The sequence below is a fragment of the Burkholderia sp. AU16741 genome (assembly GCF_002223345.1).
Lineage (GTDB): Bacteria > Pseudomonadota > Gammaproteobacteria > Burkholderiales > Burkholderiaceae > Burkholderia > Burkholderia sola.
This window is the reverse complement of record NZ_NKEZ01000003.1, coordinates 1,651,976-1,882,661: the sequence shown is the minus strand read 5'-3', so window position 1 is coordinate 1,882,661 and position 230,686 is coordinate 1,651,976. Positions and strand designations below refer to the sequence as shown.

General features: G+C 67.3%; 198 protein-coding genes, 11 tRNA genes and 2 pseudogenes (2 of these 211 cut by a window edge). 145 read left to right on the top strand and 66 right to left on the bottom strand.

All coding sequences use genetic code 11. From position 1 onward, the window contains the following. Positions 1–1,419 carry the 3' portion of a sodium:solute symporter family protein gene (locus tag CFB89_RS11175; RefSeq protein WP_089467863.1) on the top strand. Its footprint begins 597 nt before the window's first position, so 1,419 of the gene's 2,016 nt are visible here — the last part of the coding sequence; the start codon falls outside the window, past its left edge; it ends in the stop codon at positions 1,417–1,419. Between the two features lie 85 nt (positions 1,420–1,504). Here CFB89_RS11175 and CFB89_RS11170 read toward each other — a convergent pair. Next, positions 1,505–1,595, bottom strand: a tRNA-Ser gene (locus CFB89_RS11170). Positions 1,596–1,980: 385 nt separating this feature from the next. Here CFB89_RS11170 and CFB89_RS11160 point away from each other — a divergent pair. The 7 genes and pseudogenes from CFB89_RS11160 to CFB89_RS11130 all read left to right on the top strand — a co-directional run. After that, positions 1,981–2,768, top strand: a pseudogene (locus CFB89_RS11160) (virulence factor); the annotation flags it as partial. Between the two features lie 349 nt (positions 2,769–3,117). Continuing rightward, complete coding sequence (locus CFB89_RS11155; protein ID WP_089467862.1) at positions 3,118–4,224, top strand: toxic anion resistance protein; 1,107 nt, start codon at positions 3,118–3,120, stop codon at positions 4,222–4,224. A 20-nt stretch (positions 4,225–4,244) separates the two neighbouring features. Beyond that, positions 4,245–4,979, top strand: a complete 735-nt coding sequence (locus CFB89_RS11150) for a VWA domain-containing protein (RefSeq protein WP_089467861.1) — start codon at positions 4,245–4,247, stop codon at positions 4,977–4,979. Between the two features lie 43 nt (positions 4,980–5,022). Further along, positions 5,023–6,039 (top strand): DUF475 domain-containing protein, encoded by a 1,017-nt coding sequence (locus tag CFB89_RS11145; protein ID WP_089467860.1) that lies wholly within the window; start codon positions 5,023–5,025, stop codon positions 6,037–6,039. Between the two features lie 97 nt (positions 6,040–6,136). Beyond that, positions 6,137–6,793, top strand: coding sequence for a TerD family protein (locus CFB89_RS11140; protein ID WP_089467859.1), 657 nt, complete (start codon positions 6,137–6,139; stop codon positions 6,791–6,793). Between the two features lie 51 nt (positions 6,794–6,844). Then, on the top strand, positions 6,845–7,717 hold the full coding sequence (locus tag CFB89_RS11135; RefSeq protein WP_089467858.1) for a hypothetical protein: 873 nt from the start codon (positions 6,845–6,847) through the stop codon (positions 7,715–7,717). 120 nt (positions 7,718–7,837) lie between these two features. Continuing rightward, positions 7,838–8,458 (top strand): HAD family hydrolase, encoded by a 621-nt coding sequence (locus tag CFB89_RS11130; RefSeq protein ID WP_089467857.1) that lies wholly within the window; start codon positions 7,838–7,840, stop codon positions 8,456–8,458. A 29-nt stretch (positions 8,459–8,487) separates the two neighbouring features. Here CFB89_RS11130 and CFB89_RS11125 read toward each other — a convergent pair whose 3' ends face one another. Next, positions 8,488–9,597: a fatty acid desaturase gene (locus CFB89_RS11125; RefSeq protein WP_089467856.1), complete on the bottom strand. Its 1,110-nt coding sequence runs from the start codon at positions 9,595–9,597 to the stop codon at positions 8,488–8,490. Positions 9,598–9,823: 226 nt separating this feature from the next. Between CFB89_RS11125 and CFB89_RS11120 the strand changes: the two genes are divergently transcribed. After that, on the top strand, positions 9,824–10,861 hold the full coding sequence (locus tag CFB89_RS11120) for an AraC family transcriptional regulator (RefSeq protein ID WP_089467855.1): 1,038 nt from the start codon (positions 9,824–9,826) through the stop codon (positions 10,859–10,861). Between the two features lie 51 nt (positions 10,862–10,912). Here the strand turns inward: CFB89_RS11120 and CFB89_RS11115 are convergent, their stop codons facing one another. From CFB89_RS11115 to CFB89_RS34835, 3 genes are all read right to left on the bottom strand, one after another. Further along, positions 10,913–11,959, bottom strand: coding sequence for a beta-propeller fold lactonase family protein (locus CFB89_RS11115; protein WP_089467854.1), 1,047 nt, complete (start codon positions 11,957–11,959; stop codon positions 10,913–10,915). Continuing rightward, positions 11,946–13,313 carry an MFS transporter gene (locus tag CFB89_RS11110; protein WP_089467853.1) on the bottom strand — a complete coding sequence of 456 codons (1,368 nt, stop codon included), beginning with the start codon at positions 13,311–13,313 and terminating at the stop codon, positions 11,946–11,948. Before CFB89_RS11110 ends, CFB89_RS11115 begins: the two co-directional genes overlap by 14 nt. A gap of 193 nt (positions 13,314–13,506) precedes the next feature. Next, complete coding sequence (locus CFB89_RS34835; RefSeq protein ID WP_179233409.1) at positions 13,507–13,737, bottom strand: hypothetical protein; 231 nt, start codon at positions 13,735–13,737, stop codon at positions 13,507–13,509. A 147-nt stretch (positions 13,738–13,884) separates the two neighbouring features. On the opposite strand from CFB89_RS34835, the gene CFB89_RS11095 reads away from it, so the two are divergent. Both CFB89_RS11095 and CFB89_RS11090 read left to right on the top strand, forming a co-directional pair. Beyond that, the gene (locus tag CFB89_RS11095) at positions 13,885–14,865 is read left to right on the top strand and encodes an acetyltransferase (protein WP_089467995.1); all 981 of its coding nucleotides are present in this window, start codon (positions 13,885–13,887) and stop codon (positions 14,863–14,865) included. A 352-nt stretch (positions 14,866–15,217) separates the two neighbouring features. Continuing rightward, a complete protein-coding gene (locus CFB89_RS11090) occupies positions 15,218–16,696 on the top strand; it encodes a deoxyribodipyrimidine photo-lyase (RefSeq protein WP_179233408.1) in 1,479 nt (492 codons plus the stop codon). A gap of 22 nt (positions 16,697–16,718) precedes the next feature. Here the strand turns inward: CFB89_RS11090 and CFB89_RS35285 are convergent, their stop codons facing one another. The 3 genes from CFB89_RS35285 to CFB89_RS11080 form a co-directional block, all read right to left on the bottom strand. After that, on the bottom strand, positions 16,719–16,841 hold the full coding sequence (locus CFB89_RS35285) for a hypothetical protein (RefSeq protein WP_256979655.1): 123 nt from the start codon (positions 16,839–16,841) through the stop codon (positions 16,719–16,721). Then, positions 16,832–18,064 (bottom strand): MFS transporter, encoded by a 1,233-nt coding sequence (locus CFB89_RS11085; RefSeq protein ID WP_089467851.1) that lies wholly within the window; start codon positions 18,062–18,064, stop codon positions 16,832–16,834. The genes CFB89_RS35285 and CFB89_RS11085 overlap by 10 nt, the downstream gene beginning before the upstream one ends. Before the next feature lie 164 nt (positions 18,065–18,228). Next, complete coding sequence (locus CFB89_RS11080) at positions 18,229–19,170, bottom strand: LysR substrate-binding domain-containing protein (protein ID WP_089467850.1); 942 nt, start codon at positions 19,168–19,170, stop codon at positions 18,229–18,231. A gap of 185 nt (positions 19,171–19,355) precedes the next feature. Here CFB89_RS11080 and CFB89_RS11075 point away from each other — a divergent pair, with 185 nt between their 5' ends. Together CFB89_RS11075 and CFB89_RS11070 are read left to right on the top strand one after the other, a co-directional pair. Then, on the top strand, positions 19,356–20,393 hold the full coding sequence (locus CFB89_RS11075; protein ID WP_089467849.1) for an alpha/beta fold hydrolase: 1,038 nt from the start codon (positions 19,356–19,358) through the stop codon (positions 20,391–20,393). A 124-nt stretch (positions 20,394–20,517) separates the two neighbouring features. Continuing rightward, positions 20,518–21,273, top strand: coding sequence for a 4'-phosphopantetheinyl transferase superfamily protein (locus CFB89_RS11070; RefSeq protein ID WP_089467848.1), 756 nt, complete (start codon positions 20,518–20,520; stop codon positions 21,271–21,273). 21 nt (positions 21,274–21,294) lie between these two features. Here CFB89_RS11070 and CFB89_RS11065 read toward each other — a convergent pair whose 3' ends face one another. After that, complete coding sequence (locus tag CFB89_RS11065) at positions 21,295–22,215, bottom strand: glutamate/aspartate ABC transporter substrate-binding protein (RefSeq protein WP_089467993.1); 921 nt, start codon at positions 22,213–22,215, stop codon at positions 21,295–21,297. 213 nt (positions 22,216–22,428) lie between these two features. Between CFB89_RS11065 and hutH the strand changes: the two genes are divergently transcribed. From hutH to CFB89_RS11000, 12 genes are all read left to right on the top strand, one after another. Then, positions 22,429–23,952: a histidine ammonia-lyase gene (gene hutH / locus CFB89_RS11060; protein ID WP_089467847.1), complete on the top strand. Its 1,524-nt coding sequence runs from the start codon at positions 22,429–22,431 to the stop codon at positions 23,950–23,952. 4 nt (positions 23,953–23,956) lie between these two features. After that, a complete protein-coding gene (gene hutC / locus CFB89_RS11055; RefSeq protein ID WP_085043442.1) occupies positions 23,957–24,652 on the top strand; it encodes a histidine utilization repressor in 696 nt (231 codons plus the stop codon). A 39-nt stretch (positions 24,653–24,691) separates the two neighbouring features. After that, complete coding sequence (hutU, locus tag CFB89_RS11050) at positions 24,692–26,380, top strand: urocanate hydratase (RefSeq protein WP_006478343.1); 1,689 nt, start codon at positions 24,692–24,694, stop codon at positions 26,378–26,380. Positions 26,381–26,382: 2 nt separating this feature from the next. Continuing rightward, positions 26,383–26,994, top strand: a complete 612-nt coding sequence (locus tag CFB89_RS11045) for a HutD family protein (RefSeq protein WP_089467846.1) — start codon at positions 26,383–26,385, stop codon at positions 26,992–26,994. Positions 26,995–26,998: 4 nt separating this feature from the next. Next, positions 26,999–28,222, top strand: a complete 1,224-nt coding sequence (hutI, locus tag CFB89_RS11040; protein WP_089467845.1) for an imidazolonepropionase — start codon at positions 26,999–27,001, stop codon at positions 28,220–28,222. Positions 28,223–28,416: 194 nt separating this feature from the next. Continuing rightward, on the top strand, positions 28,417–29,793 hold the full coding sequence (locus CFB89_RS11035; RefSeq protein WP_089467844.1) for a formimidoylglutamate deiminase: 1,377 nt from the start codon (positions 28,417–28,419) through the stop codon (positions 29,791–29,793). Positions 29,794–29,845: 52 nt separating this feature from the next. Beyond that, positions 29,846–30,643: an N-formylglutamate deformylase gene (gene hutG, locus CFB89_RS11030; RefSeq protein WP_089467843.1), complete on the top strand. Its 798-nt coding sequence runs from the start codon at positions 29,846–29,848 to the stop codon at positions 30,641–30,643. Positions 30,644–31,371: 728 nt separating this feature from the next. Then, positions 31,372–32,211, top strand: coding sequence for a gamma-glutamyl-gamma-aminobutyrate hydrolase family protein (locus CFB89_RS11020; protein WP_089467992.1), 840 nt, complete (start codon positions 31,372–31,374; stop codon positions 32,209–32,211). Continuing rightward, a complete protein-coding gene (locus CFB89_RS11015; RefSeq protein WP_089467841.1) occupies positions 32,196–33,533 on the top strand; it encodes a glutamine synthetase family protein in 1,338 nt (445 codons plus the stop codon). The genes CFB89_RS11020 and CFB89_RS11015 overlap by 16 nt, the downstream gene beginning before the upstream one ends. 28 nt (positions 33,534–33,561) lie before the next feature. Continuing rightward, the gene (locus CFB89_RS11010) at positions 33,562–34,956 is read left to right on the top strand and encodes an aspartate aminotransferase family protein (RefSeq protein WP_089467840.1); all 1,395 of its coding nucleotides are present in this window, start codon (positions 33,562–33,564) and stop codon (positions 34,954–34,956) included. Between the two features lie 323 nt (positions 34,957–35,279). Next, entirely contained in the window at positions 35,280–35,702 is a 423-nt protein-coding gene (locus tag CFB89_RS11005; protein ID WP_089467839.1) for a hypothetical protein, read from the top strand. After that, positions 35,699–35,902 carry a hypothetical protein gene (locus CFB89_RS11000; RefSeq protein ID WP_089467838.1) on the top strand — a complete coding sequence of 68 codons (204 nt, stop codon included), beginning with the start codon at positions 35,699–35,701 and terminating at the stop codon, positions 35,900–35,902. The genes CFB89_RS11005 and CFB89_RS11000 overlap by 4 nt, the downstream gene beginning before the upstream one ends. 139 nt (positions 35,903–36,041) lie before the next feature. On the opposite strand, the gene CFB89_RS10995 is transcribed toward CFB89_RS11000, so the two are convergent. Both CFB89_RS10995 and CFB89_RS10990 read right to left on the bottom strand, forming a co-directional pair. Continuing rightward, positions 36,042–36,116: transfer RNA gene (locus CFB89_RS10995), tRNA-Val, on the bottom strand. Positions 36,117–36,215: 99 nt separating this feature from the next. Beyond that, the gene (locus CFB89_RS10990; protein ID WP_089467837.1) at positions 36,216–37,118 is read right to left on the bottom strand and encodes a LysR family transcriptional regulator; all 903 of its coding nucleotides are present in this window, start codon (positions 37,116–37,118) and stop codon (positions 36,216–36,218) included. Positions 37,119–37,292: 174 nt separating this feature from the next. On the opposite strand from CFB89_RS10990, the gene CFB89_RS10985 reads away from it, so the two are divergent. The 3 genes from CFB89_RS10985 to CFB89_RS10975 all read left to right on the top strand — a co-directional run bounded on the left by CFB89_RS10985 (position 37,293) and on the right by CFB89_RS10975 (position 41,838). Continuing rightward, complete coding sequence (locus CFB89_RS10985; protein WP_089467991.1) at positions 37,293–39,044, top strand: acyl-CoA dehydrogenase family protein; 1,752 nt, start codon at positions 37,293–37,295, stop codon at positions 39,042–39,044. Then, entirely contained in the window at positions 39,041–40,258 is a 1,218-nt protein-coding gene (locus CFB89_RS10980; RefSeq protein ID WP_089467836.1) for a CaiB/BaiF CoA-transferase family protein, read from the top strand. Before CFB89_RS10985 ends, CFB89_RS10980 begins: the two co-directional genes overlap by 4 nt. Before the next feature lie 167 nt (positions 40,259–40,425). Continuing rightward, positions 40,426–41,838 carry an MFS transporter gene (locus CFB89_RS10975; RefSeq protein ID WP_089467835.1) on the top strand — a complete coding sequence of 471 codons (1,413 nt, stop codon included), beginning with the start codon at positions 40,426–40,428 and terminating at the stop codon, positions 41,836–41,838. A gap of 224 nt (positions 41,839–42,062) precedes the next feature. On the opposite strand, the gene CFB89_RS10970 is transcribed toward CFB89_RS10975, so the two are convergent. Further along, complete coding sequence (locus CFB89_RS10970; protein WP_009692666.1) at positions 42,063–42,338, bottom strand: oxidative damage protection protein; 276 nt, start codon at positions 42,336–42,338, stop codon at positions 42,063–42,065. Positions 42,339–42,388: 50 nt separating this feature from the next. Beyond that, the gene (gene argA, locus CFB89_RS10965) at positions 42,389–43,768 is read right to left on the bottom strand and encodes an amino-acid N-acetyltransferase (protein WP_089467834.1); all 1,380 of its coding nucleotides are present in this window, start codon (positions 43,766–43,768) and stop codon (positions 42,389–42,391) included. A gap of 23 nt (positions 43,769–43,791) precedes the next feature. Here argA and hrpA point away from each other — a divergent pair, with 23 nt between their 5' ends. The 5 genes from hrpA to CFB89_RS10940 all read left to right on the top strand — a co-directional run bounded on the left by hrpA (position 43,792) and on the right by CFB89_RS10940 (position 51,945). Next, positions 43,792–47,997: an ATP-dependent RNA helicase HrpA gene (gene hrpA, locus CFB89_RS10960; RefSeq protein ID WP_089467833.1), complete on the top strand. Its 4,206-nt coding sequence runs from the start codon at positions 43,792–43,794 to the stop codon at positions 47,995–47,997. A 201-nt stretch (positions 47,998–48,198) separates the two neighbouring features. Next, positions 48,199–49,188 (top strand): beta-propeller fold lactonase family protein, encoded by a 990-nt coding sequence (locus CFB89_RS10955; RefSeq protein ID WP_089467832.1) that lies wholly within the window; start codon positions 48,199–48,201, stop codon positions 49,186–49,188. Between the two features lie 16 nt (positions 49,189–49,204). Beyond that, a complete protein-coding gene (locus tag CFB89_RS10950) occupies positions 49,205–50,179 on the top strand; it encodes a sterol desaturase family protein (protein WP_089467831.1) in 975 nt (324 codons plus the stop codon). 126 nt (positions 50,180–50,305) lie between these two features. Then, positions 50,306–51,133, top strand: a complete 828-nt coding sequence (locus CFB89_RS10945; RefSeq protein WP_089467830.1) for an EI24 domain-containing protein — start codon at positions 50,306–50,308, stop codon at positions 51,131–51,133. Then, the gene (locus CFB89_RS10940; RefSeq protein WP_089467829.1) at positions 51,130–51,945 is read left to right on the top strand and encodes a molybdopterin-binding protein; all 816 of its coding nucleotides are present in this window, start codon (positions 51,130–51,132) and stop codon (positions 51,943–51,945) included. The genes CFB89_RS10945 and CFB89_RS10940 overlap by 4 nt, the downstream gene beginning before the upstream one ends. Before the next feature lie 122 nt (positions 51,946–52,067). Here the strand turns inward: CFB89_RS10940 and CFB89_RS10935 are convergent, their stop codons facing one another. Next, a complete protein-coding gene (locus CFB89_RS10935; RefSeq protein WP_089467828.1) occupies positions 52,068–52,532 on the bottom strand; it encodes a rhodanese-like domain-containing protein in 465 nt (154 codons plus the stop codon). A 406-nt stretch (positions 52,533–52,938) separates the two neighbouring features. Between CFB89_RS10935 and glnA the strand changes: the two genes are divergently transcribed. From glnA to CFB89_RS10915, 4 genes are all read left to right on the top strand, one after another. Further along, complete coding sequence (glnA, locus tag CFB89_RS10930; protein WP_017331833.1) at positions 52,939–54,354, top strand: type I glutamate--ammonia ligase; 1,416 nt, start codon at positions 52,939–52,941, stop codon at positions 54,352–54,354. 161 nt (positions 54,355–54,515) lie between these two features. Beyond that, on the top strand, positions 54,516–55,658 hold the full coding sequence (glnL, locus tag CFB89_RS10925; protein ID WP_179233407.1) for a nitrogen regulation protein NR(II): 1,143 nt from the start codon (positions 54,516–54,518) through the stop codon (positions 55,656–55,658). A 37-nt stretch (positions 55,659–55,695) separates the two neighbouring features. Beyond that, positions 55,696–57,210: a nitrogen regulation protein NR(I) gene (gene ntrC, locus CFB89_RS10920; protein WP_089467827.1), complete on the top strand. Its 1,515-nt coding sequence runs from the start codon at positions 55,696–55,698 to the stop codon at positions 57,208–57,210. Positions 57,211–57,302: 92 nt separating this feature from the next. Further along, positions 57,303–59,411, top strand: a complete 2,109-nt coding sequence (locus CFB89_RS10915; RefSeq protein WP_089467826.1) for a prolyl oligopeptidase family protein — start codon at positions 57,303–57,305, stop codon at positions 59,409–59,411. A gap of 52 nt (positions 59,412–59,463) precedes the next feature. Here the strand turns inward: CFB89_RS10915 and xth are convergent, their stop codons facing one another. Beyond that, the gene (gene xth, locus CFB89_RS10910) at positions 59,464–60,240 is read right to left on the bottom strand and encodes an exodeoxyribonuclease III (RefSeq protein WP_089467989.1); all 777 of its coding nucleotides are present in this window, start codon (positions 60,238–60,240) and stop codon (positions 59,464–59,466) included. 184 nt (positions 60,241–60,424) lie between these two features. On the opposite strand from xth, the gene CFB89_RS10905 reads away from it, so the two are divergent. Continuing rightward, positions 60,425–60,501, top strand: a tRNA-Met gene (locus tag CFB89_RS10905). A 99-nt stretch (positions 60,502–60,600) separates the two neighbouring features. Here the strand turns inward: CFB89_RS10905 and CFB89_RS10900 are convergent. Both CFB89_RS10900 and CFB89_RS10890 read right to left on the bottom strand, forming a co-directional pair. Further along, positions 60,601–61,404: a DUF3472 domain-containing protein gene (locus CFB89_RS10900; RefSeq protein ID WP_089467825.1), complete on the bottom strand. Its 804-nt coding sequence runs from the start codon at positions 61,402–61,404 to the stop codon at positions 60,601–60,603. 295 nt (positions 61,405–61,699) lie between these two features. Next, complete coding sequence (locus CFB89_RS10890; protein WP_089467823.1) at positions 61,700–62,392, bottom strand: aspartate/glutamate racemase family protein; 693 nt, start codon at positions 62,390–62,392, stop codon at positions 61,700–61,702. 160 nt (positions 62,393–62,552) lie between these two features. Between CFB89_RS10890 and dinB the strand changes: the two genes are divergently transcribed. After that, the gene (gene dinB, locus CFB89_RS10885; protein ID WP_089467822.1) at positions 62,553–63,728 is read left to right on the top strand and encodes a DNA polymerase IV; all 1,176 of its coding nucleotides are present in this window, start codon (positions 62,553–62,555) and stop codon (positions 63,726–63,728) included. Between the two features lie 67 nt (positions 63,729–63,795). Here the strand turns inward: dinB and CFB89_RS10880 are convergent, their stop codons facing one another. From CFB89_RS10880 to fixL, 4 genes are all read right to left on the bottom strand, one after another. After that, positions 63,796–65,883: a M3 family metallopeptidase gene (locus CFB89_RS10880; protein WP_089467821.1), complete on the bottom strand. Its 2,088-nt coding sequence runs from the start codon at positions 65,881–65,883 to the stop codon at positions 63,796–63,798. 283 nt (positions 65,884–66,166) lie between these two features. Further along, positions 66,167–67,027, bottom strand: a complete 861-nt coding sequence (folD, locus tag CFB89_RS10875) for a bifunctional methylenetetrahydrofolate dehydrogenase/methenyltetrahydrofolate cyclohydrolase FolD (protein ID WP_089467820.1) — start codon at positions 67,025–67,027, stop codon at positions 66,167–66,169. Between the two features lie 247 nt (positions 67,028–67,274). After that, positions 67,275–67,913, bottom strand: a complete 639-nt coding sequence (gene fixJ / locus CFB89_RS10870; RefSeq protein ID WP_089467819.1) for an oxygen response regulator transcription factor FixJ — start codon at positions 67,911–67,913, stop codon at positions 67,275–67,277. Then, positions 67,910–70,426, bottom strand: a complete 2,517-nt coding sequence (fixL, locus tag CFB89_RS10865) for an oxygen sensor histidine kinase FixL (RefSeq protein ID WP_089467818.1) — start codon at positions 70,424–70,426, stop codon at positions 67,910–67,912. The genes fixJ and fixL overlap by 4 nt, the downstream gene beginning before the upstream one ends. Positions 70,427–70,699: 273 nt before the next feature. Between fixL and aceE the strand changes: the two genes are divergently transcribed. From aceE to lpdA, 3 genes are all read left to right on the top strand, one after another. Further along, complete coding sequence (gene aceE / locus CFB89_RS10860) at positions 70,700–73,396, top strand: pyruvate dehydrogenase (acetyl-transferring), homodimeric type (protein WP_089467817.1); 2,697 nt, start codon at positions 70,700–70,702, stop codon at positions 73,394–73,396. 68 nt (positions 73,397–73,464) lie between these two features. Further along, positions 73,465–75,111 (top strand): dihydrolipoyllysine-residue acetyltransferase, encoded by a 1,647-nt coding sequence (gene aceF / locus CFB89_RS10855; protein WP_089467816.1) that lies wholly within the window; start codon positions 73,465–73,467, stop codon positions 75,109–75,111. A gap of 285 nt (positions 75,112–75,396) precedes the next feature. Then, positions 75,397–77,169 carry a dihydrolipoyl dehydrogenase gene (lpdA, locus tag CFB89_RS10850; RefSeq protein WP_089467815.1) on the top strand — a complete coding sequence of 591 codons (1,773 nt, stop codon included), beginning with the start codon at positions 75,397–75,399 and terminating at the stop codon, positions 77,167–77,169. Between the two features lie 192 nt (positions 77,170–77,361). On the opposite strand, the gene CFB89_RS10845 is transcribed toward lpdA, so the two are convergent. Beyond that, complete coding sequence (locus CFB89_RS10845) at positions 77,362–77,928, bottom strand: phasin family protein (protein WP_089467814.1); 567 nt, start codon at positions 77,926–77,928, stop codon at positions 77,362–77,364. A gap of 654 nt (positions 77,929–78,582) precedes the next feature. On the opposite strand from CFB89_RS10845, the gene pbpG reads away from it, so the two are divergent. Continuing rightward, a complete protein-coding gene (gene pbpG / locus CFB89_RS10840; RefSeq protein WP_089467813.1) occupies positions 78,583–79,749 on the top strand; it encodes a D-alanyl-D-alanine endopeptidase in 1,167 nt (388 codons plus the stop codon). A 117-nt stretch (positions 79,750–79,866) separates the two neighbouring features. Here the strand turns inward: pbpG and CFB89_RS10835 are convergent, their stop codons facing one another. Next, positions 79,867–80,676 carry an IclR family transcriptional regulator gene (locus CFB89_RS10835; protein WP_089467812.1) on the bottom strand — a complete coding sequence of 270 codons (810 nt, stop codon included), beginning with the start codon at positions 80,674–80,676 and terminating at the stop codon, positions 79,867–79,869. A gap of 183 nt (positions 80,677–80,859) precedes the next feature. On the opposite strand from CFB89_RS10835, the gene CFB89_RS10825 reads away from it, so the two are divergent. From CFB89_RS10825 to iscX, 12 genes are all read left to right on the top strand, one after another. Next, positions 80,860–81,582, top strand: a complete 723-nt coding sequence (locus CFB89_RS10825) for a (Fe-S)-binding protein (protein ID WP_089467810.1) — start codon at positions 80,860–80,862, stop codon at positions 81,580–81,582. 34 nt (positions 81,583–81,616) lie between these two features. After that, complete coding sequence (locus tag CFB89_RS10820; RefSeq protein ID WP_089467809.1) at positions 81,617–83,029, top strand: lactate utilization protein B; 1,413 nt, start codon at positions 81,617–81,619, stop codon at positions 83,027–83,029. A gap of 128 nt (positions 83,030–83,157) precedes the next feature. After that, entirely contained in the window at positions 83,158–83,385 is a 228-nt protein-coding gene (locus CFB89_RS10815; protein ID WP_089467808.1) for a hypothetical protein, read from the top strand. A 101-nt stretch (positions 83,386–83,486) separates the two neighbouring features. After that, on the top strand, positions 83,487–83,969 hold the full coding sequence (locus CFB89_RS10810) for a low molecular weight protein-tyrosine-phosphatase (protein ID WP_089467807.1): 483 nt from the start codon (positions 83,487–83,489) through the stop codon (positions 83,967–83,969). Positions 83,970–84,083: 114 nt separating this feature from the next. Beyond that, positions 84,084–84,623 (top strand): Fe-S cluster assembly transcriptional regulator IscR, encoded by a 540-nt coding sequence (gene iscR, locus CFB89_RS10805; protein ID WP_006401955.1) that lies wholly within the window; start codon positions 84,084–84,086, stop codon positions 84,621–84,623. Between the two features lie 65 nt (positions 84,624–84,688). Next, positions 84,689–85,912, top strand: coding sequence for an IscS subfamily cysteine desulfurase (locus CFB89_RS10800; RefSeq protein WP_089467806.1), 1,224 nt, complete (start codon positions 84,689–84,691; stop codon positions 85,910–85,912). A 67-nt stretch (positions 85,913–85,979) separates the two neighbouring features. After that, complete coding sequence (gene iscU / locus CFB89_RS10795; RefSeq protein WP_006478389.1) at positions 85,980–86,387, top strand: Fe-S cluster assembly scaffold IscU; 408 nt, start codon at positions 85,980–85,982, stop codon at positions 86,385–86,387. 65 nt (positions 86,388–86,452) lie between these two features. Further along, a complete protein-coding gene (gene iscA, locus CFB89_RS10790) occupies positions 86,453–86,776 on the top strand; it encodes an iron-sulfur cluster assembly protein IscA (RefSeq protein WP_011885413.1) in 324 nt (107 codons plus the stop codon). Between the two features lie 96 nt (positions 86,777–86,872). After that, a complete protein-coding gene (hscB, locus tag CFB89_RS10785) occupies positions 86,873–87,400 on the top strand; it encodes a Fe-S protein assembly co-chaperone HscB (protein WP_089467988.1) in 528 nt (175 codons plus the stop codon). A 54-nt stretch (positions 87,401–87,454) separates the two neighbouring features. Continuing rightward, positions 87,455–89,323: a Fe-S protein assembly chaperone HscA gene (hscA, locus tag CFB89_RS10780; protein ID WP_089467805.1), complete on the top strand. Its 1,869-nt coding sequence runs from the start codon at positions 87,455–87,457 to the stop codon at positions 89,321–89,323. Positions 89,324–89,410: 87 nt separating this feature from the next. Beyond that, positions 89,411–89,752 carry an ISC system 2Fe-2S type ferredoxin gene (fdx, locus tag CFB89_RS10775; protein WP_006478392.1) on the top strand — a complete coding sequence of 114 codons (342 nt, stop codon included), beginning with the start codon at positions 89,411–89,413 and terminating at the stop codon, positions 89,750–89,752. 19 nt (positions 89,753–89,771) lie between these two features. After that, complete coding sequence (gene iscX / locus CFB89_RS10770; protein WP_089467804.1) at positions 89,772–89,981, top strand: Fe-S cluster assembly protein IscX; 210 nt, start codon at positions 89,772–89,774, stop codon at positions 89,979–89,981. Positions 89,982–90,133: 152 nt separating this feature from the next. Here iscX and CFB89_RS10765 read toward each other — a convergent pair whose 3' ends face one another. From CFB89_RS10765 to CFB89_RS10745, 5 genes are all read right to left on the bottom strand, one after another. After that, the gene (locus tag CFB89_RS10765; RefSeq protein WP_089467803.1) at positions 90,134–90,862 is read right to left on the bottom strand and encodes a glycine zipper 2TM domain-containing protein; all 729 of its coding nucleotides are present in this window, start codon (positions 90,860–90,862) and stop codon (positions 90,134–90,136) included. Between the two features lie 347 nt (positions 90,863–91,209). Beyond that, positions 91,210–92,736 (bottom strand): lysine--tRNA ligase, encoded by a 1,527-nt coding sequence (lysS, locus tag CFB89_RS10760; RefSeq protein WP_050013000.1) that lies wholly within the window; start codon positions 92,734–92,736, stop codon positions 91,210–91,212. Positions 92,737–92,809: 73 nt separating this feature from the next. Then, positions 92,810–93,914, bottom strand: a protein-coding gene (gene prfB, locus CFB89_RS10755) for a peptide chain release factor 2 (RefSeq protein ID WP_102961735.1) whose coding sequence is annotated in 2 segments (ribosomal slippage) — positions 92,810–93,832 and positions 93,834–93,914 — 1,104 coding nt in all. Because the reading frame shifts where the segments join, the coding sequence is not laid out codon by codon here. Between the two features lie 153 nt (positions 93,915–94,067). Further along, entirely contained in the window at positions 94,068–95,765 is a 1,698-nt protein-coding gene (gene recJ / locus CFB89_RS10750; RefSeq protein ID WP_089467802.1) for a single-stranded-DNA-specific exonuclease RecJ, read from the bottom strand. Positions 95,766–95,778: 13 nt separating this feature from the next. Next, complete coding sequence (locus tag CFB89_RS10745) at positions 95,779–96,843, bottom strand: regulator (protein ID WP_089467987.1); 1,065 nt, start codon at positions 96,841–96,843, stop codon at positions 95,779–95,781. A gap of 162 nt (positions 96,844–97,005) precedes the next feature. Between CFB89_RS10745 and CFB89_RS10740 the strand changes: the two genes are divergently transcribed. From CFB89_RS10740 to ftsB, 9 genes are all read left to right on the top strand, one after another. Next, positions 97,006–98,259, top strand: a complete 1,254-nt coding sequence (locus CFB89_RS10740) for a lipoprotein-releasing ABC transporter permease subunit (protein ID WP_089467801.1) — start codon at positions 97,006–97,008, stop codon at positions 98,257–98,259. 58 nt (positions 98,260–98,317) lie between these two features. Next, positions 98,318–99,013 carry a lipoprotein-releasing ABC transporter ATP-binding protein LolD gene (gene lolD, locus CFB89_RS10735; RefSeq protein WP_089467800.1) on the top strand — a complete coding sequence of 232 codons (696 nt, stop codon included), beginning with the start codon at positions 98,318–98,320 and terminating at the stop codon, positions 99,011–99,013. A gap of 66 nt (positions 99,014–99,079) precedes the next feature. Next, positions 99,080–99,868: a TatD family hydrolase gene (locus CFB89_RS10730; RefSeq protein WP_089467799.1), complete on the top strand. Its 789-nt coding sequence runs from the start codon at positions 99,080–99,082 to the stop codon at positions 99,866–99,868. A 57-nt stretch (positions 99,869–99,925) separates the two neighbouring features. Further along, positions 99,926–102,424 (top strand): DNA internalization-related competence protein ComEC/Rec2, encoded by a 2,499-nt coding sequence (locus tag CFB89_RS10725; protein ID WP_089467798.1) that lies wholly within the window; start codon positions 99,926–99,928, stop codon positions 102,422–102,424. A 238-nt stretch (positions 102,425–102,662) separates the two neighbouring features. Continuing rightward, positions 102,663–103,508 carry an alpha/beta fold hydrolase gene (locus CFB89_RS10720; RefSeq protein ID WP_089467797.1) on the top strand — a complete coding sequence of 282 codons (846 nt, stop codon included), beginning with the start codon at positions 102,663–102,665 and terminating at the stop codon, positions 103,506–103,508. A 179-nt stretch (positions 103,509–103,687) separates the two neighbouring features. Further along, positions 103,688–105,346, top strand: a complete 1,659-nt coding sequence (locus CFB89_RS10715) for a CTP synthase (RefSeq protein WP_034207739.1) — start codon at positions 103,688–103,690, stop codon at positions 105,344–105,346. Beyond that, a complete protein-coding gene (kdsA, locus tag CFB89_RS10710; RefSeq protein ID WP_044848177.1) occupies positions 105,343–106,197 on the top strand; it encodes a 3-deoxy-8-phosphooctulonate synthase in 855 nt (284 codons plus the stop codon). Before CFB89_RS10715 ends, kdsA begins: the two co-directional genes overlap by 4 nt. Before the next feature lie 106 nt (positions 106,198–106,303). Further along, complete coding sequence (gene eno / locus CFB89_RS10705) at positions 106,304–107,587, top strand: phosphopyruvate hydratase (RefSeq protein ID WP_089467796.1); 1,284 nt, start codon at positions 106,304–106,306, stop codon at positions 107,585–107,587. A gap of 81 nt (positions 107,588–107,668) precedes the next feature. Then, positions 107,669–108,094: a cell division protein FtsB gene (gene ftsB / locus CFB89_RS10700; RefSeq protein ID WP_089467795.1), complete on the top strand. Its 426-nt coding sequence runs from the start codon at positions 107,669–107,671 to the stop codon at positions 108,092–108,094. An 89-nt stretch (positions 108,095–108,183) separates the two neighbouring features. Here the strand turns inward: ftsB and CFB89_RS10695 are convergent, their stop codons facing one another. From CFB89_RS10695 to CFB89_RS10685, 3 genes are all read right to left on the bottom strand, one after another. Next, positions 108,184–108,546 (bottom strand): hypothetical protein, encoded by a 363-nt coding sequence (locus CFB89_RS10695; protein WP_089467794.1) that lies wholly within the window; start codon positions 108,544–108,546, stop codon positions 108,184–108,186. A 137-nt stretch (positions 108,547–108,683) separates the two neighbouring features. Then, the gene (hslO, locus tag CFB89_RS10690; RefSeq protein WP_089467793.1) at positions 108,684–109,634 is read right to left on the bottom strand and encodes an Hsp33 family molecular chaperone HslO; all 951 of its coding nucleotides are present in this window, start codon (positions 109,632–109,634) and stop codon (positions 108,684–108,686) included. A 25-nt stretch (positions 109,635–109,659) separates the two neighbouring features. Beyond that, positions 109,660–110,184 (bottom strand): gamma carbonic anhydrase family protein, encoded by a 525-nt coding sequence (locus tag CFB89_RS10685; protein WP_089467792.1) that lies wholly within the window; start codon positions 110,182–110,184, stop codon positions 109,660–109,662. 143 nt (positions 110,185–110,327) lie between these two features. On the opposite strand from CFB89_RS10685, the gene CFB89_RS10680 reads away from it, so the two are divergent. The 11 genes from CFB89_RS10680 to CFB89_RS34830 all read left to right on the top strand — a co-directional run bounded on the left by CFB89_RS10680 (position 110,328) and on the right by CFB89_RS34830 (position 119,690). Beyond that, positions 110,328–111,188, top strand: coding sequence for a ferritin-like domain-containing protein (locus CFB89_RS10680; RefSeq protein ID WP_089467791.1), 861 nt, complete (start codon positions 110,328–110,330; stop codon positions 111,186–111,188). A 174-nt stretch (positions 111,189–111,362) separates the two neighbouring features. Then, positions 111,363–112,253 (top strand): alpha/beta fold hydrolase, encoded by an 891-nt coding sequence (locus tag CFB89_RS10675; protein WP_089467790.1) that lies wholly within the window; start codon positions 111,363–111,365, stop codon positions 112,251–112,253. A gap of 82 nt (positions 112,254–112,335) precedes the next feature. Beyond that, complete coding sequence (locus CFB89_RS10670) at positions 112,336–113,166, top strand: 3',5'-nucleoside bisphosphate phosphatase (RefSeq protein WP_179233404.1); 831 nt, start codon at positions 112,336–112,338, stop codon at positions 113,164–113,166. A gap of 72 nt (positions 113,167–113,238) precedes the next feature. Beyond that, positions 113,239–113,871 carry an L-threonylcarbamoyladenylate synthase gene (locus CFB89_RS10665; RefSeq protein WP_089467788.1) on the top strand — a complete coding sequence of 211 codons (633 nt, stop codon included), beginning with the start codon at positions 113,239–113,241 and terminating at the stop codon, positions 113,869–113,871. Positions 113,872–113,916: 45 nt separating this feature from the next. Then, a complete protein-coding gene (locus tag CFB89_RS10660; protein ID WP_089467787.1) occupies positions 113,917–114,579 on the top strand; it encodes a site-2 protease family protein in 663 nt (220 codons plus the stop codon). A gap of 8 nt (positions 114,580–114,587) precedes the next feature. After that, positions 114,588–115,790, top strand: a complete 1,203-nt coding sequence (locus CFB89_RS10655; protein WP_089467786.1) for a tryptophan--tRNA ligase — start codon at positions 114,588–114,590, stop codon at positions 115,788–115,790. A gap of 8 nt (positions 115,791–115,798) precedes the next feature. Continuing rightward, positions 115,799–116,401, top strand: a complete 603-nt coding sequence (locus CFB89_RS10650) for a bifunctional 2-polyprenyl-6-hydroxyphenol methylase/3-demethylubiquinol 3-O-methyltransferase UbiG (protein WP_089467785.1) — start codon at positions 115,799–115,801, stop codon at positions 116,399–116,401. Positions 116,402–116,447: 46 nt separating this feature from the next. Next, positions 116,448–117,353, top strand: a complete 906-nt coding sequence (gene dapA / locus CFB89_RS10645; protein WP_089467784.1) for a 4-hydroxy-tetrahydrodipicolinate synthase — start codon at positions 116,448–116,450, stop codon at positions 117,351–117,353. 111 nt (positions 117,354–117,464) lie between these two features. Continuing rightward, complete coding sequence (gene bamC, locus CFB89_RS10640) at positions 117,465–118,610, top strand: outer membrane protein assembly factor BamC (RefSeq protein ID WP_089467783.1); 1,146 nt, start codon at positions 117,465–117,467, stop codon at positions 118,608–118,610. A 4-nt stretch (positions 118,611–118,614) separates the two neighbouring features. Further along, a complete protein-coding gene (locus tag CFB89_RS10635; RefSeq protein WP_089467782.1) occupies positions 118,615–119,391 on the top strand; it encodes an MBL fold metallo-hydrolase in 777 nt (258 codons plus the stop codon). Positions 119,392–119,525: 134 nt separating this feature from the next. After that, positions 119,526–119,690, top strand: coding sequence for a hypothetical protein (locus CFB89_RS34830; protein ID WP_179233403.1), 165 nt, complete (start codon positions 119,526–119,528; stop codon positions 119,688–119,690). A gap of 20 nt (positions 119,691–119,710) precedes the next feature. Here CFB89_RS34830 and CFB89_RS35640 read toward each other — a convergent pair. Next, positions 119,711–119,957, bottom strand: a pseudogene (locus CFB89_RS35640) (hypothetical protein). A 56-nt stretch (positions 119,958–120,013) separates the two neighbouring features. Then, entirely contained in the window at positions 120,014–121,234 is a 1,221-nt protein-coding gene (locus CFB89_RS10620; RefSeq protein ID WP_089467781.1) for a cupin domain-containing protein, read from the bottom strand. A 32-nt stretch (positions 121,235–121,266) separates the two neighbouring features. On the opposite strand from CFB89_RS10620, the gene CFB89_RS10615 reads away from it, so the two are divergent. Next, the gene (locus CFB89_RS10615; protein ID WP_011694320.1) at positions 121,267–121,809 is read left to right on the top strand and encodes a peptidylprolyl isomerase; all 543 of its coding nucleotides are present in this window, start codon (positions 121,267–121,269) and stop codon (positions 121,807–121,809) included. Here CFB89_RS10615 and CFB89_RS10610 read toward each other — a convergent pair. The 4 genes from CFB89_RS10610 to CFB89_RS10595 all read right to left on the bottom strand — a co-directional run bounded on the left by CFB89_RS10610 (position 121,789) and on the right by CFB89_RS10595 (position 128,729). Next, a complete protein-coding gene (locus tag CFB89_RS10610; RefSeq protein ID WP_179233402.1) occupies positions 121,789–123,060 on the bottom strand; it encodes a hypothetical protein in 1,272 nt (423 codons plus the stop codon). The two genes, CFB89_RS10615 and CFB89_RS10610, sit on opposite strands and share 21 nt — an antisense overlap. Beyond that, positions 123,041–125,716: a DNA mismatch repair protein MutS gene (gene mutS, locus CFB89_RS10605; RefSeq protein WP_089467780.1), complete on the bottom strand. Its 2,676-nt coding sequence runs from the start codon at positions 125,714–125,716 to the stop codon at positions 123,041–123,043. Before mutS ends, CFB89_RS10610 begins: the two co-directional genes overlap by 20 nt. Before the next feature lie 282 nt (positions 125,717–125,998). Beyond that, a complete protein-coding gene (locus tag CFB89_RS10600; RefSeq protein ID WP_089467779.1) occupies positions 125,999–127,621 on the bottom strand; it encodes an NAD(P)/FAD-dependent oxidoreductase in 1,623 nt (540 codons plus the stop codon). Positions 127,622–127,925: 304 nt separating this feature from the next. Continuing rightward, a complete protein-coding gene (locus CFB89_RS10595) occupies positions 127,926–128,729 on the bottom strand; it encodes an inositol monophosphatase family protein (RefSeq protein WP_050012977.1) in 804 nt (267 codons plus the stop codon). Between the two features lie 281 nt (positions 128,730–129,010). Here CFB89_RS10595 and CFB89_RS10590 point away from each other — a divergent pair, with 281 nt between their 5' ends. Both CFB89_RS10590 and cysE read left to right on the top strand, forming a co-directional pair. Then, positions 129,011–129,835, top strand: coding sequence for an RNA methyltransferase (locus tag CFB89_RS10590; protein ID WP_089467778.1), 825 nt, complete (start codon positions 129,011–129,013; stop codon positions 129,833–129,835). A 304-nt stretch (positions 129,836–130,139) separates the two neighbouring features. Then, positions 130,140–130,913, top strand: coding sequence for a serine O-acetyltransferase (gene cysE, locus CFB89_RS10585; protein WP_256979646.1), 774 nt, complete (start codon positions 130,140–130,142; stop codon positions 130,911–130,913). A gap of 42 nt (positions 130,914–130,955) precedes the next feature. On the opposite strand, the gene CFB89_RS10580 is transcribed toward cysE, so the two are convergent. The 4 genes from CFB89_RS10580 to CFB89_RS10565 form a co-directional block, all read right to left on the bottom strand. Continuing rightward, complete coding sequence (locus tag CFB89_RS10580; protein ID WP_089467776.1) at positions 130,956–131,756, bottom strand: UDP-2,3-diacylglucosamine diphosphatase; 801 nt, start codon at positions 131,754–131,756, stop codon at positions 130,956–130,958. A gap of 27 nt (positions 131,757–131,783) precedes the next feature. Continuing rightward, complete coding sequence (locus CFB89_RS10575) at positions 131,784–132,275, bottom strand: peptidylprolyl isomerase (RefSeq protein WP_027784822.1); 492 nt, start codon at positions 132,273–132,275, stop codon at positions 131,784–131,786. 88 nt (positions 132,276–132,363) lie between these two features. After that, positions 132,364–132,939 carry a peptidylprolyl isomerase gene (locus CFB89_RS10570; protein ID WP_006484003.1) on the bottom strand — a complete coding sequence of 192 codons (576 nt, stop codon included), beginning with the start codon at positions 132,937–132,939 and terminating at the stop codon, positions 132,364–132,366. 39 nt (positions 132,940–132,978) lie between these two features. Then, positions 132,979–133,701, bottom strand: a complete 723-nt coding sequence (locus CFB89_RS10565) for a tetratricopeptide repeat protein (RefSeq protein ID WP_179233401.1) — start codon at positions 133,699–133,701, stop codon at positions 132,979–132,981. A 234-nt stretch (positions 133,702–133,935) separates the two neighbouring features. Between CFB89_RS10565 and cysS the strand changes: the two genes are divergently transcribed. The 11 genes from cysS to cyoD all read left to right on the top strand — a co-directional run bounded on the left by cysS (position 133,936) and on the right by cyoD (position 146,977). Beyond that, on the top strand, positions 133,936–135,333 hold the full coding sequence (cysS, locus tag CFB89_RS10555; RefSeq protein WP_089467774.1) for a cysteine--tRNA ligase: 1,398 nt from the start codon (positions 133,936–133,938) through the stop codon (positions 135,331–135,333). A gap of 43 nt (positions 135,334–135,376) precedes the next feature. Then, positions 135,377–136,204, top strand: a complete 828-nt coding sequence (locus CFB89_RS10550) for a DNA-3-methyladenine glycosylase (protein ID WP_089467773.1) — start codon at positions 135,377–135,379, stop codon at positions 136,202–136,204. A 103-nt stretch (positions 136,205–136,307) separates the two neighbouring features. Further along, positions 136,308–137,279, top strand: coding sequence for an acetyl-CoA carboxylase carboxyltransferase subunit alpha (locus tag CFB89_RS10545; protein ID WP_006478433.1), 972 nt, complete (start codon positions 136,308–136,310; stop codon positions 137,277–137,279). Between the two features lie 46 nt (positions 137,280–137,325). Further along, positions 137,326–138,747, top strand: a complete 1,422-nt coding sequence (gene tilS, locus CFB89_RS10540; protein ID WP_089467772.1) for a tRNA lysidine(34) synthetase TilS — start codon at positions 137,326–137,328, stop codon at positions 138,745–138,747. A 343-nt stretch (positions 138,748–139,090) separates the two neighbouring features. Continuing rightward, entirely contained in the window at positions 139,091–140,344 is a 1,254-nt protein-coding gene (locus CFB89_RS10535; RefSeq protein WP_011549493.1) for an aspartate kinase, read from the top strand. Positions 140,345–140,454: 110 nt separating this feature from the next. Then, positions 140,455–140,548, top strand: a tRNA-Ser gene (locus tag CFB89_RS10530). A gap of 776 nt (positions 140,549–141,324) precedes the next feature. Continuing rightward, positions 141,325–142,854, top strand: a complete 1,530-nt coding sequence (locus CFB89_RS10525; protein WP_089467771.1) for a NuoM family protein — start codon at positions 141,325–141,327, stop codon at positions 142,852–142,854. Between the two features lie 284 nt (positions 142,855–143,138). Beyond that, positions 143,139–144,026, top strand: coding sequence for a ubiquinol oxidase subunit II (cyoA, locus tag CFB89_RS10515; protein ID WP_089467769.1), 888 nt, complete (start codon positions 143,139–143,141; stop codon positions 144,024–144,026). Between the two features lie 3 nt (positions 144,027–144,029). Beyond that, positions 144,030–146,036, top strand: coding sequence for a cytochrome o ubiquinol oxidase subunit I (gene cyoB / locus CFB89_RS10510; RefSeq protein ID WP_089467768.1), 2,007 nt, complete (start codon positions 144,030–144,032; stop codon positions 146,034–146,036). Beyond that, the gene (gene cyoC / locus CFB89_RS10505) at positions 146,036–146,644 is read left to right on the top strand and encodes a cytochrome o ubiquinol oxidase subunit III (RefSeq protein WP_089467767.1); all 609 of its coding nucleotides are present in this window, start codon (positions 146,036–146,038) and stop codon (positions 146,642–146,644) included. Before cyoB ends, cyoC begins: the two co-directional genes overlap by 1 nt. Continuing rightward, positions 146,645–146,977 (top strand): cytochrome o ubiquinol oxidase subunit IV, encoded by a 333-nt coding sequence (gene cyoD / locus CFB89_RS10500; protein ID WP_059573658.1) that lies wholly within the window; start codon positions 146,645–146,647, stop codon positions 146,975–146,977. A 108-nt stretch (positions 146,978–147,085) separates the two neighbouring features. Here cyoD and CFB89_RS10495 read toward each other — a convergent pair whose 3' ends face one another. Then, entirely contained in the window at positions 147,086–147,385 is a 300-nt protein-coding gene (locus CFB89_RS10495; protein ID WP_089467766.1) for a DUF4148 domain-containing protein, read from the bottom strand. Positions 147,386–147,603: 218 nt separating this feature from the next. Here CFB89_RS10495 and CFB89_RS10490 point away from each other — a divergent pair, with 218 nt between their 5' ends. The 9 genes from CFB89_RS10490 (at position 147,604) to CFB89_RS10450 (ending at position 157,592) form a co-directional block, all read left to right on the top strand. Beyond that, positions 147,604–148,278, top strand: a complete 675-nt coding sequence (locus CFB89_RS10490; protein ID WP_089467765.1) for a response regulator transcription factor — start codon at positions 147,604–147,606, stop codon at positions 148,276–148,278. 11 nt (positions 148,279–148,289) lie between these two features. Beyond that, positions 148,290–149,681: a HAMP domain-containing sensor histidine kinase gene (locus tag CFB89_RS10485; protein WP_089467764.1), complete on the top strand. Its 1,392-nt coding sequence runs from the start codon at positions 148,290–148,292 to the stop codon at positions 149,679–149,681. A gap of 16 nt (positions 149,682–149,697) precedes the next feature. Beyond that, positions 149,698–150,393, top strand: a complete 696-nt coding sequence (locus tag CFB89_RS10480; RefSeq protein WP_089467763.1) for a winged helix-turn-helix domain-containing protein — start codon at positions 149,698–149,700, stop codon at positions 150,391–150,393. A 179-nt stretch (positions 150,394–150,572) separates the two neighbouring features. Beyond that, positions 150,573–150,926, top strand: a complete 354-nt coding sequence (locus CFB89_RS10475; RefSeq protein WP_059643983.1) for a hypothetical protein — start codon at positions 150,573–150,575, stop codon at positions 150,924–150,926. 138 nt (positions 150,927–151,064) lie between these two features. Further along, positions 151,065–152,930, top strand: coding sequence for an extracellular solute-binding protein (locus CFB89_RS10470; protein WP_089467762.1), 1,866 nt, complete (start codon positions 151,065–151,067; stop codon positions 152,928–152,930). A 50-nt stretch (positions 152,931–152,980) separates the two neighbouring features. Continuing rightward, a complete protein-coding gene (locus CFB89_RS10465) occupies positions 152,981–154,024 on the top strand; it encodes a microcin C ABC transporter permease YejB (protein ID WP_089467761.1) in 1,044 nt (347 codons plus the stop codon). Between the two features lie 48 nt (positions 154,025–154,072). Then, entirely contained in the window at positions 154,073–155,170 is a 1,098-nt protein-coding gene (locus CFB89_RS10460; protein ID WP_089467760.1) for an ABC transporter permease, read from the top strand. Continuing rightward, positions 155,167–156,789, top strand: a complete 1,623-nt coding sequence (locus tag CFB89_RS10455) for an ABC transporter ATP-binding protein (RefSeq protein ID WP_089467759.1) — start codon at positions 155,167–155,169, stop codon at positions 156,787–156,789. Before CFB89_RS10460 ends, CFB89_RS10455 begins: the two co-directional genes overlap by 4 nt. 128 nt (positions 156,790–156,917) lie before the next feature. After that, a complete protein-coding gene (locus tag CFB89_RS10450) occupies positions 156,918–157,592 on the top strand; it encodes a C40 family peptidase (RefSeq protein ID WP_089467758.1) in 675 nt (224 codons plus the stop codon). A 153-nt stretch (positions 157,593–157,745) separates the two neighbouring features. Here the strand turns inward: CFB89_RS10450 and CFB89_RS10445 are convergent, their stop codons facing one another. Continuing rightward, positions 157,746–158,663 (bottom strand): patatin-like phospholipase family protein, encoded by a 918-nt coding sequence (locus CFB89_RS10445; protein ID WP_089467757.1) that lies wholly within the window; start codon positions 158,661–158,663, stop codon positions 157,746–157,748. Between the two features lie 275 nt (positions 158,664–158,938). Here CFB89_RS10445 and gltX point away from each other — a divergent pair, with 275 nt between their 5' ends. The 9 genes from gltX (at position 158,939) to CFB89_RS10400 (ending at position 162,143) form a co-directional block, all read left to right on the top strand. Then, positions 158,939–160,348, top strand: a complete 1,410-nt coding sequence (gene gltX / locus CFB89_RS10440) for a glutamate--tRNA ligase (RefSeq protein WP_089467756.1) — start codon at positions 158,939–158,941, stop codon at positions 160,346–160,348. 127 nt (positions 160,349–160,475) lie between these two features. Then, positions 160,476–160,551, top strand: a tRNA-Ala gene (locus CFB89_RS10435). A 137-nt stretch (positions 160,552–160,688) separates the two neighbouring features. Further along, positions 160,689–160,764 (top strand) — tRNA-Glu (locus CFB89_RS10430). 78 nt (positions 160,765–160,842) lie between these two features. Further along, a tRNA-Asp gene (locus CFB89_RS10425) sits at positions 160,843–160,919 on the top strand. Between the two features lie 63 nt (positions 160,920–160,982). Further along, positions 160,983–161,058, top strand: a tRNA-Glu gene (locus CFB89_RS10420). 79 nt (positions 161,059–161,137) lie between these two features. Beyond that, positions 161,138–161,214 (top strand) — tRNA-Asp (locus CFB89_RS10415). A 65-nt stretch (positions 161,215–161,279) separates the two neighbouring features. Continuing rightward, a tRNA-Glu gene (locus CFB89_RS10410) sits at positions 161,280–161,355 on the top strand. 73 nt (positions 161,356–161,428) lie between these two features. Beyond that, positions 161,429–161,505 (top strand) — tRNA-Asp (locus CFB89_RS10405). A 173-nt stretch (positions 161,506–161,678) separates the two neighbouring features. Next, the gene (locus tag CFB89_RS10400; protein ID WP_089467755.1) at positions 161,679–162,143 is read left to right on the top strand and encodes a GNAT family N-acetyltransferase; all 465 of its coding nucleotides are present in this window, start codon (positions 161,679–161,681) and stop codon (positions 162,141–162,143) included. Between the two features lie 25 nt (positions 162,144–162,168). On the opposite strand, the gene CFB89_RS10395 is transcribed toward CFB89_RS10400, so the two are convergent. Next, on the bottom strand, positions 162,169–163,050 hold the full coding sequence (locus CFB89_RS10395) for a helix-turn-helix domain-containing protein (protein WP_089467754.1): 882 nt from the start codon (positions 163,048–163,050) through the stop codon (positions 162,169–162,171). Positions 163,051–163,332: 282 nt separating this feature from the next. Here CFB89_RS10395 and CFB89_RS10390 point away from each other — a divergent pair, with 282 nt between their 5' ends. Beyond that, on the top strand, positions 163,333–163,746 hold the full coding sequence (locus CFB89_RS10390) for a gamma-glutamylcyclotransferase (RefSeq protein WP_089467753.1): 414 nt from the start codon (positions 163,333–163,335) through the stop codon (positions 163,744–163,746). A 136-nt stretch (positions 163,747–163,882) separates the two neighbouring features. Here the strand turns inward: CFB89_RS10390 and aceB are convergent, their stop codons facing one another. Both aceB and CFB89_RS10380 read right to left on the bottom strand, forming a co-directional pair. Beyond that, entirely contained in the window at positions 163,883–165,475 is a 1,593-nt protein-coding gene (gene aceB / locus CFB89_RS10385; RefSeq protein ID WP_089467984.1) for a malate synthase A, read from the bottom strand. Between the two features lie 65 nt (positions 165,476–165,540). Then, positions 165,541–166,308 (bottom strand): haloacid dehalogenase type II, encoded by a 768-nt coding sequence (locus CFB89_RS10380; protein ID WP_089467752.1) that lies wholly within the window; start codon positions 166,306–166,308, stop codon positions 165,541–165,543. A gap of 157 nt (positions 166,309–166,465) precedes the next feature. Between CFB89_RS10380 and CFB89_RS10375 the strand changes: the two genes are divergently transcribed. Together CFB89_RS10375 and CFB89_RS10370 are read left to right on the top strand one after the other, a co-directional pair. Beyond that, the gene (locus CFB89_RS10375; RefSeq protein ID WP_059510889.1) at positions 166,466–167,371 is read left to right on the top strand and encodes a LysR family transcriptional regulator; all 906 of its coding nucleotides are present in this window, start codon (positions 166,466–166,468) and stop codon (positions 167,369–167,371) included. 159 nt (positions 167,372–167,530) lie between these two features. Then, the gene (locus CFB89_RS10370; protein ID WP_011549516.1) at positions 167,531–167,965 is read left to right on the top strand and encodes a universal stress protein; all 435 of its coding nucleotides are present in this window, start codon (positions 167,531–167,533) and stop codon (positions 167,963–167,965) included. Positions 167,966–168,176: 211 nt separating this feature from the next. On the opposite strand, the gene aceA is transcribed toward CFB89_RS10370, so the two are convergent. The 3 genes from aceA to CFB89_RS10355 form a co-directional block, all read right to left on the bottom strand. After that, positions 168,177–169,484, bottom strand: coding sequence for an isocitrate lyase (gene aceA, locus CFB89_RS10365; RefSeq protein WP_089467751.1), 1,308 nt, complete (start codon positions 169,482–169,484; stop codon positions 168,177–168,179). 393 nt (positions 169,485–169,877) lie between these two features. After that, positions 169,878–171,434 (bottom strand): DEAD/DEAH box helicase, encoded by a 1,557-nt coding sequence (locus tag CFB89_RS10360; protein ID WP_089467750.1) that lies wholly within the window; start codon positions 171,432–171,434, stop codon positions 169,878–169,880. A gap of 356 nt (positions 171,435–171,790) precedes the next feature. Continuing rightward, positions 171,791–172,060, bottom strand: a complete 270-nt coding sequence (locus tag CFB89_RS10355; RefSeq protein WP_006478462.1) for an acyl-CoA-binding protein — start codon at positions 172,058–172,060, stop codon at positions 171,791–171,793. A 147-nt stretch (positions 172,061–172,207) separates the two neighbouring features. Here CFB89_RS10355 and tsaB point away from each other — a divergent pair, with 147 nt between their 5' ends. The 4 genes from tsaB to CFB89_RS10335 are packed head-to-tail and all read left to right on the top strand — an operon-like array spanning position 172,208 to position 175,452. Further along, the gene (tsaB, locus tag CFB89_RS10350; RefSeq protein WP_089467749.1) at positions 172,208–172,975 is read left to right on the top strand and encodes a tRNA (adenosine(37)-N6)-threonylcarbamoyltransferase complex dimerization subunit type 1 TsaB; all 768 of its coding nucleotides are present in this window, start codon (positions 172,208–172,210) and stop codon (positions 172,973–172,975) included. Beyond that, entirely contained in the window at positions 172,972–173,472 is a 501-nt protein-coding gene (gene rimI / locus CFB89_RS10345) for a ribosomal protein S18-alanine N-acetyltransferase (protein ID WP_069617686.1), read from the top strand. Before tsaB ends, rimI begins: the two co-directional genes overlap by 4 nt. Continuing rightward, positions 173,459–174,490: a uracil-DNA glycosylase gene (locus tag CFB89_RS10340; protein WP_089467983.1), complete on the top strand. Its 1,032-nt coding sequence runs from the start codon at positions 173,459–173,461 to the stop codon at positions 174,488–174,490. Before rimI ends, CFB89_RS10340 begins: the two co-directional genes overlap by 14 nt. Beyond that, positions 174,487–175,452, top strand: a complete 966-nt coding sequence (locus tag CFB89_RS10335) for a DUF1853 family protein (protein ID WP_089467748.1) — start codon at positions 174,487–174,489, stop codon at positions 175,450–175,452. The genes CFB89_RS10340 and CFB89_RS10335 overlap by 4 nt, the downstream gene beginning before the upstream one ends. Before the next feature lie 18 nt (positions 175,453–175,470). On the opposite strand, the gene thiD is transcribed toward CFB89_RS10335, so the two are convergent. Together thiD and lplT are read right to left on the bottom strand one after the other, a co-directional pair. Further along, the gene (gene thiD / locus CFB89_RS10330; protein ID WP_089467747.1) at positions 175,471–176,280 is read right to left on the bottom strand and encodes a bifunctional hydroxymethylpyrimidine kinase/phosphomethylpyrimidine kinase; all 810 of its coding nucleotides are present in this window, start codon (positions 176,278–176,280) and stop codon (positions 175,471–175,473) included. Between the two features lie 58 nt (positions 176,281–176,338). Beyond that, positions 176,339–177,646, bottom strand: coding sequence for a lysophospholipid transporter LplT (lplT, locus tag CFB89_RS10325; RefSeq protein WP_089467746.1), 1,308 nt, complete (start codon positions 177,644–177,646; stop codon positions 176,339–176,341). 218 nt (positions 177,647–177,864) lie between these two features. Between lplT and alr the strand changes: the two genes are divergently transcribed. From alr to CFB89_RS10310, 3 genes are all read left to right on the top strand, one after another. Beyond that, a complete protein-coding gene (gene alr / locus CFB89_RS10320) occupies positions 177,865–178,935 on the top strand; it encodes an alanine racemase (protein WP_089467745.1) in 1,071 nt (356 codons plus the stop codon). An 11-nt stretch (positions 178,936–178,946) separates the two neighbouring features. Continuing rightward, entirely contained in the window at positions 178,947–180,323 is a 1,377-nt protein-coding gene (gene radA / locus CFB89_RS10315; protein WP_050012918.1) for a DNA repair protein RadA, read from the top strand. A gap of 148 nt (positions 180,324–180,471) precedes the next feature. Next, positions 180,472–180,738: a DUF2866 domain-containing protein gene (locus CFB89_RS10310; RefSeq protein ID WP_050012917.1), complete on the top strand. Its 267-nt coding sequence runs from the start codon at positions 180,472–180,474 to the stop codon at positions 180,736–180,738. 196 nt (positions 180,739–180,934) lie between these two features. Here CFB89_RS10310 and CFB89_RS10305 read toward each other — a convergent pair whose 3' ends face one another. Then, positions 180,935–182,866, bottom strand: coding sequence for an ATP-binding cassette domain-containing protein (locus CFB89_RS10305; RefSeq protein WP_089467744.1), 1,932 nt, complete (start codon positions 182,864–182,866; stop codon positions 180,935–180,937). A 135-nt stretch (positions 182,867–183,001) separates the two neighbouring features. Between CFB89_RS10305 and CFB89_RS10300 the strand changes: the two genes are divergently transcribed. Next, positions 183,002–183,481 (top strand): glutathione peroxidase, encoded by a 480-nt coding sequence (locus tag CFB89_RS10300; protein WP_089467743.1) that lies wholly within the window; start codon positions 183,002–183,004, stop codon positions 183,479–183,481. A 63-nt stretch (positions 183,482–183,544) separates the two neighbouring features. On the opposite strand, the gene cls is transcribed toward CFB89_RS10300, so the two are convergent. The 6 genes from cls to dapC form a co-directional block, all read right to left on the bottom strand. After that, positions 183,545–184,984, bottom strand: coding sequence for a cardiolipin synthase (gene cls, locus CFB89_RS10295; RefSeq protein WP_089467742.1), 1,440 nt, complete (start codon positions 184,982–184,984; stop codon positions 183,545–183,547). 130 nt (positions 184,985–185,114) lie between these two features. Then, positions 185,115–186,023 carry a 50S ribosomal protein L3 N(5)-glutamine methyltransferase gene (gene prmB / locus CFB89_RS10290; RefSeq protein WP_089467741.1) on the bottom strand — a complete coding sequence of 303 codons (909 nt, stop codon included), beginning with the start codon at positions 186,021–186,023 and terminating at the stop codon, positions 185,115–185,117. 11 nt (positions 186,024–186,034) lie between these two features. Next, on the bottom strand, positions 186,035–187,174 hold the full coding sequence (gene dapE, locus CFB89_RS10285; RefSeq protein ID WP_089467740.1) for a succinyl-diaminopimelate desuccinylase: 1,140 nt from the start codon (positions 187,172–187,174) through the stop codon (positions 186,035–186,037). An 89-nt stretch (positions 187,175–187,263) separates the two neighbouring features. Further along, positions 187,264–187,632, bottom strand: a complete 369-nt coding sequence (locus CFB89_RS10280) for an ArsC family reductase (RefSeq protein ID WP_006478478.1) — start codon at positions 187,630–187,632, stop codon at positions 187,264–187,266. Then, positions 187,632–188,459, bottom strand: a complete 828-nt coding sequence (gene dapD, locus CFB89_RS10275) for a 2,3,4,5-tetrahydropyridine-2,6-dicarboxylate N-succinyltransferase (protein WP_006478479.1) — start codon at positions 188,457–188,459, stop codon at positions 187,632–187,634. The genes CFB89_RS10280 and dapD overlap by 1 nt, the downstream gene beginning before the upstream one ends. A gap of 45 nt (positions 188,460–188,504) precedes the next feature. Next, on the bottom strand, positions 188,505–189,752 hold the full coding sequence (dapC, locus tag CFB89_RS10270; RefSeq protein WP_089467739.1) for a succinyldiaminopimelate transaminase: 1,248 nt from the start codon (positions 189,750–189,752) through the stop codon (positions 188,505–188,507). Positions 189,753–189,910: 158 nt separating this feature from the next. On the opposite strand from dapC, the gene CFB89_RS10265 reads away from it, so the two are divergent. The 5 genes from CFB89_RS10265 (at position 189,911) to def (ending at position 198,647) form a co-directional block, all read left to right on the top strand. Further along, positions 189,911–190,852 carry a DMT family transporter gene (locus CFB89_RS10265; RefSeq protein ID WP_089467738.1) on the top strand — a complete coding sequence of 314 codons (942 nt, stop codon included), beginning with the start codon at positions 189,911–189,913 and terminating at the stop codon, positions 190,850–190,852. A gap of 139 nt (positions 190,853–190,991) precedes the next feature. Then, a complete protein-coding gene (gene smc, locus CFB89_RS10260) occupies positions 190,992–194,504 on the top strand; it encodes a chromosome segregation protein SMC (protein ID WP_089467737.1) in 3,513 nt (1,170 codons plus the stop codon). Positions 194,505–194,589: 85 nt separating this feature from the next. After that, on the top strand, positions 194,590–195,876 hold the full coding sequence (locus tag CFB89_RS10255; protein ID WP_089467736.1) for a cell division protein ZipA C-terminal FtsZ-binding domain-containing protein: 1,287 nt from the start codon (positions 194,590–194,592) through the stop codon (positions 195,874–195,876). A gap of 165 nt (positions 195,877–196,041) precedes the next feature. After that, positions 196,042–198,117, top strand: a complete 2,076-nt coding sequence (gene ligA / locus CFB89_RS10250) for an NAD-dependent DNA ligase LigA (RefSeq protein ID WP_089467735.1) — start codon at positions 196,042–196,044, stop codon at positions 198,115–198,117. Beyond that, entirely contained in the window at positions 198,114–198,647 is a 534-nt protein-coding gene (gene def, locus CFB89_RS10245; protein WP_089467734.1) for a peptide deformylase, read from the top strand. Before ligA ends, def begins: the two co-directional genes overlap by 4 nt. A gap of 81 nt (positions 198,648–198,728) precedes the next feature. On the opposite strand, the gene CFB89_RS10240 is transcribed toward def, so the two are convergent. The 3 genes from CFB89_RS10240 to map are packed head-to-tail and all read right to left on the bottom strand — an operon-like array spanning position 198,729 to position 204,076. Then, positions 198,729–200,621, bottom strand: coding sequence for a pseudouridine synthase (locus tag CFB89_RS10240; protein ID WP_089467733.1), 1,893 nt, complete (start codon positions 200,619–200,621; stop codon positions 198,729–198,731). Between the two features lie 16 nt (positions 200,622–200,637). Next, entirely contained in the window at positions 200,638–203,214 is a 2,577-nt protein-coding gene (locus CFB89_RS10235; RefSeq protein ID WP_089467732.1) for a [protein-PII] uridylyltransferase, read from the bottom strand. Between the two features lie 46 nt (positions 203,215–203,260). Beyond that, positions 203,261–204,076 carry a type I methionyl aminopeptidase gene (map, locus tag CFB89_RS10230; RefSeq protein ID WP_050012902.1) on the bottom strand — a complete coding sequence of 272 codons (816 nt, stop codon included), beginning with the start codon at positions 204,074–204,076 and terminating at the stop codon, positions 203,261–203,263. Positions 204,077–204,455: 379 nt separating this feature from the next. Here map and rpsB point away from each other — a divergent pair, with 379 nt between their 5' ends. From rpsB to CFB89_RS10145, 16 genes are all read left to right on the top strand, one after another. Continuing rightward, entirely contained in the window at positions 204,456–205,196 is a 741-nt protein-coding gene (gene rpsB / locus CFB89_RS10220) for a 30S ribosomal protein S2 (RefSeq protein WP_069617666.1), read from the top strand. A 162-nt stretch (positions 205,197–205,358) separates the two neighbouring features. Then, positions 205,359–206,240: a translation elongation factor Ts gene (gene tsf, locus CFB89_RS10215; RefSeq protein ID WP_021159104.1), complete on the top strand. Its 882-nt coding sequence runs from the start codon at positions 205,359–205,361 to the stop codon at positions 206,238–206,240. Positions 206,241–206,395: 155 nt separating this feature from the next. Beyond that, positions 206,396–207,109, top strand: coding sequence for a UMP kinase (pyrH, locus tag CFB89_RS10210; protein WP_006402648.1), 714 nt, complete (start codon positions 206,396–206,398; stop codon positions 207,107–207,109). 104 nt (positions 207,110–207,213) lie between these two features. After that, positions 207,214–207,774, top strand: a complete 561-nt coding sequence (frr, locus tag CFB89_RS10205; RefSeq protein WP_089467731.1) for a ribosome recycling factor — start codon at positions 207,214–207,216, stop codon at positions 207,772–207,774. A gap of 47 nt (positions 207,775–207,821) precedes the next feature. After that, the gene (gene uppS, locus CFB89_RS10200) at positions 207,822–208,604 is read left to right on the top strand and encodes a polyprenyl diphosphate synthase (RefSeq protein WP_089467730.1); all 783 of its coding nucleotides are present in this window, start codon (positions 207,822–207,824) and stop codon (positions 208,602–208,604) included. Further along, positions 208,598–209,419, top strand: a complete 822-nt coding sequence (locus CFB89_RS10195; RefSeq protein ID WP_089467729.1) for a phosphatidate cytidylyltransferase — start codon at positions 208,598–208,600, stop codon at positions 209,417–209,419. Before uppS ends, CFB89_RS10195 begins: the two co-directional genes overlap by 7 nt. A gap of 15 nt (positions 209,420–209,434) precedes the next feature. Continuing rightward, on the top strand, positions 209,435–210,631 hold the full coding sequence (locus CFB89_RS10190; protein WP_089467728.1) for a 1-deoxy-D-xylulose-5-phosphate reductoisomerase: 1,197 nt from the start codon (positions 209,435–209,437) through the stop codon (positions 210,629–210,631). 11 nt (positions 210,632–210,642) lie between these two features. Then, positions 210,643–212,016 (top strand): RIP metalloprotease RseP, encoded by a 1,374-nt coding sequence (rseP, locus tag CFB89_RS10185; protein ID WP_089467727.1) that lies wholly within the window; start codon positions 210,643–210,645, stop codon positions 212,014–212,016. 61 nt (positions 212,017–212,077) lie between these two features. After that, entirely contained in the window at positions 212,078–214,387 is a 2,310-nt protein-coding gene (gene bamA / locus CFB89_RS10180) for an outer membrane protein assembly factor BamA (RefSeq protein WP_006478499.1), read from the top strand. 64 nt (positions 214,388–214,451) lie between these two features. Next, complete coding sequence (locus CFB89_RS10175; RefSeq protein WP_069256978.1) at positions 214,452–214,949, top strand: OmpH family outer membrane protein; 498 nt, start codon at positions 214,452–214,454, stop codon at positions 214,947–214,949. A gap of 16 nt (positions 214,950–214,965) precedes the next feature. Then, entirely contained in the window at positions 214,966–216,045 is a 1,080-nt protein-coding gene (lpxD, locus tag CFB89_RS10170) for a UDP-3-O-(3-hydroxymyristoyl)glucosamine N-acyltransferase (protein ID WP_089467725.1), read from the top strand. Between the two features lie 129 nt (positions 216,046–216,174). Next, positions 216,175–216,642: a 3-hydroxyacyl-ACP dehydratase FabZ gene (fabZ, locus tag CFB89_RS10165; RefSeq protein WP_006495559.1), complete on the top strand. Its 468-nt coding sequence runs from the start codon at positions 216,175–216,177 to the stop codon at positions 216,640–216,642. A 67-nt stretch (positions 216,643–216,709) separates the two neighbouring features. After that, positions 216,710–217,498 (top strand): acyl-ACP--UDP-N-acetylglucosamine O-acyltransferase, encoded by a 789-nt coding sequence (lpxA, locus tag CFB89_RS10160; RefSeq protein WP_089467724.1) that lies wholly within the window; start codon positions 216,710–216,712, stop codon positions 217,496–217,498. A gap of 3 nt (positions 217,499–217,501) precedes the next feature. Beyond that, the gene (gene lpxB, locus CFB89_RS10155; protein WP_089467723.1) at positions 217,502–218,671 is read left to right on the top strand and encodes a lipid-A-disaccharide synthase; all 1,170 of its coding nucleotides are present in this window, start codon (positions 217,502–217,504) and stop codon (positions 218,669–218,671) included. Next, entirely contained in the window at positions 218,668–219,312 is a 645-nt protein-coding gene (gene rnhB / locus CFB89_RS10150) for a ribonuclease HII (protein WP_089467722.1), read from the top strand. Before lpxB ends, rnhB begins: the two co-directional genes overlap by 4 nt. Next, complete coding sequence (locus CFB89_RS10145) at positions 219,309–220,091, top strand: RNA methyltransferase (RefSeq protein ID WP_089467721.1); 783 nt, start codon at positions 219,309–219,311, stop codon at positions 220,089–220,091. The genes rnhB and CFB89_RS10145 overlap by 4 nt, the downstream gene beginning before the upstream one ends. Before the next feature lie 103 nt (positions 220,092–220,194). Here the strand turns inward: CFB89_RS10145 and CFB89_RS10140 are convergent, their stop codons facing one another. Beyond that, the gene (locus CFB89_RS10140) at positions 220,195–221,010 is read right to left on the bottom strand and encodes a pyruvate, water dikinase regulatory protein (protein ID WP_034207652.1); all 816 of its coding nucleotides are present in this window, start codon (positions 221,008–221,010) and stop codon (positions 220,195–220,197) included. A gap of 376 nt (positions 221,011–221,386) precedes the next feature. Between CFB89_RS10140 and ppsA the strand changes: the two genes are divergently transcribed. The 3 genes from ppsA (at position 221,387) to CFB89_RS10120 (ending at position 225,398) form a co-directional block, all read left to right on the top strand. After that, entirely contained in the window at positions 221,387–223,786 is a 2,400-nt protein-coding gene (ppsA, locus tag CFB89_RS10130) for a phosphoenolpyruvate synthase (protein WP_089467720.1), read from the top strand. A gap of 208 nt (positions 223,787–223,994) precedes the next feature. Next, positions 223,995–224,429: an NfeD family protein gene (locus tag CFB89_RS10125; protein WP_089467719.1), complete on the top strand. Its 435-nt coding sequence runs from the start codon at positions 223,995–223,997 to the stop codon at positions 224,427–224,429. Between the two features lie 33 nt (positions 224,430–224,462). Next, a complete protein-coding gene (locus tag CFB89_RS10120) occupies positions 224,463–225,398 on the top strand; it encodes an SPFH domain-containing protein (protein ID WP_050012889.1) in 936 nt (311 codons plus the stop codon). Positions 225,399–225,556: 158 nt separating this feature from the next. On the opposite strand, the gene smpB is transcribed toward CFB89_RS10120, so the two are convergent. Then, positions 225,557–226,003 carry an SsrA-binding protein SmpB gene (smpB, locus tag CFB89_RS10115; RefSeq protein WP_006478511.1) on the bottom strand — a complete coding sequence of 149 codons (447 nt, stop codon included), beginning with the start codon at positions 226,001–226,003 and terminating at the stop codon, positions 225,557–225,559. A gap of 99 nt (positions 226,004–226,102) precedes the next feature. Here smpB and CFB89_RS10110 point away from each other — a divergent pair, with 99 nt between their 5' ends. Together CFB89_RS10110 and CFB89_RS10105 are read left to right on the top strand one after the other, a co-directional pair. Continuing rightward, complete coding sequence (locus tag CFB89_RS10110; RefSeq protein ID WP_089467718.1) at positions 226,103–226,540, top strand: type II toxin-antitoxin system RatA family toxin; 438 nt, start codon at positions 226,103–226,105, stop codon at positions 226,538–226,540. A 4-nt stretch (positions 226,541–226,544) separates the two neighbouring features. Beyond that, positions 226,545–226,868 (top strand): RnfH family protein, encoded by a 324-nt coding sequence (locus CFB89_RS10105; RefSeq protein WP_089467717.1) that lies wholly within the window; start codon positions 226,545–226,547, stop codon positions 226,866–226,868. 42 nt (positions 226,869–226,910) lie between these two features. On the opposite strand, the gene CFB89_RS10100 is transcribed toward CFB89_RS10105, so the two are convergent. The 3 genes from CFB89_RS10100 to CFB89_RS10090 all read right to left on the bottom strand — a co-directional run bounded on the left by CFB89_RS10100 (position 226,911) and on the right by CFB89_RS10090 (position 229,937). Next, positions 226,911–227,876 carry a DMT family transporter gene (locus CFB89_RS10100; RefSeq protein ID WP_089467981.1) on the bottom strand — a complete coding sequence of 322 codons (966 nt, stop codon included), beginning with the start codon at positions 227,874–227,876 and terminating at the stop codon, positions 226,911–226,913. A gap of 122 nt (positions 227,877–227,998) precedes the next feature. After that, positions 227,999–228,685, bottom strand: coding sequence for a glutaminyl-peptide cyclotransferase (locus CFB89_RS10095; RefSeq protein ID WP_089467980.1), 687 nt, complete (start codon positions 228,683–228,685; stop codon positions 227,999–228,001). Between the two features lie 31 nt (positions 228,686–228,716). Beyond that, positions 228,717–229,937 carry a helix-turn-helix domain-containing protein gene (locus CFB89_RS10090; protein ID WP_089467716.1) on the bottom strand — a complete coding sequence of 407 codons (1,221 nt, stop codon included), beginning with the start codon at positions 229,935–229,937 and terminating at the stop codon, positions 228,717–228,719. Between the two features lie 114 nt (positions 229,938–230,051). Between CFB89_RS10090 and CFB89_RS10085 the strand changes: the two genes are divergently transcribed. Then, positions 230,052–230,686 carry the 5' portion of a DUF899 domain-containing protein gene (locus CFB89_RS10085; RefSeq protein WP_089467715.1) on the top strand. 130 nt of this gene lie beyond the right edge of the window, so 635 of the gene's 765 nt are visible here — the first part of the coding sequence; it begins with the start codon at positions 230,052–230,054; the stop codon falls past the right edge of the window.

The following is a 230,686-nucleotide window of genomic DNA, read 5'->3' as shown; positions in this document are numbered from 1 at the left end:
GGCGGAATGCGGGCGGTCACATGGACCCAGGTCGCGCAGTACATCATCCTGATCAGCGCGATCCTGATCCCGGTGTCGCTGATCGCGATGAAGAACGGGCTCGGCCCCGTGCCGCAGTTCAATTACGGCAAGCTGATGGAGCGTGTCGCGGCGCGCGAGGCGCAGGTGCGCGACGCGCGCGACGAGCAGCAGGTGCGCGATGCGTACCGCCGGCAGGCCGCGGACATCCAGACGCGGCTCGACCGGTTGCCGGCGTCCTATGCGGATGCGCGCCGGCATCTCGTCGACCAGCTTGCGGACCTGCGGCGCCACAACGGGCCGCTGCGCGAGATCAGCCAGCGCGAGCGCGAGTTGGCCGATTTTCCGCGTGACCCGGCGGCGGCGCGCGTGGCGTGGACGCAGGCGCGTGACGACCTGCTCGCGCGTGCCGAGCCGCCGGTGCCGATGCACGAGCCGTTTCCGGCCGCGAGCGAAGACGAGCGCAAGCCGCGGGAGCGGAATTTCCTCGCGCTGCTGCTGTGCCTGTCGCTCGGCACCGCGAGCCTGCCGCACATCCTGACGCGCTACAACACGACCACGTCGGTCGCGTCGGCGCGGCGGTCGGTCGGCTGGACGCTGTTCTTCATCGCGCTGTTCTACCTGAGCGTGCCGGTGCTTGCGGCGCTGATCAAGTACGAGATTCTCGCGAATCTCGTCGGGCGGCCGTTCGCCGAATTGCCCGCGTGGGTCACGCAATGGCATCACTTCGAACCCGACCTGATCAGCGTCGTGGAGGTGATTCGCGACGGCATCGTGCACTGGTCGGAAATCCAGATGCAGCCGGACATGGTCGTGCTGGCCGCGCCGGAGATCGCCGGGCTGCCGTACGTGGTGTCGGGGCTCATCGCGGCCGGTGCGCTGGCCGCGGCGCTGTCGACCGCGGACGGGCTGTTGCTGACGATCGCGAACGCACTGTCGCACGACGTCTATTACTGCATGGTCGCGCCCGATGCGTCGAGCCAGCGGCGGGTGACGATCTCCAAGGTGCTACTGCTGGGCGTGGCGCTGTTCGCGTCGTATGTCGCGTCGCTCAATACCGGGAAGATCCTGTTTCTCGTCGGCGCCGCGTTTTCGCTGGCGGCGTCGAGCTTCTTTCCGGTGCTGGTGCTGGGCGTGTTCTGGAAGCGCACGACGACGCGTGGCGCGATTGCCGGGATGGTGACGGGCTTGGCGGTGTGCGTGTATTACATCGTGTCGACTTATCCGTTCTTCACGCAACTGACCGGGTTCGCCGGGCGCACGTGGTTCGGGATCGAGCCGATCAGTTCGGGCGTGTTCGGCGTGCCGGCGGGGTTCGCAGTGGCGATCGTGGTGAGTCTGTGTGATAAGCGGCCGGATGAGTATACGCGGGCGTTGGTGGATTACATTCGGCATCCGTGAGGGGGGACGCGGAGCAGGGCGTGTCGACGTTCCAAAATGGAAAGCCCCCTGATTTCTCGGGGAAATCAGGGGGCTGCATTGATTCTGGCGGAGAGAGGGGGATTCGAACCCCCGATAGGCGATTAACCTATACACGCTTTCCAGGCGTGCGACTTAAACCACTCATCCATCTCTCCGGAAGAACGAGAGTATAGCAAACTCTGGTGGCGGCCCGCCACTCCCTTGCGCGCCGATAGAAGAGGGATGCTTCAACGAAGGCTATGACTCCCCGTCGGCTGGGCGCGATGCCGACAAGAAGGACAAGCGGGATGACGATCCCTACGACAACTTCGACGCGAAGTCGAAAAAATTCGAGACCGAGGCTGATGCGCTGAAAGCGCAGCGTGACGCTGAATCCGAGGCCGCTCAGCGGTATGAGGATTATTCGATTCTTCGCATGGAAGCGAGACGGTCGAAGAATCGCGAATGGGTGGACAAGGATGGGCGGGTGGTCGGAGAGGACGATCCGACAACTGCATCGGCTGACTACACCAAATGGAGGAACCAGCAGGTCTTCGACAGGAGATCGGCAATCCGTCGGCAAAAGACCTGTGGAGCCACGACACGCCGCCCGATGTGCACGTGACGTCGGGCCAGGGAAATGCCGGCTTCACGTCGCTGAACGCCGCTCTGGATTACTTGGCCGCGCATCCGACAAAAGCGTGTGGGTGATGAACTGGGACGCGCCAAGCTTTCCCCCGCAGGACGAACAGCTCAACGAGAACATGGTCGTGTTGTTCCTCGCCGGCCCGAATCTGAAGACCGAGCGGGAACCGCTGGCATGGATCGGCAAGGCGGCGCAAGGCAGTGCCCAGGATTTCGACGCGAAGCAGGGCAGCCGCCGCGGGGGGCCGGCATGGAATTCGACGATCGATGCGGCGGCAGGCAATGCGGGCGTCACGGTCTCGTCGCTGAACTACGTTATCCACGACGCGGGGAAGGGCAGCGTGGCCGCGTCGGCAAGGGCTGCGTCGCTTTCGCAAGGGCTCGCGGCAGCCGTGCCGGAAAGCGACCTCCGCGACGCGACCTTCAACACGTCGGCACTGCTCGGTGACATGGGTGCCGGCGCGGCGTTGACCGATGTGGCGCTCGCGATCGGCCGTGCAAATCACCTCGGCGGAAACGTGCTCGTGGCGGGAACGACCGACGCCGAGCGTCCGACGGCCGTGGTGGTGGTCGCGCCGTCGAAGCTGAGGCCGATCGATCCCGGCAAGGACTGGTTCCGCGCACGCGGGAAGAACAACGCGTACTTGCCGTGGTGGGGCCGCCGTCACGACGCGCGCCCGGCGTCGCAAGGCTATTCGTACTAGGACGCGAGGTAAGGGCCGGCGTTAAGCAATCTGTAACAATCAGCGGAATAGTGGGCGCCTGGTTCTTTCAAAATGCTTTCTTTTTTCGTGGCCGCTGCACACCGGGAAGTTCGGATTCACGCTCCATCAAGGCACTTGTCCTGGCGTTGCCGGAAGTAGTGTTGGAATTCCCGCCGCATATATTACAGATCGTATGGAAAGTGAAAGAATTCCACGGCTTGACGTGCCGCACCGTCGCCATTTATTGTCCGTCTGCCGCCCGTGAGAGAGCACGACGGCCATCGCGCAAGCGCGCCTCGCGCGCACGACAACACGTAGCAAAAAGCAGAAAAGGAAACGTGGTAGCCACATGAAGCCGCTATTCGACGACAACAAATCCGATGCGGTCAGCGATCGTCCTTCCACGCCGTCTTTGTCGCCCGTCGCCGTGCCAGCCGCCGTCGCCAACGCTGCCAACGTCGTCGTGCCGGCAACTCAGCCGACGGAGCACGCGCGCCTGATCACCGTCGACGAGATCGACCAGCTCGGCGCGACGCAGGGCACGCGGATCGCCGCCTTCTCCCAGCAGATTCTCGCGAGCGTCCGCGCATCGGACGCCGACCAGTTCGGCGACAAGCTCAACGAGCTGATCGCGACCGCGAAGGGGCTCGACCCGCGCGGCGCCGACAAGGGCGGGCTGCTCACGCAGGTCACGCGGCTGTTCCGCTCGACCAAGGAGAAGCTGCTGTCGCAATACGAATCGGTGAGCAAGCGGATGGACACGCTCGTCGTCGAGCTCGAAAACCATGCGCAGCGCCAGAAGGCCGGCATCGACGAGCTCGAGCGGATGTACAACGACAACTACGCGCTGCACCAGGAGCTCGCGCAGGCGAAGGCGCATGGCGAAACGTCGCTTGCGACGCTGCGCGCGCATCTGGCGGCCGGCCAGCAGCCGGCGGACGATGCGTTCGCCGCGCAGCGTCTGCTCGACGTGAAGCGCAAGGTCGACGCGCTCGAAAGCAAGCTCGACGATCTCGACCGCGCGATGCTGATGTCGAAGCAGCTCGCGCCGCAGATCCGGATGGAGCAGGACCAGAAACGCACGCTGACGTCGAAGTTCATGACGATCAAGACGGTGCTGATCCCCGCGTGGACCAACGCGTTCGCGCTCTACCTCGAACAGCTCAGCACGAAGCGCGCGGCGGCGCTCGCGAACGCGACGTACGACGCGGCCGACGAGGCGATCCGTGCGCAAGCCGACCTGAACCGCCAGAACGCTCAGGAAGTCGCGAAGCTCGGCCAGCGCCCGGTGATCTCGACCGACACGTTCGAATACGCGCAGCAGCAGTTGTTCGGCGCGTTCGACGACATCACGCAGATCATCGCCGACGGCCGCCGCCAGCGCGAGCAGGACGCGCCGCGCCTGCGCCAGCTCGAACAGGACCTGATCACCCGATTCGCTCCGAAGCACAACTAAGAGAACTGAGAGAACACCGCATGATTACGCTTGAGAAACGCGCGGCGAAGGTCGCGATCGTCCTCGAAAAACGTCAGATCCTGAAGCCGCCGGTCGTGCGCGTCGGCGCGGCGCTCGACATCTCGGGCTCCGCGAAGCCGCTGTATCAGTCGGGCGTGATCCAGGAGACGCACGACCGGATTCTCGGCATTGCACTGAAGTTCGACGACAACGGCGAAGTCGACACGTGGACCTTCACCGAAGGCTACGACCGCCTGCCGACCGCGACGCCGGACAACTACGGCTCGTACATTTCCGATCACGTGCTCAATGCACGGATCGAAAAATGGGGCGGCACGCAGTACGCCCCGGTGATGAACGACATCGTCGACTTCTTCTTCCGCGCGCCGGAGCCGAAGCGCGAGGAAAAGCGCGGCTTCCTGAGCCGGCTGTTCGGCGGTGCGGACGACACGCCCGCGCCGGCCGCGTCCGCGAACGGCCATCTGCCGGCATGGGTGCTGTTCGTCACCGACGGCCAGAACCCGAAGAACGACCGCAAGCGCGTGCGTCAGCTACTGGCCGAATCGCAGCACTTCCCGCTGTACTGGTCGCTCGTCGGCGTCGGCGATCCGAGCGAATTCGACTTCCTCGCGGAAGTGGCGGACGAAATGCCGAACGTCGGCTTCCTGCATCTCGAATCGCTCGACCTGAGCGACGAACAGATCTACGAACAGCTGATCACGCAGGAATTCTGCGACTGGGTGCGCGCGAAGTAAGCGCGTGCCGCCTGCCCATTTTTCTGAACTCGATTACTCCATCATGTTGAAAGACTTCAAGATCCCGTTGTCGCTCACGGCGCTCGCGCTGATCGCGGCCTATCTCCTCGGCGGCGTGAAGGACATGCTGATCGTCGCGGTCCTGTGCGTGCTCGAAATTTCGCTGTCGCTCGACAACGCGGTCGTCAACGCATCGGTGCTGAAGAACTGGTCGGAGAAGTGGCGCAACCGCTTCATGGTGTTCGGCCTGCCGGTCGCGGTGTTCGGCATGCGGCTCGTGTTTCCGCTGCTGATCGTCGCGGTGATCGGCCACATCGGCCTGTGGGACGCGCTGACGCTGGCGGTCGAATCGCCGGACAAGTACGCGGCGGTGCTGACGTCCGCGCATCACGAGGTGTCGGCGTTCGGCGGCGCGTTCCTGCTGATGGTGTTCTTCAAGTTCATGCTCGACACCGAGAAGGACGAGCACTGGATCGGCTTCCTCGAAGGCCCGATGCGCCATCTCGGCCGCATCACCGCGCTGGAAGTGGCGCTGACGCTCGCGATCGTGATCGTCGCGTCGTTCTACGTGCCGGCGACCGAACAGGTGAGCTTCCTGCTCGCGGGCGCGTTCGGCGTGATCGGCTTCGTGATCGCGCACGGCGTGGGCGACCTGGTCGGCGGCGAGGACACGGGCACGCGCGTGGTGCGCGAAGGCGTCGCGGGCTTCATGTATCTGGAAGTGCTCGATTCGTCGTTCAGCTTCGATGGCGTGATCGGCGCGTTCGCGCTGTCGAACAACATCTTCCTGATCGCGCTCGGCCTGGGCGTCGGCGCGGCCTACATCCGGGAAATGACGCTCGTGTTGCTGAAGAAGGGCACGCTCGCGCAGTACCGCTTTCTCGAGCACGGCGCGTTCTGGGCGATCGGCGCGCTCGCGACGATCATGTTCCTCGGCGTGAAGTTCGAGGTGCCCGAAGTCGTCACCGGCCTGATCGGCGCGGCGATGATCGCCGCGGCCGTATGGTCGTCGATCGTCGTGCAGCGTAAGGAAGACCGCGCGGCGGTGGCGAGCAAGTAAGCGCGTTACGCGATACGAACACCATCCACGAAGGGGCCGCCGCGCGCGGCCCGGCATCGCCGCCGGCGCAACGGCGGTTCCAGCAGAAGAGGTTCAGATGATCAATTTGTCGAAAGGCGGTCGCGTCAACCTGTCGAAGGAAGCGCCCGGCACGCAGAAATTCCGCATCGGTCTCGGTTGGGACGCGAACGCGACGGACACGGGCACGGATTTCGATCTCGACGTGTCGGTGTTCCTGTGCAAGTACGACGCGCAGAGCAATCCGAAACTGATCTCGGATCAGCATTTCGTGTTCTACAACAGCGAAGTGCGCACGATGGAGCGCAAGGAAACCTTCATCCAGGCGGGCGATGATTTCCCGAAGCGCGGGATGCCTGCGTCGAAGTGCCTGGGCGTCGTGCATAGCGGCGACAACCGCACGGGCAGCGGCGATGGCGACGACGAAGTGATCTTCATCGACATCACGAAGCTCGCGGCCGACGTCGAGGAAATCTCGGTGGTCGTGACGATCGACCAGGCCGAAGCGCGCCGCCAGAATTTCGGGCAGGTTCGCAACAGCTACATCCAGATCGCCGACGAGGTGTCGGGCGCGGTGATCGCGAAGTACGCGCTCGAGGAAGACTTCTCGATGGAGACGTCGGTGCAGGTCGGCAGCTTCTATCGCCGTGACGGCCACTTCATGTTCAAGGCGGTCGGCGCCGGCTACAACCGCGGCCTCGGCGATTTCGTCCGCGCGTACGGCGGCGCGGTCTGACTGGCGGCAGCCCGGCGTGCGGCACGCTGCCGCGCCGGGCAGGAAGCAGCGATGACGAATCCGTCCGACGAGCCGAAGCGGCTCGAGTTCGATACGACGCCCGAGCGCACGCCCGGGCGTCTTGCGTTCGACGCGCCGGGCGCGCCCGGTGCGTCGCTTGAGCGTGCGCCCGAGCGGCCCGCCCCGCAGGCGCTCGACTTCGGGCCGGCGCCCGCATCCGATCGAGCCGTGCGTGCGGCGCCCGCCGACGCGATCGGCCGCGCGCTGTTCGGCGAATCGAATCATCCGCAGCTCGACGCGTGCTTCCGCGCCGCGCAGGCCAGCTTTCCGAATCTCTATCCCGACTACGCGCCGCGCATCGAGCGGCATATCCGGCAACTGGTGCCGCTGAAGCTCGCGACGGTCGCGACGATCGGCGACGGCGCGCTGGAGGCGGCCGGCAATCTCGTCGAAGCCGTCGCGGCGACGATGCGCGAATTCAACGAACTCGGCGCGGCCGACATGATGGCCGGGATGCTCGCGCAGGCGACGCGCAAGGCCGGCATGTTCGAACGCTGGTTCGGCGGGGCGTCGGGCCATGTCGACTATCGCGCGGCGCTCGGCGCGCTCAAGCAGTCGCTCGGGTTTTTCCCGCGCCGCACCGAGGAACTCGCCGCGAAGGTTCGCCATGCGGAGGAAAACCTCGTGGTCGTGCTCGCGGCGCTGAGCGCGGTGTCGGACGTCGTGCGCGCGCCGGACGATGCGGGCGTCGAGCGTACGCTGTTCGACCGTCGCAACATCGTCGGGCAGGCCGTCCAGCAGATCCGGATGCAGCCGGCGCAACTGCGCGGGCTCGACGAGCGCGTGACCGACCTGCTGTCGCGCGCCGATCACCTGATGAACGTCGTGCTGCCGGCCGCGCTGGCCGCGCGGCCGCCGCGCTGAGCGAACGAGCCGACCGCATGCGCGTCGGCGCGCGGTCTCGTGTCGGGCGGACGGTTTCGCGCGGGTAGCCGGGAGTCTGCTATCTTCCCGGGCATCTCAACGCTTTCCCGCCGATTCTTCATGACCGACCGCATCGTCGCCGCCTTCGATTTCGACGGCACCATCACGACCACCGACAGCTTTCGCCATTTCGTCCGCCAGACGGTCGGCACGCCGCGTTTCGCGTGGGCCGGGCTGCGCGCGCTGCCGTGGATCGTCGCGATGAAGGCAGGGTGGCTGTCGCGCGGCGACGCGAAGGCGAAGTTCGCGTCGTTCGCGTTCGGGCCGATCCGCGAAGACGCGCTCGATGCGCACGCGCGCCGGTTCGTCGACAGCTATTTGCCGGGCCTCGTGCGTCCGGAGATGCTCGAACGCATTCGCGAGCATCGCGCGCGCGGGCATGAAGTCGTGCTGGTCAGCGCGTCGCCGTCGCTGTATCTGGAGAAGTGGGCGAAGACGGCCGGCTTCGACGCGGTACTCGCGACGCGGCTCGCGTTCGAGCGCGGCATCTTCGCCGGGCGGCTCGACGGCGAGAACTGCTGGGGGCCGCAGAAGGTCGTCCGGCTGCGCGGATGGTGGGGCAACCGGCCCCCGAAGCAGTTGTTCGCGTACGGCGACAGCCGCGGCGACAAGGAAATGGCCGAGCTCGCGAACTGGTCGTGGATTCGCGGCCAGGGGCCGATGCCGCCGATCGGCGAGTGACCAAGCACTGAGGCCGCGCGCCGCGGGCGTTACGCATCGGCCGGCGCGTTGCGCGTGCTGCGCGGCGGACGATAGCCGCTCCAGCGATTCGCACGCGCGAACGTGCCGACGTCGTTGAAGCGCACGCCGACTTCGCGCAGCGCCGCGTGCGCGGTGCGCGCAGTCAGTTGGCGGATGTAGAACGGGTCGCGCACCACGAAGTGATGGATCGCGTGCGTGCTGCCGAAGTTGAAGCAGAACAGCTGGAACGGCAGCATCCACCACGGGTTCAGCACCTGCGTCTGCTGGATCACGTTGCGCGAATCGATGTCGCCGAAATAATGCATGTTCGAGCTGACGAAGTTGATGCAGAAGCTGCGCAGGAAGTTCGGCCCGAGCCACACCACCGCGAGGAAATCGACGACGTTCATCGCCCGCTCGACGCCGGCGGGCACGTTCACCGCGACGCCGAACGCATGCAGCGCGAACAGGCCGGCGTGATAGACGATGAACGCGTGCCACAGCGTGTAGTACAGGTGGCCGATCGGCATGTACGACGACATCTGCTCGACGCGCAACTGCAGGCGCTCGGACGGATCCCGCACCGGCTGCGCGGCCACGTACTGCTTCACCTTGCGGCGCATCGCCGCCGGCCGCAGCACGACGGCGAGCATGCCGTCCGCGATCATCAGCAGGCGCTTGACGCCCCAGCGCTCGCCGTTGGTGATGCCGTATTCCTCGAGATCCGATTCGCCGCCCGATACCTTGTGATGATGCAGGTGCATGCGCCGCCGCGTCCACGGATTGATGGTGCCCGGCCGCGTGAGCCAGCACAGCGCCATCATCAGGTGATATGCCCACGGCGTCTTCTTGAAGTACATCAGGTGGATCAGGTCGTGCTCGAGCTCGTGAATCAGCGACGTGACGAACGCGGCGAGCGGCAGCGCGACGTACCACGCGATCGCGCCGCGCGCATACAGCCATGCGATCGCGAGCATCGCGCTCACCGACACGGCCATTACGGTCGCGCCGACGAGGTTCTGGTTGTCGAGCAGCGGAAAGCGCGCGCGGATCGCGTCGCTCGCGGCGTTGACTTCGCGGCGGACGTACGCGACTTTCTCTGCGTCGTGGCGAAAGGCGGTTCGTGCGGGTTGGCTCATCGAGCGGAATCCAGGCGGAAAGAGGTGGGCGCAATGCCGATGGGACAAGCATAGGCGCGTGCCGGAACGCGGGCGAGGGCCGTCGGTGCCAATGATGGTGTCATTTCGGGCCACGTTGGCCGCCGGGCGGCCGCCCGCGCGGATGTCCGCCCGCTAGAGTGCCGCCGCGGTGTCATTGCGGGCCAGCGACGCTACAATCCGCCGAAACCGCTCCGGAGTCCGCCGCATGGCCTCGTCCGTTCCGGATGCCGCGCGCCAGTTGAACAAGGCGACGGTGTCGTCCGCGTATGCGCTGTTCATGCTGATGCTGGCCGAGGAGCGCGGCATCGACGGCGGCCGCATTCTCGCCGGCTCGGGCGTCGAGCGCGACCGGCTCGCGCAGCCCGATGCGCGCATCACGCCGCTGCAGCAGGCGGCGATCGTGTTCAGCCTGCTCGATGCGACCGACGATCCGTCGATCGCGATCGAGATCGGCCTGCGCAGCAGCCTGACGAAAGCGGGGCTGATCGGCTTCGGCCTGATGAGCTGCGCGACGCTCGGCGAGGCGATCGCGCTCGGCATCCGTTACCTGCCGACGCGCGTGCCGTTTTTCTCGGTGCGGCTCGCGCAGCTCGACGGCATCGTCGACATCGACGTGCTCGAAGCGTTTCCGCTCGGCCGGCTGCGCCAGTTCGCGGTGGAAAATTTTCTGGTCGAGACCGCGATCCTGTTCAATTCGCTGCTGTATCCGACGCCGGGGCGCACGCTGCAGTCGCGTGCCGAACTCCATTTCGAATGGCCCGAGCCGCCGTGGTTCGAGCGCTATCGCGCGCGGCTGCCGCGCTGCCATTTCGATGCGAGCGCGAACCGCATCCGCTGCGACGCCGCGCTGCTCGACGAGCCGATCGGCACCGCGAACGCGCAGACCGCGCAAATGATCGTCCAGCAGTGCGAGGCGGAACTCGCGCGGCTCGGCTATGCGGAGAGCATCGTCGAGCGCGTGCGCAACCTGCTGATCTGCGGCGAGGGCGGCTATCCGTCGGTGGACGACGTCGCGCGCGAGCTGCACGTGTCGGCGCGCACGCTCAAGCGCAAGCTCGCCGGATACGGCGCGACCTATTCGGCGCTGCTCGACGAGATCCGGCTGCGCGATGCGCTGCGGCTGCTCGAAGGCACGCGGCTGCCGGTCGACGAGATCGCGGCGCGCGTCGGCTATACCGACCGCGCCAATTTCACGCGCGCGTTCAAGCGCTGGACGGGCGTGGCGCCGAGCGAGCGGCGCTGAATGCCGCACCCGCACCGGGGTGCCGTTTCCTTCGCAGGCGCCGGATCTTTTTCAGACGATCGCGATCCAGTTCGCGCCGCGGCCGCCCGGCACGCGCGTGTGCAGCGACAGCGTGCCGTCGTCCGGCGCGATCGCATATACCGCGACGTGTTCCGACTGTTCGCCGCAGGCCACGAGCCAGCGTCCGGACGGATCGATCGCGAACCCGCGCGGCTGGGTCTCGGTGGGTGTTGCGTGGGTGGGCTCGAACGAGCCGTCTTCGTTGCGGCGATAGCCGAGCAACCGGCTCGACGTGCGCTCGCTGACGTACGCGAAGCGCTCGTCGGGCGTCAGATGCAGATCGGCGGCCCACACCGACGGTTCGGCCGGGGCGGGCGGGCGCGCATGGCCTTGCGCGAGTTCGGCGACGGCCGGATGGCGTGCGCTCACGCGCGGATCGCCGAGCCGGCCGGTGTCGGTGTCGCGGGCGAAGGTCGCGAGCGTTCCCTGGAATTCGCTGACGACGACCAGCGTGCGGCCGTCGTCAACGAACCGCAGGTGACGCGGGCCGAAGCCGGCCGGCACGCGTGTTTCGCCATGTTCGACCGCGCGCACGCCGGCGGCGTCCTCGACGAGCGCGAAGCCGAACACGCGGTCCGAGCCGAGCGAACTGACGTACGCGAAACGGTTGTCCGGCGACACGATCACCGCATGCGCGTTCGCGATGCCGCCCGCGACTTGCAGCGGCGTGCCGTCGCCGTCGCGCACGCGCGCCGCGTCGTAGAGGCTCAGCGAGCTGCCGCCGTACGACGCGCCGAGCAGCCAGCGGCCGCTGCGGTCGAGCGACAGGTATGCATGGCTCGCATCGATCGCGGTCGTGCCGATGCGCACGAGCGCGCCCGTGGCGGCGACGCGGAACGCGACGATCGTCGGCTGTTCGCCGCGCGTCGCGACGTAGAGCCGCGCGCGGTCGGCCTGCACGGCGATCGGCATCGCGACGTCGGCGGCCGGATAGCGGGCGAGCGGCGTGAGCGTGCCGTCGCCGGCGAGGGAGAACGTGGCGAGGTCGCCGTCGACGGCATTCGAGACGACGACGGTCAGGCGGTCAGTGTTCGGCATGGCGGAGCATCGAGGCGTGCGAGAAGGTTTCGTCGGCCGGCCGGCCGCGCGGCGGATCGCTGCGCCGCTGCGTGCGCGCGAACAGCGCGGCGACCGCGGCGACGAGCGATGCGATCGCGAGCGCATACAGCCCGCCCGTGATCGAACCCGTATGTTGCTTCAAATAGCCGAAGGCCGTCGGCGCGACGAAGCCGCCGAGGTTGCCGACCGAGTTGATCAGCGCGATCACGGCCGCGGCCACGCGCGTGTCGAGATAGCCCTGCGGAATCGGCCAGAACAGCGACGACGCGGCCTTGAAGCCGAGCGCGGCGAAGCAGATCGACGCGAACGACCACACCGGATTCGGCGACGTCGACGCGAACAGCCCGCACGCGGCGAGCACGAGCGCGCATGCGAGCCAGCGCTGCGGATGCTTCCACTTCGACGACAGCACCGCGAAGCCGTACATCGCGCCGATCGCGATCATCCACGGAATCGTGTTGTACAGGCCGACCTGGAAATCGGTGAGGCCGCCCATCTTGCGGATGATGGTCGGCAGCCAGAACGTGGCCGCGTAGATCGTCAGCTGGATCGAGAAGTACAGGAAGCAGAACAGCATGATCTGCGGGTCGCGCAGCAGCGTGGTCGCGCGCACCGGCACGTTCGAGCGGACGTCGCGCGCCGCGCGTTCGTCGTCGAGCGCGTTCTGCAGCGCCGTACGTTCTTCGGGTGTGAGCCACGTCGCGTCGCGGATATGCGATTTCAGCAGCAGCCAGCTCGCGCCGCACAGCGCAACCGAGAACAGCCCTTCGATCAGAAACATCCATTGCCAGCCCGCGAGGCCGAAGCCGCGGATCGACAGCAGCGCGCCGGTGACGGGCCCGGACAGCACCGATGCGAACGCGGAGCCGCCGAGGAAGATCGCCATCGCCTTGCCGCGTTCCCGCGGCGGCAGCCATTGCGACAGATACAGCACGACGCCGGGGAAGAAGCCGGCCTCGGCGGCGCCGAGCAGGAAGCGCAGCGCGTAGAACGACGTGTCGTTCCACACGAACGCCATCGCGGCCGCGACGATGCCCCACGTCGCCATGATCCGCGCGAGCCAGATGCGCGCGCCGTAGCGCTGCATCAGCAGGTTCGACGGTACTTCGAATAGCGCGTAGCCGACGAAGAACAACCCGGCGCCGAGCCCGTACGCGGCCGCGCCGATGCCGATCGACGCTTCCAGATGGCGATCGACGAAGCCGACGTTTACGCGGTCGATGTAGTTCGCGATGAACATGATCAGCACGAGCGGCAGCACGTGCCACTTCACTTTCGAGACGGCGGACGCGAGCGGGTCGCGGCCGGGCAGGGCGGACGAGGGCGGGTTCAACGGTGTCTCCGGTCGGGCGGTGGCCGGCGGGGCGGCAGCCCGCGTCGGCGTCTGGGGTGGCGGCTTATGTAGTATGTCGTCGTACGACATGGTACGCCGGTGCGGGGGCGATGGCGTCGCGGGTTTACCCGGAACTCCTCCCGATTTGCGAGAAATCGGACGAGGGTAGGCACACGTTTTCACATCCGATGACTTATGACTCGAAGCGACGTTGCACCGACTGCCAGGCGCGAAGCGGCCCCATCTCCGCGTGAGAACTCGCGATCGAGGCGGCGCGTTCGGGCTTGGTACGTTTGGGAAGCCGGGCGAGAAAACCGACCTCGACGGGGCGGTGCCCGCTATCCGCGTGTCTCGGACGACGACGCACAGGCAGGAAGTCGTGGCGCGCGCGAAGCGAGAACAGCGCGATCGTGACGAACGACATGCAGGCGACCCGCAAGCCGTTTGCAGGGCAGCGCCGCTACGCCATATCGAAGGCGCGCGGTTGCGGCAAAATATCGGGCGCGCGGGTGCGGCGTGCACGCCACTCGCGAATGGCGGATTTCAGGCGCGGACGATGGAGCAACGGATCATGCAGGACAACCAGTACGCGCGGCATGTCTTCGCGTTCAACGGCGACGCGGACGGCCTGTGCGCGCTTCAGCAACTGCGGCTCGCGGAACGCGTGCACGGTACGCTCGTGACCGGCGTGAAGCGCGACATCAGGCTGCTCGAGCTTATCGACGCGGGCGCGGGCGACCTCGTCACCGTGCTCGACGTGTCGCACGACCAGAATCGCGACGCGTGCGCGCGGCTGCTGCGCGACGGTGCGACGGTCCGTTACTTCGACCATCACTTCGCCGGCGCGCTGCCCGACCATCCGCGCTTCGACGCGCATATCGACCTGGCGGCCGACGTCTGCACGAGCGCGATCGTGAACCGCTATCTCGGCGGCCGGTACGTGCGCTGGGCGATCGTCGCGGCATTCGGGGACGAACTGCCGGCCCTCGGCGACGCGCTGGCGCGCGAGCACGGCGTCGACGAAGCCGAGCGTGGCGTGCTCGCCGAACTGGGGCGCTATCTGAACTACAACGCTTACGGCGAATGCGTCGGCGATCTGCACTTCGATCCGGCGGCGCTCGCGGACGCCATGCTGCCGTGCGTCGAGCCACTCGATTTCGTGCGCGGGACGGCCGTGTTCGCCGCATTGCGCGACGGCTACCGCGACGACATGGCGCGTGCATGCGCGCTCGCGCCGCTGCGCGAGGTGCCCGGCGCGACGCTGGTCCGGATGCCCGATCATCCGTGGGCGCGGCGCGCAACCGGCATACTCGCGAACGAGCGGATGCGCGACGCGCCGCATGCGGCGCTCGCGGTGCTGTCGCCGCGCGCGGGCGGCGGGCTCGTCGTCAGCGTACGCGTGCCCGACGGCCGGCCGATCGGCGCGGACGAGTTCTGCCGCGGCTTCGCGACCGGCGGCGGGCGCAAATGCGCCGGCGGCATCAACCATCTGCCGGAAGCCGAGTTCGATGCGTTCGCCGAGCGCTTCGAGGCCGCGTTCCGGCTCGATTGACACGACGCATCGTTGACGGATCAAGCCGGCTGCACCGGCGGGCACGGTCGCTTGTCGGGCCGTCGTGGCGTGAATCGATGCGTCCGGCGTCGGCCATGCGCGGTGCGCGGTGCGCGGTGCGCGGTGCGTGGTGCGTGGTGTGCACGAATCGTTCGACGCGCAACACAGTCGGAGCAACATGCGGTGCGCGAGGCCGTCGTCCGGCAGCGCGACCTGCTTTGGATCGAAGCGGATCGTTTGTTCGCGTGCGGCGTCGCGGTGGCGGCCGGCCGTGACGACCGGCGTCGACACCGCGCAGCGCAGCCGCGACAATACGCGTCTCCTTTTGTTTTCATCATCGAGGTGCCTGCCCGTGTCTGCCAAGACGTCCGTTGCTCCCGCGATCGTCTGGTTCCGCGACGATCTGCGCGTGACCGATCAGCCCGCGCTCACGCGCGCGGTCGAATCCGGCCGGCCGCTCGTCTGCGTGTTCGTCGACGATACGGGCGCTGGCGCCGGGCCCGCGCTCGGCGGCGCGGCGCGCTGGTGGCTGCACGGGGCGCTGGTCGGGCTCGACGCGGCGCTCGCGCGGCATGGCGGGCGCCTGCTGCTGCTGCGCGGCGACGCGCAGCGCGAGATCGAGCGCATCGTCGGCGACACGGGCGCGGCAGCCGTGTACTGGAACCGCCGCTATGCGCAGCCGCAGCGCGACGCCGACGCGGCGCTGAAGGCGTCGCTCAAGGCGCGCGGCGTGACGGTCGAGAGCAGCAACGGCAGCCTGCTGAACGAGCCGTGGGAGGTGTTGACGGGTAGCGGCGGCCCGTATCAGGTCTTCACCGCGTACTGGCGCGCGGCGCGCCGCGATCGCACGGTCGCGGCGCCGTTGCCGGCACCCGAGCGGATCGCGTTTCATCCGTGGCCGAAAGTCGTGCGCGACCGCGCGCTGGCGCTCGACGCACTTGCGTTGCGTCCGCATGCGCCGGACTGGGCCGGCGGCCTGCGCGATGCGTGGCCGGCGCCCGACGAAGCCGGCGCGCACGCGCAGCTCGACACGTTCGTGACGACCGCGCTCGCCGGCTATGCGGACGCGCGCGACCGTCCCGATCGCCCCGCGACGAGCCGGCTATCGCCGTTCCTGCGCTTCGGCAACGTGTCGCCGCGACAGGTGTGGCAGGCGGTGCAGGGCGCCGCGCACGCAGGCGGCGCGGCATACGCGACGCACGCCGACAAGTTCCTGAGCGAGCTCGGCTGGCGCGAATTCAGCTACACGCTGCTGTATCACTTCCCGGCGCTCGCGACCGACAACTTCCGCGCGCAGTTCGATGCGATGCCGTGGCGCGACGATCCCGCCGCGTTACGTGCGTGGCAGCGCGGGCGAACCGGCTATCCGCTCGTCGATGCGGGCCTGCGCGAGCTGTGGACGACCGGCTGGATGCACAACCGCGTGCGGATGGTCGTCGCGTCGTTCCTGATCAAGCACCTGCTGATCGACTGGCGCGCGGGCGAAGCGTGGTTCCGCGACACGCTGGTCGACGCCGATCCCGCGAACAACGCGGCGAGCTGGCAATGGGTGGCCGGCTGCGGCGCCGACGCCGCGCCGTATTTCCGCATCTTCAATCCGGTCGCGCAGGGGCGGAAGTTCGACCCGGACGGCGCGTACGTGCGGCGCTGGGTGCCCGAGCTTGCCGGCCTCGACGATGCGTCGATCCATGCACCGTGGGAAGCGTCGCCGCTGGAACTCGAGGCGGCCGGCGTACGGCTCGGCGTCGACTATCCGGCGCCGCTCGTCGAGCACGCGGCCGCGCGCGCCCGAGCGCTCGATGCGCTGGCCGCGTTGCCGAAGCGCCGCTGACCGCACGCGCCGGTTTGCCGTATCAATTGCAGAATGCGACGTGCTCGAGCAGCGCGTATGCGACGCCCGAGTCGAAGTAGGCCGCGCCGCACCACGCGACGAACGCGAGCGTGCCGGCGGCCAGCACCGCGCGGATCACGCCCACGCCGCGCGGCCCGATGCCGGGCGTGCGACGCGCGCGTCGTCGATCGGCAGGTGCAGCAGCGCCGCGAGCACGCCGAGCGCGATCGAACCGATCCACAGCGGCATGTACGAGTGCGTCGCGTCGTACACGATTGCACCGAGCCACACGCCGAAGAAGCTGCCGAGCTGGTGCCCGAAGAACACGAAGCCGAACAGCGTCGCGATGTAGCGCACGCCGAACACCTGCGAGATCACGCCGTTCGTCAGCGGCACCGTGCCGAGCCACGTGAATCCCATCACGGCCGCGAACACGTAGACGCTCGCGGGCGACAGCGGCGCGGCGACGAATGCGGTCATCGCGAACGCGCGCACGAGGTACAGCACCGACAGCACGTACTTGCGCCGCAGCAGCCCGCCGAGATGGCCGCACGCATAGGTGCCGGCCACGTTGGTCAGCGCGATCAGCGCGAGCGCGACGCTCGCGTGGCGCGCAGGCAGCCCGTGGTCGAGCAGGTAAGCGGGCAGGTGCGTCGCGATGAACGCGAGCTGGAAGCCGCAAGCGAAGAAGCCCGCGTTCAGCAGCCAGAAGCCGCGATGCGCGAACGCTTCGCGCACCGCTTCGCCGATCGACTGGTCGGGGCCGGCGGGGGCGCCCGCCACCTGTGCGGGCCGGTCGCGCAGCAGCCCGGCGAGCGGCGCGAGCAGCGCGGCGACGAGCGCCAGCGCGATGAATGCGTGCCGCCAGCCGATGCCGCCGATCAGTTCCTGTGCGACGGGCACCATGCAGAACTGGCCGAGCCCGCCGATCGCGCCGGCGACCCCGAGCGCCCAGCCGCGCCGGTCGGGCGGAAACAGGCGGCTCAGCGCGCCGTAGATCGACGCGAATGCGGAGCCCGACAGCGCGACGCCGATCACGAGCCCGGCGCCGACCGTGAACAGGCCGGTCGTGCCCGCATGCGCCATCGTCACGAGCCCGGCCGCGTACAGCAGCATGCCGGCGACGATCACGCGCACCGAACCGAAACGGTCGGCGATCATTCCGGTGAACGGCTGCGCGACGCCCCAGATCAGGTTCTGCAGCGCCAGCGCGAGCCCGAACGCCTCGCGCGACCAGCCGTGGTCGAGTGACACGGGCGCGAGGAACAGGCCCTGCACGTGGCGGATGCCGAGCGCGGCGCCCATGATCAGGCCGCCTGCCAGCACGGGCAGCCAGCGGCGCCGGACTTCCTGCTCGATCAGGGTCATGCGTGTCTCCGGATGAAGGCGCGCGGCGAAACGGTCGCGCTCGATCCGATTAGACGAGCAGGGCGGCCGTCGTTCAAGCGATCATTCGGTCAGGTTGCCATGCGTCAAGGGAATGCGAACGGGCGGTGTCCGCCGGGCTCACGCGCAACCGCACCGCCGTCGGCTCAGGCCGTCGTCGTATCGTGCGCGTGCATCGCCGCATCGCATTCCGCCGCTTCGGCGAGCATCCAGTCGCGCACGTCGGCGACCTCGCGACGCGGGGCCGGATCGTGCTGGAACAGCCAGTAGCCGTACGTTTCCGACAGCGTCCGCGTGTGCGGTCCGAGCACCGCGAGCCGGCCGTCGGCGAGCATCGGCGCGACGAGCGCGAGCCGGCCGAGCGCGATGCCCTGGCCGGCGATCGCGGCCTGGATCACCTGGTCGTACTGGTTGAAGCGCAGCACGCCTTTCGGGCGCGCGTCGCCGAGCCCGGCCGCGTGCAGGTGCGCGTGCCACTGCAATTGCGATTGCGGCGGCCCGTCGAATTCGAGCAGCACGTGACCGGCGATCGCGGCCGCGCTCGTGACCGGCCGCGCGGCGAGCGCGGGATGCGCGACCGGCACGACGATCTCGTCGAACAGGCGCAGCGCGCCGGCCGGCGCGCGCTCGCGCGGGCAATAGCGGATGCCGAGGTCGATGCCCTCGGTGCGCAAATCGAGTACCTTGTCGTTCGCGGCGACGCGCAGATCGATCCCGGGCAACCGTGCCTGCAGCCGCCCGAGCCGCGGCAGCAGCCACAGCGCGGTCACGCCGATGCTGGCGGTGATCGTCACGGGCTGGCGCTCGCGCGCGGCGGCCAGCGACGCGACGGTGTCCTGCAGGCCGTGCAGCGCCGCGTCGGCGACGCGGAACAGCCGCTCGCCTTCCGGCGTGAATGAAATCTTCCGGTAGCCGCGCTGCAGCAACGCGACGCCGAGATGCGCCTCGAGTGCATGGACCTGGCGGCTGACCGCCGACTGCGTGACGCACAGATCCTGCGCGGCGAGCGTGATGCTCATGCGGCGGCCGACGGCGACGAAACCGCGGACGAGATCGAGCGACGGGAGACGGACGAGTGGCGTTGACATGCGCGTGACTCATGCGAACGGAGCAGCAAGATTGGTTGAGAACGCGGCACGCGTCAAGTTCAATGGAGGCGGGTTGATCGCGGAGGAGGGGGCTGAGTATGTGCTGAAGCGCCAACTCGGACCGACCGCTATCCATGGGATCGCAGTAAGCGCTGAAGCGCTAACTGGGGTCGACAGGAGACACGATGACGATTTCGAACGAGGAAAGCGGAGCCTCGCAGGGCAGTCGCGCGGCGGGCGCGTTGCCGCCCGAACCCGTGACGCTGCGCGCGGCGGACGGTTACGAACTGCGCGGCCACGTCTGGCGCCATCGCGGCGGCGGCGTGCGGCCCGTGACGGTCGTCAATTGCGCGACGTCGGTGCGCTGCGACTACTACTTTCGTTTCGCCGCCTGGCTGTTCGCGCAAGGACGCGACGTGCTCGTCTACGACTATCGCGGCATCGGCGGATCGCGCCCGGCGCGGCTGGCGAAGCTGCGCGCGACCTGGCTCGACTGGGGGCGGCTCGATTGCGAAGCCGCGCTGCACTATGCGCGCGACGCGTTTCCGGGCCAGCCGCTCGACGTGGTCGCGCACAGCATCGGCGGCTGTGTACTCGGCCTCGCGGCGTCGAACGTGCACGTGCGGCATGCGGTGACCGTCGGCGCGCAGTACGCGTACTGGCGCGACTATCTGCCGGCCGAGCGGCGCCGCATGTGGTGGAAGTGGCATGTCGCGATGCCCGCGCTCGCCGCCGTGTGCGGCTACGTGCCCGCGAAGCGGCTCGGCTGGATGGAGGATACGCCGCGGGGCATCGCGCTGTCGTGGGCGCGGTCGCGGCCGCGTTTCGAGGACGGCTACCTCGGCAGCGTGTTCGACGACGGCGCGGCGAGCCGTGCCGCGTTGCCGGCGCGGTTCGCGGGGCTGTCGGCGCCGATGCTCGCGGTCGGCATTGACGACGACGCGTTCGGCACGGTCGCCGCGATCGAGCGGCTGGTCGGCTACTACACGGGCAGCAACGTGACGCATCTGCGGATCGCGCCGACCGACATCGGCGTCGCCGAGATCGGCCATTTCGCGTTTTTCCACAGCCGCTTCACCGACACGCTGTGGCCGGTCGCGTTGTACTGGCTGCAACACGGCGTGCTGCCGGCCGATGCGCCGGGCGTCGTGCATGCGCTGCACCCGGCGTCGCGCGGGCGGGTGACGGGGAGCGGCGTGCCGGGCAGGGCCGCGAGCGGGTAAGCGGGCGCATACGCACGCAATGCGCCATCCCTGTTTGCGTCCCGATCAGGCGGCAGCGGCCGCGGGTCGGCGCGATCGATTAACATCGGACGTTTCGCTCCACCGCACAGGCTGCCGCGCGCCGATGTCCATTCCGTCCGATCCCGCTTCTCCCGTCGAAACGCCCCGCGCGTGGCGCGTGCACGCGCTCGACGTGCCGCCCGCCGCGGCGCGCGCCCGCGTGCAGGTCGCGCGCGTCGATTTCGACTGGCGCGTGCCGGTCGCGTCGCCCGCGTATGCGGCGCTGAGCGACGACGAGCGCGCCCGTGCCGCGCGCTTTCTGCGGCACGAGGATGCGGTGCGCAGCGCCGCGACGCGCGCCGCGCTGCGCGACGTGCTCGGCGCGACGCTCGGCATCGGGCCGCGCGCGATCGAGATCGTCGTCGACGCAGCGGGGCGGCCGTCGCTGGACCCTGCGCATCGCGCGTCGCTCGACTTCAACGTGTCGCACGCGGGCGATCATGCATTGATCGCGTGGGCGCCGGCGGGCCGCGTCGGCGTCGATATCGAGAGCTGCAACCGCGCGACCGACTGGCGCACGCTGACGCGCGAAGTGTGCGCACCCGCCGAGATCGCGTATCTCGACGGTCTGCCGCCCGGCGCGCGCGAGGGGGAATTCATGCGCGTGTGGTCCGCAAAGGAGGCGCTGCTCAAGGCGCTCGGCACCGGCATCGTCGGCGGGCTGCGCGCGTTCGCGGTCGTGCCGCCGCGCGACACGGCGACACCCGCGACGACGATCGTCGACCCGACCGCGCCCGCCGCCGGCGTCGCGGCGTTCGACGCGGCATGGCTCGACGCGGCGCCCGGCTACGCGGCGTGCGTCGCGTGGACGCGCGCGTAAGCCGGGCGCGACGCGCGGCGCTTACTCGAGCGGCGCGTCGTTCGGCGCCGCATAGCGCGCCTTGATCACGTCGCTCATCGCGAAGTCGAACGACAGCCCCTTCGGCGGCACCGGTTTCATGAACCATTTGTCGTACAGCGCGTTGATCTCGCCGCTTTTCATCAACTGCACGAGCACGCCGTCGACGAGCGCCTTGAACTGCGGATCGTCCTTGCGCAGCATGAACCCGTAGGCTTCCGACGATTGCGGCGTGCCGACGAGCTGCCAGTCGGCCGGCTTCGCGGCGAGCTGGCGCACGCCCGCGAGCAGCACGTCGTCCATCATGTACGCGGCCGCGCGGCCCGATTCGAGCGTGAGGCGTCCTTCGCCGTAGTCCTTCGCGCTGATGATCTGCATGTTCATCTTCCTTTCCTCGTTCATCTTGCGCAGCAGGCGCTCGGACGTCGTGCCCTGGTTCGTCACGACCGTCTTGCCGGCGAGATCGGGGAAGTCGCGGATGCCCGAACTCGTGCGCGTGAGCAGGCGCGTCGTCGCGACGAAGAAGGTGGTCGAGAACGCGACCTGCGCGTGGCGCGCGGCGAGATTGGTCGTCACGCCGCATTCGAGATCGACGGTGCCGTTCTGCACGAGCGGAATGCGGTTCTGCGACGTGACCGGAATGAAGCGCACCTGCAGGTCGGGCTTGCCGGTGCGCGCCTTCACCGCGGCGATCACGCGGTCGCACAGATCCTGCGAGAACCCGATGACCTTGCCGCCCGCGTCGACATAGGAGAACGGCACCGACGTTTCGCGATGGCCGATCGAAATCAGGTTGGCCTGCCGGATCCTCTCGAGCGTGCCGGACAGCGGCTCGGCGGCGACGGACGCGCCGCACGCGAGTGCGCACGCGGCGACGAGCAGGGGGCGGCCGAGGCGGGCGGCGAATCGTGACGGGAAGGGCATGACGGTCTCCATGGCGAATGTTGATTCGTATGTTGCCAAATAAAAAATGATTGCAACATACGTTAAAAACCGGATCACGCCGGCCACGCCGGCGGGTCGTGCCGGACATCAGGGAAACTCCCGAGACCGGAATAATGAAAAACGGGTTGTCTAGACAAGTTCCGATGGCTACACTTCAATCCATCCCGAACTTGTCTAGACAGGATTGCTCACATGATTACGTTGACCCCCGGCCATCTGACCCTCCCGCAACTGCGCCGGATCGCACGCGAATCCGTCCAGCTGAAACTCGATCCGGCCAGCTTCGCGAAGATCGACGCGGGCGCGAAGGCCGTTGCCGACATCGCCGCGAAGGGCGAGCCGGCCTACGGCATCAACACGGGCTTCGGCCGTCTGGCGAGCACCCACATCCCGCACGACCAGCTCGAACTGCTGCAGAAGAACCTCGTGCTGTCGCACGCGGTCGGCGTCGGCGAGCCGATGGCGCGCTCGTCGGTGCGCCTGCTGATGGCGCTGAAGCTGTCGAGCCTCGGCCGTGGCCACTCGGGCATCCGTCGCGAAGTGATGGATGCGCTGATCACCCTCTTCAACGCGGACGTGCTGCCGCTGATCCCGGTGAAGGGCTCGGTCGGCGCCTCGGGCGACCTCGCGCCGCTCGCGCACATGTCGGCCGTGCTGCTCGGCGTCGGCGAAGTGTTCATCCGCGGCGAACGCGCGAGCGCGCTCGACGGTCTGCGTGTCGCCGGCCTCGCGCCGCTGACGCTGCAGGCGAAGGAAGGCCTCGCGCTCCTGAACGGCACGCAGGCGTCGACCGCGCTCGCGCTCGACAACATGTTCGCGATCGAAGACCTGTACCGCACCGCGCTCGTCGCCGGCGCGTTGTCGGTCGACGCGGCAGCCGGCTCGGTGAAGCCGTTCGACGCGCGCATTCACGAACTGCGCGGCCATCGAGGCCAGATCGACGCGGCCGCGTCGTACCGCGAACTGCTCGAAGGCTCGCCGATCAACCAGTCGCACCGCGACTGCGACAAGGTGCAGGATCCGTACAGCCTGCGCTGCCAGCCGCAGGTGATGGGCGCGTGCCTGGACCAGATGCGTCATGCGGCCGACGTGCTGCTGGTCGAAGCAAACGCCGTGTCGGACAATCCGCTGATCTTCCCGGACACCGGCGAAGTGCTGTCGGGCGGCAACTTCCACGCCGAGCCCGTCGCGTTCGCGGCCGACAACCTCGCGCTCGCCGCGGCGGAAATCGGCGCGCTGGCCGAGCGCCGCATCGCGCTGCTGATCGACGCGACGCTGTCGGGCCTGCCCCCGTTCCTCGTGAAGGACGGTGGCGTGAACTCCGGCTTCATGATCGCGCACGTGACGGCCGCCGCCCTCGCATCGGAAAACAAGACACTCGCGCACCCGGCATCGGTCGACTCGCTGCCGACTTCCGCGAACCAGGAAGACCATGTGTCGATGGCGACGTTCGCCGCGCGCAAGCTCGCCGACATCGCGGACAACACGAAGCACATCCTCGCGATCGAACTGCTGGCCGCCGCACAGGGCGTCGACCTGCGCGCGCCGTTCCACACGAGCCCGAAGCTCGCGCCGGTGATGGAGACGATCCGCGGCAAGGTCGCGCACTACGAACTCGACCACTACTTCGCGCCGGACATCGCGGTGATCGCGAAGCTGGTCGGCGAGCGCGCGTTCGCGAAGGTCGCGCCGTTCTCGTTCGCATCGGAACAGTAAGCCGATGAGCGCGCCGGTCTACCAGGAGATCAAGGATTTCATCCTGGGCCGCATTCACGCCGGCGAGTGGGAGGAGGGCGACCAGGTGCCGTCCGAGAACGAGCTGGCGCGCGAATTCAAGGTGGCGCGCATGACCGTCAACCGCGCGCTGCGCGAGTTGACGGCCGAGCAGGTGCTCACGCGCATGAAGGGCGCGGGCACCTACGTCGCGCGGCCGAAGTACGAGTCGACGCTGGTCGCGATTCGCAGCATCTCGGAAGAGGTCGGCGCGCGCGGGCATGCGTACCGCGCCAGCGTGCTCGGGCTCGACACGATCCGCGCCGACGAGGCGCTTGCCGACGAGATGCAGGTGGCCGTGCGCACGAAGCTGTTTCATTCGCAGGTGCTGCACTTCGAGAACGACGAGCCGGTGCAGCTCGAAGAGCGATGGGTGAATCCGGCGGTCGCGCCGGATTACGCCGAGCAGGATTTCACGAACACGACGCCGAACCTGTACCTGATGCGCGCGGCGCCGCTGCAGCGCGTCGAGTACCGGATCGAAGCGGCGGCCCCGGCGCCGGAGCGGCGCGAGCAGCTGCGGATGGACGACGTCGAGCCGTGTCTGGTTTTACATCGGCGCACCTGGTCGCAGGGCGTCGTCGCCTCGGTGGCGAATCTGTGGCATCCCGGCAGCCGTTATCGCTTCACCGGGCATTTCTGATTCCTATTTGATTTTCAATTTCCTTCGGGAGCAGTCGTCATGAACCATCCGAAACACATCGATCCCCGTCTCGATCCGACGCGCACGATCCGCGCGCCGCGCGGCAGCGAGAAGACCTGCAAGACCTGGCTGGCCGAAGCGGCCTACCGGATGATCCAGAACAACCTCGACCCGGAAGTCGCCGAGCATCCGCATGCGCTCGTCGTGTACGGCGGCATCGGGCGTGCCGCGCGCAACTGGGAATGCTACGACCAGATCCTCGCGTCGCTGAAGGATCTCGAGGAAAACGAAACGCTGCTGATCCAATCGGGCAAGCCGGTCGGCGTGTTCCGCACGCACAAGGATGCGCCGCGCGTGCTGCTCGCGAATTCGAACCTGGTGCCGCACTGGGCGAACTGGGATCACTTCCACGAACTCGACCGCAAGGGCCTGATGATGTACGGCCAGATGACGGCCGGCAGCTGGATCTACATCGGCAGCCAGGGCATCGTGCAGGGCACCTATGAAACGTTCTTCTCGGTCGCGAACCAGCACTTCAACGGCGATCCGTCGGGCCGCTGGATCCTGACGGGCGGCCTGGGCGGGATGGGCGGCGCGCAGCCGCTCGCCGCGACGATGGCCGGCTTCTCGATGATCGCGGTCGAATGCGACGAGACGCGCATCGACTTCCGCCTGAAGACGCGCTACGTCGACAAGAAGGCGACGACGCTCGACGAAGCGCTCGGCATGATCGAGGAAGCGAAGCGCACCGGCAAGCCGGTGTCGATCGGCCTGCTCGGCAACGCGGCCGACGTGTTCGCTGAACTCGTCACGCGCGGCATCACGCCCGACTGCGTGACCGACCAGACGAGCGCGCACGACCCGATCAACGGCTACCTGCCGCAAGGCTGGACCGTCGCGCAATGGCGCGAGGCGCAGAAGGTCGATCCGCAGAGCATCGTGAAGGTCGCGAAGCAGTCGATGGCCGTCCAGGTGCGCGCGATGCTCGCGCTGCAGGAACGCGGCGCGGCCACGCTCGACTACGGCAACAACATCCGCCAGATGGCGCTTGAAATGGGCGTCGAGAACGCGTTCGACTTCCCCGGTTTCGTGCCGGCGTACATCCGTCCGTTGTTCTGCGAAGGCAAGGGCCCGTTCCGCTGGGTCGCGCTGTCCGGCGATCCGGAAGACATCTACAAGACCGACCAGAAGGTGAAGGAGCTGATCCCCGACGATCCGCACCTGCACAACTGGCTCGACATGGCGCGTGAGCGCATCGCGTTCCAGGGCCTGCCGGCACGGATCTGCTGGGTCGGCGTGAAGGATCGCTACCGCCTCGGCCAGGCGTTCAACGAGATGGTCAAGAACGGCGAACTGAAGGCGCCGATCGTGATCGGTCGCGACCACCTCGACACGGGTTCGGTCGCGAGCCCGAATCGCGAGACGGAATCGATGAAGGACGGCTCGGACGCCGTCAGCGACTGGCCGCTGCTGAACGCGCTGCTGAACACCGCGGGCGGCGCATCGTGGGTGTCGCTGCACCACGGCGGCGGCGTCGGCATGGGCTTCTCGCAGCATTCGGGCGTCGTGATCGTCGCCGACGGTACGGCCGACGCGCATGAACGTCTCGGTCGCGTGCTGCTGAACGATCCGGCCACGGGCGTGATGCGCCATGCGGATGCCGGTTACGAACTCGCGCAGCAGACGGCCCGCGAAGCCGGCCTGAAGCTGCCGATGCTCGGCCGCTGAGCATGACGGCGCTCGACCTGGCGCCGGTGAACGCGACACTGATCCGCGCCGCGGATCTCGTCGCGTCGCCATGGAAGAACGGCGGCGGCGTGACGCGCGAGATCGGCGCGTTCCCGCCCGGCGCGGCACTCGATGCGTTCGCGTGGCGCGTGAGCGTCGCGGACGTCGGCACGGCCGGGCCGTTCTCGCGTTTCGACGGCGTCGACCGTACGCTCGTACTGTTGTCCGGCGCAGGCATGACGCTCGCCGAAGCGGGCGGCACGCGGCACGTGCTCGACGCACCGCTGGCCCGCGCGGATTTCGCGGGCGAGACGGCGATCGACGCGACGCTGCACGACGGCGCGACGCGCGACTTCAACCTGATGACGCGCCGTTCGGCGGCACGCGGGTCGGTCGACGTATGGCCCGAGGGCACGCACCGCGTCGAGCGCGCCGATACCGTGCTGCTGTTTTGCGCGGCCGGTACGGTCGGCGTCGACATCGACGGCGCGCACTATGCGCTGGAAGAAATGGACACGTTGCGGCTCGACGGGCCGCGGCGTGCGTTTGACGTCGTCGTGAGCGGAGGCGGCGCGCTGCTCGCCGTGTCGCTTGCCGTCGGCGAACGAGACTGAACGCATGAAACCGACTGTCTGGCATCACCTGAGGCTGTGTCCGCACGGCCATCCCGACGAGACGATCGACGACGCGGCGATCGCCGTCGACGAAACCGGCACGATCGCGTGGCTCGGCGCATTGTCCGCGCTGCCGCACGACTATGCGCACTGGCGGCGCGAGGACCTGCACGGCGCGTGGGTCACGCCGGGCCTCGTCGACTGCCATACGCATCTGGTGTACGGCGGTACGCGCGCCGACGAATTCGCGCAGCGCCTCGCGGGCGTCAGCTACGAGGAAATCGCGCGGCAGGGCGGCGGGATCGTGTCGACGGTGCGCGCGACGCGCGCGGCCGACGAGACGGCGCTGTTCGTGCAGGCCGCCGCGCGCTTGCAGCCGCTGCTCGCCGAAGGCGTGACCGCGATCGAGATCAAGTCGGGCTACGGGCTCGACCTCGCGAGCGAGCGCAAGATGCTGCGCGTCGCGCGCCAGCTCGGCGAGCGCTTCCCGGTTACCGTCCATACGACCTTCCTCGGCGCGCATGCGCTGCCGCCGGAATACGCGGGCCGCGCGGACGAATACATCGACGAAGTGTGCGACCGGATGCTGCCGACGCTGGCCGACGAAGGGCTCGTCGACGCGGTCGACGTGTTCTGCGAACGCATCGGCTTTTCGCTCGCGCAGACCGAGCGCGTGTTCGAGGCCGCGACGCGGCGCGGGCTGCCGGTGAAGCTGCATGCGGAGCAACTGTCGAATGCGGGCGGGACGGCGCTCGCCGCGCGTTACCGCGCGCTGTCGGCCGACCACCTCGAATTTCTCGACGAAGCCGGCATCGAGGCGATGAAGGCGGCCGGCACGGTTGCCGTGCTGCTGCCCGGCGCGTACTACTTCATCCGCGAAACGCAATTGCCGCCGATCGAGCTGCTGCGCAAGCACGGCGTGCCGATCGCGCTCGCGACCGATCACAACCCCGGCACGTCGCCGCTCGAATCGCTGTTGCTGACGCTGAACATGGGCTGCACGCTGTTCCGCATGACGGTGCCGGAGGTGCTGCAGGGCGTCACGCGCCATGCAGCCGCGGCGCTTGGCCGCGCGGATCGCCACGGCGCGCTCGAGGTCGGTCGCCAGGCCGACTTCGCCGTGTGGGCGGTCGGCTCGCTGGCGGAACTGGCGTACTGGATCGGCCGGCCGCTGTGCGAGCAGGTCGTACGGGGCGGCACGACCGTGTTTCGCCGGATGAACGGATAGTTTTTGCGAAGAACCGGGCCGGGTACCTGACGTATCGGCCCGGCCGACGCTTTGCAGGGGACCGGACCCGTGCGCAACGGCGCACGCCGGTCGATCGCCGCGAGGCAGGCGCAGGCGCGACGCGCTTGCGTCTGCCGGCCGCGGCACCCGGACGAGATTGCTCAAGCGCTCGATCCGGTCGATGAGGATACGCAATGACCGACACCCTGTTGTTCGCGGACCATGCCTACCTGCCCGATGGCTGGCGCCGCAACGTGCTGCTGCGCTGGGGCGCGGCCGGCACGCTGACCGACGTGACGCCCGATACCGACGCACCGGCCGGCGTCGCGCGCGCGGCCGGGCCGGTGCTGCCCGGCATGCCGAACCTGCATTCGCACGCATTCCAGCGCGCGATGGCGGGGCTCACCGAATACCGCGCGAATCCCGCCGACAGCTTCTGGAGCTGGCGCGACCTGATGTACCGCTTCGCGCTGAAGATCACGCCCGACGCGCTCGCGGCGATTGCGCGCTGGCTGTACGTCGAGATGCTCAAGTGCGGCTACACGTCGGTGTGCGAATTCCACTACGTGCATCACGCGCAGGACGGCTCGCGCTATCCGCAAATCGCGGAGCTCGGCACACGTGTGATCGACGCCGCGCGGGCGGCCGGCATCGGCATCACGATGCTGCCCGTGTCGTACCAGTTCGCCGGCTTCGGCAACAAGCCGCCGCGCGATGACCAGCGCCGCTTCATCAACACGCCCGACGGCGTGCTCGAACTGCTCGACGCGATGCGTCGCGCCGCGCCCGAGCATGGCGGGCTGCGCTACGGCGTCGCGCCGCATTCGCTGCGCGCGGTGTCCGAGAACGGGCTGCGTGCGCTGCTCGACGGGCTGCCCGACGATGCGCCCGTTCATATCCACATCGCCGAGCAGACGGCCGAAGTCGACGACTGCGTGCGCGCCTACGGCGCACGCCCGGTCCAATGGCTGCTCGATCGCTTCGACGTCGATGCGCGCTGGTGCCTCGTGCACGCGACGCACGTCGATGCGGCCGAGACGGCGGCGCTCGCGAAGCGTCGCGCCGTCGCCGGGCTGTGCCTGACGACCGAAGCGAACCTCGGCGACGGCGTGTTTCCGGCCGTCGACTATCTCGCGCAGGGCGGCGTGATCGGCGTCGGCTCGGACAGCCACGCGTCGGTCGACTGGCGCTCGGAGCTGCGCCTGCTCGAATACGGGCAGCGACTCGTGCACCGCGCGCGCAACGTGCTGGCGAGCGCGTCGCAGGCGCACGTCGCCGATCGGCTGTTCGATGCGTCGCTCGCGGGCGGCGCGCAGGCGAGCGGGCGGCGCATCGGTGCGCTGCGCGCGGGCTGTCGCGCCGACTGGCTCGTGCTCGATCCCGATCATCCGGCGATCGCCGAACACGACAGCGCCGCATGGCTGTCGGGCATCGTGTTCGCCGAACACGGCGACACGCCGGTGCTCGACGTCTACACGGGCGGCGAGTGCGTCGTGAGCGGCCGCCGCCATCGCGACGAAGCCGCCGCGTATGCCGACTACCGCGCCGCGCTGGCGCAACTGCTGCGCTGAACGCGCGGCAACCGGCGCACGGTGCGCCGGCCGACTCTTACGGTGAGGCGACATGACTGAACAACCGGCTGTATTCACGTTGAAGCAGGGCACGCTGCCGCTGCTGATCTCGATTCCGCATGCAGGCACGCACATCCCCGACGACATCGCCGAGACGATGACGCCCGACGCGCGCTTCGTCGACGATTGCGACTGGCATCTGGAGCGGCTGTACGGCTTCGCGGCCGATCTGGGCGCATCGATCCTCGTGCCGTCGCACGCGCGTTACGTCGTCGACCTGAACCGTCCGCCCGACAACGAGAACCTGTATCCGGGGCAGGACACGACGGGGCTCGTGCCGGTCGATACGTTCGACAAGGCGCCGCTGTATCCGGCGAACGCGCTGCCCGGCAACGACGAAATCATGCGTCGCCGCGATCGTTACTGGCTGCCGTATCACGACGCGCTGCAACGCGAGATCGCGCGCCTGAAGGGCGAACACGGCCGCGTGCTCGTGTGGGAGGCGCATTCGATCCGTTCGCACGTGCCGCGTTTCTTCGACGGCCGCCTCCCGGACTTCAACTTCGGCACGTCGAGCGGCGCGAGTGCGGCGCCCGGTCTCGCGGAGGCGCTGGCGGCGCGCGTGCTCGCACACGGCGGCTACACGGCCGTCGCGAACGGCCGCTTCAAGGGCGGCTACATCACGCGTCACTACGGCGTGCCCGAGACCGGCGTCGAGGCCGTGCAGCTCGAGCTGTCGCAGATCACCTACATGGAGGAGACGCGTCCGTACGCGTACGACGAAGCGCGTGCCGCGCGGATCGTGCCGCTGCTGCAGACGCTTGTCGAAACGGCGCTCGCGCATCGCTGAGCACGGGCCGCCTTCATGCGGCAGCGCGGCGGAGCAGTGCGCGTCGTCCCGTCGGCACGCAGCAGGCAAGCCGACGCAATGCACAAAACGGCATCGATCCGCCTGATCGATGCCTTTTTTTTCGTCTGATCGAGGTCGTCATCGGCCCCTGAAAATTTGACGCAATTTTTAGGTGATATAAGCTGAATGTCAGGAAGTCGTCACGCGCGTACCGGCGGCAAGGCCATCGACGATGGCCGGACTGCGCCGGCATTCGCTACGAGACATCTTGCTGACGTGTCGCCACGCGGCATAGCGACACGTGTCCTGCCTCCATCAGTCAGTCGAGTACGATCGTGAAAGCCGCCAGCCCTTCGATACGCCGGACGCGAAGTCCGTCGGCGGGCGCGCCGCCTCAGGCCGGGCCGAACCGGCATGCTGAGCGCGGCACGCGCGCCGTCCCGCTACGCGAGCCTCGCTTCTTCGCCATTTCCCATCGCGGCCCGCGCCGCTTCAATCTCGCGACCGCGCACTTGTTCAGCGCGGTGCAGTGCGACGGCAGCGCATCGTTGTTGCCCTAGCGTCCGTTTCCGCTTCCGTCCCGGGTCGCATCGCCCGTTGCCGCGGCGTCCGCGCGGCACGATCGCGCCTGCGCTTGCGCCGCGCGATGGCACGCGCGTGCGGCGCGCCCGTGAACCTGCATCGTTGCGCGCGCAAGCATGTCGCGCGCCATGACCGGAGAGACGCCGATGCGTGCCCGCCCGATCGTAGCCGTCACCGCCGACCGCATCCTGCGCGGCGCCCACCCGGACCACACGGCGGGCGAGAAGTACCTTGCCGCCGTCGTCGACGGCGCCGGCGCGCTCGCGTTCGTCTTGCCCGCGCTCGGCGCGCGGCAGCCGGCCGACGCGATCGTCGCGGCAATCGACGGGCTGCTGCTGACCGGCAGCTATTCGAACGTCGAGCCGCATCGCTACGGCGGCGCCGCGAGCGCGCCCGACACGCTGCACGATCCGGCGCGCGATGCGACCGCGTTGCCGCTGATCCGCGCGGCGATCGACGCGGGCGTGCCCGTGCTCGCCATCTGCCGCGGCATGCAGGAGCTGAACGTCGCGTACGGCGGCACGCTGCATCAGCGGCTGCATGCGACGACCGGCTTCGACGACCATCGCGAACGGGCGGACGATCTGCTCGAACGGCAGTACGGTCCCGCGCACGTCGTGCAGCTCGCTCCTGGTGGCCTGCTGCAGCGGGTCGCGCGCGGCGCGCAAGAGGCGACGGTCAATTCGCTGCACGACCAGGGCATCGCGCGGCTGGGCGACGCGCTCGCGATCGAAGCAAGCGCGCCCGACGGGCTCGTCGAGGCCGTCAGCGTACGCGGTGCGCGCGCGTTCGTGCTGGGCGTGCAGTGGCATCCCGAATGGCGCTACGCGGAGCAGCCGCTGTCGCGCGACATCTTCGCGGCATTCGGCGCGGCGTGCCGCGCGCGGATGACGCATCGCCTTCATGCGGGCGGCGGCGCGACGCCGTCGCCGCCCGCATCCGATATCGACATCGACTCACGAGGCCGATCATGCAACCCGAACTGAACGAGTTCCTGCGACAGCACCGCATCACCGAAGTCGAGGCGATCATTCCCGACATGGCCGGCATCGCGCGCGGCAAGATCATTCCGCGCAACAAATTCGAATCCGGTGAATCGATGCGCCTGCCGCAGGCCGTGATGGTGCAGACCGTCACCGGCGACTATCCGGAGGACGGCACGTTGACCGGCGTGACCGATCCCGACATGGTGTGCGTGCCCGACCCGTCGACGATCTGCCTGATCCCGTGGGCGGTCGATCCGACCGCGCAGGTGATCCACGATTGCGTGCACTTCGACGGTTCGCCGGTCGAGATCTCGCCGCGCTACGTGCTGCGCCGCGTGCTCGACCTGTACGAGGCGAAGGGCTGGAAACCCGTGGTCGCACCCGAGCTCGAGTTTTATCTGGTCGACATGAACGCCGACCCCGACCTGCCGCTGCGGCCGCCCGTCGGCCGCACGGGGCGGGCGGAAACGGGCCGCCAGTCGTATTCGATCGAGGCCGTCAACGAGTTCGATCCGCTGTTCGAGGACATCTACGAGTACTGCGAAATGCAGGGCCTCGATATCGAGACGCTGATCCATGAAGTCGGCGCCGCGCAGATGGAGATCAACTTCGTGCATGGCGATGCGATGCCGCTGGCCGACCAGGTATTCCTGTTCAAGCGCACGGTGCGCGAGGCCGCGCTGCGTCACAACATGTACGCGACGTTCATGGCCAAGCCGATGGAAAACGAGCCGGGCTCCGCGATGCACATTCATCAGAGCCTCGCGGACCTGCGCACCGGGCGCAATCTGTTCGCCGACGAGAACGGCGCCGTGTCGCCGCTGTTCCACAGCTATCTGGCGGGACTGCAGAAGTACACGCCGGCGCTGATGCCGATCTTCGCGCCGTACATCAATTCGTATCGCCGCCTCTCGCGCTTCATGGCCGCGCCGATCAACGTGCAATGGGGCTACGACAACCGCACGGTGGGCTTTCGCATCCCGCAGTCGAACCCCGTCGCGCGACGCATCGAGAACCGGATTCCCGGCGTCGACTGCAACCCGTATCTCGCGTTCGCGGCGACGCTCGCCGCCGGCTATCTCGGCATGGCGCAACAGCTCGCGCCGACCGAGCCGATCGCATCGGACGGCTACGACCTGCCGTATCAGTTGCCGCGCAACCTCGAGGAAGGCATCTCGCTGATGGCTGCGTGCGAGCCGCTCGCCGGCATCCTCGGCGACAAGTTCGTGAAGGCCTACCTGGCATTGAAGGAAACCGAATACGAAGCGTTCTTCCGCGTGATCAGCTCGTGGGAACGCAGGCATTTGCTGCTGCACGTGTAAGCGTGCGGCGCTGTTTGACGGAGAAAACATGACCGATCGAAACGACGCTTTTCCGCAGTACTCGACCGCCGAGTTTCGTGCGCTCGACGCCGCGCACCACATCCACCCGTTCTCCGACATGGGCGCGCTCAATCGCGCCGGCAGCCGCGTGATCGTAAAGGCCGACGGCGTCTACCTGTGGGACTCCGACGGCAACAAGGTGATCGACGGGATGGCCGGCCTGTGGTGCGTGAACGTCGGCTACGGCCGCAAGGAACTCGCCGACGCCGCGTATCGCCAGATCCAGGAACTGCCGTTCTACAACACGTTCTTCAAGACCACGCACCCGCCGGTGATCGAGCTTTCGGCGATGCTCGCGGAAGTCACGCCGGCCGGCTTCAACCACTTCTTCTATTGCAACAGCGGCTCGGAAGGCAACGACACCGTGCTGCGCCTCGTGCATCAATACTGGCGCGTGCAGGGCAAGCCGCAGAAGAAATACGTGATCTCGCGCAAGAACGGCTATCACGGCTCGACGATCGCGGGCGGCACGCTCGGTGGGATGGGCTACATGCACGAGCAGATGCCGTCGAAGGTCGAGCACGTCGTGCATATCGACCAGCCGTATTTCTTCGGCGAAGCGCAGCCGGGCGAGACGCCGGAAGCATTCGGCCTCGCCCGTGCGCAGCAGCTCGAAGCGAAGATCCTCGAACTCGGCGCGGAGAACGTCGCGGCATTCATCGGCGAGCCGTTCCAGGGCGCGGGCGGCGTGATCTTCCCGCCGTCGACGTACTGGCCGGAAATTCAGCGGATCTGCCGCAAGTACGACATCCTGCTCGTCGCCGACGAAGTGATCGGCGGATTCGGCCGCACCGGCGAATGGTTCGCGCATCAGCACTTCGGCTTCGAGCCGGACCTGATCACGATGGCGAAGGGCCTGACCTCGGGCTACGTGCCGATGGGCGCGGTGGGTATTCACGAGCGCGTCGCACGCCCGATCATCGACAACGGCGAATTCAATCACGGCCTCACGTATTCGGGCCATCCGGTGGCGGCGGCCGTCGCGGTCGCGAACCTGAAGCTGCTGCGCGACGAAGGCATCGTCGAGCGCGTGAAGACCGATATCGGGCCGTATTTCCAGCGCCAGCTGCGCGATGCGCTGGGCGACCACCCGATCGTCGGCGAGATCGCGGGGAGCGGGCTGGTCGCGGGCGTTCAGCTTGCGCGCGATCGTGACCGGCGCGAGCGGTTCGATGCCAGCGTCGATATCGGCACGATCTGCCGCGACTTCTGCTTCAACGGCAACCTGATCATGCGCGCGACCGGCGACCGGATGCTGCTGTCGCCGCCGCTCGTGATCCGCGAGGCGGAGGTCGACGAGATCGTCGACAAGGCGAAGCGCGCGTTCGATGCGACGGCGGAGCGGGTGGGGGACGTGCGGTAAACAGGGCGGACCTGCGTGAGGAGGGCGCGGCGTCGAATGACGCGGCGCCCGTATCGCGCCGGGCACGCGCGACGCCAAAACGAAAAGGGCCTGCGTCGTGAGACGCAGGCCCTTGAATTCTTTGGTGGGCGCCGTCGCAGGTAAAAGGCGAATCGGGCTTGTTCTTTCGTAGCGTCAATGAAACAAACTGCCGCTGGTTTAGTGAATTGCCTGTCAACGGTGACAGGTAGGCCGATGTGACCGGTATGCGAAAATTATGCGCTTGATCCGGAGAGTTGCCCACGCCGACATGCCCGAGCTTCTTTGAAGCCTTCCAGACGAACATGACCGCACTGCATATGCCCGTTCCGACAACGCTTTTCGCGACGCTACAAACGTCGGTTGCGGCTGTCAGTACGACGATGGGGACGCTAAAGGCGCTTGGCCCCGCCGCGACGGTGGGCGAAATGCTCGGTGCGACCACGCTAGTCGAAAAGGTCGGTGTTGTGGGCTCGATCCTTGGCAGCGCCTACCTGGGCGCGGTCATCGGTAGCCTGATGGTCGCAACCGATTCGACATTAGCTTGCGGCGCAGGCAAGGGCAACGCGAACACGTCGCTTGCAGTCGCTCGATGGGGCACACGCTATGGGCTGGCGATTCATCCGCTCGTCATGGCGCAAATCCTGCGGCATCTGGAGGTTCTCGCGCCCGGCCCTCATAGCTATTTCGGGTTGAAGATGAACACGGCGATCCGAGGTGCGCGATGAAGTGGATTGCCGACCGCCTACTTCTCATCGGCACGGCGATAGTCTGTTTCGCCGTTGCTTGGGCCATCATCGCCGGAACCGGCGAATGGTTCCCCACCGTCATGATGCTGAGCGCGTTCGCAACGCTATGGGGCGATAACGCCCGCCTGCGAAAACTACTCGAACAAAACGGCATCGATCCGCGACGGCGCAAGCGTTAATACGGGAATCGTAAGGGGCGGTGCGCGGAAACGTGATGGCGTTGTGAGCGGGTTAGGTTAGAGTCACCGCAAAAGAAAAAGGCCCTCAGCTTTCGCTTGAGGGCCTTTGTTCTTCGGGCTTCACACACCGATGAATCCTTGGTGGGCGGTACTGGGATCGAACCAGTGACCCCTGCCGTGTGAAGGCAGTGCTCTACCGCTGAGCTAACCGCCCAAAGAAGAATCAAATTATGTCAGAGCTTTTGGGGTTCGTAAAGCCCTTTCTGCAAATTTTTTCAAATGCCCCGCAACCACCGGTTCGCCGGCCGCGTGCTCAGCCCGCGAGCGCGGGCAGTGCGTCGATCGATGCGCGCACGTAGTCGGCAAAGCGCAACGCCACCGGTTCGGCGGTGCCGCTGCGTTTCAGCGCGAGCGTGCGCGATTCGAGCGACGCGTCCTTCAGCGGCACGAACGCGAGCCGGTCGCTTTTCGCCTGCTGCAGCACGCGCGGCACCAGCGCGATACCCATCCCGAACTCGATCATCGACAGGATCGTCTGCCACAGCCGCGCCTCGTGGCGGATCAGCGGACTGAACCCGGCGTTCACGCACTGCGCGATGATCAGGTCGTGATAGTGCGGCGCGGCGTCGCGCGGAAACAGGATGAACGGTTCCGCGGCCAGCGCGGCGAGTGCGACCTGGCGGCGCCGCGCGAGCGGATGCGCCGCGGGCAGGCAGCACACGAACGGCTCCGCATAGACGGGCACCGATTCGACGTCGGCTGGGAAGCGGCCCCAGTGCGCATAGCCGAGATCGATCTGGCCGCGCTGGATCGCCTGCACCTGCGCGTGCGTGTTCATCTCGCTCAGCACGACCTCTACGCCCGGATAGTCGGCCTCGAAGCGCCGCACCGCATCGGGCAGCCCGCGATACAGCATCGAGTGGACGAAGCCGATCCGCAGCCGCCCCCCGAGGCCGGATGCCGAACGCACCGTGAGCCGCTCGGCTTCGGCCGCCTGCAGCAACAGCCGGCGTGCTTCGCCGAGCAGCACCTCGCCCGCGTTGGTCAGCGCGACGGTCTTGTTGGTGCGCGAGAAGAGTTGCACGCCGAGCGCGTCCTCGAACTTGCGGATGTCGAAACTCAGCGCCGGCTGCGAGATGAACAGGCGCTTCGCCGCGCGCCCGAAATGCAGTTCCTCGGCGACCGCCACGAAGTAGCGCAACTGCCTCAGTTCCATGGTGTCTCCTCCCGGCGTCGACATCAATAAGCGATATCTATCGTACCGGACAAATCCTGTATTGGACGCTTATCGACTGCGCGCCTACGCTCTCCGGAAGGCTTGATGCAGGACCAGCCGGCCGTGGTGGCACGCGGCCCCGGCAACTGCGCAGGCAACCCAGGAGACGCATGCATGAACGACACCGCTCGCACGCCGGACGCCGGCGCATCCAACATCCCCGACAGCCGGGGCCTCAATTTCTTCACCGTCGATCCCGATCTCGGCGCGTTGCTGAAGCTGCATCTCGGCGACGCGCACTATGCCGAACTCGAGCCGCGGCTGCGTGCGCTCGGCGCGCGCGTATCGGGCGAGCTCGACGAATGGGCGTCGCGCGCGGACAAGCATCCGCCCGTGCTCGAGCATCGCAACCGGCGCGGCGAGGCCGTGCAGCGGATCGACAAGGATCCGGCGTACGTCGCGCTCGAACGCGTCGCGTATGCGGAACTCGGGCTCGCGTCGCTGAGCCATGGATCCGACACCGTGCCGCCGCTCGTCAAGTACGCGCTGACGTTCCTGTTCGTGCAGGCGGAATTCGGGCTGTGCTGCCCGGTCAGCATGACCGATTCGCTGACGCGCACGCTGCGCCGTTTCGGCGATCCCGCGCTCGTCGCGCGCTACCTGCCGAGGCTCGCGTCGCGCGACTTCGACACGCTGTATCAGGGCGCGATGTTCATGACCGAGCAGGCGGCCGGCTCCGACGTCGGCCGGATCGCGACGCGCGCGACCTGCGAAACCGACGCGCACGGCGAGACCGTCTGGCGCCTGACCGGCGACAAGTGGTTCTGTTCGAATGCGGACGCCGATCTCGCGATGGTGCTCGCGCGGCCCGACGGCGCGCCGGACGGCATCAAGGGCCTTGCACTGTTCCTGCTGCCGAAGACGCTGCCGGATGGCACGCGCAACCGCTACCGGATCGTGCGCCTGAAGGACAAGCTCGGCAGCCGTTCGATGGCGAGCGGCGAGATCGCGCTCGAAGGCGCGCAGGCCTGGCTGATCGGCGAGATCGGCCGGGGCTTTCACCAGATGGCCGACATGATCAACATGTCGCGTCTGTCGAACGGCGTGCGCGCGGCGGGGCTGATGCGGCGCGCGCTGAACGAAGCGCTGCACGTCGCCGCGCATCGAGAGGCATTCGGCCGCAAGCTGATCGAGATGCCGCTGATGCAGCGCCAGTTGATGAAGATGCTGCTGCCGGCCGAGGCCGCGCGCGCGATGTTCATGCAGATCGCGTTGCTGCTGCCGCAGGCGGATGCGGGCGACGAGCAGGCGGCGCGCTGCGTGCGGATCCTGACGCCGCTGATCAAGTTCCGCGCGTGCCGCGATGCGCGCCGCGTGACGGGCGATGCGATGGAAGTGCGCGGCGGCACCGGCTATATCGAGGAATGGAGCGATGCGCGGCTCGTGCGCGACGCACACCTCGGATCGATCTGGGAAGGCACGAGCAACATCGTCGCGCTCGACGTCGCGCGCGCCGCACAGCGCGAGCATGCGCTCGACGCGCTGCGCACGTTTCTCGGCGATCGTCTGGGCGCGGCGCCGCTGCCCGACGCGAGCCGCACGGCGCTGCGGCGCATTCTCGCGCGGGCGTGCGATGCGCTCGCACGGGTCGCCGGGGAAGGCGACGACGCGCGTGTGCGGCAGGCCGCGTCCGCGCTGTATTACGCGAGCGCGGCCGTGTTGATGGCCTGCGAGGGCGCACGGCTCGCGCCGGATTTCAGGCGTCTCGCGCTCGCGCACCTGATCGTGCGGCACAAGCTGTTGCCGGTCGATCCGCTCGCGCCGGCATCGCGCGACGATGAATCGGCTGCGTCCGACGCGCTGCTGCGCGGCACGCCGGTGCCGCTCGACATGGCGCTCGATCTGCTGCCGGAGGTCGAGCGATGAGCACGGCGACCGAGAACACTCCGCGCAGCGCGCTGCACGGCCTGAAGGTCGTCGACCTGAGCCGCGTGCTCGGCGGCCCGTACTGCACGCAGGCGCTCGCCGACCACGGCGCGACGGTGATCAAGATCGAGCCGCCCGACGGCGACGAGACGCGCGGCTGGGGGCCGCCGTTCCTTGGCGAGACGGCCTGGTATTTCATGGGCGTGAACCGCAACAAGGAAGGGCTCGCGCTCGACCTGTCGCGCGACGAAGGGCGCGCGATCCTGTGGCGGCTGCTCGAAAGCGCCGACGTGCTCGTCGAGAACTTCAAGCCGGGCACGCTCGCGCGCTGGGGGATGGACTACGCACGCGACCTGCAGCCGCGCTTCCCGCGCCTGATCCATTGCGCGGTGACGGGCTTCGGCGACGACGGCCCGCTGGGCGGGCTGCCGGGCTACGATGCGGTGATTCAGGCGATGGCCGGGCTGATGAGCGTCAACGGCGAGCGCGATGGCGCCGCGACCCGCATCGGTTTGCCGATCGTCGACATGGTCACGGGGCTCAACGCGCTCGCCGGCATCCTGCTGGCGCTCGCGGAGCGCGACAAGAGCGGCCGCGGCCAGTCGATCGACGTGGCGCTGTACGACTGCGGCGTGTCGCTGCTGCATCCGCATCTGCCGAATTTCTTCGGGTCGGGCCGCGTGCCGGAGCGCAGCGGCAACGCGCATCCGAACATCGCGCCGTACGACAGCTACCGCACGGCGACCGTGCCGATCTTTCTCGCGGTCGGCAACGACCGGCAGTTCGCGCGGCTCGTCGCGCATCTCGGCGCGCCGGCGCTCGCCGACGATCCGCGCTTCGTCGACAACCGCAGCCGCTGCGCGCACCGGCCCGAACTGAAGGCCGAACTGGAAACGCGGCTCGGCGCGCACGCGTGCGAGCCGCTCGCGCGCGACCTGATGGCGGCCGGTGTGCCGTGCGGGCCGGTGCGCACGGTGGCCGACGTCGCGCACGATCCGCATGCGCTGCATCGCGAGCTGTTCGTCGAGATCGGCGCGTATCGCGGCACCGCGTCGCCGGTGAAGCTGTCGCGCACGCCGGCGACCTACCGGTCGGCGCCGCCCGCGCTCGGCCGCGACACGCGCGCGGTGCTCGACCGGCTCGGCGTCGATCGCACGCTCCAGCAGCAACTGCTCGATGCCGGCGTGCTGAAGGTCGCGCCGGACGAGACGTGACGGGCGAGGGCACCTGCGGACGAGCGCCGTCCCGAACCGACCGATCGCAACGTCAGCGTCAACCCCAGGCAACGCAACGTAGCGCAACCCCGCCAGCCGGCGGCGCAAGGCCGGCCAACCGGCCGCGCGCGACAGCCGCGCCGCCGATCACAAACTTGGAGACATCGATGAGCCGTCCGCAATCCTCGCCCTCCGCACCGCCGCGGCCCGGCCGCGCCGCCCTCGCGGCGTTCGTCGGCACCACGATCGAGTGGTACGACTTCTACATCTACGGCACGGCCGCCGCGCTCGTGTTCGGCAAGGTGTTCTTTTCCAGCACGATGGATCCCGGCGTCGCGACGCTGCTCGCGTTCGTCACGTTCTGGGCCGGCTTCGCCGCGCGGCCGCTCGGCGGGATCGTGTTCGGCCATCTCGGCGATCGCGTCGGCCGCAAGACCGCGCTCGTGATCACGTTGGTGATGATGGGGCTCGCGACGACCGGCATCGGCCTGCTGCCCGGCTACGCGTCGATCGGCGTCTGGGCGCCCGCGGGCCTCGTCGTGCTGCGCGTGCTGCAGGGCATCGCGGTCGGCGGCGAGTGGGGCGGCGCGGTGCTGATCGCGAGCGAGAACGCGCCGAAGCATCGCAGCATCCTGTATGCGGCGTTCGCGCAGCAGGGCTCGCCCACCGGCAACCTGCTGGCCACGGCCGCGTTCTTCGCGCTGAGCGCGCTGCCGACGCCGTCGTTCCTGATGTGGGGCTGGCGCATTCCGTTCCTGCTGTCGGCCGTGCTCGTGATCATCGGGATGGTGATCCGGCTGCGCCTCGAGGAGTCGGTCGACATGCAGCGCGTGCTCGCGCGCAAGCGCACGGTGAAGCTGCCGCTGCGCGACGTCGTGCGCGACCACTGGGTCGTCGTGCTGCTGGCGGCCGGCACGCTGCCGGTGATCAACGTCACGTATTTCCGCAGCACGTTCGCGCTGTCGTGGGCGACGAAGACGCTCGGTTACGCGCAGGGCACGTTCCTCGGCATCCTGTCGATCTCGCTCGTCGTGCAATTCCTGATGCAGCCGGTCGGCGCGTGGTTCGTGTCGAAGGTCGACATGCGGCGCGCGATGTGCTGGATCCTGATCCCGGAAATCGTGCTGATGCCCGTGATGTTCCATGCGCTCGCGACGCGTTCGTACTGGGTCGCCGTCGCGGGCATGTGCATCTCGACGATTCCGTCGGCGATGTTCTACGGCGCGGTCGGCGGGGTGCTCGCGCGCGTGTTCCCGGCGAACATCCGCTACACGGGCCTGTCGCTCGCGTATCAGTTGAGCGCGCTGGTCGTCGGCGGCGGCACACCGGTGCTCGCGCAGGCGATCCTCAATGCGACCGGCAGCATCGTCGGCGTCGCGATCGCGTCGGGGCTCTATGCACTCGTGTCGCTCGCGTGCATGCTCGCGCTGCTCAATCGCACCGGGTATCGCGCCAACGAGTTGTCGAGCGCCGAACGCAGCGATGCGGCCGAGTGGGGTACCGAGGGCGTGAGCGCCGACGGTCCGAGCGGCGAAGCCGCGCAGCCGGATGATCGCGGCACGTTGAAACCGGCGGGGTGAGGCGCGGAGGCTCACGCGGTTCGCACGCTGGCGATTCGACAATTCGGCGGTGCGGCGATTCGGCGCTCCGACGGGATCGCGTGCCGGTCGGCGCGCGGCCTCGAGCCGCGCCAATCACGCATCCCAAAAGCAAACGGCACCGTGCGATACACGGTGCCGTTCGGGCGTTTGCTTCACATCGCGACGACGCCGGCACGGCCGGCCGTCTCGCGTCGCGTCGTCGCTCAGCCTTCCGTCGGCGGCACGTAGCCGGACGCCTGGTCCGCGCCCTCGCCGAAGAAGTACTTCTCCGTCTGCTTCATCAGATACTGGCGCGCGCGCGGGTCGGCCATGTTCAGGCGGTTTTCGTTGATCAGCATCGTCTGCTGCTTGAGCCAGCCTTGCCACGCTTCCTTCGAGACGCTCTCGTAAATGCGCTTGCCGAGTTCGCCCGGCAGCGGCGGGAAATCGAGGCCTTCGGCTTCCTTGCCGAGCTTCGCGCATTGGATCATTCGAGCCATCGTGTACTTCTCCTGTAATCGGTCTGGGGGAAGGGCAGTCGTGCCTGCGCTCAGAGCTGCTTCATCAGCACGAGCGACTTGCGCTGCCAGTTATAGAGTTTGCGACGGTCTTCGGGCAGGTCGTCGACGCTGACCTTGACGAAGCCGCGCTTGAGGAACCAGTGCTCGGTGCGCGTCGTGAGCACGAAGATGTGCGTGAGGCCGCGCGCGCGGGCGCGCTGCTCGATGCGCTTGAGCAGGCGTTCGCCGTCGCCCGAGCCTTGCGCTTCCGGCGCGACCGTCAGGCACGCCATCTCGCCGATCTTTTCCTGCTGATACGGATACAGCGCCGCGCAGCCGAACAGCACGCCATCGTGCTCGATCACCGAGAAGTGGTCGATGTCGCGTTCGATCTGGTGGCGGCCGCGCCGCACCAGCGTGCCGTCGGATTCGAGCGGCTCGATCAGCGACAGGATGCCGCCGACGTCGTCCGGCGTCGCCTCGCGCAGGCTCTCGAGGTTCTCGTACGAGATCATCGTGCCGACGCCGTCGTGCAGGAACAGTTCGAGCAGCATGCTGCCGTCGAGCGATTGCGGGATCAGGTGGGCGCGGGTCACGCCGCCGCGGCATGCGCGGATCGAATGCTTCAGGAAGAACCCGTCGTCGCCCTGGATGTTGCCGGAATCGAGCAGCTCGGCCGCCGCGTCGAGCGACATTTCACGCACCAGCTCGCCTTCGTCGTCGACGATGCCGGGCCCTTCGGTCAGGAAGATGATCTTGTCGGCGCGCAGCGCGATCGCGGCCGCCGACGCGACGTCTTCCATCGACAGGTTGAACGCCTCGCCGGTCGGCGAGAACCCGAGCGGCGACAGCAGCACGAGCTTGCGGCTCGCGAGCGAATGACGGATCGATTCGGCATCGATCTTGCGCACGATGCCCGTGTGCGCGAAATCGACCCCGTCGAGAATCCCCACCGGCCGCGCGGTCACGAAGTTGCCCGACACGACGCTGATGTGCGCGTGCGCCATCGGCGAGTTCGGCAGACCCTGGCTGATCGCGGCCTCGATGTCCAGACGCACTTCGCCGGCCGCTTCCTTCGCGGATTCGAGCGCGCGCGCATCGGTGATGCGCAGCCCGTGCGAAAACTCGGATTCGACGCCGTGCAGGCTCAACTGCTCCTCGACCTGCGGGCGCGACCCGTGCACGAGCACGATCTGGATGCCCATCGCCTGCAAGAGCGCGATGTCGGACACGAGCGCGTTCAGCAGCCCCTGCTGCACCACCTCGCCGCCGAACCCCACGACGAACGTGCTGTTGCGGAACTTGTGGATATAGGGCGCGACGGAGCGCATCCAGTCGACGAACTGCGCGTGGCTGGCGGCCGAATCGTCGGCTACCGGCGGCGTCGCGGCGCCGGTCTGGGCGGGAGGGAGGTCGGTTTGGGAATTCATGGGCGGGATTATAATGCGCCCCCATGTCGAATGTTTCTAAAAGTCCCGCGCCGACGCGGGCCAATACGCCGTCGGCGAAGCACCCGGATGGTGCGGCCGATGCGCGCGAGCAGCAAGGCCAGCCGCCGCGCCGGCAGCAGGACAAGCCGGCGGGCCAGCCGGCACCCGCGCCGCGCGGGCCGCGCCATGACGAACGGCGCGGCGACGCGCGCCAACCGGCCGCGAAGGGCACGCCGCAGCCGGCGGGCGAGCGCGCCCCGCGCCGCGAGCGTGCACCGCGCGCCGCCGTTCCGCCGAATCCCGTCCCGCCGATCACCTACCCCGAAAGCCTGCCCGTGTCGGGCAAGCGCGACGAAATCGCGCGCGCGATCGCCGGTCATCAGGTTGTCATCGTCTGCGGCGAAACCGGCTCGGGCAAGACCACGCAGTTACCGAAGATCTGTCTCGATCTCGGCCGCGGCCTCGGCGCCGGCGGCACGGGCCTGATCGGCCATACGCAGCCGCGGCGCCTGGCCGCGTCGTCGACCGGCCGCCGGATCGCCGAGGAACTCGGCACGCCGTTCGGCGAGGTGGTCGGCTACAAGGTGCGCTTCACCGACAATCTCGCGCCGGGCGCGTCCGTCAAGCTGATGACGGACGGCATCCTGCTCGCCGAGACGCAGACCGATCCGCTGCTGAAGGCGTACGACACGCTGATCATCGACGAGGCGCACGAGCGCAGCCTGAACATCGACTTCCTGCTCGGCTACCTGAAGGAAATCCTGCCGCGGCGGCCGGACCTGAAGCTGATCGTCACGTCCGCGACGATCGACGCCGACCGCTTCGCGCGCCATTTCGGCACCGACGAACGTCCGGCGCCCGTGATCGAGGTGAGCGGGCGGCTGTATCCGGTCGAGATGCGCTATCGGCCGGTGGCCGAGGATCGTCCCGCGGTGAAGAACGCCGAAGGCACGGGCGGCCGCGATCGCGTGAAGACCGCGCGCGAAGCCGAGCGCGACCTGATGGATGCGATCGTCGACGCGGTCGACGAGCTGTGCCGCGAAGGCCCCGGCGACGTGCTGGTGTTCCTGCCCGGCGAGCGCGAGATTCGCGAGGCGGCCGAGGCGCTGCGCAAGCACCATCCGCCGCATACGGAGATCCTGCCGCTGTTCGCGCGGCTGTCCGCGGCCGACCAGGACAAGGTGTTCAAGGCGTCGAACGCGCGCCGGATCGTGCTCGCGACCAACGTGGCCGAAACGTCGTTGACGGTGCCGGGCATCCGCTACGTGGTCGACACCGGCCTCGCGCGCGTGAAGCGCTATTCGTACCGGAACAAGGTCGAGCAGCTGCAGGTCGAGTCGATCTCGCAGGCCGCCGCGAACCAGCGCGCGGGCCGCTGCGGCCGCGTGGCCGACGGCGTGTGCATCCGCTTGTACGAGGAAAGCGACTACCAGGCGCGCGCGCGCTTCACCGATCCGGAAATCCTGCGCTCGTCGCTCGCGTCGGTGATCCTGCGGATGAAGTCGCTGCACCTGACCGCGATCGAATCGTTCCCGTTCCTCGAACCGCCGCCCGGCCGCGCGATCGCGGACGGTTATCAGCTGCTCAACGAACTGGGCGCGGTCGATGACGACAACGCGCTGACGCCGCTCGGCCGCGAGCTTGCGCGGCTGCCGCTCGACCCGCGCGTCGGCCGGATGATTCTCGCCGCGCGCGACCAGCAGTCGCTGCGCGAGGTGCTGATCATCGCGAGCGCGCTGTCCGTGCAGGACCCGCGCGACCGTCCGATCGAAGCGCAGGAGCAGGCCGACCAGGCGCATCGCCGGTTCGCCGACGAGCGCTCCGAATTCCTGCAGTGGTTGAAGATCTGGGCGTGGTTCGAAGAGGCCGTCGCGCACAAGAAGTCGAATCGCCAGCTGATCGACGCATGCCGACAGAATTTCCTGTCGCATCTGCGGCTGCGCGAGTGGCGCGACGTGCATTCGCAGTTGCTGACGGTCGTGCGCGAGCACGGCTGGCGGCTCAACGAAGTCGAGGCCACCTACGAGCAGATCCATCTGGCCCTGCTGACGGGCCTGCTCGGCAACCTCGGGATGAAGGCCGACGACGATCCGCACTACCTCGGCGCACGCGGGATCAAGTTCTACCTGTGGCCGGGCTCCGCGCTCGCGAAGAAAGCCGGCCGCTGGGTGATGGCGGCCGAACTCGTCGAGACGAGCCGGCTGTACGCGCGCTGCCTCGCGAAGATCGAGCCGGAGTGGGTCGAGAAGATCGGCGCGCACCTGCTGAAGAAATCGCTGTCGGAGCCGCACTGGGAGAAGCGTCCTGCGCAGGTCAGCGCGTTCGAGCGCGCGACGCTGTACGGGCTGCCGATCTACCACCGGCGGCGCGTCGCGTTCGGCAAGCAGGACCCGGCGCGCGCCCGCGAGCTGTTCATCCGCGGCGCGCTGGTCGAAGGCGAATTCGACACGAAGCTGCCGTTCTTCGCGCACAACCGCAAGCTGCTCGCCGACATCGAGCAGCTCGAGCACAAGTCGCGCCGCCAGGACGTGCTGGTCGACGACGAACTGATCTACGCGTACTACGACCACGCGATTCCGGAAGGCATCCATACGGGCGCCGCGTTCGAGCGCTGGTATCGCGACGAGGTGAAGAAGGGCGGCCAGCCCGACGACAAGCAGCGGCTGCTGTATCTGTCGCGCGACGATCTGATGCGCCACGAGGCGGCCGGCGTGACGACCGACCTGTTCCCGAAGCGCGCGACGATGGCCGGCGTCGAGATGGCGCTCACGTACCACTTCGAGCCCGGCACGCCGCGCGACGGCGTGACGCTCGCGGTGCCGCTCTACGCGCTGAACCAGGTCGACGCGCGCCGTTGCGAATGGCTCGTGCCCGGCATGCTGAAGGAGAAGGTGCAACTGCTGCTGAAGTCGCTGCCGCAGAAGCTGCGCCGGCACTGCGTGCCGCTGCCCGAGTACGCGGCCGGCTTCGTCGAGCGGATGGGGCGCGAGCGCTTCGGCGCCGGCGGGCTCGTCGAGGCGCTGATCGCCGACGTGCGCGGCGAGACGCAGGTCGCGATGAAAACGGCCGACTTCAAGCTCGAGACGTTGCCCGCGCACCTGTTCATGAATTTCAAGGTGATCGACGAGCACGGCCGTCAGCTCGCGATGGGGCGCAACCTCGCGCAGCTTCGCCAGGAGCTGGGCGCGCAGGCGCAGCAGCAGTTCCAGAAGATCGCGGCGGCGTCGACGATCGCGACCGGCGGCGACGCCGGCGCGGGCGACGCAGGCGACACGTCGGCGCCCGCCGCCGCGCCGGGTTCGGCGGCGAAGGGCGGCAAGCCGGGCAAGGGCGCGGCGCCGCGGACGGCCGCCCCGGCGGAAGGCGGCGCGACCGCGCTGTACGAGAACCTGACGACGTGGAATTTCGGCAAGCTGCCCGAGCTGCTGGAAATCCGCCGGCGCGGCCAGACGCTGTACGGCTACCCGGCGCTCGTCGACCGCGGCACGCATTGCGACGTCGAGGTGTTCGATTCGCCGGAGGAGGCCGCGCGCATCCACCGGGCCGGTTTGCGGCGGCTGTTCGCGCTGCAGCTGAAGGAGCCGATCAAGTTCCTGGAAAAGAACCTGCCGGGCCTGCGCGAGATGGCGATGCAGTACATGTCGCTCGGCACGCAGGACGAGCTGCGCGACCAGTTGATCGACACGGCGCTCGACCGCGCGTGTCTGCAGGACCCGCTGCCCGACGATGACGCGAGCTTCCACGCGCGCCGCGACGAGGGCCGCAGCCGCCTGAATCTGCTCGCGCAGGAAATCGCGCGGCTCGTCGGGCAGATCCTGGCCGAATACGCGGGCCTCGTGAAGAAGCTCGCGCAGGCGAAGCCGTTCGCGCAGGCCCATGCGGACCTGCAGCAGCAACTGGCCGCGCTGGTCGGCAAGCGCTTCGTGATCGACACGCCTTACGCGCAGCTTGCGCACTTCCCGCGCTACCTGAAGGGCATCGCGCTGCGGATCGACAAGCTGAAGGCCGATCCGGCGCGCGACGCGAAGCAGTCGGCCGAGCTGCTCCCGCTCGCCCAGCAGTACCAGCGCGCGGTGTCGCAGCGCGGCGGCGTCGCCGATGCGCGGCTCGCGGAATTCCGCTGGCTGCTCGAGGAATTGCGGATTTCGCTGTTCGCGCAGGAACTGCGCACGCCGATGCCGGTCTCTGTCAAGCGCCTGCACAAGGTCTGGGAGTCGATGCAGCGCTAGCGCGACATCGGTTGGCCGGGCTGGACGGGCGGCCGGCCCGGGCTCGCACCGCGGCGCCGGCGGCAGTGGCTCGTCCGGCCGCCACGGCGTGCGGCGAGGTGACGCAACGGCGGCGCAAAAGCGGTGCAACACCGGCATGGGTCAACCGGAGGGGCCCGCCGAACGTTCTACAATGACAGCTGTTCCACGACGTGAGTCTTCATGCGCACTTTCCTTTCCTTCGGCCGCACGCTTGCGCTGGCCGCCGCCGTGCTGGCGCCCGCCGCACACGCGAATAACGTGATCGTCCTCAATTCGGCCGAAGCGACGCTTTCCCTGATCGACGAGCAGACCCGCGAAGTCGTGTCCACGATGCCGACCGGCAAGGAACCGCACCACTTGATGGCGACGCCCGACAATTCGTCGCTGATCGTCGCCAATTCGGTCTCGAACAGCCTGATGTTCGTCGATCCTAAGACGGGCAAGCTGCAGCGCACGGTCGAAGGCATCGAGGATCCGTACCAGCTCGGCTTCTCGCCCGACAAGAAGTGGTTCGTGTCGACCGGGCTGCGCCTCGACCGGCTCGACATCTACAGCTACGACGGCCGCGACCTGCATCTCGTGAAGCGCCTGCCGCTCGCGGTGATGCCGAGCCACCTCGCGTTCACGAAGGACAGCAAGACGGTGCTCGTGTCGCTGCAGGTGTCCGGCGAGATCGCGGCGGTCGACCTCGCGACGCAGACGGTCAAGTGGAAGATGCCGGTCGGCAAGGTGCCGGCGGGCCTGTGGATGACGCCCGACGACAAATACCTGCTGGTCGGCATGACCGGCGCCGATTACGTCGCGGTCGTCGACTGGCGCAATCAGAAGGTCGTGAAGACGATCCAGACGGGCAAGGGCGCGCACAACTTCCGCTCGCTCGCCGACGGCACGCACGTCGCGATCACGAACCGCGTCGCGAATACGATCAGCATCATCGACGAGATCACGCTCACCAAGGTCGGCGACATCACCGGCCTGCTGCCGGGCCCGGACGACATGGAGCTGTCCGCCGACAAAAAAACGCTGTGGGTGACGTTCCGTTTCGCGAAGAAGGTCGGGATCATCGATCTGGCGTCGCGCAAGCTGGTGCAGACGATCGCCGTCGGCCGTTCGCCGCACGGCATCTACTTCTACGACCGCGCGCCGTGGAAGGCGGCGAACGGCGCGTGACGGGCGGAGGCGAACGATGCTGCACCTGATCGATGCGTTCGTGTCGGACGTCCAGACCTGGCTGTACGTCGACGTCGTGCAGCCGTTCCTCTTCAAGTTCAACCTGATGGACTACGACGAGGACACCTACGACGCGCTGTACTGGGTGATCGTCGGCGCGCTGCAGATGGTGCTGATGTTCGCGCTGCTGCGCCCGCTCGAGGCGCTGCTGCCGGTCGAGCGCTGGAAGAACCGCCGCGCGGTGCGGGTCGACGTGATCTACACCGCGATCTCGAAGCTCGGCATCTACGCGCTGTTTTTCTTCTTCGCGCTGCAGCCGGTATTCGACAACCTCCAGGCGTGGCTGCGCCTGCACGGCGTCGCGAACGTGAACCTCGACTATCTGTGGCCGGGCGTGACCTCGCGGCCGATCGTCGCGTTCGCGATCTACCTCGTCGTGCTCGACTTCGCCGGCTACTGGTATCACCGCTGGCAGCACAAGTTCGGCATCTGGTGGGAGCTGCACGCGGTCCATCACAGCCAGCGGCAGATGTCGCTGTGGTGCGACGACCGCAACCACCTGCTCGACGACGTGCTTCAGTCGTGCTTCTTCGCGGCGATCGCGCTCGTGATCGGCGTGACGCCGTCGCAGTTCGTCGTGCTGACCGCGGTCACGAACTTCTTGCAGAGCATCCAGCATACGAATGCGCGGCTGTCGTACGGCCGCATCGGCGAGCGCCTGCTCGTCAGCCCGATCTTCCACCGCCGGCACCATGCGGTCGGCTATGGCCACGAAGGCACCCAGTACGGCTGCAACTTCGGCGTGCTGTTCCCGTGGTGGGACATGATGTTCGGCACCGCGTCGTGGAACCGCACGGTCGAGCCTACCGGCATCCGCGAGCAGGTCGAGGGCGTGTCCTACGGCGACGGCTTCTGGTCGCAGCACGGCCTCGCGTTCGTGCGGATCTTCCGGCGCCTGTTCCCCGCCAAGCGCGGCGCGGCGTCCGCCTGATCCCGAGCGGGCCCGTCTCCCGTTGAACGACTTTCCCACGCGGCCTGCCTGCGCTTTGGCGCACGCGGGCCGCGTGGTTTATCCTTTCCCCGTTTTTCTCCGTCAATCCAGATTTCATAGGCTCGCATGAACGACCTGCTGCGTTCCTTCGTCCGGGCGCTCGCCAGCGCGCTGCACCCGCGCATGCTGTGGCTCACCCTGATGCCGTTCGTCGTGTCGGCGCTGCTGTGGGGCGTCGTGCTGTGGTTCTCGTGGCAGACGCTGCTGGATCTCGCGCGCGGCGCGCTCGACGGTTTCGTGCTGACGGCCGCGCTGTATCGCGCGTTCGATGCGATCGGCATGTCGCAGCTGCATGCGGTCGTCGCGCCGTTCGTGGTCGTGTCGCTCGCGATTCCGCTGATCGTGCTGACCGTGCTGCTGCTGATCGCGACGATCTCGATGCCGGTCGTGATCAAGCACCTGTCGAACCGGCAGTTCGCGGCGCTCGAGCCGAAGCGGGGCGGCACCTTCTTCGGCAGCGTGGTCAATTCGCTCGGCGCGGCGATCGTCGGCGTCGTGCTGCTCGTCGTCACGATCCCGCTGTGGCTGATCCCGCCGTTCTTCGCGCTGCTGCCGCCGGTGATCTGGGGCTGGCTCACGTACCGCGTGATGACCTACGACGCGCTCGCGCTGCATGCGAGCCGCGACGAGCGCCGCGCGCTCGTGCGCCGGCACCGCTGGCCGCTGATCGGCATCGGCGTCGCGACCGGGCTGCTCGGCACCGTGCCGACCTTCGTGTGGGTGTCGTCGGTCTGGATGATGGTGCTGTTCCCGTTCGTGGCAGCGGCGATGATCTGGGTTTACGCTTTCATCCTCGTCTTCTCGGCGCTGTGGTTCGGGCACTACTGCCTGCGCGTGCTGGAAGACCTGCGCGCCAGTGCGCGCGCCACCGCAATCGACATGGGGCAGGCATGAGCATCGGCATCATCATCATCGGCGACGAAATCCTTTCGGGCCGCCGGCAGGACAAGCATCTGGCGAAGGTCATCGAGCTGCTCGGCGTGCGCGGGCTCGCGCTCGACTGGGCCGAATACGTCGGCGACGATCCGGCGCGCATCACCGCGACGCTCGCGCGCGCGATCGCGTCGGGCGACATCGTGTTCTCGACGGGCGGGATCGGCGCCACGCCGGACGACCATACGCGCCAGTGCGCGGCCGCCGCGCTCGGCGTGCCGCTCGAGCTGCATCCGGACGCGAAGGTGCTGATTTCGGAGCGCATTCGCGAAACGCATACCGATCCGGCCACGCCGGTCGACTTCGAGTCGCCGGAGAACCAGCATCGCTTCAACATGGGCGTGTTCCCGGCCGGCGCGACGATCATCCCGAACGGCTACAACCGGATTCCGGGCTTCTCGGTCGGCGATCTCCACTTCGTGCCGGGCTTCCCGGTGATGGCGTGGCCGATGATCGAATGGGTGCTCGACACGAAGTACGCGCATCTGCATCACGCGACGCCGCATGCCGAGCGCTCGCTGTACGTGTTCGAGCTGCCGGAATCGACGCTCACGCCGTTGATGGAGAAGATCGAGCGCGATTTCCCGGGCGTGCGCGTGTTCAGCCTGCCGAGCGTCGGCGACGCGGAGCGCGGCGGCATCTATGCGCGCCGTCACATCGATCTCGGCGTGAAGGGCGAGCCGGAAGCGGTCGCGGCCGCGTTCGTGAAGCTGCGCGAAGGCGTGCACCTGCTCGGCGGAGACGTCGTGGAGCCCGATACGCCGCGCGCGTGAGCGGCGGCCCGCAACGACACGGCCGCACCAAAAGCAACGGGCCGCGCAATGCGGCCCGTCATCGGCATGTCATCGCCCGGCTCGACGATGAGGCTGTCGCAACCGGTGGGCGCGGCGCGCCGTCAGGCGCCGATCCACGGCAGTTTGCGGAAGCACCAGCCGTCGACCGTCTTGCGGTGGCCTTCGGCGTCCTTCGCGCCTTCGAAGCCTTCGAGCAGGTCGAACGCCTTCGTGAAGCCGGCCTGCGCGGACGCGACCGCCGCGAGCTTCGAGCGCGCGGCGCTGCGGCACAGGAACAGGATGGGCGTATCGGCCGGGAGGGCCGCCTTCAGTTCGTTGACGAATTCGGCATTCGGCACGCCGCCCGGGTAGCGCGCCCATTCGACGTGCAGGTACTGGCCGTCGCCGACGAGCGGGCGGCCGATCCAGTCGAGTTCGGCGCGCGTGCGCACGTCGACGAGGCGCGCCGACGGGTCGAGCTGCAGCAGTTCGAATGCCTCGACCGGCAGCAGCGCGCCGGCATAGTCGAGCGCGCCTTGTGCGCGGCGTTCGTCGGCCTTCGCGTAAAGCTGGTCCAGCGTACTCATGGCGGGGAGTCTCCGTATCGGTCAAACGGTCATTCTAGCGCGACGGCGCCGCACGGAAGTCCGCATGCGGCACGGTGCGCGTGGCGGCCACGGGATCACCAAAAAGGTGCAGAATGGCCGGCATGCACCAGAACGGACGCATGGTGCCGACGGACCCACCAGATTGCACCATTCCGGTGCTATGGCGCATGCGCCGGTGCGGCGCCCGGCCCCGGAATCGCGCAACGAAGCCCCGCTGCGGCGCGGGCCGGCGTGATTCGCGTCGGTTTTGCGATGGTTGGCACGGAAGCTGCTATATAGAATTCGGTCGAATCGGGGCGCGCTGCGCCAAAGCAAGACCCCGGTCAGCTCGATAAACGAGGCGGTTTCCCAGTCCGCCGGAATTGTTCAATCAGGAGAAGAGGTTATGAGTAAAACCGTCGCCGACGTCATGCAGCTCGTGAAGGACGAGGACGTCAAGTTTGTCGATTTCCGCTTCACGGATACGCGCGGCAAGGAACAGCACGTGTCGGTGCCGGTTTCGGCGTTTGACGAAGACAAGTTCGAAAGCGGTCATGCATTCGACGGTTCGTCGATCGCGGGCTGGAAGGGCATCGAGGCGTCGGACATGCTGCTCATGCCGGATCCGAGCGCTGCCTTCGTCGACCCGTTCTACGAAGAGTCGACCCTCGTGCTGACCTGCGACGTGGTCGAGCCGGCCGACGGCAAGGGCTACGAGCGCGATCCGCGTTCGCTCGCGAAGCGCGGCGAAGCGTACCTGAAGAGCACGGGCATCGGCGACACGGCGTACTTCGGTCCGGAACCGGAATTCTTCATTTTCGACTCGGTCCAGTGGAACACGGACATGTCGGGCTGCTTCGTGAAGATCAACTCGGAAGAAGCGCCGTGGTCGGCAGGCAAGGAATTCGAAGGCGGCAACACGGGCCACCGTCCTGGCACGAAGGGCGGCTACTTCCCGGTCGCGCCGGTCGACACGTTCCAGGACATGCGTTCGGAAATGTGCCTGCTGCTCGAACAGCTCGGCATCCCGGTCGAAGTGCACCACCACGAAGTGGCGGGCCAGGGCCAGAACGAAATCGGCACGAAGTTCTCGACGCTGGTTCAGCGCGCCGACTGGACGCAATGGTCGAAGTACATCATCCATAACGTCGCGCACTCGTACGGCAAGACGGCGACGTTCATGCCGAAGCCGGTGGTCGGCGACAACGGTTCGGGCATGCACGTTCACCAGTCGATCTGGAAGGACGGCCAGAACCTGTTCGCGGGCAACGGCTACGCCGGCCTGTCGGAACTGGCGCTGTTCTACATCGGCGGCATCATCAAGCACGCCCGTGCACTGAACGCGATCACGAACCCGACGACGAACTCGTACAAGCGTCTGGTCCCGCACTTCGAAGCACCGGTCAAGCTCGCTTACTCGGCACGCAACCGTTCGGCATCGATCCGCATTCCGCACGTGTCGAACCCGAAGGGCCGCCGTATCGAAACGCGCTTCCCGGATCCGATGGCGAACCCGTACCTGTGCTTCACGGCGCTGATGATGGCCGGCCTCGACGGGATCCAGAACAAGATCCACCCGGGCGAAGCCGCGGACAAGAACCTGTACGACCTGCCGCCGGAAGAGGATGCAAAGATCCCGACCGTGTGCGCGGGCCTCGACCAGGCACTCGAAGCGCTCGACAAGGATCGCGAATTCCTGACGCGCGGCGGCGTGTTCACCGACGGCATGATCGACGCGTACCTCGCGCTGAAGGAGCAGGAGCTGGCGAAGTTCCGCATGACGACGCACCCGATCGAGTTCGAGATGTACTACTCGCTCTAATCGGCGATGGCGCTTCGATTCAGCGCCGTCATGCCGGTTCGTTCCCGTCGCGCGGCTTGCGGCGGGAACGGCGGAGTCTGAAAGGGGACGGCGTCCGGCCGTCCCTTTTTTGTTCCGACGATTTTCATTTTCTGGCCCGGTGAGGCGCGACAAGCACGCAGATGGTTCTGAAGAATCTGATCAAGGCGAAAACGGGGCAGCCCGAACGACTGACGGACGACGAGCGGCTCGCGCGCTCGGGTCTGCTGGCGGGGCTCGAAGCGCTGCCGACGGTCGTGATCGTGCTCGACCGCAAGACGCTGCGGGTCGCGTTCGCGAACCCGTCCGCGGAGGCGATGCTCGACATCTCGCGGCGGCAGCTCGCGCAGCGGCCGTGGGGCGAGATTTTCCCGAACGCGAACGAGCTCGCGTCGACGATCACCGCGATCGGCCAGGAACGCTTTCACGCGACGCACCTCGATACCGTGCTCGACCGGCCCGGCCGCGAACCGCTGCACGTGCATGCGATCGTCGGCTTCCTCGAGAACGCGCCCGATTTCGTGCTCGTCGAGCTGTTCGAGAACGAACGGCAGTCGCGCACCGATCGGGAAGAGCGCATCCACGACCTGACCGCGGTCAACAAGCAACTGATCCGCAACCTCGCGCACGAGATCAAGAACCCGCTCGGCGGCATTCGCGGCGCAGCCCAACTGCTCGAATTCGAACTGGGCGAGCGCGAGCGCGGCGAGTTGCGCGAATACACGCAGGTGATCATCAAGGAGTCCGACCGCCTGCAGACGCTCGTCGACCGGTTGCTGGAGCCGCACCGGCATCCGCACATTGTCGGCGACGTGAACATTCACGAAGTATGCGAACGCGTGCGCGCGGTGATGCTCGCGGAATTCCCGCGCGGGCTCACGATCGAGCGCGATTACGACGTGAGCGTGCCGGACCTGCGCGGCGACAAGGAGCAGTTGATCCAGGCGCTATTGAACATCGTGCGCAACGCGGCGCAGGCGCTGCGCGAACGGATCGCGCAGGGCGACGCGAAGATCGAGCTGCGCACGCGCATCGCGCGCAAGATCACGATCGCGAAACGCCTGTACAAGCTGGCACTGGACTTGCACGTGGTCGATAACGGGCCCGGCATTCCGGAGGAGATCCGCGACCGGATCTTCTACCCGCTCGTGTCCGGACGCGACGACGGCAGCGGCCTCGGCCTCACGCTCGCGCAGACCTTCGTGCAGCAGCACGACGGGATGATCGAGGTCGAAAGCCGGCCCGGACGTACCGAATTTCAGATTCTGCTGCCGCTCGACCATTGAGCGGCGGCATTGCGATTCACCCATACCTGACCGACCTATGAAGCCGATCTGGATAGTAGACGACGACCAATCGATCCGCTGGGTGCTTGAAAAGGCACTCGCCCGGGACAGCTTCGCGACGAAGAGCTTCGCGAACGTGCGCGACGCGCTGGCCGCGCTCGACCACGAGACGCCGCAGGTGCTCGTGTCCGACATCCGGATGCCGGGCGGCTCGGGCCTCGAGTTGCTGCAGGCGATGCACGAGCGGCTGCCGGGCCTGCCCGTCATCATCATGACGGCGTTCTCCGATCTCGACAGCGCCGTCGCGGCGTTCCAGGGCGGCGCGTTCGAATATCTCGCGAAGCCGTTCGACGTCGACAAGGCGGTCGAGCTGATCCGTCGCGCGGTGGAAGAAAGCCTGCGCGGCGGTGCGCCGCAGGACGAGCGCGTGGCCGAGGCGCCCGAGATGCTCGGCCAGGCGCCCGCGATGCAGGACATGTTCCGCGCGATCGGCCGGCTGTCGCATTCGGCCGCGACGGTGCTGATCACCGGCGAATCCGGCACCGGCAAGGAGCTCGTCGCGCGGGCGCTGCACCGTCACAGCCCGCGCGCGAACGGGCCGTTCATCGCGCTGAACACGGCGGCGATTCCGAAGGACCTGCTCGAATCCGAACTGTTCGGCCACGAGCGCGGTGCGTTCACCGGCGCGCAGACGACGCGGCAGGGCCGCTTCGAGCAGGCCGAGAACGGCACGCTGTTCCTCGACGAAATCGGCGACATGCCGTTCGACCTGCAGACGCGCCTGTTGCGCGTGCTGTCGGACGGGCAGTTCTATCGGGTCGGCGGCCACAACCCGCTGCGCGCGAACGTACGCGTGATCGCGGCGACGCACCAGAATCTCGAGTCGCGCGTGCGGCAGGGGCTGTTCCGCGAGGACCTTTACCACCGGCTCAACGTGATCCGGCTGCGCCTGCCGCCGCTGCGCGAACGCAGCGAGGACATCGCGCTGCTCACGCGCCACTTCCTGCAGAAGAGCGCGCGCGATCTCGGCGTCGAGCCGAAGCGCGTGTCCGACGACGCGCTCGCGTACCTGACGTCGCTGCCGTTTCCCGGCAACGTGCGGCAGCTCGAGAACCTCGCGAACTGGCTGACCGTGATGGCGCCCGCGCAGACGGTCGAGATCAAGGATCTGCCGCCCGACCTCGTGCCGGCCGGTGCGCCGGTCGTCGCGACGGGCGACGGCGCGGACGTGCACGGCGGCGGCAGCCACGCGACGGCGGCGCCTGCCGCGATCGGTGCAGCCCCGACGGCCGCGCCCGCCGCCAGCGCGGCGAACGGCGGCGCGCCGGCCGGCTACCCGCTGTGGGAGCACGGGCTGCGCACCGAAGTCGCGCGGTTGTTGCGCGAGAACTCGGCCGACGTGATGGACGAACTCGCACGCCGCTTCGAGGCGGCCGTGATCCGCGAGGCGCTCGACTTCACGCGCGGCCGCAAGGTCGAGGCCGCGGAGCGGCTCGGCATCGGCCGCAACACGATCACGCGCAAGATCCAGGAACTCCATCTGGAGCCCTGACCGAGCACGATTCGCGGCATGCGCGGGCCCGCGCATGCCGCGATCGGACATAATCGCGGTTTGCACGCCGTTTGCCATTCCGCCGATCCTCCATGTCCGATTCCTTCCGCTGGCCCGCCGGGGCCGACCCGTTCCGTTTCCTCGAAGCGCTCGACAGCAAGCGCGCCCGCACGTGGGTCGACGAGCAGAATGCGCGCACGCGCGCCGCGCTGCGCGACGACGATGAATATCGTGCGCTGACCGCGCGTCTCGCGAAAGCGTATCTGCCGCGCGAACGCCCGGTGATTCCGACCCGCTGGCGCGACTGGGCGTACGACCTGTGGCAGGACGATCTCCATCCGAAGGGACTGTGGCGCCGCACGCGCTGGGCCGACTGGCGGGCCGGGCAGCCGGCGTGGGAAACGCTGCTCGACGTCGACGCGCTCGGCGCGGAGGAGGGCGAGTCGTGGGTGTTCGAGCACGACGCGATCCTGTATCCGGACGGCGATCGGGTGCTGCTGTCGCTGTCGCCGGGCGGCGCCGACGCGGTCGTCGTGCGCGAATTCGATCTCGTCGAGCGTCGTTTCGTCGACGGCGGTTTCACGATCGACGCGCCGGGCCATCACACGGTCGGCTGGATCGACCGCGACACCGTGTACGTGAGCTGGGATCGCGGCGAAGCGCATGCGACCGCGGCCGGTTATCCGTATGAAGCGCGGCGCTGGGTGCGCGGCACCGCGCTCGCCGATGCGCCCGTCGTATTCAGCGGCGAGCCGGACGACATCAGCGCCGGCGCATGGTACGACCCGATCGACCGCCGCCATGTCGCGTGGCGCAGCGTCGACTTCTTCGACGCGCACGCGTACCGGCTGACCGACGCGGGCGAATGGGCGCGCTACGACGTGCCGACGCATGTCGAGGTCGGGTTCTGGGAAGGCTGGCTCGTGCTGGAGCCGCGCCTCGACTGGGATTGCAACGGCGTGCACCACGCGGGCGGCTCGCTGCTCGCGATCCGCGAGCAGGCGTTCCTCGCCGGCGCGCGCGAATTCACGACGCTATTCGCGCCGCAGCCGACGACGTCCGCCTGCACGTGGACGCACACGCGCACGACGCTGATCGCGAGCTGGCTCGACGACGTGCACAACCGCACGATGCTGTGGCAGCCGCGGCAGGCCGACGACGGGTCGTGGACGTGGGACGCGCGGCCGTTCGACTGGCCGGGGGACGCGCAGATCGACGTCGAACCCGTCGAGTCGACGTTGAACGACGAGGTGTACGTCGACGTCGACACCTATCTCGATCCACCCGAATGCTGGCTCGCCGACCTTGCCGATCGCGCGGCCGATGCGCGGTCGCGCCGCGTGCTGCTCGACCGGCCGCCGGTGCAGTTCGACGCGGCCGGGCTCGTCGTGCGCCGCGCGAGCGCACGTTCGCGCGACGGCACGGTGGTGCCGTACACGCTGATCGGCCCGCGCGATGCGCTCGATGCACCGGAAGGCGTGGCGCGCGTCGCGCGGCCGTGCCTGCTGTCGGGCTACGGCGGCTTTGCGATTCCGAACCTGCCGGGCTACAGCGATGCGTTCGGGATCGGCTGGCTCGAGCGCGGCGGCGTGATGGCGTTTGCGCACATCCGCGGCGGCGGCGAGTTCGGGCCGCGCTGGCACGTCGACGCGCAGCGCGAACACCGGCAGCGTTCGTTCGACGATTTCATCGCGGTCGCCGAGAATCTGGTCGCGACCGGCGTGACGCGCGCCGCGCAGCTCGGGATCGAGGGCGGCAGCAACGGCGGGCTGCTGGTTGCCGCGTGCATGATGCAGCGGCCCGAGCTGTTCGGCGCGGTGCTGTGCCGCGTGCCGCTGCTCGACATGCAGCGCTATCCGAAACTGCACGCGGGCGCCGCGTGGCTCGACGAATACGGCGACCCGGACGATCCGCGCGAAGGCGCGGCGCTGGCCGCGTATTCGCCGTATCACCGCGTGCGCGAAGGCGTCGCGTATCCGCCATTGCTGCTGACGACGTCGACGCGCGACGACCGCGTGCATCCCGCGCATGCGCGCAAGATGGCCGCGCGCATGCAGGCGCTCGGTCACGAACGGGTGTGGTACTGGGAGAACACCGACGGCGGCCACGGCAGCGCCGACGATCTCGAACGCGCGGAAGCCGACGCAGCCGAATTCGGCTTCCTGTGGGCCCATCTCGGGCCGGCGCCCGCGCGGCGCTGATCGCGCGCGGGCCGCCTGGGGCCTGTTGTCAGCGTGAACAGGCCCTGGACGATCAGCCGACGATCGCGACGACGGGCGTGTGGTCGGACGGCTGTTCCCACGTGCGCGGCACGCGATCGACCTCGCACGACGTGCAGGTCGCCGCGAGCGCCGGCGACAGCAGGATGTGGTCGATGCGCAGCCCCGCGTTGCGGCGGAACGCCATCATCCGGTAGTCCCACCACGTGAAGGTTTTCTCGGGCTGTTCGAAACGGCGGAACGCATCGACGAAGCCGAGTTCGATCAGCTGCGCGAAGTGCGCGCGCTCCTGCGGCGACACGAGGTTCTGGCCTTCCCATTTCGCGGGATCGTGCACGTCGCGGTCTTCCGGCGCGATGTTGTAGTCGCCGAGCAGCGCGAGCTTCGGGTAGCGCTGCAGCTCGGTGCGCAGCCACGCCTGCAGCGCGTCGAGCCACTGCATCTTGTAGACGAACTTGTCGGAGTCGAGCGCCTGGCCGTTCGGGAAGTACGCGGACACGATGCGCACGCCGTCGATCGTCGCGGCGATCACGCGCTGCTGCGAATCGTCGAAGCCGGGGATGTTGCGCACGACGTCCGATTCGTCGACGGCGAGCGTGTCGCGCGCGAGGATCGCGACGCCGTTGTAGGTCTTCTGGCCGGTGAACCAGCTGCGGTAGCCGGCCGCCTCGAGATCGGCGCGCGGGAATTTCTCGTCCGGCAGCTTCAGTTCCTGCAGGCACAGTACGTCGGCTCCGCTTTGCGCGAGCCAGTCGAGCACGTGCTGTTTGCGGACGTTGAGCGAGTTGACGTTCCAGGTGGCGATTTTCATGAACGGGAAGGGTGCGTGCGGCGTGAATGCGAAGGCCGCCATCTTACCGCGAGCATGGGGTGCGAACGCGCGCGTCATGCGGGTTCGGGCACGATTCGCGCATCGCCTCGTAGGCAGCGGACGCAGAAATTGTGACAAAAGTATTGACGTGAGTACTTCCTCACCCTACAATTTATTTCTCTGACGCGGGGTGGAGCAGTCTGGCAGCTCGTCGGGCTCATAACCCGAAGGTCACAGGTTCAAATCCTGTCCCCGCAACCAAGCACACCAGGCGATGTGCCGCGCAATTGACCGATGCGCACTTCGTCTACGAAAAACCCGGCTCCGTGCCGGGTTTTTTGTTTTTCGCGTCCGGCTTCGTTATTTCGGTGCGCCGGGGCTCCCCGGCAGGAAGCCGTTCTCGAGCAGATAGGTCGTCGTGTTGACCAGCGTGGCCCGCCCGTTGGGCGTGCCCGACAGCACCGCGCACTTGTCCTTGCCCGTATTCAGCCGGATCGATCGCTCGGCCGTCGGGTAGTCCACATCCTTCAGGTAAAAATGCGGCAGCGACGTCGTGTGGCGCGCGTACGGCACGCATGGGCGTTGCATCGGGTCCTTCGACGCCGCGTTGAACGGCAAGTACTCGTCGAACAGATAAGCCGAGCTCGACAGGCCGCCCCAGTCGGCCGGCACTGCAATGCTGCCCGTCGGCGTCGTGGTACCGGTGGCGACGTCCGTGATGAAGCCGTCGACGGTGGAGCGCCCGTCGCTGCGATCGGCCTGCTTCACGGTGATCTGCAGCCGATAGGCATGGCCGGTTTTCCACGGGTAAGCGATCGAGCACGACGTTCCGGCACCGCCGTCGGCGCCGCTGCGGCAATTCGCGGACAGCGGCGTCGTACCGGTGCCGAACGCGCTGAAGATCACCAGGTTGCTGCCTTGCGTGCGCGGCTGGATGCCGGTGTAGATCGGGTGCCCGCCGTGGTCGGACGACACCTGGTTGGCCCAGTAGTAACTGCGGTTGGCGTTGGTCGGCACGACTTCGGGCGTGATCTCCCACGTCATGCGATCGAAGCCGTCCCTGGGCGTCGAGGCCGCCGATGCGGTGATGTTGGGGTCGGCGTGCGCCGTGAGCGTGGACGAGACGGCGAGCAACGCGCCGAGTGCGATGCTGAGTTTCTTCATCTTCCTGTTTCCGGTTGGTGGAAAAGAGACCGCGACGAGCAGCGTCGAATGGGCGCCGCTGCTCGCGTACCAATTTGCGGTCACTTTATTACCAATGGATAACCAGTCGTGTCGGCGCGCCCGCGCGAACTGCGTCGGGTGATTCGCGGGCCGGGCGCGCCAGGCCCGTGTGGCGGGCGAGAGCACGGAGTCGGGCGCGCGGCGAGGCGCGCCCCGGGAGAATGAATCCCGCGGCGCGGAACAATGCGGCGATGCCATCCGGCGACGGTTGCCGCTGCGCGATGGCGCGCGTCGTTCAACGCGCGGCCCACTCGACGGCCGCCTTCGCGTGCAGCGCGGTCGTATCGAATACCGGCAGCGGCGAATCGTCCGCGCCGATCAGCAGCGTGATTTCCGTACAGCCGAGGATCACGGCCTGCGCGCCGTGCTTCGCCAGTTCGTCGATGATCGACACATACGTTGCGCGCGAGGCTGCCGAGACGACGCCATGGCACAGCTCGTCGTAGATGATCCGGTGCACGTCGTCGCGCCCGCGTTCGTCCGGCACCATCACGTCGAGCCCGAACTTCCCGCGCAGCCGTTGCGCATAGAACGGCAGCTCCATCGTGTAGCGCGTGCCGAGCAGGGCGACGCGCTCGACGCCTGCGTCGCGCAGTGCGTTGCCGGTCGGGTCGGCGATGTGCAGGAACGGCAGCGTCACCGCGGCTTCGATCGCGTCGTGCACGCGATGCATCGTATTGGTCGTCAGGACGACGAGATCGGCGCCGGCCGCTTCGAGCTGCCGCGCGGCGTCGGCCATCCGTTCGCCGAGCGCGGCCCAGTCGTGCGTGCGCTGCAGCGCTTCGATCTCGGCGAAGTCGACCGTGACCAGCACGCTCTTCGCGTTGTGATGGCCGCCGTGCAATGCCTTCGAGTGCCGGTTGATCATCCGGTAGTACTCCGCCGACGATTCCCAGCTCATGCCGCCGATCAGTCCGATCGTTTTCATCCGTCACCTTTGCGTTTCGTGTACCGCGGCAGACGAGTATAGGCGTCGCTGCCCGCGCCCGGCCGGTACGGTCCGCGCAAACCGGGCCGGTACGGCGCAGCCGATCTTGGGTGGCCGGGCGGCCGACTCCGGACAATACGCGGCAGTTGAAACCGGCACTGTGTTTTTGTACAGTATCGGCACCGTGAGCCCGACCACCATCCCGCCTGCCGATCCGCCCCAGCCGCCGCCCGGCGACGCGCTGCCGCGCATGCGCAAGATCATTCACTGCGACTGCGACTGTTTCTACGCATCGGTCGAGATGCGCGACGACCCGTCGCTGCGCAACCGGCCGCTCGCGGTCGGCGGCCGGCCCGACCAGCGCGGCGTGATCGCGACCTGCAACTACGAGGCGCGGCGCTACGGCGTGCATTCGGCGATGTCGTCGGCGCTGGCGATGCGCAAATGTCCGGACCTGCTGATCCTGCCGTCCGCGATGGACAAGTATCGTGCGGCGTCGCGGCAGATCATGGCGATCTATCGCGACTACACGCCCGACGTCGAGCCACTGTCGCTCGACGAGGCGTATCTCGACGTCAGCGGGTCGGAACGCTGCCAGGGCAGTGCGACGCTGATTGCGCGCGAGATCCGCGAGCGGGTGCGCGATACGGTCGGCGTGACCGTGTCGGCGGGCGTCGCGCCGAACAAGTTCATCGCGAAGATCGCGTCCGACTGGAACAAGCCCGACGGGCTGTTCGTCGTGCGGCCGCGCGAGATCGACGCGTTCGTCGCGGCGCTGCCGGTGCGCAAGCTGCATGGCGTCGGCAAGGTGACGGCCACGCGGCTCGACCGGCTCGGCATCCAGACCTGCGCGCAGTTGCGCGACTGGCCGCTGATCGACCTGCACCGCGAATTCGGCGCGTTCGGGCGCCGGTTGTACGAACTGTCGCGCGGGATCGACGAGCGGCCCGTGCAGGCCGACCAGGAGCGCAAGTCGGTCAGCGTCGAGACGACCTACGTGACCGACCTGACGACGCTCGAGCAATGCGCGGACGAAATCCGCCGCCTCGTCGTGCAACTCGACGCGCGCATCGATCGCGCCGGCGCCGCGCGGTCGATCCGCAAGCTGTACGTGAAGATCCGCTTCGCCGATTTCCAGCGCACGACGGTCGAGTGCGTGGCCGACGCGACGAATGCCGAGACGGCCGTCACGCTGCTCGCGAAGGGGTTGTCGCGGCGCGCGCAGCCGGTGCGGCTGCTCGGCGTCGGCGTGCGCATCGACGAGGACACGGCCGAGCGCCACGGGCAGTTCCTGCTGTTCGACGACGCAGTGGGCGACGACACGCCCACGCCATGAAAAAAGGCACCGCCGAAGCGGTGCCTGTCGATGCAGCCTGAACGGCCGGAAGGGCCGGGCCGCGCGCTCAGTGCGCGGCCTCGGCCATCCCGTTGTGGCGCAGCAGCGCGTCGATCTGCGGCTCGCGGCCGCGGAACGCCTTGAACGACTCCATTGCCGGACGGCTGCCGCCGACCTCGAGGATTTCTCGGCGATAGCGCGTGCCGGTTGCCGCGTCGAGCACGCTGCCGCCGGTGGCGGCCGCTTCCTCGAACGCCGCGTACGCGTCGGCCGACAGCACCTCGGCCCACTTGTAGCTGTAGTAGCCGGCCGCGTAGCCGCCCGCGAAGATGTGGCTGAACGTGTTCGGCCAGCGCGAGAACGCCGCCTGCGGGATCACGTGATAGCGCTCGTTGATCTCGCGCGCGAACGCGGTCACGCCGGTGGCGCCGGCCGGGTCGAAGTCGACGTGCAGCAGCATGTCGAACATCGAGAACACGATCTGGCGCAGCGTGCCGAGCCCGCTCTGGAAATTCTTCGCGGCGATCATCTTGTCGAACAGCTCGCGCGGCAGCGACGCGCCCGTATCGACGTGCGACGACATCGACGACAGCACGTCCCATTCCCAGCAGAAGTTCTCCATGAACTGCGACGGCAGTTCGACCGCATCCCATTCGACGCCGTTGATGCCCGACACGCCGAGCTCGTCGACGCGCGTGAGCATGTGGTGCAGCCCGTGGCCGAATTCATGGAACAGCGTGATGACCTCGTCGTGCGTGAAGCACGCGGGCTTGCCGCCCACCGGCGCGGAGAAGTTGCAGGTCAGGTACGCGACGGGCGTCTGCACGTCGCTGCCGCGCTTCGCGCGCGAACGCGCATCGTCCATCCACGCGCCGCCGCGCTTGCCTTCGCGGGCGTACAGGTCGAGATAGAACTGCGCGACGAGCGAGCCGTCGCGGTTCTCGACGCGGAAGAAGCGCACGTCCTTGTGCCACACCGGCGCGTCGTCCGGCTTGATCTTCACGCCGAACAGCGTTTCGGTGACGGTGAACAGGCCCTTCAGCGCGGCCGGTTCCGGGAAGTACTGCTTGACCTCGTTTTCCGAGAACGCGTAGCGCTGCTGGCGGAGCTTCTCGGCCGCGTACGCGACATCCCACGGCGCGAGTTCGGCGAGGCCGAGCTCCTTCGCGGCGAACGTGCGCAGCTCGTCCCAGTCCTTGTCCGCGTGCGGGCGGGCACGTGTCGCGAGATCCTCGAGGAACGCGATCACCTGCTGCGGCGATTCGGCCATCTTCGGCGCGAGCGACACTTCGGCGAAGTTGCGGTAGCCGAGCATCTGCGCCTCTTCGCGGCGCAGCTTCAGTGCGTCGGCGACGATCGCCGTGTTGTCCCATTCGGCCTTGCCGGCCCCGTACTGCGGCCCGAGCTCCGACGCACGCGTCGCATAGGCACGGTAGAGCGTTTCGCGCAGCGCGCGGTTGTCCGCGTACTGCAGCACCGGGAAGTACGACGGGAAATGCAGCGTGAATTTCCAGCCTTCCTTGCCGTCCTTCTGCGCGGCTTCGCGGGCGGCCTCGATCGCGTCGCCGGGCAGGCCGGCGAGCTCGGCTTCGTCCTTCGCGAAGTACGCGTACGCATTGGTCGCGTCGAGCACGTGATCGGAGAATGCCTTCGACAGCGCGGCCTGCTGTTCCTGCAATTCCGCGAAGCGCGGCTTCTGGTCCTCGGGCAGTTCGGCGCCCGACAGGCGGAAGTCGCGCAGCGCATTGTCGAGGATCTTCTTGCGCTCGGCGGACAGCGTCGCGTATTCGGCGCTGGCGGCGATCGCCTTGTACTTTTCGTACAGCGCGAGATTCTGGCCGACGCTCGACCAGAACTCGGTCACGCGCGGCAGGTTTTCACCGTAGGCGGCGCGCAGTTCGGGCGTGTCGGCGACCGCATTCAGGTGGCCGACGATGCCCCACGCGCGGCCGAGCGGCTCCGTGGCCCGCTCGACCGTCTCGACGACGGCGGCCCAGGTCGACGGCGTCTCGCTCGCGCTCGCCGTTTCGACCGCACGGCCGGCGGCATCGAGCAGCGTATCGAGCGCGGGCGTCACGTGTTCCGGGCGGATCTCTCCGAAACGGGGCAGGCCGGAGAAGTCGAGGAGCGGATTGGGGTTGGCGCTGGCGGACATTAAGACTCCCTGTCTGTTGCCGGATGAACCGGGGTGAAAAGGGTGAGGCGCGATGAGGCGGCGCCCGATACCGACATTATTGGGGCGCATCGTGCGCTTTCCAATCGTTAGTTTCTAATGACGCGATTGACGCAGGGTCGGATGCGGGCGGCCGGCAAGGTGCGGCCGGCAAGGCGCGGCCGGCGAGGCGCGTCCCGCGCGCCGGCAGGCGCGATGCAGCCGCGCGACGGCGGCTGGCGAGGCGCCGGCGCGCGCAACCGCCGCCGGCCGGGCAAATGCAGCGTCAGGCTGCGGCGGCCGCCGCGCGTTCGGCGGATTCGATCGTGTTGATCAGCAGCATCGTGATCGTCATCGGGCCGACGCCGCCCGGCACCGGCGTGATGTAGCCGGCGACTTCCTTCACGCCCGCGAAATCGACGTCGCCGCACAGCTTGCCCGCGTCATCGCGGTTCATGCCGACGTCGATCACCGTCGCGCCCGGCTTCACCATGTCGGCGGTGAGAATGTTGCGCTTGCCGACCGCGGCGACCACGATGTCGGCCTGGCGCGTATGCGCGGCGAGGTCGCGCGTCTTGCTGTGGCAGATCGTCACGGTCGCGCCGGCGTCGAGCAGCATCATCGCCATCGGCTTGCCGACGATGTTCGAGCGGCCGATCACCACCGCATTCGCGCCTTGCAGCGCGATGCCGTGCGCTTCGAACATCTTCATCACGCCGTACGGCGTGCACGGACGGAACAGCGGCTTGCCGGTCATCAGCGCGCCCGCGTTCGCGACGTGAAAGCCGTCGACGTCCTTCTCCGGCGCGATCGCCTCGATCACCTTGTGGCTGTCGATATGCGCGGGCAGCGGCAGCTGGACGAGGATGCCGTGGATCTTCGGGTCGCGGTTCAGTTCGTCGATGCGCGCGAGCAGGTCGGCTTCCGACAGCGTGGCCGGGTACGCATCCTTCTGCGAGAAGAAGCCGTTGTCCTCGCATGCCTTGATCTTGTTGCGCACGTAGACTTCGCTCGCCGGGTTCGCGCCGACGAGGATCACCGCGAGACCGGGCTGGTGGCCGCGGGCGGTCAGCGCGGCGGCGCGTTCGGCGGCCTGGGCGCGCAAGGTCTTCGAAAGGGCGTTGCCGTCGATGAGGAGGGCTGTCATGGTGGTGGGTCCTGCCGGGAAGTTGGAATGCGGGCGTACGGCGCTCGAAGCGCCGTAGCAAAGCACGTAATTATACCGTTCGCCTGCCGCCGTCCGACAGCGAATCAACGGGAAGCGTCATGGCCGCGGCGCGCGTGCGCCGGGAGGAACGGCCGCCGCCGCGCGAGTGGGCCGCATCGCGCGGGGCGGCAAATACCGGTTGCGGGCCGGCCGGGGCGGGCCGTGCCGCCGCGGCCGGAGAACCCGCTCAGGCCTGCTTCTTCGACAGCGCGAGGCGCAGCAGGTCGGCCACCGTGTTGACGTTGAGCTTTTCCATGATGTTCGCGCGGTGTGCCTCGACCGTCTTGATGCTGATGCCGAGGTCGTCGGCGATCTGCTTGTTCAGGCGGCCCGCGATGATCCGTTCGAGCACCTGCTGCTCGCGCGCGGTCAGCTTCGACAGGCGTTCGCTCGCGGCACGCTGCTCCTGGACGCTCTTGCTTTCGCTTCGGGCCTTGTCGAGCATCCGCTCGACGAGCTTGCGCAGCTCGGCTTCGTCGAACGGTTTCTCGATAAAGTCCATCGCACCCTTTTTCATCGTCGACACGGCCATCGGCGCGTCGCCGTGGCCCGTGACGAAGATGATCGGCAGCGCGGCATTGTCGGCGATCAGGCGTTCCTGCAATTCGAGGCCGCTCATGCCGGACATCCGCACGTCGAGGATCAGGCACGCGATCTGGCCGGCCTGCTGCGCCGGCTGATACGCATCGAGGAACTGCTCGGCGCTCGAGAAGCATTGCACGCGATAACCGTTCGCCTCCAGCAGCCAGCGCAGCGAGTCCCGTACGGCCTCGTCGTCGTCGACGACAAAGACGGTTTCCTGAGTGGTGGTGACAGGGCTATTCATAGTTCTCCCGTAACGGTATGTGATGCCGATGCCTCGCGCCCCCCTTGGCCGAGATCAGCGGGTTCCCCAATGGGCAGGCTGCAGTGGAACGTCGCGCCGGAAATGCGGCCATCCGGCTCGACGTTGTTGACCACCCACAGACGCCCCCGATGCGATTCGATGATCGAACGGCAGATGTTCAGCCCCATGCCCATGCCATCGGACTTGGTGCTGTAAAACGGTTCGAACAGGCGCTCGGCGGTCGCTTCGTCGACGCCCGGGCCCTGGTCGATCACACGGATGTCGACGAAGCCGGCGTCGATGTCGGCGACGACGCGGATCACGCCGTCCACCGACGCGGGTTTCACGTCGGCCATCGCCTCGGCTGCGTTTTTCATCAGGTTCACGAGCACCTGCTCGATCAACACGGGGTCGACATAAATAATAGGCATTCTTGCGAGGATTTCCGTGACGATCCGGATCCTGCGCTTCCTGGCCTCGATTTCGGCGAGCCCGACCGCGTCGGCGACGATGTCCGCGACCCGCGCCGGCTGGCGCTTCGGCTCGCTGCGCTTCACGAATTCGCGGATCCGCTTGACGATCATCCCCGCGCGCAGCGCCTGCTGCGCGGTCTTTTCCAGCGCGGGCTGGAGCGTCTCGGGCGTGCCGCGGCCGCTCTTCACGAGCGCGAGCGTGCCCGAACAGTAGTTGTTGATCGCGGCGAGCGGCTGATTCAATTCGTGAGCAATCGACGACGCCATTTCGCCCATCGTCATCAATCGGCTCGTGAACTGCAGCTTTTCTTCCTGCTGGTGCGCAAGTTCCTGCGCCTTCTTGCGGGTCGTGATGTCGGTCGCGATCTGCATCTGCGCGAGGTGGCCGTCCACCCACTGGATGTACTGACGACGCACCTCGAACCACTTCTGGATGCTCTCGACGTACACCTCCTGCGCGTCCGCCGTGCTGCTCGTCAGCGCGGCGGCGGGCAGGCCCGCGAACGCGTCGACCATGTCGATCGAGTCGGACGAGGCCTGCGCGCGGTCGAAGCCGCCGCCGGACAACTCCAGATGGCCGTCCGGGCGAATGCCGAACAGGTGGCGGTAGTAGCGGTTCGCGAACAGCAGCTCGGCTTCGTCGGCGGCGAGCACCGACACCGCGGCGTCGAGGCTTTCGAGCACCGTCGTGAAGCGTTCGTGCGCGGCCGCGAGTTCTTCCCGCGCGCGCTTCGGCTCGGTGATGTCGGTCATCGACGACATCCAGCCTGTCTGGCGGCCCGAACTGTCGATCAGCGGCGACACGTACAGGCGTGCATGGAACAGCGTGCCGTTCTTGCGCCGCACGCGCAGCTCGAAGCCCGAACTCGGCGCCTTGCCGCGCAGCGTCATGTCGAGCTGGCGCTGCATTTCGGGGTACGCGTCGCGCGGCCAGTACGGGAACGGCGCGACCTTGCCGACCAGATCGGTCTCGTCCCAGCCGGTCATCCGGCAGAACGCGGGGTTCACGTGCGTGATGCGGCCGTGCATGTCGAGCACGCGCATGCCGATCAGCACCGAGTTTTCCATCGCGCGGCGGAAGAACGCTTCCGCGTACAGCGCCTGCTGCGCCTCGAAGCGCTGGCGGGTGTGCTTCCACAGGCTCCAGAGGCTCCACAGCACGAAGCACGACAGGCCGGCGACGAGCCACACGAGCGTGTTGTTGGTCAGGTTCGTGAGTTGCGGGAACGCATACACGCGCACCGTCAGCCCCTGGCCGGGCGGGTCGAGCGGGAGATCGTAGTGCGAGTCGCGCGGCAGGCGCGGGCGCGTCGACGTGGACGACAGTTCGCGGTTGTTCGAATCGGTGATCGAGATCTTGTACTTCGACGACAGTTCCTGCGGAATGTCGTGCTTCAGGATGCCCTCGACCGAAAACACCGCGGCGAGCGAGCCGAGATATTCGCGGTCGCCGCGCATCACGGGCGTTTGCAACGTGATGAAGCCGTTGCCGAACTCGTCGTAGATCAGCGGCGAATAGGCCTGGCGGCGCGTGCTGCGCGCCTCGTCGTACGCGCCGCGCACGGCGTCCTGCATCTGCGCGTCGCCGGGCTTCGCGAGCCGCTGCCCGAGCAGCGGCGGATGCACGGTCGGCCAGCGCTGCACGCCCGGCGCCGTGTACCAGTTCAGGTAGAGGATTTCCGGATGCGTCTGCATCACGTCCGCGACGGCCATCTGGAACGCGTTCTGGTCGAGGCGGCCGGATGCGAGGTCGCGCGACAGCGCCTGCAACTGTTCCTGCGCGCCCGTCATCGACAGGCGGATCTGCTGCTGGGCCCACGCGACGTTGCGAAACAGGGTGTCTTCCTGCTGCTGCTGTTCGCGCCGGTTGAGGCTCCACAGGATGAGGCTCATCACGACGAGGAACACCAGGATCGACAGCAGCGGTGTCAGCAAATAGGAATTGGACCACCACGGTCCGTGGTGCCAACGAGACGGCTGCGACTCCGCCGGCGGGCCCGGCGGTCGCGCCGAGCGTGCGAAAAGCCGATCGGTCAACATGGCAGGATTGTAGCGCAGCGCAATACATGGAAAACCGATGCCGGATATGTTGAACGGAAACGGTTTTGTTCCGACGAGACGGGCCGCGGAGCCCCGGAATATGGGTGCAGCGCAGCAATATTTCGCATGACGAGAAAAGATCTCATAATTCGAAAATTGTGTTGCGCGCGGCCGTCCACGCTCATTACAATCCGTCGGAGCTTGCCCGCAGCCGGTCGCGCCGCGTCGTCTGCACGAGAGCGATCCTCACATTCCAGGACCCAGGAGACGAGAATGTCCGCTGTACCGAACGAAGTGATGAAGTATGTCGCCGCCGAACGTGACGACGACCCGCAAGAAACCGTCGAGTGGCTGGAGTCGCTTGATGGCGTGATCTCCTCCGTGGGCACCGGCCGTGCGCATTACCTGATCGAAAAGCAGATCGAATTCGCCCGCATGCACGGCGAGCACCTGCCGTTTTCCGCCAATACCCCGTACATCAACACGATTCCGCTCGAAGCCCAGGCGAAGATCCCGGGCGACCAGGACATCGAGCACCGCATCCGCTCGTACACGCGCTGGAACGCGCTGGCGATGGTGCTGCGTGCAGGCAAGGACACGAACGTCGGCGGCCACATCGCATCGTTCGCGTCGGCCGCGACGCTCTACGACGTCGGCTACAACCATTTCTGGCACGCGGCGTCCGACCAGCACGGCGGCGATCTCGTATTTGTGCAGGGCCACTCGTCGCCGGGCGTGTACTCGCGCGCGTTCCTGCTCGGCCGCCTGAAGGAAGAGCAGCTCGACAACTTCCGCCAGGAAGTCGACGGCAAGGGCATTTCGTCGTACCCACACCCGTGGCTGATGCCGGATTTCTGGCAATTCCCGACCGTGTCGATGGGTCTGGGCCCGATCATGGCGATCTACCAGGCGCGCTTCATGAAGTACCTGGAGTCGCGCGGCATCGCGAAGACGGAAGGCCGCAAGGTATGGGCGTTCCTCGGCGACGGCGAGACGGACGAGCCGGAATCGCTCGGCGCGATCGGCATGGCGAGCCGCGAGAAGCTCGACAACCTCGTGTTCGTGATCAACTGCAACCTGCAGCGTCTCGATGGCCCGGTGCGCGGCAACGGCAAGATCATCCAGGAACTCGAATCGGAATTCCGCGGCGCCGGCTGGAACGTGATCAAGGTCATCTGGGGCAGCCGCTGGGATGCGCTGTTCGCGCGCGACAAGTCGGGCGCGCTGATGCGCCGGATGATGGAATGCGTCGACGGCGAATACCAGACGTACAAGTCGGAGTCGGGCGCGTACGTTCGCGAACACTTCTTCAACTCGCCTGAACTGAAGGCGCTCGTCGCCGACTGGTCGGACGACGACATCTGGGCGCTGAACCGCGGCGGCCACGATCCGCACAAGATCTACGCGGCGTTCCACGAAGCCACGAACACGAAGGGTGCGCCGACCGTCATTCTCGCGAAGACCATCAAGGGCTACGGGATGGGCGAGTCGGGCCAGGCGATGAACATCACGCACCAGCAGAAGAAGCTGCCGGTCGAGCAACTGAAGAAGTTCCGCGACCAGTTCCGCCTGCCGATCACCGACGAGCAGATCGCCGACGTGCCGTACCTGAAGTTCGACGAAGGCTCGAAGGAACTCGAATACATGCGCCAGAAGCGCATGGACCTCGGCGGCTACCTGCCGCATCGCCGCGAGAAGGCGACGTCGCTGCCGGTGCCGGCGCTCGACGCGTTCGAGCCGCTGTTGAAGGGCACGGGCGAAGGCCGCGAGATCTCGACGACGATGGCGTTCGTGCGGATCCTGAACATCCTGCTGAAGGACAAGGCGCTCGGCAAGCGCGTCGTGCCGATCGTCCCGGACGAATCGCGCACGTTCGGCATGGAAGGACTGTTCCGCCAGATCGGCATCTGGAACCAGGAAGGCCAGAAGTACGTGCCGGAAGATTCCGACCAGCTGATGTTCTACAAGGAATCGCAGACCGGCCAGATCCTGCAGGAAGGCATCAACGAAGCGGGCGGCATGTGCGACTGGATCGCGGCGGCGACGTCGTATTCGACGCACGGCGAGATCATGGTGCCGTTCTACATCTTCTATTCGATGTTCGGCTTCCAGCGGATCGGCGACCTGGCATGGGCCGCGGGCGACATGCGTTCGCGCGGCTTCCTGCTGGGCGGCACCGCGGGCCGCACGACGCTGAACGGCGAAGGCCTGCAGCACGAAGACGGCCACTCGCTGTTGTGGGCGGCATCGGTGCCGAACTGCGTGAGCTACGACCCGACGTTCGGCTACGAACTCGCGGTGATCATCCAGGACGGCCTGCGCCGCATGGTGCAGGACCAGGAAGACGTGTACTACTACATCACGGTGATGAACGAGAACTACGAGCACCCGGCGATTCCGCAGGGCGAGCACGTGGCGGCCGACATCATCAAGGGCATGTACGCGTTCAGGAAGGCCGACGCCGACAAGAAGGCGCCGCGCGTCCAGTTGCTCGGCGCGGGCACGATCTTCAACGAAGTGATCGCCGCCGCCGACCTGCTCAAGAACGACTGGGGCGTCGCCGCCGATCTGTGGAGCGTGCCGAGCTTCACCGAACTCGCGCGCGAAGGCCATCAGGTCGAGCGCTGGAACCTGCTCCATCCGACCGAGGAGCGTCGCCTGTCGCACGTGCAGAAGTGCCTGAAGGACACGCAGGGCCCGGTCATCGCATCGACCGACTACGTGCGTGCGCTGGTCGACCAGATCCGCGGCCAGATCGATCGCCGCTTCGTCGTGCTGGGCACCGACGGCTTCGGCCGTTCGGACACCCGCGAGAAGCTGCGTCACTTCTTCGAAGTCGACCGTCACTGGGTCACCGTCGCCGCGCTCAACGCGCTGGCCGACGAAGGCACGATCGAGCGCAAGGTGGTCGCGGACGCGATCGCCAAGTACAACCTCGATCCGTCCAAGCCCAACCCGATGACCGTTTAACGCACACGCCGTGTGATGCCGCGCGCCGCTCCGGCGAGGAGCGCGCGCGGCCATGGAGACAGAAACAGATGAGTCAAGCGATCGAAGTGAAGGTGCCGGATATCGGCGATTACAAGGACGTGCCGGTCATCGAGATCGGCGTGAAGGTCGGCGATACGGTCGAGCCCGAGCAGTCGCTCGTCACGCTCGAGTCGGACAAGGCGACGATGGACGTCCCGAGCCCGGTGGGCGGCGTCGTGAAGGAAATCAAGGTCAAGGTCGGCGATTCCGTGTCGGAAGGTTCGCTGATCGTCCTGCTCGAAAGCGGCGCAGGCGCGCAGGCGAACGGCGCGGCCGCCCCGGCAGCCGCTCCGGCCCCGGCGGCAGCGCCGGCCCCGGCCGCCGCCGCGCCCGCTGCCGCACCGGCAGCATCCGGCGGCACGCTCGAAGTGAAGGTGCCCGACATCGGCGACTACAAGGACGTCCCGGTGATCGAGATCGGCGTGAAGGTCGGCGACACGGTCGAGAAGGAACAGTCGCTCGTCACGCTCGAGTCGGACAAGGCGACGATGGACGTGCCGAGCCCGGCCGCCGGCGTCGTGAAGGACATCAAGGTCAAGGTGGGCGATTCGGTGTCGGAAGGCACGCTGATCGTGCTGCTCGAAGCCGCCGGCGCATCGGCTGCCGCCGCACCGCAGGCCAGCGCACCGGCTCCGGCCGCTGCCGCGCCGGCGCCCGCCGCCGCACCGGCACCCGCGAAGGCTGCGCCGGCGCCGGCTGCCGCGGCGCCGGCCGCCGCACCGTCGGGCGAATATCGCGCGAGCCACGCATCGCCGTCGGTCCGCAAGTTCGCACGTGAACTCGGCGTCGATGTCGCGCGCGTGCAGGGCTCGGGTCCGAAGGGCCGCATCACGAAGGAAGACATCACGGGCTTCGTGAAGGGCGTGATGACGGGCCAGCGCGCGGCGCCGGCCGCGGCAGCCGCGCCGGCAGGCGGCGGCGAGCTGAACCTGCTGCCCTGGCCGAAGGTCGACTTCTCGAAGTTCGGCCCGTTCGAGGCGAAGCCGCTGTCGCGCATCAAGAAGATCTCGGGCGCGAACCTGCATCGCAACTGGGTGATGATCCCGCACGTCACGAACAACGACGAAGCGGACATCACCGAGCTCGAAGCGCTGCGCGTGCAGTTGAACAAGGAACACGAAAAGGCGGGCGTGAAGTTCACGATGCTCGCGTTCGTGATCAAGGCGGTCGTCGCCGCGCTGAAGAAATTCCCGACCTTCAACGCGAGCCTCGACGGCGACAACCTCGTGTTCAAGCAGTACTTCCACGTCGGTTTCGCGGCCGATACGCCGAACGGCCTCGTCGTGCCGGTGATCCGCGATGCGGACAAGAAGGGCCTCGTCGACATCGCGAAGGAAATGAGCGACCTGTCGAAGGCCGCGCGCGAAGGCAAGCTGAAGCCGGACCAGATGCAGGGCGGCTGCTTCTCGATCTCGTCGCTCGGCGGAATCGGCGGGACGAACTTCACGCCGATCATCAACGCGCCGGAAGTGGCGATCCTCGGGTTGTCGCGCGGCCAGATGAAGCCGGTGTGGGACGGCAAGCAGTTCGTGCCGCGGCTCATGCTGCCGCTGTCGCTGTCGTATGACCATCGTGTCATCGATGGCGCGGAAGCCGCGCGGTTCAATGCGTATCTCGGAGCATTGCTCGGGGATTTCCGTCGCATCATTCTTTGATGAGCGGGGTGGGGCTCGCGGGGGCGTGGGTTTGTGTTCGGTTTTTGTCCACGCCTTTTCGTTGAACCTGTTGCGCTAACGGTCTATTAGCGTCGCCCCTGCGCGGGGCGGCGGTCACTTTTCTTTGTCTTCCAAAGAAAAGTAACCAAAAGAAAGGCGCGTCCTTGGGCGGACGGCAAAGGTGGTCCTGCCCAGGTTCGCTGCTTTTGTCAGGCCGTAGCCGTAGTCAGGTTCTCTCGCGGGTTCCTCCCCCTCTGTCTGCAGTCAATCAAGAAGGGGACAGTCATGAGTCTCATCGAAGTCAAGGTTCCGGATATCGGCGATTTCAGCGGCGTCGATGTCATCGAAGTCAACGTCAAACCCGGCGACGTGATCGAAAAAGAGCAAACGCTCATCACGCTCGAATCCGATAAAGCCTCCATGGAAGTGCCCAGCGACGTCGCCGGCACCGTCAAGGAAGTCAAGGTCAAAGCCGGCGAGAAAGTCTCGCAAGGCACCGTCATCGCCCTCGTCGAAGCCTCGGCAGGCGCCGCCGCACCCGCGAAAGCGCCCGAAGCGCCGACGCCCGCAGCCGCCGCACCGGCTCCGGCCGCAACCGCGCCGGCGCCGGCGCCCGCGCCGCAAGCCGGCAGCTACAGCGGCGCCGCCGACATCGAGTGCGACATGCTCGTGCTCGGCGCCGGCCCCGGCGGCTACTCGGCCGCGTTCCGCGCCGCCGACCTCGGCATGAAGACCGTGCTCGTCGAACGTTACTCGACGCTCGGCGGCGTGTGCCTGAACGTCGGCTGCATCCCGTCGAAGGCGCTGCTGCATACGTCGCTCGTCGTCGAGGAAGCCGCGGCGCTCGCGTCGCACGGCATCACGTTCGGCAAGCCGCAAGTCGATCTCGACAAGTTGCGCGACTTCAAGGGCGGCGTCGTCAAGAAACTGACGACGGGCCTCGCCGGCATGGCGAAGGCGCGCAAGGTCGAAGTGGTCACCGGCGTCGGCGCGTTCGTCGATCCGTTCCACATGGAAGTGCAGGGCGAAAACGGCAAGAAGGTCGTCAAGTTCAAGCAGGCGATCATCGCCGCGGGCTCGCAGGCCGTGAAGCTGCCGTTCATGCCGGAAGACCCGCGCGTCGTCGATTCGACGGGCGCGCTCGAACTGCGCCAGTTGCCCAAGCGCATGCTGGTGATCGGCGGCGGCATCATCGGCCTCGAAATGGCGACGGTCTACTCGACGCTCGGCGCCGAGATCGACGTCGTCGAAATGATGGACGGCCTGATGATGGGCGCCGATCGCGATCTCGTGAAGGTCTGGGAAAAGTACAACGCGAAGCGCTTCGGCAACGTGATGCTGAAGACCAAGACGGTCGGCGCGGAAGCGAAGGAAGACGGCATCTACGTGAAGTTCGAGGGCGAGAAGGCGCCGGCGGAAGCGCAGCGCTACGACCTCGTGCTCGTCGCGGTGGGCCGCAGCCCGAACGGCAAGAAGATCGGTGCCGACAAGGCCGGCGTCGCGGTCACGGATCGCGGCTTCATCGACGTCGACAAGCAGATGCGCACGAACGTGCCGCACATCTTCGCGATCGGCGATATCGTCGGCCAGCCGATGCTCGCGCACAAGGCCGTGCATGAAGGCCACGTCGCCGCGGAAGCCGCGCATGGCGAAAAGGCGTACTTCGACGCACTGCAGATCCCGTCGGTGGCCTACACCGATCCGGAAGTGGCGTGGGCCGGCAAGACCGAAGACCAGTGCAAGGCCGAAGGCATCAAGTACGGCAAGGCCGTGTTCCCGTGGGCCGCTTCGGGCCGCGCGATCGCGAACGGCCGCGACGAAGGCTTCACGAAGCTGATCTTCGACGAGGAAACTCATCGCGTGATCGGCGGTGCGATCGTCGGCCTGAACGCGGGCGACCTGATCAGCGAAGTGTGTCTCGCGGTCGAGATGGGCGCGGACGCGGAAGACATCGGCAAGACGATCCACCCGCACCCGACGCTCGGCGAATCGGTCGGCATGGCCGCCGAACTGTACGAAGGCGTCTGTACGGATCTGCCGCCGCAACGCAAGAAGTAACGCGATCGGCACGGCCGGCCACGCGCCGGCCACGAAAAACGCCGCCGCCCGGGCAAACCGGGCGGCGGCGTTTTGTTTTGCCTGGCGTACGACAGGATCGATCGTGACGGGCCCGTTTGTCACCTGTGCCTGTGCCGGCGCCAGAAACGAAAAAGCCGCGCTGGGCGCGGCTCTTTCAGGAGCAGGGGACGCTTACGCGGCCGGCTTGCTCGAACGACGTGCGGCGGCGGCGGTTGCAGCCTTCGTTGCGACGGCAGCAGCGGCGTTGAAGTTCGTTTCAGCGATTTCCACCGCTTGCTTCGTGGCCTTCTGAACCGTTTCGTACGTGGTGTTCGCTGCGTTCAGCGCCGACTTCAGTGCGGCGACAGCCGTTTCCGAACCGGCCGGGGCGTTCTTCGCGACGTTGTCGACGAGTGCCTGGACCTTCTTGTTCTGCTCGTCGAATTGCGCTTCGGCGACCTTCGCGAACTCGGCTTGCGTCGACGATGCGATTTCGTACAGGTGACGGCCGTACGACAGCACCTTTTCCGCGACCGGCTGCGACAGGCTCGCTTGCAGCGCGATCAGTTCCTGCGCGTCCTTCACCGACAGCAGACGCTGCGCGTTTTCCTGGCTCTCGGTCAGCGTCGACTTCACGACTTGCAGGTTGAGTTCGATCAGCTTTTCGACGCCTTCGAACGCCTTGGTCGTCAGACCGAAGAGGCTTTCGAGATTGGCTTTTTGGGCGGCGGCGATTTGCTCGGGGGTCAGCAAGGACATGTCAGGCTCCTGAAAAGCGATCGCGTCGATCGCAAGATAAAGGGCACTACGCAGGGGAACTTCGGCGCCACGTGCTTTGTGCAACGCAGCAATGAGGCCTATTTTAGGGCACAGAACACGGATGTCAAGCATTTTTTGTGCGTTGCACAATCGCGACAAATTATCGATAAAACAACGAGTTATCGCACCCGTTAGGAATCGGTTTCAGGCGCGTTCCCACATGGTGCGCACGGTGCCGGGGCAAACGCGCCGCACCATGATCACGCACAGGTAAACCTGACAGGCCCTTAGAACGTTATCCTTCTGTTCCTGTCGAAAAACGCGCCGTTTGGATGCGCGTGCCGTGGTGACGTGCTGCCGCCACGGTCGAGACCGGCCCCTTGGGCACGCCGAGCACCGGATACGTACTTTCCCCGCTTTAAATTGCCTCCGAAGTGACGTTATCTCAATTAACCGCGTGGTAATCGGGAGACGGGCGCTGTCGGGCAGTGCGTCCCATCGATTTTTTCGATGGGAACGGAAGGGTCGATTGGCCGGAGGTTGGCCGACTCTTACATTCCGGTTTAAAGACGATCGGTAAGTGCCTAATATTGCTCTTTTTTTCAGCTTTAACTACACTTGCGGAAACCTCCCGCCCGCTTTGTCCAGACCCCAATGAAAGCCGAATCGTTTTCACCGCGCAGATTGTTGCAGAGCATGACGCTCGGCACCGCTGTGTCGGTCGCAGTCGCGTTGCTGGCGACCACCGCGTCCGTCACGCCTGCTGACGCCTTCGCCGCCACTGCGAAGACCCACGCCGCCAAGAAAAAGGCCGTCGCTCCTGCTTCGTCAGCGAAGAAGAAGTCGGCCAGGGCGACCTCCGACAAATCCGCCAAGGTCGCCGAGGCCGATGCGCCGCGCGCGAAAGCGTCGCGCAAGCGCGTGACGCTCGCGGCGAACAACCTGCGTGGCGGCCATCGCGGCGCGGTGCGCAAGGTCGCGTTCCAGCCGCGCCGTCCGACGGTCGGCCAGGCGTTCGGCCTGCACGATACGCCCGATGCGCTCGCGCTGCGCTCGAGCGTCGCGTACGTCGTCGACCAGAATTCCGGCGAGCCGCTGTTCGACAAGAATTCGCACGCGGTCGTGCCGATTGCGTCGATCTCGAAGCTGATGACGGCTATGGTCGTGCTCGACTCGAAGTCGCCGATGACCGACCAGATCGAAGTCACCGACGAAGACCGCGACTACGAGAAGGGCACGGGCTCGCGCCTGTCGGTCGGCTCGGTGCTGTCGCGCGAGGACATGCTGCACATCGCGCTGATGGCGTCGGAAAACCGCGCGGCCGCCGCGCTGTCGCGTTACTACCCGGGCGGCCGTCCGGCGTTCATCGCGGCGATGAACGCGAAGGCGAAGTCGCTCGGCATGACCGATACGCATTTCGAGAATTCGACCGGCCTGTCGAGCTCGAACGTGTCGAGCGCGCGCGATCTCGTGAAGATGGTCAATGCGGCGTACCAGTACCCGATGATTCGCCAGTTCTCGACCGATCGCACCTATGAGGTATACACGGGCAAGCGCAACCTGGTCTACAACAGCACCAACGCGCTGATCCGCGGCAACGGCTCGTGGGACATCGGCCTGCAGAAGACGGGCTTCATCAACGAGGCGGGCGAATGCCTCGTGATGCAGGCGACGATTCACGGCCGGCCGATGGTGATGGTGCTGCTCGATTCGTTCGGCAAGTACTCGCGTTTCGCCGACGCCTCGCGCCTGCGCAACTGGCTCGATGCCGGCGGCGGCGAGCGCCTGACGGCGGCCAACACGCCGAGCGGCGGTACCTGATCGCATGCGGCGGTTCGCCGCCGTATCGTACCGGTCGCCGCAACGAAAAAGCCCCGCAATCGCGGGGCTTTTTTTGTCCGGCGAAACCGCCGCCGGAACCGGGCCGACGGGCGCGGCTTACGCCTGTCGCTGCAGCCCGTCCACGTCCTTCACGGGCGCCGGCCGGTAGCCGAGCGATTCCGAGATGGTGAGCGCCGTCCGGCTCAACTGGCCGAGCCATGCGTCCTGCAGCCGGTCGGCGGGCGCCGACAGCGACAGGCCCGCGACGAGCTTGCCGGAATCGTCGTAGATGCCGGCCGCGATGCAGCGCACGCCCAGTTCGAGCTCCTCGTTGTCGCGCGCGCACGATTGCTGGCGAACGATCGTCAGCTCGCGCTCGAGTTTCGCGATATCGGTGATGCTGTTCTGCGTATGGCCGGACAGCCCCGTGCGCGTCGCATACGCACGCACGCGCGACGTTTCGTCGGCCGCGAGGAACAGCTTGCCGACCGACGTGAGGTGCAGCGGCGCGCGGCCGCCGATCGCGCGGACGACCTGCATCCCCGAGCGCTCCGAATACGCGCGTTCGATGTAGACGATCTCGTCGCCCTGGCGCACCGACAGGTTCACGGTCTGACCGGTGAGGCGGTGCAGCTCGCGCATCGGCATCAGCGCCGCGTCGCGCACCGACAGGCGCGCCTTCACGAGATTGCCGAGTTCGAGCAGCCGCATGCCGAGGCGGTAGGTGCCGGGATCGGAGCGGTCGACGAGGCGGCAGGTCACCATGTCGTTGAGGATGCGGTGCGCGGTCGACGGGTGCAGCTCCGTGCGCTGCGCAAGTTCCTTCAGGCTGACAGGGTCGCTGTGCGCGGCGAGCGCGTCCAGCAACCGCATCATGCGTTCGATCACCTGGATCGACGTTTTTGAATCCGGGGTGGGTTGGCTCATGTCGGGGGAGGAATCGGTTGACGCGTCAAGCGGTGTTGGATCGATTGTATCTCGTATCGTGAAAAAAGCGAACGCCGTTCGAGGAAGTCCTCGTTTTGCGCGCGGCGGGCTTGCACGCGGGCCGGCGTTGGTCTTGTTGGCCAAACGTCGGATAATGAGAGCCGTTTTCTCGAAGGAGCACGTATGCGAGTCGGTTTGTTCGTGACCTGCCTGGTCGACCTGATGCGCCCCGAAATCGGCTTTTCGGCGCTCAAGCTGATTCGCGACGCCGGCTACGAGGTGAGCGTGCCGCCCGCGCAGACGTGCTGCGGCCAGCCGGCCTACAACTCGGGTGACCGCGCGCTCGCGCGCGACCTCGCGGAAAAGACGCTGCGCGAGTTCGAGTCATTCGATTACGTCGTCGTGCCATCGGGTTCGTGCGGCGGGATGATCCGCGCGCACTACGGCGACCTGTTCCGCGACGATCCCGAACTGATGGGGCGCTATACGCGGTTCCAGCAGAAAGTTTATGAGCTGACCGATTTCCTCGCGAGCGTCGCGAAGGTGTCGCTCGCGCCGGGCGAATTCGCCGGGCCGGTTACCTATCACGATTCGTGCTCGGGCCTGCGCGAGCTTGGCGTGAAGGCGCAGCCGCGCGCGCTGCTCGCGCAGCGCGGCGTGGCCGTCACCGAGATGAAGGACTGCGAGCACTGTTGCGGCTTCGGCGGCACGTTCGCGGTCAAGTACGGCGACATCTCGGCGGCCATCGCGGACGAAAAATGCGCGAACGTGCGCGCGTCGGGCGCGGGTGCCGTCGTGCTCGGCGATCTGGGCTGCATGCTGAACATCGAAGGGCGGTTGCGCCGCACCGGCGACCGCGACACCCGCGTGCTGCACGTCGCGCAGGTGCTGGCGGGCGACGTCTGACGCCCGGTTCCGCTCACTTTTCCCCGATACCGCGATGCAAGTCCAATCGATGCATTTCAAGGCGCGCGCCGGCCAGAAGCTGGCCGACCAGCGCCTGCAGCAGAACCTGAAGAAGCTGTCGACGAAGTTCGTATCCGCGCGCGCCGACGCGATGACCGCGATCGACTTCCCGGCCACGCGCGCCGCGCTGAAGGCGCGCCGCAACCGCGCGCTGGAGAATCTCGACGTGTGGCTCGAGGCGTTCGAGCGCGAGGCGACGCGGCGCGGTACGACGGTGCTGTTCGCCGAAACGACCGCGGACGCCGCGCGGCTCGTGGCCGACATCGCGCGCCGGCACGACGTGAAGAAGGTCATCAAGACCAAGTCGATGGTGTCCGAGGAAATGCGCCTGAACGCGGTGCTCGCCGAGATGGGCGTGCAGTCGATCGAGACCGACCTCGGCGAATACATCCTGCAGATCAACGACAACGAGCCGCCGAGCCACATCATTGCGCCCGTCGTGCACAAGGACAAGGACGAGATCGCCGATCTCTTCGCGCGCACGCACCGGCGCGAACGGCTCACCGAGATCCCGGACATGACGCGCGAGGCGCGCGACGTGCTGCGCCCGCATTTCATGTCGGCCGACATGGGCGTGACGGGCGGCAACTTCGTGATCGCGGAAACGGGTTCGGTCGCGATCGTGACGAACGAAGGGAACGAGGGCATGTGCACGGTGATGCCGCGCGTGCATGTCGCGGTGACGGGCATCGAGAAGGTGCTGCCGACCCTCGAGGATCTCGCGACCGCGATGCGTCTGCTGCCGCGTTCCGCGACCGGGCAGAAGACGTCGAACTATTTCTCGCTGCTGACCGGGCCGCGCGGGCTCGGCGACGAGGACGGCCCCGAGCACAACTACGTGGTGCTCGTCGACGGCGGCCGCACGGGCCTGATCGGCGGCGAATTCCAGGAGATGCTGCGCTGCATTCGCTGCGGCGCGTGCATGAATCATTGTCCGGTGTACCAGAAGGTCGGCGGTCATGCGTACGGCTGGGTCTATCCGGGGCCGATGGGATCGGTGCTGACGCCGAGCTACGTCGGGCTCGACCGCACGCTCGACTTGCCGCAGGCGGCGACGCTGTGCGGCGAGTGCGACAGCGTGTGCCCGGCCGGGATTCCGTTGTCGCATCTGTTGCGCACGTTGCGCGAGAAGCAGGTCGAGCGCCACCTGAGGCCGTGGCGCGAACGCGCGGCGCTCGCCGCATGGGGGTTCTTCGCCCGGCGGCCGATGCTGTATGCGCTGACGACCAAGCTCGCGGTGCGCGTCCTCGAACGGCTGGGCGGCGACGGCGGCATGTTGCGGCGCCTGCCGATGATGGGCGGCTGGATGGACACGCGCGACCTTCCGACGCCGACCGGACGCACGTTCCGCGAGCTGTACGCGGCGTCGCAAAGTCACCTCGGCTGACACTGTTCAGCGAGCGGCAACAGTGCGTTCGCTATTTGCATATTTATCTTGATAGATGCGGTCTATAGAATCTCGTCTGTAGTCCCCGGAATCGGGTTTCGGGGTACGAGGTCAACGAGGTCCGCATCATGAAAAAGACAATATCGATGTACTGGCCGCTGGCAATCGTGGTTCCGCTGGCAGCGGTTGCCTATCTGCATGCGATGGCCGATGCGCCGTCGCGCGGTCCGCTCGCGGTACACCAGGCGTCCGCCGAACTGGCGCGCGCGGTGTCGTTCGGGCTGGTCGGCGACGCGGCGCAGCCGCTGCCCGCGGCATCCGGCGACATCGCGCTCGCTGCGCCGAAGGCGCTGTAAGGCATGGCGCCGTCGCTTCGCGCGGCGGCGCGGTTTCGGCCGCCTTTGTATAATGGCGCGTTCTTCTCCCACGCGGTGCGCCGCGGCTTTTCGATAGTGCGATGACCCGCGTTGCGATCTGTTTCGTCTGTCTCGGCAACATCTGCCGTTCGCCCGCCGCGGAGGGCGTGATGCGCCACCAGGTCGACGCGGCCGCGCTGGGCGACCGGATCGCGATCGATTCGGCCGGCACCGGCGACTGGCACGTGGGCGAGCCGCCCGATACGCGTGCGCAGGCGGCGGCCCGCAGCCGCGGCTACGATCTGTCGGCGCTGCGCGCGCGGCAGGTGAGCGCGGCGGATTTCGAGCGTTTCGACCTGCTGCTCGCGATGGACGAAGCAAATCTCGCCGAACTGCGCCGCCGCTGCCCGCCGCAGTATCGCGACAAGGTGCGCCTGCTGATGGAATTCGCGCCGGGCGCGACCGAAACCGAAGTGGCCGATCCGTATTTCGGCGGCGCGCAGGGCTTCGAACAGGTGCTCGACCAGGTCGAGCACGCATGCGCGGGTCTCCTGGAGACGCTGCGCGCACGCACGGCGCACTGACCGCGCGATATTCAGCGGTCTGCGAATACCCTTTCAAAGGCATGGATACTTGACTAAAAACGTCAAATATTTATACTTGACCAAAATCGTCAAGATTGCAGTCCCCTAGACACCATGAGACTCACCACCAAAGGCCGTTTCGCCGTCACGGCGATGATTGACTTGGCACTGCGCCAGGAGCAGGGCCCGGTGACGCTTGCAGGCATCAGCCAGCGCCAGCGGATTTCGCTCTCGTATCTCGAACAGCTGTTCGGCAAGCTGCGCAGGCATGAAATCGTCGAATCCGTGCGCGGCCCGGGCGGCGGCTACAACCTCGCGCGTCGCGCGCAGGACGTCACCGTCGCCGACATCATCATCGCGGTCGATGAACCGCTCGACGCCACGCAGTGCGGCGGCAAAGGCACGTGCGACGGCTCGAAGCAGCCCGACGGCCATTGCATGACGCACGAGCTGTGGTCGACGCTGAACCAGAAGATGGTCGAATACCTCGATTCGGTGTCGCTGCAGGATCTCGTCGATCAGCAGCGCGCACGCGAGGGCGCCCCCGCGGTGCTGCGCGACCGTCGCGCGCCGGAGCCCGTCGCCGCACCGGCCGAGCCCGTGCGCACGATGCCGCTCGGCCCCAATTCGGTGTTCAACATCGCGAGTTCGTGAGCGCGAAGGCGCCCGCCAACCCCCATAACGTACATAGTCCCTGCACAGAATACCCGGAGCGACAGATGACCCAAGAGACTCTCCACCTGCCCATCTATATGGATTACAGCGCGACGACGCCCGTCGATCCGCGCGTGGTCGACAAGATGGTGCCGTACCTGCGCGAGCAGTTCGGCAACCCGGCGTCGCGCAGCCATGCCTACGGCTGGGACGCGGAGCGTGCGGTCGAGGAGGCGCGCGAACAGGTTGCCGCTCTCGTGAACGCCGATCCGCGCGAGATCATCTGGACGTCGGGCGCCACCGAGTCGGACAACCTCGCGATCAAGGGCGCCGCGAATTTCTACAAGGGCAGGGGCAAGCACATCATCACGGTGAAGACCGAGCACAAGGCCGTGCTCGACACCTGCCGCGAACTCGAGCGCGACGGTTTCGAAGTCACCTACCTCGACGTGAAGGACGACGGCCTGATCGACCTCGACGTGTTCAAGGCCGCGCTGCGCCCGGACACGATCCTCGTGTCGGTGATGCACGTGAACAACGAGATCGGCGTGATCCAGGACATCGAGACGATCGGCGAGATCTGTCGCGAGAAAGGCATCGTGTTCCACGTCGATGCCGCGCAGTCGACCGGCAAGGTCGCGATCGATCTCGCGAAGCTGAAGGTCGACCTGATGTCGTTCTCGGCACACAAGACCTACGGCCCGAAGGGCATCGGCGCGCTGTACGTGCGTCGCAAGCCGCGCGTGCGCATCGAGGCGCAGATGCACGGCGGCGGCCACGAGCGCGGCATGCGTTCGGGCACGCTGGCGACGCACCAGATCGTCGGCATGGGCGAGGCGTTCCGCATCGCGCGCGAGGAAATGGCAACCGAGAACGAGCGCATCCGCATGCTGCGCGACAAGCTGCTGCGCGGCCTGTCGCAGATCGAGGAAACCTACGTGAACGGCGACATGGAGCACCGTGTCCCGCACAACCTGAACATCAGCTTCAACTTCGTCGAAGGCGAGTCGCTGATCATGGCGATCAAGGACGTCGCGGTGTCGTCGGGCTCCGCGTGCACGTCGGCGTCGCTGGAGCCGTCGTACGTGCTGCGTGCGCTCGGCCGCAACGACGAGCTCGCGCACAGCTCGATCCGCTTCACGGTCGGCCGTTTCACGACGGAGCAGGAAGTCGACTTCGTGGTCGATCTGCTGAACAGCAAGATCGCGAAGCTGCGCGAACTGTCGCCGCTCTGGGAAATGCACCAGGAAGGCATCGATCTGTCGACGATCGAATGGGCCGCACACTGATACCGCATTGAATGCAACCGCGGGCGGATTGACGCACGCAGACGTAACGAGTCAAGGAGTCTGAGTCATGTCTTACAGCAACAAGGTTCTGGATCACTACGAAAACCCGCGCAACGTCGGTTCGTTCGCGAAGGACGACGACACGGTCGGCACGGGCATGGTCGGCGCGCCGGCATGCGGCGACGTGATGAAGCTGCAGATCCGCGTCGGCGCGGACGGCGTGATCGAAGACGCGAAGTTCAAGACCTACGGTTGCGGTTCGGCGATCGCATCGAGCTCGCTCGTCACCGAATGGGTGAAGGGCAAGACGCTCGACGAGGCACTGTCGATCAAGAACACGCAGATCGCCGAGGAGCTCGCGTTGCCGCCGGTGAAGATTCACTGCTCGATCCTCGCGGAAGACGCGATCAAGGCAGCCGTGGCCGATTACAAGAAGCGCCACGACACCAAGGAAAGCGATCAGGCAGCAGCCTGAGCGGCATCGAGCGGCTAGGGAAGGAAACGCGGCGAGCCCCGGCGGCGCGCCGCGGCAAGGACATCATGGCAATTACACTGACCGAAAAAGCAGCACAGCACGTCCAGAAATACCTCGTCCGTCGCGGCAAGGGTGTGGGCCTGCGGCTTGGCGTTCGTACGACCGGGTGTTCGGGGCTCGCGTACAAGCTCGAGTATGTCGACGAGCTGGCTCCCGAGGATCAGGTGTTCGAGAGCCATGGCGTGAAGGTCGTCGTCGATCCGAAGAGCCTCGCCTATATCGACGGCACCGAGCTCGACTTCGCCCGCGAAGGCCTGAACGAAGGGTTCAAGTTCAACAACCCGAACGTGAAGGACGAGTGCGGGTGCGGGGAATCGTTCCGCGTGTGACGCGGCTCCCTCCGCGCGATGCGGGCAAGAGGCGGCACGGGCCGCCTTTTTAATGTGCGGCGTTTGCCGCACGACGAACCGGAATTGAACGCGACGATGGTTTCGCTGAAAGACAGCCATTTCGACCTGTTTCACCTGCCGGCGCAATTCGCGCTCGACGAGACGGCGCTCGACGCCGCCTACCGCACGGTGCAGACGCAGGTGCATCCGGACCGCTTCGCGGCGGCCGGCGACGCGCAAAAGCGCATCGCGATGCAATGGGCCACCCGCGCGAACGAGGCTTACCGCACGCTGCGCGATCCGCTGCAGCGCGCGTCCTATCTGCTGTCGCTGCGCGGCGTCGACATCGGCGCGGAAAACAACACGGCGATGGAGCCTGCCTTCCTGATGCAGCAGATGGAGTGGCGCGAAGGCATCGAGGATGCCGCGGCCGCCCGCAACGTCGATGCGCTCGATGCATTGCTCGCCGAGTTGCGCGACGAGAAGCGCGTGCGCGTCGAGCGCCTCGGCACGCTGCTCGACAGCGGTGCCGATCAGGCCGCCGCGGAAGCCGTGCGTCAGCTGATGTTCATCGAACGGGTCGCGTCGGAAGTGGGCGCGCAGATCGAGCGCCTCGAAACTTAACCGCGTGCCTGGCGGCACGCGCAGCAAACGGGCCGAGCGCCCGAACGAACCAAGATGGCTTTACTGCAAATTTCCGAACCGGGCATGGCGCCGGCGCCGCACCAGCGGCGGCTCGCCGTCGGGATCGATCTCGGCACGACGAACTCGCTCGTCGCCGCCGTGCGCAACAGCGTGCCCGAAGTCCTGCCGGACGAAGCCGGCCGCGTGCTGCTGCCGTCGGTGGTCCGCTACCTCGAGAAGGGTGGCCGCCGCATCGGCCACGAAGCGAAGGAGCAGGCCGCGACCGATCCGCGCAACACGATCGTGTCGGTCAAGCGCTTCATGGGCCGCGGCAAGGCCGAGGTCGAAGGCGCGGCGAACGCGCCGTACGAATTCGTCGACGCGCCGGGCATGGTGCAGATCCGCACGATCGACGGCGTGAAGAGCCCGGTCGAAGTGTCGGCCGAAATTCTCGCGACGCTGCGTTATCGCGCGGAAGATTCGCTCGGCGACGATCTGGTCGGTGCGGTGATCACGGTGCCCGCATACTTCGACGACGCGCAGCGCCAGGCGACCAAGGATGCCGCGCGTCTCGCGGGCCTCAACGTGCTGCGGCTGCTGAACGAACCGACCGCCGCGGCGATCGCCTATGGCCTCGACAATGCGGCCGAAGGCCTTTACGCGGTGTACGACCTCGGCGGCGGCACGTTCGACCTGTCGATCCTGAAGCTGACGAAGGGCGTGTTCGAGGTGCTGGCCGCGGGCGGCGATTCCGCGCTGGGCGGCGACGATTTCGACCACGCGCTGTTCGGTCACGTGCTCGCGCAGGCCGGGATCGACGCGAAGACGCTCGCGCCCGAGGACGTGCGCCTGCTGCTCGATCGCGTGCGCGTGCTGAAGGAAGCGCTGTCGTCGGCGCCCGAAGCGGCGCTCGACGTGACGCTGTCGAGCGGTGCGCACCTCGTGCAGACGATTTCGCACGATACCTTCGCGTCGCTCGTCGAGCCGCTCGTGCAGCGCACGCTCACGCCGACCCGCAAGGCGCTGCGCGATGCGCAGGTCACGCCGGCCGACATCAAGGGCGTCGTGCTCGTCGGCGGCGCGACGCGCATGCCGGTGATCCGCGATGCGGTCGCGAAATATTTCGGCCAGCCGCCGCTCGTGAACCTCGATCCGGACCAGGTCGTCGCGCTCGGCGCGGCGATCCAGGCCGATCTGCTCGCGGGTAACCGCGGCACCGGCGACGACTGGCTGCTGCTCGACGTGATTCCGCTGTCGCTCGGTGTCGAGACGATGGGCGGCCTCGTCGAGAAGATCATTCCGCGCAACTCGACGATTCCGATCGCGCGCGCGCAGGAATTCACGACCTTCAAGGACGGCCAGACCGCGATGGCGATCCACGTCGTGCAGGGCGAGCGCGAGCTCGTCGCCGACTGCCGGTCGCTCGCGCGCTTCGAGCTGCGCGGCATTCCGCCGATGACGGCGGGCGCGGCCCGCATTCGCGTGACCTATCAGGTCGACGCGGACGGCCTGCTGTCGGTGTTCGCACGCGAGCAGTTGTCGGGCGTCGAGGCGTCGGTCGTCGTGAAGCCGTCGTACGGCCTCGCCGACGACGACATCGCGAAGATGCTGGAAGACAGCTTCAAGACCGCTGAAATCGACATGCGCGCGCGCGCGCTGCGCGAAGCGCAGGTCGAGGCCGAGCGGATGCTCGAGGCGACGCAGGCCGCGCTGGCGGCCGACGGCGAATTGCTCGATGCCGACGAGCGCGCGCAGGTCGACGCGCTGGCCGCGGCGTTGCGCGCGGTCGCGCAGGGCGACGATACGAATGCGATCGAAGCGGCGACCAAGGCGCTGGCCGACGGTACCGACGAATTCGCGGCGCGCCGGATGGACAAGAGCATCAAGCGCGCGCTGTCGGGCCGCCGGCTCGACGAGATCTGAACCCACGAACCGCGCATCGGCCGGCAACGGCCCGCGCGACGATGAACGTGCGGCGCGTGGCGCCGCACCCTGACTGATGGAACGAACATGCCTCAACTGGTGGTGCTGCCTCACGTCGAACTGTGCCCGGACGGCGCGGTGATCGACGCGACGCCCGGCAAGAGTATCTGCGACAACCTGCTCGATCACGGGATCGAGATCGAGCACGCATGCGAGAAGTCGTGTGCATGCACGACGTGCCACGTGGTGATCCGCGAAGGCTTCAACGATCTGACGCCGTCCGAGGAGGACGAGGACGATCTGCTGGACAAGGCGTGGGGCCTCGAGCCGACGTCGCGTCTGTCGTGCCAGGCGATCGTGAAGGAAGATTCGGACCTGGTGGTCGAGATCCCGAAGTACTCGATCAACCACGCGAAGGAAAATCACTGACAGGAACCGGAGGCAGGCGATGAAATGGACCGATTCGCGTGAAATAGCCATTGCGCTGGCGGACAAGTACCCGGACATCGACCCGCAGCGAATCAACTTCGTCGACCTGCGCCAATGGGTGCTCGAACTCGACGGCTTCGACGACGATCCGGCGCACTCCGGCGAGAAGATCCTCGAGGCGATCCAGGCGCACTGGATCGACGAATCGGATTTCGACGACGAGGACTGACCGACCCGACCGGTCGCGGCGTGCGCTGCAACGGCGCACGCCGCGCCCATGAAAAACGGCTCGCGAGCAAGCGCTCGCGAGCCGTTTTTCATGGGCGCGCTGCCGCGCACGACACACGGGCAGCGAACGCCGGCGACTACACGATCAGATGATTACGCGCCGACCAGCGTGCCGTTCTCGATCCGCACGCGCTGGCCCTGGCCGAACGGCGGCGGGTTGTGGTACGTGAACGTGCGCGTCGCGCCGCTTTCCATCTGCACTTGCACCTGATAGTCGGTTTCCGCGCGAACCTGCTTCTCGACCTGGTTACCGGCGAGCCCGCCGCCCAGCGCGCCGATGATCGTCATCGCGGTGCGGCCGTTGCCGTTGCCGAACTGGTTGCCGAGCAGGCCGCCGGCCGCCGCGCCGCCCACGGCGCCGATCCCCGAGCTCTGGCCCGGCGTGCGCGTCTGCGTGATCGAGACGACCGTGCCGCAGCTCTGGCAGTAGGTTTGCGCAGGCGCCGACGGCTGCTGCGCGTATTGCGGCGGCTGCGGCGCGGTCGTGTGACGGCGGTGCGGTGCGGCCGGGCGCGGCGCCGGCTTCGGCTCGGCCTGCGCGACGGCGGCCTTCTGCTGCGCGGCGGCCTGTTCCGCCGCCTGCCGCTGCGCTTGCGCGGCGAGCGCGGCGCTGGCGGCCGCGGCCGTATCGACGGCCGGCTGCGACGCGATCAGCGCGGCCTGGGTCTGGCCGTTCTGTTCGTTGCTGCTGGTGGCTTTCGGGAAGACGCCCGTGATCGCCGCGGTCGCCGCGAGGCTGGCGACGATGACGGCGCCGGCCGCGGTGGCGATCAGCGGGTGGAGGCGTTGCTTTTGCGGCGTGGTCTGATTCTGGTTGTCCATTTTTTTCTCCAAGGTCGATCCGGATCGACGCACTGCGCCGGAGCTGGATCCCACGCTCGGGAGCGAGCAGACTCGGCGTTCCGGTGCCTCGTTCTGGTCCCGTGGTCATGCGTGGTGACGCAACAGGAGTGTCGTTCACGGCCCAGCGGCGCGCCGTATCAAGGTGTAACGAATTGCAGCGCGGGATCGGCGCTTGCTACCGGGAAAACCCGGGGAAGGCCGTCGCGACGTGGGAATAAAACGGGGAAGGATCGAAGGCCGGCAGACGCCGGCTGGCGGGATTTACGCGTCGTTACAAAGCCGACGCGTGCGCGCCACGGAATGCGGCGCACACGCGGGGGCGGCCGTCAGTCTTCGCGGCGCAGGTGCGGGAACAGCAGCACGTCGCGGATCGTCGGGCTGTCGGTCAGCAGCATCACGAGACGGTCGATGCCGATCCCGCAACCGCCGGTCGGCGGCATCCCGTATTCGAGCGCGCGGATGTAGTCGGCGTCGAAGAACATCGCTTCCTCGTCGCCCGCATCCTTCTGCTCGACCTGCTTCTTGAAGCGCGCGGCCTGGTCTTCCGGATCGTTCAGTTCCGAGAAGCCGTTCGCGATCTCGCGGCCGGTCATGAACAGCTCGAAACGCTCGGTGATGCCCGGCACCGTATCCGATGCGCGTGCGAGCGGCGACACCTCGACCGGGTAGTCGATGATGTAGGTCGGCTCCCACAGCTGCGATTCCGCGGTTTCCTCGAACAGCGCGAGCTGCAGCGCGCCGATGCCTGCATTCAGGAAGGCCGGCTGCGACACGTCGACGCCGAGGCGCTTCAGTTCCGTACGCAGGAACGCGTCGTCCGACAACTGGCCGTCGGTGTAGTCCGGTGCGTACTTCTGGATCGCCTGCGTGATCGTCAGGCGATGGAACGGCTTCGCGAGGTCGAGCTCGCGGCCCTGATACTGGATCGTCGCGGTGCCGAGCGCATCGATCGCCGCCTGGCGGATCAGTTGCTCGGTGAAGTCCATCAGCCAGCGGTAGTCGGTGTACGCGGCGTAGAACTCCATCATCGTGAATTCCGGGTTGTGACGCGGCGACACGCCTTCGTTCCGGAAATTGCGATTGATTTCGAACACGCGCTCGAAGCCGCCGACGATCAGGCGCTTCAGGTACAACTCCGGCGCGATGCGCAGGAACATCTGCATGTCGAGCGCATTGTGATGCGTGACGAACGGCTTCGCGGCCGCGCCGCCCGGGATCGGGTGCAGCATCGGCGTCTCGACTTCCATGAACTCGGCGTTGTCCATGAACTTGCGGATCGACGCGATCGTCTTCGTGCGGGCGCGGAACGTGTCGCGCGTTTCCGGCGTGACGATCAGGTCGACGTAGCGCTGGCGGTAGCGCATTTCCTGGTCGGACAGGCCGTGGAACTTGTCCGGCAGCGGACGCAGCGCCTTCGACAGCAGGCGCAGCTCCTTGCACTGGACCGACAACTCGCCCTTGTTGGTGCGGAACAGCACGCCGCGCGCGGCGACGATGTCGCCGAGGTCCCACTTCTTGAACGCATCGTAGGTGTCGGCGCCGACGTCGTTCGGCGTCACGAAGAACTGGATCTGGCCCGACCCGTCCTGCACCGTCGCGAAGCTCGCCTTGCCCATCACGCGCTTGAGCATCATGCGGCCGGCGACCGACACCTCGACCGGATTCGCTTCGAGCGCGGCCTTGTCCGAATCGGCGAATTTGGCCTGCAGGTCGGCTGCATGGTGCTCGGGCCGGAAGTCGTTCGGATAGGCGACGCCTTGCTCGCGCAACGCGCGCAGCTTCTCGCGGCGCTCGGCGATGATCTGGTTGTCGTCCGCCGTGACGGCGGGCTGCGTTTGGGTCGGTTCGGTCATGATGGTCGGAATTCGGAGTGGGGTGCGGCAACGCAAACGGGAAGGGCGGCGCGGGCCGGCCGCGCCGCGGCGCTTACACGCCCTGTTTGAGGCTCGCGCTGATGAAGTCGTCGAGGTCGCCGTCGAGCACCGCACGCGTGTTGCTCATTTCGACGTTCGTGCGCAGGTCCTTCACGCGGCTCTGGTCGAGCACGTACGAGCGGATCTGGTGGCCCCAGCCCACATCGGTCTTGCTCGATTCGAGCTTGTCCTGCTCGGCCTGGCGCTTGCGCATCTCGACTTCGTACAGGCGCGACTTCAGCATCGCCATCGCTTCGGCGCGGTTGCGGTGCTGCGAGCGGTCGTTCTGACATTGCACGACGATGCCCGTCGGCATGTGCGTGATCCGCACCGCGGAGTCGGTCTTGTTGATGTGCTGACCGCCCGCGCCCGATGCGCGGTACGTGTCGATGCGCAGGTCGGCCGGGTTGATCTCGACTTCGATCGAGTCGTCGATTTCCGGATAGACGAACACCGACGAGAACGACGTATGGCGGCCGCCCGACGAATCGAACGGCGACTTGCGCACGAGGCGGTGGATGCCCGTTTCGGTGCGCAGGAAGCCGTACGCGTATTCGCCCGTGACCTTGACCGTCGCGTTCTTGATGCCGGCGACGTCGCCATCGGACTCTTCGAGCACCTCGGCCTTGAAGCCCTTGCGTTCGCAGTAGCGCAGGTACTGGCGCAGCAGCATCGACGCCCAGTCGCATGCCTCGGTGCCGCCGGCGCCGGCCTGGATGTCGATGAAGCAGTTGTTCGGATCGGCCGGGTTCGAGAACATCCGGCGGAATTCGATGTCGCCGACGCGCGCTTCGAGCTTCGCGGCGTCGTCTTCGGATGCGAGAAGGGTGTCTTCGTCGCCTTCCTCGCGCGCCAGCTCGAACAGGTCGAGCGCATCGCGCAGGTCGCTATCGAGCGCGGTCAGCGTCGTGACGACGCCTTCGAGCAGCTTTTTCTCGCGACCGAGCGCCTGGGCGTTCTTCGAATCGTTCCAGACGTTCGGGTCTTCGAGTTCCTTGTTGACTTCGGTCAGACGCGCAGCTTTGGCGTCGTAGTCAAAGATACCCCCGAAGCTCGCCCGCGCGATTGCGCAGGTCGAGCAGGGAGCTTTCGATCGCGTTGAGACGTTCCGCTTCCATGATCGTTCGCTGTTCCGGCTTCGTAAAAAAGCGGAATTATAGCCGATCGGCCGGGTTGCCCGGTGACGCAAACGGTGCCTGTACGCGTGTTGACGGCCCCGTCCGGCGCGTCGCGCACATGCAGGGGCGGGCATCGCGGAACGGCCGGCCCGCTCAGCCGGCCGCGTGTTCGACGATCAGCTGGACGCGCGTGACGCCGTTCCACGTATCGGCGACGAGCCGGTACGCGACCAGCGCGCTCGCCGGCAGCGGCTCGGTATGGTTGAACCAGATCGCGTTGAAGCGCTGGCGACCGCGCGCGAGCTGCAGCTTCAGGTGCTTTTCCTTCACGAGCGACTGCGACACGACGTCGAATTCGCCCGAGAAAAGCGGGGCCGGAAACCCTTGCCCCCAAACGGCCTCGTCGAGCAGGCCGACGAACTGCGGCGTGAAGTACGCGTCCTCGAGTTCGCCGTCGGTCTCGATCACGCGGGCCAGCGCATCGTCGGACAGCCATTCGCGCGCGACGGCCTCGAATGCGGCCGCGAAGCGCGGCACGTTGTCGGTGTCGAGCGTGAGGCCGGCCGCCATCGCGTGGCCGCCGAACGCGACGATCAGGTCCGGTTCGCGTTTCGACACGAGGTCGAGCGCGTCGCGCAGGTGGAAGCCGGCGATCGACCGGCCGGAACCCTTGACCCGCTTGCCGTCGTCGTCGGCGTGCGCGAACGTGAACGACGGGCGGTGGAATTTTTCCTTGAGCCGGCCGGCGACGATGCCGATCACGCCCTGGTGCCACTCCGGATTGAACAGCGTGATCGTGCATGCGTCGGCCGGATCGACGTCGGCGAGATCGGCGAGCGCCTGCTGTTGCATGCCGGCCTCGATTTCGCGGCGCTCGCGGTTCATCACGTCGAGCTGCTGCGCGAGATCCCACGCGCGGCCGATGTCGTCGGTGATCAGGCATTCGATGCCGAGCGACATGTCGGACAGCCGCCCGGCCGCGTTCAGGCGCGGGCCGAGGCCGAAGCCGAGGTCGAAGCCCGATGCGGTGCGCGCTTCGCGCGCGGCGGCGCGGAACAGCGCGGCGACGCCTGGCTGCATGCGGCCGTTGCGGATGCGCTGCAGCCCTTGCGCGACGAGCACGCGGTTGTTGCCGTCGAGCCGCACGACGTCGGCGACGGTGCCGAGCGCGACGAGGTCGAGCAGGCCGTCGAGGCGCGGCTCGGCTTCCTTGCTGGCGAACGCGCCGCGGCGGCGCAGCTCGGCGCGCAGCGCGAGCAGCACGTAGAACATCACGCCCACGCCGGCCAGGTGCTTGCTCGGGAACGCGCAGCCGGGCTGGTTCGGGTTGACGATCGCGCGCGCGGCGGGCAGCGCGTCGCCGGGCAGGTGGTGGTCGGTCACGAGCACGTCGATGCCGCGCGCGTTCGCGGCTTCGACGCCGGCGACGCTCGCGATCCCGTTGTCGACCGTGATCAGCAGGTCGGGCTTGCGCGCGGCCGCGAGCTCGACGATCTCCGGCGTGAGGCCGTAGCCGTATTCGAAGCGGTTCGGCACCAGGTAGTCGATCCGCGCGCCGAACATCCGCAGGCCGCGCACCGCGACCGCGCAGGCGGTCGCGCCGTCGCAGTCGTAGTCGGCGACGACGAGCAGGCGCCGCTTGTCGGCGATCGCGTCGGCGAGCAGCACTGCCGCATCGGCGCAGCCTTTCAGCTCGGTGGGCGGAACGAGGCGCGCGAGCGCGGTCTCGATATCGACGGGCGACTGCACGCCGCGCGACGCGTACAGGCGCGCGAGGACGGGGTGCAGGCCGTGGCGCGCGAGCGCTTCGGCGTCGGCGGGCGCGACGGGGCGGGTAACGATGCGGGTCATACGGGTGGGCTTGTTATTCGAAGAGGGAGGCAAGCGCGCGGCGGCGCCAGAACTTGCGCAGGTCGCCGCGCGTCGCGTGCAGCGTGACGGAGCTCGTGTCGCCGCACAGCGTCACGTCGACGCTCGCCAGCTCGCCGTTCTGCAGCGCGGCGAGCGCGGGTGCGAACCAGTCGCGCTCCAGCGCGGCGAGGCCGTCGTGCCAGCGCGCCCAGTCCTGCTCGATGAACGGGGTGGTCAGCGCCGGCAGCTCGACGAGCGTCGCGCCGTCGGCGCCGGGCAGCGCGCCGAACGTCGCGGGCAGGTTGCCGGCTTCGGCTTGCGCGGCGCGCGCGAGGCCGAGCGCGGCCGGCGACGCGGACACCACGCGCGCGAACGGCTTGCCGACCGGCTTCAGCGTGCCCTGCGCATGGAACCAGATCGAATTGACGGCCGGCAGCCCACGGGCCTCGCGGGCTTCGTTCACCGGGTGCTGGAACCACGCCATCTGCACTTCGTTCTGCAGTTTCATCCACATCCGCGAGCGCTCGCCAGTGTGCGCCTCGTGCGGCAGCCAGATCTCGATGTTGCGGCCGCTGGCGCGCAGCGGCGCGGCGCCGGCGAGGCGCGCGAGCTGGTCGCTCGACAGGTACCAGCGCGCGGGGTTCGGCGCTTCGAGCCGCACGCCCAGCTCCTCGATCAGCGGCCGCGCGACCGCGAGCAGCGCGGCCGCGTCGCCGTCGTCGAGCGCGAGGGCGGCCGGATCGACGAGCACCAGATGATCGTGCGCGATTTCGACGTGCACGGGCTCGACGCACGCCCACGCGTGCGCGCCGGGATCGCCGCCGTCGGCCAGCAGCATGTAGGGCGCGAGCGGCGCCTCGTCGGCGGCGTTGCCCTGCGTGGCGCCGAACCGGCTGGCCAGCCAGCGCTCGTGCGGCAGCGTGCGCTGGAAGTCCTCGCCGGTCACGCGCTCGACGAGGCTTGCTCGGGCGAGCAACTTTTGGAGCGCGGGGCTGTCCAGCGTATGCAGGGACGAGGCCGCGTCGGCCGCCGACGGCAGCGCGAACGGAACGAGAAAATGGAGGCGTCGGTCGTGCATGATGGTGCGCATTGTATGGCAAACTGCGCGCGTGATCGGGCCGGCTGACGGCCCGTTCGCGTCCGGCGGCCGTTTTTTCGACCGTGCCCGGGCTGCCGGCCGCCACCCGGCGGCGGTCCGGCCGCGGCGCGCCTCCCGCCGTAACCAGCAGAAAGGATTCGCTTGAAACTTCCGTACGAATGGCAGATCGGCTGGCGCTACACGCGCGCCGGCAAACGCACGACCGGCAACGGCTTCATTTCCTTCATCGCGCTCGTCTCGATGCTCGGGATCGCGCTCGGCGTCGCGGCGCTGATCGTCGTGCTGTCGGTGATGAACGGCTTCCAGAAGGAGGTGCGCGACCGCATGCTGTCGGTGCTCGCGCACGTCGAGGTGTTCTCGCCGACGGGCTCGATGCCCGACTGGCAACTGACCGCGCAGGAAGCGCGCCGCAATCCGGCGGTGATCGGCGCGGCGCCGTACGTCGACGCGCAGGCGCTGCTCACGCGCCAGGACGCGGTGAGCGGCGTGATGCTGCGCGGCGTCGAACCGTCGCTCGAGCCGCAGGTGTCGGACATCGGCAAGGACATGAAGGCCGGCCGGCTGGCCGCGCTCGTGCCGGGCCAGTTCGGCATCGTGCTCGGCGACGCGCTCGCCGGCAATCTCGGCGTGACGGTCGGCGACAAGGTCACGCTCGTCGCGCCCGAAGGCTCGATCACGCCGGCCGGCATGATGCCGCGCCTGAAGCAGTTCACCGTGGTCGGCGTGTTCGAATCGGGCCACTACGAATACGACAGCACGCTCGCGATGATCAACATCCGCGACGCCGAGGCGCTATTCCGGATGAGCGCGCCGACCGGCGTGCGGCTGCGACTCACCGACATGCAGAAGGCGCCGCAGGTCGCCGTCGAGCTGTCGCATACGCTGTCGGGCAGCCTCTACATCCGCGACTGGACCCAGCAGAACAAGACGTGGTTCTCGGCCGTGCAGATCGAGAAGCGGATGATGTTCATCATCCTCACGCTGATCATCGCGGTGGCCGCGTTCAACCTCGTGTCGTCGCTCGTGATGACGGTCACCAACAAGCAGGCCGACATCGCGATCCTGCGCACGCTCGGCGCGCAGCCGGGGTCGATCATGAAGATCTTCGTCGTGCAGGGCGTGACGATCGGCTTCGTCGGCACCGCGTCCGGCGTCGCGCTTGGCTGCCTGATCGCGTGGAGCATCCCGTGGCTGATCCCGATGATCGAGCATCTGTTCGGCGTGCAGTTCCTGCCGCCCTCGGTGTACTTCATCAGCGAGCTGCCGTCCGAACTCGTCGCGAGCGACGTGATCCGGATCGGGCTGATCGCGTTCGCGCTGTCGGCCGTCGCGACGCTCTATCCGAGCTGGCGCGGCGCGAAGGTGAAGCCGGCGGAGGCGCTCCGCTATGAATGACCGCGCGGCCGCATTCGCGGACTCACGACAACAACACAACAGACAGGATTCGGCAGGTATGCAGGAATACGTGCTTCAGGCGCGCGGGATCACGAAGGCGTTCGTACAGGGCGGCTTCAACGTGCAGGTGCTCGACAACACCGAGCTGACGGTGCGGCGCGGGGAGAAGCTCGCGGTCGTCGGCGCGTCGGGCTCCGGCAAGAGCACGCTGCTGCACGTGCTCGGCGGCCTAGACGAACCGAGCGCCGGCGAAGTGTCGCTGCTCGGCAGGCCTTTTACGCAGCTCGCCGAGCGCGAGCGCAACGAACTGCGCAACCGTGCGCTCGGCTTCGTCTACCAGTTCCACCACCTGCTGCCCGAGTTCACGGCGCTCGACAACGTCGCGATGCCGTTGCGCATCCGCCGGATGACGACCGAGGACGCGCGGGAGCAGGCACAGGCGATGCTCGAACGCGTCGGTCTCGGCCCGCGTGCGAAGCACCGGCCGGGCGAGCTGTCGGGCGGCGAACGGCAGCGCGTCGCGATCGCGCGCGCGCTGGTTACGAAGCCCGCGTGCGTGCTCGCCGACGAGCCGACCGGCAACCTCGACGGCACGACGGCCGACACGGTGTTCAACCTGATGCTCGAACTGTCCGAGACGCTCGAAACGAGTTTCGTGATCGTCACGCACGACCCCGATCTCGCCGCGCGCTGCGACCGCATCATGCGGCTGCGCGACGGGGTGCTGCACGAGGAGCCGGCGCTGCCGGTGTAAAAAAGCCACGCCGCTCGCCGGCCGCCTGTTCGTCGCGGCATGGCACAACGGCGCAGGACCGCTGCCATGTGGATCGACACGCACTGCCATCTCGATGCCGCCGAGTTCGACACCGACCGCGACGCGGTCGCGCAGGCTGCGCACGCGGCCGGCGTGTCGCGCATCGTGATCCCGAGCATCGGGCGCGACAACTTCACGACGGTGCGCGAACTCGCGCAGCGCACGCCGGGCGCGGCGTACGCGCTCGGCATTCATCCGATGTATACGCCGCAGGCGCGCGACGCCGATCTCGACCGGCTGCGCATGGAGATCGAGGCGAGCCTCGACGATCCGCGTTTCGTCGCGATCGGCGAGATCGGGCTCGACTATTTCGTGCCGGGGCTCGACGAAGACCGGCAGCAGTTCTTCTACCAGGGCCAGCTCCGGCTCGCGCGGGAATTCGATCTGCCGGTGCTGTGCCACGTGCGCAAGTCGCAGGACCGCGTGCTGGCCGGGCTGCGCCGTTTCGGCGTGCGGCGCGGCATCGCGCATGCGTTCAACGGCAGTTTTCAGCAGGCCGAAGCGTATCTGGCGCAGGGGCTGCATCTCGGCTTCGGCGGCAACGTGACCTTCTCGCGTGCGCGGCAGATCCGCCGGCTCGCCACCGAGTTGCCGCTCGACGCGCTCGTCGTCGAAACCGACGCGCCCGACATCGCGCCCGAATGGGCCTACAAAACCCGCAATACGCCCGACCAGGTGCCGCGCATCGGCGATGTGCTCGCCGAATTGCGCGGGCTCGATACCGGCGAACTGGCCGTATGCACTTCGGCTAACGCGCTCGCCGCGCTGCCGCGACTCGCCCTTTCGTCCGCATAATCGTTGCCGGAAGGCGCCGCATGGGCAGGGGCGGCGCCGGGTCGACGAGGAGGCGGAATGCGCGTGTGGTGGATCGCGTTCGCGCTCGGCGTCGTCGTGCTGCAGCGGCAGGCGGCGTTGCCCGGGGCGATCGCATGGACGATCGGAGCAGCCGTGCTCGCGGGCTGCGCGGCGCTGGGCGCATGGTGCGTGCGTCGGCGGCGCACGCGTGCGGTCGTCGTGGGCGGATGGATGCTGTGCGCGGTCGCGGCCTGCGTCGCGGGGTTCGGCTATGCGGCCGCGCGGGCCGAATGGCGGTTGCGCGACAGTCTGCCTGTCGAGTGGGAAGGGCGCGACATCGTCGTCACGGGCGTGATCCGCGGGTTGCCGGTCGTTGACGAGACGGGCGCTCGGCTGCTGTTCGCGGTCGAGTCGAACGATGCCGGGCTCACCCGTTTTCCGCCATTGATCCGGCTGTCGTGGCGCGCGTATGGCGCATCCGCGACACGCGATGCGCTGCCCGATTTGCGCGCTGCCGAGCGCTGGCGTTTCGTCGTGCGTCTCAAGCGCCCGCATGCCGAGGCCAATTCCGGCGTGCGCGACAGCGAGGCCGCGTGGCTCGCCGCGGGCATTCGTGCGATCGGCTATGTCAGTGCGCCGCGTCGGGCGGTATTGCTCGATGCGCGCGCATCGGGGTGGCGCGCATCGATCGACCGGGTGCGCGACACGCTGCGCGCACGCATCGGCGCGGTGCTGGGTAGCGATGCGGCGCACCGCGGCATCGTCGCCGCGCTGGCCATCGGCGACCAATCGGGCATCGGCGACGACGACTGGCGCGTCCTGCGCAACACCGGCACGAGCCACCTGGTCGCGATTTCCGGTCTCCATGTCGGGCTGGTCGGCGCGATCGCCGGCTGGCTGGTCTCGATGGTCTGGCGCCGCGTGCGCTTGCGCGCGCGGGCCGCGACGCTCGTGTTGCCGGCGCCGTACGCGGCCGCGCTTGCCGCGCTGGTTGCTGCCGCGGGCTACGCCGCGCTCGCCGGCTTCAACGTGCCGGCACAGCGCGCGTGGTGGATGATCGCGGGTGGCGGCGTCGCATATCTGGCCGGCCGCAGCGTGCCGACGTCCGCGGTGTTGTGCGCGGCGCTCGGCGGCGTGCTGCTCGCCGATCCGTGGGCCGTGCTGTCGGCCGGCTTCTGGCTGTCGTTCGGCGCGGTCGCGGTGATCCTGCTGGCCGTCGCCGGCTGGCGCGCGGTGCGCGAGACCGATCGGAACGACGAGATCGACGAAACGGGCGCGGAAAGCGGTACGGCCCGCTTGCGGAGGCGGGTGCGCGGATGGGCCACGCGCTGCCGGCGCCGCATCGCCGAGGCGACACGCGTGCAGTACGCGGTGACGATCGGTCTCGCGCCGCTCACCGCCGCCTGGTTCGCACAGGTCTCCCTGTCGGGCCCGTTCGGCAATGCGTTCGCGATTCCGTGGGTCAGCTCGGTCGTGACGCCGGTCGTGCTGGCCGGCATCGCGTTGCCGCCGCCGCTCGATGCGGCGGCCTTCCGGCTGGCGCATGCGGCGCTCGCACCGATGATGGCGCTCCTCGCGCACCTGGCCGACTGGCCGGCCGGTGTGTTCTGGCCGCGCATGCCCGAGTGGCCGGTGCTGGCGCTCGCATGCGTGGGGGTCGCGTGGGCGCTGATGCCGCGCGGCTGGCCGTTGCGTTGGGCCGCGCCGCTGACGTGGCTGCCGCTCGTCGCGCCGGCGCCCGACGCGCCGCCGCCGGGCGGTCTTCGGCTCACCGTGCTCGACGTCGGGCAGGGCGCGGCGGTGCTGGTCGAAACCGCTCGGCGAACCTTGCTGTTCGATGCGGGGCCGGGCGCGGAGTCGTCCCACGCCGGTACGCGGATCGTCGCGCCGGCGTTGCGGGCGCGCGGCATCGCGACGATCGACTCGCTTGTGCTCAGTCACGCGGATGCCGATCATGCGGGCGGCGCGCCGGCCGTCTATGCGGCCGCCGACGTGCGCCAGCTGCTGGCCGGCATTGCGCCGCGGCACCGGCTGTGGCGCGATGCGCAGGCGGCCGGCGTGGCCGATCGGCTGCCTTGTGCGGCGGGGCAGCGGTGGACCTGGGACGGCGTCGTCTTCACGATGCTGTGGCCGCCGGGCGGGGTGGGCACGGGTTCGTCGAACGGACAATCGTGTGTGCTGCGCATCGATGCGGGTGGCGCCTCGGCATTGCTGACGGGCGACATCGATGCGCGCGGCGAGCGCCGACTCGTGAATGAGGCGCGCGACGCGCTGGCCGCGCAGATCCTGGTCGTGCCGCACCACGGCAGCCGCACGTCGTCGGTCGAGCCTTTCCTCGATTCGGTCGGGCCGCGCGTCGCGGTATTTCCTGTAGGCTATCGCAATCGTTTCGGGCATCCGCACCGGACCGTGCTCGCCCGCTACGAGGCGCGCGGGATTCCGCTGCCGCGCACCGATCGTGACGGCGCCGTGCGGTTCGACGTCGCGCCGGCCGGCGGCGGGTTCGCATTCGCACGCTATCGCGACGAACGGCGCCGGTACTGGATGGACCGGTGAGCGCGGCGAAGGCTGGCGTATCGGGACGGAAAACTCGCGGCCGGCGTACCGTGCCGAAGCACGGTTCCGACATAAATATGAAGCATGGAGCTGGCGTAGGCTGAAGCACTCACTCTTGCCGACCGCGAAGCATTGGACGGGAGTAAGCGCTGAAGCGCCAACTTTCGTCGACCGCGAAGCATGGGGCGAGAGTAAGCGCTAAAGCGCCAACTCTCGTCGACAAAGGAGACATCGGCGTTTGAAGGACATCCTCCACTTCTCGCATGCGAACGGCTTCCCTGCGTCCACGTACCGGACGATCTTCGCCGAACTGGCCGACGACTACGAGCTGCGCTACATCGAACGGATCGGCCACGACCGCCGCTACCCGGTGACGCGCGACTGGCCGCATCTCGTCGAACAACTGCTCGACGATATCGGCAGCCGCTACGAGCGCCCGGTCTGGCTCGTCGGCCATTCGCTCGGCGGCTACCTGTCGCTGATGGCCGCGCTGAAGAAGCCGCAGTGGGTGCGCGGCGTCGTGATGATCGATTCGCCGATCATCGCGGGCTGGCGCGCCGGCGCGCTGCGCGCGAGCCAGTGGGCGGGGCTCGACGAGCGGCTGTCGCCGGCCGCCGCGACGCGCAACCGGCGCACGCGCTGGACGAGCCGCGACGAAGTGTGGCGGCATTTCCGCGAGAAGCCCGCGTTCGCCCGCTGGGACGAGCGGATGCTCGCCGACTATATCGACTACGGGATCCCGCAGGCCGGCGCCGACGGCGAGCGCGCGCTGGCGTTCGACCGGCAGGTCGAATACCTGATCTACCGGACGCTGCCGCACACGCTCGGCCCGCGGCTCGCGCACGGCGCGCCGGTGCCGCTCGGCTTCCTCGCCGGCACGCGCTCGCGCGAGGTGCGGCAGGTCGGCCTCGATGCGACGCGCCGCGCGACGCGCGGGCGCATCGAATGGCTCGAGGGCAGCCACCTGTTCCCGATGGAGCGGCCGATCGAGACCGCCCGCGCATTGCAGCGGATGCTGAATTCGCTGAAGGCGCAGGAGAGCGGCGTTTCGCAGGCCGGCGTGCCGCTCGCGAGGCGCGCCTGACGCTTCGTCGGGCGGCTGGAACGCCCGCCGGCGCATGCGCGCGGCGCCGACCGGCCGGCCGGTTCGCACCGGCGCACGCGACCGGCGCGGGCCGCCACGAAAGGGCGCGATCATCACGTCATTGCTGAGAGAAGGGCGGGCTTTACGGTATAATCCGTTTTTCCCGCGAGCATCCAGCGATGACCAAATATGTTTTCGTCACCGGCGGCGTAGTTTCTTCCCTCGGCAAGGGTATTGCCGCCGCCTCTCTCGCCGCGATCCTCGAATCGCGCGGTCTGAAAGTCACCCTCCTCAAACTCGATCCCTACATCAACGTCGACCCCGGCACGATGAGCCCGTTCCAGCACGGCGAAGTGTTCGTGACGGAAGACGGAGCGGAGACCGACCTCGACCTCGGCCACTATGAGCGCTTCATCAGCACGAAGATGCGCAAGGCCAACAACTTCACGACCGGCCAGATCTACGAATCGGTGATCCGCAAGGAACGCCGCGGCGACTATCTCGGCAAGACCGTGCAGGTCATTCCGCACATCACGAACGAAATCCAGGCGTTCATCGAGCGCGGGGCGGCATCGGCCACCTGCGGCGAGCCGGACGTCGCGATCGTCGAGATCGGCGGCACGGTCGGCGACATCGAGTCGCTGCCGTTCCTCGAGGCCGCGCGCCAGATGAGCCTGCGCCTCGGCCGCAACAGCGCGTGCTTCGTGCACCTGACGCTCGTGCCGTACGTCGCGACGGCCGGCGAGCTGAAGACGAAGCCGACCCAGCACAGCGTGCAGAAGCTGCGCGAGATCGGCATCCTGCCGCACGTGCTGCTGTGCCGTGCGGATCGCCGCATCCCCGACGACGAATCGAAGAAGATCTCGATGTTCTCGAACGTGCCCGAAGACGCCGTGATCTCGGTGTGGGACGCCGACAGCATCTACAAGATTCCGCAGATGCTGCACGACCAGGGCCTCGACCGGATCATCTGCGAAGAGCTGAAGCTGTCGCCGAAGGATGCCGACCTGAGCATGTGGTCGACGCTCGTCGAAAAGCTCGAGAACCCGCAGCACGAAGTGACGATCGGCATGGTCGGCAAGTACGTCGACCTGACCGAGTCGTACAAGTCGCTGATCGAGGCGCTGCGTCATGCGTCGATCCATACGTCGACCAAGGTCAACATCGAGTACATCGACTCGGAAGAGCTCGAGACGAACGGCGTCGATAGCCTGAAGCATCTCGACGCCGTGCTGGTGCCGGGCGGCTTCGGCCGTCGCGGCACGGAAGGCAAGATCGCCGCGGTTCGCTACGCGCGCGAGTCGAAGGTGCCGTATCTCGGCATCTGTCTCGGCATGCAGCTCGCGGTGATCGAATTCGCGCGCGACGTCGTCGGCCTGAAGCAGGCGAACAGCACGGAATTCGATCCGGACACGCCGGAGCGCGTGGTCGCGCTGATCACCGAATGGTACGACCGCGAAGGCAAGGTCGAGACGCGCACCGAGGAATCCGATCTCGGCGGCACGATGCGCCTGGGTTCGCAGCGCTGCCCGATCAAGCCGGGCACGATGGCGGAGGAAATCTACGGCAAGGACGTGAACGAGCGCCATCGCCACCGTTATGAAGTCAATAACCGCTTCGTGCCCCAGCTCGAAGCCGGCGGCCTTATCATCAGCGCCCGTACCCCGAGCGAGGATCTGCCGGAAATGATGGAGCTGCCGCGTTCGATGCACCCGTGGTTCGTCGGTGTCCAGTTCCACCCGGAATTCACGTCCACGCCGCGTGACGGTCATCCGCTGTTCAAGTCGTTCGTCGAAGCCGCGCTCGCCAACAAGCAAGCGCGCGGAGTGCAAGCATGAAGCTGTGCGATTTCGAGGTCGGTCTCGACCAGCCTTTCTTCCTGATCGCGGGTACCTGCGTCGTCGAATCGGAGCAAATGACGATCGACACGGCCGGCCGCCTGAAGGAGATCTGCGAGAAGCTGAACGTTCCGTTCATCTACAAGTCGTCCTACGACAAGGCGAACCGCAGTTCGGGCAAGTCGTTTCGCGGCCTCGGAATGGACGAAGGGCTGCGGATCCTCGGCGAGGTGAAGCGCCAGCTCGGGCTGCCGGTGCTGACCGACGTGCATTCGATCGAAGAGATCGAGCAGGTCGCGTCGGTCGTCGACGTGCTGCAGACGCCCGCGTTCCTGTGCCGTCAGACCGATTTCATCCATGCGTGCGCGCGCTCGGGCAAGCCGGTCAACATCAAGAAGGGCCAGTTTCTCGCGCCGCACGACATGAAGAACGTGATCGACAAGGCGCGCGACGCGGCACGTGAGGCCGGGCTGTCGGAGGACCGCTTCATGGCGTGCGAGCGCGGCGTCTCGTTCGGCTACAACAATCTCGTGTCGGACATGCGTTCGCTCGCGATCATGCGCGAGACGAACGCGCCGGTCGTGTTCGATGCGACCCACTCGGTGCAGTTGCCGGGCGGGCAGGGCACGAGCTCGGGCGGCCAGCGCGAATTCGTGCCGGTGCTCGCACGCGCGGCGGTCGCGACGGGCGTCGCGGGCCTGTTCATGGAAACGCATCCGAATCCGGCCGAGGCGAAGTCGGACGGCCCGAACGCGGTGCCGCTGAACCGGATGGGCGCGTTGCTGGAGACCCTCGTCACGCTCGACCAGGCGGTGAAGCGCAATCCGTTCCTGGAAAACGATTTCAATTAAAGATCGAATGAACCTTGCGACGGCTTCGCGCGTCTGTAGCGAAAGCGGTTCCGGCGCGCACGCCGTCGCAGTTTGAAGAATCCATCGTCATTCTCAGAGGAAACCCATGAGTGCAATCGTAGATATCATCGGCCGCGAGATTCTGGATTCGCGCGGCAACCCCACCGTCGAATGCGACGTGCTGCTCGAATCGGGCACGATGGGCCGCGCGGCGGTGCCGTCGGGCGCGTCCACCGGCTCGCGTGAAGCGATCGAGCTGCGCGACGGCGAAGCCGGCCGCTACAACGGCAAGGGCGTGCTGAAGGCGGTCGAGCACATCAACACCGAAATCTCCGAAGCCATCATGGGCCTCGACGCGTCGGAACAGGCGTTCCTCGACAAGACGTTGCTCGAGCTGGACGGCACCGACAACAAGTCGCGCCTCGGCGCGAACGCGATGCTGGCCGTGTCGATGGCCGTCGCGAAGGCGGCTGCCGAAGAAGCCGGCCTGCCGCTGTACCGCTACTTCGGCGGTTCGGGCGCGATGCAGCTGCCGGTGCCGATGATGAACATCGTCAACGGCGGCGCGCATGCGAACAACAGCCTGGACATCCAGGAATTCATGATCGTCCCGGTCAGCCAGCCGACGTTCCGTGAAGCGCTGCGCTGCGGCGCGGAAGTGTTCCACGCGCTGAAGAAGATCCTCAGCGATCGCGGCATGAGCACGGCGGTGGGCGACGAAGGCGGTTTCGCGCCGAACTTCGGCAGCAACGACGAGTGCCTGTCGACGATCCTGCAGTCGATCGAGAAGGCCGGCTACCGTGCGGGCGAAGACGTGCTGCTCGCGCTCGACTGCGCGGCATCCGAGTTCTACCACGACGGCAAGTACCAGCTCGCGGGCGAGGGCCTGCAACTGTCGTCGGCCGAATTCACCGATTACCTCGCGACGCTCGCCGACAAGTTCCCGATCGTGTCGATCGAGGACGGCATGCACGAAAGCGACTGGGACGGCTGGAAGCTGCTGACCGATCGCCTCGGCAAGAAAGTGCAACTGGTCGGCGACGACCTGTTCGTCACGAACACGCGTATCCTGAAGGAAGGCATCGAGAAGGGCATCGCGAACTCGATCCTCATCAAGATCAATCAGATTGGTACGCTGACCGAAACGTTCGCGGCGATCGAAATGGCGAAGCGCGCGGGTTACACGGCCGTGATCTCGCACCGCTCGGGTGAAACGGAAGATTCGACGATCGCGGACATCGCGGTCGGCCTGAACGCCGGTCAGATCAAGACGGGTTCGCTGTCGCGCAGCGACCGCATCTCGAAGTACAACCAGCTGCTGCGTATCGAGGAAGATCTCGGCGACATCGCGAGCTACCCGGGCAAATCGGCTTTCTATAACCTGCGCTAACGCGCTACTATCGGGTTAGTCATCTCGACGCCGCTCTGTGCCTGTGCGCGGAGCGGCGCTTCTTATATCTGCGTCTCTTACATGCGGCTTGTCACTGTCGTCCTGATTGCCTTGCTGGCGCTCATTCAGTACCCCCTATGGTGGGGACACGGCGGCTGGCTGCGGGTGCACGAATTGCGTCAGCAACTCGACGATCAGTTGCAGAAGAACGCGGACGAGAAGCTGCGCAACGAGCGCACCGCCGGTGAAGTGCAGGATCTGCAGAGCGGCACCGCGGCGATCGAGGAGCGTGCGCGCTACGAGATGGGCATGGTGAAGGACGGCGAAGTATTCGTGCAGTTCGTGTCGCCGAATGCACCGGCAGGGCCGGTGAACAACACGCCGTCGAATACGTCGACGCGTGGCGCCGTCTCCGCGGCGCCGGTGCGCGTCGTGCCGAATCCGCAGTCAATCGCGAAGCCGTCGCGGCATCGCGGCGGCGACAAGGGCAAGGCGGCGCATCACTGAGCACGATGCCTCGAATCCATTGAAAAAGCGCGGGAAATGCCGCGCTTTTTTATTTCCTGCCAGTCGTCAATCGATCGGGCGACGCCCGCTCACCACCACCAGCCCGGGTAGCCGTAACCGATACCCGTACCCCAGCGATTACCCCATCCGCCGTAGTACCCGCCGTAGACCGTCACGGGCGGCGGCGAGTAATAGGCCCACGCGCGCGCGGCCGCTTCGGCCGCCATCGCGCTGTTCTGCTCGCGCAGTACCTGCCGATCGATCTCGTCGTAGCGCTTGCGTTCGGCGCTCGACAGCACCGGCGGCTGGCCGCCCGACGCGCCCGGTTCGGGCAAGCGGCTCAGGATCGTGGCAGTGGGCGGCGGCATCGCGCAGCCGGCAAGCGCGAGCGTGCCGGCTGCCATGCTCGTCAGGACGAGGGTGCGGAGTGTGTAAAAGGGGCGGCGATTCATGCGTTTCTCCTGCAGCGCGCCGACCGTGGAAGGCGGCTTGCGCCGAAGGCCGTGCCTCCGGCGCTTGAACCGCGCGTGCGGCGCTCGTGCGTCATTATGCGCCCGCGCCGTGCCGCTGGCGGGCACGGGTGCGCGGCTCAGTGACGCTGGTCGGTCGCGGGTGCGATGCCGGTTTCGACACCGGGCGCCGCGAACAGTTGCGCGACGTCGACCGGATCGAATTCGTAGCGCTGGTTGCAGAACTCGCAGTGGATCTCGACGTGGCCGCGCTCGACGATCACGCTGTCGACTTCCTCGCGACCGAGCATGCGCAGCATCGCGCCAACCTTCTCGCGCGAGCACGAGCACTGGAAGCGGGTGCCGGCCGGTTCGAAGTGCTGCACGTTTTCCTGCCAGAACAGCCGGCGGAACACCACTTCCGGTTCGACTTCGAGCAGCTCCTTCGCGGACAATGTGCCGCCGAGCGTGCACACGCGCTCCCACGTGTCGAGATCGGTCTCGGCGTTGCGCGGCACGATGCCGCCGTCGCCCGGCAGCTTCTGCAGCAGCATCCCGACCGCGCGGTCGCGATCGGCCGCGAGCCACAGACGCGTGTCGAGCTGTTCGGAATGATGCATGTAGTGCTCGAGCACCTGCGACACCGATTCGAGCGGGCCGTCGATGCCGTTCAGCGGCACGATGCCCTGGTACGGCTGCTGGCCCGGCAGCTTGTCGGCCGGGTCGAGCGTGATCACGCAGCGGCCGTGGCCGCTCGCGTTGACGAGCGCCGCGAAGTTCGTGTCGTCGCCGATCGTCTGCGCGGCGTCGCCCGAGAACTTCGCGGTGGCCCGCATCGACAGATCGGACCCGCACTGGACGACCAGCATCTGGACCGGCCCGTCGCCGAAGATCTGCATGATCAGGGTGCCGTGAAATTTCAGGTTCGCGGACAGCAGCGCGCACGCGGCCATCATTTCGCCGAGCACCGTGCGCACGGGGGCGGGGTAGTCGCGGCGGGCGAGCACTTCCTGCCACGTGTTGCGCAGCGAAACGATCTCGCCGCGCACGGGCGCCGCATTGAACATGAATTTCTGTAACTGGTCGCTCACTCTTCTTCCTTGAAATCCGTGCGGATCACCCGATCCGCACGAGTTGCTCCTTGAAATGCGCGCGTCGCTCGACATACGTCTTCGCGTTCGCGCGCAGCCGCGCGACGTCTTCGGCCGACAGCTCGCGCACGACTTTCGCCGGTGCGCCGAGAATCAGCGAATTGTCCGGGAACGTCTTGCCTTCCGTCACGACCGCGCCGGCACCGACCAGACAGTTGCGGCCGATGACCGCTCCATTCAAGACCACCGCCTGAATCCCGACCAGCGAACCTTCGCCGATCGTGCAGCCGTGCAGCATCGCCTGGTGCCCGATCGTCACGTTTTCCGCAATCGTCAGCGGAAAGCCCGGGTCGGTATGCAGGACCGCGCCTTCCTGGACGTTGCTGCCGATGCCCACGGTAATCGTCTCGTTGTCGCCGCGAATCGTCGCGCCGAACCACACGCTCGCGTTTTCCTCGAGCACGACCTTGCCGATGATGGCCGCCGTATCGGCGACGAACACGCTTTCGTGGATCGTCGGGGCCGTATCGCCCAGCTTGTAGATCGTCACGGGGTCTCCTTGTCTCTTCGATGATGGGCGCCGGTAGAATGGCGCGTCCGGTGTGGCCGGCGCCTGGCGCCGTGGAACAAACGCATATTGTAAACCGTCGCGTGCCTGTGCTCCCGCCACGCGTACGCAGGGTGTCCCCGTTTATGAGCATCGAGTCTTCTTCTTTCGGCCCGGCGCCGGCCTGTGTGCGCAGCGCGGCGCTCGACGCACTGCTCGTTGCCGAGCCGGCGGTCAAGGCCGCGCAGGTGCGCGCGTTGCACGATGCGCTGCGGGCCGGGCACGCCGCGATCGCGCCGGCGCTTGAACTGCGCGAACCGGCCGGTCTGCCCGGGCGCCCGGCGCGGCCGCCGCTCGTCGAACCGCGCGAGCTGCAGCGGCGCAGCATGCGATCGCCGGCAGGGCGTGCCGTACTGCTGCACGCGCTCGCCCATATCGAATTCAATGCGATCAATCTGGCGCTCGATGCGGTCTGGCGCTTCTCGGGCATGCCGGACGCGTTTTACGCGGACTGGCTGAAGGTCGCGGCCGAGGAGGCCTATCACTTCACGCTGCTGTCCGACCGGCTCGCCGACGGGTTCGGGCATGCGTACGGCGATTTTCCCGCGCACAACGGGCTGTGGGAAATGTGCGAGCGGACCAGGGACGATGTGCTCGCGCGCATGGCGCTCGTGCCGCGGACGCTCGAGGCGCGCGGGCTCGACGCGTCGCCGCCGATTCGCGCACGGCTCGTGCAGGCGGGCGACGATGCGTCGGCCGCGATCCTCGACGTGATCCTGCGCGACGAAATCGGCCATGTCGCGATCGGCAACCGCTGGTTCCGCCATCTGTGCGACGCCGCCGGGCGCGACCCCGTGCCGGCCTATCGGCAGCTCGCCGAGCAGTACCACGCGCCGCGATTGCGCGGCCCGTTCAATTTCGATGCGCGGCGCGATGCCGGCTTCGACCAGGCCGAACTCGACGAACTGGCCGCGCAGGATGCGGCGGACGGACGTCCCGCGCACTAGCCGGATCGCGTTTACCCACGTCCGGACGGCCGCCGGCCGGCTCGCGCACCGGATCGATGGCGCCTGCCGGCCGGCGCTGGAACGACCTCGCCGCTAGAGCGCTACCTCGATTGCCGGCCGCCGGAACCGGGGCGCCGCTATAATCGAACGACCATTCTTTTTTTGGCGGCTGCAATGAGTGCCTCGAGTTCTGTTTCCGATTTCATCACGGTGCGCGGCGTCCAGCTGCATGTGCGGCGCTGGGGCCGGCCTGATGCGCCCACGCTGTTCATGCTGCATGGCTGGATGGACGTCGCGGCGTCGTTCCAGTTCGTCGTCGATGCGCTCGCGGGCGACTGGCAGGTGATCGCGCCCGATGCGCGCGGCTTCGGGCTGTCCGACTGGCCGGTCGCGCGGCAGGGCGGCGGCCACTACTGGTTCCACGATTACCTGGCCGACCTCGATGCGCTCGTCGACCGCTATGCGCCGAGCGGCGAGATCAATCTGGTCGGACACAGCATGGGCGCGAACGTCGTGTGCCTGTATGCCGGCGCGCGGCCGGAACGCGTGCGCCGCGTGGTCGATCTCGAAGGGTTCGGGCTCGCGCCGGCCCGCGCCGAACAGGCGCCGCGCCGGCTGCGCGGCTGGCTCGACGAACTGCGCGAGCCGCCCGCGCTGCGGCCGTACGCGTCCCTCGACGACGTGGCGGCGCGCCTGATCAAGACCAATCCGCGGCTCGACCCGCGCCGCGCCGCGTTTCTCGCCGCGCACTGGTCGAAACGCGGCGACGACGGCCTCTACCATCTGCTCGCCGACCCGGCGCACAAGATGCCGGGCCCGCTGCTGTACCGGCTCGACGAAGTGATGGCGACCTGGAAGCAGGTGCGCGCGAAGGTGCTGCACGTCGAGGCCGTCAATTCGCCGACGCTCGCTTACATCGCCGGCGATATTCCCCTGTCCGAATTCAAGGCGCGCTTCAACGCGTTCCCGGACTGGCGCGAGAAGCTCATCGAGGACGCCGGCCACATGGTGCATCACGACCAGCCCGAGCAGATCGCGGCGCTGATCGAGGCGTTCTGCGCGTAGGCGCGTGGCACGGGCGGCAGGGCAGGCCGGCGGCGCAATTGCCGCATTGCAGTAGAATGAAGCCTTACCTGCCATGCCGACAATGAACGCCGATCTCCACTGCCATTCCAATGTTTCCGACGGGCTGCTGTCGCCTGCCGACGTCGCGCGCCGCGCGCATGCGGGCGGCGTGACCCTGTGGGCGCTGACCGATCACGACGAGATCGGCGGCCAGGCGGTGGCGCGCAGCGAGGCGGAAGCGCTCGGCATGCGCTACCTGAGCGGCGTCGAGATTTCGGTCACGTGGGCATCGCGCACCGTGCACATCGTCGGTCTGAACATCGATCCCGCCCATCCGGCGCTGGTCGACGGCCTGTACCGCACGCGCCACGGCCGCGCCGCGCGCGCGCTGGCGATCGCGGAGCAGCTCGCGACGCTCGGCATTCCCGGCGCATACGAAGGCGCGCTCAAATACGTGTCGAATCCCGACCTGATCTCGCGCACGCACTTCGCGCGCTTTCTCGTCGAAAACGGCCACGCCGAATCGACGTCGGACGTGTTCGACCGCCTGCTCGGCGACGGCAAGCCCGGCTTCGTCCCGCATCGCTGGGCGTCCCTGTCCGACGCGGTCGGCTGGATCCGCGCGGCAGGCGGCGAAGCGGTGGTCGCGCATCCGGGCCGCTATCGCTATACGCCGGTCGAATTCGACGCGTTCTTCGGCGAGTTCATCGATCTCGGCGGCCGCGCGATCGAGGTTATCACGGGCAGTCACACGCCCGACCAGTACCGCGAGTACGCGGATGTCGCGCGCCGCTTCGGCTTCGAAGTGTCGCGCGGCTCGGATTTCCATGCGCCGGGCGAGGGCCGCATCGAGCTCGGCAGCCTGCCGCCGTTGCCGCCCGACCTGACACCGGTCTGGGAGCGCTGGCTCTGACGCCGGGCGGCTTCGGGCCGCCCGCGTTGCCGTCGCTGCGCGCATCCGACTTCTCCCTCTTTACGTGTCCCCATGTCCCAGTTCTTCAGGATTCACCCGGATAATCCGCAGCCGCGCCTGATCAAGCAGGCTGTGGAGATCGTCAACAAGGGCGGCGTAATCGCGATGCCGACCGATTCGAGCTATGCGCTCGCGTGCCATCTCGACGACAAGGATGCGGTCGAGCGCGTACGCCGGATTCGCGGTCTCGACGAGAAGCAGCACCTGTCGCTGCTCGTGCGCGACCTGTCGGAGCTCGCCAACTTCGCGATGGTCGACAACCGCCAGTATCGGCAGATCAAGTCGGTGACGCCGGGCCCGTACGTGTTCATCCTGCAGGCGACGAAGGAAGTGCCGCGCCGGTTGTCGCACCCGTCGCGCAAGACGATCGGGCTGCGCGTGCCCGATCATGCGATCACGCTCGCGCTGCTGGAGTCGCTCGGCCAGCCGCTGCTCGGCACGACGCTGATCCTGCCGCCGGACGACGAACCGCTGAACGATCCCGAGGAAATCCGCGCGCGCCTCGAGAAACAGGTCGACCTCGTGATCGACGGCGGCGCGTGCCCGCGCGAACCGTCGACGGTGATCGACCTGACCGGCGATGCGCCCGAACTCGTCCGCGCGGGGCGCGGCGCGCTCGAACCTTTCGGACTCTCGGTCGCGTAAGCGCCGTTCATTTTTGCGCGAGTGCGCTTGTTACAATAACGCGATATGGATGCTTCCCTGATACAGACCATCGCCGTCTACGCGCTGCCCGTGATCTTCGCGATCACGCTGCACGAGGCCGCGCACGGCTACGCCGCGCGCCTGCTCGGCGACAACACCGCCTACGCGATGGGGCGCGTGTCGTTCAATCCGATGCGCCACATCGACCCGCTCGGCACGATCGCCATTCCGCTCGCGATGTACTTCCTGACCGGCGGGGCGTTTCTGTTCGGCTATGCGAAGCCGGTGCCGGTATCGTTCGGCAACCTGCGCAATCCGCGCTGGGGCAGCCTGTGGGTCGCGCTGGCAGGCCCGGCCTGCAACTTCGTGCAGGCGCTCGTCTGGGGCCTGCTGACCCTCGTGCTGCCGGCCGTCGGCGTCGACGAGCCGTTCTTCACGCGGATGGCGTTCGCCGGCGTCAGCGCGAACCTCGTGCTCGGCGTGCTGAACCTGTTTCCGCTGCCGCCGCTCGACGGCGGCCGCATCCTGGCGGCGCTGCTGCCGACCAGGCAATCGATCGCGCTGTCGCGCATCGAGCCGTACGGTTTCATCATCGTCCTCGTGCTCGTCGCGACGGGCGTGCTGACGAACTTCTGGCTGCGTCCGCTCGTCAACGTCGGCTACGCCGTCCTGAGCGCCGTCCTGTCTCCCTTCGCCTCGCTTTTCTAACGACAATCATGTTCCCAGAACGTATTTTCTCCGGCATGCGACCCACCGGGTCGCTGCACCTCGGTCATTACCACGGCGTGCTGAAAAACTGGGTGAAGCTGCAGTCCGAGTACCCGTGCTTCTTCTGCGTCGTCGACTGGCATGCGTTGACGACGCACTACGAGACGCCCGAGGTCATCGAGAAGAACGTGTGGGACGTGCTGATCGACTGGCTCGCGTCCGGCATCGATCCGGCGCAGGCGACGCTGTTCATCCAGAGCAAGGTGCCCGAGCACGCGGAACTTGCGCTGCTGCTCGGCATGAGCACGCCGCTCGGCTGGCTCGAACGCGTGCCGACCTACAAGGAGCAGATGGAGAAGCTGAAGGACAAGGATCTGTCCACCTACGGCTTTCTCGGCTACCCGGTGCTGATGGCGGCCGACATCCTGCTGTATCGCGGCTCGCTGGTGCCGGTCGGCGAAGACCAGGTGCCGCACGTCGAGATGACGCGCGAGATCGCGCGCCGCTTCAACTACCTGTACGGCCGCGAGCCCGGTTTCGAGGAGAAGGCGCTCGAGGCCGCGAAGAAGCTCGGCGGCAAGCGTGCGAAGCTCTATCACGAGCTGCGCAATGCGTATCAGCAGGAAGGCGACGACGAGGCGCTCGAACAGGCGCGCGCGATGCTGCAGGAATCGCAAAGCCTGTCGATGAGCGACCGCGAGCGTCTGTTCGGCTATCTCGAAGGCGCGCGCAAGATCATCCTGGTCGAGCCGCAGGCGCTGCTGACCGAAGCGTCGCGCATGCCGGGCCTCGACGGGCAGAAGATGTCCAAGTCGTACGGCAACACGATCGGCCTGCGTGAAGACGCCGACACGATCACGAAGAAGGTCCGCACGATGCCGACCGATCCCGCTCGCGTGCGCCGCACCGATCCGGGCGATCCCGACAAGTGCCCGGTGTGGCAGCTTCACCAGGTCTACACGGACGAAGCGACGCACGATTGGGTGCAGAAGGGCTGCCGTTCGGCGGGCATCGGCTGCCTCGACTGCAAGCAGCCGGTCGTCGAAGGCATCCTGCGCGAACAGCAGCCGATGCTCGAGCGCGCGCAGAAGTACATGGACGATCCGTCGCTGCTGCGTGCGATCGTCGCGGACGGTTGCGACAAGGCGCGCAAATACGCGACGGAAACGATGCGCGACGTGCGCGACGCGATGGGCCTGTCGTACAACTGACCCGGCGCATGAGCGAGTCCGTCATCGCCGCCGCGGGCGGCCACGTCGGCCAGGCCGAACCGTCGCGCTGGGTCGCGCAATGGGCGCGGCTCGTGCCGGCCGGCGGGGCGGTGCTCGACGTCGCCGCGGGCGGCGGGCGCCATGCGCGCTGGTTCGCGTCGCGCGGGCATCCGGTCGTCGCGCTCGATCGCGATCCGGCCGCGCTGGCCGCGTTGCGCGCGATGCCGGGCGTCGACGCCCGCGCGGCCGATCTCGAGGGTGCGCCATGGCCGCTGGCGGCCGGCGAGCAGTACGCGGCCGTGATCGTCACGAACTACCTGCATCGCCCGCTCTGGCCCCATCTGCTCGACGCCGTGGCGCCGGGCGGCGTGCTGATCTACGAAACCTTCGCGCAAGGAAACGAAACGGTCGGAAAACCGTCCAATCCCGCGTTCCTGCTCGCTCCGGGCGAGTTGCTGGACGCCGTGCACGGCCGCCTGCGGGTGATCGCGTACGAGGACGGTTTCATCGCCGCGCCGCGCGAGGCGTTCGTCCAGCGTCTGAGCGCAGTGCGCGAGGGCGCGACCCCGAAGGCGGGGGCGGGAATTCCACGTTACGAACTGCCCGGCTAATCCGCTACAATCTCAACGTTTACCGGTACACAATCAATCGCGTTTCATGGCTAACGGCACCCAAGACGGCATTCAAATCCGCGGCAGCATCCCCGCGATCGTCACCCCGATGCTCGAAGACGGCAGTCTCGACCTGCCGGCGTTTCGCAAACTGATCGACTGGCACATCGCGGAAGGCACCGATGCGCTGGTCGTCGTCGGTACGAGCGGCGAGTCGGCAACGCTCAGCGTCGAAGAGCACATCCTGATGATCCGCACGGCGGTCGAGCATGCGGCGAAACGCATCCCGATCATCGCGGGCGCGGGCGGCAATTCGACCGCCGAGGCGATCGAGCTGACCAAGCATGCGAAGGCCGTCGGCGCGGACGCCACGCTGCAGGTCGTGCCGTACTACAACAAGCCGACGCAGGAAGGCATGTACCGCCACTTCCGGACGATCGCCGAATCGGTCGACCTGCCGGTGATCCTGTACAACGTGCCGGGCCGGACGGTCGCCGACATGGCGCACGAGACGACGCTGCGCCTCGCGCAGGTGCCGGGCATCATCGGCGTCAAGGAAGCGACCGGCAACATCGATCGCGCCGCCCACCTGATCAAGGCCGCGCCGAAGCATTTCGCGATCTACAGCGGCGACGATCCGACCGCGATCGCGCTGATGCTGCTCGGCGGCCACGGCAACATCTCGGTGACCGCGAACGTCGCGCCGCGCGCGATGAGCGAGCTGTGCCGCGCGGCGCTGGCCGGCGACGTCGCTACGGCGCGCGAACTGCACATGAAGCTGCTGTCGCTGCACAAGAACCTGTTCATCGAAGCGAACCCGATCCCGGTGAAGTGGGCGCTGCAGGCGATGGGCAAGATGCAGGGCGGCATCCGGCTGCCGCTCACGGCGCTCGACGAGCGCTGCCACGATGCCGTACGTTCGGCCCTCGTCGAGGCCGGCGTTCTCGCCTGATGCCGACGCGGCCGCGTCCTGCGGCCGCCGGCTCGACCCCTGATCAACCCGCACCGGCCGGCACCGTCCGGCGCCGCTCCTGACGAGCGTTCTAGCAAGACGAAGGATTTCATGAAACGTTTCGCCTTTTCCTCTCGCGCCATCCAGTTGTCGGTGGTGGCGCTGGCGCTGGGCGCGCTCGCTGGCTGCGATACGCTGAACGACTACCTGGCCCCCGACCGGGTCAACTACAAGAACACGGGCTCGGCGCCGCCGCTCGCGGTGCCGAGCGACCTGAAGCCGGTGCAGACGACGCAGCAGTTCGTCGCGCCGCCGACCAACGCCGGGCTCGGCACGCTGCCGCCGCGGGCCACGACGCAGGCCGGCAACGCGACCGACGGCATACCGAGCGCGCAGGATCCGCTCGGTATGCACATCGAGCGCGACGGCGATCGCCGCTGGCTCGTCGTCGACGGCCGCACGCCCGAGCAGCTGTGGCCGATCCTGAAGGAGTTCTGGCAGGAGAACGGCTTCTCGCTGAAGACCGATGCGCCGTCGACGGGCATCATGGCCACCGACTGGGCCGAGAACCGCGCGAACATTCCGGACGACTGGTTCCGCCGCACGATCGGCAAGGTCATCGATTTCGCCTATTCGTCGGGCACGCGCGACCGCTTCCGCACGCTCGTGAACCGCACGTCGGACGGCAACACCGACATCTCGATCACGCACAGCGCGATGGAGGAAATGATGGTCGGTCCGCAGGGCGGCACGTCGTCGCGCTGGGAAGAGCGTCCGCGCAACCCGGTGCTCGAAGCCGTGTTCCTGTCGAAGCTGATGCAGAAGTTCGGCCTGACCGACGCGCAGGCGAAGCAGTTGCTGACCGATGCGCGCCCGGCAACGGCGCCGGCGCAGGTCAGCGACACGAGCAGCGGCGCCGCGACGCTGCAACTGGCCGAGTCGTTCGACCGTGCGTGGCTGCGCGTGGGCCTGGCGCTCGACCGGACCAACTTCACGGTCGACAATCGCGACCGCGAGAAGGGCGTCTACACCGTGCGCTATGCGAACTCGATGGAAGAGCTCAAGCGTGACGGCCTGTTCGGCAAGCTGTTCTACGGCGGCCCGTCGGCGGCGAAGCCGGGCAAGGAGTTCCTGGTCAACGTGCGCGCGCAAGGCGCCGGCGGCACGCAGGTCGCCGTGATCGGCGCGAACGGTCAGGTCGACAATTCGTCGGACGCGCAGCGGATCATTTCGCTGCTGCACGCGCAGCTGAACTGAGCGCGTGCGATTCGCCAGCCTCGGAAGCGGCAGCGAAGGCAACGCGCTGGTCGTCGAGGCCGCGAGCGGCACGACGACCACTCGTGTGCTGCTCGACTGCGGCTTTTCTGCCAAGGAGGTCGAGCGCCGGCTCGGCCGACTGAATCTCTGCATCGCCGATCTCGATGCGATCCTCATTACCCACGAACACAGCGACCACGTTGGCAGCGCGCTGACGCTCGCGCGTCGCGCGTCGCTGCCGCTCTACATGAGCTGGGGCACCGCGCGCGCGGTCGGTGCGGACGAGGCCGATGTCGATCTCCACGTGCTGTGGGGCGACGAGACGGCCGCGATACGCGATCTGGCCGTGATGCCTTATACCGTCCCGCACGATGCGCGGGAACCGCTCCAGTTCGTGTTCATGGACGGAAACCGCCGGCTCGGCGTGCTGACGGACGTCGGGATGGCTACGCCGCACATCACGGCGGTCCTGAGCGGCTGTGACGCGCTGGTGCTCGAATCCAACCACGATACCGCGATGCTGGCCGGCAGCCGCTATCCGCAGTCGCTGAAGGCACGCATTGGCGGCAACCACGGCCACCTGAGCAACGACGCGGCGGCCGACATCCTCGCGTCGCTCGAACGCAGCCGTTTGCAGCACCTAGTCGCGGCCCATCTGAGCCAGCAGAACAACCTGCCGGAACTGGCCCGCCAGGCGTTCGGCGGCGTGCTCGGGACGGACGGGGAAGACGTGATCGTGGCCTCGCAGGACGCGGGCTTCGATTGGCTGATGCTCGGATGAGCGGGGCAGGGCCGCTGCGGCGGCCCCAGCGGCGCGGCCCCCAGCGGCTGCCGGGCGCTCGATCGAAAGCGACAGGCGTAAAAAAACCGGCCCTCGGGCCGGTTTTTTTCAGCTGACGCTGAAGGCTTACTGGCTTGCGCCCGAAGCCGGAGCAGCCGTCGCTGCCGAAGCAGCCGACGCCACTGCAGCAGCAGCGTCGCTCGCAGCAGCCGAAGCCGACGAAGCTGCAGCCGAAGCGTCGCTCGCAGCACCAGCAACTGCCGAAGCAGCCGACGAAGCAGCAGCCGATGCGTCGCTAGCAGCCGACGAAGCAGCTTGATCAGCGCTCTTGTTGCAAGCAGCCAGTGCAACAGCAGCCAACAGGGAAGCTACGAGGAGGGATTTCTTCATGATCACGTCCTTTTATGGTTAAAGGTAAGCAACAGCGCGAAACAATACCGGTAATGTGCTCCAACACCGACCTGGGCCGCTGGTGGAGATGCACTTCTTAGAGCGTGAATCTTCCCTACGGCTTGGGCGGAAATTATATGCACTTTCCTATCGACCGTCGACAAATGCGGGGTCAATACGTTGTCTTTCCCATACAGAATTTGATCTGTATGGGCATACGGGGCGACTCACACTAATTCCGGTTTCCGACCCGTATCCAGCCCGCACGATACCACTCGTGCAACAAGGCTGTCATCGAGGGACCCCGGGATAGTGTTACAAACCGTTTCGCCTCCATCCGGCGTTGATTGGCCAGTTCGGGCAGCCATTCCTCGGCTTGCTCGAGCGGCCCTTCCTCGCCATTAATGAAGTACGAGCGCGCGTTATACATCAATGCGGCCCTTCTGTCGAGACACACGCCCCGGCGAGACGCCTGCGCGACGAACGCGGCCTCGGACAGCGGGCGCTCCGGCGGGTCGAAAACGACGTTCGATTTGGGCTCGCTCAGGTAGCAGCCGAGGAATTCGGCGATGTCGCGCTTGCGCCAGCGGATCGCGTCGACGATCTCGGCGACCCGGTCGACCATCGCCGGCGGCAGTTGCGCGGGCGCGTCGACGGCCGGCTGCTTCGGATCGCGGTAGAGGTCGTCGCCGCCCGCGTCGCGCAGGCCGCCGCGCTCCGCGAGGTAATACAGGAACTGCGCGCCCAGCTCGCCGGCGGACGGTGCCCGGAACCCGATCGAGCAGGTCATGCACTCGCCTTCGGCGACGCCGTCGTGCGCGATGTGCGGCGGCAGGTACAGCATGTCGCCGGGCTCCAGCACCCATTCGTCGCTCGGCTCGAAGTTTTCGAGGATCTTCAGCGGCACGTCCGGCTGCAGCGACAGATCCTTCTGGGCGCCGACCCGCCAGCGGCGCCGGCCCTCGACCTGCAGCAGGAAGACGTCGTACGAATCGAAGTGCGGGCCGACGCCGCCGCCGTCCGTCGCGTACGAGATCATCAGGTCGTCCAGCCGCGCGTCGGGGACGAAGCGGAAGCGGTCGAGCAGCGCGCGCGCCGCGTCGGCGTGCAGGTCGAGTCCCTGCACGAGCAGGGTCCAGGATTTGCGCGTGACGGCCGGGAGCGAACCGGGTTCGAACGGGCCGTGTGCCAGTTGCCACTTGTTACGAAAATGGGTGATCAATCGCGATTCCGCGTCATAGTCGGCGGCGAGCTCGAACAATGCATCGCGCGTGACCGGCGACGCGACGCCGGGGATCGCCTGGCGGATCAGCAGCGGCTTCTTTTGCCAGTAGCCGCGCATGAATTGCGCCGGTGTGAGGCCGCCGAGCAGCGGTGTGGGAAGATCGGAAGGCGGCGCGCCGAGCGGGGCGGCAGCGGCATCCCGCGGTTCGGCTTGAGACCGGTTGCGCATCGTATAATGAGACTTGTATTTGGGAGAATTGGATGAAAATCGCAAAAAACACCGTCGTGTCGGTCACTTACAAGCTGTCGGACGCACAGGGCAATCTGATTGAAGAAAGCGACGAGCCGATGGTCTATCTGCACGGCGGCTATGATGGCACGTTCCCCAAGATCGAGGAACAGCTCGACGGCCACGAGGCAGGCTACCAGGCGCAGATCCAGCTCGAGCCGGAGGACGCGTTCGGCGATTACGATCCCGAACTCGTGAAGATCGAGCCGCGCGACCGTTTTCCCGAGCCGCTCGAAGTGGGCATGCAGTTCGAAGGCACGCCGGAAGACGGTGACGAGGAAGCCGACTCGCTGATCTACACGGTCACCGATATCGCCGAGGACAAGGTCGTGCTCGACGGCAATCACCCGCTGGCGGGCATGGCGCTGCGTTTCGCGCTGACCGTGAAGGACGTTCGCGAAGCCACCGAAGACGAAATCGAGCACGAGCACGCGCATGGCGCGGAAGGGCTCGAGATCGTCGACGAGGACGACGACGAAGACGGCGAAGCGCCGTCAGGGCGTACGCTGCACTGAGCTTGCCGGCAACTCCGGCGCCGGCCCCGATGCGGGGGGCGGTGCCGGCCACGACGCGCCGCCCGGGGCGGCGCCGTCGCCCTGCAGCGGCGGCGCGACCGACGAAGAGTCGGGTAGCGCAGGCAGCGCGGGAATTTCGGGCATCTGCGGCAGCGGCACGTCGTCGCGCGGCACGAGCGGCAGCGTGGGCGGCACCGGGAGGTTCTTCGGCACCTCCTGCAGGCTCACGTTGAAGATCGTCTGCCGCGCCGGCGATACGCTCACCTTCACCCACTGATTCGTCGGATGGCGCGGTCCGATCGCGACGCGCGTGACGTTTCCTACCAGCTCACCGTCGTCGCCATGCAGCGGACGGTCGATCAGAAAGCCGTTCGCCAGCGGTTCGCCGCTCGCGTGCATCACCAGTATCGGGCCGCGGAACGTCGCCGCCGCCTTCACCAGCGTTCGTTTCAGTTCGCGGAAGCCGTCGCGCACGCGCGGCCGGTTGAAACGCAGCCACGCGAAGCGCTCGGCGCGTTCATAGCGTTCGAACTGAGGATCGCCCTCGAAAATCACGACCATCGCGCGCGCTTCGCGTCGCTTCGCATATTCGGCCGCATGGTCGATCCAGAAGTCGTTCGCGACGATGCGATCCTCGAATTCGCCGTTGCGGCCGCCCGCCGTCAAATAATGGTTGTTCGGCGCTGGCGCATTGAGTGCGACGTAGACGACGTCGTCGCGCATCCAGCGTGCGTTCTCGCGATACGGCCGGAACCGTGGGACTTCGCTTTCCCGCGTGATCTGCAGCGCGCCGGGATCGGGCAGCGCCGGGTCGGCGAGCAGCGTCTGCCGCAGGAAATCGAGCCGCTCGACCGGGTCGTAGCCGCCGCCGGCCGCGGTGCTGCACGCGATCCAGTCGTCGTGGCCGGGAATGAACACGAGCGGCACGCGCGCCGAATCCAGGATCGCGCCGCGCTGCGAATACAGCGTGTCGCGGCATGCTTCCTTCGAGCCTTTGAGATCGCCCGCGTAGACGACGAACGCGAGATTGCGCTCGCGTGCGATCGCATCGAGCAGCCGCTGCGCGGCCGGTTCGTCCGCCGGGACGTTGATGACGCCCGATACGACCGCGAACGAGTAGGGCGCCGCGCTGCGCTTGGGCGGCGCGGCCAGCGCACCGGCCTGGGCCAGCGCAAGGGCCGCCGCGACGAGCGCGGCGGCGGCGCGGGCCGGCAGGCCGCGCGCAATGCGCTTACGCGTGCCCGTCGGCATCGTGCGACCGGACGAGCGTACGCAGTTCGTACAGCAGGTCGAGCGCCTCGCGCGGCTTGAGATCGTCGGGATCGATGTCGCGCAGTTTTTCGAGTGCCGGATGCGGCGTGTCGGGCAGCGCCGGTGCGTCCGCGCATTCGAGATCGTCGACGGCCGCCGGCGGCGCGCTGAAGAGATCGAGTTGCGGCGTGTGCTGGGATGCCGACTGCTGTTCGAGATACGCGAGGTGCTTGCGCGCGGCGCGGATCACCGGCGCAGGGACGCCCGCGAGCTGCGCGACCTGGAGGCCGTAGCTCTGGTTCGCCGGGCCTTCGTTGACTGCGTGCAGGAACACGATCCCGTGGCCGTGCTCGACCGCCGACAGGTGGACGTTGGCCGCCTGCGGGAATTCGGCCGGCAGTTGCGTCAGCTCGAAGTAGTGCGTCGCGAACAGCGTGTAGCACGCGTTGTGCGCGAGCAGGTGGCGCGCGATCGCCCAGGCGAGCGCGAGGCCGTCGAAGGTCGACGTGCCGCGGCCGATTTCGTCCATCAGCACGAGGCTTTGCGGCGTCGCGTCGTTGAGGATCGCCGCGGCTTCGGTCATCTCGACCATGAAGGTCGAGCGGCCGCCCGCGAGATCGTCGGCCGCGCCGATGCGCGTGAAGATCCGGTCGATCGGGCCGAAGCAGGCCGACTTCGCCGGCACGTAGCTGCCGACGTACGCCATCAGCGCGATCAGCGCGGTCTGCCGCATGAACGTCGACTTACCGCCCATGTTCGGGCCGGTGATCAGCAGCAGCTTGCGCTCGGCGCCGAACCGGCAATCGTTCGCGATGAACTGCTCGACCTGGGCTTCGACGACCGGATGGCGACCCTGCTCGATTTCGATGCCGATCTCGTCGGTGAAGGTCGGCGCGACCCAGTCGAGCGCGCGTGCGCGTTCGGCGAAGGCGGCCAGCAGGTCGAGCTCGGCAAGTGCCGACGCGACGCGCTGGCATTCGGGGATGAACGGCAGCAGCGCCTGCAGCACCGAGTCGTACAGCGCGCGCTCGCGCGCCAAGGCGCGCTCGCGCGCCAAGGCGCGCTCCTGCGCCGACAGCGCCTTGTCCTCGAAGGTCTTCAGTTCCGGCGTGATGTAGCGCTCGGCGTTCTTCAGCGTCTGGCGGCGACGGTAATCGTCGGGCACCTTGTCGGTCTGGCCGCGCGTGACCTCGATGTAGAAACCGTGCACCTTGTTGTATTCGACGCGCAGGTTCGCGATGCCGGTGCGCGCGCGTTCGCGCGCTTCGAGATCGATCAGGAACTGCCCGCAATTCTCCGAAATGTCGCGCAGCTCGTCGAGCTCGGCATCGTAGCCGCGCGCGATCACGCCGCCGTCGCGCACCATTGCGGCCGGCTCGGTGGCGATCGCGCTCGTCAGCAGATCGAGACATTCGGCGGGCGGCGCGAGCGCGGCGTCGACGCGCGCGAGCGCATCCGCGTTCGCGACGATCGCGCCGATGCGCTCGCGCAGTGCCGGCAGCGCGGCGAACGTATCGCGCAGGCTCGACAGGTCGCGCGGGCGCGCTGACAGCAGCGCGAGCCGCCCGGTGATCCGTTCGACGTCGGCGATCTGGCGCAGCGCGCTGCGCAGTGCATCGAGGCTCGCGTTGGCCGGTGCGTCGAGCAGCGCGCCGATCGCCTGCTGGCGCGACTGCGCGGCGACCGACGCGCGCGGCGGGTGATGCAGCCAGTGACGCAGCAGGCGGCTGCCCATCGTCGTGCAGCAGGTGTCGAGCAGCGAATACAGCGTGGGCGACTCGGTGCCGCGCAGCGTCTCGGTCAGTTCGAGATTGCGGCGCGTGGCCGGATCGAGCCCGATGTATTCGGTTTCGTTCTCGACCTTCAGGCTGCGCACGTGCCGCAGTTGCTGGCCTTGCGTGGCGGCTGCGTAGAGCAGCAGCGCGCCGGCCGCGCCGCACGCGCTCGTCAGCGAATGCGCGCCGAAACCGTCGAGGCTCGCGACGTCGAGCTGGTCGCACAGACGCTGCGTGCCCGATGCGATGTCGAAGTGCCAGGCCGGCACGCGCTTGCTTGCGCCCGCGCCGGCGGGAAGGGCGTCGGTCGCGCCGTCCGGCGTCAGGATTTCGGCCGGCCGGATGCGTTCGAGCGCGGCCGCGAGTTGCTCGGGCTCGATTTCGGCGAGCCTCAACGCACCGCTCGCGAGGTTCAGCCACGCGAGGCCGATATTGACCGCGACGCCGCGCTTGTTGTGGCCGGTGCACATCGCGAGCAGGTAGACGTCGTTCTTGTCGGACAACAGCGCGGCGTCGGTCAGCGTGCCCGGCGTGACGACGCGCACGACCTTGCGCTCGACCGGGCCCTTCGACGTGGCCGGATCGCCGATCTGCTCGCAGATCGCGACCGATTCGCCCATCTTCACGAGCTTCGCCAGATATTGCTCGACCGCGTGATGCGGGACGCCGGCCATCTTGATCGGCGTGCCGGCCGACGCGCCGCGCTGCGTGAGGGTCAGGTCGAGCAGGCGTGCCGCTTTTTCCGCATCCTCGAAGAACAGCTCGTAGAAGTCGCCCATCCGGTAGAAGACGAGCGTGTCCGGATGATCGGCCTTGATGCGCAGGTACTGCTGCATCATCGGGGTGTGGCCTGCGAAGGCTTCGGGCGACAGCGTGGTCATAGGTCAGGCATGAAGTGGGTGCTTGGGTTGCCCGAGTTTACCAGCGGCTTCGACGCGAACGTGCGAAGTTGGCCGTTTGGCCGATTGCCGGCGGCGCCGCGCAGCGGCGACTAACCTCGAGCGGCGGCTCACGATCGCTCGCCATGAGGCGCTGAAGAAAGGGCGCATGGCCCGGAACCGCGCGCGTCTTTCGTCACTTCCGATCGCAAGCGTTGCCACGAGCGGTGCGGAGCCGGCGGCGCCCGGCTTGCGCGCCTGCACGCGCCGGCTTCGCACCGCGGCTCAGGACGCGTGCGCCGACGTCAGGCTGAGCGCCACCGCCTGCGCGACTTCGATGCCGTCGATCGCGGCCGAATAGATGCCGCCCGCATACCCGGCGCCTTCGCCGGCCGGATACAGGCCTTCGACGTTCATGCTCTGGTAGTCGTCCTTGCGTCGAATCCGGATCGGCGACGACGTGCGCGTCTCCACGCCGGTGAGCACGGCATCGTGCATCGCGAAGCCGGCGATCTTCTTGTCGATCTCCGGCAGCGCTTCGCGGATCGCTTCGATCACGTAATCGGGGAGCGCGGTGCCGAGATCGGTCGGATTCACGCCGGGCTTGTACGACGGCTCCACGGAGCCCAGCGACGTCGACGGCCGACCCGCGATGAAATCGCCGACCAGCTGGCCCGGCGCACGGTAGTCGCCGCCGCCGAGTTCGAACGCGCGCTCTTCCCATTTGCGCTGGAACGCGATGCCGGCGAGCGGGCCGCCCGGATAGTCGTCCGGCGTGATGCCGACGACGATGCCCGCGTTCGCATTGCGCTCCGCGCGGGAATACTGGCTCATCCCGTTGGTGACCACGCGGCCCGGCTCCGAGGTCGCGGCGACCACCGTGCCGCCCGGGCACATGCAGAAGCTGTAGACCGCGCGCCCGTTGCTTGCGTGGTGGACCACCTTGTAGTCGGCCGCGCCGAGCTGCTTGTGGCCCGCGAACTTGCCGAAGCGGCTGCGATCGATCAGCCCCTGCGGATGCTCGATACGGAAACCCAGCGAGAACGGCTTGGCTTCGATGTAGACGCCGCGGTCGTGCAGCATCTGGAACGTGTCGCGCGCGCTGTGGCCCACGGCCAGCACCACGCGGTCGCACCGCAGCGTTTCGCCGTTCGACAGCTTGAGCGCGCGTACCTTGCCCTGGTCGATTTCGATGTCGTCGACACGGGTTTCGAAACGCACTTCGCCGCCGAGTTCGTGGATCGACGCGCGCATTTTTTCCACCATGCTGACGAGGCGGAACGTGCCGATGTGCGGGCGGCTCAGATACAGGATGTCCTCGGGCGCGCCGGCCTTGACGAATTCGTCCAGCACCTTGCGGCCATAGTGGTTCGGATCCTTGATCTGGCTGTACAGCTTGCCGTCGGAAAACGTCCCCGCGCCGCCTTCGCCGAACTGCACGTTGGATTCGGGATTGAGCACGCTCTTGCGCCACAGGCCGAAGGTGTCCTTGGTGCGCTCGCGCACGGCCTTGCCGCGTTCGAGGATGATCGGGCGGAACCCCATCTGCGCGAGGATCAGCCCCGCGAACAGCCCGCACGGCCCCATGCCGATGACGACCGGGCGCAGGAAATCGGCGTGCTCGGGCGCCTTCGTGACGAAGTGGTACGCCATGTCGGGCGTCACGCCGCAATGCGGGTTGCCGGCGATGCGCTCGAGCGCGGCCGCTTCGTCCTTGACTTCGATATCGACGATATACGTGAGCTTGATGTCGGCGCGCTTGCGCGCGTCGTGCGCGCGGCGGAACACGGTGTAACGGAGGAGATCGTCCGCCGCCACGCCAAGCTCCGCGAGGCGCGCGCGAATCGCGGCCTCGAGCGCGCGCTCGGGGTGGTCGAGGGGAAGTTTAATTTCGCTTAGCCGTAACATGATGACTCGGATGCGATTGCCACGGCGCCGTGGCGATGTTGATACAGGCGGGGCCGGCACGCCGGCGGCGTGGTTCGCCGCGCGGGCATGCCGGACGCAAACCCTGTGCCGTCGTTGCGGGGCCAGCGGTGCGAGCGGCAGTGCGCCGATTCGCACGCGCGACGCGAGCAACTTCAGGATAGGCGCACGAAGCGGCCCGCGTGCACGGAAGATGGTTTCGCGTGTCGGGCGATCGGCGCGCCATCGTGACGATGCCGTGCGAGCGGTTTGCGCGAAAGCCGCGCCACGCGGGCGCGGCCCGGGCTTACTCCGCTGCCGGATGCATGCGGCTGTAGCGGTTCAGGATCGGGATCATCTGCGCGTAGATCTTCGGATTCGCGGCGACGATCTCGTGGCGATGCAGGAAATCGGCATCACCCGTGTAGTTGCCGACGAGGCCGCCGGCCTCGGTGATCAGCAGGCTGCCCGCGGCCATGTCCCACACGTTGATGCCTTGCTCGAAGAATGCGTCGAGGCGGCCGGCCGCGACGTTCGCGAGGTCGAGCGCCGCCGCGCCCGGGCGGCGCAAGCCCGTGCAGGCCTGCGTCATCTCGGTGAAGAGGCGCGCGTAGGCGTCGAGGCCGTCCTTCTCGCGGAAGGGGAAGCCCGTGCCGACCAGCGCGTCCGACAGGCGGTCGCGGCGGCCCACGCGGATGCGGCGGTCGTTCAGGTACGCGCCGCGGCCGCGGGTGGCCGTGAACAGGTCGTTCTTGTTCGGATCGTAGACGACGGCCTGCGTGACGACGCCCTTGTGCTCGAGCGCGATCGATACGCAGTAGTACGGGAAGCCGTGAATGAAGTTGGTCGTGCCGTCGAGCGGATCGATGATCCACTTGAATTCGGATTCGTTCTCCGATTCGCCCGATTCCTCCGCGAGGATCGCGTGGTCGGGGTAGGCGGTCTTTAGCGTCTCGATGATCGCGTCTTCGGCGGCCTTGTCCACTTCGGTGACGAAGTCGTTCTGCTGCTTCTTGCGGATCTCGATCAGGTCGAGATCGAGGGACGCGCGATTGATGATCTGTCCGGCGCGGCGCGCAGCCTTGACAGCAATGTTGAGCATGGGATGCATGAGCCTGGATCCTGTAGCCGGCGGCACGGGCCGCCACGAAGTGGGACAACCGCCCGGAACGGCGCAAGCGTGCCGGGGCGAGGTGAGACGCGAATTGACAAAGAGCGGGGTACGACCCGCGCTGCGCCGAGCGCAACGCGTAAAGGCATGATTTTACCCGATTTTTGGCGGTTTCAGGCGGTCGGCACGCGGGGAAACCCCCACTGGTCGTCCGGACGAGTGGGTTTGCGCGGGCGATGGCGATACCATACGGCCATTCTGATGAACCGAGTCGTATCGTAGTGGAAACCCCGCAGAACACCGCCGCGCCGTCCGAATCGGGCGCGGCCTCGTCCGCGCCGCCGTCCGGCGGCTTCACGTCCACCCGCTTCGTGCTCGTCGAGCCGAGCCATCCCGGCAACGTCGGGGCGGCCGCCCGCGCGCTGAAGACGATGGGTTTCTCGCGCCTCGTGCTGGTCGCGCCGCGCGTGCCGCACGTGCAGCGCGACCCGGAGGCGATCGCGATGGCCAGCGGCGCGGACGACGTCCTCGCGTCCGCGCACGTCGTGCCGACGCTCGGCGAAGCGCTGTCCGGCGTGCACTGGTCGATCGCGCTGACCGCGCGCACGCGCGAATACGGGCCGCCGCGCCTCGCGCCGCGCGCGGCCGCCGCGCAGGCGGGCGCGCAGGTCGGCGCGGGCGACGTCGCGCTCGTGTTCGGCAACGAGCGCACCGGTCTCGCGAACGAGCATGTCGAGCAGTGCAGCGCGCTCGCGCACATTCCGGCCAACCCGGCCTACAGTTCGCTGAATCTCGCGCAGGCCGTGCAGGTGCTCGCGTACGAATTGCGCGTCGCGTTTCTCGAGCAGGCGAGCGAGCCGGCCGCGCAGCCGCCGGCCGAAGCCGGCACGCTCGCGCAGAGCGACGAGATCGAGCGGATGTACGTGCATCTCGAGAACGCGTTGATCGCACTCGACTTCCTCGATCCGCGCAATCCGAAGAAGCTGATGCCGCGGCTGCGGCGCCTGTTCGCGCGCACGGGCCTCGAGCGCGAGGAGGTCAACATCCTGCGCGGCATCGCGAAGCACATCCTGCTGAAGTCGGGCAAGCCGGACGGCGACGCGTAAGCGGTCGACACTCCGATTGCCGGGCGTGCGGGAGTCCGCTGGATGCGGCGTGCGGTCGGGCAGGCCATGCGTTGGCCAGCCGGCGGCGTCGGACCGGTTGTTTTTCCCGATCGATCGCTGCCGGCAACCCCCGTTGCAACAAGCGTCGCGGACGAATACCCGCGCCGACGGCGGGGTGAACGCGCGACTGCGTGCGGCCGGGCGCGACTGGCCCTACAATCGCCGGACGTCATAAGCAAATGACCCGGCGCGATAACGGCCGGCATTGCCGGCGATGCGCGCCGGCCTTTTCCCGGATCACATCATGTTGACGAGACTGCGCGAAGACGTTGCAACGATTCGCGAGCGCGATCCCGCCGCTCGCAGTGCGTGGGAAGTGCTGACCTGTTATCCGGGGCTGCATGCGCTCGTGCTGCACCGTTTCGCGCACGCATGCTGGCGCGCGAAACGCTACTGGCTCGCGCGGTTCGCGTCGCAGGCCGGCCGGTTCCTGACGGGGATCGAGATCCATCCCGGTGCGACGATCGGCCGGCGCGTGTTCATCGATCACGGCATGGGTGTCGTGATCGGCGAGACGGCGATCGTCGGCGACGACTGCACGATCTATCAGGGCGTGACGCTGGGCGGCACGTCGCTCACGCGCGGCGCGAAGCGTCACCCGACGCTGGAAGCCGGCGTGATCGTCGGCGCCGGCGCGAAGGTGCTCGGCGGTTTCACGGTCGGCGCGGGCGCGAAGATCGGCTCGAACGCGGTGGTCGTCAAGCCGGTGCCGCCGGGCGGTACCGCGGTCGGCAATCCGGCGCGCATCGTGATGCCGGCGCAGCCGAAGCCGCAGCCCGAGCGCGCGGCATTCTGCGCGTACGGGATCACGCCGAACGCGGATGACCCGATGTCGCTCGCGATTCACGGGCTGATCGATCACGCGGCGAAGGAAAGCCGCCGCGTCGACGAGATCGTCGCGGCGCTCGAGCGGCTCGGCACGCATCTGGAAACGCTGCAGGGCGCCGACGCGGCACGCCTCGACCTGCGCAGGCTGTCGGCGGTGCTGGAAGGCAAGACGGTCGAACGCCAGATGTAACGAACGCGATCGCTGCCGGTCGGTGCGACGGCAGCAGCGGCGTCAGTCGAGCGGCATCGCGTGGATGCCTTCCGCGTCGACACGCAGATAGCCGCCGCGCCGCGTGCCGTGGTCGAGATCCCAGTCGGGCAGCACCCAGCGGATCCCGCCCGGCTCCGCGTGGCTTGCGGGGCGGTGCGTGTGGCCGTGAATGATCACGCTCGCGCGGCTTTTCCGGAACAGCGCGGCCACGCCTTCCCGCGTGACGTCGTAAATGGCCGAAGCAGGGCGCATCCGGCCCGCTTCGCTGGTCGAGCGCATGCGCTGGGCGAGCGCGCGGCGCCAGCGGAACGGCCACGCGAGAAACAGCCATTGCGCGACGCGGTTGCGCGCGAAGCGACGGAACACCTGGTAGCCGCGGTCGGCCGTGCATTGCGCGTCGCCGTGCGCGAGCACGATGCGCTGGCCGAACGCGATGATCAGCGAAGGGTCGGGCAGCAGCATCGCGCCGGCGGCCTTCATGAAGCGCCGGCCGAGCAGGAAATCGCGGTTGCCGTGCATCACGTAGAGCGCGATGCCGCGTTCCGAGAACGTATGCATCAGCGCGGCCATGCGCGCGGCGAACGGATCGTCGTCGAGGATGTCGTCGCCGATCCAGTATTCGAACAGGTCGCCGAGGATGAACACCGAGTCGGCGCTGTCGGCGGTGTATTTCACGAAATGCTCGAACGCGGCGACCGTCTTCGGAATCGCCTCGCTCAGGTGCAGATCGGACAGAAACAGGAACGGGCGTGCGGCTTGCGCGTACTCGCGCTCGCCCGGCACGCCCGCGGAGACGCTTCGCGGCGGACTCTCCTGCAACATCGAAGTGCCTCCGTAACGGCTGGTGCGTCAGACCACCACGGCCTTTTCGATCACGACGTCGTCGGCCGGCACGTCTTGGTGGAAGCCGGCGTTGCCCGTCTTGACGCCCTTGATCTTGTCGACCACGTCCTGGCCTTCGACGACCTTGCCGAACACCGCGTAGCCCCAGCCCTGCGGCGTCGGCGACGAGTGGTTCAGGAAATCGTTGTCGTTCACGTTGATGAAGAACTGGGCGGTCGCCGAGTGCGGATCGTTCGTGCGCGCCATCGCGACCGTGTAGTTGTCGTTCTTCAGGCCGTTGTTCGCTTCGTTGTCGATCGGCGCGTCGGTCGGCTTCTGCTTCAGGCCCGGCTCGAAGCCGCCGCCCTGGATCATGAAGCCGTTGATCACGCGATGGAACACGGTGCCGTCGTAATGGCCCTTCTTCACGTAGTTCAGGAAGTTCTCGACCGTCTTCGGTGCCTTCTCGGCGTCGAGTTCGAGCTTGATCACGCCGTGGTTCGTATGCAGTTCAACCATGATGAATTCCTTCGGTGAGGCGGTTTAAATGGCACGCGGCCGGTCGTGCGACGCGGCCGCGTGAGGCGCCGGACGTGCCGGCAGGTGCTTACTTGGAGACGATGCTCGCCGATTCGATCACGACCGGTTGCGCCGGCACGTCCTGCATCGGGCCGCGCGAGGTCGTCGCCACGCCTTCGATCTTCTTCACGACGTCGAGACCCGACACGACCTTGCCGAACACCGCATAGCCGTTGCCGTCCGGGTTCGGGTAGTCGAGGCCGCTGTTGTCGACCGTGTTGATGAAGAACTGCGCGGTGGCCGAGTTCGGATCGCTCGTGCGCGCCATCGCGATCGTGCCAGTGAGGTTCTTCAGACCATTGCGGCTTTCCAGCGGGATCGGCGCACGGGTCGGCTTTTCCTCGAAGTTGGTCTTGTAGCCGCCGCCCTGGATCATGAAGCCCTTGATCACGCGATGGAAGATCGTGCCGTTGTACTGGCCGGCCTTCACGTAATCGAGGAAGTTGGCGACCGACTTCGGCGCCTTCTCCGGATAGAGCTCGACGCGGATGTCGCCCTGCGAGGTCTTCAGCTGCACGACGGGGTGCGCGGTGGCCGTTTGCGCGAACGCGGGCGCGGTCGCGAGAAGGGCGGCGCCGCCAAGCGCCAGCAACAGACGTTTCATTGCGATCCTCAGGTTGGGAGGGAAGGAAGGCCGCGCCGCTTATTGCGACGGCGCGACGTACGGCGCCGCCAGTGCGCCCGACGGACCGCTGAACTGGAACGTCGGCGACATCGGCAGCGTGGTGGTGCTCACGTTCGCGGCGGCGCGGTCGGTGTAGTCGCGCGTGGCCGGCGTCGTCGCGCGGGCGTTCGGCGCGGCTTTCGACGGCGACACGATCTTCTGCAGATCGGCGAGGCGCTGCGCGGTCGCGCCGCTCGTGCGGCCGAGCGATTGCGCGCGCTTGTACGATTCGGCCGCGAGGCGCAGGTACAGATCGCCGAGGTTCTCGTACGCGAGCGAGTAGCCCGGGTTCGATTGCGTCGCGGTGACGAGCGCGGTGCGCGCTTCGTCATAGCGGCCGTGCTTCGCGTAGAGCGCCGCGAGGTTGTTGTACGGCTCGGGCAGTTCGGGGTACGCCTGCGTGATCGCGACGAACTGCTGGATCGCGTCGTCGTCGCGGTTCAGGCGGGCCAGCACGGTGCCGCGCTTGAACTGCGCCTGCACGTCGTGCGGGTTCGACGCGATGCGCGCGTCGAGTTGCGCGAGCGCCTGCTTCCACTGCTTGCCGGCGATCGACGCATCGACTTCGGGGGTGCCGTCGGCGACCGCCGGGGCCTTTTGCGCATGCGCCGCGGGCGCCGCGAAAAGCGTCAGCGCGACGCCCATGACGGTGGTCGCAACGAGGGTCGCAGCGCTCGGCGCGCGGCCGCGATGAGGTTTCATAGGCGTAAATCGGAATGTTATACTCCGACCCATTCTAACAAAACGTCTGCGCGTTCCGGCGAGCGGCAGACAGTCTTTCTTAGCCTCTCGTGGCCGTCACCGCTGTGCTTGCAGCCTGACCGCCCCATGTGATATCGAGGACGCGCGGCCTGGCGCCGCAGCAGATGGTCCGTCCGTTTCACATGCTGGGCGAGCTTCGCCAGGGCGGTTTCCTTCGGCTCACGGTTCATCTCTATGGAATCACTGCGCATCTACAACACGCTCGCGCGTGACAAGCAAGTTTTCGTGCCGCGCCAGCCCGGCGAAGTGCGGATGTACGTATGCGGGATCACCGTCTACGACTATTGTCACGTGGGCCATGCGCGCATGCTGGTCGTGTTCGACCTCGTCCAGCGCTGGCTGCGTGCGATCGGCTATCGGGTCACGTACGTGCGCAACATCACCGACATCGACGACAAGATCATCCGCCGCGCGGTCGAGAACGGCGAGACGATCAAGTCGCTGACCGACCGCTTCATCGGCGCGATGCACGAGGACGAAGGTGCGCTCGGCATCCATCGGCCCGACATCGAGCCGCGCGCGACGCAGTTCATCCCGCAGATGCTCGGCATGATCGAGACGCTCGAGGCGAACGGCTACGCGTACCAGGCGACCGACGGCGACGTCAATTACTCGGTGCGCAAGTTCGCGAACTACGGGAAGCTGTCGGGCAAGTCGCTCGAGGATCTCCGCGCGGGAGAGCGCGTCGCCGCGAACGATGCGAAGCAAGATCCGCTCGACTTCGTGCTGTGGAAGCGCGCGAAGGCGGACGAGCCGGAAGGCGCGTCGTGGGCGTCGAAGTACGGGATGGGGCGCCCGGGCTGGCACATCGAGTGCTCCGCGATGGGCTGCTCGCTGCTCGGCAATCATTTCGACATCCACGGCGGCGGGCAGGATCTGCAATTCCCGCACCACGAGAACGAGATCGCGCAGAGCGAAGGCGCGACCGGCGAGACGTTCGTCAATTACTGGATGCACAACGGCTTCGTGCAGGTCGACAACGAGAAGATGTCGAAATCGCTCGGCAACTTCTTCACGATCCGCGAAGTGCTCGAGCGTTACGACGCGGAAGTCATGCGCTTCTTCATCGTGCGCACGCATTACCGTTCGCCGCTCAATTACAGCGACGTGCATCTCGACGATGCGCGCGCGTCGCTCACGCGTCTGTACACCGCGCTGAAGGACGTCGAGCCCGACACGCTCGCGCTCGACTGGAACGAGCCGCACGCGCAGCGTTTCGCGGCCGCGATGAACGACGATTTCAACACGCCGGTCGCGGTGGCGACGCTGTTCGAGCTGGCGGGTGAAGTCAACCGCACGCGCGAGGCGTCGCTCGCGCGGCAACTGAAACAGCTGGCGGGCCTGCTCGGCCTGCTGGGCCGCGAACCGCGCGCGTTCCTGCAGCAGGCGTCCGGCGCCGCGCAGGCGGGCGGGCTCGTGGCCGACGAGATCGAAGCGAAGATCGCCGCGCGGGTCGCGGCGAAGCAAGCGAAGGACTATGCCGAAGCGGACCGGATTCGGGCGGAATTGCTCGAAGCCGGCATCGCACTTGAAGACAAACCGGGCGGATCGACCGAATGGCGTCGCGTATGAGCGCGGCGCGTTCCACTGACCGATCCGTCAGGTAGGAGGCAAGATGGCAACGGCCAGAAAAGCGCCGGTCAGGCGCGCGACCCCGGTCGCCGTGCGTCCGGCAGCCAAGCGCGTACCGGCCACGAAGGCGGACGCGACGCGCGCCGTGCCGAACGGCGCGCTGAACGGTCATGCGCAGCCGGCAGCCGCGCTGCCGGCCGCCGACGCGGCCCGCAAGACACGGGCGTCCGAAGCGGACGGCGAGGAGGTCGTCGTGCGTCCTGCCTATTGGGACAAGGCGTGCGCGGACCTCGTCAAGCGCGACCGGATCCTGAAGAAACTGATTCCGAAGTTCGGTCCCGCGCATCTCGTGAAGCGCGGCGATCCGTTCGTCACGCTCGCGCGCTCGGTCGTCGGCCAGCAGATTTCGGTGCCGTCCGCCCAGTCGCTGTGGGCGCGCATCGAGGACGCGTGTCCGAAGCTCGCGCCGCAACCGGTGATCCGCCTCGGCGCGGACAAGCTGATCGCATGCGGGTTGTCCAAGCGCAAGACGGAATACATCCTCGATCTCGCGCAGCATTTCGTGTCGGGGGCGCTGCACGTCGACAAATGGATGTCGATGGACGACGAGGACGTGATCGCGGAACTCACGCAGATCCGCGGCATCAGCCGCTGGACGGCCGAGATGTTCCTGATCTTCAACCTGTCGCGGCCCGACGTGCTGCCGCTCGACGACCCGGGCCTGATCCGCGCGATCAGCGTCAATTACTTCAGCGGGGAACCCGTCACGCGCAGCGAGGCGCGCGAGGTCGCGGCCAACTGGGAGCCGTGGCGCACCGTCGCGACCTGGTACATGTGGCGCAGCCTCGATGCGCCCGACGCCGACGCCTGAGTGCCGGCTATCGGGTTTTAAACATCAATAGTTGAGAGCTGGTTTTGAGCGTCGCCCGCGCGGGTAGAATACGCGCTGCCGCAAGACCCAAGGATTCGAACACATGAAGACCACATTTCTGGATTTCGAACAGCCGATCGCCGAACTCGAGGCCAAGATCGAAGAGCTGCGATTCGTGCAGGACGACTCGGCTGTCGATATTTCGGAAGAAATCGAGCGGCTGTCGAAGAAAAGCCAGCAACTGACGAAAGACCTCTACGCGAATCTGTCGCCGTGGCAGGTTTCGCAGATCGCGCGGCATCCGCAGCGGCCATACACGCTCGATTACGTCGCGGAACTGTTTACCGATTTTCACGAGTTGCACGGCGACCGCGCATTCGCGGACGACCTGTCGATCGTCGGCGGTCTCGCGCGCTTCGGCGGCCATCCGTGCATGGTGATCGGCCACCAGAAGGGTCGCGACACGAAGGAGCGCGCCGCGCGCAACTTCGGGATGCCGCGTCCGGAAGGCTATCGCAAGGCAGAACGCCTGATGCGTCTGGCCGAGAAGTTCGGGCTGCCGATCTTCACGTTCGTCGACACGCCGGGCGCGTACCCGGGCATCGGCGCGGAAGAGCGCGGCCAGTCGGAGGCGATCGGCCGCAACCTGTACGTGATGGCCGAGCTGAAGACGCCGATCATCACGACGGTGATCGGCGAGGGCGGTTCGGGCGGCGCGTTGGCGATCGCCGTGGCCGATACCGTGATGATGCTGCAGTTCTCGACCTACTCGGTGATCTCGCCGGAAGGCTGCGCGTCGATCCTGTGGAAGAGCGCCGCGAAGGCGCCGGAAGCCGCGGAAGCGCTGGGCCTGACCGCGCACCGCCTGAAGGCGCTCGGCCTGATCGACAAGATCATCAACGAGCCGCTCGGCGGCGCGCATCGCGATCCGAAGGGCATGGCCGCGCTGCTGCGCCGTGCGCTGGCCGATTCGCTGCGCCAGTTCCAGGGCATGAGCATCGATGCGCTGCGCGAGCGCCGCTTCGAGCGCCTGATGGCCTACGGCAAGTTCAAGGAAACCACGCCGGGCGCATGACCGGCCGTGTATTCAATGCGCGCGCCGCCGCGCGCGCGTCCCGCTCGTGATTCCGCCCACCGAATTCTCCGCCGACCGCGTCGTACTCGACGCGGTCGGCGTTGCGCTTTCCGGCCTGCCGCCGGATGCGCGCATCGCGATCGCGTACAGCGGCGGCCTCGATTCGACGGTGCTGCTCGATGCGGCCGTGCGCGTCGCGGGCGCATCGCGCTGCGTCGCGCTGCACGTGCATCATGGCCTCAGCGCAAACGCCGATGCGTGGGTTGCGCATGCCGAAGCGCAAGCGGCGCGGCTCGGTGCCGCATTCGAATCGATGCGTGTCGACGTGCCGCGCGACAGCGGGCTCGGTATCGAGGCGACCGCACGCGAGCGTCGCTACGCGGCGCTCGACGAGATGGGCGAACGCCACGGCGCGGCGGCGCTGTGGCTCGCGCAACATGCGGACGACCAGGCCGAGACGGTGCTGCTGCAACTGTTGCGCGGGGCGGGAATCGCGGGGCTCGCGGCGATGGCGCCGCGTTATCGTCCCGACGGCGTAAGCATCGAGCGTGTGCGTCCGTTGTTGAGACTGTTGCGCGCACAACTTGAGCGCTATGCGGAGCAGCACGCGCTCGCGTGGATCGACGACGAATCGAACGGCGATACGCGCTATGCGCGCAATGCGTTGCGCGTCGACGTGCTGCCGGCGCTGGCCGTGCATTTCCCGGGCTTTCGCGACGCGCTCGGCCGCGCGGCCCAGCATGCGGCGGCCGCTCAGCGGCTGCTCGACGATCTGGCCGAGCTGGATTTCGCCGTCGCCGCGCGCGATGGCGGTCAGGCGCTGTCGCGCGACGCGCTGATCGGCTTCGACGACACGCGCGGCGCGAACCTGCTGCGCTTCTGGATGCGCCGGCTCGGCTTGCCGGGCGCGTCGGCTGCCCGGCTCGCCAACATGATGCGGCAACTGCGCGCCGCGCACGACGCGCATGCGCTGCGCGTCGATCACGCGGGGCAGTGCCTGCGGCTCTATCGCGATGTCGTCTACTGGGAGGCGGGCGACAGCAGCGAGCCGGCCGACGACGGCACGGGCACGCCGCAACCGGAGGTGGCGCTCGCGTGGGACGGGCAGGAAGTATGGCACCTGCCGGCGTGGCGCGGCACGTTCGTGTTCGCGCCCGCCGACGCGGGCAGCACCGACGCCGTGCCGGAGGGAGTGCTGCGCGGTGCGCAACTGGCGGCGCGCGCCCGGGCCGGCGGCGAACGGATGCGTACGTCGCCGGGCGGGCCGGGCCGGACGCTGAAGAACCTGTTCCAGGAGCGCGGCGTGCCGGCATGGCAGCGCGACGTGCCGTTGCTGTTCGCGGGCGACCGGCTGATCTACGTGCCGCGGCTGGGCGTCAATCGCGACATCGGCGAGCCGGCCGCGGCGGCGCCGGCCACCACCGCATGGCGCCGGATCGAGTGGCGTCCCGACCTGCTGATCGCATAGCGGCGGCGGGTGGCCGGCCGGCGCGATGGCGCGCCCATTTTCACCATTTGGTAAACAGCGCCGGAACGGCCGGCGACACGGCGCGCGGCTTGTCAAGTAGGCGTCTATCGGGTACGCTCGGTCGTTTGCTCGGCTCGATTTTCGAGCGTTTTGTGCAGGTTTTCCGCGTGACGTACCCGGTTTGCGCGGCCTGATCGGCCTTCCGGGCAAAATCCGTCACGCTTGCGTGTTGCGTCCCAGCCGTCCCCCTCGTCGTCCGTCCACAGCCACAAGCCGCGTGACCGAACGGCAACGCGGCCTGCCCAGCGCGCCCGTGCGGCTTCTCCTCCAGTTCAGAACGACAATGGCACTCATCGTACACAAATACGGCGGCACTTCGATGGGCTCGGTCGAGCGCATCAAGAACGTCGCGAAACGCGTCGCAAAATGGCATCAGGCCGGGCACCAGATGGTGGTCGTGCCTTCGGCGATGTCCGGCGAAACCAACCGTCTGCTCGGTCTTGCGAAAGAGATTTCGAGCCAGCCGAGCCCGCGTGAGCTCGACATGATCGCGTCGACCGGCGAGCAGGTCAGCGTCGGCCTGCTGTCGATCGCGCTGCAGGAAATCGGCGTCGAGGCCGTGAGCTATGCCGGCTGGCAAGTGCCGATCAAGACGGACAGCGCGTTTACGAAGGCGCGCATTCACTCGATCGACGACGAGCGCGTGAAGGACGATCTGAACGCGGGCAAGGTCGTGATCATCACGGGCTTCCAGGGCGTCGATCCGGACGGTCACATCACGACGCTGGGCCGCGGCGGCTCGGACACGTCGGCGGTGGCGGTGGCCGCTGCGCTGGGCGCCGAAGAGTGCCTGATCTATACCGACGTCGACGGCGTCTACACGACCGACCCGCGCGTCGTCGAGGAGGCGCGCCGCCTCGACCGCGTGACGTTCGAGGAGATGCTGGAAATGGCCAGCCTCGGCTCGAAGGTCCTGCAGATCCGCTCGGTCGAATTCGCCGGCAAATACCAGGTGAAGACGCGTGTGCTGTCGAGCCTGACCGATCCGCTGATTGCGCTCGACGAAGAAATGCGCTCGGGCACCCTGATTACTTTTGAAGAAGACGAGACCATGGAAAAGGCAGTCATTTCCGGCATCGCGTTCCAGCGCGACGAAGCACGCATTGCGGTGATGGGCGTGCCCGACAAGCCGGGCATCGCATATCAGATCCTCGGCCCGGTGGCCGATGCGAACGTCGACGTCGACATGATCATCCAGAACCAGAGCGTCGAAGGCAAAACCGACTTCACGTTCACGGTCGGTCGCGGCGACTACCAGAAGGCGATGGACATCCTCACCAACCAGGTGCAGGGCCATGTGAGCGCCGAGCGCGTGCAGGGCGACCCGAAGGTGTCGAAGGTGTCGGTCGTCGGCGTCGGCATGCGTTCGCACGTGGGCGTCGCGAGCAAGATGTTCCGCACGCTGTCGGAAGAGGGCATCAACATCCAGATGATCTCGACGTCCGAAATCAAGATTTCGGTGCTGATCGACGAGAAATACATGGAGCTGGCTGTCCGCGCGCTGCACAAGGTGTTCGAACTCGACCAGGCGTCGTGAATTTTTCGTGATGCATTGAAGAAAATGCACCGCGGAAATTGACGTACGGTTCGAAACCCTATATTATTTCGTTCTCGTCGCACTGCCTCCCTGGTGCGAGCGAAAGTTTGGGAGACGTGGCCGAGAGGTCGAAGGCACTCCCCTGCTAAGGGAGCATCTGGGCCAAAACCTGGATCGAGGGTTCGAATCCCTCCGTCTCCGCCAAAAGCGGTGACAAAGCCCCGCAAGTTCTCGGACTTGCGGGGCTTTTTCTTTTTCGGTCCGTGCCGATGCGCGAAGGGGCGAGGCGGATCTGAGCGAACATCGAGCGCTTCGACGATCGTTCGTTGGTCTGTGTGAGTAGTGACGATCGATAGGCCCTCTATATTGAATGGCTGACGTTCGGCGTGATCGACGCGCGCCATACGTCGATGTGACGACGCTTCGCGGGTCATCGCCGGTTTATGCGACGGCCGACGCAACAGCACGATCACTGTCGCGCGGGGAGTCCGTCGGCATAAGCGGTGCGATCGCACGAAAAGAGGCGCGCGACGCCGACGCCTCCTGCGAGCCACACCGCGCGAAATAGAATGAAATAAAAATGAAAGTATTCGCGTAAGGCAGCGGGCGCCACGTGATCGCCGCACGGCGCGATGTCGACCTCGTCGTTCCGGCCCTTCGAAATGAGTGGTTGGTGTCAAAAATGCGGCGCTGCATCTATTCTCGCGGCGGATCGCATCGAGCAATACAAAAAATTACTCAAGTAAATCAACGAACTACGCCGACACCAAAAAACAGTGCGCTGCTGCGCTGCAAAAAATAATCAATCGTCTTATGCTCGTTAACCCGATCGCGTTTGAGCGGCATCAAGTTTTCCGGTGATGCCGCTTTACATTTAGCCAACATTGGCGATTCACGAAATCTACCTGTCGATTTGATTTCGTTCCTTTCGTCGCGCCTGTCCCCGATGCAAGGCGCGACCTCCTCTAGGCCTTGTTGACATGCATGATTTCCCCTTCCTGAGCCTGGCCATCTGGGTTCCGATACTGTTCGGCGCGGGCCTGCTGCGCGCCGGTTCCGACCAGCATTTGCGCCGGATACGACTGATCGCGCTGGTCGGCGCGCTTGCCGGGCTGGCGGCCGTCGTTCCGCTGATGGCCGGTTTCGACGCGCATTCGGCGGCGATGCAGTTCGTCGAAAGACGCGATTGGCTCGCGGCATTCAATGCCGGATGGCGGGTCGGCATCGACGGCGCGTCGCTGTGGCTCGTCGTGCTGACCGCGTTCACGACGCTCGTGGTGGTGGTGGCGTCGTGGGAATCGGTCACGGTGCGCGTCGCGCAGTACTACGCGTCGTTCCTGATCCTGTCGGGGCTGATGGTCGGCGTGTTCGTCGCGCAGGACGGGCTGCTGTTCTTCATCTTCTTCGAGGCGACGCTGATCCCGTTGTACCTGCTGATCGGCACGTGGGGGCGCGAGCGCCGCGTATATGCGGCCGTGAAGTTCTTCTTCATTTCGTTCGCCGGCTCGCTGTTGCTGCTGATGGCGATGCTGTACCTGTACGCGCAGTCGCATACGTTCGACATGGCCGTGTGGCGCACGCTGCAGCTCGGCTTCGCGCCGCAGTTGCTGGTGTTCCTCGGCTTTTTCGCCGCGTTCGCGGTCAAGGTGCCGATGTGGCCGGTCCACACGTGGCTGAGCGACGTGTACACGGACGGCCCGACGGGCGCCGCGCTGATGCTCGCGATGCTGAAGCTCGGCGGCTACGGGTTCCTGCGCTTCGCGTTGCCGATCACGCCCGACGCCAGCCACTTCTTCGCGCCGGCCGTGATCGCGCTGTCGCTGTTCGCGATCGTCTACGCGAGCCTGATCGCGCTCGCGCAGACCGATCTCGGCAAGTTGCTCGCGTATTCGACGGTCGCGCACATGGGGATCGTCACGCTCGGGCTGTTCCTGTTCAACCGGATCGCCGTCGAAGGCGCGATCGTGCAGCTCGTGTCGTATGGCTTCGTGGCGGGCGCGATGCTGTTGTGCGTGAACGTGCTCGTGGATCGCACCCGGCAGCGCGAGATCGCCGCATACGGCGGTGTGGCAGGCGTGATGCCGCGTTTCGCGACCTTCACGCTGCTGTTCGCGATGGCCAACGTCGGCCTGCCGGGCACGTCCGGGTTCGTCGGCGAGTTCATGGTCATCATGGGCGCGATCCGCTTCAACTTCTGGATCGGCGCGATCGCGGCGCTCACGCTGATCCTCAGCGCGTCGTACACGCTGTGGATGCTCAAGCGCGTCGTGTTCGGCAAGGTCGCGAGCCAGCGGATCGCGAAGCTCGCCGACCTGAACCGCCGCGAGATCGTGGTGTTCGCGTCGCTCGCATTGATCGTGCTGGCGGTCGGCATCGATCCGAAGCCGTTCACCGATGCGATCGACCCGACCGTCGGCAAGCTGATCCAGGAAGCGAGCCATTCGAAGGTGCCCGCGGCGGATGGCCCCGCGCCGGCGTTGCCGTCGTACATGGCTTCGACGCACGACTGATCGCGGCTCACCGCGCCGCGCCACGCCAGGCAAGCCCGCCGCATCGCGCGGCGCGCATGGTTGCGCGCGCATCGATCCAAAGCCCGGCATGGCGAGTGCCGGGCCCGCTTCCGGCTGCGTGAAATTGCCCCGCGACAATGTGACTCACGGCAGATTTTGCAATGATGATTTGCCGTATGCACAGGTTTTTCATCGCACTCGCGCGACGTATGATTCGGCCCATTTCGTGAATCGAATGCGCATCGGGCAAACGCAAACGGATTCAATGACCCTCGGGCTGTGTGATGAAAAGAAGAGCATCAAGAGGCTGGTCGGCGCTGATGTCAATCGGCGCGGCTTTGAGCCTGTCAGGTTGTAACTTAGATGTACTAAATCCGAAAGGAAGCGTGGGTGCGGCCGAAAAGGCGCTGATCGCGACGTCCACGTGGGCGATGCTGATCGTCGTCGTGCCCGTGATCCTGCTGACGCTAGGGTTCGCGTGGCGTTACCGCGCGTCGAACCGCAATGCCGCCTACGCGCCGAACTGGTCGCACTCGACCGCGATCGAGGTCGTGATCTGGACGGTACCGACGCTGATCATCCTGTTCCTCGGCGTGCTCACGTGGAAGACCACGCACGAGCTCGATCCGTACAAGCCGCTCGAATCGGCGGTGAAGCCGATCGACGTCGAGGTGGTCGCGCTCGACTGGAAGTGGCTGTTCATCTATCCGGAACTCGGCATCGCGTCGGTGAACCAGCTCGCGATTCCGGTCGGCACGCCGGTGAATTTCCGCATCACGTCGGATTCGGTGATGAATTCGTTCTTCATCCCGCAGCTCGGCGGCCAGGTCTACGCGATGGCCGGCATGCAGACGCGCCTGCACCTGATCGCCGACGAGCCCGGCAATTACGCGGGCACGTCTGCCAACTTCAGCGGCCGCGGCTTCTCCGACATGAAGTTCCGCACGCTCGCCGAGCCGCGCGAGCAGTTCGATGCTTGGGTGCGGAAGGTGAAGGCGTCGCCGGACCGGCTCGACGCGACCGTGTACGGCACCGTCGCGCAGCCGAGCGAGAAGGCGCCGGTGCGCTACTTCTCGTCGGTCGATCCGCGGCTCTTCCACAACATCATCGCGAAATACAACGATGGCCACGTCCTCGACCTGAAGGACGCCGCCTGCGGCACGAAGGGGTAACGCATGTTCGGCAAACTCACACTTTCGGCGATCCCGTTCGATCAGCCCATCATCATGGGGGCCGGCGCCTTCATGGGGCTGGTCGTGCTGGGCATTCTCGCCGCGCTGACGATCACCGGCCGCTGGAAATGGCTGTGGACGGAATGGCTGACCACGGTCGACCACAAGAGACTCGGCGTGATGTACATCATCGTCGCGCTGATCATGCTGCTGCGCGGCTTCGCCGACGCGATCATGATGCGCATGCAGCTCGCGCTCGCGTACAACGGGCCCGGCTACCTGCCGCCGCACCACTATGACCAGGTCTTCACGGCACACGGCGTGATCATGATCTTCTTCATGGCGATGGTGTTCATGGTCGGCCTGATGAACCTGATCGTGCCGCTGCAGATCGGCGCGCGCGACGTCGCGTTCCCGTTCATCAACTCGCTGTCGTTCTGGATGACGGCGGTCAGCGCGATCCTGATCAACGTGTCGCTCGTGATCGGCGAATTCGCGCAGACGGGCTGGCTCGCGTATCCGCCGCTGTCGGAGCTGCAGTTCAGTCCGGGGGTGGGGGTCGACTACTACCTGTGGGCGCTGCAGATCTCCGGCGTCGGCACGCTGCTGACCGGCGTGAACTTCTTCGTGACGATCGTCAAGATGCGCGCACCCGGCATGACGCTGATGAAGATGCCGGTGTTCACGTGGACGGCGCTCTGCACGAACGTGCTGATCATGGCGTCGTTCCCGATCCTGACCGCGACGCTCGCGCTGCTCGGCCTCGACCGTTACCTCGGCATGCACTTCTTCACGAACGACGCCGGCGGCAACGCGATGCTGTACCTGAACCTGATCTGGGCGTGGGGCCATCCGGAGGTGTACATCCTGATCCTGCCGGCGTTCGGGATCTTCTCGGAAGTCATCGCGACGTTCGCGAAGAAGCCGCTGTTCGGCTACAAGACGATGGTGTACGCGACCTGCGCGATCATGGTGCTGTCGTTCCTCGTGTGGCTGCATCACTTCTTCACGATGGGCTCGGGCGCGAACGTGAACGCGTTCTTCGGGATCATGACGATGATCATCGCGATTCCGACCGGCGTGAAGGTGTTCAACTGGCTGTTCACGATGTACCGCGGCCGGATCGAATTCACGACGCCCGTGCTGTGGACGATCGGCTTCATGGTCACGTTCACGCTCGGCGGCATGACCGGCGTGATGATGGCGATTCCCGGCGCGGACTTCGTGCTGCACAACAGCCTGTTCCTGATCGCGCACTTCCACAACGTGATCATCGGCGGCGTGCTGTTCGGCTATCTCGCGGGCTTCAACTACTGGTTCCCGAAAGCGTTCGGCTTCAAGCTGAACGAGACGCTCGGCAAGGCCGCGTTCTGGTTCTGGCAGATCGGCTTCTACGTCGCGTTCGTGCCGCTCTACGTGCTCGGCTTCATGGGCATGACGCGCCGCCTGAACCACTACGACAACCCGGCCTGGCATCCGTGGCTGCTGGTCGCCGCGTTCGGCGCCGTGCTGATCGCGATCGGCATCGCGTGCCAGCTGCTGCAGCTGGTGGTCAGCATCCGCAACCGCCATCTGCCCGAGTACCGCGACACGACGGGCGACCCGTGGGGCGGCCGCACGCTGGAGTGGGCGACGTCGTCGCCGCCGGCCGACTACAACTTCGCAGTGATCCCGCAGGTGCGCACGCTCGATGCGTATGCGGACATGAAGGCGCGCGGCGAAGGCCGGCCGAATCCGGCAGCGATTCGCGACATCCACATGCCGTCGAATACCTGTGCGGGCCTCGTGATCGCCGTCTTCAGCCTGGTGCTCGGCTTCGCGCTGGTGTGGCACATCTGGTGGATGGCGATCGGCGGGCTCGTCGGGATCATCGCGACGCTCGTGATCTACAGCTCGCGCGATAACGACGGCTATTACATCCCCGCGTCGACGGTGCGCAAGACCGAAGACAAGCAGCCGACGAAGCGCACGGCCGCGCGCGTCGACGGCGTGGAACTGGAGGCCAACTGATGTTGCAGAAAACCTTGAGCGCGACCCTGCTCGAACACGACGACCATCCGCCGTCGCATTCGGTGTTCGGTTTCTGGCTGTACCTGATGACCGACTGCGTGATCTTCGCGGCGCTGTTCGCGACGTTCGCGGTGCTCGGCCACCAGTACGCGGGCGGGCAGACCGCGAAAGAGCTGTTCGACATTCCGGGCGTCGCGGTGGAAACCGCCGCGCTGCTGCTGTCGAGCATCACGTACGGTTTCGCGATGCTCGCGGCGTACCAGCAGCGGCGCGGTGCGCTGCTCGCGTGGCTCGCGGTGACGTTCGTGCTCGGCGCGGCGTTTCTCGCGATGGAACTGCGCGAGTTCTCGCACCTGATCGCGGAAGGCGCGGGCCCGCAGCGCAGCGCGTTCCTGTCGGCGTTCTTCACGCTGGTCGGCACGCACGGGCTGCACGTGACGGCAGGCCTGTTGTGGATGATCGTGCTGGCCGCGCAGATCGTGTTGCGCGGCGGCGACCTGACCGATCGCGACCTGCGACGCCTGACGTGCCTGAGCCTGTTCTGGCACTTCCTCGATATCGTGTGGATCTGCGTGTTTTCCTTTGTCTATCTCGCGAGCGTGATCTAAATGGCCCATTCGCATTCGTCTCAACTCGAAGAAGGGCACGGCAGTGTCGGCGGCTACGTCGCCGGTTTCATCCTGTCGGTGCTGCTCACGGCCGCGTCGTTCGGCCTCGTGATGGGCGGCGTGCTGTCGCCGCATGCTTCGCTGATCGGGCTCGCCGTGCTCGCGTTCGTGCAGATCGTCGTGCACCTCGTGTACTTCCTGCACATGAACGGCTCGTCGGGCCAGCGCTGGAACGTGATGGCGTTCAGCTATACGGTGCTGACCGCCGCGATCCTGATCGTCGGCACGCTGTGGGTGATGCACAACGTGAGCATGAACATGATGTCGCGTTGAGCGGCGGCGCGGCGCAGCGGGGTCACCTCGCTGCGCGCTCATGAAGAAAAGGCGGCACGTGCCGCCTTTTCGTTTTTTCCCGCTGCTGCGTTGTGCAGGGCGGTGCGGTCAGTGCCGCGCGCCGGCGTCCGCCGTCAGCGCATGCGTGCAGTCGGCGCGGTACTCGGCGGCGAGCCGATGCTTCGCGCCGTCGAGATCGTCGGGGTAGTACGGGCTGGCATGGGCGGGATCGTAGCCGACCTGTTCGAGTTCGGTCAGCTCGCGCACGAGGTCCGCACGCGTGACGTCTCGGCCTGTGTGCACGAACGGGTACGCATTGCATTCCTGCGGGGTGAGGTGCGGCCCCGCGAATGCGGCGGTGCTCGCGCATGCGAGCAGCATGCAGGCGACGGTGGTCGACAGTTTCATCCGATAACTCCTGGTTTCGCGGCCCGATGCCGCATGACGTCAGCGTAGGCGGCCGCGGCCGCGGCGCGGCCGACGCACGGATGAAACATGTTTCACAGGGGCGTGCCGCGACGCGGGATGAAGCTATTTTCATCTGGCGCCGCGCGGCGATCGCAGCGCCTACGATAGTGGCGGGCGCATCGTGCGCGCCCGTCTTGACGTTCATTGCGAGGGCAACGATGCGAGTACTGACGGTCGAGGACGATGCGGTGACCGCGAACGAAATCGTCGGCGAGCTGACCGCACGCGGCTTCGAGGTCGACTGGATCGACAACGGCCGCGAAGGGATGATGCGTGCGATGAGCGCATCGTACGACGCGATCACGCTCGACCGGATGCTGCCGGGGGCGGACGGTCTCGCGATCGTGACCGCGATGCGCACGGTCGGCATCGATACGCCGGTGCTGATGCTGAGCGCGCTCGGCGACGTCGACGAGCGCATTCGCGGCCTGCGTGCGGGCGGCGACGATTACCTGACGAAGCCGTTCGATTCCGGCGAACTGAGCGCGCGCATCGAAGTGCTGCTGCGCCGCCGGCAGGCATCGGGCGTGCCGCAGCAGACGCTGCTGAAGGTCGGCGCGCTCGAGCTCGACCTCATTTCGCGCTGCGCGCGCCGCGGCGCCGACGAGATTCCGCTGCTGCCGACCGAGTTCCGCGTGCTCGAATTCATGATGCGCAACGCAGGACAGACGATCACGCGCACGATGCTGTTCGAGGCCGTGTGGGGCTATCACTTCGATCCCGGCACCAACCTGATCGACGTTCACATGGGACGGCTGCGCAGGAAGATCGATCCGCCCGGCGCGAACCCGATGATCCAGACGGTGCGCGGGTCGGGCTACATGCTCGCTTGACGGAGGCACGGATGGACGCGGCCCGTGCGGCGAACTTCACGCGCCGCTGGCATACGACGACGTTTCGCTGGCTGTGCGCGTACGCGGCGATCTTCTCGGTGTCGCTGCTGTTGCTCGCGGGCGTGATCAGCGTGGCCGCGACGCACGCGATGACACGCGACACCGACGAAGTGCTCGCGTGGCAACTGATCTATTTCGATTCGATTCCCGATGCCGAGCTGCCGCTCGCGATCCATCGGCGGCTCGAGCACGAGCACATGCATACGAATTTCTACGGGCTGTTCGATGCGGGCGGCCGTCGCGTGGCCGGCGACATCGCGACGCCGCCCGCGTTGCGTGCCGATCGCCACGGTCAGACGCTGAACCGCACGCTCGCGCCGCTCGACGGCCAATCGTCGCCGATCACGCGCGCGATGGCCGTGCACCGCGACAACGGGATGACGCTGGTCGTCGCGCGCGATCTGTCGCACTTCATCCAGATCCGCGACGTCGCGATTCGCGGGCTCGTGATCGGCGGCGTGATGATCCTGATCGCGGGCGTCGCGGGCGGCAGCATGCTCGGCATGCGGCAGATGCGCCGCGTCGCCGAGATCCGGCGCGTCACGCGGCAGATCGCCGAGGGTGATCTCGGCAAGCGGTTGCCGGTCGGCCGCTACGACGAGCTTGATCTGCTCGCGCATCTCGTGAACCACATGCTCGACGAAGTCGAGCGGCTGATGGGCGAGGTGCGCCATGCCTGCGACGGGATCGCGCACGACCTGCGCACGCCGCTCGCACGCGTGCATCGGATGCTGGCGCGGCTGGCCGACCAGCCGTTCTGCGCACACGAACCCGCGTCGGCGGCGCTGCTGGCGTCGGCGCGCGACGAGACCGACCGGCTGCTCGAACGTTTTCGCGCGATGCTGCGCATCTCCGAGATCGGCACGCTGAGCCGGCGCGGCGGTTTCGCCGCGGTCGACGTCGCGGCCCTGCTGCGCGACGTGTGCGAGCTTTACGAGCCGCTGGCCGAGGCGGTCGACGTGTCGTTCGAACTCGATGCGGCCGCGGTCGACGGCATTCATGGCGACCGCGCGTTGCTGTTCGAGGCGTTCAGCAATCTCGCGGACAACGCGATCAAGTTCACGCCGCCCGGCGGCCGCGTGCGCGTCGTGCTCCAGACGGCGTCGCATGGCCCGCTCGTCCGGTTCGAGGACACCGGGCCCGGCATCCCGCCCGGCGAGCGCAATGCGGTGCTCGAGCGCTTCTATCGCGGCGAGCGCACGCGTCACGTGAACGGCTCGGGGCTCGGGTTGAGCATCGTGTCGGCGGTGATGCGCGTGCACGATTTCGCGCTGCGGATCGGCGATGCGCAGCCGGCCGGTGCGGCGATCACGGTCGAATGCTGGCCGCGTTCGCTCGCGTGACGGAGGAGGCCGAGCGATGCGCATCCTGCTGATCGCGCCGCCGACGCCGGACGCGTCGCGGCTCGACAAGGCGTTTCGGGAAAGCATGCACGGCGTCGAGCGCGTCGACGAATGGCGCGACGGCTGTTTCGCGGCGACGCAGGACCGGTTCGACGCGATCGTGATCGTCGCGACCGAGGGCGCGTCCGCGCCGGCGATTCTCGACGAATTGCCGCGACTCGCCGCGTCGGCCGGCAGCGCGACGATTGCCGCGATCGTCGCCGGCACCACCTCCGCCGAGCGTGCGCGGATACTGAACGCAGGCTGCGACATCTGCCTGGCCCATCCGTGCTCGTTCGTCGAATTGCACGAGCGGCTGCGCGCGCTGTGGCGTCGCGCGGGCGTCGTCGCGATGCGGGAATCGATCCGGCTCGACACGGCGACGCGCGCCCTCGACGAGCGCGGCCGGCGGCTCGCGCTCAGCGCACGGGAATTTCGCGTGGTCGAATGCCTGCTGCGCGAAGCGGGGCGGCCGGTTGGGCGTGACGCCGTGCTCCGCTATGCGTGGGGCGATGCGGACATCGAACCCGAAACGGTCAATGCGCTCGTCGTACGATTGCGGCGCAAGCTGGCCGCGCATGCGTTTTCCGCGCGGATCGAAACGGTTGCGCGATTCGGCTTCCGGTTCGACACGGGCGCCGCGCCGCTTGACGCGGGCCGCGGCACGGGATGAAAGGCGTTTCGAGAAAGGAGGGGCCGGGCGCGGGGGCGCAGGGGCGCCGATTGTTACAAGACGTTAGCGCGGGCTTCCCGTTGCGATGCCGCGCATCAGTTCTTACAAACTTGAAATATGCGGGGCGGTCGCTTGCCGCTATAGTCCAATCACACATGACACAACCAGAAGAGGAATCCATGAAGACTTTGCGTGTTGCCTCGCTCTTGACCGGTATGACGGCCTTGCTCGTGTCGGGCGCAGCAATGGCGGGAGTCAATGTCGGGATCAACGTCGGCGTGCCGGCGCCGGTCTACGTCGCGCCCGCGCCCGTGTATGCGCCTCCGCCTCCGCCGGTCGTCTACCAGCCGGCGCCTGTCTACGCACCGGCGCCCGTGTATGGGCCGGCGCCGGCGATCGTGATCGGCTGGCACGGCGACCGCTACTGGGACGGCCGCCGCTACTGGGGCCGCGACGAGTGGTATCGCCACCATGGTCGCGGCTGGGGCGATCGCGGTCACTGGGACCACGGCCGCCACAACGGCTGGCGCTGATCCACCGGCCGCGCGTGCTCGCCGCGCGCGATAACTGCTCGTGAGGAAACCGCCCGCGTGGCGGTTTTCTTTTGGCTCGACGGGTTGAATGGGTAGAATCGCTCCACGTTACTACCCTCATTCGACCACAGGGCCTCTATGACGAAGGGTTCGCCCCGGGCCGCCGCCGCGCGCGCCCGCCTCGGCGCGCTGCGGGCCGCCGGCCGCGTGGCCGCGGTGCTGGCGCTGCACGCGGCGCCGGCCGCGCACGCGGCCTACGCCATTGCGCAGTACGGCGAGCCGAAGTATCCGCCGGGCTTCAAGCATTTCGACTACGTGAATTCCGACGCGCCGAAGGGCGGCACGCTCGTGCTCGCGAATCCGAACCGGCTGACGTCGTTCGACAAGTTCAACCCGTTCACGATGCGCGGCAACCCCGCGCCCGGCATCGACATGCTGTTCGAGAGCCTCGCGACCGGCAGCTCCGACGAACCGGCGTCCGCATACGGGCTGCTGGCCGACGACATCGACGTCGCGCCGGACCGCCGTTCGGTCACGTTCCACCTGAATCCGCGCGCGCGCTTCTCGAACGGCGATCGCGTCACGGCCGACGACGTCAAGTTTTCGTTCGACACGTTGAAGAGCAAGCAGGCCGCACCGCAGTTCGGCGCGTACTTCGCCGAAATCACGAAGGCCGTGGTGGTCGATCCCGCGACCGTGCGCTTCGAATTCCACAGCGCGAACCGCGAGTTGCCGCTGATCGCCGGCGGCGTGCCGGTGTTCTCGCGCAAGTGGGGATTGCGCGCGGACGGCTCGCGCATCCCGTTCGACCAGCTCGCGTTCGAGCAGCCGATCGGCAGCGGCCCGTACGTGATCGACCATTACGACAACGGCCGCACGATCACCTACCGGCGCAACCCCGCGTACTGGGGCGCCGACCTGCCGGTGCGGATCGGCACCAACAATTTCGAACGGATCGTCTACAAGCTGTACGGCGACGGCGTCGCGCGGCTCGAAGCGTTCAAGGCCGGCGAATACGACGTGCTCGTCGAGTACATCGCGCGCAACTGGACGCGGCGCGACGTCGGCAAGCGGTTCGACAGCGGCGAGCTCGTCAAGCGCGAATTCCGCCAGCATAACGGCGCCGGCATGCAAGGCTTCTTCATGAACCTGCGCCGACCGCTGTTCCGGGACGTGCGCGTGCGTCAGGCGCTCGACCTCGCGTTCGACTTCGAATGGCTGAACCGCCAGTTGTTCTACGGCGCCTACACGCGCCTCAACAGTTATTTCGCCGACACCGACCTGCAGGCGACCGGTACGCCGGGCGCGGGCGAGCTGAAGCTGCTGGAGCCGCTGCGTGCGCAGCTCGATCCTGCGGTGTTCGGCCCGATGGTCACGCAGCCGAGCACGAATCCGCCGGGCTCGCTGCGCGCGAATCTGCTGAAGGCGCGCGCGCTGCTCGCGCAGGCCGGCTGGACCTATCGCGATGGTGCGCTGCGCAACGCGAAGGGCGAGCCGTTCACGTTCGAGATCCTCGACGATTCGGGCGCCGCGATGGAAGGGATCGTGACGGCCTACCAGCGCAATCTCGCGAAGCTCGGCATCGACGCACGCTTTCGCACGGCGGATTTCGCGCTGCTGCAGAAGCGCCTCGACGCGTTCGACTACGACATGACGACGATCCGCCTGCCGGGCGTGCAGGTGCCGGGCTCCGAGCAGTATTCGCGTTACGCGAGCAAGTTCGCCGACGAGCCGGGTTCCGACAACGTCATCGGATTGAAATCGCCGGCCGTCGACGCGTTGCTGCACGCGCTCGGCGCCGCGCAGACGCGCGAGGAACTGCTCGATGCGACGCACGCGCTCGACCGCGTGCTGATGCACGGCTACTACGCGGTGCCGCAGTGGTACAGCACGACGCACCGGATCGCGTACCGGCACACGCTGGCCTATCCGCGGACGCTGCCGCTGTACTATTCGGCCGAGGGCTGGGTCGTGTCGACCTGGTGGGCGAAGCCCGATCACTGAGCCGCGCCGGCCCCTCATCCAACCCGCCACCGATCACGAGTCGACGCCCTATGTGGAGCTACATCCTCAAACGCCTGCTGTTGATGATCCCGACGCTCGTCGGCGTGCTGACGCTCACGTTCGCGGTGATCCAGTTCGTGCCGGGCGGCCCGGTCGAGCAGGCCGTGCAGGAGTTGCGCAAGGGCGCGACGGAGCAGGGCGCGACGCCGTTCGGGATGCGCGCGCACACCGGCGTCGACGCGCAGCAGCTCGCGCAGCTCAAGGCGCTGTACGGTTTCGACAAGCCGCCGCTCGAACGCTACTGGCTGATGCTCGAGCGCTTCGCGCGCTTCGATCTCGGCGAAAGCTACTTTCGCCACCAGAGCGTGTGGTCGCTCGTCGTGCAGAAGCTGCCCGTGTCGATCAGCATCGGGCTGTGGACGTTCTTCCTCACGTATCTGATCTCGGTGCCGCTCGGCATCGCGAAGGCCGTGCGCAACGGTTCGCCGTTCGACGTCGCGACGAGCCTCGTCGTGCTGGTCGGCTATGCGATTCCCGGTTTCGTGCTCGGCGTGCTGCTGCTCGTGCTGTTCGGCGGCGGCTCGTTCTGGCAGCTCTTTCCGCTGCGCGGCCTCACGTCGGACAACTTCGCGCAGTTGTCGCTCGTCGGCAAGGTGCTCGACTATCTGTGGCACATCGCGCTGCCGATCACCGCGTCGGTCGTCGGCAGCTTCGCGGTCGTCACGATGCTCACGAAGAACGCGTTCCTCGACCAGATCCGCCGGCAATACGTGCTGACCGCGCGCGCGAAGGGGCTCTCCGAGCGCAGCGTGCTGTGGAAGCACGTGTTCCGCAATGCGATGCTGCCGCTGATCGTCGGCTTCCCGGCCGCGTTCATCGGCGCGTTCTTCACCGGCAGCCTGCTGATCGAGACGCTGTTCTCGCTCGACGGGCTCGGGCTGCTGTCGTACGAATCGGTCGTGCGGCGCGACTACCCGGTCGTGCTCGGCACGCTGTACCTGTTCACGCTGATCGGGCTCGCGACCAAGCTGATTTCCGATCTTTGCTATGTGTGGGTCGATCCGCGCATTCAATTCGACAACCTGGAGCGCTGACATGAAACGAGCCATTCGCATGCCCGGCGCCAGCGGGCGAGGCGCGCGATGAACCGGGCCGTCGCATCCCCCCGCATCGACGCGGCGCGCGCGCGCGTGTCGCCGTCGCCGGCCCGCCGCGTGTGGCAGCGCTTCAGGCGGCAGCGCCTCGGTTACTGGAGCTTCGTGATCTTCGTCGTCGTCTTCGCCGCGAGCCTCGCGGCGCCGCTGTGGTCGAACGACAAGCCGCTCGTCGTGCGCTACGACGGCCAGACCTATTTCCCGATGTTCCATGCGTACCCGGAGACGACCTTCGGCGGCGATTTCCCGACGTCGGCCGACTATCTCGATCCGTATGTGCGCAAGCGGCTCGAGGCGCCCGGCAACTTCGTCGTCTATCCGCCGAACCGCTATTACTACGACACGCTGAACTACTTCTCGAACGTGCCGAACCCGGCGCCGCCGTCGCGCGAGAACTGGCTCGGCACCGACGCGCAGGGCCGCGACCTGCTCGCGCGGCTCGTGTACGGGTTCCGCATCTCGGTCGAGTTCGGGCTGATCCTGACCGTGATCGGCACGCTGCTCGGGATCGCCGCAGGCGCGGTGCAAGGCTTTTTCGGCGGGCGCATCGACATCGTCGGGCAGCGACTGATCGAGATCTGGAGTTCGCTGCCCGAGCTGTACCTGCTGATCATCTTCGCGTCGATCTTCGAGCCGAGCTTCCTGCTGCTGATCGTGCTGCTGTCGCTGTTCGGGTGGATCGGGCTCGCCGACTACGTGCGTGCCGAGTTCCTGCGCAACCGCACGCAGGATTACGTGCGCGCGGCCCGCGCGATGGGGCTGACGAACTGGCAGATCATCTGGCGCCACGTGCTGCCGAACAGCCTCACGCCGGTGATCACGTTCCTGCCGTTCCGGATGAGCGGCTCGATCCTCGCGCTCACCAGCCTCGATTTCCTCGGGCTCGGCGTGCCGCCGCCGACGCCGAGTCTCGGCGAGCTGCTCGCGCAGGGCAAGGGCAACCTCGACGCGTGGTGGATCTCGCTGTCGACGTTCGGCGTGCTGGTCGCGACGCTGCTGCTGCTGACCTTCATGGGCGATGCGTTGCGCAACGCGCTCGACACGCGGATCGCCGATTCGGTGCGCGCGGCCGGAGGCCAGCGATGAGCGACGCCATCGTATCGAAGGCGGACGAGCCGCTGCTGTCGCTCGAGCATCTGCACGTGCGTTTCGGCGACACGGTCGCGGTGGACGACGTGACGCTCGCGATCGGGCGCGGCGAGCGGGTCGCGCTCGTCGGCGAGTCGGGGTCGGGCAAGAGCGTGACCGCGCTGTCGATCCTGCGGTTGCTGCGCGACGCCGAAGTAAGCGGCGCGATCCGCTTCGCGGGCCAGGATCTGGCGGCCAAGAGCGAGCGCGAGATGCGCGGGCTGCGCGGCTCGGACATCGCGATGATCTTCCAGGAGCCGATGACGGCGCTCAACCCGCTGTATACGATCGGCGTGCAGATCGGCGAGACGATCGTGCTGCACGACGGCGTGTCGGCCGTCGAGGCGCGCAAGCGGGCGATCGCGTTGCTCGCGCGCACCGGCATCGCGGAGCCCGAGAAACGCGTCGACAGCTACCCGCACCAGTTGTCGGGCGGCCAGCGGCAGCGCGCGATGATCGCGATGGCGCTCGCGTGCCGGCCGCGCCTGCTGCTCGCCGACGAGCCGACCACCGCGCTCGACGTGACGATCCGCGCGCAGATCGTCGACCTGCTGCTGGCGCTGCAGCGCGAGGAGGCGGAAAAGCGCGGGATGGCGATCCTGCTGATCACGCACGACCTGAATCTCGTGCGGCACTTCGCGCAGCGCGTCGCGGTGATGGAGCATGGCCGGCTCGTCGAGAGCGGGCCGGTCGAGCGGATCTTCGCGGCGCCCGAGCATCCGTATACGCAGCGGCTGCTGAACAGCCGGCCGCAGCGCGCGGTCACGCCGGTGATGCCGATCGCGCCGGTCGTGCTCGACGCGCGCCACGTCAGCGTGCAGTTCGCGCGCAAGCGGCCGGGCTTCGCGGGCTGGTTCGGCACGGTGCCGGTGACGGCCGTGGCCGACGTGTCGGTGTCGGTGCGGCAGGGCGAAACGCTCGGCATCGTCGGCGAATCGGGATCGGGGAAATCCACGCTCGCGATGGCGCTGCTCGGGCTGCAGAAGACGGCCGGCGGCGAGATCGAATTCCAGGGACGTGCGCTGTCGACCTATCGCGGCCGCGAACAGGCCGCGTTGCGCTCGAACATGCAGGTGGTCTTTCAGGATCCGTTCAGCTCGCTTTCGCCGCGTCACACGATCGAGCGGATCGTGGGCGAGGGGCTCGAGCTGCATCGCCCGGACATGACGCCCGACGCGCGCCGCGCGAAGTCGCTCGCGGTGCTGCGCGAAGTCGGCCTCGACCGCACGGTGCTGCACCGTTATCCGCACGAATTCTCGGGCGGCCAGCGCCAGCGGATCGCGATCGCGCGGGCGCTGGTGCTGGAGCCCCGCATCCTGATCCTCGACGAGCCGACGTCCGCGCTCGACGTGTCGATCCAGCAGCAGGTGCTGAAGCTGCTTGCGAATTTGCAACAGAAATACAACCTGGGCTACGTGTTCATCAGCCACGACCTGGAGGTGATCGGCGCGATGGCGCACCGCGTCGCGGTGATGCAGGACGGCGCCGTCGTCGAGTCGGGGGAGGTCGCCGACATCTTCGGCAGACCGTCACATCCTTACACACAAAAGCTGTTGAAAGCCGTCTGGAAAGCGTGATAGGGGTCCAATGGTCTGACCATCTCGATTGTATTTATTAATTTGTTTTGACAAACGATTACGCGCTGGCTAGTATCGACCGAAATTTTCCGCCAATCAGCTGATTTTTAAGCACATTCCATCGACCAATGCAGCATCGATCCCTGACCCAGGCATGCGCGCGCACCATCGCCGGGCTGTTCATCGGCGCCCTGTTCGCAGCAGCACCCGGCGCGTTCGCCGACGAAGTCAGCAGTTTTAACCAGAATGTCACCAATTCGACTCAGTTCGGGTCGGGTTCCTCCCTCCAGCAGACCAGCGCGCAGCCGTCGAGCGGCGGCGCGAAGTCGTTCCTTGCCGGCATGGCGGGCAAGGCAGGCGACGTGGTCGTCGGCGCGCTGAACATGATCGGCGTGCGGTATCGCTGGGGCGGCAACTCGCCGGATTCGGGCCTCGACTGCAGCGGCTTCGTGCGCTACGTGTTCCAGGACACGCTCGGCATGTCGCTGCCGCGTCGCGCGGAAGAGATGAGCCGCGTCGGCGAGAAAGTGAGCATGAGCAACCTGAAGCCGGGCGATCTCGTGTTCTTCAACACGATGCGCCGCACGTTCTCGCACGTCGGCATCTACATCGGCGACAACAAGTTCGTGCATTCGCCGTCGACGGGCAGCACCGTCCGCGTCGACGATCTCGACAGCGGCTACTGGGAAAAGCGTTTCACCGGCGCGCGCCGGATCGAATCGGAATTCCCGCCGATGAAGCCGGAAGACCTGCGCCGCGTGCGCGCGACGATCGGCGACGATTCGGCGAACGGCAACAACTGACGTTTGCCGGTCGATCAGGCCGGACGATAAAAAACCCTGTCACCGAAAGGCGGCAGGGTTTTTTGCTTTTGGAGCGGCGCCAAAGGCGAGGCGGAAGTCGTTCCGTCGGCCGCCGGGCGGCGGCCCGTGGCGCGGCCTCCCGCCCGTCGCGGCTTACGCGGCGGCCGTCACGCCGCGCGCCGCCGCGAGCTTGCGCTGCAGTTCCGGCATGATGCGCGCGACCGCTTCCTCGCCCGCGAGGATCGCCGCGTTGCGCTGGTTGAAGTCGCTGCCGCCCATCGCCGCGAGGTTCGGGCGAATCACGACGTCCGCGTACTTGGCGAGCTCGTAGGTCTTGATCGTCTGGCCCATGATCGTGAAGGTCTGCAGCAGCATCTCGATCGGGTTGTTGGTCGCCGCGCCGTCCGGCCTGGCCGAGATGTCGACCGCGATCACGAAGCTCGCGCCCATCTTGCGCGCAAACGACGCCGGCACCGGGCTCACCAGGCCGCCGTCCACATATTCGCGCGTGCCGATCTTCACCGGCTCGAACACCGACGGCACGCTGCACGACGCGCGCACCGCGAGCCCCGTGTTGCCTTGCTGGAACAGGATCGGCTGGCCGCTTTGCAGGTCCGTCGCGACGATGCCGAGCGGCTTCGCCATCTTCTCGATCGGCCGGTTGTTGAGCGTCTTGTTCAGGAAGTTCTGCAGCGCGACGCCTTGCAGCAGGCCGCGCGAGCGGAACGGCAGCGCCCAGTCGCTGATCGCCGCCTCGTCCATGTCGAGGGCGATCCTGTTGATCTGCAGCGCGTTCATGCCCGACGCGTAGAGCGCGCCAACCACCGAGCCTGCGCTCGTCCCGGCGACGATCTCGATCGGAATGCCGCGCGCCTCGAGCGCCTTCAGCACGCCGATGTGCGAGAAGCCGCGCGCGGCGCCGCCGCCGAGCGCGACGCCGATCTTGACGGGCTTCTCCTGCGGCAGGGCCGTGCCGGGACGGGACTTGTCGCCGAAGGAGGTGCAGGCGGCGAGGCTGGCGGACGCGCACGCGATCGTGAAGTGGCGGCGCGACAGGCGAGGGGACGACATCGATGGTTCTCCGGCGGCTTGGCGGCGGGTCACACGGCCCGCGCGGCTGCGATGGTTTCCGAGGGCGCGCGGTGGGTTCCGCGCGGCCGGCGCCGCACCGGCTGGCGGCCGCGGCGCGCACATCATAAAGCAAGCGGTGCGCTTGGCGCGATGTCCGGCGCGAGTATAATTCCGGCTTCTTTCCCGTTCCGGGCGTCGCCGGCTCCGTTGCTGTCCGGGCTGCCGTCGTCCCGCGTCGAATCATTCATGCGCCCCAGGCGTTCGAGTTACCGTTTATGACCCGTCCTGTCCGTACCCGCTTCGCGCCGAGTCCCACCGGCTTCATCCACCTCGGCAACATCCGCTCCGCACTGTATCCGTGGGCGTTCGCCCGCAAGATGAAAGGCACGTTCGTGCTGCGCATCGAGGATACCGACGTCGAGCGCTCGTCGCAGGAAGCGGTCGATGCGATCCTCGAAGGGATGCAATGGCTCGGGCTGGATTTCGACGAAGGCCCGATCTACCAGATGCAGCGGATGGACCGCTATCGCGAAGTGCTCGCGCAGATGCTCGAGAAGGGCCTCGCATACCCGTGCTACATGTCGGCCGAGGAACTCGACGCGTTGCGCGAACGCCAGCGCGAAGCCGGCCTGAAGCCGCGCTACGACGGCACGTGGCGCCCGGAGCCCGGCAAGGTGCTGCCGGAGCCGCCGGCCGGCGTGAAGCCGGTGCTGCGTTTCCGCAATCCGCTGACGGGCACGGTCGTGTGGGACGACGCGGTGAAGGGGCGTGTCGAGATCTCGAACGAGGAGCTCGACGACCTCGTGATCGCGCGCCCGGACGGCACGCCGATCTACAACTTCTGCGTGGTGGTGGACGACATGGACATGGGCATCACGCACGTGATCCGCGGCGACGACCACGTGAACAACACGCCGCGCCAGATCAACATCCTGAACGCACTCGGCGGCGAGCCGCCCGTCTATGCGCACCTGCCGACCGTGCTGAACGAGCAGGGCGAGAAGATGAGCAAGCGGCATGGCGCGATGAGCGTGATGGCGTACCGCGACGCGGGCTTCCTGCCGGAGGCCGTCGTCAATTATCTCGCGCGCCTCGGCTGGTCGCACGGCGACGCCGAGATCTTCTCGCGCGAGCAGTTCGTCGAATGGTTCGACCTCGAGCATCTCGGCAAGTCGCCGGCGCAGTACGACCACAGCAAGCTGAGCTGGCTGAACGCGCATTACATCAAGGAAGCCGACAACGCGCGCCTCGCGGCGCTCGCGAAACCGTTCCTCGATGCGCTCGGCATCGACGACGCGGCGATCGCGACGGGCCCCGCGCTCGACGCGGTGGTCGGCCTGATGAAGGATCGTGCGACGACGGTCAAGGAGATCGCGGAAGGCGCAGCGATGTTCTACCGTGTGCCGGCGCCCGACGCCGATGCGCTCGCGCAGCACGTGACCGATGCGGTGCGGCCGGCGCTGGCCGATCTCGTCGCCGCGCTGAAGGCGGCCGACTGGACGAAGGAGGCGGTGTCCGCGGCGTTGAAGGCGACGCTCGCCACGCACAAGCTGAAGATGCCGCAGCTCGCGATGCCGGTGCGTCTGCTGGTGGCGGGCACGACGCACACGCCGTCGATCGATGCGGTGCTCGTGCTGTTCGGTCGCGACGTCGTGGTATCGCGTATCGAGGCCGCGCTGGCCTGACGTATGGGCGAGAGCGAAGCCGCCGCGCATGAGCGCGCGGCGGCTTCGCAAAAAATTTCGCGCGAATCGTAAAAAGGGTATTTACAAGTTCGAAATCGGTCCATATAATCTCATTTCTGTTCTGCAAGGGGGTATAGCTCAGCTGGGAGAGCGCTTGCATGGCATGCAAGAGGTCAGCGGTTCGATCCCGCTTACCTCCACCAACAGAACAAGCTGGATTGATTTGCGAAGCAGCGGTAGTAATAAATGCTTCACAAAATGATTCAAAGCAGTTAGAATTTCGGCCTTCGCTGTTGACTGAAAGTAAATAGCGAAAGTCAGACAAATCTGAAAAGATTTTGTCCCCTTCGTCTAGAGGCCTAGGACATCACCCTTTCACGGTGAGTACAGGGGTTCGAATCCCCTAGGGGACGCCAAATTCAGCGGCGTTTCGTAGAAGTGTCGCAAGGCTTGCAGGAACGTAACCGACGTCCTGCAGGTTGGGTAAGAAAGCTGGAGCGGTAGTTCAGTCGGTTAGAATACCGGCCTGTCACGCCGGGGGTCGCGGGTTCGAGTCCCGTCCGCTCCGCCAGAACGAAGCCCGTTCAAGACGTTTTTGAGCGGGCTTTTGTATTAAAGATGTAAGCAGTGTGTTGTCCCCTTCGTCTAGAGGCCTAGGACATCACCCTTTCACGGTGAGTACAGGGGTTCGAATCCCCTAGGGGACGCCAGATTCAGCGGCGTTTCGTAGAAGTGTCACAACGCGTGCGGGAACGTGACGAGATCCTGTAGGCGGTGGTGCAGAAAGCTGGAGCGGTAGTTCAGTTGGTTAGAATACCGGCCTGTCACGCCGGGGGTCGCGGGTTCGAGCCCCGTCCGCTCCGCCAGAACGAAGCCCGTTCAAAAAACGTTTTTGAACGGGCTTTCTCGTTAAGGATGTAAGCAGTACGTTGTCCCCTTCGTCTAGAGGCCTAGGACATCACCCTTTCACGGTGAGTACAGGGGTTCGAATCCCCTAGGGGACGCCAGATTTCGGCGTCGTTCGAACAAACGACGCGCCGGCAGGAAGTAACCGACGCCTGCCAGGCAAGCAGCAAGACTGGAGCGGTAGTTCAGTCGGTTAGAATACCGGCCTGTCACGCCGGGGGTCGCGGGTTCGAGTCCCGTCCGCTCCGCCAGAAAATGAAGAAGCCCGCCGCGTGCGGGCTTTTTCATTTGCGTCGTTGGTGACGCCTTCCGCTTACGCCTATCCCGCGTGCCGCATCGCGCGCCGCGCCCCTACGAGAAATTCGCGATTGCATCCGCACGCGACTGCGCTATCGTGGCGGGATGCGTTTCCGACTCCTGCGCGATGCTCGATCCGACCGACCTGCGACTCCTGTATCAGCTCCGCCCCGCGGAGCCCGCCGATTTTCCGTATGCCGAAGCGCTCACGCACGGCAACATGGGCGGCTACTACAAGCGCCACGGGCTCGTGTGGCGCAGCGACCTGTTCTATGCGAGCTGGCGCGAATCGGAGAACTTCATCCTCGAAGCCGACGGCGAGCGCATCGGCGTGCTGCGCGTGACCGAGGAGGGCGATTCGCTGCATATCCGCGACGTGCAGATCGCGGCTGGCCATCGCGGGCAAGGCGCCGGCACCTACATGCTCGAGATGTCGCATCGGTGGGCGCGTGCGCGCGGGCTGCATGAACTGCAGTTGCGCGTGTTCGTCGACAATCCTGCCGCGCATCTGTACCTGCGCATGGGCTACCGGGTTACCGGGCCGCGGCTTGCGCAACTCGGCTCGATCCGTCATATGGTGCGGCCGGTCTGACGGTCCGGCGCGCCGGACCGCGCGATCAGCGGGCCGCGTCGATTGCGCCGCCGTCGTCCGGTGTTTCGTTTTCCGCGACGTCGCCTTCCGGGCCTCGATGCTCGTAGCCGCGCAGCATGAACGCGCGCGGGCTTTCGCCGAATGCGCGGCGGAACATGGCCGAGAACGCGCTCTGGCTCTGATAGCCGAGTTCGCGCGCGATGTGCGACAACGGGCGCCCCTGGTTCAGCAGCGGGATCGCCCGCGCGAGCAGCGCCTGCTGGCGCCACTGCGAAAAGCTCACGCCCAGTTCCTGCTTGAAGAGCCGGGAGATCGTGCGCGTGCTCGCGCCGACCTCGCTCGCCCAGTGTTCGAGCGACTCCGCATGCGCGGGCTGCGCGAGTACCGATTCGCACAGCAGGCGCAGCCGTTTTTCGTCCGGCATCGGCACCGCGAGCGGCAACGGTTCGGCATGACTCAGCTCGTCGAGCACGAGCCCGCACAGCAGGCGCTCGCGCGCGGCGCTCAGGTCGCGCGCGTCGAGTGCGACGATCAGCTCGCGCAGCAGTCCCGTCACCTCGACGACGCGGCATGCGTCGAGCCCGTCCGGCACGATCGACTCGTCGATATACAGCGTGCGCAAATAGGCCTCTTCGACGATCACGACTTCGTGCGTCACGTGCGGCGGCACCCAGATCGCGCGGGACGGCGGCACCATCCAGGTCGTGCCGGTCGTCGCCACGCGCAGCACGCCGCGCGACGCATACGCGAGCTGCGCCCACGCATGCGTGTGCAGCGGAATGCGGCGGCCGGCATCGACCTGCCGCGCGCGCACGCGCATCGGATGGACGGCGGTCGGCGCGAATTCCGGCGGAATGTCGATGACGTCGTACGGGTTCGATACGTCGGCTGAGGCGGGCGGATTCATGAACGGTTCGGGCGGCGCGGCGGCGGTGCCGTTATTTTAGAAGGCGCAGCGCTTGCGCATGCGGCGGTTTTTTGGGCCATCATGCCGGGTTCAAATGAACTTTGTGTGGGCGCCGGCGAATCCGCAGCGGCTCCCCGAAGCCGGTCGTCCGAAGCCGGTCGGGTCGACGGTTCGAACCATCGGACCGATATCGGGGTCTACCGATGCGTGCGCCACGTCGCGCCCATCGCGCGCCGATCGCACGCAAACACGGCAACACACGAATCGAAGAGGAGAACCACGATGCGCCACGTATTCGTCTATGGCACCTTGAGAGCCGGACAGGCCAACGACATCGCCCATGCGGCCGCCCGCCACGGCATCGCCGCGCCGACACTGCTGGGCGCGGCCGCGCTACCGGGCGAACTGGTCGATTTCGGCATGTATCCGGGCATGATCGCCGGGACGGCCGGTAAGTCGCTGGTGTGGGGCGACGTCTATGCGGTCGACGAGCAGCTCGTCCCGGTGCTGGACGAGATCGAGCGCGTCTATCCGGGCGTCGACTCACTGTTCAAGCCGGAGGAGGTAACGGTCGAGCTCGGCGGCCGGCAGTACGCGTGCCTGTATTATCCGGTCGCCGCGGATGCGGCAGCCGGGCGTCCGCGCATCGCGTCGGGCGATTGGGTCCAGCACCGGCGCGAGCAGGAAGCCGCCTGAGCGTGCCTGCAGGCGGCGGCTGGATTCGCCGCAAAAGAGAAAGCGCCCGCGGGCGCTTTTTTCATGCCGGTGACCCGTCATCGCATGCGACTGCCGACACGGCGTGGCCGCCCGGCGATCGCAGCGGGCGGCGTCGTCAGATTTCCTCGTACAGCGGCAGCGTCAGGAATTCGGTGAAGCCTTCCGACGTGGACATCTGCTCGAAGATCGCCGCGGCGCGTTCGTACGGCTGCGTGTTGCCGCCGACCGAACGCTTCACGTTGTCGAGCTCGATCTTCGCGAATTCGCGCACGAGGTCGGCCGTGACTTTGCGGCCGTCGTCGAGCACGCCCTTCGGCGAGCGGATCCATTGCCACACCTGCGAGCGGGAAATCTCGGCCGTCGCCGCGTCTTCCATCAGGTTGTGGATCGGCACGCAGCCGTTGCCGTCGAGCCACGCGCCGAGGTAGTGAATCCCCACGTTGATGTTGTTGCGCAGGCCGGCTTCGGTGATCGGCGCTTCCGGCTGGAAGTCGAGCAGGTTCCTGCCTTCGACCTGCACGTCGTCGCGCTGCTTCGCGATCTGGTTCGGCTGGTCGCCCAGCACCTTGACGAACTCCTCCATCGCGATCGGCACGAGGCCCGGGTGCGCGACCCAGCCGCCGTCGTAGCCGTCGGTCGCGTCGCGCTGCTTGTCCGAGCGCACGCCGCCCATCGCCTTGTCGTTCGCTTCCGGATCGTTCTTGATCGGAATCAGCGCGCTCATCCCGCCGATCGCCGGCGCGTTGCGCTTGTGGCACGTCTTCAGCAGCAGCAGCGCGTACGCGCGCATGAACGGCACGGTCATCATGATCTTCGAACGGTCGGCCAGGCAGAAGTCGCGGTCGTTCTTGAACTTCTTGATCGCCGAGAAGATGTAGTCCCAGCGGCCGGCGTTCAGGCCCGAGCTGTGTTCGCGCAGTTCGTACAGGATCTCGTCCATCTCGAACGCGGCGAGAATCGTCTCGATCAGCACCGTCGCGCGGATCGTGCCGCGCGGCACGCCGACCGCTTCCTGCGCGGCGACGAAGATGTCGTTCCACAGGCGCGCCTCGAGATGGCTTTCCATCTTCGGCAGATAGAAGTACGGGCCCGAGCCGCGCGCGATCAGTTCCTTCGCGTTGTGGAACAGGAACAGCGCGAAATCGAAGATGCCGCCGGACACGCGCTGGCCGTCGACCGTCACGTGCTTCTCGTCGAGATGCCAGCCGCGCGGACGCACGATCAGCGTCGCGACCTTGTCGTTCAGCTTGTACGACTTGCCGTTCTGCTCGAGCGAGATCGTGCGGCGCACTGCGTCCTTCAGGTTGATCTGGCCGTCGATCTGGTTCGTCCAGCTCGGCGCGTTCGAATCCTCGAAGTCCGTCATGTACGAATCGGCGCCCGAGTTCAGCGCGTTGATGATCATCTTGCGCTCGACCGGGCCCGTGATCTCGACGCGGCGGCATTGCAGGTCGGCCGGCAGCGGCGCGACCTTCCAGTCGCCGTCGCGGATCGCCTGCGTCTCGGCGAGGAAATCGGGGTGCTCGCCCGCGTCGAGGCGTTTCGTGCGCTCGGCGCGCGCCTGCAGCAGCGTCTGGCGACGCGCTTCGAACGTGCGATGCAGCGACGCGACGAGTGCCAGCGCGTCGGGCGTCAGGATCGCTTCGTAACCCGGCTTGATTTCGCCGGTGATCGTCATGCCTTGCGGCAGCGTGATCGGGGTGCTCATGAGTCTCATCTCCTTGGTCGGTCAGTTGCGGTTTCTGTGAAAGGGGAAGGCGGCAGCTGCGAACGTCACGCACCCGGGCCGGGGCGCGTGCGATTTGCGGGTCTGCCGGACGGAGCCGGGGCGGGGGTGGCGAGGAAGGCGAGCAGGTCGGCCATGCCGGTGCCCGTGCCGTCGGGCGGCGCGCCGAGTTCCTCGGCAGGTGCGCCCGTGCGGTTGAGCCAGAACGTCGTGTAGCCGAACCAGGTGGCGCCGGCGACGTCCCATGCGTTCGACGACACGAACACGATGTCGCGCGGGTTCGCCCCGAACGCGGCGGTGCCGAGCGCATAGGCGGCCGGGCTCGGCTTGTACGCGCGCACGGCGTCGGCCGACAGCACGCGATCGAACAGGCCGGTCATGCCCGCGCTCTTGATCGCGATGTCGAGCATCTGCGGGGTGCCGTTCGACAGGATCGCGAGCGGCGGGCGCGGGTCGAGCGCGCGCAGCTTGCGCAGCGCGGGCACCGTGTCGGGATAGGTGGACAGGCATGCGTATTCGTCCATCAGCCGCTTCTCGGCCGCGCTGTTCAGCGCGAGGCCGAGCCGGCGCGCGGCGAACCGCAGCGCATCGAGCGTGATGTCCCGGAACGGGCGGTAGTGCGCGCCGGCCGGATCGGCGAGCGTGCGCAGTTGCGAGTATTCGATCTGCTTGCGTCGCCACAGCTGCGACAACCGTTCCCCGTGTCCGGGAAACATCTGCTCGGCCGCGGCCAGCACGGCGCGCACGTCGAACAACGTGCCGAATGCGTCGAAGAGAATGGCGTCGGGAGGGGAGAGTGTCGTTGTGGCCGACATAGCCTTGCGCTCCAGTTTCAGAGGTCGGGTCGATTCTATTCGTGATCGAAGATGCTAAAAAAGACGCTAAACATCACTTGATCTTTTACTTTCCTATACCTAATCTGAGCGGCTCAAGCTATTTGAAGGGCGGCGATGTCGTCCTCCCGAGTGATTCATGGACCGGTTCAAACAGATCGAAACGTTCGCCGCGGTCGCGGCCAAGGGCAGCCTGTCGGCGGCCGCGCACGCGGAAGGCGTCGCGCCGGCGATCATCGGCCGCCGCCTCGACGCGCTCGAGGAGCGGCTCGGCGTGAAGCTCCTGGTGCGCACGACGCGCAAGCTCACGCTGACGTTCGAGGGGTCGGCGTTCCTCGAGGATTGCCAGCGCATCATCAACGACATGCAGAATGCGGAAGCGAGCGTGTCCGCCGGCGGCGTCAAGGCGAGCGGCCATCTGCGGATATCCGCGCCGGCCGGCTTCGGCCGGCGGCACGTCGCGCCGCTCGTGCCCGAATTCAGCGGCGCGCATCCGGACGTGTCGGTCACGCTCGACCTGTCCGACCGGATGGTCGACCTCGTCAACGAAGGGTTCGATTGCGCGGTGCGGCTCGGCGAGCTGCCCGACTCGTCGCTCGTGTCGCTGAAGCTCGGCGAGAACCGCCGCGTGTGCGTCGCGTCGCCCGCGTATCTCGCGCGGCGCGGCACGCCGGCCACGCTCGCGGAACTGGCGCGGCACAACTGCCTCGCGCTCGCGGCGAACGCGAACCAGCAGCGCGGCTGGGCGTTCCAGGAGGACGACAAGGTCGTGTCGATCCGCGTGAACGGCACGATGGAATGCTCGGACGGCGCGGTGCTGCACGAATGGTGCCTCGCCGGCCACGGGCTCGCGTGGCGCTCGTGGTGGGAAGTCGGCGAGGACATCGCGGCCGGCCGGCTCGTCAGCGTGCTCGACGCGTTCGCCGCGCCGCCGATCGGCATTCATGCGGTGTTTCCGCAGCGCCGGCATCTGCCGCTGCGCGTGCGGCTGTTTCTCGATTACCTGAAGCACACGTACGAGCGGCCCGGCTATTGGGGCGAGTAGGCGCCGCGCGCCCGCGTGTTTCCGATATGAGGGCGAACCCGCTGGCGGTGCGGCTTGCGCGGTTTCGCACACTACAATCGTAAGAGGCATGCGCGCGGTGTCGCGGCCGGCTCGGCCGGAGCCGGGGCGCGCGGCGTGCGACTGACGAAGGAGGGCGCGATGTTCCGGCACATCCTCGTTCCAACCGACGGTTCCGAACTGTCGCAAAAGGCGATCGACGGCGCGATCGACCTGGCTCGCGCGGTCGGCGCGCGCGTGACGGCCTACGCGTGCCTGCCGCAATATCCGTACTCGCCGTTTTCCGAAGTGATCATCGAGCCGCCCGCCGATTTCCGCGCGCGCAGCGAGCGCGAAGCGCGGGCGCATCTCGACGAGGTGGAAGCGGCGGCGAAGGCGGCCGGCGTGGCGTGCGACACGTGGACGAGCGTGCATCCGTCGCCGTATCTCGGCATCATCGAGGCGGCCGAACGCGGCGGGTGCGACGTGATCTTCATGGCGTCCCACGGACGCCGCGGGCTCGGCAGCCTGCTGATCGGCAGCGAGACGCAGCGCGTGCTGACCCATACGAAAATTCCGGTGATCGTCTATCGGTAGTGCAGCGCCGGCCGTGGCGGGGCGGGCTGCGCGTCGGAAAAAGGGCGCGCCGGACCAAGCCGGCGCGCAGCGTTGCTGGCGGCCCGCAGGCCGCGCGGCGGGTCCCGCGATCGGACTCGCGTGCCTGCCGTCTCCTCCCTGATTGTCGTTCCGGTGGCCGATGCCGCGGCGTCGCGAGACGCGGCGGCCATTGGCGTCACGCCTTGCCGTGTTACGCGACCTTCTTGCCGTCGAAGAACTGTTCGTCCTCGGTCGAGCCGTGCAGCGCGGTCGTCGATGCTTCGCGTTCGACCGTCTGCGTCACCGCGTCGAAGTAGCCGGTGCCGACCTCGCGCTGGTGCTTGACGGCCGTGAAGCCCTTGTCGGCCGCCGCGAACTCGGCTTGCTGCAGTTCGACGAACGCGCTCATCTGCGTGCGGGCGTAACCGTGCGCGAGGTTGAACATCGAGTAGTTCAGTGCATGGAAGCCGGCCAGCGTGATGAACTGGAACTTGTAGCCCATCGCGCCGAGTTCCTTCTGAAACTTCGCGATCGTCGCGTCGTCGAGGTTCTTCTTCCAGTTGAACGACGGCGAGCAGTTGTACGACAGCAGCTTGCCCGGGAACTGCTTGTGGATCGCTTCCGCGAACTTCTTCGCGTACTCGAGATCGGGCTTGCCCGTTTCGCACCAGATCAGGTCCGCGTACGGTGCGTACGCGAGGCCGCGCGAGATCGCCTGCTCGAGGCCCGGCTTCGTGCGGAAGAAGCCTTCCACCGTGCGCTCGCCCGTGAGGAACGGCTTGTCGTTGTCATCGACGTCGGACGTGATCAGGTCGGCCGCTTCCGCGTCGGTGCGCGCGACCAGCACGGTCGGCGTGCCCATCACGTCGGCCGCGAGACGCGCGGCCGACAGCTTCGCGACCGCTTCGCGTGTCGGCACGAGCACCTTGCCGCCCATGTGGCCGCACTTCTTCACCGATGCGAGCTGATCTTCGAAGTGAACGCCCGACGCGCCGGCCTCGATCATCGCCTTCATCAGCTCGAACGCGTTGAGCACGCCGCCGAAGCCGGCTTCCGCATCGGCGACGATCGGGGCGAAGAAATCGACGTAGCCTTCGTCGCCCGGGTTCTTGCCTTCCGACCACTGGATCTGGTCGGCGCGCGTGAGCGTGTTGTTGATGCGCTTGACGACGAGCGGCACTGAGTTCGCCGGGTACAGCGACTGGTCAGGGTACATTTCGCCCGCGACGTTCGCATCGCCGGCCACTTGCCAGCCGGACAGGTAGATGGCCTTCAGGCCGGCCTTCACCTGCTGCATCGCCTGGTTGCCGGTCAGCGCGCCGAGTGCATTGACGAACGGCTCGTTGTTGATGAGGCTCCACAGTTTTTCCGCGCCGCGCTTGGCCAGCGTGTGCTCGATCGGGATCGAGCCGCGCAGGCGGACCACGTCCTCAGCCAAGTAGCTGCGCTTGATGCCCTTCCAGCGCGGATCGGTTTCCCATTGCTGCTGCAGTTCCTGTGCTTGTTGCTGACGCGACATGATGAGCTCCTTGATGCGATGTATGCGTGACGGCCAAATCCGGCGGTGACGATGCGGTTCGCGAGGCGGGGAAGCGATGCGTTCCGGTTCGCGAAGTCTTGTATAAGAGTCTAGGCAAATCGGCGGGAGCGAAACAGGGGCTGGCTCGGGAAGTGCGGAATTTTTTAATTGTTGTTAATCAATGGGTTGCCTGCGCAATTTCGAGATAAGAAATGCGCTTTCCCATCCCGCAATCGCGCGGGTTGTGCCGTGCAGCATGATTTTTTACGACGCAAAAAAATTTCCCGCATCGTGAAATTGGCGGCGAGGCAAAAAAACCGGCGCGGATGCGCCGGTTGACTGAATGGGCGAGGTGCCCATCCGCAGGGCGGCCGTAAGACCGCCCGTGCGTGCTTACGATGCCGAATTGCTACGGCGCGGGCCGCCGCTGCGTTGGCCGTCGCGACGCGGGCCGCCATCGCGGCTGCCGCCCGGCTTGCCGCTCCAGCCGCCGCCATTGCCGCCGCCGTAGCTGCGACCGTTGCCGCTGCCGCCGCCGTTGCCGCCATAACCGCCGCCCGGTTTGCCGCCGAAACGACGACCGCCGTTACCGCCGCCCGGGCGGCCGCGGCCGCCCGGGCCGCCGTTACGCGGGGGCGCCTTGCGGGGCTCGAAACCTTCGATCACGTTGACCGGCAGCGGCGCGCGCACGAAGCGCTCGATGCGCTTGAGCGCGCCTTGCTCGGCGTGGTGCACGAGGCTCACCGCGGTGCCCGAACGGCCCGCGCGGCCGGTACGGCCGATACGGTGCACGTAGTCTTCCGCGAACTTCGGCAGGTCGTAGTTGAACACGTGCGTGATGCCCGGGATGTCGATGCCGCGTGCCGCGACGTCGGTCGCCACCAGCACGCGCACGCGGCGCTCGCGCAGCGCACGGATCGTGCGGTTGCGCGCGCCCTGCGGCAGGTCGCCGTGCAGCGCGGCCGATTCGAAGCCTGCGTCGGCGAGACGGCCGGCGAGCTGGTCGGCGTCGATCTTGGTCGCCGTGAAGATGATCGCCTGGTCGAGCGCGTCGTCGCGCAGCAGGTGATCGAGCAGGCGATCCTTGTGATCGCGGTCGTCGACGTAGTGAACCGTCTGCGCGATGTTCGCGCGCGACTCGAGGCGCTGCTGGATCTCGATGCGTTCCGGATCCTTCAGCAGGCGGCTCGTCAGCGAACCGATCTTGCCGTCGAGCGTGGCCGAGAACAGCATCGTCTGGCGCGATTCCGGCGTGGCGGCGACGATCGTTTCGATGTCGTCGATGAAGCCCATGTCGAGCATGCGGTCGGCTTCGTCGAGCACGAGCATCTTCAGTTCGGACAGGTCGATGCGGCCGCGCTCGAGGTGGTCGAGCAGGCGGCCCGGCGTGGCGACCAGGATTTCCGGGTTCTTCGCGAGCAGCATCAGCTGCTGGCCGTAGGCGACGCCGCCGAGGATGCTGACCGTGCGCAGGCGCTTCAGGTGCTTGCCGTACGTCGAGGCGGCCGTCGTGACCTGCATCGCGAGTTCACGGGTCGGCGTCAGCACGAGCAGGCCCGGGCGCGCGACGGGTTGCGGGCGGCGCGCGCGGCGGTCGCCCTGGTTCGGGTCGCGCGGCGCGCGCGGCTGTTGCGCCTGCGTCTTCTGGAGCTGCGCGAAACGTTCGATCGCGGGCAGCATGAATGCGGCGGTCTTGCCCGAACCGGTCGGGCTCGACACCAGCAGGTCGCGGCCGGCGATGCCGGCCGGAATCGCGCGCTGCTGGACCGGCGTCGGCTTCACGTAGCCGGCGGCCTGCAGCGCGGAGACGATCTCCGGCGACAACCCGAGCGACGCGAAGCTCGGCTCGTCCGACGCAGGTTCGACCGCGGCCGGTGCGGCGGCGTCGTCGAGACCGAGCGCCTGGTCGGCGATCGCGTTGAGCGGGCTGGAGTTGATGCTCGAAGTCATAACAATCCTTGAAACACAGTGGGTGAAACGTCGGCGCCAATCGCGCATACCCAAGTCGTCGGATTCAGCGAGCAAATCGGGAAACGGGTGCAATCCGCCGAACCGTCGGCGGATGAGGCATTAGAAGCTGTTTTGGGTGCGGCGCGCTTCAGGAGCGGGGCCGCCAGCCTAGTTGACGACCGCAAGGGTCGAAGCAGGAGGGGACAGGTTCTAAACCGGATTGGAGCTTAACGCTACGAGGCGTCGGGCCGGAACGGCTTCGAGCCGAGCGCGGGAGATGACGCAGGCAGCATTATAAAGAAATTTGCTGCGCTGCGCCACTGATTTGATTGCCTATTGCGATGACGGCGATCCGGTCAGGACGCCGTGCCGTTTTTCAGCGATTCGACGAGTTCGATGTACTGCTGCTTCGCCGCATCCTGCGACGTGCCCTTCAGGGCTTCCCACGCATCGTACTTGTACTTGCCGACGATGTCGGTGAAGCCGGGCTTGTCGCCGTGCGCATCGCCGTCGGTCGCCTGCTTGAAGAGCGCGTACAGGCGCAGCAGGGTCAGGTTGCCCGGCCGTTCCGTCAGCTGCTTGACGTCGATCTGGGCCTGGTCGAATTGGGCGGTGAGTTCGCTCATCGGGTGTCTCCGTAAGGGTTTCAGGTCGGCCGATCTTAACAAGCGGACCGTCGCGCCGGGTCGAGCGATCCTTCCAAACCGGCGCCGGCGCCGCACATGCGCACAGATCGGGCCCGATCGCCCGTGGGAGCGGGACGGCGCATTACAATGTCGGCCATGACGCAAACAGTGCTCCTCGCCATCGATACGTCGACCGAATACTGCTCGGTCGCGCTGCTGCGCTCGGCTCCGGCCGATGACGCCGTTTCCACTCCGCAAACCTGGGTCCGTCACGAGCTGACGGGCGCCGTGTCGAGCACGCGCGTGCTGCCGGCGATCCAGGAACTCTTCGCCGAATCCGGGCTGACGCTCGCCGACTGCGACGCGATCGCGTTCGGCGCGGGCCCCGGCTCGTTCACCGGCCTGCGTACCGCGACGGGCGTTACCCAGGGCCTCGCGTTCGGGGGCGGGTTGCCGGTCGTGCCGATCGGCACGCTGCTCGCGTGCGCCGAACATGCACGGCTGCGCGCGCCCGGCACGACCCGCGTGCTCGCCGCGCTCGACGCGCGAATGGACGAAGCCTACTGGGCGGATTTCGAATGGGACGACGGCGCCGGCGACTGGCGCACGCTGCATCCGGCGTCGCTCGACGCACCGGGCGCCGTCGGCGTGCCCGATGCGCCGTTTACGCTCGCCGGCAATGCAGCCGAGGCGTTCGGCGCGCAATTGCCGGCCGCCGCGCGGGCGGCCGCGATCGACGGCGATGCGCTGCCGCATGCGCTGGCGGTCGCGCATGCCGCGCTGCGGGCGTTCCGCGCCGGGCGTGCGGTGCCGGCCGATCAGGCCGCGCCGGAATACGTGCGCGACAAAGTCGCGCAGACCACGGCCGAGCGCCTCGCCGCACGGGCCGCGCAGACAGGCGGGGCGAAGGGATGACGGGCGTGCTGCTGAGCGACCGCTATCTGGCGCCGATGACGGACGCCGATCTCGACGAGGTCGTCGCGATCGAGCAGGTCGCGTACGAATTCCCGTGGAGCCGTGGCAATTTCGAGGATTCGCTGCGCAACGGCTATCTGGGCGTGTGCCTGCGGCACGTGACGGGCTCGCTCGTCGGCTATTGCGTGCTGATGCCCGTGATCGACGAGATGCATCTGCTGAACCTGTGTGTCGCGCCGGCCGCGCAGCATGCGGGCGCGGGCCTCGCGCTGCTGCGCGAGGCGGTGCGCATTTCGCGCGCGGAACGGCTCGATGGCGTGCTGCTCGAGGTGCGGCCGTCCAATCCGCGCGCGATTCATCTGTACGAGCGCTTCGGCTTCGTGACGATCGGCCGGCGCAAGAACTACTATCCGGCGAAGCATCGCAGCCGGGAAGACGCGATCGTGATGCGTCTGACGTTGAACAAGGACGAGGGGGATGCGCATGGCGTGGGCTGAATCGGCGCTCGAGGAACTGGGCCTCGCGCAGATCTGGGTGCGGCGCGGGCAGCGCGCGGACGAAGGCGCGGCAGCCGACGCGCCTGCCGTCGCGCAAACCGCCGCGACGGTTGACGGTTCGGCCGTCGCGGCCGATCGGCCGGTGCGTGCCGCGCGTGCACCGGCGCAGGACGATGCGCCGACGACCGTCGCGCGTGGCGCCGCTGGCGTTTCGGCCGCTCGCGAGTCGCGGGTGTCGGCGCACGGTGTCGACGAGGATGCTCGCCCGCCTGCGCAAGCTGCGTCGGCCGCATCGCCCGATACGATGCCGCCGAAGGATGATGCGCCGCCTGCAGCGGACGACGATTTCGCCTGGTTCGACGCGGCGCCGCCGGGCGAATCCGTGCCCGTGCCGCTCACCGAATCGCGCCCCGCCGGCACGCCGGTCGCCGCGCTCGACTGGGATGCGCTGGCCGCGCGCGTGGCCGACTGCACGCTGTGCCGTCTGTGCGAGAAGCGGACCAACACCGTGTTCGGCGTCGGCGACCGCGAAGCGGACTGGATGCTGATTGGCGAAGCGCCGGGCGAGAACGAGGACAAGCAGGGCGAGCCGTTCGTCGGCCAGGCCGGCAAGCTGCTCGACAACATGCTGCAGTCGCTATCGCTCAAGCGCGGCGACAACGTGTATATCGCCAACGTGATCAAGTGCCGCCCGCCCGGCAACCGCAACCCGGAGCCGGACGAAGTCGCGCGCTGCGAGCCGTATCTGCAGCGCCAGGTCGCGCTCGTGAAGCCGAAGCTGATCGTCGCGCTCGGCCGTTTCGCCGCGCAGACGCTGCTGAAGACGGACGCGAGCATCGCGTCGCTGCGCGGCCGCGCGCATGCGTACGAGGGCGTGCCGGTGATCGTCACCTACCACCCGGCATACCTGTTGCGCAGCCTTCAGGACAAGTCGAAGGCGTGGGCCGACCTGTGCCTCGCGCGCGACACGTTCCAGCGTGCGCAAGGCGGCGACGCGAACGGCCCGACCGGGTCATGACGACCGGCGCGGCGTGCGCGTTCGTCGATACGCTGCATGACGTCGCGGTGCGCGATCTGGGCTGGCTGCTGGCCAGCCCGAGCCTGCTCACCGCGGTGCCGGGCGCGCCGCTCGCGCGCCCGTGGCCGGATGCGGCGGGCCAGGCGGCCGTCGAAGCGTGGCTTGCCGCGCTCGATGCGCAGCCCGGGCCGCTGCATCGTGCGCTCGACGGGTTTCGGCCCACCCGGCTCGGTCGCTACGCCGAATGCCTGCTCGAGTATTTCCTGACCCACGGGCCGTCGCTGCGGCTCGTCGCGGCCAATCTCCCGTTGCGCAGCAACGGCCGCACGCTCGGCGAAGTCGATTTTCTCGTCGATGCGCCGGACGGCCGGCGCTTGCACTGGGAACTGGCGGTGAAATGCTATCTGTGCGCGCCGGTTCGCGACGGCGCATCGCTCGCCGACTTCGTCGGCCCCAATCTTGTCGACCGGTTCGACCGCAAGCGCAGCCGGCTGCTCGACCATCAGTTGCGGCTCGGCGAACACGACGGCTTTGCCCGGCTCGGCTACGGCGCGCCGTCCGACGCGCAGATGTTCATCAAGGGCTGGCTGTTCCATCCGCACGGCGCGCCGGTGCCGCCGGTGTCCGCCGAAATTGCGCCGGATCATCCGCGCGGTTTCTGGCTGACGCACGCGCAGTGGCCGGCGTGGGCGGCCGCGCAGCGTGACGGCGTCGCATGGAGCGTGTTGCCGCGGCTGGCTTGGCTGGCGCCGCGACGTGCCGCCGCCGGTACGGGGTTCGAGCCCGAGCCGCTGGCGAGCGCACGGGAACTGCCGCCCGTGCTGGCGACGCGCCAGGCGCCCGATCTGATCGCGATCCATGAAAAGGGTAGTGACGGCACGTGGCGCGAGACGGCGCGCGGGTTCGTCGTGCCCGACGACTGGCCGGCGCGCGCACAGGCGTTCGCCGCGCAGGATCATTGACGCCGCGTCAGCGGCCGCTCACCACCAGCGATGAAAGTGATGGACCGGGCCGACGCCGTGACCGACGTCGAGGTGGCCGCTCGCGGCGATGGCGCCGGTCAGGTAGGTTTTTGCTTCGCGTACCGCGCTTTCCAGGTCGGGCTGCTGCGGCAGCAGCGCGGCGATCGCCGACGACAGCGTGCAGCCGGTGCCGTGCGTGTTGCTGACCGGCACGCGCGTGCCGTCGAGCCGCACGGTGCGGGCCGCTTCGACGAGCCAGTCGGGGCTCGCGGACGCATCGGGCAGGTGGCCGCCCTTCATCAGCACGGCGCGCGCGCCCGTTTGCAGCAACGCCTGGCCTTGCCGGACCATGTCGTCTTCGGTGGCGGCGGGCGCATCGTTCAGCAGCGCGGCCGCTTCGGGCAGGTTCGGCGTGACGACCGTCGCGAGCGGCAGCAGCGTGTCGCGCAGCGCGTCGACGGCATCGGGCGCGAGCAGCGCGTGCGAACTTTTCGAGATCATCACCGTGTCGAGCACGACGAAGCGCGGCGCGTAACGGCGCAGCGCATCGGCGACCGCCCGCACGATCGGCGCGTTCGCGAGCATCCCGATCTTGACCGCATCGATGCGGATGTCGTCGAACACCGCGTCGAGCTGCGCGGTCACGAAGGCGGCGTCCGGCGCATGCACGCCCGTCACGCCGCGCGTGTTCTGCGCGGTCAGCGCGGTGATCACGCTCGCGCCATACGCGCCGAGCGCGGAAAACGTCTTCAGGTCGGCCTGGATGCCTGCACCGCCGCCCGAATCGGAGCCGGCGATCGTCAGGATGTTGGGTATCGGGTGCGTCATGAGGGCAACGCGCCGGTTCGAGGACCGGCGCCGGCGGACGAAAACCGGAAGTGTAGCGTCAGTGCCGCGATTCGCCGATCAGCGCGACCGAGTCGAACTGACGCTGGTTCGCCTGGTGGCGCCGCATCACGAGCCACATCGTCAGGCAGACGAACGTGCCGAACAGCACGATCACGACGCCGACCGGCACGTCGAGCCAGACGAGCACCGCATACAGGCACAGCATCACGAGCACCGACAGGTTCTCGTTGAAGTTCTGCACGGCGATCGAATGGCCGGCCGACAGCAGCACGTGGCCGCGATGCTGCAGCAGCGCGTTCATCGGCACGACGAAGTAGCCGGACAGCGCGCCGACGCCGATCAGGAAGATGTACGCGACGATCAGGTAGAACGGCAGGCGCAGATGGCCGAAATGCAAGGCCCAGTGCGGCGGGAACAGGTCGCGCGTGTAGAACGCCATCAGCATCACCGCGATGCCCATGATGATGCCGACGGGCAGCACGGTCAGCGACTTCTTCAGCGGAATCCGGGCGGCGGCGGCAATCGCCCCCCCCGCGACGCCGACCGCGACCACGGCCTGCAGGATCGCGCCTTCGGACAGCGACATGTTGAGCGACACCTCGGCCCACTTCAGCACGATGAACTGCAGCGTCGCGCCCGCCCCCCAGAACAGGGTCGTGACCGCGAGCGAAATCTGGCCGAGCTTGTCGCGCCAGAGCACCATGAAGCAGTCGGCGAAATCGGTGAGCAGCTTGACCGGGCCGCGTTCCTGCTTCGGATAGCGGGCGCCGGTATCGGGAATCCGCAGGTTGAAGATCGCGGCGACCACGTAGATCGCCATGATGATCGCCATCGCGGCTTCGGCGGGCGTGCCGATCCAGGCGGGCGTGTGCGCGATCACGTGCGCCGCGATGTGCGGGCTGATCAGCGCGCCGCCGAGCACGGTGCCGAGGATGATCGAGCTGACGGTCGTGCCTTCGATCCAGCCGTTCGCGGCGACGAGCCGGTCGGCCGGCAGCAACTCGGTGAGAATCCCGTATTTGGCGGGCGAGTAGGCCGCCGCGCCGAACCCGACGATCCCGTACGCGATCAGCGGGTGGGCGCCGAACAGCATGATCAGGCAGCCGACCACCTTGATCGAGTTGGTGATGAACATCACGCGGCCCTTCGGACGCGAATCCGCGAACGCGCCGACATACGCCGCCAACACCACATACGACAACACGAAGAACAGCTTCAGCAGCGGTGTCATCCAGTTGGGGGCGTGGAGGTCTTTCAGCAGGGCGATGGCGGCGATGAGAAGCGCATTGTCGGCCAGCGACGAGAAAAACTGCGCGGCCATGATGGTGTAAAAACCTTTTTTCATCTGATGCGATGCTTTCGTCGCTGCGGCAGGGCCGCGTAGGCCGCCTGGTATGCGATCGGCTTATTCCGTTCGAAATGGGTTGTGCGCACGGCTTTATAACATGAAAATACGCGAATTCGGACTAGCAAGATTCCCCGATCGTTCCGCAAATTGTCGGCTTCGGTGCTCAAAAGGCGCGGTAAGCTGATGATTCGCAAGCGTCTTTACGTAAATTTCCCATGCCGCGCCCGATCTCCGCCACCATCCACACCGCCGCTCTCGCGAACAATCTCTCCGTCGTCCGCCGCTTTGCCGGCCCGTCCAAGGTCTGGGCGGTCGTCAAGGCCAACGCGTACGGCCACGGTCTCGCCCGCGCGTTTCCGGGCCTGCGCGGCACCGACGGCTTCGGCCTGCTCGACCTCGACGAGGCCGTGAAGCTGCGCGAGCTCGGCTGGGCCGGCCCGATCCTGCTGCTCGAAGGCTTCTTCCGCTCGACCGACATCGACGTGATCGACCGCTACAGCCTGACCACGACCGTCCACAACGACGAGCAGATGCGGATGCTGGAAACGGCGCGGCTGTCGAAACCCGTGAACGTGCAGCTCAAGATGAACAGCGGGATGAACCGGCTCGGTTACATGCCGGAAAAATACCGTGCCGCGTGGGAGCGCGCCCGCGCGTGCCCCGGCATCGGCCAGATCACGTTGATGACCCATTTTTCGGACGCGGACAACGAGCGCGGCGTCGCCGAGCAGCTCGCGACGTTCGAGCGCGGCGCGGAAAGCATCGCCGGCGCGCGCAGTCTCGCGAATTCGGCGGCCGTGCTGTGGCATCCGGATACGCACTTCGACTGGGTGCGGCCGGGGATCGTGCTGTATGGGGCGTCACCGTCCGGGCTGTCGTCCGATATCGCCGACACGGGGTTGAAGCCCGCGATGACGCTCTCGTCCGAACTGATCGCGGTGCAGACGATCGGGAAGGGTCAGGCGATCGGCTATGGCTCGACGTTTTCGACGCAGGTGCCGATGCGGATCGGCGTCGTCGCGTGCGGCTACGCGGACGGCTATCCGCGCGTGGCGCCGGAAGGCACGCCCGTGATCGTCGACGGCATCCGCACGCGGATCGTCGGTCGCGTGTCGATGGACATGATCACCGTCGACCTGACGCCGTGCCCGCAGGCCGGCGTCGGCGCGCGGGTCGAGCTGTGGGGCAATGCGCTGCCGATCGACGACGTCGCGCGCCATTGCGGGACGATCGGCTATGAGCTGATGTGCGCGGTCGCAGCCCGCGTGCCGGTGCGAGCGGAATAAGGGCGTCGCGCGTGGCCAAACAGAAAACCGTTTATGTCTGCAGCGAGTGCGGCGGACAGACCCCGAAGTGGCAGGGCCAGTGCCCGTCGTGCCAGGCGTGGAACACCCTCGTCGAATCGGTCGCCGAGTCGCCGGCCGCCCATCGGTTCCAGTCGCTCGCGAAGCGGGCGCCGGTCCAGCGTCTCGCCGACATCGAGGCCGCCGACGTTCCGCGCTTCTCGACCGGCATCGGCGAATTCGACCGCGTGCTGGGCGGCGGGCTGGTGCCCGGCGGCGTCGTGCTGATCGGCGGCGACCCGGGCATCGGCAAGTCGACGCTGCTGCTGCAGTCGCTCGCGGATATCGCGAACGAGCGGCGTGCGCTCTATATCAGCGGCGAGGAGTCGGCCGCGCAAATCGCGTTGCGCGCGCAACGGCTCGCGCTGCTCGACGGCGGCGCGCCGGCGGCCGAACTGAAGCTGCTCGCCGAGATCCAGCTCGAGAAGATCCAGGCCGCGATCGACGCGGAGCGGCCGGACGTGGCCGTCATCGACTCGATCCAGACCGTCTATTCCGAAGCGCTGACGTCGGCGCCGGGGTCGGTCGCGCAGGTGCGCGAGTGCGCGGCGCAGCTCACGCGCATCGCGAAACAGTCGGGCACCGCGATCATCATGGTCGGGCACGTGACGAAGGAGGGCAACCTGGCCGGCCCGCGCGTGCTCGAGCACATCGTCGACACGGTGCTGTACTTCGAGGGCGACACGCATTCGTCGTTTCGGCTCGTGCGCGCGTTCAAGAACCGCTTCGGCGCGGTCAACGAACTCGGCGTGTTCGCGATGACCGAGCGCGGGCTGCGCGGGGTGGCCAATCCGTCCGCGCTGTTCCTGTCGCAGCACGAGCAGGTCGTGCCGGGTTCGTGCGTGCTCGTCACGCAGGAAGGCACGCGGCCGCTGCTCGTCGAAATCCAGGCGCTCGTCGATACGGCGCACGTGCCGAACCCGCGCCGGCTCGCGGTTGGCCTCGAGCAGAACCGGCTCGCGATGCTGCTCGCGGTGCTGCATCGCCACGCGGGCATCGCGGCCTTCGACCAGGACGTGTTCCTGAACGCGGTGGGCGGCGTGAAGATCACCGAGCCGGCCGCCGACCTCGCGGTGCTGCTCGCGATTCACTCGTCGATGCGCAACAAGGCGCTGCCGAAGGGGCTGATCGTGTTCGGCGAGGTGGGGCTGGCGGGCGAGATCCGGCCGTCGCCGCGTGGGCAGGAACGGCTGCGCGAGGCGGCGAAGCTCGGCTTCACGTCCGCGCTGATCCCGAAGGCGAATGCGCCGAAACAACCGATCGAAGGGCTGAACGTGATGGCCGTCGAGCGGCTCGAGCAGGCGATCGACCGCGTGCGCGATCTTGAATGAGCGGCCCGGCGCGCGCACGGTTCGCGCGTCGCCGGGCGATCTGTCGCGTAATTCGTTGTAAAGAATATGTAGGCTGCTGTAACCCGCCGGACATCGCTTTTCCCTATCCTTTGCCGGATTGTCGAACCGCGCAATGCGAAGGGAACCTATGTTGAAATCGTATGGGGAAGCGCCGGGCGGACGCCTTTACAACCTGCGCGGCTGCCGTGTGTCGGAGCCGATTCGCCAGCCGTGGGGCGGCGGATGCCGGATCGTCGAATGGATCGACGAAGAAGGGCGCCTGGCGCGCAAGGTCGTGTCCGAGGACGTGACCGAAGCGGAAGTCGCCGCGGCGATCCGTCGGCCGACCGAAGGGCGCCGGTACCTGATGGACGACGACGAGCAGATGCCGCGCGATACGCTGCCGCGTCGCTGAGCGGAGGGTGCGGCGGGCATACGGGCCGGCCGACGCAGCCACGTCGAACGCAGCCGTGACAACGAGGCCGGGCCAGGGCGCCCGGCCTCGTCGTTTCCGGGGCCGGCGCGGCCGGGCGGGTTCGTGGGGCGTCGACGCGCCGACACGCTGGGCCGCCGATGACGCGCTCGCCGCCTGACGGCGCCGGCGGCCGCGTTCAGCCGATCTGCTCGAGTTCTTCCTGCACGGCGAGCCAGTCGGCCTCGACCGTATCGAGCCGGGTCGTGACCTCGCCGAGTTTGCGGATCGCGTCGGTCAGTTCCGTCTTGCGCGCGGCTTCATAGCTCGCCGGATCGGCGACGAACGCGTCGAGGCGCGCCTTCTCCGCGTGCAGCGTTTCCATTTCCTTTTCCAGCTTCGTGATGCGGTTCTGCAGCGGCTTCTTCAACTGGGACAGCCGCTGGCGTTCCTCGGCCGCCTGGCGCTTCTGGTCCTTGCGGTTGACGCCCGGATCGGCGCCCGCGGCGGCCGCGCTGTCGGCTTTCGCGGCCGCGCGCTGCTCGGCCGCATGCTGCAGCAGCCAGTCGCGGTAGTCGTCGAGGTCGCCGTCGAACGGCTGCAGCCGGTGCTTCGCGACCAGCATGAACTGGTCGGTCGTCGCGCGCAGCAGGTGGCGGTCGTGCGACACGAGGATCAGCGTGCCTTCGAATTGCGCGAGCGCCATCGTCAGCGCATGGCGCGTTTCGAGGTCGAGGTGGTTCGTCGGTTCGTCGAGCAGCAGCAGGTTCGGCTTCTGCCAGATGATCAGCGCCAGCGCGAGACGCGCTTTTTCGCCGCCCGAGAACGGCCCGACCGGGCTGGTCGCCATGTCGCCGGAGAAATTGAAGCCGCCGAGGAAGTCGCGCAACTCCTGTTCGCGCGTGTCGGGCGCGAGCCGCGCGAGGTGCGCGAGCGGCGAATCGTCTTCGCGCAGCGTTTCGAGCTGGTGCTGCGCGAAATAGCCGATCGTCAGCCCCTTGCCGTCTCGGACGTGCCCCGACAGCGGCGCGAGCGTGCCGGCCAGCGTCTTGATCAGCGTCGACTTGCCCTGGCCGTTCGCGCCGAGCAGGCCGATGCGCTGGCCGTTCTGGATCGACAGCGCGACGCGCTCGACGATCGGGATGTCCGTTCCGTCGTCGGCATGGTAGCCGCAGCGGACGTCCTCCATCACCATCATCGGGTTCGGCGCGGCATCGGGCGTGCGGAACTCGAACGTGAACGGCGACGCGATGTGCGCGGGCGCGATCAGTTCCATCTTCTCGAGCGCCTTCATCCGGCTTTGCGCCTGCTTGGCCTTGGTCGCCTTGGCCTTGAAGCGGTCGACGAAGCTCTGCAGGTGCTCGATCGTCTTCTGCTGCTTTTCGTATGCGCTTTGCTGCAGCGCCAGTTGCTGCGCGCGCAGCACTTCGAACTGCGAGTAGTTGCCGCCGTAGCGCTTCACCTGGCGGTTTTCCAGATGCAGCGTGACGTTGCAGATCGAATCGAGGAATTCGCGATCGTGCGAAATCACGACGAGCGTGCCGGGGTAGCGGTGCAGCCAGTCTTCGAGCCAGACGATCGCGTCGAGGTCGAGGTGGTTCGTCGGTTCGTCGAGCAGCAGCAGGTCGGAGCGGCACATCAGCGCCTGCGCGAGGTTCAGGCGCATGCGCCAGCCGCCGGAGAAGCTCGCGACGGATTCGCGCGTTTGAGCGAGCGTGAAGCCGAGGCCGAGCAGCAGCGCTTCGGCGCGGGCCGGCGCGGTGTAGCCGTCGGCATCGGCGAAGGCCGCGTGCGCGTCGGCTTCGGCCGCGCCGTCATGCGCGGCCGAAGCGGCGGCGATGCGGGTCTCGATCTCGCGCAGCGCGGTATCGCCGTCGAGCGTGTAGTCGAGCGCGGAACGATCGACCGCGGGCGTTTCCTGCGACACGTGGGCGATCCGCCACGACGGCGGCATCGAGAAATCGCCTCCGTCGGAATGCAGCTCGCCGCGCAGGACGGAAAACAGCGTCGACTTGCCGGCGCCGTTCGCGCCGATCAGGCCGGCTTTCTCGCCGGGATTGAGCACGAACGAGGTCGACTCGAACAGCGGCTTGGTGCCGCGCGCAAGGCTGAACTGATTGAAACGGATCACGGCGGAAATGACTGGCCAAAACCGCTATTCTAGACCGCGCGCCGGTCCCGCCGGGCATCGGCCGTTCGGCGGATGCCGCAACGGCGCAATTTCGCCTAGACTCCACGTCGATCGGTTTCGTAAAAGGAGTGCCCGATGTCCACCCTGTATTCGTTCAGCGCAGAGACGCTCGCCGGTGCGCCGGTATCGCTCGACGCGTATCGCGGCAAGGTGCTGCTGATCGTCAATACCGCGAGCGAGTGCGGTTTCACGCCGCAGTACGCGGGGCTGCAGAAGCTGTACGACCAGTACGCGGCGCGCGGCTTCTTCGTGCTCGGCTTCCCGTGCAACCAGTTCGGCAAGCAGGAGCCGGGCGACGCCGAGCAGATCGGTGCGTTCTGCGAACGCAACTACGGCGTCACGTTCCCGATGTTCGCGAAGATCGACGTAAAGGGCGACCACGCGCATCCGCTGTACCGCTACCTGACCGACGAGGCGCCCGGCATTCTCGGCCTCAAGGCGATCAAGTGGAATTTCACGAAATTCCTGATCGACCGCGAAGGGCGCATCGTCAAGCGCTACGCGCCGTCCACCAAGCCCGAGGAAATCGCCGCAGACATCGACAAGCTGCTGTGACGGCGCCGCGCCGCGTGCGCAGCGCCGGTGCGAATCGTGCGGGCGCGTCGGTCGGCGCGGCCGTTACAGGATCGGCGCGAACAGCCGCGCGACGTGCATCGCGATGCGCCGCCAGGCGGGCGACTGCCGGTATTCGTCCGCGTCGACCTCGTACGCCTGCGCGAAGTCGGCGTCGAGCATCGTCTCGACCTCGTCGGCGAATGCCGGGTCGACGGTCAGCACCATGACCTCGAAATTGAGGCGAAACGAGCGGTTGTCGAGATTCGCGCTGCCGATCGCCGCCGCGACGCGATCGATCAAAACGACCTTCTGGTGCAGGAAACCGGGTCGGTAGCGGAACACCTTCACGCCTGCATCGACGAGGTCGCGCGCGTAAAGTTTCGACGCCTCGAACACGACGTAGTGGTCGCGCCGGCTCGGGATCAGGATGCGCACGTCGACGCCGCGCATCACGGCGAGCTTCAGCGCGGACACAACGGCTTCGTCGGGCACGAGGTACGGCGTGGTGATCCAGACCCGCTCGCGGGCGGCGTTTATCGATTCGACGAAGAACAGCGAGCCGGTCTCCTGCTTGTCGGCCGGCCCCATCGGCACCGCGAGGCAGTGCATGCCGTCGCCGGGCTGCGCGGGCGGCGGCAGCGCGATGGGCGGCAGCTTCTGCGTCGCCCAGTGCCAGTCTTCGGCGAACACGTACTGAATGCTCGCCACCACGGGGCCGCGTATCTCGATGTGGGTGTCCCGCCATGGCGACAGGCGCGGATTCGCGCCGAGATATTCGACGCCGACGTTATGGCCGCCGACGAACGCCCGATTGCCGTCGACGACGACGATCTTGCGATGGTTGCGGAAGTTCAGCTGGAAGCGGTTGACGAATTTCCGGTTGGTCGCGAACGGATGAACCTCGACACCGCCCCGGCGCAATGCGTGGACGTAGCTGTGGGGCAGGTCGAAGCTGCCGATGCTGTCGTACAGCACGCAGCAGCGTACGCCGGCGGCCACGCGCGCGAGCAGCGAGTCGCGCAGCATCCGGCCGAGCGTATCGTCGCGCACGATGAAGAACTGGACGAGCACGTAGTCGCGCGCGGCGTCGATCGCCGACAGGATGGCCGAGAACGTCGCGTCGCCGTTTACGAGCGTGCGCACCGAATTGCCGCCGAGGAACGGCATGCCGCCGAGCCGCGTGAGCGCGAGCACGGCAGCCTGGCCCAGCGCGTCGGCGGCCGGCCCGTCGGTCGCGTCGGTCGCGCGCCACGGCGAGCGCGGTGTGTGCGTGCGCAACATTTCGAGCTCGTGGCGCCGGGCGTCGACGTAGCCTGAGAATTTGCTGCGGCCGAGGAACAGGTATGGAACGAGCGTCAGGTACGGCATGGCCGTGAGCGAGACGGCCCACGCGATCGCGCCTTGCGACGTGCGCGTGTTCATGATTGCGTGGCATGCCGCGACGATCCCGAGCACGTGGATGGTCAGGATCAGGGTGCCGAGATGTAGCCAGTCGAGGGTCATGGGCGCTTAAAGGACTCCTGCGGGACGCCCGAAGGGGCTCCCGAAGTCGTGCGGCCGGGCGGCCGCCTACGCGCATCTTACCCAACCGTGCGGCGCAATGGTGCGGCGCACGGCGGGCCGGCCGGAACGCTCAGCCCTTGCGGGGCAGGTCCGACGCCTGGATCAGGAACACGGCGTCGTCTCCCGCGCTGGTGGGCAGCCACGTGAGCTCGAGGCCGCCGAACGCCGCTTCGACGTGCTCGCGCTCGTTGCCGATCTCGACGACGAGCACGCCGTCGTCATGCAGCCAGCGGTGCGCTTCGGCGACGATGCGTCGCACGATGTCCATCCCGTCGTCGCCGCCGGCGAGCGCCATCTCCGGCTCGTGCCGGTATTCGGGCGGCAGCGCGGCCATCGACGCGGCGTTCACGTACGGCGGGTTCGTCAGGATCACGTCGTAGCGCGAGTCGGGATCGGTGCGGAACGCGGGCAGCGGCGCGTAGAGGTCGCCGTGGTGCAGGCCGATGCGGTCTTCGAGGCCGTAGTCGCGCACGTTGATTGCCGCGACTTCGAGCGCCTTGTCCGACAGGTCGACCGCGTCGATCTCGGCGTTCGGGAACGCGCTCGCCGCAAGGATCGCGAGGCAGCCGGAGCCGGTGCACAGTTCGAGCACCGCGCCGACCTGCTCGGGGTCGGCGACATACGGCTGCAGCCCGTCGTCGAGCAGTTCGCCGATGAACGAGCGCGGCACGATCACGCGTTCGTCGACGTAGAAGCGGTGGCCGTGCATCCACGCTTCATGCGTGAGATACGCGGCCGGCACGCGGTCGGCCGCGCGTCGTTCGATCACCGCGAGCACGGCCGCGATCTCGTCGGGCAAGAGGCGTGCGTCGAGGAACGGCTCGAGCGTGTCGAGCGGCAGGTCGAGCGTATGCAGCACGAGGTAGGCCGCTTCGTCGTAGGCGTTGTCGGAACCGTGGCCGAACGCGAGTTTCGCTTTCGAGAAGCGCGTGACCGCGTAGCGCAGCAGGTCGCGGACTGTGGCAAAAGGTGTCGTCATGCGAGGCTCCGTCAGGCGATCAGTTGTTCGAGCACGCGTCGGTACACGTTCTTCAGCGGGTCGACGAAGCGCACTTCGATGTGCTCGTCGATCTTGTGGATGCTGCCGTTCGGCGGCCCGAACTCGATCACCTGCGGGCAGATGCGCGCGATGAAGCGGCCGTCCGACGTGCCGCCCGTCGTCGACAGTTCGGTCGTGATGCCGGTCTCGGTGCGGATCGCGTTTTCCAGCGCGCCCGACAGCTCGCCGCGCGGCGTAAGGAACGGCAGGCCGCTCACCGACCACTTCAGCGTGTATTCGAGGCCGTGCTTGTCGAGAATCGCGTGCACGCGGGCCTGCAGGCCTTCGACGGTGCTCGCGGTCGAGAAGCGGAAGTTGAACAGCAGGTCGGCGTGGCCGGGGATCACGTTGGTCGCGCCGGTGCCGGCGTGCAGGTTCGACACCTGCCAGGTGGTCGGCGGGAAGTATTCGTTGCCGGCGTCCCATTGCTCGGCGGCGAGCTCGGCGAGCGCCGGTGCGAGCAGGTGGATCGGGTTCTTCGCGAGGTGCGGATAGGCGATGTGGCCTTGCACACCCTTGACGACCAGTTCGCCGGACATCGACCCGCGGCGGCCGTTCTTGACGACGTCGCCGAGCTCGGCCGTCGACGTCGGCTCGCCGACGATGCAGTAGTCGAGCCGCTCGCCGCGTGCCTGCAGCAGTTCGACGACCTTCACGGTGCCGTCGGTGGCCGGGCCTTCCTCGTCGCTCGTGATCAGGAACGCGATCGCGCCGCGGTGGTCGGGATGGGCCGCCACGAATTCCTCGGACGCGACGACGAACGCCGCAAGCGACGTCTTCATGTCGGCCGCGCCGCGGCCGTACAGCTTGCCGTCGCGATGGGCGGGGACGAACGGCGGTGAGGTCCACTGTTCGAGCGGCCCGGTCGGCACGACGTCGGTGTGGCCCGCGAACGCGAGCAGCTTGCCGTCGCGGCCGTCGATGCCGCGCTTGACGGCCCACAGGTTGGTCACGCCGTGCGACGCGATGGTCTCGCATTCGAAGCCGAGCGCGGCGAGGCGCTCGGTCATGATCTGCTGGCAGTGCTGGTCGTCGGGCGTCACGGACGCGCGGGCGATCAGCTGTTCGGTAAGGGCTAGGGTGGCGGACATGGTTCGGACCACTTTCGATAAAAAATGCCGGCGCGGTGGCCGGCAGCGACAGGGCGCGGGCTACGCCCGCAGGCGCGGCGCGGGCGGCCCTATGCGGCAAACAGCGCCGCGTATTGATCGGCCACGAAGCCGAGCGATTTCACGCGGCCGTTGACGACGAGCACGGGGCGCTTGATGACCGACGGCTTGTGGATCATCAGCGCGACCGCGCCGGTCTTCGTTTCGGCGGCCGCCTTCATCGCGTCGTCCAGGCCGCGCCACGTGGTGCCGCGCTTGTTCACGAGCGCGTCGAGCGACACGTCCTTCAGCCAGTCTTCGATCAGCGGCGCGCTCACGCCGAGCTTCTTGAAATCGTGGAATTCGAACTCGACGCCGTGATCGTCGAGCCACACGCGGGCCTTCTTCACGGTGTCGCAGTTCGGAATGCCGTAGACGACCACGGTGTGCGGCTTCGCCATCAGTCGCCTCGCAGCAGCTCGTTCAGGCCGACCTTCGCACGCGTCTTCGCGTCGACCTTCTTGACGATCACCGCGCAGTACAGGCTGTGCGAGCCGTCCTTCGACGGCAGGTTGCCGGCGACGACGACCGAGCCGGCCGGGATGCGGCCGTAGCTGACTTCGCCCGTCTCGCGATCGTAGATCTTGGTGCTCTGGCCGAGGTACACGCCCATCGAGATCACCGAGTTTTCCTCGACGATCACGCCTTCGACGACTTCCGAGCGAGCGCCGATGAAGCAGTTGTCCTCGATGATGACCGGGTTCGCCTGCAGCGGCTCGAGCACGCCGCCGATGCCGACGCCGCCCGACAGGTGCACGTTCTTGCCGATCTGCGCGCACGAGCCGACCGTCGCCCACGTGTCGACCATCGTGCCTTCGTCGACGTACGCGCCGATGTTGGTGTACGACGGCATCAGCACGACGTTCTTCGCGATGAACGAGCCGCGGCGCGCGATGGCCGGCGGCACGACGCGGAAGCCGCCCGCGGCGAAGTCTTCGGCCGTGTAGTTCGCGAACTTCGACGGCACCTTGTCGTAGAACTGCGAGTAGCCGCCGGCCGGCATCGGCGCGTTGTCCTCCAGGCGGAACGACAGCAGCACGGCCTTCTTCAGCCATTGGTGGACCGTCCAGTTGCCGTCGATTTTCTCGGCGACGCGCAGCGCACCCTTGTCGAGTTGCTCGATCGCGTGAGCGACGGCCTCGCGGACGTCGGCGGGCGCGGCTTTCGGCGACAGCTCGGCGCGGTTTTCCCAGGCGGTATCGATGATTTGCTGAAGTTGTTGCGACATGTTCGTTTTCGCAGGAGATGGATGGAATTGATCGGGATGGACGTCTTACCGCGCGAGAGCGCGGCAGAAATCGACGATGCGTTGCGCGCCCTCGACGCATTCGGGGGTGCCCGCGACGAGCGCGATCCGGATGAAATCGCGGCCCGGGTTCGTGCCATGCGCATCGCGCGCGAGGTACGAGCCGGGCAGAACCGTCACATTATAGTCGGCGTACAGGCGACGGGCGAACTCGGTGTCCGACAGACCGGTGCGCGCGACGTTGGCCCACAGGTAGAACGCGGCGTCGGGCAGCTTCACGTCGATCACGTCGGCGAGCATCGGCGTGACCGTATTGAACTTCTGCAGGTACAGCGCGCGGTTCTCGCGCACGTGCGCCTCGTCGTTCCACGCGGCGATGCTCGCGTGCTGCCAGACCGGCGACAGCGCGGCGCCGTGGTACGTGCGGTACAGCAGAAATTTCTTGAGCAGCGCGGCGTCGCCGGCGACGAAGCCCGAGCGCATGCCCGGCACGTTCGAGCGCTTCGACAGGCTGGAGAGCATCACGAGCCGCTCGAAGCCGCGGCCGAGGCGGTGCGCGGCCTCGAGGCCGCCGAGCGGCGGCGCCGCTTCGTCGAAATAGATTTCCGAATAGCACTCGTCGGATGCGATCACGAAACCGTGGCGGTCGGACAGCGCGAACAGCTCGCGCCAGTCGTCGAGCGTCAGCACGGCGCCCGTCGGGTTGCCGGGCGAGCACACGTACAGCAACTGCGTGCGCGCCCACACTTCATCGGGCACGGCCGCGTAGTCGCACGCGAAGTTGCGGGCCGGGTCGCTGTTCGCGAAATAGGGTTCGGCACCGGCCAGCAGCGCCGCGCCTTCGTAAATTTGATAGAAGGGATTCGGACAGAGTACGATCGCCTTCTTGCCGTCGGCACCAGGGCGCGCGTCGATCACCGTCTGCGCGAGCGAGAACAGCGCCTCGCGCGAGCCCGACACCGGCAGCACCTGCGTGGCCGCATCGATCGCCGGCAGCCCGTAGCGGCGTTCGAGCCAGCGCGCGATCGACGTGCGCAGCGCGTCCGAGCCGGCGGTGGCCGGATACGACGCGAGGCCGTCGAGCGCGGCCACCACGGCGTCGCGGATCAGCGCCGGCGTCGCGTGTTTGGGCTCGCCGATGCCGAAGCTGATCGGTTTCAGGTTGCCGGAAGGCGTACCGGCACCGGGCGTCACGTCCTTGAACAGGGCGCGCAGCTTTTCGAAGGGATAGGGCTGGAGCGAGTCGAGTCGAGGGTTCACGGGCGAAGCGGCCATCGCGGCCGGTTGGAGCGAAAGAAGCGGCGGGCGCGCCGCGCGGCTGCGAGCGGGCGCCGGGGCGCGCGGCTCGCAACGGACGATTATAGCGTGACGGAATGCGGTCACGGCCTGCCGGAGCGGCGGCCGGGCCGCTCGGATAAAGGGTATCGAATCAAATGAACAACGCGGTACGCGGCAGCCTGCCGACGCTGGCCATCCTGATCGGCGCGTCGGTATGGGGCCTGATCTGGTATCCGCTGCGGATCCTTGCGTCGCTCGGCGTGACGGGCACGCTGGCCAGCGCGCTGACGAGCCTCGTCGCGTTCCTGTTCGTGATCGTCGCGCGCCACCGCACGATTGCAACGCTGCGCTGGCACTGGGTGCTGCCGGCCATCGCGGCGACGGCCGGCGTGACGAACCTCGGGTTCGTCTGGGGCACGATCCATGGCGAGGTGCTGCGCGTGATGCTGCTGTTCTACCTGACGCCGGCCTGGACCGCGATCTACGCGCACTTCCTGCTGCGCGAGCGGCTGACCTGGGCCGGCGCCGGGCTCGCCGCGCTGTCGATTGGCGGCGCGATGCTGATGCTGTGGTCGCCGTCGCTCGGCTTGCCGCTGCCGGCCAACCCGGCCGAATGGGCCGGCCTCGCGGCCGGGCTGAGCTTCGCGATGAGCAACGTGCTGGTGATCAAGGCGAGCCGCGAGCTGCCCGACATGCGCGCCGAAATGCGCACCGCGACGCTGTTCGGCGGCGCGGCCGTGTTCGGCGCGATCGCGTCGCTGTTCGAGGGGCTGCCGGCCGCGCCGGCGAGCGGCCAGCTGGGCGTGGCCGCGCTGATCATCGCGGCGATCGGCGTGACGATGGCGTCGAACAACCTGCTCGTCCAGTACGGCCTCGCACGCGTGCCGGCGAACCGCGCGTCGATCATCATGCTGTTCGAGATCGTGATCACCGCGCTGTCCGCGTGGGTGTTCGCGAACGAGCTGCCGAGCGCGCGCGAGTGGGCGGGCGGCGCGTGCATCGTGCTGGCGACGCTGCTGTCGAGCCGGGTCCATCGTGCCGCGCCGGCACCGGATAAACCCGGCGACGGTCGGGACGGCGCACGCGCGATGGTATGATGGAAGCCGTTTGCGGGGCCCAACGCTGGATGCGCGCGGCCCCGTTTTTGAATTCCGGGGCGCGTCGCGCGCAGGGGCTTCGCGGCCCCGCTCCGCACGGCCCCGTCCGTTTCACACCTTCTTCACATCCGATACCGCCGTGCGTCTGAGCTCGATCAAACTCGCTGGCTTCAAATCCTTCGTCGATCCCACGCATTTCCAGGTTCCGGGCCAGCTTGTCGGCGTGGTCGGCCCGAACGGATGCGGCAAGTCCAACATCATCGACGCCGTGCGCTGGGTGCTCGGCGAGTCGCGCGCGTCCGAGCTGCGCGGCGAATCGATGCAGGACGTGATCTTCAACGGTTCGACCGCCCGCAAGCCCGGCAGCCGGGCCAGCGTCGAACTGATTTTCGACAACTCCGACGGCCGCGCGGCCGGGCAGTGGGGCCAGTACGGCGAGATCGCCGTGAAGCGCGTGCTGACGCGCGACGGCACGTCGAGCTACTACATCAACAACCTGCCGGCGCGCCGCCGCGACATCCAGGACATCTTCCTCGGCACCGGCCTCGGCCCGCGCGCGTACGCGATCATCGGGCAGGGCATGATCGCGCGGATCATCGAGGCGAAGCCGGAAGAGCTGCGCGTGTTCCTCGAGGAAGCCGCCGGCGTGTCGAAGTACAAGGAACGCCGTCGCGAAACCGAGAACCGTCTGCACGACACGCGCGAGAACCTGACGCGCGTCGAGGACATCGTCCGCGAACTCGGTGCGAACCTCGAAAAGCTCGAGGCGCAGGCGGTGGTCGCGACCAAGTACAAGGAACTCGTCGCCGACGGCGAGGAGAAGCAGCGCCTCTTGTGGCTGCTGCGCAAGAACGAGGCCGCCGGCGAGCAGCAGAAGCAGCAGCGCGCGATCGAACAGGCGCAGATCGACCTCGAGGCGCAGACGGCGAAGCTGCGCGAAGTCGAGGCGCAGCTCGAGACGCTGCGCGTCGCGCACTACTCGGCGAGCGATGCGATGCAGGGCGCGCAGGGCGCGCTCTACGAAGCGAACGCCGAGGTGAGCCGCCTCGAAGCCGAGATCAAGTTCATCGTCGAATCGCGCAATCGCGTGCAGGCGCAGATCGCCGCGCTGAACGCGCAACGCGAGCAGTGGCGCGCGCAGGCCGAGAAGTCGCAGGACGAGCTCGAGGAAGCCGAAGAAGCGCGCGCGATGGCCGACGAGAAGGCCGCGCTCGCCGAAGACAACGCGGCCGCCAAGCACGATGCGCTGCCGGCGCTCGAGGCGAAGTGGCGCGACGCGCAGGCGCAGCTCAACGACGAGCGCGCGCGGATCGCGCAGACCGAGCAGTCGCTGAAGCTCGAAGCCGCGCATCAGCGCAACGCCGACCAGCAGCTCCAGCAGCTTCAGCAGCGCCACGAGCGCCTGAAGAGCGAAGCGGGCGGGCTCGACGCGCCGGACGAGACGCAGCTCGAAGAGCTGCGCATGCAACTGGCCGAGCAGGAAGAGATTCTCGCGGAAGCGCAGGCCCGCCTGGCCGACGCGCAGGAAACGGTGCCGCGCCTCGACGGCGAACGCCGCGCCGCTCAGGAGCGCGTGCAGGCCGAAGCCGCCCAGATCCACCAGCTCGAGGCGCGCCTTGCCGCGCTGAAGCAACTGCAGGAGAACGTGCAGACCGAGGGCAAGATTCAGCCGTGGCTCGACAAGCACGAGCTCGGCGCGCTGCCGCGTCTGTGGAAGAAGCTGCACGTCGAGGCTGGCTGGGAAGCGGCGCTCGAGGCCGTGCTGCGCGAGCGCCTCGCCGCGCTCGAAGTGTCGAATCTCGACTGGGTGAAGGCATTCGCGACCGATGCGCCGCCCGCGAAGCTCGCGTTCTACGCGCCGCCCGCGGCCGGCGAGACGCCCGCCGCGGTGGCCGGGCTGCGCCCGGTGCTGTCGCTCGTGCGTATCGACGACGCGGGCATTCGCGCGGTGCTGAACGACTGGCTCGGCAACGTATACGTCGCCGACGACGTCGCGCAGGCGCTCGCGGCGCGCACGCAACTGCCGGCAGGCGGCGCGTTCGTCGTCAAGGCCGGCCATATGGTCACGCGGGTCGGCGTGCAGTTGTATGCGGCCGATTCGGAGCAGGCCGGGATGCTGGCCCGCCAGCAGGAAATCGAAAACCTGGCGCGCCAGGTGCGCGCGCAGGCGCTGCTCGCCGACGAGGCGCGCACGGCCGCCGTGCGGGCGGAAGCCGCGCATACGCAGGCCACGCAGGCGCTTGGCGACGTGCGCGCGCAAGCCGAACGCGCGACGCAGCGCGTGCATGCGCTGCAGATGGATGTGCTCAAGCTCGCGCAGGCGCACGAACGCTACACGCAGCGCAGCACGCAGATCCGCGAGGAACTCGAGGAAATCGGCGCGCAGATCGAAGAGCAGCGTGCGCTGCGCGCGGAGTCGGAAGCGAATTTCGAGCGCTTCGACGGCGAGCTCGCGGAACTGCAGGCGCGCTTCGAGGACAACCAGCTCGCGTTCGAGTCGCTCGACGAATCGCTGACGCAGGCGCGTCAGGAAGCGCGCGACCTGGAGCGCGGCGCGAACGACGCGCGCTTCGCCGCACGCAACGCGGTGACCCGGATCGACGAGCTCAAGCGTACGATCCAGGTCGCCCACGAGCAGAGCGAGCGCGTCGCCGCGTCGCTGGAAGACGCGCGCGCCGAACTCGAGACGATCAACGAGCAGACCGCGCACACGGGCCTGCAGGACGCGCTCGAGATTCGCGCGGTGAAGGAAGAAGCGCTGCAGGCCGCGCGCATCGAGCTCGACGATCTCACCGCGAAGCTGCGTGCGTCGGACGAGCAGCGGCTCGTCGCCGAGCGTTCGCTGCAACCGCTGCGCGACCGCATCACCGAGTTGCAGCTGAAGGAGCAGGCCGCGCGCCTGTCCGTCGAGCAGTTCGCCGAGCAGCTCGCCACGGCCGAAGTCGACGAAACCGCACTGGCCGCGAAGCTGACGCCGGATCTGAAGCCGTCCTACCTGCAGGGCGAAGTCACGCGGCTGAACAACGCGATCAACGCGCTCGGCCCCGTGAACATGGCCGCGCTCGACGAGCTGAAGGCCGCGAGCGAGCGCAAGGTGTTCCTCGATGCGCAGTCGGCCGACCTGATCGACGCGATCACGACGCTCGAGGACGCGATCCACAAGATCGACCAGGAAACCCGCACGCTGCTGCAGGGCACCTTCGACGAGGTCAACCGTCATTTCAGCGACCTGTTCCCGCGCCTGTTCGGCGGCGGCCAGGCGAAGCTGATCATGACGGGCGACGAGATTCTCGATGCCGGCGTGCAGGTGATGGCGCAGCCGCCCGGCAAGAAGAACGCGACGATTCACCTGCTGTCGGGCGGCGAGAAGGCGCTGACCGCGACCGCGCTGGTGTTCGCGATGTTCCAGCTGAACCCGGCGCCGTTCTGTCTGCTCGACGAGGTCGACGCGCCGCTGGACGACGCGAACACCGAGCGTTTCGCGAATCTCGTGCGCGCGATGTCCGACAAGACGCAGTTCCTGTTCATCTCGCACAACAAGATCGCGATGGAGATGGCGCAGCAACTGATCGGCGTGACGATGCAGGAGCAGGGCGTGTCGCGGATCGTCGCGGTGGACATGGAAACCGCCGCGGGTTTTGCCCAGAATTGACGTTTGACGAAACCGGACCGCGTTCGCGCGGCGCATGGGCGCCCGTTCGCGGTCCCGACGAAAAAGAATTGCTGATGGAGCGTGCATGGACGAGTTGACACTCGGTTTGATCGGCGCGGGCGCCGTCGTGGTGGGCGGCGTCGTGGTCTACAACGCATGGCAGGGCGCGAAAGTGCGGCGCAGGATGCCGCGCCCGATGCCGGAGGAAGCGGTCGAGGCAATGAACCGCCCCGAGCGCGACGAAGAGTTGCCGTTCATCGAGCCGGTACGTCAGCCGGTGCGCCGCGAGCCCGCGGCACCGGTCGCGGCGGCTGTCGCCGCGACCGAAGCCGCGCGCGTCGAGCCGACGTTCGGCGGGGCCGCGAGCGGCGCGGCGCCGGCCGATACGCCGGCCGACCTGCAGGCCGAGGCGACGGGGGCCGATACGTCGTCCGAATCGACCGAGCCGGCTGCCGGCGAAGAAGCCGTGACCGCCGCCGCGCATGAAGCGGCAGCCGAACCGGCCGGCCCGACCGAACCGGTGATGCCGGCCGCGACGACGATCTCGTCCGCGCCGCCCGCGATCGTCGATCGCCGGATCGACTGCATCGTGCCGATCCGCCTCACCGGCCCGCTGCCGGGCGACAAGATCCTGCCGGTCGCGCAGCGGCTGCGCCGCGCGGGCAGCAAGCCCGTGCATATCGAAGGCAAGCCGGAAGGCGGCCAGTGGGAGTTGCTGCAGAACGGCGTGCGCTACGAAGAGCTGCGCGCGGCCGCGCAGCTTGCGAACCGCAGCGGCGCGCTGAACGAACTCGAATTTTCCGAATTCGTGACGGGCGTCCAGCAGTTCGCCGACGCGATCGACGGCGCGCCGGAATTCCCGGACATGATGGAAACGGTCGCGATGGCGCGCGAACTCGACGCGTTTGCCGCGCAGTGCGACGCGCAACTGTCGATCAACGTGATGTCGGACGGCGCGCCGTGGTCCGCGAACTACGTGCAGGCGGTCGCGTCGCAGGACGGGCTGCTGCTGTCGCGCGACGGCACGCGCTTCGTGAAGCTCGACGCGAAGCAGAATCCGGTGTTCATGCTGCAGTTCGGCGATACGAACTTCCTGCGCGACGACCTCACGTACAAGGGCGGCAACATGATCACGCTGGTGCTCGACGTGCCGGTGGCCGAAGAGGACATCCTGCCGTTCCGGCTGATGTGCGATTACGCGAAGTCGCTGTCCGAGCGGATCGGCGCGCGCGTCGTCGACGATTCGCGCCGGCCGCTGCCGGAGTCGACGCTGCTCGCGATCGAGCAGCAGCTGATGAAGCTGTACGCGAAGCTCGAGGAAGCCGGCATCCCGGCCGGTTCGCCGGTCACGCGCCGCCTGTTCAGCCAGTAACGCGAAGGCGCGGACGGCGGTTTTCGGCGCCGTCTTTCGTCTCCGCGGCGCACACCGTGCGGTGTGCGCTGCAGCACGTCATCGGGCCCGCATTGCGTGCCCCGCCGCGGCGTCAAACTGAGATAATCGGAAAACCGATTTTTTCAGAACGACTCTGCCGCCAGCATGGCCCGAACCCAAGCCGAACCGCCAGCCAGCCAGCCCGACGCGCGCGCCGCGTGGCTGCGCGACCAACTCGAGCGGGCAAACTACGCCTATTACGTGCTCGACCAGCCGGATCTGCCCGACGCCGAATACGACCGGCTGTTCCGTGAGCTGCAGCAGCTCGAAACCGACCATCCCGAACTCGTGACGCCCGATTCACCGACGCAGCGCGTCGGCGGCGAAGCGGCCGGCGGCTTCACGCCGGTCGTCCACGATGCGCCGATGCTGTCGCTGAACAACGGCTTCGCCGACGAGGACATCGTCGCGTTCGACAAGCGCATCGCCGACGCGCTCGCGAAGACGACCGATCTCGCCGGCTCGGTGACGGACCCCGTCGAATACGCGTGCGAACTGAAGTTCGACGGCCTCGCGATTTCGCTGCGCTACGAGCAAGGCGTGTTCGTGCAGGCCGCGACGCGCGGCGACGGGACGACGGGCGAGGACGTGACCGAGAACGTGCGCACGATCCGTTCGATTCCGCTGAAGCTGAAGGGCAAGCACGTGCCGGCGGTGCTCGACGTGCGCGGCGAGGTGCTGATGTTCAAGCGCGATTTCGCACGCCTGAACGAACGCCAGCGCGCGGCCGAGCAGCGCGAATTCGCGAACCCGCGCAACGCGGCGGCCGGCAGCCTGCGCCAGCTCGACTCGAAGATCACCGCGCAGCGGCCGCTGTCGTTCTTCGCGTACGGGATCGGCGTGCTCGACGGGATGCCGATGCCCGACACGCACAGCGCGCTGCTCGACTGGTACGAGGCGTTCGGCCTGCCCGTGAACCGCGAGCGTGCGGTCGTGCACGGCGCCGAAGGGCTGCTCGAGTTCTTCCGCAAGGTCGGCGAGAAGCGCGAGTCGCTGCCGTACGACATCGACGGCGTCGTCTACAAGGTCAACCGGCGTGACGAGCAGGAGCGCCTCGGCTTCGTGTCGCGTGCGCCGCGCTTCGCGCTCGCGCACAAGTTCCCCGCGCAGGAAGCGCTGACGAAGCTCGTCGCGATCGAGGTTCAGGTCGGCCGCACGGGCGCGATCACGCCGGTCGCGCGTCTCGAGCCGGTCTTCGTCGGCGGTGCGACCGTGACCAATGCGACGCTGCACAACGAGGACGAAGTGCGCCGCAAGGACATCCGGATCGGCGACACCGTGATCGTGCGCCGTGCCGGCGACGTGATTCCGGAAGTCGTCGGCGCGCTGCTCGACCGGCGCCCGGCGGACGCGGCCGAATTCGTGATGCCGACCGAATGCCCGGTGTGCGGCTCGAAGATCGAGCGCCTGCCGGACGAGGCGATCGCGCGCTGCACGGGCGGGCTGTTCTGCCCGGCGCAGCGCAAGCAGGCGCTGTGGCATTTCGCGCAGCGCCGCGCGCTCGACATCGACGGCCTCGGCGAGAAGATCATCGACCAGCTCGTCGAGCTGAATCTCGTGCGTACGCCGGCCGACCTGTTCAATCTCGGTTTCGCGACGCTCGCCGAGCTCGACCGGTTCGCCGAGAAGTCCGCGCAGAATCTGCTCGATTCGCTCGAGAAGGCGAAGCACACGACGCTCGCGCGTTTCATCTACGGGCTCGGCATCCGCCATGTCGGCGAATCGACCGCGAAGGATCTCGCGAAGCATTTCGGCTCGCTGACGCCGATCATGGATGCGTCGATCGAGGAACTGCTCGAAGTCAACGACGTCGGGCCGATCGTCGCCGAGTCGATTCACCAGTTCTTCGCGGAAGAGCACAACCGCACGGTGATCGAGCAGTTGCGCGCGCCCGGCAAGGTCACGTGGCCGGAAGGGCCGCCCGCGCCGAAGGCGCCGCAGGGCGTGCTGGCCGGCAAGACGATCGTGCTGACGGGCACGCTGCCGAATCTCACGCGCGACGCGGCGAAGGAGATGCTCGAAGCGGCCGGCGCCAAGGTGGCCGGTTCGGTATCGAAGAAGACGGATTACGTGGTCGCGGGCGCCGAAGCCGGCAGCAAGCTCGCGAAGGCCGAGGAACTCGGCATCCCCGTGCTGGACGAAGACGGCCTGCACCAACTCCTGGAGGGCAATACGCCATGATTCGCGAGATCCTGAAGATGGGCGATCCGCGCCTGCTCGAAATCGCCGAGCCGGTCGAGCGGTTCGATACACCCGAGCTGCACGAGATCGTCGCGGACATGTTCGAGACGATGCATCACGCGAACGGCGCCGGCTTGGCCGCGCCGCAGATCGGCATCGGGCTGCAGATCATCATCTTCGGCTTCGGCAACAACAACCGCTACCCGGATGCGCCGCCGGTGCCCGAGACCGTGCTGATCAACCCGAAGGTCGAGTACCTGCCGCCGGACATCGAAGAGGGCTGGGAAGGCTGCCTGTCGGTGCCGGGCATGCGCGGCGTCGTCAGCCGCTACGCGAAGGTGCGCTACAGCGGCTTCGACCAGTTCGGCCAGAAGATCGATCGCGTCGCCGAGGGGTTCCACGCACGCGTGGTCCAGCACGAATACGATCACCTGATCGGCAAGCTGTATCCGATGCGGATCACCGACTTCACGCGCTTCGGGTTCACCGAGGTGCTGTTCCCGGGGCTCGACCCGGCCGACGACGACTGATCGGCCGCCCTCGCGGGGAAAAGAAAAAGCCCGCTTGAAGCGGGCTCTTTTCATTGCGTGGCGTACGTGGTGCGCTTGCGGTCAGAACGTCTCGTCGGCGGACAGATAGCGCCATTGGCCCTGCGGCAGCGCGCCGAGCATCACGCGGCCCATCCGCACGCGCTTCAGGCCGATTACGTCGAGGCCGACCAGTTCGCACATGCGCCGGATCTGGCGCTTCTTGCCTTCGCGCAGCACGAAGCGCAACTGCTCGCCGTTCTGCCAGCTCACCAGCGCCGGCTTCAGCGCGACGCCGTCGAGCTCGAGGCCGTGGCGCAGCTTCGCGAGCGATTCCGCCGGGAAGTGCTGGTCGATGTCGATCAGGCGTTCGCCGAAGCGCACGCGCACCAGGTATTCCTTGTCGATGTCCGACTGTTCGCCGATCAGCTGCTTCGCGATCACGCCGTTTTGCGTGAGCACGAGCAGGCCGGTGGAGTCGATGTCGAGACGGCCGGCCGGTGCGAGCGCATGCAGGTGCTGCGGGGAGAAGCGCACCGGCGAATGATCGCCGCTCCAGCGGTTCGCGCGCGTGATCAGCACGGCCGCCGGCTCGTAGCCGTCTTCCGCTTGACCCGACACGTAGCCGACCGGCTTGTGCAGCAAGATCGTCACCTGCGCGGCCTGAGCGGCGCTCGCGCGCTCGTCGATCTCGATCTTCTGGTCGGCGCGCACCTTGGTGCCGAGCGTGTCGATGCGTTCGCCGTCGACGAGCACCCAGCCCTTTTCGATCCATTCGTCGGCTTCGCGGCGCGAGCACATGCCGAGTTCGGACATTCGCTTCGACAGGCGCATCAGGCCCGTTTCGTCGCCGTAGTCGACGTCGGCTGCTGCGCGCTTGACGGGTTGCGCGGTCTTCACCGTACCGAACGAACGGCGCTCGCCGTCGCGTGCGGGGCGGGCCGGGCGATCGCCGAAGCTGCGCTTCGCGCCTTCGCCAGAGGGCTTGTCGCGGTAGGACGGGCGCTTGCTGTCGTCGCCACCTGCTGCGCGGCGCGGACGTGCATCGTCATCGTTGCGACGAGCAGGGCGGTCGGACGACGTGCGGCGGTCGCCGAAGCTGCGTTTCGCACCTTCGCCGGCGGGCTTGTCGCGGTAGGACGGGCGCTTGCTGTCGTCACCGGCTGCTGCGCGGCGCGGACGGGCATCGTCATCGTTGCGACGAGCAGGGCGGTCGGACGACGTGCGGCGGTCGCCGAAGCTGCGTTTCGCACCTTCGCCGGCGGGCTTGTCGCGGTAGGACGGGCGCTTGCTGTCGTCGCCACCTGCTGCGCGGCGCGGACGGGCATCGTCATCGTTGCGGCGCGGTGGGCGATCCGACGACGGACGGCGATCGCCGAAGCTGCGCTTCCCGCCTTCGCCGGCGGGCTTGTCGCGGTAGGACGGGCGCTTGCTGTCATCGCCACCTGCTGCGCGGCGCGGAGGGGCATCGTCATCGCTGCGGCGCGGTGGGCGATCCGACGACGGACGGCGGTCGCCGAAGCTGCGCTTCGGGCCTTCGCCGGCGGGCTTGTCGCGGTAGGACGGGCGCTTGCTGTCGTCACCTGCTGCGCGACGCGGCCGTGCATCGTCATCGCTGCGACGCGGCGGCCGATCCGACGACGGACGGCGGTCGCCGAAGCTGCGCTTCGCGCCTTCGCTGGCCGCATTGTCGCGATACGGGGCGCGCGTGCCGCGTTCGGCGCTACCGTCACGCGGCGCGCGCTTGGCCGGTGCGCGATCCGCGCCCGGGCGTTCTGCGCCGGCGGCGCCGCGCGGCTTGAACGAGCGCTCGCCGGTGGCGGCGGCCGCCGGCGCCTTCTTCGGACGGGCGGGCTTGTCCCCCGGGGGCGGCGCGGCGGGACGCACCGCCTTACGGGCGACGAGGCTGCCGGAGCGGACAGGGGCGCGGGTCGGCGACGCCGGCTTCGGATTCTTGACGGTTAATTTGGTGCGCATAAACGCTGGGATTCATTCAGACTGCGATCGCACGCAGCAATTCGGTTTCGAGCTGGATCTGCAGGCGGTTGTCGGACAGGCCGGCGCCCGCGAGCAGGAAGATGTCTTCGACGCGCTCGCCGAGCGTATTGATCCGCGCCGCATGGACGCCGATCCGATGTTCGGCGAGTACGCGCGCGATCGAATAGAGAAGGCCCGGCCGGTCGTTGGCCGACACGGACAGGATGTAGTACTGACCGCGCTCGTCGGCCCGCAGGTCGACGCGCGGCGTGATCGGAAACGTCCGGGACAGCCTCGACAGGCGGCCCTTCGACGGCTCCGGCAGCGTGGCCGTTTCGGCGAGCCGCGTCGCGAGCTGCTGCTCGACGAGATTCGCGATGTCGCGGTAGCGCACGTCGCGTTCGGTCTGCGTGACGATGAAGTTGTCGAGTGCATAGCCGTGCCGCGTCGTGCTGACGCGCGCATCGAGCACCGACAGCCCGTTGCGGTCGAAATACGCGCAGATGCCCGCGAACAGATCGGGGCGGTCCTTCACGTACACGAGCACTTGCAGCGCGTCGCCGATCGGCGAAGGCCGCGCGCGGACGATCGCGGTTTCGGCGTTCACGTGCCGGTACAGCACGCGTGTCTGCCACGCGATGTCGGCCGCGTCGTGACGCAGGAAGAAGCCGACGTCGAGCTGATCCCACAACGCGCGGTGCGCATCGTCGGGCACGGTTTCCAGGCGCAGCAGCGCGAGCGCCTGCTCCTGCCGCGACTTCAGTTCCGAATGCGCGTCGGGATTCGCGCCGCCGAGCACCGCGAGCGTGATGCGGTAGAGATCCTCGAGCAGCTTGCCCTTCCACGTGTTCCACACCTTCGGGCTGGTGCCGCGGATATCGGCGACGGTCAGCAGGTAGAGCGCGGTCAGGTACCGTTCGTTACCGACGACTTCGGCGAAACGCTTGATGACTTCGGGGTCGCTCGTATCCTGCTTCTGCGCGACCTGGCTCATCGTCAGGTGATGCTGAACGAGCCATACGATCAGCGCGGCGTCCTCGGCGGCGATCCCGTGCTCGCGGCAGAAGCGCCGCGCGTCGGCCATCCCGAGCGTCGAGTGATCGCCGCCGCGGCCCTTCGCGATGTCGTGGAACAGCGCCGCGACATACAGCACCCATGGGCGCTCGAAGTTGCCGATCAACTGGCTGCAGAACGGATACTCGTGCGCATGCTCGGCCACCGCGAAGCGGCGGATATTGCGCAACACCATCAGGATGTGCTGATCGACCGTGTACACGTGGTACAGGTCGTGCTGCATCTGGCCGACGATGCGGCGGAAGTTCAGCAGGTAGCGGCCGAGCACGCTCGTCTGGTTCATCAGCCGGAACGCGTGCGTGATGCCTTCGGGCTGCTGCAGGATCCGCATGAACGTGGCGCGGTTCTGCGGATCGCGGCGCCACGCGTTGTTCATGATTTCGCGCGAGTTGTACAGCGCACGCAGCGTCCGGGCGGACAGGCCCTTCACGCCGCGCGTCGTTTCGTACAGCAGGAACGCTTCGAGGATCGCGTCGGGATGGCGCTCGAACACGCCGTCGTCGACGATCTCGAGCATCCCCTGTTTCTCGACGAAGCGATCGGCCGACAGCACGCGCGTGATGCCGCTCGTCGCGGGGAAGAGCTGCGCCTCGATGTTCTGGATCAGGATCGTCGCCAGCTGCGTGACGGCTTTCGCGGCCCAGTAGTAGCGGCGCATCAGCTGTTCGCTCGCGCGCTTGGCCTGCGTGGGCTGGTAGCCGAAGCTCTCGGCGGCCTGCGTCTGCAGGTCGAACACGAGCATGTCCTGGCGGCGCCCGGCGATCACGTGCAGCCGCGCGCGCAGCGTCTTCAGGAAGCCTTCGTTGCGGCGCAGCTCGCGCGCTTCGCGGTCGGTGATGAGGCCGCGCGTGTCGAGTTCGCGCCAGCTGCTGCCGAAGCCGGCCGCGCGCGCGATCCACAGGATCGTCTGCAGGTCGCGCAGCCCGCCGGGGCTTTCCTTCACGTTCGGTTCGAGGCTGTACGGCGTGTCCTGGCACTTCGCGTGGCGCTGGCGCATCTCGAGCACCTTCGCGGTGAAGAACGCGCGGGCGTCGAGCGCTTCGTGGTAGCGCACGGTGAAGCGCTCGAACAGCGCGGTGCTGCCGACGATGCGGCGCGCTTCCAGCAGCGAGGTCTGCACCGTGACGTCCTGCGACGCCTCCTCGATGCACTGCGCGACCGTCCGCACGCTGCTGCCGATCTCGAGGCCGAGGTCCCACGCCATGCCAATGAAGCGCTCGATGCGCGCGTCGAGCGCCGCGTCGTGCGCATCGGGCAGCAGCACGAGGATGTCGACGTCCGAATAGGGCGCGAGCTCGCCGCGCCCGTAGCCGCCGACGGCGACGAGCGCGAGCGTCGCGGGCAGCCCGCAATCGTCCCACACGCGCTTCAACGCGTCGTCGGTGAGTTTCGACAGCGCGTGCATCAGCGGCGCGACGTTCGCCGCGCGGCGAAAGCGCTCGAGCATCGCCGTCTTGGCGGCCTTGAATTCGGCGCGCCGGGACAGCGCTTCGGGCGAGGGGGCAGCGTGAGCGCTCATGGGCGACCGTTCGGGGGCGGGGTGGGGCGGGCTGGGGCGGCGGCGCTCAGACGGCGGCGGCCGGCTGCGCGAACACGGGGCGCGCCGGCGTGCCGGCCGACACGGTCAGCACTTCGTAGCCGGTTTCGGTGACGAGCACCGTGTGCTCCCACTGCGCGGACAGGCTGCGGTCGCGCGTCTTGACCGTCCACTGGTCGGGCATCGTGCGGATGTCGCGCTTGCCGGCGTTGATCATCGGCTCGATCGTGAAGATCATCCCGGCCTTCAGTTCGATGCCGGTGCCCGGGCGGCCGTAGTGGACGACCTGCGGATCCTCGTGGAACACCGTGCCGATGCCGTGGCCGCAGTATTCGCGCACGACGCTGTAGCCCTGCGCCTCCGCGTGCTTCTGGATCGCGTAGCCGATGTCGCCGAGGTGCGCGCCGGGCTTGACCTGGTCGATGCCGAGCCACATGCATTCGTAGGTGGTCTGCACGAGGCGCTTCGCGAGGATCGAGCCCTCGCCGACGATGAACATCCGGCTGGTGTCGCCGAAATAGCCGTTCTTGATCACGGTGATGTCGATGTTCAGCGCGTCGCCGTTCTTGATCACCTTCTCGCCGGGAATGCCGTGGCAGATCACGTCGTTGACCGAAATGCAGGTGGCCTTCGGGTACGGCGGATAGCCGGGCGGCTGATAGTTCAGCGGCGCGGGGATCGTGCCTTGCTCGTTGAGCATGAACTCGTGGCAGAGGCGGTCCAGTTCGGCGGTCGTGACGCCGGCGACGACGTGCGGCGTGATGAAGTCGAGCACTTCGCTCGCGAGACGGCAGGCGACGCGCATCTGGGCGATATCGTGTTCGTTTTTGAGCGTAATAGCCATCGAGGTATGCCTGGAATGCGGTGAATTGACGGATTATCGCACCTTATGGCGGGCCTCGCAGCCCCTGCGGGCCGCGCGGATGCGGGTTTTCGAGGATTGTCCGGCCCGCTGCCGCGCGGCAAGCGAAAGTGCCGCGCGACTTGAGAGCCGACAAATCCGCGTGCTATACTCTTTGGCTAAGTCGACATCCAAATTTGCCGTCGTGCCCCATTTTGGGGTGGCATCGCGGTGAAAGGCTTACGGCACGGGCGTTTTGCACGTGCCGAATCGCAAGCCGGCGCAACCAGGGTGCCGTCCGTGCGGAATTCCCGCCTTTCGGGGCAGGTTCGCGCGGCGGTACGGCAGCCGGCTTAAGACCCAACCCTCGTGGAGAATTTACATGGCAGTCACGATGCGCCAAATGCTGGAAGCAGGTGTCCACTTCGGTCACCAGACGCGCTTCTGGAACCCGAAGATGGCTCCGTTCATTTTCGGTCACCGCAACAAGATTCACATCATCAACCTCGAAAAGACGCTGCCGATGTTCACGGACGCACAGAAGTACGTGCGCCAGCTGGCAGCGAACCGCGGCACGATCCTGTTCGTCGGCACGAAGCGCCAGTCGCGTGACACGATCGCCCAGGAAGCGCAACGTGCGGGCATGCCGTACGTCAACGCACGCTGGCTCGGCGGCATGATGACCAACTTCAAGACGCTGAAGGTGTCGATCAAGCGCCTGAAGGACATGGAAGCGGCCGTCGAAGCGGGTGAAACCGAGAAGATGAGCAAGAAGGAAGCGCTGCTGTTCGAACGCGAAATCGCCAAGCTGCAGAAGTCGATCGGCGGCGTGAAGGACATGGGCGGCATTCCGGACGCGATTTTCGTCATCGACGTCGGCTACCACAAGATCGCCGTCACGGAAGCGAACAAGCTGGGCGTGCCGGTCATCGCCGTGGTCGACACGAACCACTCGCCGGAAGGTGTGGATTACGTGATCCCGGGTAACGACGACTCGAGCAAGGCAGTCGCGCTGTACGCCGAAGGCGTGGCCGACGCGATCCTCGAAGGCCGTGCGAACGCGGTCAACGAAGTGGTCCAGGCCGCACGCGGCGACGACGAATACGTCGAGGAAAACGCGTAACTGGCCCCGAGCCGGCGCAAAAAGGGGGCTCTCAACAGGCCCCCTTTTTTTAAGCTTGTGCGCCGGACCTGATCGCGCCGAATCGGCGCGGGTCCGGAAACGAATCTCGGCCGTTCGCGTCCAAGCGAGCGGCGTTGTGAATACAGACTCAAGGAGCGAATGATGGCGGCAATTACCGCAAGCATGGTGGCAGAACTGCGCGCGAAGACCGACGCACCGATGATGGAATGCAAGAAGGCGCTGACGGAAGCCGACGGCGATCTGGCCAAGGCTGAAGAACTGCTGCGCGTCAAGCTCGGCAACAAGGCGAGCAAGGCCGCATCGCGCGTGACGGCGGAAGGCGTCGTCGCATCGTTCGTCGGCGGCAACGCAGGCGCGCTGGTCGAGCTGAACTGCGAAACCGACTTCGTCGCGAAGAACGACGACTTCCTCGCGTTCTCGAAGACGGTCGCGGAACTCGTCGCGACGCAGAACCCGGCCGACGTGGCCGCGCTGTCGGCGCTGCCGCTCGAAGGCTCGACCGTCGACGCAGTGCGTCTCGCGCTGATCGGCAAGATCGGCGAGAACGTGTCGATCCGCCGTTTCGTCCGTTTCGAAACCGCGAACAAGATCGCGACGTACCTGCACGGCGCGCGTATCGGCGTGATCGTCGAGTACACGGGCGCGGAAGAGCAGGTCGGCAAGGACGTCGCGATGCACATCGCCGCGATGAAGCCGGTCGCGCTGTCGTCGGCCGACGTGCCGGCGGAACTGATCGAGACGGAACGCCGCGTGGCCGAGCAGAAGGCTGCCGAATCGGGCAAGCCGGCTGAAATCGTCGCGAAGATGGTCGACGGCAGCGTCCAGAAGTACCTGAAGGAAGTGTCGCTGCTGAACCAGACGTTCGTGAAGAACGACAAGCAGACGATCGAGCAGATGCTGAAGGCAGCGAATGCGGCAGTGCAGAAGTTCGCGCTGTTCGTCGTCGGCGAAGGCATCGAGAAGCGCCAGGACGACTTCGCCGCCGAAGTGGCCGCGCAAGTCGCAGCAGCCAAGCAGCAGTAAGCAGTCGGCAGTATCCGCGGCGGGCGTCCGTTCCGCCGCGGCCGGCGGCGCCGCCGGCCGGCCGGGAACCCCGGTCCGGTCGTCGGCGCTTGCCCGAATCAGTATTTCGCCCCTACAGTTCGTGGTTGTCATCCTCTCGTCGCTCGGAAGCCCCTATGTCCAATGCCTATAAACGCGTCCTCCTCAAACTCTCCGGCGAAGCGCTGATGGGCGACGATGCCTTCGGCATCAATCGCGCGACGATCGAACGGATGGTGGCCGATATCGCCGAAGTCGTGCGTCTCGGGACGCAGCTTGCGGTCGTGATCGGTGGCGGTAATATTTTCCGCGGCGTCGCGGGCGGCGCGGCCGGCATGGACCGCGCCACGGCCGACTACATGGGGATGCTCGCGACGATGATGAACGCGCTGGCGCTGCAGGACGCGATGCGCCACGCCGGCATCGAGGCGCGCGTGCAGTCCGCGCTGCGCATGGACCAGGTCGTCGAGCCGTACATCCGGCCCCGTGCGATCCGTCAGCTCGAGGAAGGCCGTGTCGTGATCTTCGCGGCCGGCACCGGCAACCCGTTCTTCACGACGGATACGGCCGCCGCGCTGCGCGGCTCGGAAGTGGGCGCGGAAGTCGTGCTGAAGGCGACCAAGGTCGATGGCGTATATTCTGCCGATCCGAAGAAGGATCCGTCGGCCACGCGCTACACGACGATCAGCTTCGACGAGGCGATCAGCCGCAACCTGCAGGTGATGGACGCAACGGCGTTTGCACTGTGCCGCGACCAGAAACTGCCGATTCGCGTGTTTTCGATCAACAAGCCGGGCGCGCTCAAGCGCATCGTGCTGGGCGAGGACGAAGGTACGCTCGTCCACGTGTAAACTCCCGCGGATGCGGGCGAACGGCGCGGGTTGCCGGCCGCGGCGCGCGACATGCGCCGGGCGGGGCTCGCGTTCTTTGAAGGTTTGAAGGTTCGGAGGTTGAAATGAGTGTCGCTGATGTGAAGAAGGGCGTCGAGCAAAAGATGCAGCGCTCGATCGAAGCGTTCAAGAACGATCTGGCCAAGATCCGTACGGGCCGTGCACACACCGGTCTGCTCGATCACGTGCAGGTCGACTACTACGGCTCGATGGTGCCGATCTCGCAGGTCGCGAACCTGACGCTCGTCGACGCGCGCACGATCGGCGTGCAGCCGTGGGAAAAGAACATGGTCGCGAAGGTCGAGAAGGCCATTCGCGAAGCCGATCTGGGCCTGAACCCGGCGACGGCCGGCGACCTGATCCGCGTGCCGATGCCCGCGCTGACGGAAGAGCGCCGCCGCGAGCTGACCAAGGTCGTGAAGAGCGAAGGCGAAACGGCCAAGGTCGCGATTCGCAACCTGCGCCGCGACGCGAACGAAGCGCTCAAGAAGCTCGTGAAGGACAAGGAAATCTCGGAAGACGACGAGCGCCGCGCGAGCGACGACGTGCAGAAGCTGACCGACAAGCACGTTGCCGAAATCGACAAGCTCGTGCAGACCAAGGAAGCCGAGATCATGACGGTCTGACGACCGTCCTCGCGCGCCGCCTTCTTCCCGCAACTGTCTCAACGGCCATGACCTATACCAGCTCTACCGTTCGCGTGCCTGACGTCGGCGTCGTGCCGCGTCACATCGCGATCATCATGGACGGCAACGGCCGTTGGGCGACCGAACGCCGATTGCCGCGCGTCGCGGGGCACACCCGCGGCGTCGATGCCGTGCGGGCGGTGGTCGAAGGCTGTGCGCGCGCCGGCGTCGAATACCTGACGCTGTTCGCGTTCAGTTCGGAAAACTGGCGCCGGCCGAACGACGAAGTGTCGTTCCTGATGCGGCTGTTCATCACCGCGCTCGAGCGCGAAGTGGGCAAACTGCATGCGAACGGGATCCGCCTGCGCGTCGTCGGCGATCTCGACCGTTTCGAGCCGCGCATTCGCGAGCTGATTCGCCGCGCCGAAACCAAGACGGCGCGCAATACCCGTCTGACGCTCACCATCGCGGCCAACTACGGCGGCCGGTGGGACATCCTGCAGGCGACGAAGAAACTCATCGAGCAGGCGGTGCGCGAAGGTCGCGAGGTCGAAGTGACCGAGGACGCCTTCGCGCCGCACCTGGCGATGGCCTACGCGCCGGAGCCCGATCTCTTCATCCGCACCGGCGGCGAGCAGCGCGTCAGCAACTTCCTGCTGTGGCAGCTCGCGTACGCCGAATTCTATTTCACCGACAAGTACTGGCCGGATTTCGACGGCGCGGCACTGGCCGACGCGCTGGCGTCGTATACCGAGCGCGAGCGCCGTTTCGGGCGCACGAGTGCGCAGCTCGAACCGCAATCGCAGAACGCCGACTCCCTTTCATGCTGAAAACCCGTGTGATCACGGCGATCGTGATGCTGGCGGTGCTGCTGCCGGTGACGCTGTTCGCGCCGCTCGCCGGATTCGGCGCGCTGATCGGCGTCGTGCTCGTGTTCGCCGCGTGGGAGTGGGCGCGCCTGCTGAAGCTCGGCGGCGCCGCTCCGATCGTCTATGCGGGCGTCGCGGCGCTCGCGCTCGCGGCCACCGCGCCGCTCGGCGTCGATGCGGCTTCGTCCCGTCCCCTTTTCATGGCGGCCGGCGTGTTCTGGCTGCTGGTCGGCCCATTCGCGCTGCGGCGCAAGCCCACGCTGGCGGGCGGCGTCTGGCGGCCGTTCCTGCTGGCCGCCGGCCTCGTCGTGTTCGCCGCCTGCTGGCACGCGCTCGTCGCCGCCCGCGCGCAGGGCGTGCCGTTCGTGCTGTCGCTGCTTCTGGTCGTCTGGCTGGCCGATATCGGCGCATACTTCGCGGGCAAGGCCTTCGGAAAGCGTAAACTGGCCATCACGATCAGCCCCGGCAAGAGCTGGGAAGGCGCGATCGGCGGCTGGTTCGCGGTGATGGTCGTCGGCGGTGTCGCGATGGCCGTGCACGTATTCGAACCGACCCTGTTTTCTGCATTCAGCGCGCGCTACGGGATGCCCGGCGCGTGGGCCGCGCTGACGCTGCTGGTCGCGTACAGCGTGATCGGCGACCTGTTCGAGTCGCTGCTGAAGCGGCAGGCGGGCGTGAAGGATTCGAGCGGATTGCTGCCGGGCCACGGCGGCGTGCTCGATCGTGTCGACGCGCTGCTGCCGGTGCTGCCGCTCGCGATGCTGCTGCTTGGTTAAACCATTATTTCTGTTATGCAAAAACGTCTGACATTGCTCGGTTCCACGGGCTCGATCGGAGACAGCACGCTCGACGTGGTCGCGCGCCATCCCGAGCGCTTCTCCGTCTACGCGCTCACCGCGCACCGCAACGGCGACAAGCTCGTCGAGCAGTGTCTGCGCTTCGCGCCCGAAGTGGCGGTGGTCGGCGATGCCGCGACGGCCGCGCAGGTCGACGCGAAACTGCGCGCGGCGGGCAGCAAGACGGTCGTGCTGCACGGGCCGCAGGCGCTCGTCGACGTGTCGAAGAGCGATGGCTGCGACACGGTGGTCGCGGCGATCGTCGGCGCGGCCGGCCTTGCGCCGAGCCTGGCGGCCGCACGCGCCGGCAAGCGGATCCTGCTCGCGAACAAGGAAGCGCTCGTGATGTCGGGCGCGATCTTCATGGACGCCGTGCGCGACCATGGCGCGATCCTGCTGCCGGTCGACAGCGAACACAACGCGATCTTCCAGTGCATGCCGCGCGACGCGGCCGAGCACGGCGGGATCTCGAAGATCATCCTGACCGCGTCGGGCGGCCCGTTCCGCACGCGTGAACCTGCCACGCTCGTCGACGTGACGCCGGACGAGGCGTGCAAGCATCCGAACTGGGTGATGGGCCGCAAGATCTCGGTCGATTCCGCGACGATGATGAACAAGGGCCTCGAAGTGATCGAGGCGCACTGGATCTTCGGGCTGCCGGGCGACCGGATCGACGTGCTGATCCATCCGCAGAGCGTGATTCATTCGCTCGTGTCGTACCGTGACGGCTCGGTGCTCGCGCAGCTCGGCAACCCCGACATGCGCACGCCGATCGCACACGCACTCGCGTTCCCCGAGCGCGTCGACGCCGGCGTCGACCCGCTCGATCTCGCGCAGATCGCCCAGCTGTCGTTCGAGAAACCCGATTACGCGCGCTTCCCGTGCCTCGCGCTCGCGCTGAAGGCGCTCGAGGAAGGCGGTATCGCGAGCGCCGCATTGAACGCGGCGAACGAAGTGGCGGTCGAAGCCTTTCTCGAGCGCCGGATCGGCTTCATGGCGATCGCGGCGACGGTCGACGCGGTGCTCGACGCGCTGCCGAACCGCGCGCCCGACGGGCTCGACGACGTCCTCGCGGCCGATGCCGAGGCTCGCCGCCTCGCCGCCGCGATCATTGCGAAAGCGCCTGCGCCCCGCGTGGAGCGTACGGTCTGAATGGGGTGCTCATGAACGTGCTGGTCGAACTGGTCGCGTTTGCGGTGGCGATCGGGGTACTGGTCGTCGTGCATGAGTACGGACACTATCGCGTCGCGCGCTGGTGCGGCGTGAAGGTGCTGCGTTTCTCGATCGGCTTCGGCCAGCCCGTCGCACGCTGGGTCAGCCGCAAGACGGGCACCGAGTGGACGCTGTCCGCGCTACCGCTCGGCGGCTACGTGAAGATGCTCGACGAGCGCGATCCAGGCCCCGGCGGCATTCCGGCCGACGAGCTCGGCCAGGCATTCAACCGCCAGTCGGTCTACAAGCGCATCGCGATCGTCGCGGCCGGCCCGATTGCGAACTTCCTGCTGGCAATCGCACTGTTTTCCTTCGTATTCGCCACTGGCGTGACCGAGCCGGCCGCGATCGTCGCGTCGCCGGCCGCCGGCACGGCGGCGGCCCGGGCGGGTTTCGACGGCAGCGAGACGGTGGTGTCGATCCGAAACGCGCAGGGCGGCGAGTCCGAGCCGGTGCGGTCGTGGTCGGACCTGCGCTGGAAGCTGCTGGCGGCCGCGTTCGACCATCGCGAGGTCGTGCTCGGCGCGCGCGACGGCAATGCGACGTTCGATTTCCGCGTCGATCTCCGCAACGTCCCCGACAGCCAGCTCGACGACGACTTCATGGCCCATCTGGGCTTCGAGGCCGGCGGCGGCACGTTGTCGGTCGCGTCGGTGCAGCCGGGCAGCGCGGCGGAGCAGGCCGGCCTGAAGGTCGGCGACAAGCTGGTCGCGCTCGACGGCAAGCCGATCGGCGGCGCGTCGCGCTTCATCGACGCGGTGAAGCACCATGCGGGCCAGCCGCTCGAGTTGCGGATCGAGCGCAGCGGCGCCGCGCAGACGGTGCCGATCGTGCCGCAGAGGCAGCGCGACGACGAATCGGGGCAGCAGGTCGGCCGGATCGGCGCGGCGCTGTCGATGCACGCGCCGTCGGTGGACGTGCGCTACGGGCCGATCGAGAGCCTGCGGCTCGGCGCGCACCGCACGTGGGACATTTCCGTGTATTCGCTGAAGATGTTCGGGCGGATGATCACGGGCAACGCGTCGCTGAAGAACCTGTCCGGCCCGGTGACGATCGCCGACTACGCAGGCAAGAGCGCGCGGCTCGGTCCGTCGGCGTTCCTGTCGTTCCTCGCCCTTGTCAGCATTAGCCTTGGCGTCCTGAACTTGTTGCCGATTCCCGTTTTGGACGGGGGGCATCTGTTATATTATGCGGTTGAAGCCGCGACCGGGAAAGCCGTCTCGGAGCGCTGGCAGCTGATTCTGCAAAGAGCCGGGTTGATCTGCATCGTCGCGTTGTCGGCGATCGCGCTGTTCAACGATCTGGCTCGGTTAATCCATTTCTGAAGCGTCAGGCGGCGGCCGCTGGTCAGCCGCCTGATTTGATGCAGCTAAATATTGGGGATGCATGTTGTTCAAACCTCATCGCTTTGTACCTAAGACAGTTGCAGCGGCCGCGCTCGCCGCGCACGGCCTCGCGGCGCATGCAGCGGCACCGTTCGTGGTGCAAGACATCAAGATCGAGGGGCTGCAGCGCGTCGAAGCGGGTTCGGTGTTCGCCTATCTGCCGATCAAGCAGGGCGATACCTTCACGGACGACAAGGCATCCGAAGCAATCCGCGCGTTGTACGCGACGGGCTTTTTCAACGACGTGCGCATCGCCACGCAGGGCAACGTCGTCATCGTGCAGGTGCAGGAGCGTCCGGCCATCGCGTCGATCGACTTCACCGGCACGAAGGAATTCGACAAGGACAACCTGACGAAGGCGCTGCGCGCGGTCGGCTTGGCCGATGGCCGCTACTACGACAAGGCGCTCGTCGACAAGGCGGAGCAGGAGCTCAAGCGCCAGTACCTGACGCGCGGCTTCTATGCGGCCGAGGTCAAGACGACGATCACGCCGGTCGACGCGAACCGCGTGTCGATCCTGTTCGCGGTGGCCGAAGGCCCGAGCGCGAAGATCCGCCAGATCAACTTCATCGGCAACAAGGCGTTCAGCACCAGCACGCTGCGCGACGAGATGCAGCTGTCGACGCCGAACTGGTTCTCCTGGTACACGAAGAACGACCTGTACTCGAAGGAAAAGCTCACGGGCGACCTCGAGGCCGTGCGCTCGTACTACCTGAACCGCGGCTACCTCGAGTTCAATATCGAGTCGACCCAGGTGTCGATCTCGCCGGACAAGAAGGACATGTACCTGACGGTCACGCTGCACGAAGGCGAACCGTACACGGTGTCGGGCATCAAGCTGTCGGGCAACCTGCTCGATCGCGAGGCCGAGCTCAACAAGCTGATCAAGATCAAGCCGGGCGACCGCTTCTCGGCGGAAAAGCTGCAGCAGACCACCAAGTCGATCGTCGACAAGCTCGGCGAATACGGCTACGCATTCGCGACCGTCAACGCGCAGCCGGACATCGACCAGGCGAACCACAAGGTTAACCTGAACCTCGTCGTCGATCCGAGCCGCCGCGTGTACGTGCGCCGCATCAACGTGGTCGGCAACACGCGCACGCGCGACGAAGTGGTGCGCCGCGAAATGCGCCAGCTCGAAAGCTCGTGGTTCGACTCGAACCGCCTCGCGCTGTCGAAGGACCGCGTGAACCGCCTCGGCTACTTCACCAACGTCGACGTGACGACGGTGCCGGTGGAAGGCACGAACGACCAGGTCGACGTGAACGTGAAGGTCGACGAAAAGCCGACCGGCGCGATCACGCTGGGCGCAGGCTTCTCGTCGACGGACAAGGTCGTGCTGTCGGCCGGCGTGTCGCAGGACAACGTGTTCGGTTCGGGCACGAGCCTGTCGGTGAACGTCAACACCGCGAAGAGCTACCGCACGCTGACCGTCACGCAGGTCGACCCGTACTTCACGGTCGACGGCATCAAGCGGATCACGGACGTGTTCTACCGCACGTACCAGCCGCTCTACTATTCGACGAGCTCGAGCTTCCGGATCATCAGCGCGGGCGGCAACCTGAAGTTCGGCATTCCGTTCTCGGAAGTCGACACCGTCTACTTCGGCGCGGGCTTCGAGCAGAACCGCCTCGACGTCGATTCGAACACGCCGCAGAGCTACCAGGATTACGTGAATGAGTTCGGCCGCGTGTCGAACACGGTGCCGCTGACGGTCGCATGGTCGCGCGACGCGCGTGACAGCGCGCTGATTCCGAGCCGCGGCTACTTCACGCAGGCGAACATGGAGTACGGCGTGCCGGTCGGCAAGATCCAGTACTACAAGGCCGACCTGCAGGCGCAGTACTACTATTCGTTCTCGCGCGGCTTCATCCTGGGCCTGAACCTGCAAGGCGGCTACGGTAACGGTATCGGCAACCCGTACCCGATCTTCAAGAACTACTACGCGGGCGGTATCGGCTCGGTGCGGGGCTACGAGCCGAGCTCGCTGGGCCCGCGCGACACGAAGACGAACGACCCGATCGGCGGTTCGAAGATGCTGGTCGGCAACATCGAGCTGACGTTCCCGCTGCCGGGCACCGGCTACGACCGCACGCTGCGCGTGTTCACGTTCCTCGACGGCGGTAACGTGTGGGGCAACGCGCCGGGCGGCACGAGTACGGGCGCGAACGGCCTGCGCTACGGCTACGGTGTGGGTCTCGCGTGGATCTCGCCGATCGGCCCGCTGAAGCTGAGCCTCGGCTTCCCGCTGCAGAAGCACGAAGGCGACCAGTACCAGAAATTCCAGTTCCAGATCGGGACGGCGTTCTGACCGAACGCATGACAACAGCAACGAGAGGGTAATTTTGCTAACCGGTAAGTTTTCGAAACGAGTGATGTGCGCGCTGACCGTTGCGCTGGCCTTGGGCGCGGCAACGGTGCACGCACAGGACGTCGCCCGCATCGCGGCGGTCAATTCGGATCGGATCCTGCGCGAGTCGGCACCCGCGAAGGCGGCGCAGACGAAGCTCGAAGCCGAGTTCGCGAAGCGTGACAAGGATCTGCAGGACCTGGCGGCGCGCCTGAAGTCGATGTCCGATTCGCTGGACAAGAACGGCACGTCGCTGTCGGCGGCCGATCGCGCGCAGAAGCAGCGCGATCTCGCGCAGCTCGACACCGACTTCCAGCGCAAGCAGCGCGAGTTCCGCGAAGACCTGAACCAGCGTCGCAACGAAGAGCTGGCAGCCGTGCTGGAAAAGGCGAACAAGGTCATCAAGCAGATCGCCGAGCAGCAGAATTACGACCTGATCGTGCAGGAAGCCGTGTACGTCAGCCCGCGCATCGACATCACCGACAAGGTGCTCAAGGCGCTCGCGTCCGGCTCGACGAACTGAACGGAGCAGACGACGAATGGCATTGACGCTTGAGGCACTCGTAACGCGGTTCGGCGGCGAGATCGCCGGCGATGCACAGTGCACGGTCGGCGGCCTCGCGCCGCTCGACCAGGCAGGCCCTCAGCAACTCGCGTTTCTCGCGAACCCGAAGTACCTGTCGCAGGTCGAGACGACCCGCGCCGGCGCGGTGCTGATCGCGCCGAAGGATCTGGAAAAGCTGGGCGCGGCCGCGAAAGGTCGCAATTTCATCGTGACGCCGAATCCGTACGCGTACTTCGCGCGCGTCGCGCAGATGTTCATCGATCTCGCCACGCCGCCGCGCGCGGCCGGCGTGCATCCGAGCGCGACGATCGATCCGGCCGCGCAGGTCGCCGCGACCGCGGTGATCGGCCCGCACGTGACGATCGAGGCCGGCGCGGTGATCGAAGACGGCGTGCAGCTCGACGCGAACGTATTCGTCGGCCGCGGCACGACGATCGGCGCCGGCTCGCATTTCTATCCGAACGCATCGGTGTACCACGGCTGCAAGATCGGCCCGCGCGCGATCGTCCATTCGGGCGCCGTGATCGGCTCCGACGGCTTCGGCTTCGCACCGGATTTCGTCGGCGACGGCGACGCGCGCACCGGCAGCTGGGTCAAGATCCCGCAGGTCGGTGGCGTGACGATCGGCCCGGACGTCGAAATCGGCGCGAACACGACGATCGACCGCGGCGCGATGGCGGATACCGTCATCGAGGAGTGCGTGAAGATCGACAACCAGGTGCAGATCGGTCACAACTGCCGGATCGGCGCGTACACGGTGATCGCCGGCAGCGCCGGCATCGCGGGCAGCACGACGATCGGCCGCCATTGCATGATCGGCGGCGCGGCGGGGATCGCCGGCCACGTGACGCTCGGCGACTATGTGATCATCACCGCGAAGTCGGGCGTATCGAAGTCGCTGCCGAAGGCCGGCATCTATACCAGCGCGTTCCCGGCCGTCGACCACGGCGAATGGAACAAGAGCGCCGCGCTCGTGCGCAATCTCGACAAGCTGCGCGAGCGCATCAAGGCGCTCGAAGCCGCGCTCGCCGCCCAGGGCGGCGCGGGCGCCTGAGCCCATCATGCGAGACCACGAACCGGGCACGGCCAGCGCAACCGGCCCGGTTTGCCAGACTGGGCCGCGCGGCGGCCCGCTTCAGCCTTTGCATCACCACCGCGCAGCCTCTGCGTGAGACGAACCATCATGAGCACTGAAAAAATCAATCTCGACATCCACAAGATCCTCACGCTGCTGCCGCATCGCTACCCGATTCTGCTCGTCGACCGCGTGCTCGAACTCGAACCGCACAAAGGGATCAAAGCGCTGAAGAACGTGTCGATCAACGAGCCGTTTTTCCAGGGGCACTTCCCGAAGCGGCCGGTGATGCCGGGCGTGCTGATTCTCGAGGCGCTCGCGCAGGCTGCCGCGCTGCTGACGTTCGCGGAAGAGCAGCCGAAGGATCCGGAGAACACGCTGTATTACTTCGTCGGGATCGACGGCGCGCGCTTCAAGCGTGTGGTCGAACCGGGCGACCAGCTGATCCTGAACGTGACGTTCGAGCGCTACATCCGCGGCATCTGGAAGTTCAAGGCGGTGGCGGAAGTGGACGGCAAGGTGGCGGCGGAAGCCGAGCTGATGTGCACGGTCAAGACGGCCGACGCGGCGCCCTGAGCGACGCGGCACGCATGGGTAACATCACGCGAACAACGCGACACATCATATCGAGAGGCAACGGCGCATGACCAGGATTCATCCTACCGCGATCGTCGAGCCGGGCGCGCAGATCGACGAATCGGTCGAGATCGGCCCGTACGCGATCGTCGGTCCGCACGTCACGATCGGCGCGCGCACGACGATCGGCTCGCACAGCGTGATCGAAGGCCATACGACGCTCGGCGAGGACAATCGCATCGGCCATTACGCATCGGTCGGCGGCCGTCCGCAGGACATGAAGTACAAGGACGAGCCGACGAAGCTCGTGATCGGCAACCGCAACACGATCCGCGAATTCACGACGATCCACACGGGCACCGTGCAGGACGTCGGCGTGACGACGCTCGGCGACGACAACTGGATCATGGCCTACGTGCACATCGGCCACGACTGCCGCGTCGGCAACAACGTGATCCTGTCGAGCAACGCGCAGATGGCCGGCCACGTCGAGATCGGCGATTTCGCGATCGTCGGCGGCATGTCGGGCGTGCACCAGTTCGTGCGCATCGGCGCGCATTCGATGCTGGGCGGCGCGTCGGCGCTCGTGCAGGACATCCCGCCGTTCGTGATCGCTGCCGGCAACAAGGCCGAGCCGCACGGGATCAACGTCGAAGGGCTGCGCCGGCGCGGCTTCTCGCCCGACGCGATCTCCGCGCTGCGCAGCGCGTACCGCCTGCTGTACAAGAACGGCCTGTCGCTGGAGGAAGCGAAGGTGCAGTTGCGCGAGCTCGCGGAAGCGGGCGGCGACGGCGACGCACCGGTGAAGGCGCTCGTCGAGTTCATCGACGCGTCGCAACGCGGCATCATCCGCTAAGCGATGCCGCTCACCACCCATCAGCTCCGGCTCGCGATGGTGGCCGGCGAGCCGTCGGGCGACCTGCTCGCGGCGTCGCTGCTCGGCGGGCTGCGCGAGCGGCTGCCCGAAGCGGCCCAGTATTACGGGATCGGCGGGCCGCGCATGATCGCGCAGGGCTTCGACTCGCACTGGCAGATGGACAAGCTGACCGTGCGCGGCTATGTCGAGGCGCTGGGCCAGATTCCCGAGATCCTGCGGATTCGCGGCGAACTGAAGCGCCAGCTGCTCGCCGAGCGGCCGGACGCGTTCATCGGCGTCGACGCGCCCGATTTCAACTTCAGCGTCGAACAGGCGGCGCGCGACGCGGGCATCCCGTCGATCCACTTCGTGTGCCCGTCGATCTGGGCATGGCGCGGCGGCCGGATCAAGAAGATCGCGAAATCCGTCGATCACATGCTGTGCCTGTTCCCGTTCGAGCCGGCGATCCTCGACAAGGCCGGCGTCGCATCGACGTACGTCGGTCATCCGCTGGCCGACGACATTCCGCTCGAACCCGACACGCATGGCGCGCGCATCGCACTGGGCCTGCCGGCCGACGGCCCCGTGATCGCGGTGCTGCCGGGCAGCCGGCGCTCGGAGATCGCGCTGATCGGCCCGACGTTCTTCGCGGCGATGGCGCTGATGCAGCAACGCGAACCCGGCGTGCGGTTCGTGATGCCGGCCGCGACGCCCGCGCTGCGCGAACTGCTGCAGCCGCTCGTCGATGCCCATCCGCAACTCGCGTTGACGATCACCGACGGCCGTTCGCAGGTCGCGATGACGGCCGCCGACGCGATCCTCGTGAAGAGCGGCACCGTCACGCTGGAAGCCGCGCTGCTGAAGAAGCCGATGGTGATCTCGTACAAGGTGCCCTGGCTGACCGGGCAGATCATGCGCCGGCAGGGCTACCTGCCGTACGTCGGCCTGCCGAACATCCTGGCGGGGCGCTTCGTCGTGCCCGAGCTGCTGCAGCATTTCGCGACGCCCGAGGCGCTCGCCGATGCGACGCTCACGCAGCTGCGCGACGACGCGAACCGCCGCACGCTGACCGAAGTGTTTACCGAAATGCATCTCTCGCTGCGGCAGAACACGGCCGCGAAGGCGGCCGAGGCCGTCGTGCGCGTGCTCGAACAACGCAAGGGGCGCGCATGACCGCAGTTCGTGCACCGCGCCGCCGCGCGCCGGGCGACGTGCAGGGCGGTTTCGACTTCAGCCGCCCGGACGAGATCGTCTGCGGCGTCGACGAGGCCGGCCGTGGCCCGCTTGCGGGGCCGGTCGTGGCCGCGGCGGTGATCCTCGATCCGGCGCAGCCGATCGACGGGCTCGACGATTCGAAAGTGCTGTCCGCGAAGAAGCGCGACATGCTGTACGAGCTGATCGTCGCGCGTTCGCACGCGTATTGCGTCGCGTCGGCGAGCGTCGACGAGATCGATACGCTGAACATCCTGCACGCGACGATGCTCGCGATGAAGCGGGCCGTCGAAGGCCTGTCGGTGCTGCCGACGCTCGCGCAGATCGACGGCAACCGCTGCCCGACGCTGAGCGTGCGCGCCGAGGCGATCGTCAGCGGCGACGCGCTCGTGCCGAGCATTTCCGCCGCGTCGATCCTCGCGAAGGTCACGCGCGACCGGATGCTGGTCGACCTGCACGAACGCTTCCCGGTGTACGGTTTCAACGTACATGCGGGCTACGGCACCGCGAAACACCTTGCCGCATTGCGCGAACACGGCCCGTGCGAAGCGCACCGGCGCTCGTTCGCGCCGGTTCGTGCGGCGCTTGACCTGATTCGATGAAAAGCATCACTTCCCGCGACAACCCGCTGTACAAGCGCCTGAAGGCGCTCGCGGGTTCGACGCCCCATCAGCGCCGCAGCGGCCAGGCGCTGCTCGAAGGTTTCCATCTCGCGAGCGCGTACCTCGAGACGGGCGCGACGCCCGAGCTGTGCGTGACGACCGAAGGCGCGCTCGGCCACGCGGAAGCGCAGGCGATCGTCGCGCGGATCGACGCACAGCGGATCGTCACGCTGCCGGACGCGTTGTTCGGGCAGTTGTCGAACGTCGTCAGCGGCGTCGGCTTCCTGCTGCTGGTCGACCGGCCGGCGCAACCGCTGCCGGAGCGCGTGACGCATACGTCGGTCGTGCTCGACGGCGTGCAGGATGCCGGCAACGTCGGCTCGATCCTGCGCAGCGCGGCGGCGGCCGGCGTGCGTCACGTATTCTGCGCGCCGGGGACGGCCTACGCGTGGTCGTCGAAGGTGCTGCGTTCGGGCATGGGCGCGCATTTCCTGTTGTCGATCCATGAGGACGTCGAAGCGGCGGCGCTGGCCGAACGCCTCGACGTACCGGTCGCGCTGACCGACTCGCACGGCGCGCAGGCGCTCTACGACTGCGACCTGTCGCAGCCCGTCGCGTGGGTGTTCGGCAACGAAGGCGCCGGCGTGTCGGCATTCTGGCGCGATGCGGCCACGCATCGGGTGACGATTCCGCAGCCGGGCGGGATGGAGTCGCTGAACGTGGCGGCCGCCGCCGCGGTGTGCCTGTTCGAACAGGTGCGTCAGCAGCGGCCGGCGTGACGCCGCACGCGCGCATGCGCCGCAAAAACGAGAAAAGGCCGCGTTCGACGCGGCCTTTTTTGCTTGGGGCGGCGGCCAGACGGTCGCGCTGGCGCGCCGACGCTCAGTACGACTGCCGGTCGAGGCGGATTTCCTGCAGGATCGTCGTCGCGATTTCCTCGATCGACTTGTGCGTCGACGACAGCCACTTGATCCCTTCGCGGCGCATCATCGCCTCGGCCTCGTTGATCTCGTAGCGGCAGTTCTCCGGCGCCGCGTACTTGCTGCCCGGCCGGCGCTCGTTGCGGATCTCCGACAGGCGCTGCGGGTCGATCGAGAGCCCAAACAGCTTGTCGCTGTACGGCGACAGCGCCGACGGCAGCTTGCCGCGTTCGAAGTCTTCCGGAATCAGCGGATAGTTGGCCGCCTTCACGCCGTACTGCATCGCGAGGTACAGGCTCGTCGGCGTCTTGCCGCTGCGCGACACGCCGACGAGGATCACGTCGGCCTCCGACAGGTTGCGGTTCGACTGGCCGTCGTCGTGCGCGAGCGAGAAGTTGATCGCCTCGATCCGCGTCTTGTATTCCTCGGTGTCCGCATTCTGATGGCCGCGGCCCATCGCATGGCTCGATTTGAGCTCCAGTTCCTGCTCGAGCGGTTCGACGAAGCGCTGGAACATGTCGAGCACGAGCGCGTTCGAGCGCTTGACGATGTCGTTCGACTCGCTGTCGACGAGCGTCGTGAACACGATCGCACGGCGGCCGTCGTGCACGGCGGCTTCGTTGATCTTCTCGACGGTCGCATAGGCCTTGTCGAGCGAGTCGACGAACGGCACGCGCACGAGGCGGAATTTCTGGTCGAACTGGGAGAGGATCGAATGCGCGAAGGTTTCGGCAGTGATCCCGGTGCCGTCGGAGACGATGAATACGGTAGGCAGCATGAATCTGGACATCGAGCGTGAAGGGCAGTTGCGCGGGCGGCTGGAGGCGAGCCTCCAGACCCAGTGACAAGGTCGCGCCACATCCGGCAGCCGGCACGGTAGAATAGCGGCAACCTGTTGGATAAGCAATTGCGGGGGCAGGGCGCGAACGGCGCCCGCCGGCTGGGCCGCGCGATTCCAGAATTCCCGGCAAGTCTGGCGATTTGTCTGCAAATATCGCCCTTCTGCCGGGATTTTTGTAAATCGGGTCGGAAGATTTTCGCCGCTGCGAATGTTTATCTAACAGGTTGCGCAAGACGCGCCGCGCCTTTTTGCAAGCGCCCGCGTCCAAGCCCACTTGCGCGATCGAGCATTTTTTTCACACTTAGGGGCTTGTATGACTAACGCAGCAAACGTCGCAAAGGACCAGGCGTATGTAATTCCGTTCGAGCAGTTGCGGATGACCGATGTGGAGATCGTGGGCGGCAAGAATGCGTCGCTCGGCGAGATGATCAGCCAGCTTTCCGAAGCAGGCGTTCGCGTGCCCACCGGTTTCGCCACGACCGCGCTCGCATTCCGCGATTTCCTCAAGCACAACGACCTCACCGATCGCATCGCCAAGCGTCTCGAGTCCCTCGACATCGACGACGTGAAGGCGCTCGCCGAAGCCGGTGCCGAAATCCGCAAGTGGATCGTCGACGCACCGCTGCAGCCGCGCCTCGAGCAGGAAATCCGTGCGCAGTTCGAAGTGCTGAAGAACGGCTCGCCGAGTGAACTGTCGTTCGCCGTGCGCTCGTCCGCGACCGCGGAAGACCTGCCCGACGCATCGTTCGCCGGCCAGCAGGAGTCGTATCTGAACGTCGTCGGCATCGACGACGTGCTCGACCGCATGAAGCACGTGTTCGCGTCGCTGTACAACGACCGCGCGATCTCGTACCGCGTGCACAAGGGCTTCACGCACGCGGAAGTCGCGCTGTCGGCCGGTGTGCAGCGCATGGTCCGCTCGGACGTCGGCGCCGCCGGCGTGATGTTCACGATCGATACCGAATCGGGCTTCAAGGACGCCGTGTTCATCACGTCGAGCTACGGCCTGGGCGAAACCGTCGTGCAGGGCGCGGTGAACCCGGACGAGTTCTACGTGTTCAAGACGACGCTCGCGCAGGACAAGTACCCGATCATCCGCCGCTCGATCGGCTCGAAGCTGATCAAGATGGAATTCACGCAGCCGGGCGAGCCGGGCCGCGTGAAGACGGTCGACGTGCCGCACGAGCAGCGCAACCGCTACTCGATCACCGATGAAGACGTGATCGAGCTGGCGAAGTACGCGGTCATCATCGAGAAGCACTACCAGCGTCCGATGGACATCGAGTGGGGCAAGGACGGCCGCGACGGCAAGATCTTCATCCTGCAGGCGCGTCCGGAAACGGTGAAGAGCCAGGCGAGCGGCAAGGCCGAGCAGCGCTTCAAGCTGAAGGGGCAGTCGCAGGTGCTCGCGACGGGGCGTGCGATCGGCCAGAAGATCGGCGCCGGCCCCGTGCGCGTGATCCAGGATCCGTCGGAAATGGAACGCGTGCAGCCGGGCGACGTGCTGGTGGCCGACATGACCGACCCGAACTGGGAGCCGGTGATGAAGCGTGCGGCGGCGATCGTCACGAACCGGGGCGGGCGCACCTGCCACGCGGCGATCATCGCGCGTGAGCTGGGCGTGCCGGCCGTCGTGGGCTGCGGCGATGCAACGGACGTGCTGAAGGACGGCGCGCTCGTCACCGTGTCGTGCGCGGAAGGCGACGAAGGCAAGATCTACGACGGCCTGCTCGAGACGGAAGTCACGGAAGTGCAGCGCGGCGAACTGCCGGAAATCCCGGTCAAGATCATGATGAACGTCGGCAACCCGCAGCTCGCGTTCGACTTCTCGCAACTGCCGAACGGCGGCGTGGGTCTCGCGCGTCTCGAGTTCATCATCAACAACAACATCGGCGTTCACCCGAAGGCGATTCTCGAGTACCCGAACATCGACCAGGACCTGAAGAAGGCGGTCGAGAGCGTCGCGCGCGGTCACGCGTCGCCGCGTCAGTTCTACGTCGACAAGCTGACGGAAGGCGTCGCGACGATCGCGGCGGCGTTCTATCCGAAGCCCGTGATCGTGCGTCTGTCCGACTTCAAGTCGAACGAGTACAAGAAGCTGATCGGCGGTTCGCGTTACGAGCCGGACGAGGAAAACCCGATGCTGGGCTTCCGTGGCGCATCGCGCTACATCGCCGAGGACTTCGCGCAGGCGTTCGAGATGGAATGCCGGGCACTGAAGCGCGTGCGTGACGAGATGGGCCTGACCAACGTCGAGATCATGGTGCCGTTCGTGCGGACCGTGAAGCAGGCGGAGCGCGTCGTCGGCCTGCTCGAGAAGTTCGGCCTGAAGCGCGGCGAAAACGGCCTGCGCCTCGTGATGATGTGCGAAGTCCCGACCAACGCGATCCTCGCCGAAGAGTTCCTGGAACACTTCGACGGTTTCTCGATCGGCTCGAACGACCTCACGCAGCTCACGCTCGGCCTCGACCGCGATTCGGGCATGGAACTGCTGGCCGTCGACTTCGACGAGCGCGACCCGGCCGTCAAGTTCCTGCTCAAGCGTGCGATCGATACCTGCCGCAAGATGGGCAAGTACGTCGGTATCTGCGGCCAGGGCCCGTCCGATCACCCGGACTTCGCGCAATGGCTGACGGACGAAGGCATCGTGTCGATCTCGCTGAACCCCGACACGATCATCGATACGTGGCAGGCGCTCGCCAACCGCAAGTAACGGTCGGTCATGCAGCTTCGGCGAAAGCGAGGTCCGCCGCGCTTTCGTTGAAGGCAAAATGCAAGGTTCGTGCTATAAACACCCCGGTAAGCACCGGGGTGTTTTTTTTCGTCGGTACGCGCGGCGATCTCCAGCGTGCCGACCGCTTCGCACAGTTGCGCACGCAGCGAATATAGTGAGCATCGGGGACGTTTTTCTGGAGACCACAATGATGTCGGGGCATCTGTTCTGGTGGGTCGGGGTGGGCGTGCTGGTCGTCGCGGAGTTGTTGACGGGCACGTTCTATCTGCTGATGATCGCGCTCGGCTTTCTCGCGGGCGGGGTGTTGCAACTGGCCGGTTTCGCGCCGCACGTGCAGTTCGGCGCGGCGGCCGCGGTCGCGATCGTCGCGATGATCGTGCTGCGCCGTTCGGGGCTCGGCCGCAAGCAGAAGCGCGACACGTCGACGAATCCCGACGTCAATCTCGATATCGGCTCGACCGTCACGGTCGACGCGTGGCGTGACGGCCGCGCGCGCGTGCAGTATCGCGGGGCCGACTGGGACGTCGAGCTCGCGCACGGCGAGCGCGACGACGCGCACGTGTACCAGGTCAGCGCCGTGCGCGGCAATTGCCTCGTGGTCGTGGCGAAACCCGCGGGCTGATCGTCCGCTGATACAACAAGGAGAGAATATTTCATGGATTCGCTGATCATCTGGGTTGTCCTGCTCGTCATTGCGATCGTGATCGTGTCGAAGACGGTGAAGATCGTGCCGCAGCAGCATGCATGGGTGCTCGAGCGCTTCGGGCGCTACCACGCGACGCTGTCGCCCGGTCTCAATATCGTGCTGCCGTTCGTCGATCGCATCGCATACCGGCACGTGCTGAAGGAAATTCCGCTCGACGTGCCGAGCCAGGTCTGTATCACGCGCGACAACACGCAATTGCAGGTCGACGGTGTGCTGTACTTCCAGGTGACCGATCCGATGAAGGCGTCCTACGGGTCGAGCAATTTCGTGCTGGCGATCACGCAGCTTGCGCAAACCACGCTGCGCTCGGTGGTCGGCAAGCTCGAACTCGACAAGACGTTCGAGGAACGCGATTTCATCAACCACAACATCGTGTCGGCACTCGATCAGGCGGCGGCGAACTGGGGCGTGAAAGTGCTGCGCTACGAGATCAAGGACCTGACGCCGCCGAAGGAGATCCTGCACGCGATGCAGGCGCAGATCACCGCCGAGCGCGAAAAGCGCGCGCTGATCGCCGCATCGGAAGGCCGCAAGCAGGAACAGATCAACCTCGCGTCGGGGGCGCGCGAAGCCGCGATCCAGAAGTCCGAAGGCGAGCGGCAGGCCGCGATCAACCAGGCGCAGGGCGAAGCCGCCGCGATTCTGGCGGTGGCCGAGGCGAACGCGCAGGCGATCCAGAAGATCGCGAGCGCGATCCAGTCGCAAGGCGGGATGGATGCAGTGAACCTGAAGGTCGCCGAGCAGTATGTCGGCGCGTTCGCGAATCTCGCGAAGCAGGGCAACACGCTGATCGTGCCGTCGAACCTGTCGGATCTCGGCACCGCGATCTCGTCGGCGCTGACGATCGTCAAGAACGCCGGGGCGGCGTCCGGCGCGAAGGGCTGAGCCCGATGTTCCGTCCGAGGCCCGTGCGGGCGCCCGGTGCGATCGTCGTGCGACGAATCGTCGCGCAGCCGGGCAAACGGCACGCGCGATTCAGGTAGTCCAAAGCAACACGGCCCGCTTCGAGCGGGCCGTGTCGTTTGCGATGAATGCGGTGGGCGTCAGGTGCCGGCGCGCATGATGCGCGCCTTCTCGCGTTCCCAGTCGCGTTTCTTCTCGGTTTCGCGCTTGTCGTGCAGCTTCTTGCCCTTCGCGAGCGCGATGTCGCATTTCACGCGGCCGCCCTTGTAGTGGAAGTTCAGCGGCACGAGCGTGTAGCCGCGCTGCTCGACCTTGCCGATCAGCTTCTTGATTTCCTCGCGGTGCAGCAGCAGCTTGCGCGTGCGAACCGGGTCGGGCTTGATGTGCGTCGAGGCTTCAGGCAGCGGGCTGATATGGGTCCCGATCAGGAAGATCTCGGCGTTCTTCACCACGACGTAGCCTTCCTTGATCTGGCCGCGTCCGGCGCGCAGCGCCTTGACTTCCCAGCCCTCCAGCACGAGCCCCGCTTCGTAGCGTTCCTCGATGTGATAATCGAAGTGCGCTTTCCTGTTGTCGATGATGCTCATGAAAGGATCGGGCCAACTCGTTTAAAATCACGATTTTAGCAAAGCGGGGCGGGAATCGCCCGGCTTGGCTTTCCCACTTTCAGCGATGCCGCGCGATTTATGGCAGATGTTCAGAAAACCGTATTGATCCGCCACTCGGCGGAACAGATGTTCGACCTCGTCACCGACGTGGCCGACTACCCCAATTTCCTGCCCTGGTGCGGCGGTGTCGAGATTCGCCGTCAGGACGAAAGCGGGATGGAAGCGCGCATCGACATCAACTTCAAGGGTATCAGGCAGCATTTCGCGACGCGCAACACGCAGCAGCGGCCGACGCGCATCGACATGGAGTTCGCGGACGGACCGTTCAAGAAGTTCACGGGTTCGTGGCGCTTCATCCCGCTGCGCGCCGATGCGTGCAAGATCGAATTCGCGCTGCACTACGAGTTTTCGAGCATCCTGCTCGAGAAGATCATCGGGCCGGTGTTCAGCCACATCGCGAACACGTTCGTCGATTCGTTCGTGAAGCGCGCGGACCAGCGCTACGGCAAGGGGTGACGCGATGCTGTCGATCGAAGTCTGCTATGCCCTGCCGGACCGCCAGACGCTGATTCCGCTGTCGTTGCCCGAAGGCGCGACCGTGCGCTCGGCCATCGACGCGAGCGGCGTGCTCGCGCTGCACCCGGAGATCGATCTCGTGCACGCGAAGACGGGCGTCTACGGCAAGCTCGCGCCGCTCGATGCGCCGCTCGTCGATCACGATCGCGTCGAGATCTACCGTTCGCTGATCGTCGATCCGAAGCTCGCGCGCCAGCGGCGCGTCGACAAGTCCCGCCGCGACGGTTCGATCGAGGGCCGCAAGTGGATGCACAAGGACGCGCGCTGACGCGTCGTTCGCGCTGACGCGTCCGATCAAACGCCGCGGCGCTCAGTGGGCCGCGGCGTTTGCGTTTGTCGGTGCGCCGCCCGGCGTGTCGCCATGCTTGCGCACCGAGCCGTATACGCCGGCGAGCAGCAGCACGAGCGCGGCGATTTCGAGCGCATGCGGCATCCGCCGGTCGTACACGAACGCGTACAGCATCGCGAACACGGTTTCGAACACGATCAACTGGCCCGACAGCGTCAGCGGCAGCCGCTTCGACGCGGCGTTCCACAGCCCGTTGCCCAGCCACGACGCGCCGATCGCGAGCGCGAGGTTCAGCAGCCAGAACAATTGCCAGCGCGATGCCGGCACGGCCGCCTGCACGGTGCCGGCCGGCAGCGCGAGGATCGCGAGCCAGCAGAGCCCGCCGATCAGGCCCGTCACGACACCCCACAGCACCGACCATTCGTTGCCGCCGAAGCGGTGATGGCGCTGCAGGTAGCGCGTGTTCGCCACCGCATACCAGGTCCAGCTCGCGAGCGCGCCCGCCGCGCAGGCGATGCCCGCGAGCTTTTGGGCGAGCGTCGTCGCGTGCGCGGCTTCGGACGTAAACAGATCGACGTTGATGCAGACGATGCCCGCGATCACCAGCGCGAGCGGGGCGGCGAGCCGCCGCAGCGGCATCGCGCCGTGATCGCCGAGGCCCGCGAGCGTGACGGTCACGGGCAGCACGCCGACGATCAGCGAACTGGGCGCGATGCCGATCAGGCGCACGGCGCCGGACAGCAGCATGTAGTACGCGACGTTGCCGATGACGGCGAGCCTCACGAGGGCGACGAGATCCTCGCGGGTCAGCCGGGCAAGCAGCGAGCGGGCGGCCGGCAGGGCGGCCACGAGCGACACGAGGCCGTACATCGTGTAGCGGCCGGCGCTCAGCAGCAGCGGCGAGAAATCGGTCAGCAGCCGCGGAACCAGAAACACCATGCCCCACAGGGCGCCTGCCAGGACACCGTACACCACGCCGCGCTGCATCGACCGCTCCGAACACATGACCGAGGTGCGCGCATCTTAGCGATGCCGTCGCGGCGGCGTCTTGTTCATTCCTGCACTCGCGGCATGGCGCGGCGCATCGAGCGGGTTCGGCGCGCGGCGAATCAGTCCTCTGTCGAATCGGGTGTCGCCGCCGCGCCGTCGCTGGCCGCACGCTTGCGCGCGGGGCGTCGCACGGCACGCAGCTTGCCGCTGTTGCCGCCGCCGCAGTAGAAGCGGTCGTGACCGTCGGATTCGAGCCCCGAGACGCCGACGCCGGCCGGCATGTCGATCTGCTCGAGCACTTCGCCCGTGCGCGGATCGATGCGTCGCAGGTCGCTCCGGTCGGCTTCCCACGTGCCGTGCCACAGCTCGCCGTCGACCCACGTCACGCCGGTGACGAAGCGATTCGATTCGATCGTGCGCAACACGGCGCCCGACTGCGGATCCACCTGATGAATCTTGCGTGCGCTGTACTGGCCGACCCACAGCGTGCCTTCCGCCCACGCGAGCCCCGAATCGGCGCCGCCGCCGGGCGCGGGGATCGTCGCGAGCACGTGGCCCGATTCGGGATCGATCTTCTCGATGCGGTCGTCGACGATCTGGAACAGGTGGCGGCCGTCGAACGCGGTGCCCGCGTGCGCGGCGACGTCGAGCGAACGGACGATCGTGCCGCGCTCGGGGTCGAGCGCATTCAGCTTGTCGCCGGACGCGTACCACACGTGCTGCCCGTCGAACGTGACGCCGTGCACGCCGTCGACGCCCGGAAACGGGCCGTACTCGTGAAGGAGGTCTGCGGTGGAGCGTTTCATGTTCGTCACCTCGTCGTTCGATGAGGCCATCCTAATCGCCCGGCAGCGCAACCGGGAGTAACAACGTCGTCGCGAATCCGGGCAGCGGCGGCGTCATCCAGCGGCGCGCGCGTCCGCGGCCGAGCGCCTGCACCTTGCCGGCTTCCGCGAGCGCATCGAGCGCGCGCTGCACGGTGCGCTGGCTGGCGCCGAGCGCGAGCGCCAGCGCGGAGCTCGACCATGCTTCGCCATCCGCGAGCAGCGCGAGCACGGCCGCGTGCCGATCGTCGACCGGGCGCGCGAGGACGACGGTTTCGCGCACGCCGAGCGGTTCGAGCGCGAAACCGCGCGGCGTCGCGACGACGTTCGCGAGCGGGCGCAGCACCGCGCGCAGCCGCCCGATCTCGACACGCAGCCGCGCACGATGCGATTCGTCGGCCTGTTTCGCGCGGAATGCGGCGGCGACGAGCGCGTTTCTCGACACGTCGGCCGGCCACGCTTCGCCGAGCGCCCGGGCGAGCACGAACAGCACCGGACGCCGCGCGAGCGACACGGTCGTGCGCGCATCGCGCACCGTGTAGCGGCATGCGTCGACGACCAGCGCATTCGACTCGAACAGCGTTTCGACTTCGTCGAGCGGCACGAGCCGCGACGTGCCGCGCGCGATGAGCCGCGCGGCCGGCGCGTCGAGCACGCGCGCGGCGGTGTCGACCTCGGCCGTCAGCGCGGCGATGCCGGCGGCGCGGGCGGCTGTCCGCGCACGGGCAAGCGCCGCACGGGCCGCGTGCGTGCGGATGCGGCGCATCGCGATGCCGGCCGCGATCAGCTCGTGGGCGGCGCGCGACGCGGGCGGCAGCGGCGCGGGATCGAGGTGCGCGAGCAGCCGCTCGGCCTCGTCGAGACGGCCGATCAGCAGCAAGCGGCGCATGCCGAGATAGCGCGCATGCGCGGCGTTCGCGCGGTCGCCGTGCGCGTCGAGCGTCGTGCGGGCCGCATCGAGCGCGCGCGTCGGCCCGTGCAGGTCGCGCGACGCGAGCGCGATCTCGGCTTCCGCGACGACGCAGCGCGCCCGTGCGACCGCTTCCTTTGCGCCGAACGCGCGGGCGGCGGCGCGCACGAGCGAACGCGCGCGTTCGAAATCGCCGAGCTGCGCGAGCGCGATGCCGCGCAGCGCGAGCGCCGGCGCATCGTCGCGCAGCGCGACGCGGTTCAACGCGCCGAGCGCGTCACCGGCCGCGAGCGCGCGTGCGGCCGCAGTGATCAGCGAATCCATCCGAATCCCGCCACACTTGTCACTCCCTTCGGTCCGAAACCCGGCACTAATCTAGCACCACGCACACGGCCCCGTCCGCCGTGCCCGGATACCCATCGGAAGGAGGAACACGCAATGACGACCCATCTCACCGGAACCCGCGACGAATGGCTGGCCGAACGCCGCGCGCTGCTCGACGCGGAAAAGGCGCTGACGCGGCAAAGCGACGAACTCGCGCGGCGGCGCCAGGCGCTGCCGTGGGTGCGCGTCGACAAGACTTACCGGTTCGATACCGAGGAAGGGCGCGCGACGCTCGACGACCTGTTTCGCGGCCGTTCGCAACTGCTCGTCTATCACTTCATGTTCGGCCCCGACTACAAGGCAGGCTGCCCGTCGTGCTCGGCGCTCGCCGACGGCTTCGACGGCTTCGCCGTGCATCTGGCGCACCACGACGTGACGCTCGCGGCCGTGTCGCGCGCGCCGCTCGCGAAACTGCTCGCGTACCGGCAGCGGATGGGGTGGACGTTCCCGTGGGCGTCGTCGGTCGGCAGCGATTTCAACTTCGACTTCAACGTGTCGTTCACCGAAACGCAGCGGCGCGCGGGCGACGTCGAATACAACTATGCGCGGGCCGGCCATGCGATGGACATGGATCCTCCGCCGGCGCCCGTCGTGCAGTTCGCGGCCACGTGCGGTACCGATGCGGCCACGTATTCGCTCGACCGGCCGGGGATGAGCGCGTTCGTGCGCGAGGACGGCGCCGTCTATCA

Coding starts and splice junctions, on each gene's coding strand:
- rpsB (WP_069617666.1), top strand. CDS start 204,456: ATGGCAGTCACGATGCGCCAAATGCTGGAAGCAGGTGTCCACTTCGGT.
- lpxA (WP_089467724.1), top strand. CDS start 216,710: ATGACCAGGATTCATCCTACCGCGATCGTCGAGCCGGGCGCGCAGATC.
- lolD (WP_089467800.1), top strand. CDS start 98,318: ATGCAGGAATACGTGCTTCAGGCGCGCGGGATCACGAAGGCGTTCGTA.
- iscU (WP_006478389.1), top strand. CDS start 85,980: ATGTCTTACAGCAACAAGGTTCTGGATCACTACGAAAACCCGCGCAAC.
- CFB89_RS10190 (WP_089467728.1), top strand. CDS start 209,435: ATGCAAAAACGTCTGACATTGCTCGGTTCCACGGGCTCGATCGGAGAC.
- xth (WP_089467989.1), bottom strand. CDS start 60,240: ATGAAAATCGCCACCTGGAACGTCAACTCGCTCAACGTCCGCAAACAG.
- frr (WP_089467731.1), top strand. CDS start 207,214: ATGAGTGTCGCTGATGTGAAGAAGGGCGTCGAGCAAAAGATGCAGCGC.
- CFB89_RS10825 (WP_089467810.1), top strand. CDS start 80,860: ATGCGAGTCGGTTTGTTCGTGACCTGCCTGGTCGACCTGATGCGCCCC.
- dapE (WP_089467740.1), bottom strand. CDS start 187,174: ATGTCCGCCACCCTAGCCCTTACCGAACAGCTGATCGCCCGCGCGTCC.
- CFB89_RS10620 (WP_089467781.1), bottom strand. CDS start 121,234: ATGCGCAACCGGTCTCAAGCCGAACCGCGGGATGCCGCTGCCGCCCCG.
- aceB (WP_089467984.1), bottom strand. CDS start 165,475: ATGAGCACCCCGATCACGCTGCCGCAAGGCATGACGATCACCGGCGAA.
- CFB89_RS11115 (WP_089467854.1), bottom strand. CDS start 11,959: ATGCCGAACACTGACCGCCTGACCGTCGTCGTCTCGAATGCCGTCGAC.
- CFB89_RS10935 (WP_089467828.1), bottom strand. CDS start 52,532: ATGAGTACGCTGGACCAGCTTTACGCGAAGGCCGACGAACGCCGCGCA.
- fixJ (WP_089467819.1), bottom strand. CDS start 67,913: ATGAATAGCCCTGTCACCACCACTCAGGAAACCGTCTTTGTCGTCGAC.
- CFB89_RS10725 (WP_089467798.1), top strand. CDS start 99,926: ATGCGCGTGTGGTGGATCGCGTTCGCGCTCGGCGTCGTCGTGCTGCAG.
- CFB89_RS10810 (WP_089467807.1), top strand. CDS start 83,487: ATGACCCGCGTTGCGATCTGTTTCGTCTGTCTCGGCAACATCTGCCGT.
- CFB89_RS10525 (WP_089467771.1), top strand. CDS start 141,325: ATGCATGATTTCCCCTTCCTGAGCCTGGCCATCTGGGTTCCGATACTG.
- recJ (WP_089467802.1), bottom strand. CDS start 95,765: ATGACCCGCATCGTTACCCGCCCCGTCGCGCCCGCCGACGCCGAAGCG.
- CFB89_RS11065 (WP_089467993.1), bottom strand. CDS start 22,215: ATGCCCTTCCCGTCACGATTCGCCGCCCGCCTCGGCCGCCCCCTGCTC.
- CFB89_RS11010 (WP_089467840.1), top strand. CDS start 33,562: ATGACCGATCGAAACGACGCTTTTCCGCAGTACTCGACCGCCGAGTTT.
- CFB89_RS10470 (WP_089467762.1), top strand. CDS start 151,065: ATGACGAAGGGTTCGCCCCGGGCCGCCGCCGCGCGCGCCCGCCTCGGC.
- CFB89_RS11075 (WP_089467849.1), top strand. CDS start 19,356: ATGACGATTTCGAACGAGGAAAGCGGAGCCTCGCAGGGCAGTCGCGCG.
- def (WP_089467734.1), top strand. CDS start 198,114: ATGATTCGCGAGATCCTGAAGATGGGCGATCCGCGCCTGCTCGAAATC.
- CFB89_RS10890 (WP_089467823.1), bottom strand. CDS start 62,392: ATGAAAACGATCGGACTGATCGGCGGCATGAGCTGGGAATCGTCGGCG.
- CFB89_RS10945 (WP_089467830.1), top strand. CDS start 50,306: ATGAACGACCTGCTGCGTTCCTTCGTCCGGGCGCTCGCCAGCGCGCTG.
- CFB89_RS10375 (WP_059510889.1), top strand. CDS start 166,466: ATGGACCGGTTCAAACAGATCGAAACGTTCGCCGCGGTCGCGGCCAAG.
- argA (WP_089467834.1), bottom strand. CDS start 43,768: ATGAATTCCCAAACCGACCTCCCTCCCGCCCAGACCGGCGCCGCGACG.
- CFB89_RS10575 (WP_027784822.1), bottom strand. CDS start 132,275: ATGGTTGAACTGCATACGAACCACGGCGTGATCAAGCTCGAACTCGAC.
- CFB89_RS10450 (WP_089467758.1), top strand. CDS start 156,918: ATGCAGCATCGATCCCTGACCCAGGCATGCGCGCGCACCATCGCCGGG.
- hutH (WP_089467847.1), top strand. CDS start 22,429: ATGATTACGTTGACCCCCGGCCATCTGACCCTCCCGCAACTGCGCCGG.
- CFB89_RS11135 (WP_089467858.1), top strand. CDS start 6,845: ATGACGAATCCGTCCGACGAGCCGAAGCGGCTCGAGTTCGATACGACG.
- iscX (WP_089467804.1), top strand. CDS start 89,772: ATGAAATGGACCGATTCGCGTGAAATAGCCATTGCGCTGGCGGACAAG.
- CFB89_RS10395 (WP_089467754.1), bottom strand. CDS start 163,050: ATGAATCCGCCCGCCTCAGCCGACGTATCGAACCCGTACGACGTCATC.
- CFB89_RS10255 (WP_089467736.1), top strand. CDS start 194,590: ATGGACGAGTTGACACTCGGTTTGATCGGCGCGGGCGCCGTCGTGGTG.
- dapD (WP_006478479.1), bottom strand. CDS start 188,459: ATGTCGCAACAACTTCAGCAAATCATCGATACCGCCTGGGAAAACCGC.
- CFB89_RS10360 (WP_089467750.1), bottom strand. CDS start 171,434: ATGACTTCGAGCATCAACTCCAGCCCGCTCAACGCGATCGCCGACCAG.
- CFB89_RS10655 (WP_089467786.1), top strand. CDS start 114,588: ATGTTCCCAGAACGTATTTTCTCCGGCATGCGACCCACCGGGTCGCTG.
- CFB89_RS11005 (WP_089467839.1), top strand. CDS start 35,280: ATGACCGCACTGCATATGCCCGTTCCGACAACGCTTTTCGCGACGCTA.
- CFB89_RS10460 (WP_089467760.1), top strand. CDS start 154,073: ATGAACCGGGCCGTCGCATCCCCCCGCATCGACGCGGCGCGCGCGCGC.
- CFB89_RS11145 (WP_089467860.1), top strand. CDS start 5,023: ATGTTGAAAGACTTCAAGATCCCGTTGTCGCTCACGGCGCTCGCGCTG.
- mutS (WP_089467780.1), bottom strand. CDS start 125,716: ATGACCACGCTGTCGCCCGAAGCCTTCGCAGGCCACACCCCGATGATG.
- CFB89_RS10915 (WP_089467826.1), top strand. CDS start 57,303: ATGTCCGATTCCTTCCGCTGGCCCGCCGGGGCCGACCCGTTCCGTTTC.
- CFB89_RS10145 (WP_089467721.1), top strand. CDS start 219,309: ATGAAAAGCATCACTTCCCGCGACAACCCGCTGTACAAGCGCCTGAAG.
- eno (WP_089467796.1), top strand. CDS start 106,304: ATGAGTGCAATCGTAGATATCATCGGCCGCGAGATTCTGGATTCGCGC.
- CFB89_RS10120 (WP_050012889.1), top strand. CDS start 224,463: ATGGATTCGCTGATCATCTGGGTTGTCCTGCTCGTCATTGCGATCGTG.
- map (WP_050012902.1), bottom strand. CDS start 204,076: ATGGCTATTACGCTCAAAAACGAACACGATATCGCCCAGATGCGCGTC.
- CFB89_RS11080 (WP_089467850.1), bottom strand. CDS start 19,170: ATGTCAACGCCACTCGTCCGTCTCCCGTCGCTCGATCTCGTCCGCGGT.
- prmB (WP_089467741.1), bottom strand. CDS start 186,023: ATGACGACACCTTTTGCCACAGTCCGCGACCTGCTGCGCTACGCGGTC.
- CFB89_RS10475 (WP_059643983.1), top strand. CDS start 150,573: ATGAAGACTTTGCGTGTTGCCTCGCTCTTGACCGGTATGACGGCCTTG.
- CFB89_RS10300 (WP_089467743.1), top strand. CDS start 183,002: ATGTCCACCCTGTATTCGTTCAGCGCAGAGACGCTCGCCGGTGCGCCG.
- CFB89_RS10140 (WP_034207652.1), bottom strand. CDS start 221,010: ATGCTGCCTACCGTATTCATCGTCTCCGACGGCACCGGGATCACTGCC.
- lplT (WP_089467746.1), bottom strand. CDS start 177,646: ATGAAAAAAGGTTTTTACACCATCATGGCCGCGCAGTTTTTCTCGTCG.
- CFB89_RS10900 (WP_089467825.1), bottom strand. CDS start 61,404: ATGAAGAAACTCAGCATCGCACTCGGCGCGTTGCTCGCCGTCTCGTCC.
- hscB (WP_089467988.1), top strand. CDS start 86,873: ATGGTTTCGCTGAAAGACAGCCATTTCGACCTGTTTCACCTGCCGGCG.
- fdx (WP_006478392.1), top strand. CDS start 89,411: ATGCCTCAACTGGTGGTGCTGCCTCACGTCGAACTGTGCCCGGACGGC.
- CFB89_RS10950 (WP_089467831.1), top strand. CDS start 49,205: ATGCTGCACCTGATCGATGCGTTCGTGTCGGACGTCCAGACCTGGCTG.
- CFB89_RS10125 (WP_089467719.1), top strand. CDS start 223,995: ATGATGTCGGGGCATCTGTTCTGGTGGGTCGGGGTGGGCGTGCTGGTC.
- CFB89_RS10820 (WP_089467809.1), top strand. CDS start 81,617: ATGCAAGTCCAATCGATGCATTTCAAGGCGCGCGCCGGCCAGAAGCTG.
- bamC (WP_089467783.1), top strand. CDS start 117,465: ATGAAACGTTTCGCCTTTTCCTCTCGCGCCATCCAGTTGTCGGTGGTG.
- CFB89_RS11015 (WP_089467841.1), top strand. CDS start 32,196: ATGCAACCCGAACTGAACGAGTTCCTGCGACAGCACCGCATCACCGAA.
- CFB89_RS10650 (WP_089467785.1), top strand. CDS start 115,799: ATGAGCGAGTCCGTCATCGCCGCCGCGGGCGGCCACGTCGGCCAGGCC.
- CFB89_RS10195 (WP_089467729.1), top strand. CDS start 208,598: ATGCTGAAAACCCGTGTGATCACGGCGATCGTGATGCTGGCGGTGCTG.
- CFB89_RS11095 (WP_089467995.1), top strand. CDS start 13,885: ATGCAGGACAACCAGTACGCGCGGCATGTCTTCGCGTTCAACGGCGAC.
- CFB89_RS10570 (WP_006484003.1), bottom strand. CDS start 132,939: ATGAAACGTCTGTTGCTGGCGCTTGGCGGCGCCGCCCTTCTCGCGACC.
- CFB89_RS10985 (WP_089467991.1), top strand. CDS start 37,293: ATGAACGACACCGCTCGCACGCCGGACGCCGGCGCATCCAACATCCCC.
- CFB89_RS10715 (WP_034207739.1), top strand. CDS start 103,688: ATGACCAAATATGTTTTCGTCACCGGCGGCGTAGTTTCTTCCCTCGGC.
- uppS (WP_089467730.1), top strand. CDS start 207,822: ATGACCTATACCAGCTCTACCGTTCGCGTGCCTGACGTCGGCGTCGTG.
- CFB89_RS10940 (WP_089467829.1), top strand. CDS start 51,130: ATGAGCATCGGCATCATCATCATCGGCGACGAAATCCTTTCGGGCCGC.
- CFB89_RS10695 (WP_089467794.1), bottom strand. CDS start 108,546: ATGAATCGCCGCCCCTTTTACACACTCCGCACCCTCGTCCTGACGAGC.
- lpxD (WP_089467725.1), top strand. CDS start 214,966: ATGGCATTGACGCTTGAGGCACTCGTAACGCGGTTCGGCGGCGAGATC.
- lpdA (WP_089467815.1), top strand. CDS start 75,397: ATGAGTCTCATCGAAGTCAAGGTTCCGGATATCGGCGATTTCAGCGGC.
- lpxB (WP_089467723.1), top strand. CDS start 217,502: ATGCCGCTCACCACCCATCAGCTCCGGCTCGCGATGGTGGCCGGCGAG.
- CFB89_RS11150 (WP_089467861.1), top strand. CDS start 4,245: ATGATTACGCTTGAGAAACGCGCGGCGAAGGTCGCGATCGTCCTCGAA.
- iscR (WP_006401955.1), top strand. CDS start 84,084: ATGAGACTCACCACCAAAGGCCGTTTCGCCGTCACGGCGATGATTGAC.
- iscA (WP_011885413.1), top strand. CDS start 86,453: ATGGCAATTACACTGACCGAAAAAGCAGCACAGCACGTCCAGAAATAC.
- CFB89_RS10665 (WP_089467788.1), top strand. CDS start 113,239: ATGTCCCAGTTCTTCAGGATTCACCCGGATAATCCGCAGCCGCGCCTG.
- CFB89_RS10550 (WP_089467773.1), top strand. CDS start 135,377: ATGGCAACGGCCAGAAAAGCGCCGGTCAGGCGCGCGACCCCGGTCGCC.
- hrpA (WP_089467833.1), top strand. CDS start 43,792: ATGTCGAATGTTTCTAAAAGTCCCGCGCCGACGCGGGCCAATACGCCG.
- fixL (WP_089467818.1), bottom strand. CDS start 70,426: ATGTTGACCGATCGGCTTTTCGCACGCTCGGCGCGACCGCCGGGCCCG.
- ntrC (WP_089467827.1), top strand. CDS start 55,696: ATGAAGCCGATCTGGATAGTAGACGACGACCAATCGATCCGCTGGGTG.
- CFB89_RS10680 (WP_089467791.1), top strand. CDS start 110,328: ATGAGCATCGAGTCTTCTTCTTTCGGCCCGGCGCCGGCCTGTGTGCGC.
- CFB89_RS10835 (WP_089467812.1), bottom strand. CDS start 80,676: ATGAGCCAACCCACCCCGGATTCAAAAACGTCGATCCAGGTGATCGAA.
- CFB89_RS10670 (WP_179233404.1), top strand. CDS start 112,336: ATGAACGCCGATCTCCACTGCCATTCCAATGTTTCCGACGGGCTGCTG.
- CFB89_RS10340 (WP_089467983.1), top strand. CDS start 173,459: ATGGCGTGGGCTGAATCGGCGCTCGAGGAACTGGGCCTCGCGCAGATC.
- CFB89_RS10175 (WP_069256978.1), top strand. CDS start 214,452: ATGTGCGCGCTGACCGTTGCGCTGGCCTTGGGCGCGGCAACGGTGCAC.
- CFB89_RS11045 (WP_089467846.1), top strand. CDS start 26,383: ATGACGGCGCTCGACCTGGCGCCGGTGAACGCGACACTGATCCGCGCC.
- CFB89_RS10615 (WP_011694320.1), top strand. CDS start 121,267: ATGAAAATCGCAAAAAACACCGTCGTGTCGGTCACTTACAAGCTGTCG.
- CFB89_RS10730 (WP_089467799.1), top strand. CDS start 99,080: ATGTGGATCGACACGCACTGCCATCTCGATGCCGCCGAGTTCGACACC.
- cyoA (WP_089467769.1), top strand. CDS start 143,139: ATGAAAAGAAGAGCATCAAGAGGCTGGTCGGCGCTGATGTCAATCGGC.
- cyoB (WP_089467768.1), top strand. CDS start 144,030: ATGTTCGGCAAACTCACACTTTCGGCGATCCCGTTCGATCAGCCCATC.
- tsaB (WP_089467749.1), top strand. CDS start 172,208: ATGTCGGCCATGACGCAAACAGTGCTCCTCGCCATCGATACGTCGACC.
- CFB89_RS10490 (WP_089467765.1), top strand. CDS start 147,604: ATGCGAGTACTGACGGTCGAGGACGATGCGGTGACCGCGAACGAAATC.
- ligA (WP_089467735.1), top strand. CDS start 196,042: ATGGCCCGAACCCAAGCCGAACCGCCAGCCAGCCAGCCCGACGCGCGC.
- thiD (WP_089467747.1), bottom strand. CDS start 176,280: ATGACGCACCCGATACCCAACATCCTGACGATCGCCGGCTCCGATTCG.
- hutC (WP_085043442.1), top strand. CDS start 23,957: ATGAGCGCGCCGGTCTACCAGGAGATCAAGGATTTCATCCTGGGCCGC.
- CFB89_RS10090 (WP_089467716.1), bottom strand. CDS start 229,937: ATGGATTCGCTGATCACTGCGGCCGCACGCGCGCTCGCGGCCGGTGAC.
- lysS (WP_050013000.1), bottom strand. CDS start 92,736: ATGACCGAACCGACCCAAACGCAGCCCGCCGTCACGGCGGACGACAAC.
- CFB89_RS10580 (WP_089467776.1), bottom strand. CDS start 131,756: ATGTTGCAGGAGAGTCCGCCGCGAAGCGTCTCCGCGGGCGTGCCGGGC.
- hutU (WP_006478343.1), top strand. CDS start 24,692: ATGAACCATCCGAAACACATCGATCCCCGTCTCGATCCGACGCGCACG.
- ppsA (WP_089467720.1), top strand. CDS start 221,387: ATGACTAACGCAGCAAACGTCGCAAAGGACCAGGCGTATGTAATTCCG.
- CFB89_RS10975 (WP_089467835.1), top strand. CDS start 40,426: ATGAGCCGTCCGCAATCCTCGCCCTCCGCACCGCCGCGGCCCGGCCGC.
- CFB89_RS10100 (WP_089467981.1), bottom strand. CDS start 227,876: ATGCAGCGCGGCGTGGTGTACGGTGTCCTGGCAGGCGCCCTGTGGGGC.
- cysS (WP_089467774.1), top strand. CDS start 133,936: ATGGAATCACTGCGCATCTACAACACGCTCGCGCGTGACAAGCAAGTT.
- rnhB (WP_089467722.1), top strand. CDS start 218,668: ATGACCGCAGTTCGTGCACCGCGCCGCCGCGCGCCGGGCGACGTGCAG.
- CFB89_RS10815 (WP_089467808.1), top strand. CDS start 83,158: ATGAAAAAGACAATATCGATGTACTGGCCGCTGGCAATCGTGGTTCCG.
- CFB89_RS10675 (WP_089467790.1), top strand. CDS start 111,363: ATGAGTGCCTCGAGTTCTGTTTCCGATTTCATCACGGTGCGCGGCGTC.
- aceA (WP_089467751.1), bottom strand. CDS start 169,484: ATGTCGCGTCAGCAACAAGCACAGGAACTGCAGCAGCAATGGGAAACC.
- CFB89_RS10265 (WP_089467738.1), top strand. CDS start 189,911: ATGAACAACGCGGTACGCGGCAGCCTGCCGACGCTGGCCATCCTGATC.
- CFB89_RS10235 (WP_089467732.1), bottom strand. CDS start 203,214: ATGAGCGCTCACGCTGCCCCCTCGCCCGAAGCGCTGTCCCGGCGCGCC.
- glnL (WP_179233407.1), top strand. CDS start 54,516: ATGGTTCTGAAGAATCTGATCAAGGCGAAAACGGGGCAGCCCGAACGA.
- CFB89_RS11140 (WP_089467859.1), top strand. CDS start 6,137: ATGATCAATTTGTCGAAAGGCGGTCGCGTCAACCTGTCGAAGGAAGCG.
- CFB89_RS11085 (WP_089467851.1), bottom strand. CDS start 18,064: ATGACCCTGATCGAGCAGGAAGTCCGGCGCCGCTGGCTGCCCGTGCTG.
- CFB89_RS11070 (WP_089467848.1), top strand. CDS start 20,518: ATGTCCATTCCGTCCGATCCCGCTTCTCCCGTCGAAACGCCCCGCGCG.
- CFB89_RS10335 (WP_089467748.1), top strand. CDS start 174,487: ATGACGACCGGCGCGGCGTGCGCGTTCGTCGATACGCTGCATGACGTC.
- CFB89_RS10380 (WP_089467752.1), bottom strand. CDS start 166,308: ATGTCGGCCACAACGACACTCTCCCCTCCCGACGCCATTCTCTTCGAC.
- tsf (WP_021159104.1), top strand. CDS start 205,359: ATGGCGGCAATTACCGCAAGCATGGTGGCAGAACTGCGCGCGAAGACC.
- hutI (WP_089467845.1), top strand. CDS start 26,999: ATGAAACCGACTGTCTGGCATCACCTGAGGCTGTGTCCGCACGGCCAT.
- CFB89_RS11155 (WP_089467862.1), top strand. CDS start 3,118: ATGAAGCCGCTATTCGACGACAACAAATCCGATGCGGTCAGCGATCGT.
- CFB89_RS10400 (WP_089467755.1), top strand. CDS start 161,679: ATGCTCGATCCGACCGACCTGCGACTCCTGTATCAGCTCCGCCCCGCG.
- CFB89_RS11035 (WP_089467844.1), top strand. CDS start 28,417: ATGACCGACACCCTGTTGTTCGCGGACCATGCCTACCTGCCCGATGGC.
- CFB89_RS10390 (WP_089467753.1), top strand. CDS start 163,333: ATGCGCCACGTATTCGTCTATGGCACCTTGAGAGCCGGACAGGCCAAC.
- dapA (WP_089467784.1), top strand. CDS start 116,448: ATGGCTAACGGCACCCAAGACGGCATTCAAATCCGCGGCAGCATCCCC.
- CFB89_RS10110 (WP_089467718.1), top strand. CDS start 226,103: ATGGCAGATGTTCAGAAAACCGTATTGATCCGCCACTCGGCGGAACAG.
- pbpG (WP_089467813.1), top strand. CDS start 78,583: ATGAAAGCCGAATCGTTTTCACCGCGCAGATTGTTGCAGAGCATGACG.
- CFB89_RS10955 (WP_089467832.1), top strand. CDS start 48,199: ATGCGCACTTTCCTTTCCTTCGGCCGCACGCTTGCGCTGGCCGCCGCC.
- glnA (WP_017331833.1), top strand. CDS start 52,939: ATGAGTAAAACCGTCGCCGACGTCATGCAGCTCGTGAAGGACGAGGAC.
- CFB89_RS10095 (WP_089467980.1), bottom strand. CDS start 228,685: ATGAAACGCTCCACCGCAGACCTCCTTCACGAGTACGGCCCGTTTCCG.
- CFB89_RS11130 (WP_089467857.1), top strand. CDS start 7,838: ATGACCGACCGCATCGTCGCCGCCTTCGATTTCGACGGCACCATCACG.
- CFB89_RS10455 (WP_089467759.1), top strand. CDS start 155,167: ATGAGCGACGCCATCGTATCGAAGGCGGACGAGCCGCTGCTGTCGCTC.
- CFB89_RS10600 (WP_089467779.1), bottom strand. CDS start 127,621: ATGTTACGGCTAAGCGAAATTAAACTTCCCCTCGACCACCCCGAGCGC.
- cyoC (WP_089467767.1), top strand. CDS start 146,036: ATGTTGCAGAAAACCTTGAGCGCGACCCTGCTCGAACACGACGACCAT.
- CFB89_RS10880 (WP_089467821.1), bottom strand. CDS start 65,883: ATGTCCGCCAGCGCCAACCCCAATCCGCTCCTCGACTTCTCCGGCCTG.
- ftsB (WP_089467795.1), top strand. CDS start 107,669: ATGCGGCTTGTCACTGTCGTCCTGATTGCCTTGCTGGCGCTCATTCAG.
- CFB89_RS10990 (WP_089467837.1), bottom strand. CDS start 37,118: ATGGAACTGAGGCAGTTGCGCTACTTCGTGGCGGTCGCCGAGGAACTG.
- CFB89_RS11120 (WP_089467855.1), top strand. CDS start 9,824: ATGGCCTCGTCCGTTCCGGATGCCGCGCGCCAGTTGAACAAGGCGACG.
- pyrH (WP_006402648.1), top strand. CDS start 206,396: ATGTCCAATGCCTATAAACGCGTCCTCCTCAAACTCTCCGGCGAAGCG.
- CFB89_RS10800 (WP_089467806.1), top strand. CDS start 84,689: ATGACCCAAGAGACTCTCCACCTGCCCATCTATATGGATTACAGCGCG.
- CFB89_RS10480 (WP_089467763.1), top strand. CDS start 149,698: ATGCGCATCCTGCTGATCGCGCCGCCGACGCCGGACGCGTCGCGGCTC.
- cysE (WP_256979646.1), top strand. CDS start 130,140: ATGTTGACGAGACTGCGCGAAGACGTTGCAACGATTCGCGAGCGCGAT.
- CFB89_RS10105 (WP_089467717.1), top strand. CDS start 226,545: ATGCTGTCGATCGAAGTCTGCTATGCCCTGCCGGACCGCCAGACGCTG.
- CFB89_RS10495 (WP_089467766.1), bottom strand. CDS start 147,385: ATGAAACTGTCGACCACCGTCGCCTGCATGCTGCTCGCATGCGCGAGC.
- aceE (WP_089467817.1), top strand. CDS start 70,700: ATGTCCGCTGTACCGAACGAAGTGATGAAGTATGTCGCCGCCGAACGT.
- CFB89_RS10565 (WP_179233401.1), bottom strand. CDS start 133,701: ATGAAACCTCATCGCGGCCGCGCGCCGAGCGCTGCGACCCTCGTTGCG.
- CFB89_RS11020 (WP_089467992.1), top strand. CDS start 31,372: ATGCGTGCCCGCCCGATCGTAGCCGTCACCGCCGACCGCATCCTGCGC.
- CFB89_RS10465 (WP_089467761.1), top strand. CDS start 152,981: ATGTGGAGCTACATCCTCAAACGCCTGCTGTTGATGATCCCGACGCTC.
- CFB89_RS10980 (WP_089467836.1), top strand. CDS start 39,041: ATGAGCACGGCGACCGAGAACACTCCGCGCAGCGCGCTGCACGGCCTG.
- cls (WP_089467742.1), bottom strand. CDS start 184,984: ATGACCCTCGACTGGCTACATCTCGGCACCCTGATCCTGACCATCCAC.
- kdsA (WP_044848177.1), top strand. CDS start 105,343: ATGAAGCTGTGCGATTTCGAGGTCGGTCTCGACCAGCCTTTCTTCCTG.
- CFB89_RS10370 (WP_011549516.1), top strand. CDS start 167,531: ATGTTCCGGCACATCCTCGTTCCAACCGACGGTTCCGAACTGTCGCAA.
- CFB89_RS11125 (WP_089467856.1), bottom strand. CDS start 9,597: ATGAGCCAACCCGCACGAACCGCCTTTCGCCACGACGCAGAGAAAGTC.
- rseP (WP_089467727.1), top strand. CDS start 210,643: ATGAACGTGCTGGTCGAACTGGTCGCGTTTGCGGTGGCGATCGGGGTA.
- CFB89_RS10970 (WP_009692666.1), bottom strand. CDS start 42,338: ATGGCTCGAATGATCCAATGCGCGAAGCTCGGCAAGGAAGCCGAAGGC.
- cyoD (WP_059573658.1), top strand. CDS start 146,645: ATGGCCCATTCGCATTCGTCTCAACTCGAAGAAGGGCACGGCAGTGTC.
- CFB89_RS10240 (WP_089467733.1), bottom strand. CDS start 200,621: ATGCGCACCAAATTAACCGTCAAGAATCCGAAGCCGGCGTCGCCGACC.
- aceF (WP_089467816.1), top strand. CDS start 73,465: ATGAGTCAAGCGATCGAAGTGAAGGTGCCGGATATCGGCGATTACAAG.
- CFB89_RS10545 (WP_006478433.1), top strand. CDS start 136,308: ATGAAGACCACATTTCTGGATTTCGAACAGCCGATCGCCGAACTCGAG.
- hscA (WP_089467805.1), top strand. CDS start 87,455: ATGGCTTTACTGCAAATTTCCGAACCGGGCATGGCGCCGGCGCCGCAC.
- CFB89_RS10310 (WP_050012917.1), top strand. CDS start 180,472: ATGTTGAAATCGTATGGGGAAGCGCCGGGCGGACGCCTTTACAACCTG.
- CFB89_RS10535 (WP_011549493.1), top strand. CDS start 139,091: ATGGCACTCATCGTACACAAATACGGCGGCACTTCGATGGGCTCGGTC.
- alr (WP_089467745.1), top strand. CDS start 177,865: ATGCCGCGCCCGATCTCCGCCACCATCCACACCGCCGCTCTCGCGAAC.
- CFB89_RS10610 (WP_179233402.1), bottom strand. CDS start 123,060: ATGCCGACGGGCACGCGTAAGCGCATTGCGCGCGGCCTGCCGGCCCGC.
- CFB89_RS10595 (WP_050012977.1), bottom strand. CDS start 128,729: ATGCATCCCATGCTCAACATTGCTGTCAAGGCTGCGCGCCGCGCCGGA.
- CFB89_RS10765 (WP_089467803.1), bottom strand. CDS start 90,862: ATGGACAACCAGAATCAGACCACGCCGCAAAAGCAACGCCTCCACCCG.
- bamA (WP_006478499.1), top strand. CDS start 212,078: ATGTTGTTCAAACCTCATCGCTTTGTACCTAAGACAGTTGCAGCGGCC.
- gltX (WP_089467756.1), top strand. CDS start 158,939: ATGACCCGTCCTGTCCGTACCCGCTTCGCGCCGAGTCCCACCGGCTTC.
- hutG (WP_089467843.1), top strand. CDS start 29,846: ATGACTGAACAACCGGCTGTATTCACGTTGAAGCAGGGCACGCTGCCG.
- CFB89_RS34835 (WP_179233409.1), bottom strand. CDS start 13,737: ATGTCGTTCGTCACGATCGCGCTGTTCTCGCTTCGCGCGCGCCACGAC.
- CFB89_RS10445 (WP_089467757.1), bottom strand. CDS start 158,663: ATGTCGTCCCCTCGCCTGTCGCGCCGCCACTTCACGATCGCGTGCGCG.
- folD (WP_089467820.1), bottom strand. CDS start 67,027: ATGACAGCCCTCCTCATCGACGGCAACGCCCTTTCGAAGACCTTGCGC.
- CFB89_RS10485 (WP_089467764.1), top strand. CDS start 148,290: ATGGACGCGGCCCGTGCGGCGAACTTCACGCGCCGCTGGCATACGACG.
- CFB89_RS10845 (WP_089467814.1), bottom strand. CDS start 77,928: ATGTCCTTGCTGACCCCCGAGCAAATCGCCGCCGCCCAAAAAGCCAAT.
- rimI (WP_069617686.1), top strand. CDS start 172,972: ATGACGGGCGTGCTGCTGAGCGACCGCTATCTGGCGCCGATGACGGAC.
- CFB89_RS11000 (WP_089467838.1), top strand. CDS start 35,699: ATGAAGTGGATTGCCGACCGCCTACTTCTCATCGGCACGGCGATAGTC.
- CFB89_RS10355 (WP_006478462.1), bottom strand. CDS start 172,060: ATGAGCGAACTCACCGCCCAATTCGACCAGGCCCAGATCGACGTCAAG.
- smpB (WP_006478511.1), bottom strand. CDS start 226,003: ATGAGCATCATCGACAACAGGAAAGCGCACTTCGATTATCACATCGAG.
- dapC (WP_089467739.1), bottom strand. CDS start 189,752: ATGGCCGCTTCGCCCGTGAACCCTCGACTCGACTCGCTCCAGCCCTAT.
- CFB89_RS10660 (WP_089467787.1), top strand. CDS start 113,917: ATGGATGCTTCCCTGATACAGACCATCGCCGTCTACGCGCTGCCCGTG.
- CFB89_RS10280 (WP_006478478.1), bottom strand. CDS start 187,632: ATGGCGAAGCCGCACACCGTGGTCGTCTACGGCATTCCGAACTGCGAC.
- fabZ (WP_006495559.1), top strand. CDS start 216,175: ATGAGCACTGAAAAAATCAATCTCGACATCCACAAGATCCTCACGCTG.
- CFB89_RS10745 (WP_089467987.1), bottom strand. CDS start 96,843: ATGCACGACCGACGCCTCCATTTTCTCGTTCCGTTCGCGCTGCCGTCG.